Source organism: Micromonospora sp. NPDC050397 (assembly GCF_044901685.1).
Taxonomy (GTDB): Bacteria; Actinomycetota; Actinomycetes; order Mycobacteriales; family Micromonosporaceae; genus Micromonospora_G.
Window position 1 is genome coordinate 855538 of sequence record NZ_JBJDPS010000003.1, and the last position, 195364, is coordinate 1050901.

A 195364-nucleotide genomic window follows, 5' to 3' on the forward strand; every position below is an offset into this window, starting at 1 on the left:
ACTTCAACTCCAGGATCTCGCCCCGGGCATCCACCGTGATCTTCTGCGACAGGTCACCCTTCGCCACCGCCGTGGAGACCTGGGAGATGTTCCGAACCTGGGAGGTGAGGTTGCCGGCGAGCTGGTTCACGTTCTCGGTCAGGTCCCGCCAGGTGCCGGAGACGCCGCGTACCTGGGCCTGACCGCCGAGCTTGCCCTCGATGCCCACCTCACGGGCCACCCGGGTCACCTCGTCGGCGAACGACGACAACTGGTCCACCATCGTGTTGACGGTGTCCTTCAGTTCGAGGATCTCGCCCTGCGCGGCCACGGTGATCTTCTGGCTCAGGTCGCCCCGGGCCACCGCCGTCGACACCTGGGCGATGTTTCGCACCTGCGAGGTCAGGTTCGACGCCATCGAGTTGACGCTGTCGGTCAGGTCCTTCCAGGTGCCCGCCACGTTCGGCACCTCGGCCTGGCCGCCGAGCTTGCCCTCGGTGCCCACCTCACGGGCCACCCGGGTCACCTGCTCGGCGAAGAGCCGGAGGGTGTCGGTGAGCGAGTTGAAGGTGTGGGCCAGCTCGGCCACCTCGCCCTTGGCCGACACGGTGATCTTCTGCGACAGGTCGCCCCGGGCCACCGCCGTGGCGACCTGTGAGATCGATCGCACCTGATAGGTCAGGTTCGAGGCCATCGTGTTGACCGACTCGGTGAGGTCCTTCCAGGTGCCGGCGACCCCGCGTACGTCGGCCTGGCCGCCCAGCTCACCCTCGGTGCCCACCTCACGGGCCACCCGGGTCACCTCGTTGGAGAAGGAGGAGAGCTGGTCGACCATGGTGTTCACGGTGCGACCGATCCGGAGGAACTCACCACGCAGCGGGCGACCGTCCATCTCCAGCGCCATGTGCTGGGACAGGTCACCGTCGGCGACCGCCACGATCACCCGGGCGATCTCGGTGGTCGGGTTGGTCAGGTCGTCGATCAGTGAGTTGACCGCCCGTTGCCCGTCCGCCCAGGCCCCGTCGAAGCCCTCCTCGTCGAGCCGCTCGGTGAGCCGGCCGTCCCGGCCGACGATCCGGCTGACCCGCCTCAGGTCGAGGTTCTGCCGCTCCTGGAGGGAGACCACCTCGTTGAAGGCGTCGGCGACCTCGCCCGCGACCCCCGCGCGACGCGGCAGCCGTACCTTGAGGTCGCCACGGCGTACCCGCCGCAGCGCCTCGGCGAGTTCGCCGAGAAGGACCCTGTCGTCACTGATCGACGGGTCCGCGGCGGACAGTTGTTTCGCCGTGGTCATACTTCCTCGCTCAGTTCGCCGGGGGTGGGACCGGGGTTCGCCGCAGGTCGGACCGGGCACCTGACCGGCCCGGTGCCGTCGCGGCACCCCCATCATTGTGCTCCGGACGCGTCGAGACCAGCCCGTGCTGAGCTGCTGCGGCGTGCCGGCAGGCTTGGCACCGGCAGGCTGTCGGTGGAGGATGAGATCGTGTCAGCGGAAATCGGGGGGCCGTTCGAGGACGGTACGGACGAGCGCGTCCGGCGGGTACGACTGCCCGCCGATCGCCGCACGCCGGCCGCCGCACGGGCGATCGTGCGGTCGGTGCTCGCCGAGGCGAAACTGGACGAGCTGCTCAACGAGGCACTCCTGCTCACCACCGAGCTCTCCACCAACGCGGTGGAGCATGCCGGGACAGAGCTGGACATCGAGGTCGTGGCGGACGAGAACGGATTGACCGTCACGGTTTCCGACTTCGCCGTCGGGCGGATCGAAAAGGTGACCGCCCGCCCGAAGAACGACCTGACGGACATTTCCGAGGTGTCGGAAAGAGGGCGCGGCCTGCTGCTGGTCGACCACTTCGCCAGCCGGTGGGGCACCACCCACCTACCCACCGGCAAGGGCGTCTGGTTCCGGCTCGACCGCAAGTCCGCACCGCCACCCGTGGCCGCCCCCGGGCAGGGCGACGCGTCCTCTCCCGTCGCCGCGAAGGCGGCCGGCGCGGTGCCGAGTGCCGGTGCGCTGAGCGCACTGATGCAGATCGTGCCCGAGTCGTACGCGGACGACCCACTGCCGGACTTCGCCGGAAACCTGCTGGCCCGGGTCGGCGAGATGGTCGGCGCGGCCGGTGGGAGCGTACGGCTGGACCGGGGCGACGGCAACGGTTCCCAGGTGCTCGCCCGCTACGGCCGGCTGCCCCGGGCCGGGGACGACCTGCTCCGGGTGCCGCTCGCCGTACACCGGCCGTACCACGGGGAACTAGAACTCGACGCGGCCCCCTCGGGTTACGCCCAGCCGCTCGCCGCCCTGGTCGCCGAACGGCTCTCGCTGCACCTGGAGAACGACCGGCTGCGCCGGGCGGACGTACGCCGGCAGACCTGGTTGACCTTTCTCGCCGAGGCCAGCGAACTGCTCGCCCAGTCGCTGGACGTCGACCTGACCATGGCACTGATCCCGCAGTTGGTGGTGCCCCGGCTCGGTCAGTGGTGCGCGGTGCACACGGCCGACGAGTGGGGCCGGCTCAAGCTCGCCGCGGCCAGCCACGCCGACGAGGCGGTCCTGCCCGAGCTGCACAAGGTGCTCAACGACGAGGGCCCGGACTCGGTCCAGGCGCGGCTGCGCGAGGCGTCCCGGAGCGGCTCCCAGGTGCCGATCGGCGGCCCGATGGACGGTTTTGCCGTGCCACTGGTCGCCCGGGGTCAGCGCCTCGGCACCCTCGCCGTCGGCCGGCACCTGCGGCACCGGCACGACCCGGACGAGGTCGCGGTGCTGGAGGACGTGGCCCGGCGAGCGGCCCTGGCGATCGAGAACGCGCGCATCCACGCCGAGCGGCGGCGGGTCGCGCACACCCTCCAGCAGTCGCTGCTGCCACCGGTGCTCCCGGTGGTGGACGGCATCGGTTTTGCCGCCGAGTACGTACCGACCGGCGACGACGCCGACGTGGGTGGCGACTTCTACGACGTCCTGCCGCTGCCGGACGGCCGGTGGCTGGTGGTGGTCGGTGACGTCTCCGGCAAGGGAGTGCAGGCGGCGGCGGTGACCGGGCTGGTCCGGGACGTGATCCGGGTGCTGGTCGGCGACGGCAAGCCGCTGCCCGAAGCCCTCGCCCGGCTCAACGAGACGCTGGTGGAGCGGGGCGGCGGACGTTACTGCACGCTGGCCCTGGCCGCCGTGGGGCAGCGCCACGACGGGCAGCTCTCGGTCGAACTGCACCTGGCCGGGCACGACCGCCCGGTGCTCGTACGCGGCAATGGCCGGGCCTCGTTTGTCGGCACCGGCGGCACCGCGCTCGGCCTGCTCGACTCGATCGCCACCCCGTCGGCCGACGTGCCGCTCGGTCCGGGCGACGCGCTGATCTTCTACACCGACGGGGTCACCGAGCGACGGCGCGGTCGGGAGCTGTTCGGCCTCGACCGGCTCCGGGACGCCGCCGCACCACTGGCCGGTTATTCGGCCGACGTGGTCGCCGCCCGGCTCCGCTCCACCGCGATCGGGTTCTCCGGCGAGACCCCGCGCGACGACATCGCGATCCTGGTCCTGCGCAACGAGGGTGTCCCCGTCTGACCGACGCGCTGCCGTCCGATCGACGTGTCCTGGACTGCCTGGTCCGGACCATTCGCGAGCAGGCGATTTAGACTCACCCGCATGCCATCGATCACCCGACGCGCAACCGACCCCGCCCGCCGGGCCACGATCGAGAACCAGATCCTCGCCGCGACCGAGCGGCTGCTCGCCGAGGGGGCGAGCTTCACCGAGCTCGGCGTGCAACGGATCGCCGCCGAGGCGGGCGTCGCCCGTTCGACCTTCTACACCCACTTCAGAGACAAGAGCGAGCTGCTCGTGCGGCTCGCCAACACCATGCGGACGACCGGCTACGACATCGCGACCACGTGGCGGCTGTCGGATGGTCTCGACCCGCTGGTCGAGACGTTCCAGCGTGTCATCCGGGTCTACCGGGAGTACGCCGCCGTGCTCGCCGCGCTCAACGAGGTGGCCGCGTACGACCCGAGCGTGCGCGAGTTCTGGGTCAGCGGGCACAACCGGTTCGTCGACTTCGGGGTACGGGCGCTCACCGACGCGCAGGCTGCCGGTGAGCTGACGACTGACATCGATGTCCAGTACGCCGTCCGAATAATCATCGTCGGTGGCGACCGCGCCCTCGCCGACCACGTGGCCCTGAACCCGGGCGACAGCAGCGGCGACGCCGTCTTCGCCGCCGAGTTGGCCAAAATCTGGTGGTACGGCGTCTACTCCCGCCGGCCGTAGCCTCCCCTCGGTCTCCCCCCACCCTTCCCCTCCACCCTCCCTCGCTGGAGCCACGGCCGGACTGCCCCCTCCGAGCCATCGCCTCCGAGCCGCGCCCTTCGGGCCACGGCCAGGCTGCACCGCGCCGAGCGAGGTTCGCCGCGTGGCCGAGGGCATCTCCTCGGCGTAACCGGGCATTCACCCCCTGCCGGCACGCGGGAGTCAGCCGGTGGCCCGGCCCTGACCAGCGGATTCCGGAGCGGGGTGAGGTGGACAGCTTCTCGTGCGGGGCGGGTATGGTGGTTCCGCCGGACACACTGTCCGGCAATCTGTCCGGCGAATCGGGTAGGAATTCGAGCCGCCCGAGCGGCGGCGCACTCAACGTGATTACTGGGGAGCAGCAGTGAAATACCGCTTGATGGGCCGTACCGGGCTTTATGTCTCGGAGGTTTCTCTCGGCGCGATGACCTTCGGCGGCTCCGGTCCGGTCTGGGACATGGTCGGAGGTCTGGGACTGGCGGACTCGCGGAAGGTCGTCGACGCCGCGCTCGACGGCGGGGTCAACCTGATCGACACCGCCGACGTCTACGGCGACGGCGAGAGCGAGGAGCAGCTCGGCGAGATCCTCAAGGGCCGCCGCGACGACGTGGTCCTGACCACCAAGGGGCACGCTCGCTCCGGTCCCGGGCCGAACGACGTGGGGCAGAGCCGGACGCACCTGATGCGGAGCCTGGAGGGAAGCCTGCGGCGACTCCAGACCGACTACATCGACGTCTACATGATGCACAACTTCGATCACCTGACACCGTTCGAGGAGACGCTGCGCACCCTCGACGACGCCGTACGTCAGGGCAAGATCCGCTACATCGCCGCCGCCAACCACGAGGCATGGCAGGTCAGCAAGGCCCTGGGGGTCTCCGGCCGACTCAACCTGAACGGCTTCGCCGCCATCCAGAGCTACTACTCCCTGGTGGGACGGGAGGCCGAGCGGGACGTGCTGCCGATGGCGCGCAACGAGAACGTCGGCGTCTTCGTCTGGGCCCCGCTCGCCGCCGGCTTCCTGACCGGCAAGTTCAGCCGTGAGGCCAGTGACGCCACCGGCCGGCGTGGTGCCGAGGGCTTCCCGGACTTCCCGCCGGTCGACCCCGAGCGCGGATACGACATCCTCGACGTGGTCCGGAACGTCGCCGAGCGGCACGACGCCAGCATCGCCCAGGTATCCCTGGCCTGGGTGCTGGCGCAGCCGGGCATCACCAGCGTCACCGTCGGCGCCCGCAAGCCACACCAGCTCACCGACAACATCGGCGCCGTCGACCTGACCCTGACCGAGCAGGACCTGACCGAGTTGGACGAGGTCAGCAAGTTGGCGCCCAGCTACCCGAACTGGATCCAGAGCGGCTACTACCGGGCCGTCCGCTACCCGCAGCAGTGACGGCGGGGCCCTGTCACCCGAGCGGTGACAGGGCTGACGCCCGGCACCCTGCTGGTGGGCGGTGCCGGGCGTCAGCGGTCCTGCGGAGGCGGCCGATTCACAGGCCGCCGGTGTAGCGCCCGGGCGCCAGCCGGTGGCGCGGGTCGAAGCGGTTCTTGACCTGCCGGAGCAGCGGCAGGGTGGGCAGTTGCCCCCAGAAGTCGATCTGCTCGCGGATCCGGGGCGGAGCGGCCAGCACCACGCACCGGCCGTTGCGGGCGAGCAGCACCCGACGCACCACCGTGAGGATCGAGCCGATCTGTTCGGGCGCGACGTAACCGGGGAGCGCGGCGTAGACCACGCCGAGTCCGGCGGAACCCCGGATCGGCACCGGCAGGCCGGCGGCGTCGGTCATCGAGTAGAGCGCGGCGTGCAGGTCGGCTGCGGGCACGTCGATGCGGAGCGCGACGTCGTCGGCGGCGAACGGGTAGCGCCCCCACCAGGTCGGCGCCCTGGTGTCGACCCGGCAGTCGGCGCCGAGCAGCTCGACCAGCCGGGCCACCCTGCCCCCCACGTCCGCCTGACCGCCCTCGAGCAGCACGGCGAGGCTGCCGGCGGCCGACGGGCCGGGGCCGAACCCACCATCGTCGCCGTCCTTCGGCAGGTCGACCTCGATCGCCGCCGGGCTCAGCCAGGCTCCGTGGATGAGCCGGACCAGGTCGTGCATCTCCAGCGGCGACCGGACCGGTCGGGAGACCCAGAGCCGGCTCACCGGGATCGGCTGGACCCGCAGCGTCGCCGAGACCAGCACGCCGAGCGCTCCGTTGGAGCCGCAGAGCAGCCGGGCCAGGTCGAATCCGGCGGTCTCCCCGGCCGACCACCCGCCGACGTGGTGCAGCACCCCGGCCGCGTCGACGTAACTCAGCCCGTGCAGCCGGTCACCGGCCGAGCCGTGGCGGTGTCGCAGCGGACCGGTCTCGTCGGCGGCGACCATCCCGCCGATGGTGGCGTCCGGCGACGGCACGTCGAGCGGTAGTCGCCGGTCGGCTTGAGCCAGCGCGGCCTGCACCGCCCGCACCGGCGTGCCGGCACCGACCTCAGCGACCAGGTCGTCCGCGGAGTGGTGCCACACACCGGCGAGCCGCCCCGTGTCCAGCACCACGTCCACCCGCGACGGCGGCGCGCCCCAGTCCATTTTGGTGCCGGCCCCACGCGGCACCACCGAGAGTGCGTGGTCGGCGGCGACCCGCATCACGGCGCTCACCGCCTGCGCCGTGCCCGGCGCGGCGACCCAGCTCGCCGAGGCACCGGCCACCCCGTCGGCCATCCCGGCCGGACGGACGAATCGTTCTCCACAGATCTCGGCCAGTCGCTGGCCGATCCCCCCACTGGCTGCCCGCTTCACCGCTGTCGTCGATGTCCCCACGGCGCTTATCGTACACATGTTCGAATCTTTGCCAACGGTCGATGCCGGCCCGGGAGTGTCGGGGGCGGTAACGTGGCCGATGTGAGCACTGAGACGCCCGTCGCCCCCGTCGCCAAGCGGGTCCCGACCGAACGCACCCACCACGGCGACACCGTCATCGACGAGTACGCATGGCTTGCCGCCAAGGACGACCCGGAGACGATCGCCTACCTGACCGCCGAGAACGACTACACCGAGGCCGTCACCGCCCCCCTGGCAGCGCTCCGGGAGACGCTCTACGGCGAGATCAAGAGGCGCACCCAGGAGACCGACCTCTCGGTGCCGGCCCGCAAGGGCGGCTACTGGTACTACACCCGCACCGTCGAGGGCCAGCAGTACGGCATCCACTGTCGCCGCCCGGTGGCCGACGACGAGACCGAGCCTCCGGCAACCGCTGACGGCGCCCCGCTGGCCGGGGAGGAGATCCTGCTCGACGGCAACGCGCTCGCCGAGGGGCACGACTTCTTCGCCCTCGGCACCTTCGACGTCAGCCCGGACGGACACCTGCTGGCGTACTCGACCGACTTCGCCGGGGACGAGCGGTTCACCCTGCGGGTCAAGGACCTGCGCACCGGCGAGGTGCTCCCGGACGAGGTGCCGGACACCTTCTACGGCAGCGCCTGGTCCGGCGACGGCTCGACGCTGTTCTACCTGACGGTGGACGAGGCGTGGCGGCCGAACCAGGTGTGGCGGCACGCGGTCGGCGGGGCCGCCGCCGACGACGTCGTGGTCTACCAGGAGGACGACGAGCGGTTCTGGGTCGGGGTGGAGCTGACCCGCTCGGAGAAGTTCATCGTGATCGAGGCACACAGCAAGGTCACCAGCGAGGTACGGGTGATCCCGGCCGCCAACCCGACCGGCGAGCCGGCGGTGATCGCCCCGCGCCGGCAGGGTGTCGAGTATTCGATCGAGCACCACGGGCACCGGTTCCTGGTCCTGCACAACGACGGCGCGGAGGACTTCGCGCTCGCGTACACGTCGGCGGACAACCCCGGCGACTGGGTGCCGATGATCGAGCACACGCCCGGCACCCGGCTGGAGTCGGTCGACGCGTTCGCCAACCACCTGGTGGTCTCGCTGCGCAGCGAGGGACTGACCGGACTGCGCGTGCTCACCACCGGCAGCACCGACACGTACGACATCGAGTTCCCCGAGCCGATCTACAGCGTCGGGCTGGACAGCAATCCGGAGTACCAGACCAACGTCGTACGACTGCGCTACACCTCCCTGGTCACCCCCGATTCGGTGTACGACTACGACCTGGTGACCCGGGCGCTGGTGCTGCGCAAGCGCAAGCCGGTGCTGGGCGACTTCGACCCGACCGGCTACGAGCAGCGCCGCGACTGGGCACTGGCCGACGACGGCACCCGGGTCCCGATCTCGCTGGTCTACCGCAGCGGTACGCCACAGGACGGCTCGGCACCGTGCGTGCTCTACGGCTACGGCTCGTACGAGGCGAGCATGGACCCGTGGTTCTCGATCGCCCGGCTCTCGTTGCTGGACCGGGGTGTCATCTTCGCGGTCGCGCACATCCGGGGCGGCGGTGAACTGGGCCGGCACTGGTACGACGAGGGCAAGATGCTGGCCAAGAAGAACACCTTCACCGACTTCGTCGCGGTGGCCCGGCACCTGGTCAAGTCCGACTGGACGACGGCCGACAAGCTGGTGGCGCGGGGCGCCTCGGCCGGCGGTCTGCTGATGGGCGCGGTGGCCAACCTGGCGCCGGACGCCTTCGCCGGCATCGTCGCGCAGGTGCCGTTCGTCGACGCGCTCAACTCCATCCTGGATCCGTCGCTGCCGCTGACCGTGACCGAGTGGGAGGAGTGGGGCAACCCGCTGGCCGACCCCGAGGTGTACGCGTACATGAAGTCGTACACCCCGTACGAGAACGTGGCGGCGGTGGACTACCCGGCGATCCTCGCGGTGACCAGCCTCAACGACACCCGGGTGCTCTACCACGAGCCGGCGAAGTGGATCGCCCGACTGCGGGCCGTCGCGACGCAGGGGTCGTACCTGCTGAAGACGGAGATGGGGGCCGGGCACGGCGGGCCGAGCGGGCGCTACGACTCGTGGCGCGAGGAGGCGTTCATCACCGCCTGGATCCTGGACCGGCTCGGCCTGGCCGGCTAGCCGGTCGCGTCCGACGCGAGTGACGGCGAGTTGCCGACGGGGGTCCTGCCACCGGCAACTCGCCGTTCTTGCCGGAATTGACTAAGTTATTAGTTAACAACCTTGCCAGATAGGCAACAGTTGTTATAGAAGTATTTCCATGCGTACAAGACGGATCGCCCTGGCCCTCGCCCTGCTCGGGGCGAGCCTGGCCACCCTGCTGACAGCTCCCACACCCGACGCCGCCCAGGCAGCGCCCGGCGCACTCACCTGGAGCGACGAGTTCAACGGCGCCGCGGGCACCGGCCCGGACGGCAGCAAGTGGAAGTTCGACATCGGTGGTGGCGGCTGGGGCAACAACGAGCAGCAGTACTACACCAACTCCACCCGCAACGCCGCCCACGACGGCAACGGCAACATGGTGATCACCGCCCGCCGGGAGAACCCGGCGAACTACCAGTGCCACTACGGCACCTGCCAGTACACCTCGGCCCGGTTGCTCACCGCGGACCGGTTCAGCCAGACCTACGGCCGGTACGAGGCTCGGATCAAGATCCCACGCGGCCAGGGCATCTGGCCGGCGTTCTGGATGCTCGGCGGGTCGCAGTGGCCGGACAACGGCGAGATCGACATCCTGGAGAACATCGGCCGCGAGCCGAACACCGTCTGGGGCACCCTGCACGGTCCCGGCTACTCCGGCGGCAACGCGATCAGCAGCAGCTACAACCTCCCCGGCGGCCAGGCGTTCGCCGACGCCTTCCACACCTTCACCGTGGACTGGGCGCCGGACTCGGTGACCTGGTACGTCGACGGCAACCAGTACGCCCGCAAGACCCCCGCCGACCTGCGCGGCAACCGTTGGGTCTACGACCACCCGTTCTTCATGATCATGAACGTCGCGGTCGGCGGCTACTGGCCCGGTTACCCGGACGGCAGCACCCAGTTCCCCCAGCAGATGCTGATCGACTACGTCCGGGTCTGGGCCTGGAACACCGGCGGCGGTGGCAACCCCGGTACCGGCGGGCCGCTGATCGGGCTCGGCAACAAGTGCGTCGACGTACCCGGCGGGACGCCGACCGACGGCAGCCAGCTCCAGCTCTGGGACTGCAACGGCACCGACGCGCAGCGGTGGAGCTTCCCGGGCGACGGTACGGTCCGGGCGCTGGGCAAGTGCATGGACGTGGCCTGGGGATCGACCGCCGACGGGGCGAACATCCAGTTGGCCACCTGTAGCGGCAACGCGGCCCAGCAGTTCGTCCTCAGCGGTGCCGGTGACCTGGTCAACCCACAGGCCAACAAGTGCGTCGACGTACGCGACTGGAGCACCGCGAACGGGGCCAAGCTCCAGCTCTGGACCTGCGGCGGCGGCGCCAACCAGAAGTGGCGCCGGGGCTGACGTCCGGTACCCGTCGAGCGGTCGCCCGGGCAGTTCCCCGGCTCAGGCGACCGCCGCGGCGGCCAGCACGGCAGGGTCGACATTGCCGCCGCTGACCACCGCGACGGTACGCCCGGACGGCAACTCGGCCGAACGGAACAGCCGGGCGGCGGCGGCCACCGCGCCGCTCGGCTCGACCACCAGCCGGGCTCCCCGCACCAGCCGGGAGGTGGCGGCGGCGATCTCCTCCTCGCTGACCGTGACGATGCCGTCCAGTCGTTCCCGCAGGTGTGCCAGGGTGAGCTCGGCCAGATTCGTACGCAGCCCGTCCGCAGCGGTGCGATGGGTCAGCGCCAGGTCCCAGACGACGACTCGTCCCGCCGCCAGCGAATCCCGCGCGTCGGCCGCGTACTCCGGCTCGACGCCGTACACCCTGGTCCGTGGGCGCAGCGCCCTGATCGCCGTGGCGACGCCGGAGGAGAGCCCACCGCCGCCCACCGGCACCAGCACCACCTCGACGTCGGAAAGGTCCTCGACGATCTCCAGCCCGATCGTGCCCTGACCGGCGATCACCCTCCGGTCGTCGTACGGCGGGATCAGGGTCCGCCCCCGCTCGGCCACCACCCGTTCGGCGGTGGCGAGCCGTTCCGCCGCCGGTACGAGCAGCACCTCGGCGCCGAGCGCCCGCACCTGCTCGACCTTGACCGACGGGGCGCCCTCGGGGATCACCACCGTGCACGGCGCCCCGGCGACCCGGGCCGCGTACGCCAGCGCCTGCCCGTGGTTGCCGGACGAGTGGGTTACCACACCCCTGGCCCGCTCGGCGTCGGAGAGCAGGGCCACCGCGTTCGTGGCGCCGCGCAGTTTGAACGAGCCGACCGGTTGCAGGCTCTCCGGTTTGAGCCAGAGTCCCGAGTCCCAACCAAGAGGCAGCAGCGGAGTACGGACGACCCGCCCGGCGATCCGAACCGCCGCCTCCCGGACATCGTCCAACGTCACCAGGTCCATCGGATCATCTAACCGCAGCGGGCGGCGGTCACCCCGTACGGAAATCACGATCTTGAGCGGACAAAGCTGCACTTAAGCCTAGAATCAGGCAAATTGCTCGTGCGTGATCGGGGGACCGCGATGCCCACGCCCGACCCACCGGAGAACTCCCCCGCGCCCGGTCCCGATTCCGTCCCCGAAGCCGAGCCCGGCACCCACGCCCAGCCCTGGAGCTGGTCGGTGGATCCGGACCCGCCCGTCCGCGAGCCGACCCCCGACCCGGAGGGCGGCCCGACCGTGGACGAACCGCTCCCCCCACCCCCGGTCACCCCACCCGCGGACCACGTGCCGGCCCCAGATCGCGAGCAGCCCGCCGAGCACGTGCCGCCCACAGATCGCGTGCCGCCCACGGATCGCGAGTCGCCCACGGATCGCGAGCCGTCTACGGTCGCCGGGCCGACCGGGGCAGGTCCGCCGCCGACGCTCGGGGACCGCGACGACGGCACCGCCGACCGCCCACCGGACTGGTCCACCCCGGACACCCCAGCCGTCGCCCCACCGATCGGCGGCGGCCCCTTCCCGCTCTACCCCGACCAGCCGTCACCCGACCCGAACCGGTGGCCCGCCGACGGCCCGTCACGCCACCCGGACCAGTGGCCCGCCGACACCCCGTCACCCGATTCGAACAAATGGCCCGCCGACACGCCGTCGACCGACCCGGACCAGTGGCCCGCCGGCCAGCAGCACCCGGACCGGTGGCAGTCCGGCCACTGGCCGACCGAGCGGCCCGATCCGGAGCAGCCGTACGCGGACCAGCCGGAATCCGACCGGACCGACCCGGAGCACCCCGGTCGGGGCCGCCCGGCGTCCTGGCTCGACGAGCCCGCACCGGACCCGTACCCGTACCCGCCCCGGGCCACTCCGGGCCGGCGGCTCTGGCTGGTGCTCGGGGTGAGCGTGGCGCTGGTGCTCTGTTGCTGCGCCGGTGTCGTCGGTACGGCGCTGACCTGGGGCGGTGACCTCTACGCCGAGGTGGAGAACCGGGGTCAGCGGATCGTCGGGCTCAACCAGGCCGGGCGCGACGGCGACCTCGAGTTCCAGGTGCGGAAGGTACGGTGCGGGGTCGACCAGGTCGGTGACCCGCTGGTCAACCAGGCCGCCGTCGGCCAGTTCTGCCTGGTGGAGCTGGCCGTACGCAACATCGGCAAGCGACCGGCGTTCTTCACCGACGCGCTCCAGCGGGCGTACGGGCCGGACGGCGAGCTGTTCAACGCCGACAGCGAGGCGAGCTTGCTGGCCAACACCGACCAGCAGGTCTTCCTCGACGAGATCAATCCCGGCAACCTGGTGACCGGCGCGCTGGTCTACGACATCCCGATCCGCGCCCGGATCGTCCGGCTGCGGCTGCACCACGTACCCTCCTCGCCCGGCCTGGTGGTCCGCGTCGAGTAGCGTCTCGGCCGTCCGCCCCCGGCCGGACCGCCGACCGATGGCACCCCCGGGACCGGCCCTGACCTCGGTCGGAGAGCGGGGCGCACCCCCGCCGGGGAGGACACCGCCAGGGGTGGCTCCCCTGGGCCACCGCCGGGCAGGGAAAATGACGTTTGCCAACCGGGCGTCCCGGTCCTGCCGCCGCGCCCCCCGGTGGAGTACCGTTCGATCGATAACAGGAGGTCGCGAATGTCCTTGACGGTGCAGACGGAGCAGCGCGGCGACGTCGTCGTCGTGGCGGTCGCGGGCGAGTTGGACATGGCCACCGCACCGCAGCTCCAAGACGAGATCACGGATCTGCTCGACCGGGGCAACACCCGCCTCGTCTTCGACCTGACCGAGCTGACGTTCTGCGACTCGACCGGACTGTCCGTGTTCGTCCGGGCGAAGAACAGCTCCGACGAGGCCGGTGGCGTGGTGCGACTCGCCGCCCCGCAGCGCGGCGTGTTGCGCATCCTCGAGGTCAGTGGTCTGGTCGAGGTGCTACAGACCCACCCGTCGGTGGAGCAGGCGATCGAGGCGGACCAGACCCCCGCCTCGTCGTAGCGCCTGGTTAACGAGCTGGTCACCGCCCGACTCCGGACGGTCGCCGCCCGGTTCGCCCGCACGGGGCGGCCGGGCGGCGCTTTTTCCGACGCCCTTGACGGGGCATAGGTTGTCGGTCGACACCGCCAACCTTCCGGAGACGCGAATGCTCAAGGGTTTCAAAGACTTCATCATGCGCGGCAACGTCGTCGACCTCGCGGTCGGCGTCGTCATCGGCGCCGCCTTCACCGGCCTGGTCACCCAGTTCACCGCCTCGTTCCTCAAGCCGCTGATCTCCCTGCTCGGCGGCGACACGTCGGCGTTCGCCGGCACCTGGCGGCCGGTCGGGGATGTCGTGTTCGACTGGGCCGCCTTCGTCAACGCGGTGATCACCTTCCTGATGACCGCGGCGGTGCTCTACTTCCTGGTCGTGCTGCCACTGAACAAGCTGGCCGAGCGGCGTCGGCGTGGCGAGGAGCCGCCGCCGGCCGCGCCGAGCGAAGAGGTCAAGCTGCTCACCGAGATCCGGGACGCGCTGGTCGCGGGCGGGCGGGTGCCGGCGCAGCACCGCGAGTCCTTCGAGAACCTGACCGGCCGGGACTACCCGCCGGCCGGCCGGGAGTACGGCCAGGGCCGCTGACCCGCCGACCAACTTCCCCCTCCCCGCACCCTATCGAACACACGTTCGATAGGGTGCGATCATGGAACAGCGAAAGCACTGGTGGAACGGCAAGTGGGGGCACCTCGCCCGGCGGGACGTCTACCTACGCACCGATGCCGACCAGTGGTATCTGGAGCAGCGGTCCGGCGGCGCCGAGGGCATCTCCCGGTTCTTCGAGTACGACAGCGAGGACGCCGCGTACGAGGCGGTACACGGCCTGCTGGTGGGCCCGGACACGTGGCGCGAACTCTCCGCCCGGCCGCCCGGACTCGGCTGACCGGAGACGGCGGGTTCAGCCGACCGAGCGAAGACGGCGGGTTTAGCCGACCGAGCCGGCGGGAATCGCCCAGACATGCCCAGCGATGTCCCAACCAGTCCCGAACCCATCGCCCAGGTCACCGAGGGAATGCGGGTGATCGACCCGGTCGGCGAAGAGGTCGGTACGGTCGTCGCGGTCCGCCTCGGCGACCCGAACGCCGTGACCGCGCAGGACCCCCCGGACCGTAACGGCCTCCTCGGTGCCCAGGTGCCGCACACGGCGGAAGGGGACGAGCCCGACGTACCGCCGGACCTCGCCGCGCGACTGCTGCGCACGGGGTACCTGAAGGTCGACAGCGAGGGCCTGCTCGCCCGCGACCTCTACGTCGAGGCCGACCAGATCGCGCAGGTGGACCGGGACGTGGTGGAACTCGCCGTCAGCCGCGCCGAACTGGCGTCCGAGATCCACTGAGGCGGCCCGCCCCGGCCGACGGCTCGACGCTCCCGGTCACCGGGTGGGGGCTTCGAGCAGGGCGATGGCGCTGAGGCTGACCTGGTCCCGGATGCGGTTCACCGACGACTCCCACTGCCTGGTGAAACCGGGCCGCCGTTCGAGCGCCTCCCAGACCGCCAGCACCGACTCGTCGAGCCGCGCGGCGGGCATCCACAGGTGCAACAGGCAGTCGATCGCCGGACGCAGCCGGTCGAGCTTCTGCGCCCGGGTGCCCGGCCCGGTGAAGCTGACCTCCATCAGCGAGAGCAGCGTGGTGAGCAGCCAGTCGTGCAGCGCCAGGTCCTCGCACAACTCGACGATCGCGGCCACGTCCCGCTCCGAGGCGGTCAGCTCCAGCGTACGGAGAGTGTCTGACTCGACCCGGAAGGTCCCGGTCAGCTCGGTGTCCGGGTCCTCGGCCGGCGAGAGCACCCAACGCAGGCAGGTCCGCTGGGCCCGGAACGGCGGGCGGTGGTCCAGCGTCGCGGACGCCTGCACGGCGTCCATGCTGCGGGCGCTGATCGCACCGAGGTTGAGCGCCGGGGACTGGTACGCCGAGCCGAGAAATCCCCGGGTGATGTCCCGTACGTCGACCTTGCCGATCGTCTCCACCTGCCCCGGGCGGGACAGGTAGTGCGACCAGACCAGTCGCCGGTTGGCGGCGGCGCGGCCGATGCGGGTGTGAGTGGAGCCCTGTAGCACGTGCCCCCCGGTCACGGCGGCGTGCGAAACCACCGTCCCGACGCCCCGGCTCCGACTGCCCGTGCTGGTGGGGAGCCGACAGTCCACTCCGGTCAGTTGGTCCGGCGAGACCGCGTACGCGATCGGCCGTTCGGACCGGCGGACCCGTTCGCCCACCAGCAGGTCGAGCAGGGTGGTGGTCCGGTCCAGCGACAGCGCGGTCGAGTTCTGGAGCAGCCCGGTGTGGACCTCACCCACGGTCAGCATGGCACCTCCGCAACGTCACGAGCCGCCGACGCCACCAATGGACCGCATTCGGGCACGGCGTCGATCGACCGGTTTCATCCCATCATCGGACCGGCGCGCAACGCACCGGACACGCATGGGCGCGAATGATTATCTTCCGCCCCGGGCCAGCACCCGCGCGGGGGCGTTCCGTCGCGATCACGCACCGGGATCGGGTGCCGGGCGGCAACGTACCACCCCGCCGCGAACCCGTACCGTTTTCGACGGAAGTCCCGGATGCGCGTTTTCACCGAACTTCCACGGGCGGGCCGGGAACGCAATTCGCGCCATAGGCTCAACTGGTGACGGCTGCCAACATAGACGTACTTGTCGTCGGCGCCGGCGTGAGCGGCCTGACCACGGCGGTGTGTCTCGCCGAGAGCGGACGCGCCGTTCTGGTCCGTACCCGTGAACGGCCGGCACAGACGACCTCGTTCGCGGCCGGCGCGATCTGGGGCCGGGTGATCGCCGCGCACGAACGGGCGTCGCACTGGGGTCAACAGACGCTCTCCCTGCTCAAACCACTCGCGAAGGCGGCCGGGACCGGGGTCCGCCTGGTCACCGGCATGGAGGCGACGCGCACCTGGTCGGCACCGCACCCGTGGCTGGCCGAGGTGGACGACTTCGAGCTCTGCCGGCCGGCGGAGCTGCCGGAGGGCTTTGTCTCCGGCTGGCGTTACACCGCGCCGGTCATCGACATGCCGCGTTACCTGGATTACCTGGTAGGTCGACTGCTGCAAGCCGGCGGGCGGATCGAGCGGGCAACCGTCCTGTCGCTGGCGTCGGTCGCGGAGGTGGCGCCGGTAGTGGTCAACTGCACCGGTTCCAGCGCCCGTGAACTCGTACCGGACGACGAGGTACGGCCCACCCGGGGGCAACTGGTCGTGGTCGACAACCCCGGCGTGAACTGGTTCTTCGCCGAGAGCAGCACCGACCTGACCGAGTTGACCTACTTCCTGCCGCACGGCGACCACATCGTGCTCGGCGGCACGATGGAGCCCGAGGGTTCCGACACCACCCCGCACGAGGAGACGGCGGCGGCGATCGTACGCCGTTGCACCGCCGTCGAGCCCGCGCTCGGCCGCGCCCGGATCCTCAGCCACCGGGTCGGTTTCCGGCCGGTGCGCCCGCAGGTGCGGGTGGAGCAGACCGACCTGGACGGCGGTCACGTGATCCACAATTACGGCCACGGCGGGAGCGGGATCAGCCTTTCCTGGGGCTGCGCCTTCGAGGTGCTAAACATGATCGAATCACGTACGGCAACCCCGTCCTGAAAATCATTCCCGCCGATACGTTGACCGCCCGGCGATACCGTTGTCGCGGGGGCGACGACGGGCAAATTATTCTTGCGTCCTATTGATACGGTTACGTCACGTGCCGCTCACGCCGCATAGGAGCCGCCGTGACCAAGGTCTACGTATCAGCAACCTTCCGCGATCTACAGGAATGCCGCGCCGCGGTGCAGCTCGCGCTGCGCCGACTACGGGTCGAGGACATGGCGATGGAATCCTATGTCGCCGAAGATCGGCGACCGCTGGAAAGGTGCCTCGAAGATGTTCGGGAATGTGACGTCTATGTCGGTATCTTCGCCTGGCGTTACGGTTTTGTGCCACCTGGCCATACCCGCTCGATCACCGAACTGGAATACCGCGAGGCGCTGAACATCGGCAAGCCCTGTCTGATCTTCCTGCTTGACGAAGACGCGGCCTGGCCCCGGAGTTCCGTCGACCGGGGACCGGACGCCGAGCGGATCGAGTCGTTACGCGCGGAGCTCGCCGACCGGCACATGTGCAGCATGTTCACCGACGCGGCGGACCTCGCCGCCCGGGTCACCGCGGCGGTGGCCGTACGGCTGGCCGAGACCAACTGGTCCGGACACGGGCTGAACGCGCTGGGGCAGGACACCGTCCAGCGCTACTTCGCCCGGCTCCGCCAGCACTACGGCGTACTCGACCTGGACGCGCTGACCCCGGCGCAGAGCGAGGACTACCTCCAGATCGGGCTCGCCTCGGTCTACGTGGAGCAGACCGTACGCGCGGATCCGCCACCGGCCGAACTGCCCAGGGAGTGGCGGCAGCGGGACCGGGCCGGCGGCGCCCTCGGCCGGGAGGACATCCCGGCCGAGGTGAACCCGGCCGAGCTGGCCCACCTCCAGGACTCGTACCGGGCCAAGCTGCCACAACGCCTCTTCGACGTGCTCGGCTCGCCGGAGCAGCGGGCCGTGGTGCTGCTCGGCGACCCGGGCTCGGGCAAGTCCACTGCGGCCCGCTACCTGGTCCTCGCCCTGGCCGGTGGCCACCCGGACGAGCGGCTGGCCGCGCTCACCGACCACCTGCCGCTGCTGGTCGAACTCCGCTCCTACGTCACCCTCGCCGCCGAGGGCCGGTGCCAGAGCTTCGTCGACTACCTGGACCACCGGGCGCACACCGACGGTCTGGGAATCGATCGGACCGCCCTGCTACGCCACCTCACCCTCGGTCGCACGGTGGCCGTCTTCGACGGCCTCGACGAGGTGTTCGACCGCCGCCGCCGGCAGGAGGTGGTCAGCCAGATCGCCGGCTTCGCCGCCGACTTCCCGGAGGTACGCGTCATCGTCACCTCCCGGGTGGTGGACTACGCCCGCCGCATCCTGACCGACGTCGGATTCACCCACTTCACCCTCCAGGACCTGGACGCCGACCAGACCGCCCAGTTCCTCGACCACTGGTACCGGCTGGCCATCCACGACCGGCCACAGGACGCGCTGGTCCGCCGCACGCGACTGCTCGACGCGATGCGCCACTCGCACGCGATCCGGGAACTCGCCGGCAACCCGCTGCTGCTGACCATCCTGGCCATCATCGGCAAGCACCAGGCGCTGCCGCGCGAGCGGTGGAAGCTGTACGACCACGCGGCGACCGTGCTGGTCGAGCACTGGGACGTCAACCGGCACCTGCGTGACCAGCACCAGGACCCGGACTTCATCGGCACCGAGGACAAGAAGGAACTGCTCCGACGGTTGGCGTACCGGATGCAGTCCGGGGGTGGCCTGGCCGCGAACTACATCACGGCCGGCGACCTGAGCCAGGTCTTCGAGGACTACCTGGTCGAGCGGTACCACCGCGATCCGGCGGCCGCCCGCGCCATCGCCCTGTCGATGATCAACCAGTTCCGGGAGCGGAACTTCATCCTCAGCCGGTACGGCTCACACCTGTACGGCTTCGTCCACCGCACCTTCCTGGAGTTCTTCTGCGCGGACGCGGTGCTGACCAAGTTCCAGTACGACCGGGTGCTCACCATCGGCGAGGTCAAGGACCTGTTCCGCCAGCACTGGGCCACCCAGTCCTGGCGCGAGGTGCTCCGCCTGCTCGCCGGCGCGCTGCCCGAGGAACGTACGGCCGAGATCATCGACCTGTTGACCGGTGAGGTCAACCAGTCCTGGCCACCGGCCGCGTTCAGCCCGCCGCCGTGGAACCTCGCGCTCGCGACGCAGTGTCTCGCCGAGGTCCGCACCGTCACACCGGTGGTGGCGAGGCCAGCCGCCACCCTGCTCCGCAAGCTCGTCCTGCTGCTCGAACACGGCGTCTCGATCCACGACCGGGAGACCGCTGAGCTGATCGAGGCCGAGATCCTGCCGGCGGCCCAGGCGATCGGTGCGAACTGGCCGGGCCGGGAGGCGTACCTGACCTGGTACCGGCGGCGCGGGGTCCGGGTGGCCTGGAGTCCGGTCTCGGCGTACGCCGCCCGACTCGCCGCGACGCTCTCCACGCCCGGCGAGCGGATCGACGAGCTGTTCGACGAGGGGCTCGGCGAACAGGACGACAGCTCCGCCGCGTACGCCTGGGTCGCCGGGCTGGCCGAGGTGGCGCAGCTCGCGACGGCGGCGGCGGAGAGCTCGGCCCACCGGGCGGCGGCGGAGCTGGTCCGGGCCCGGCTGATCCGGCGGGCCCGGGACGACGGACACACCGGGGTGCGACTCGCCGCCGTACAGGCACTCGGCGAGCGCTTCGGCACCGATCCCCGGGTTCGCGACCTGCTCACCGAGCGGGCCAACAAGGACGGGTACGCCGGGGTGCGACTCGCCGCCGTACAGGCGCTCGGGGAGCGGTTCCGGGGCGAGCCGCCGGTCCGCGAACTGCTGCTGGAGCGGGCCTCGGCCGACGAGAGCGCCGGGGTCCGGCAGACCGCGGTACGGCTGCTCGGCGAACGCTGCGAGGGCGAGGACGAACTGCGCGCGATGCTGCTCGACCGGGTGGAGAGCGACTGCGACCCGGAGGTGGTCCGGATCGCGGCCCAGATCCTGGTCGAGCGGTTCGACGGGGCCGGGGAGGCGCGCGACCGGCTGATCGGTCGGGCCCGCGAGGACAACGACCCGGTGCTGCGTCGGGCGGCCGTACGCACGCTCGGTGAGCGGCTCGGCCTCGACCCGGTGGTGCAGACCCTGCTGGTCGACCGGGTCCGCTTCGACACCGAGGCGATCGTGCTCCGCGCCGCCGCCCAGTCCCTGGTGGAGCGCTTCGGGCCGGATGGAGAGCTGCGTGGGCTGCTTGCCCACCGGATCGGTACGGACGCCGACGAGGGGGTCCGGCGGACCGCGCTGCGGGTGCTGGTGGAGTGCTTCTCGGCCGAGGAGCCGGTGGTCGAGCTGCTGGTCGGGGTGGCCCGCGACGACCGGGACGCGGACGTACGGCTGATCGCCGTCGAGTCCCTGGTCGACCGGCTGGGCGGTGCACCGGAGTTGGTCGGCGTGCTGGTGGAACTGGCCCGGCTGGATGCCGAGCCCCGGATCAGACTGGCCTGTGTCGGGGCGCTGGTGCACCGGCTCGGGATCGATCCCGAGGTTCGGGAGGTGCTGGCCGGGTTGGCCGGGGCGGACCCGAGTTCGGCGGTACGGCTGGAGGCGGTGCGGGCACTCGCCGGCTGGGTGGCCGAGGGCGACGTACGTCGACTGGTCATCGAGCGGGCCCGCGACGACAACGGGGCGGAGGTACGGCTGACCGCCCTGCGCGCCCTGGCCGGGTTCGTGGTCTCGGACCCGCGGGTGCGCGACCTGCTGCTCGACCGGGCGCGTCACGACCCCTCCGGCGAGGTCTTCGCCCACGCGGCGGCGGTGGTCGCCGGGCTGGTCGAGGAGGACACCGACGCCGTCTGGGAGTTGCTCAGCGCCCGGGTGGTCGACAGCAGTCCCCGACTGCGGCTGGCCGCGGTGCGGATGCTGGTCGACCGGTTCCGGGGCACCCCGGAGATCGCCGAGATCCTGCTTGACCGGGTCCGCCTCGACCCGGATGCCGAGGTGCTCCGCGCCGTCGCGACGGCGCTCACCACCCACCCGTCGGTCGAGCCGGCGCTGCGGGAGGCGCTGTCGGGGCGGGTCGACGGCGGGGAGACCGAGGTGCGCCGGGTCGCCGTACGGATCCTCGGCGACTGCTTCGGGGCCGACCCGGCCGTACGCGAGATGTTGCTCGACCGGGCCCGGAACGACGACGACGTGCAGGTACGCCGGGAGGTGCTGCGGGTCCTCGGCGAGCGGCTGGCCGAGCACCCGAGGGTTCGGGCCCTCTTCGTCGAACGGCTCTACGACCACGACTGGTCGGTACGGGTGACCGCGGTCCGGCTGCTCGGCACCCGGTTCGGCGCGGACCCGGAGACCCGTACGCTGCTGACCGGGCTGACCCGGCACGACGACGACCCCGACTTCCGCCGCTTCGCCGGCCAGGCCCTGACCTGGCTGCCGGGCGCGGACCCGGACCACCTGCCGGACATCCCGCGATGAGCCGGCACCGAGGGGCGGGGCGTCGTTCAGTCCGAGATGAAGGCGTACTCGATCCGTTCGACCAGGTCCTTGGGGAGGTCGACGTGTTCGTTCCGGCTGCGGGTCTGGATCTGGTCGAGCACCGCCGGTCCGATCGACACCTGGCTGAGGATGGTACGCACGGCGTGCTCGATCGGGAGGAACCGCGACCCGAGCACGGAGAAGGTGCGGTAGGCGCTGAACGGCGCCGCGCGCGCGTTGAGCTTGACCACCGCCGGCAGTTCGTCCCAGTCGTCCGGCCAGTCCTCGATCTGGTACGGGTTGGTCACCCCTTCGCCCTCGTGCCGCAGCAGGCCGAGCCGCATGAGTTGCCACACCCCGGCGAGGAACGGACAGGACCAGACCAACTGTCCGTTCTCGTCGTAGTCCCAGAGCTCCACGTCCATGAAGATGGAGTGCCGGTTCGCCGCGTTCTGCACCGGGGGCTGCCAGGTGTAGTCGCTCATCGCCTGCGCCGGGCCGCTGGCCGGGGAGCGTTTGCCGTTGCAGAGCCACCCGGTCTCGCTCACCGGTGGCCGCTCGCCGTTGGTCTCCGGCACCGGGTCGGAGACCAACTGGTCCACCACGAGCTTGGCCAGCGGGATGTCGTCGGCCTGGGCGCAGCCGGACTCGCGGGCGAAGTAGTCGATGACCAGGCCGGTGCCCTCGGCCGCCTCCTGGAGCTGCCGCACCACCTCGCCCGGCGTGCTGAACCGGGTGAAGTAGTCGTCGATGAGGAAACAGGTGCTGATCCGGGCCCGCCCCTTGGGCACCCGGTCGACGGCGGCCTGCCGGGCGGCGGCCACCCAGGGCGCGACCCGGGAGAAGTGCCGGCGCAGTTGCTCGACACCGCCGGCGAACTCCTCGATGTAGAGGTGGCCGAGTTCGATCGAGAGATGGGAGAGCGGGACGGATTCGACGCTGCGTCTGGCCGCGGTCTCCTCGAAGCTGACATCGGGTTTGGTCACAGGGTCTCCCAGGCCGCGTCGTCGACTATACGTTTGGCCAGGGAGGAGAAGGCCTCGACCGTCTCCAGGTTGGCGATCCGCCGGGCGTACACGTCGTTGTCCGAGATGAGCTGCTCCCGCCATTGCAGCACCGGATCCAACGGCACCGAGCCGATCATCATGGTCCGACCCACCCGGTTGGTGCTCGCCATCTCCAGCAGGTCCTGGTTGCACTCGCGCAACCAGGCCACCTGTGGTGGCTGCAGTCCCTCCAACTCGGGTGAGTCCGGGTCCACCACGGCCGTACGCACGAACCGTAGGTTGTTCAGCAGATCGTCGTACGTGTGGCCGCGTCGCACCCCGGTTTCGAGGATGCCCTTGTCCCCGTAGACCAAACTGGAGGCGGCGAGCACGTGTTGCCGGGTCCAGCGGTGGAAGACCAACCAGCGCGCCTTGACCGTACGCAGTTCGGGCATGGCGGTCGCGGCGAGCACGATGTCGGTGGCGTACGAGCGGCCCGCGCTGAGGTCGACCAGGGTGAGTTCGAACTCCTCCTCCAACCGGAGGAAGAGCCGGACACACTGGCGCACCCGTTCCTCACTGCTCGGGAACTCACCACCGCCGACGTCGCCGGGAAAGAGCGTGAGCCGTCCCGCGCCGGGCGGCCGGTGGCGCAGGCTGGGCCGGTCGGAGTCGGACCAGATGTCGAGGCGGTGCGGCTCGGCGCACTCGGAGTTGAGGTAGTTGTGCAGCCCGGTGTGGGTGGTGGTGCCGTGCACCGCCCGGTCGATGTTGAAGATGGCGCCGGCCGTGGGCGAGCCGAAGTCGAAGTCGAGATAGCAGACGTCGGTGCCCTGCAACGCGCTGCGGTAGAGCACGTTGCTGCTGGTCACGGAGCGACCGGTGCCGCCCTTGTCGGAAGTCGCGAAGATCAGCATGATCAGCCCGCCTCGGAGACGTCACGGCGGGCGGCGGCGAGTTCGTCGAGCGCACGCAACACCTCGGTGGCCAGCGCGGCGGCGGTGCCGGGCCGGTCCTGCACCACTTCCCGGGACCGGCGCAGGTTCACCCGGATCAGGTGCAGGGTCTGCTGCATCTTCGGGCCGCCCTCGGCGGCTCCGCTGAGCAGTTCCCGGTCGTACAGGTGCTCGGCCTCGCTGAGCAGGTCCAACGCGTAGTCGGCCAGCCGGTCGCTGCGCAGCGGTGACCGGCTGAGCATGTTGGCGGTGGTGACCAGGCCCTGCACCACCCGCTCGGTGTAGTACCAGGAGGTTCCCTCCTGGGTGTGTTTGAGCTGACGGAACACCTTCGCCGGCTGGTCCCAGAGGCTGCGACCGGCGCCGACGTCGAGCCGCCGGCCGGAGAGGTGGTCCCAGACCCGGTCGGCGAGGTCGAGCAGGTCGGCGCGTTGCTCGGCGTCGCTGAGCAGGCCGGCGATGAACGCCGTACGTTGCAGCAGCAGCGCGGAGAACTCGCTCACCATCCAGCGCAGTCGCGGGCCGCCGAGTTGCTCGCTGCCGTTGAGGGTCAGCCGTACGCCGGGTGAGTGCAGGGTCAGCGCCGGGTCGGCGTCGAACGGTCGGCGGGTGATCCGCGCCCGGTTGGCCAGCTCGATCAGGGCCAGCCCGACCCGGTTCAGCTCGGCGTCCGAGCCCCGCTGCTGGACCAGCCCCTTCACCGCGAGCGACGTCACCAGCAGGGTGTAGTAGTCCGAGGCGTCCTCGTCGGTGGTCCGCCACGGGATGTCCTCCAGCGGCCACCGGTGACTGTCGCCGAACGTGGCGACCGTGGCCCAGTAGGTCCTGGTCAGTTCCCACCGGAGTTGGAGGGCCCGGGACAGTCGCTGCTGCTCGTCGTTGAGCAGGCCGAGGATGCGGGTACGTTCGGAGAAGAGGTCCTCGATCGCGTCGACCGCGATGACCGTGAAGTAGAGGTACGGCGCGTCCTGCGCCACCCCCTTGGGCTGCTCGCCGACCGGTTCGTTGGTCTCGATCAGCGGGGCGTCGTGGACGATGCCCCAGGACCAGCCACACTCGAACAGCCGGTTCGCGCTCTCCAGGTCGGCGACCTGGCCGGATCCGATCAAGACCTCACGGAACGTCGCCATCGTCTGGCGCAGTGCCCGGCGCAGTTGCGAGACGATCTGCCGTTGCGGCAGTTCGGACTGGTTGACCGTACGGATGAGGGCGCGACCCTCGGTCGAGTCCACGTCGAACACGTTGACCGAGAAACTGCGCAGCAGGCCGACCATGGCGGCGCTGAGCCGGGTGCTCGCCATCGTCTCCAGCGTGCCGATCTCCTGGAGGATCTCCTCGCGGCGGACGGCGTTCCGGAACACCCGCAGGAAACCGATGGTCGCCAGGGAGAGGGTGACCGACATCGCGAACGAGTCGACGATGTCGAGCTGACGCTGCTGCTCGGTGGCGGGCTGCGCCGGGTCGTCGATGCCGAAATAACTGTCACCCGCGAAAATGGGCGTACCGGACGGGTCGGTGTAGCGGCTGAAGTACTCGGTGAGGATCTTCACCAGCACCAGCGGTATCTGGGTCGCCGTACCGAGCGGGCGCAACACCTTGATCATTTCGTCGGCCGTCTCGTCCGGACGGTCGATGTTGAACGCGTCCACCTGGGTGGCCGGCAAGAGCAGGCAGAGCATCTGTTCGGCGTCACTGATCGAATTGGAGCGGTCGGCCCCGCCCCACACCCACCGCTCGTCCCGCCAGGACGACCGAACGACGGCCGTCCAGATCTCCAGAAGCTCCTGACGAGGCTGAATCCTCATCTCTCGTGCACCACCATCCGCCAATTGTCGTGGAACCAGGTGCGCCGAAGGCCCCCGGGAAACGGGCACTTATGGATCATGGTTTGGTACGAATGCGATCGGAGCCAGGTCAGCCGGTGAGGCAAAGACGCTGGTCAGCCCACGGATTAATTGATCTTTCTACAGTGGTGCCACGAATCATGGCGACCACCCCCCTCTCGCGGGCCAGTCCTATCTGCCAATGATGGCGTACGCGTCAAGGGTGGAGAAATCGGGACCAGCCGCTGGGACAATTGATCAATAGGCCGAAGTGGTGGCTGCTCAGACCGGTTGTGTCGGCCCCGTGAGTTGCCGGCGTACGGCCCAGAGGGCGGCCTCCGTACGCGACGCCGAGCCGGTCTTGCGCAGCAGGTTGGAGACGTGCACCGTCACCGTCCGTACGGATATGCCGAGCGAACGGGCCACCTGCTTGTTCGACATCCCCGCCGCCAGGCACCCCAGCACCTCGACCTCGCGCGCGGTCAACTCCGCGCCGACCGGCTCCGACCACCGCTGAGCCGTCGACGCCTGCTCCGACACCCGATGCTCCGGCACCGGCTCCCGGACGAGCCCTTCCGGCCCGTGGCCGCCCTGGGTGGCGAGCAGTTCGGTGAGCCGGTACGGGTTTCCCCCGGTCCGCTCGTGTACCGCCTCGACCAGCGCGTCGGCGATGCCGGTGTCCGGATACACCTGTGCCAGCACCGCCGCCACCTGGTCCCGGGTCAACGGACCGAGGTGCTGTCGGATCGCCCCGGGCGCACCGGTGAGCCGGGCCAACGTACGCGCGGCGAGCTCGGGCGCGACCGCCGCCTCGGGTGGCCGGCTGGCGACCAGCAACAGCGCCCGCAGCCCCGGTGCCGCGGCCAGTTCGCCGATCAGGTTCAGGCTCGCCGGATCGAGAGCGTGCAGGTCCTCGACCACCAGCACCGCCGGACCGGCGCCGACCAGCGCGCGTACGGTCTGCACGGCGAGCCGCAGCAGGGTGCCCGGGGCGTAGCGCTCGCGCGGCGCGTTCGGGTGCTGGGCCAGCCAGGCCAGCGCGTCGGCCGGCAACGGCAGGCCGGCGGTGTCCCGTCCGGTGAGCACCGCGGCCAACCAGTCGTACGGCGCCGGACTGTGCACCCGGGCGGTGCCGAAGAGCACCGTGGCCGGCGCCGGGTCGAACGCGTCCAGGGCGGCGGCGACCAACAGGCTCTTGCCCACGCCACCCGCACCGGTGATCACGGCCGTACGGCGGACCGGCCGACCCGAGCGGGCCAGGCTGGACCAGGCGCGGCCGAGCTCGGTCAGCTCCGCGACGCGCCCGACCATGGCGACCGGCATCATGGACCAACCCTACGCAACAGTGCGTAGAGACGATTCGGTGCTCCGCTTGGCATGCTGCACAACATGAACCTGACCTTGCGTACCGCGCTCGTCAGCGACCCTGGCTTGGTCCGTACGAACAACGAGGACGCGGCCCACGCCGGTGAACGGCTGCTCGTGGTCGCCGACGGCGTCGGCGGGCAGCCGGCCGGCGAGGTCGCCAGCGCGATCGTGATCCGGAATCTGCTGCCGCTGGACCGGGCGCCGATCGGCACCGACCCCGCCGCCGCGCTCACCGGCGCGCTCAACCTGGCCAACCAGCAGATCGCCGAGGCGGCCCGGTCCGACCCGGAGCAGGCCGGGCTGGGCACCACCGTCACGGCGGTGCTGCTGACCGGAAACCAGCTCGCCCTGCTGCACGTCGGCGACTCCCGTTGTTACCTCGCCCGCGACCCGAACTTCTACCAGTTGACCAGGGACGACACCTTCGTCCAGGAGCTGGTGGACCGGGGCGCGCTCACCCCGGCGCAGGCACACCGGCACCCGCAGCGGTCGATCATCACCCAGGCGGTCCAGGGCGGCGACATCGTCCCGAGCACCGCGGTCGTCGCGGTGGCGGCCGGCGACCGGCTGATGCTCTGTAGCGACGGTCTCTCCGACGTGGTGGACGACGACGCGATCGGCGAGGCGCTGGCCCAGCACGCCGAGCCGCAGCAGTGCGCGGAGCAACTGGTCAAGCTGGCCCACCAGGGCGGCGCCCCGGACAACGTCACGGTGATCATCGCCGACCTGGTCGCCGGCTAGCCCCGACCGGGCCACCTGACCGACAACGGATCCGGCCGGCTGGTCGACTACGCACCCGGCCGGCTGGCCGACTACAGACCGAAGACGTCCTCGGCGGCGCCGTCACGGGCGCCGTCGACAAAACCTCGGAACGCCGGATCGTCCCGGTCGGCGGTCACGCTGGTGACGGTCTCCCCGGTGCTCTCCGCGACCGCGTCCACCAGCGGCGGGTAGTCGAGCTCGACATCGCCGAGATCGTCCTCGTCCGCCTCCGCCAGGTCCAGGACCTGCTGCAGGTCGTCCGCCGACGTGTCCTGATCCGTCGCCCAGGCGTGCCCGATGGAGTAGCACTCGTCGTACAGCCCGCGTTGATCATCGGTCCAGTCGTCGTCGTAGTCCGGCACGGTGCGCCTCCTTCGGGGCCGTTCCCACCTGAAGCATGCCCGGCCACGACCGGAGGCGCCGAGGGACGAGAAAAGTCGCCGCGACCTAGCCGCCGAGCGGCGACCCGGCGGCGACCGGCGCGGCGCCCGGGGGTACGGCGGTCAACCGGACGAGTTCCGACAGTACGACGCCGAGCGGCGCGTCGATGTTCAGAGCCGAATAGCCGTCTCCCCGGGTCGGCCCCTGGTTCACGATCACCACCGGGATGCCGAGCTTGGCGGCCCGGATGACGAACCGGCGCCCGGACATGACCGTCAGGGAAGACCCGAGCACCAGCAGCAGCCGTGCGCTCTCCACCAGGGCGAAGCACCGCTGGACCCGGTCGACCGGCACGGTCTCGCCGAAGAAGACCACGTCCGGCTTGAGCGTGTCACCGGCGCACGCCGCGCACTCGACCATCCGGAACCGGTCGACCTCCTGGTCCGACAGGTCCACGTCGCCGTCCGGGTTGATCGCGGTCACCCGCGCGTCGAACTGGGGGTTCGCCCAACCCAGGCGACGATCCAGTTCCGTACGCGAGGTCAGGTCGCCGCAGGCCAGGCAGGTCACCTTGGCCAGGCTGCCGTGCAACTCCACCACCCGGTCCGCGCCCCCGGCCTGGTGCAGGCCGTCCACGTTCTGGGTCACCACGCCGCCGACCAGCCCCCGGCGCTGCAACTCGGCCACCGCTCGGTGCCCGGCGTTGGGACGGGTCTGCGCCATCCGCCGCCAACCGAGGAAGCTGCGTGCCCAGTAGCGCCGACGGGCCACCGGGTCGCCGGTGAAGGTCTGGTAGGTCATCGGGCTGGTCCGGACCAGCGCGCCGCTCGGTCCCCGGTAGTCCGGGATGCCCGACTCGGTGGAGAGCCCGGCGCCACTCAACACCACCACGTCGCCGCCGGCCAACATGCCAGCCAGTTCGGCGCACCTCTCGGCCGTACCCTCATGCACCCGTCCATGCTGCCGCACCCGGCGGCCGATCGCCCAGACGTGGCGACCAACGTGGTTGATCACTCAATTCGGCCCTGGTCCTCAGGGTCGAATGAGCGATTCCTCCGTTTCACGAATGGCTGATCGCGGCACTCCGACACCACGCCCCGGCCGTGGGCGGGGTTAGCTGGACAGGACCGGCCACAAACGCCCGTACGGATCGGAGGAGCCATGCCGTTCACCGGTAGCCACCCCGCCGCCGTACTGCCGTTCGTGCGCTCCGGGCTGGTGCCCTCCGCCCTGGTCATCGGCAGCATGGCACCGGACCTGCCGTACTTCCTGCCCGGCCCGTTCTCGGCGACCACCACCCACACCCTGGCCGGGGCGGTCACGGTCGACGTACTGGTGGGCGGGGTGGCCTTCGGCGTGTGGCAGGCGGTGCTGGCCCCGTTCGCGATCGCGCTCGCCCCGGCGGCGCTGCGCGATCGGATCGACGACCGGCTGCCCCGTGGACTCGCCTTCCACCTGCGCCGGCCGAGGCGGGTGGCGCTGCTGGCCGCCTCACTCGCCCTGGGCGCCGCGACCCATGTGGTCTGGGACTCCTTCACCCACCTCGCCCGCTGGGGACCGAGGCACATCGCCTGGCTGACCGAGGTCCACGCCGGGCTGCCCGGGTACCGCTGGGCGCAGTACCTCAGCGGCCTGGTCGGCGGGGCGGCACTGGTCGTCTGGTTCGCCCACTGGTGGTACACGAGTACGCCGCGACGGCGTGCCGGTGCCTGGCCGGCGCCGATCCCGCGCCCGGTCGCGTACGCGATCTGCGCCCTGATCGCCTTTGCCACGGTCGCCGGGGGTCTGCTCGGTGCCCGGCCCTACCTGCACGAGTCCGGGCCGTACGTCACCGCGTTCCTGGTCGCCACCAGGGGCGGCGGTGTCGGCCTGCTCACCGCCCTCGCCTGCGCCCTCTGCTGGCTCGCCCTGCCCCGCCCCCACGACCTCGCCGGCCGGGTGTAAGGAAGGGCCCCTTGTTAACGCTATGCGTTAACAAGGGGCCCTTCCTTACTCAGGAGGCGAGGCGTTGCGGGGCGGTGAGTGTGTCGGCCAGGTCGTTGAGGTCGAGGCCGAGGACGTCGGCCAGGGCCGCGACGGTGAAGAAGGCCGGGGTGGCGATCGCCCCTCGTTCGATCTTGCGCAAGGTGTCCAGCGAGATGCCGGCGCGCAGCGCGACCTCGGCCGCGCTGCGGGCGCCCCGGGCACGTTGCAGTGCCCGACCCAGCGCGAGACCCCGCTCCCGCTCGTCCTCGGTCAGTGGCGTACGTACCATGGCGTCGATAATAATCCTGGTATTAAAATACCAGGCATGGTTGTCCTGAAATCAGAAGCCGAGATCGCGACGCTGCGCGAGGCCGGCCGAATCGTCGCCACCACCCTCGCCGCGGTCGCCTCGGCGGCCCGGCCCGGCGTACGCCTGATCGAGCTCGACGAGCTCGCCGCCGAGCTGATCGCGAGTGGTGGCGCCAAGCCGTCGTTCCTGAACTACCACCCGTCATGGGCACCGATCCCCTACCCCGGGGTGCTCTGCCTGTCCGTCAACGACGACGTGGTGCACGGCATCCCGGGTCAGCGGGAGCTGGCCGAGGGCGACCTGCTCTCCATCGACTGCGGCGCGTACGTCGACGGCTACCACGGGGACTCGGCGATCACCATCCCGATCGGCCGGGTCGACCAGGCCGCGCTGCGGCTCTCCGACGCGACGGCGGAGGCGCTCGCCGCGGGCATCGCCGCCGCGCGGGTCGGGGCCCGGATCGGCGACATCTCGTACGCGGTCGAATCGGTCGCCCGCGCCGCCGGGTACGGCCTGCCGGACGGGCTCGGCGGCCACGGGGTGGGCACCGCCATGCACGAGGAGCCGTCGGTGCCCAACACCGGCAAGCCGAACCAGGGGCTTCCCCTGCGGGAGGGACTGGTGATCGCGATCGAGCCGATGCTGATCGAGGGCGGTGGCAGCCGGTGCCGCACCCTGGCCGACGGCTGGACCATCGCGACCGCCGACGGCAGCCGCGCCGCGCACTTCGAGCACACCATCGCGGTCACCGCCGACGGCCCGGTCGTGCTCACCGCCCCCTGACCCGCGACCGGCGACGAGCCGTCAGCCGAGCTGCTTGAGCACCAGCGGCCACCAGCCGTCCTCGGCGAAGGCGTTCGGGTCGATGCCGCGCAGGGTCTCCCCCAGGACGAGGGCACGCTCGGCCCGGCCGGGCTGGCCCTCGTCCGCCTCCACGAAGAGGGCGAACTGGTAGAGGAACTCGACGAACGACCGGAAGTCCGAGTTGACCCCCTGGACGTCCTGCTCCTCCAGGTCGAACTGGAGAATCTCCCCGGTGCCCGGATCCAGCACGTAGAGCAGGTTCGTGTTGTCGGCGACCGCGCCGACCACGATCAGCCGGATGTCCAGCGAGCCGTCCTCGCTGCTCAACTGGATCGTGTCGAACAGCCCGATGCTCCCCGGCAGGTACGCCGTGTAGACCACCGCCACATCGAGCGGGATCTGATCGCCGACGGGGAGCATCCGCTCGTCGAAGCCCCCCTCCAGCCACGCGTCGCGCGGGTAGGGGATCAGCTCCTCGGCGTCCCAGAGTTCCCGGAACCTCGGATCAGGTGCCATGACGTTTCCTCGTGATCGGGGTGGTGGCCGCGTTCGGACGCGGTGCGGGGGTCACGCCGCCAGGCCGGCGCGTACGAGCAGTCGCATCCAGGTGTCGGTGTACTCACCGTTACGGTCCCGGTCGTTACGGGCACCACTGCCGAGAACGGTCTCGACCAGGAACGGGTACTTGTCGCCGAGGACAAATTCGTTGAAGAACGTGACGATGTCACCGGCGAAGTCCTCGATCTCGACATCTTCGTCCGGATTCTCGTACAGCATCACGTAGTCGTCGGGCTCGAGGTAGTAGACGCCGCCGTCCTCCGCGTCCATCCGGATCGGGTCGCCGCCGACGATGTCGTCGGCCGCGAACGACGGCACACTGTGGATCTCGTAGCCGATGACGAGCGGGTTGCCCATCGGGTCCTCGGGGTTGATCTCGCGTGCCGCCCAGGCGGCCGGGCCACTGACCTCCGCCGGCTGGACGAAGCGGAAGTAGCTCCCCTCGATCCGCCGGAACATGCCGAACACCTCGGTCACACCGGCCGGCAGCTCCGGCACGGGCTCCAGGGTCGCGGGATCCTCGATAACCACCCCGGAACCATTCTCGGCGGCAAGACGCCGGAGCAGTTCGAGCTTGGACCTGATCTCGCCGAGCTGGCCGGTGAAGTCTCCGTCGCCCATCAGGGAACCACCTTCACTATCACTTTCGTGCCGATCGGTACGTCCTTGAGGGCCTGGCTGATCTCCCGGCCCAGCTCACGGTTGGTCCACGAATCTACCAGCCGGAGATTACGGTAGGTATCCGCTCCGCCGAGCTGCAACTCGTGCACGTGGTCGGGATCGAGCCCCTGCCCCGGCCCGGTCACCGATTTCTTGCCGCCGTAAAGGCGCTGTACCAGACTCTTGTTGTCCTGGTACCTCTTACTGGTCCGAGTAAGCTTTCTGATGATCCGGTCCCGGAACACATTGGTCCTCGACCGCATCTTTCCGGTCGTCTTGTCATATACCGTGGTGCGATTCGGCTTGGTCTTGCTGAGTTTTCCGCGTTCGCCCAGCCGTTTGAGGTCCCGGGCCTTCCGGTCGAAGTCCCGCCGGTCGAAGTCCGGCCGTCGCCGCAGCACCAGCACGGCCGGCCCGGTCGGCGCCGGCCCACCACCCTTTGCCGTACGGAACACCGACGCGTTCTCCAGGTACGCCGACACGATCTTCGCGCCCTGGGCCTGCGTCTGCCGGGGTGGGTTCTTCCGTCCCCTAGCCATTGAGCACCGTCTGAGTGGCCATGCCGATGAGCTGGTCGATGATCATTCCGGTGATCGTCTTGAAGATCGGGATCTGGAGCAGCGAGGCACCGAAGGTGGCGACCGCGGTCGCGATCGCCTGGGCGATCTGGATCGCCAGCAGCACCAACTGCACGATCACCTGAATCTTCAGGGCCAGCACCACTCCGGCGGCGATCATCAGCCCGATGCCGATGACGTTCGCCGGCTGCGCGGTGTCCGCGATGTTGCGCGCCGCCGACTCGGTGTCGTTCCACTCGTCGGCAAAGGCGGAGATGTCGCCACCCGAGTTGTTCTCCAGCACGGTCCGGGCCGCCGTCTCGAGCTCGCCGACCGACCCGGCGATCCGCTCGGCCATCCCGGTCCACTCGCCGGCCAACTGGAAGATCGCGGTCTCGTCGGACTCCGGCCAGTCGTAGCCGACCATGCTGAGCAGGGTGACCAGCTCCGAGGGTAGGTCAAGGCCCATCGGGTGTCTTTCCTTCCGACTCCGAGCGGCATTCGGCCAGGGTCATCCGCCGAGCGAGCCGAGAATATTCTTGAAGATCGAGGTGGTCCGCTCCTCGATGACCTGATACTCCTCGGCCATCCCGTGCAGACTGTCCACGTAGTTCTCCAACTCGACCAGGTTGGTGCTGAAACACTCGATCGCCGCCTCGACACACGCCTGGTGGGCGACGCCGAGCAGGGTCCCGATGTCGTCGCCGCCGAAGGCGTTCGAGTAACCCTGGACCGCCGCCTGGAAGCCCTCGAACCCCGAGCGGACACTCTCCTTCGCCTGCTCCAGGTGGTCCGCGCCACGGTGCAGCGAGTCGACGTCGATATCGATGGCGTCCACGGTCAGCTCCTGTGGATCTTCCGCATGACCTCGCTGATCGTCGCGCTCATCTCCCGCATCTGCCGGATGCTCTGGTCCTGCAGGCGTTCGACGGCGCTGTTGACCGCGTCGAGGTCGGGTACCGGCTCGTCCGTCCGGTAGTCGTCGCCCCGCCCGTCGAGCGCGGCGTTCACCGCCGTACGGAACTCGGCGGCCAGGTACTCGGCACCCTCCCGCAGCACCCGTGGATCGATCTCGACCGCGCCGACCCGACCGTCAGCGTCGACGGTGACCCGGATCCGGCCCTCGGCCGCCTCCGCGACGTACTCCCGAGGCTCCTCGGGACCGCCCTCGGCAGCCGTCCGGCTCGCCTCCCGCAGCAGGGCACGGGCGTCCGTCAGTTGACGTTCGAGCGCACTCTCGCCAAGCATCTCGCCTCCCCGATCACTTCCCGCCGAGGTGGCCACGGCACACCGAGGCTGAGACAGACCGCCATCAGCCTACTGTCCAAGCACCATCCACACAGGCCGTGTCCCGTGTGGAGGCTGCCGGATCCAGGACCAGGGACCCGTCCGCCAACGGGCGCGAGCTATCGGCCCTACTCTTCGTCAGCCGGAGGCGTCGGACGATGTTCCGCGATCCATGCCTCTATGTCTTCGGCGAGCCAGACCTTCATCCCGCGAAGTTCTTGGTACGGCGACGGGAACGAGGGATACCGGACAAGCTGCTGGAACCGCTGCCGCGAGACGCCAAGACGTTCGGCAATCTCGTACGGCCCCATCAGCCGCCCCGGTCCGCGCTCCATGAGCCGAAGGTAGGCAGCCTTGCTTCTAGTCAATTAGGTATAGCCATTTGACTAGCGAAGCCCTAGGGTCGGGTGTATGGGTCCTTACTCTCCGCTGGACGCGCTGCTCAGGCTGCTATGCCGTCGCTACCGTCCGGTCACGCGGCACAGCGTCCCTCTCGTCCCCACCCCTGCCCCTACGTCCCACTCCTCCGTGTTCTGGCACAACGTCCGCACAGATCTCTACCCGACGGGCGAGGTACGACGGCCATACGGCCGGACCAACGTTCGCCGAGCGATGCAATGAGCGGTCGGCTACCGGACGGCTTCCCCATGAGCTGGCCGCTCGACATCCCCGGCAACCCGCGCCACGTCCCCGGTAGGCCGCACTGGCGCTGCCTCGCCTGCGGGAAGGAATGGCCGTGCGTCGCAGTGCAGAGAGAACTGAAGGAGGGCTACCACGGGATGAAACTGAGTCTCAGCATCTTCCTCGCCTCGCAGTGGGTCGACTGCCTCAACGATCTCTACGTCATCCACCCCACAGAGGGGGCAGCACCCACGACCCGAGAGCTTTACGAGCGGTTCTTCAGTTGGGCAGAGCTAGGCATTCCGGACTAGCCCTCAGGCGGATGAGCATCCCCGGCTCTTGCGATCGAGGGCACTTTCGATCACATGGCCGTCCACAGCCGACGCGAAAATGGCTCCGATCTGACCGAAAGGCCAGCTCAGAGCCATGATCAACGTGGGCCGCCTGGGACTCGAACCCAGAACCCGCTGATTAAAAGTCAGCTGCTCTGCCTATTGAGCTAACAGCCCGCCGAGAGCCAAGACTACCGGATGGCTCCATGATCGCGCCCGACCGGCAGCCGGAGCAGGACGTACGGATATCCGACCGCCGGGCCGCTCGGAGGCGGCCCGGCGGTGGCTCACGGAGCTTCCGCCCCGGCTCAGGCCCGCATGACGGTGGCGATCGGAATCCGGGCGGCCCGGATGGCCGGGATCAGGCCGCCGAGCACCCCGGCGACCAGGCCGGCGATCACTCCCGCCACCCCCGCCTCCCAGGGAAAGACGAGATTCTCGAGGAACGGCTCGCGGTCGCCGAAGAGCGCGCTGGCGGCGGTCAGGCCGAGCGCGGAGAGCCCGATCGCGACCGCCGCCGTGAAGAGCCCGGTGAGCAGGGTCTCCGCCAGTACGATCCCGGCCAGCAGGGACCGTGGGGTGCCGACCGCGCGTCTCAGCGCGAACTCCTCCACCCGCTCGCCGACGGTGGCCAGTCCGACGTTCAGGATGCCCGCGACACCGATGAGCAGGACCAGGCCGGCCATGCCCAGGAAGATCCAGCGGAGCAGCGCCAGGTCCTTGGCAATCTGTTCCCGGGCCCGGATGGTGTCGAACCGCACCTGGTCGGCGGGCACCCCCGAGGCCGCCAGCCGGAGCTGGAGCAACCGCTCCGCGTCGGCCGCCGTCGGCGCCAGCATGATCTGGAGGCCCGGCCCGTAGTTGCCGCCCCCGCTCGCCTCCGGCAGCCAGTTGCCGATCTCGTCGGCCCGGGCGTACGCGGTGGGCTGGAAATTGCCGTCGTCGACCACCCCGATGATGCGCGGCGTGGGGTTGGCGGTCGCGCCGTTCATCCGCATCTCGGCCGGCACCCGGTGTCGGCCGAAGCCCTTCGCCGCCTCCTCGTTCAGCACCAGGCCGGGAGAGAGTGACGGCTGCGTGGAGAACTCCAGCCAGTCACCGGCCACCGGCCGGAACGGACGGAACTGGCGGATGTCGCCGGTCAGGGTGAAGAGGGTCAGTTCGATCGCGGCACCCGGCACCGAGACGTCACCCGTCCCGTCCTGCGCCACCGGGTAGCAGTTGCCGTTCTGGTCGCACCGCATCTCGTAGCTCGTGCCGCCGTACCCGCCGGGCTGGTCGAAGGGGCCGCCACCGGGGTTGACCGGGGTGACGTTCGGCTCTCCGACGATCGCCTGGAGGTTGGAGACAACAACCGCGTCCGTCCGGCCCTCCAGCGTCTCCTGGCTGATCCGGGTGCTGGTCGCGGTCCCCTGGAGGTACGCCTGCCGGGTGCCGTCCTTCCCCATCTGGAGTTCCAGGTTCGTCAACTGGGCGGCCTCCGCGATCGAGGCGCCGACCTGTACGACAACAACGGCCAACACCCCGAGGAAGAGGCTGACCATGGAGAGGAACGTACGCGTCTTGCGTGCCCTGATCCCCTGGCCGCCGATGATCAGAGCCGATCGGAACCGACCGGAGAGCCGGATCACCGCTCCACCGCCCCGACACCGATCGCCGTGGCCGAGGCTCCCGGCGCCGTGGCCGAGGTACCCGGCGCCGTGGCCGAGGTACCCGGCGCCGTGGCCGAGCTACCCGGCGCGCTGGCCGCCACGGTCCCGGCCGTTCCGGCGTCGGGGACCGGGTGCAGCACGCCCTCGTCGAGGCGTACCACGCGTTGCATCTTGTCGGCGTGGTCTCGGTCGTGGGTGACCAGGATGAGTCCGCAGCCCCGGTCGGTCGCGGCCCGCATCACCTCGATCACCAGGTTGCCGGTCTCGGTGTCGAGCGCGCCGGTGGGCTCGTCGGCCAGGAGCAGACGCGGTTCGCGTACCAGCGCCCGGGCCACCGCGACCCGCTGCTGCTCGCCCCCGGAGAGCCGGGCCGGGCGGTGCTTGGCCAGGTGCGCGATGCCGACCTGGTCGAGCGCGGCCATCGTCCTGGCCCTGCGCTTGCGCCTGGACATCCAACCCTGACCGTTGACCAGGGCCATCGCCACGTTCTGGGCGGCGGTCAGGTGCTTGAGCAGGAAGAACCGTTGGAACACAAAGCCGAACTCGGCGCTGCGCAGCGCCCCGGCCCTGCGTTCCGGCAGCCTGGTGATGTCCCGGCCGTCGAGCAGGTACTGCCCGCCGTCGGCCCGGTCGAAGAGCCCGATCAGGCTCAACAGCGTGCTCTTGCCCGATCCGGAGCGCCCAAGGATCGCCACGCTCTCGCCCCGGTCGACGGTCAGGTCGGCACCGGCGAGGATCGTACGCGCGACCTGCTGCCCCTTGAGCGTCTTGGTGACGCCGCGCAGTTCCAGCAGTGCCGTCATTTCACGACCGTCGGTGCGTTCGGGTCACCCTCGGCAGGCTTGGCCGGCGGCAGGTTCGGACCGGGTACGGCCACCGTCTCGGTGCCGGTCAGCCCGGACTTGATCTCCACCACCTTGCCGTCGCTCAGGCCGAGCGCCACGTCCCTGGTCTCCCGTACGCCCTGCGGGCCGACCACGTCGACCTTGCCCTGCCCCTGCGTGCCGGCGACCGACTCGACCGGCAGCACCAGCGCGTTCGCCGCCCGCGCGGTGACCACCTCCAGGGTGGCGCTGGCCCCGTTGATGAGCTTGACGGTGCTCGGGGCGGTGCAGACCAACCGGAGTCCGGTCGGCTCGGACGGCTCGGTCGTGTTCCGTTCGGACGGCGGCTGCTGGATCGGACCGGCCGGTGGCGCACCGGACGGGGGCGTGGCGGGCGGTGCGGCCGGAGGGTCGGGGATCGTGCCGGCGGGCAGCGCCGCGATGGTTCCGAGCACCGTGCAGGGAAAAGGACCGGGGCCGTTCTTGATCTGCGCCTGGACGGTCGCGAGACCGTCGGCGATCTGGTACGCCTGGGCACCGTCCAACTCCGCGACCAGCCCGTAGCCGACCATCTTGGCCGAGACGACCGGCATGCCCTCGACAACCGTCGACCGGTCGTCCACCAGACGTCCGGTGAACACCGCTCCGGCCGGCACCTCGATCCGGTGCGCCTTGCCGGAGACCCAGACGTTCGCCACCCTGGTCGGCTTTGTCGGGGTGCTCTGCGGTGTCCGTACGTCGAGATAACGCACCTGTCCCTTGACCGGCGAGACCAGTCCGAACACCGGATCGATGGTCACCTTGCCGGCGAGACTGACCTTGTTCGCCAGTTCCTGGCGGGTCGGTTTGACCGTGGTCATCGTCGTACCTCGGGCGGCGAGTCCGGGTACCTCCGTTCCCGAATTCGCCTCGCTGCACCCGGCAGCGGTTCCCACCACCAGGGCGAGAACGCACGAACGGAGTAAGAGTTGCCTTCGCACCGGTGCCCCCAACTCGATTGCTTCAGGCGTACGTCGCCGTAGAAGTCACGGGGTGAAATCGACTGTCGCACCGACGCGGACGTCCCGGCGACGATCAAAACCCGACAAAGACTACCTTCGACGGCCGCGCCGGGTTGCCCGGTGACAGCGACGAGGGTGAACGCCCGCAGGTCGTCGAACCGCCGGTGACCGGAGAGGTCCCACCACCGTGGAGCGGGCCGAGCGCGTCGGGTCTACCGCCACGGAACGTCCGCGAAGGCGGCGTCGACCAGGAGCCGCTCCAGGTCACGGAGGAAGCGTTCGGCCTCGGCCGGCGGCAGGTGGGCGCTGTCGGCGGTGAGCAGGAGACCCAGCGCTCCCGGCTGGTCGACCACCTCGACCCGGGTACGCCACGGAAAGTCGTCCAGGTGCTCCAACCAGGAGAACCTCGACGCCGCCATGGCTGCCCGTACCTCGGCTTCGGCCGTGGCGCGGCCGAACAGGTCGGAGTCGACGGCCAGCCGGACGTCGTTGAAGTAGCAGTGCGGGCTGGTGCCGGGCACGCTCGGGTATCCGGTCGAGCCAAAGTCACGTCGCAGGTCGGCGGGGTCGTAGTAGGCGTGTCGGTAGGCGTCGAGCGCGGCCCGCCACACGACCGTCAGCAGGCTGGCGAAGCTGGACCGGTCGGTCAGGTCGACCACGACCAGTCCGAGTTGCGCCAGGTTCGCCACCGCGTCCCGGTAGCCGTCCACGGACCGGTTGTTCACCATCGTGTAGACACCAACGACGTCGTTGCCGGAGCGGCGGGCCAGGATCGCCGTTGTCGCCGCGAGCAGTACGGTCGAACTGGTCACCCGGTGACGCTCGGCGACCAGCCGGACGGCGGTGTCGGCCGCCTCGGACACCAGCAGCGCCCGCCGGAACCTCGGTTGCAGCGGTGGCTCCCGCCACGGCAGCGTGTCCGGGCCGAGCCGGCCGAAGCCGGCGCTCCACCGGGCCACGCAACGCTCGCTACGCTGCCGGTAGCGGGCGGCGCCCTCCCGCTCGGCGACATCGATCGACTGTGCTCCGGCCGGCACGGCGAGCGTCGTACGCAGCAACAGCAGGCGCAGGTCCCGCAGGACCACCTCGACCGCGCCGAAGTCCACGGTGGTGTGGCTGAACACGACCACGATCTGCCGCACCCGGCGACCGACGAGTACACAGGCGACCCGGAGCGGCCACTCCTCGGCGAAGTCGAACGCGGTGGCGGCGAGTTGTTCGCCGATCACCCGAGCCGTCGCCGCCCCCTCGTCCCGGTCGGCCCCGGCCCCGACCCCGCGCCCGACCCGACCGGAGTCGGGGCCGGGGTCGTCGTTCGCACCGGGAGCGGTATCCGGAGCGGCGTCGAGGCCCGGGTCGGCCCGGACCAGCAGCACCGGGAGCCGGCCGGCGGCAAAGACGGCCTGTGACCACTCACCGTCGACCACCGGCAACCGGGTACGCAGCGAACTGTGCCGGCCGACCAGGGTGCCGATCGCCCGCAGCACCGTGTCCACCTCCGCCGACGCGCGTCGGGGCACCGGCACCACGCGGCGCATGTTGATCAGGATTCGGTTGCCCGGGTAGCGCTCGACCCCGATCCGCAGTGCCCGCTGCCCCCAGGTCAGCGGCGCGCTCCGGACCACCGGCCCGGTCGAGTGGCCGCCCGGATCCTGGCCGTCCTCGACAAACTCGACGGTGGTCCACTCCTGTCCCGGTGGCCGCTCCGCCGCAGCCACCGGGGCGGTTACGAGCAGCGCGTCCTCGTGTGACGACACTCGACACCCTCGCTTCACGTACGCGTGTGGCCGCACCGGGCGCGACCGACGACCGGCCGGGTCCGGCCCGTGGAACGCCGTCGGCGAGCCCGACCCGCGCGACCAGTATCTGGTCGGTCACCCCGCCCCGGACACCCGCGAGTCAGCGAAGTCGCCGCCCGTTCGGCCGATCCCCGGCGCCCGACGGTCCCCCTCACCGCCCGGTCAACGGATCGGGGAGATCGACGATTCGGGGAAATCGGCGGATCGGGGAGATCGGTGGCTGACCCGGTGAGCGGTCAGGAGGCGTTCAGCGGGTCGAGTTCGGCGGCGGTCGCGTCGTCGTGGTCGGTGGAGACACTGAGCGGGCGCCACCGCACGTCGGACTCGGTGCGAGCCCTCAGGACGTCGTCCGCGTAGCGGACCGCGTCGCTGCCGAGCAGCAGCCGCAGTGGCGGCTCGTCCAGGTCGGTGATCCTGAGCAGGACCCGGGCGACCTTCGCCGGATCACCTGCGGCGTTGCCAGCGCCGCTGCGCAGCAGTTTGGCCATCACGCCGACCGTCTGCCGGTAGGGCTCGCTGATCGGTGGGATCGCCATCGACGAGCCGGCCCAGTCGGTACGCATACCGCCCGGCTCGAGCACGGTGACCTTGACGCCGAACGGGGCCACCTCCTGAGCCACCACCTCCGAGAAACCGCCGACCGCCCACTTCGACGCCTGGTACGCCGAGAGTCCCGCGGTGGCGAGGCGACCGCCCAGCGACGAGACCTGGATGAGGTGTCCCGCACCCTGTTCCCGCAGTACGGGTATCGCTGCCCTGGTCACGTTCACCACGCCGAAGAAGTTCGTCTCGACCTGGGACCGGAAGTCGTCGGCGCTGAGGTCCTCGGTCGAGGCGTAGTTGGCGTACCCGGCGTTGTTCACCACGACGTCGAGCCGGCCGAACGTGTCGACGGCAGTCCGTACCGCCGCCTCGGCGGCGGCGGCGTCGGTGACGTCGAGCGCCACCGGCCGGATCCGGTCGCCGTACCGGTCGACCAGGTCGGCCAACTGCTCCGGCCGACGGGCCGTGGCGACCAGCGAATGGCCGGCGTCGAGCACGGCCTCGGCGACGTGCCGTCCGAGCCCACGTGCGCTGCCGGTGACGAGAAAGACCTTTGACATGCTCCGGTGCTCCTTGTCCGAATCTCGCCCGTACCTTCGCGGACAGGCGGGCAACTGACTGGTTAGTTGAAGTGAAGCACGGCGGCCGGCGCGCGTCAACTAGATGGTTAGTAAGCTAAGCTTGGCGACCATGGTGGGAGATGCACAGGCAACACGGCAACGTCTGCTCGAAGCCGCGAGCAGGGAGTTCGCCGCGTACGGCATCGCCGGTGCACGGGTGGACCGGATCGCGGCCGCCGCCAAGTCCAACAAGGCGCAGATCTACCACTACTTCGAGAGCAAGGACGGCCTCTTCGACGCGGTCTTCAACGCGCTGGTCGCCGACGCCGTCCGCGAGGTTCCGCTCGACGTGGACGACCTGCCCGGCTATGCGGGAAGGCTCTTCGACGGTTACGAGGCACACCCCGAGGTCGCCCGGCTCGCCACCTGGTACCGGCTGGAACGGGCCGGCTCACAGGCACCCCTGGAATCGATCATCGCCAGCAACCGCCACAAGGTCGAAAGAATCGAGCAGGCACAGCGGGAAGGGCTGCTCACCACCCGCTACAAAGCCGTCGACCTGCTCGCCCTCGTGGTGCATCTGGCCTCGCTCTGGACCGCCACCACGCCGGAGTTCACCACGCTGGTCGCCGGTCACTCCCGCGCCGACCGCCGCAAGATCGTCACCGACGCGGTCGCCGCGCTGCTGACGCCGTAACCCGCATCGATCCGGCCCGGCTCCGGAACGCCGCCGAACCGGTCGCCGGGGGCGGAGCCGTCACGGCCCCGAGCGAGGACCTCGCGTTCCGGTAGTGCCCGCCGGAATAATCCGTCGCGGCGGACCGAGTCATCCTGATAGATAGATGGGGTGGTCGACCATCAGTTTGCCGACGCCGACCTCGCCCGGTTGTACGACGTGTTCTACCCCTGGGAACAGCGGGACGACCTCGCCTTCTACCTGCCGCTGGTGATGTCGGCACGGAGCGTGCTCGACATCGGCTGCGGCACCGGGATGTTGCTGCGGCAGGTCCGGGAGCACGGGCACCAGGGGCGGCTCTGCGGACTCGACCCGGGCCACGGGATGCTGGAACGGGCACGCGAGAGAACGGACGTCGAGTGGCTGCTCGGGGATCTTTCGTCGGCTACCTGGGACCGGGAGTTCGACCTCGCGGTCATGACCGGTCACGCGTTCCAGGTGCTCCTCTCCGACGAGGATCTACGGGCGGCGCTGCTGACGATCCGGTCGGCCCTCACCGACGGAGGCCGATTCGCGTTCGAAACCCGCAACCCGTCGGACCGGGCCTGGCGGTACTGGACGCCCGAGCACGGGCGCGAGGTGACCGTCCCGACCGGTGCCGTCGTACGCATGGAGCACGAGGTCGAGCAGCCGGTGCGAGACGGATTCGTAACCTTCACCACGACGTACACCAGTCCCACCTGGGCCGGATCGCGTACCAGCCGGAGCACGCTGCGCTTCCTAGACCGGGACCAGCTCCGCGCCATTCTGGTCGCGACCGGCCTAGTGGTCGAGGAGCAGTTCGGGGACTGGGCCGGTGGTCCGCTCACCGACACCAGCCCCGAGATCATCACCATCGCCCGGCGCGCCTGAACCGACCGGACCGGCCCGTCTGACTGCCGTGAGCAGAACGGGCCCCGGCTCCGCGAGCGCCCTGCCAGGCTGTGCCGATGGACCAGGGGTTGGGTTTTCGGGGCGAGGTCGTTGACTTCTACCACCGCTACCGCCGTGGCTACCCAGCCGAAGTGGTCGAAGCCCTGGCAACCGCGTTCCACCTTGGCGACGACACCGTGATCGACCTCGGCTGCGGTACGGGCCAACTGACGGTACCGGTGGCGCGGCGGGTCCGGGCCGTGATCGGGGTCGACCCGGAACCGGACATGCTGGCGCGGGCCAGGTCCGCCGCGACCGCTGCCGGCGTGACCAACGTGACCTGGGCGCTCGGGGCGGACACGGACCTGCCCGCGATGGCCGCCCTACTCGGGACCGGTCGGTTGGGCGCGGTGACGATCGGCCAGGCACTGCACTGGATGCGCCCCGACAGGCTGTTCCCGGCGCTGTTCCCGCTGCTGCGGGCCGGCGGCGGGGTGGCCGTGGTCACCAACGGGGCACCACTGTGGCTCCTGGACACTCCCTGGTCCCGGGCGCTGCGAGCTTTCCTGACCCGCTGGCTCGGCACGGAACCCACGTACGCCTGCGGCACCGACACCGACAGCGAGCACCGGTACCGCGACGACCTGACCGCGGCCGGCTTCGAGGTGGGCACGACCACCATCGAGTACGCCACCGTGCTGGACCTGGAACAGCTCGCCGGGAACCTCTACTCGGCCTTTTCCGTCGACCTGTTGCCGGCACCGGACCAGCGGCCGCGCTTCGCCGAGGAGTTACGCCACGCGCTGGCGCCCGAGCGGCGGTTCACCGAACACGTCCGGGTACGCGTACTGACCGGGACGAAGCGGTAGGACTGATCGGAACGAAGCGGTAGGCACGAGTGGCCGTGGCCGGTCCCGCGCCGGCATCGGGACGTGCCACGATGACGGGTATGACCACCGATAGCGGCGCCTTGCGGGAGCTGACCGTCGGCACCGGGGCGGGGCTCGACACCGCCGACATGGTGCTGAACATCGGCCCGCAGCACCCGTCCACGCACGGCGTACTCCGGCTCAAGCTGGTGCTCGACGGCGAGCGCGTGGTCGCCTGCGAGCCGATCGTCGGTTACATGCACCGGGGTGCGGAGAAGCTGTTCGAGGTCCGCGACTACCGGCAGATCATCGTCCTGGCCAACCGGCACGACTGGCTCTCCGCGTTCGCCAACGAACTCGGCGTGGTGCTGGCGGTCGAGCGGCTGATGGGCATCGAGGTTCCCGAGCGGGCGATCTGGCTGCGCACCGCCCTGGCCGAGCTGAACCGGGTGCTCAACCACCTGATGTTCCTCGGCTCCTACCCGCTGGAGATCGGTGCGATCACGCCGGTCTTCTACGCCTTCCGGGAGCGGGAGACGCTCCAGGCCGTGATGGAGGAGGCCTCCGGAGGGCGGATCCACTACATGTTCAACCGGGTCGGCGGGATCAAGGAGGAGGTGCCGGCCGGTTGGACCGGCCGGGCCCGGGCGGCCATCGGCGAGGTACGGCGACGGATGCCCGACCTGGACAATCTGATCCGGCGCAACGAGATCTTCCTGGCCCGTACCGTCGGTGTGGGTGTGCTCTCCGCCGCGCAGGCGGCGGCCTTCGGCGCGTCGGGCCCGGTCGCCCGCGCCTCCGGGCTGGACCTGGACCTACGTCGGGACGAGCCCTACCTCGCGTACGGGTCGCTGGACGTCCCCGTCGTGACCCGTACCGCCGGGGACTCCCACGCCCGGTTCGAGGTCCTGCTCGACCAGGTGTACGTCTCGCTCGACCTGGCCGAACAGTGCCTGGACCAGGTCGACCGGATCACCGGGCCGGTCAACGTCCGGCTGCCCAAGGTGGTGAAGGCACCGGAGGGGCACACCTACGCCTGGACCGAGAATCCGCTCGGGATCAACGGCTACTACCTGGTGTCCCGGGGCGAGAAGACACCGTGGCGGATGAAGCTGCGCACCGCGTCGTACGCGAACGTGCAGGCGCTGGCCACCCTGCTTCCCGGCTGCCTGGTGCCGGACCTGATCGCCGTACTCGGCTCGATGTTCTTCGTTGTCGGCGACATCGACAAGTAACGGCTGGCAGGAGCGGTCAGCCAGCTCACCTCCGGGGACAGCCCGGTCAGCGCCAGCGGGCGCCCCCGGCGCGGGGAGCGTCGTCGTCGGGCGGATAGCCGTACGCCTGGTGGTCCTCGGCCCGACGGCGCCCACCCTGGACCGGCGTCGCCGGCGGTCCGGACCAGCCCGTCCCCGCCCCGGCGGGCGCCGGCGGTAGGGCCGGGGCGGCATCCGGACGCCCCGTACCCGGCCAGTGCGGATCCCCGGGGTCGTTGGTCTGCGGCCAGCGCGCGTCCCGGTAGCCTCCCGCACCGGCAGCCGCGTCCGCGCCGCTCCAGTGATCGTTCGCCCGCCGGCCGGTGCCCGCCGGGTCGTCGGCCGACCTCGCCCCCGGGCGACCCGGCTCCTCCCACCGGGAATCGCCACGCCACGCCTCCTCCCGTCGGGGCTCCTCGCGCCACGCCTGCTCACGTTGGGAGTCCTCGCGCCACGCCTCCTCCCGCCGGGGCTCCTCGCGCCACGCCTGCTCACGTTGGGAGTCCTCGCGCCACGCCTGCTCACGTCGGGGCTCATCCCGCCGCATGCTCGCCCAGCGGTCCTCCACCCGCATCTCGGTGCCGGACTCGTCGGCGCGTACCGCCGCTCGACGCTCGCCCATGCGGAGCTCACTGCCACGCTCGTCGGTGCGTACCGATGCCCACCGGTCCCCCGATCGACCGGACCAACGGGGGTCGTCGTCGGATCCGGCGTCGTCCGGCTCCGCCGGGTCGTACCGACCGGCTCCGCGCTCCTCGGCACGCGGGCGCTCGCGCGGCCAGGGGTTCTCCGGGCCGTCGCCCGGCCCGGTCGCCCGCCTCCTACGCCCCGGTCGTTCGGACCACTCGGCCTCGCGTTCGCCCCGACCGCCGTACGCGTCCCCGGTCGGCCGACCGGTGTCGGCGGGGTACGCGTCCCCCGGCCCGTGGTGGGCGTCACCGACGTAGCCGCGTCCGCCGTACACGTTGGCGCCACCGTAGGCGTTGCCGTACTCGCTGCCACCGCCGTAGCCGTTGCCGTACTCGTGGCCCGCGCCGCCGTCGCCGCCCGGCGGCCCGACGATGGTCTGCCTCGTGGTGACCTTCACCGTCTCGGTGTGCCGGACCACGCCACCGCCCAGGTGCGGACGGGGCGGGGCAGCGCCACCGGCCGGCGCGCCACCGGCTCGACCGCCTCGCTCACCCCCGGCGTGCGCCGGACCGGGGGCGGCACCGGAGAACCGGCCGGCGCCGTACTGCCCCGACCCGTCGTACGGGCCGGAGCGATAGGGCTCGGGCTGTTGCGGACCGGCCTCGTAGGAGGCGGAGCGGGCGGCGTAACCGTCCTGGCCGGCGTACGCGTCCCGCCCGGCGTAACCGTCCTGGCCGGCGTACGCCTCCGGCCGTACCGGTTCACGACGGTGGCCCGGTACGGCCCGCCCGGCGTCGGCGGGGTGAGCGGCCGGCGCACCGCCACGGAAATCAGGCACCGCCGCGCTCGCCCGCCCCGGCACGCTCGTGTGACCGGCGCCGTCGACCGGGCCGGCGCCCGGATTTCCGCGCCCGGACGAGCCGTCGAGGCGGACGGCGTCGAGCTGGTGCCGCAACGCCTCGATGTTCTGCTGCATCGCCTGGAGCTGCCCGCCGAGCGACTGGTGGGTCGCGCGAGCGGCTCCGGCGACCTCCTCCCGCAGGGAGCGCCGCAACCGCTCGATCTCGTCGAGCGAGCCCTCGGCACCCGGACGCACGGTCTGCACATCACCACGGAGCGTGATCGAAAGTCCGATCGAGACAACCGCCAGTACGGTCAGCACACCGGCCATCCGCAGCAGCCCGTTGCTCCCCCCGAACAACAGCATCAGCGCAGCCAGGGCGGCCAGGCCGAGACCTACCCGGAAGAGCGTCGTCAACAGTTGCCGGCGGCGCGGCTGCTCGGTGTCATCCCCGGCGGGCATGGCACTGGAGCCTACCCACAGTTGCCGAATCCGGGGAGGGCCGATCACGGGGCGGACCGTACGGAGTCGTACCGCCCCCGGAACCGACCGTGGGGGTCGACGCCGCAGGTGCGGCGTCGACCCCCACGGGCCACGCGAGACGTACGGTCAGCCGGCCGCGAGTTCCCCGTCGGAGGAGAGCACCAGCCCGACGCTGATCGCACCGGTGGTCAGCGCCGACTTGGTCTGCGGGCCGCCGGCGTCCAGCGAGCTGAACGAGCCGGCCTTGAAGTTGTAGACCTGGACCAGCCCGGCCTGGCACTTCGGGCGCTGGGGGCACTCCGGCGGGCCGCCGAGGATGGTGGCCGAGCCCGAGCACTTGGCGGCCAGGTCCGACAGGGTCTTCAGCCCGTGCTGGTCGGCGAAGCCCTGGGTCACCGCGAACGCGTTCTGGTCCTGTGCGGTCGACGGGGCACCGAAGGTCAGGCCGACCTTCTCGCCGAGGCCCTTCAGGTTGGTCACCGTCTGGTTCAGGTCCGAGGAGGCCACCTGGGTCGTACTGCCTTGATTGATCTTGCCGTTGAGGAACGTGGCCAGGGTCGCGGCGTACTCCGGCACCACCTGGATCTCGCCCTTCTCCAGCGCCGGCTCGTACAGCTCACGGTTGCCGATCGTCTGCACCTTCGTGGTGAAGCCGGCGGCGGTCAGGGCGATCGAGTAGAGCTCGCCGAGGGTCTGGTTCTCGCTGAAGTTGGCCACCCCGATCGTGATCTGGCCGCCGGAACCCTTGGTGATCCCGCTGGTCAGGTTGTTCGCCGAGGCGAACTCCTGGGCGGCGACCTTCGCGGTCTTCCGGTCGACGTCGACCGCCTTGTTGAGCTGGATCAGCTTCGGCGTGTCGACGGCCGAGGAGACCTTGTCCAGCGCGGCGATCAGCTCCGGCGTCGCGGCCTTGGCGTTGACCGCCGGAATGACGTTGTCGGTGTCCTGGAGCTTCTTGTCGTCCTCCAGGACGACCAGCTTCTTGCCGGCGACCGGGGCGCAGCCGGCGCCCGCCGCCGCGCTCGGCGGAGCCTCGGTACCGGATGATCCAGACTCACCACAGCCGGCGAGGAGCGTGGCCACGGCGAGCGCGCCCATCGCTCCCGCCGCCAAACGTGTACGTGCGCGCATGACGCCCGCCTTCCGTGTCCCGGCGCGACCCCTGCGGGCCGGCCGCGTGTCCGACGGACGACCTGACGTGGTGATCGCCCGCGACCTCCCACCCAACATCGTCGCGCACGCACCGACAACTCGGGGGCGATGTCGTCACCGGATCGTCACACTGTTAGCGGCTGCGCTTAACGGGTAAGCCGGGTCCGGAATCGGGTCGACCGTGACCCGGGCCGAACCGGACCGCACCGCCGGAAACCCGGGCGGGGCCACGGCCGTACGCGCTCAGGAGCCGCTGATGGCCGCCGCCGCCCGCCGGTTGGCCCGCCGGGTGACGCGGCGTAGCGGACGCGGCGTGACCGCCCGCTCGACGGTGGCCAGGATCACCTCGACCAGCAGTGCGAGCAACGCCACCAACAGGCCACCGGCGAGGATCTGGCCGCCGCCGGTGCCGATGCCGAGCCCGAACCCGGCGCTGATGATCTGCCCGAGGCCGCCCCCGTTGACAAACGAGGCGAGCGCGGCGGTCGCGACCACCTGGACCGCCGCCGTACGGAACCCGGCCGCGAGGTACGGCACCGCCAACGGCAGTTCGACCCGCCGCAGCAGTTGCCCGCCGGAGAGTCCCATGCCCCGGGCGGCGTCCCGCGTCTCCGGATCGACCTGCCGCACCCCCGTGTACGCGTTCGCGAGCAGGGGCGGCACGGCGAAGACCGCCAGCGCGACGATCACCGGGCGCTGCCCGAAGCCGAGCGCGGTCAACGGCAGGATGGTGAGCAACGCGATGGTCGGGATGGCCAGCGTCACGTTCGAGATCAGCAGGACCGCCCCGCCGCCCCGGCCGCTGTGCCCGAGCCAGAGACCGATCGGCCAGGCGACCAGGCAACCGAGCGCCACCGCGGCGGCGGAGATGGTCAGGTGCTCGCCCAGCCGGTCCAGGATGCCACCGGGATTTGTCCAGTTCAGTGGGTCGTTGAGCCAGAGAACCACCTGCTCGAACGCGTTCATCGGATCCTCCTGCGGGCGGCCCACGGCGTGAGTATCCGGCCGATGCCGGCGAGGACGAGGTCGAGCACCAGGGCCAGGACCACACAGAGCACGGTCCCGGTGAAGATCTCGGCCTTGAAGAAGTTGTTCCGGAAGCCGCCGAGGATGAGCTGCCCGAGACCGCCGTGCCCGACCAGCACGCCGACCGTGACCAACGCCACGGTGGAGACGGTCGCCAGCCGTACGCCGGTGAGAATGCCCGGCAGCGCCAACGGCAGGTCGATCCGGAGCAGTCGACCGAACCGCCCGTACCCCATCCCCTCGGCCGCGTCGCGCACTTCCGGAGGCACCTGGTTCAGCCCGGCGAGTGCGTTCCTGATGATGAGAAGCAGCGCGTACAGCACCAACCCGACCAGGACGGTGATGGTCCCGATACCGAGAAAGGGCGCGAGGAAAGCGAACAGGGCCAGCGACGGAATCGTGTACAACACGCCGGACAGTGCGAGAATCGGCCCGGCGAGGGCCCGGAACCAGTAACCCACGACCGCGAGGGGTATTGCTATGACTGCGGCGAGCAACACTGCCTGGGCGGTCAGACTGGCGTGTTCTCGCAGTGCGGCAAGAATGGTGTCAGAGTTGTCCCGCACGTACTGCCAGGAGAACCACGGATTGCCCGGGGCTTCCCGGTAGAGCAGCTGGAAGGACATAGGTGAACGCTACCCCGGAGGACGATTCCGTGGCATCGCACCGAGACGCGGCCGACGCTGGCGACCGATCCGGTGCCACTTCCGGCGGCGCGCCGAGCGCGGCCTCGATCCGGCTGGACGGGGTTCGCAAGCAGTACCCGGACGGCACCGTCGCGGTCAACGAGCTCAGCCTGTCCGTGCCGGCCGGCGAACTGGTGGTACTGATCGGCCCCTCGGGCTGCGGCAAGTCCACCGTGCTTCGCATGATCAACCGGCTGATCGAGCCCTCGGCGGGGCGGATCATGATCGACGACGAGGACGTCACCCGGGCCGACCCGGTCCAACTCCGTCGCCGGATCGGCTACGTCATCCAGAACGTCGGACTCTTTCCACACCAGACCGTACAGACCAACGTCGGCACCGTACCCCGCCTGCTCGGCTGGTCCCGGTCCCGCATCCGGACCCGCGCCGACGAACTGCTCGACCTGGTCGGCCTGGACCCGACGAAGTTCGGGCGGCGCTACCCGCACGAGCTCTCCGGCGGTCAGCGGCAGCGGGTGGGGGTGGCCCGGGCGCTCGCCGCCGACCCGGTGGTGCTGCTGATGGACGAACCGTTCTCCGCGGTCGACCCGATCGCCCGCGCCCGCCTCCAGGAAGAATTCCTCCGGTTGCAGGCGGAGGTGCACAAGACCATCGTGCTGGTCACCCATGACCTGGACGAGGCGGTACGCCTCGGCGACCGGATCGCCATCCTCTCCCAGGGCGGGCGGCTGGAGCAGTACGACAGCCCGGCCACCCTGCTCGGCGAACCGGCCTCGCCCTTCGTCCGGGAGTTCGTCGGCGCGGATCGGGGCATCCGCCGGCTGGCGGTCACCCCGATCACCCGTGACCTGCTCAAACCGCTACCAACCACACCGTCGCAGGATTCGCTGCCCCGGGTGGCGCTCGGCTCGTCGCTCTACGACGCGCTCGCCACCCTGCTCACCACCAACGCGGACGAGACCTGGGTGACCGAGGGCGGTACCCCGGTCGGCCTGCTCGACCGGCACCGCATCCTGAGCATCGACTATCCGGCCGACCCGGTCGGCTGAGAGCATCAAGGACACCGACGACCGACCGGGCGGGCTCGGCGGGCGGTCAGCGGCGACCGCGCCATCCGCCGAGGGTGGCGAGGCCGATCACCCAGCCGACAAAGAGGCCGTACCCGGCCCCGTCCATCGCCGCCCGGAAGGCGCCGAGCAGCGTCGGATCCGCCTGGATCAGCGTGGTGAGCAGCGCCGCGAAGGCACCGGCGAAGACGTACGACGCCCAGCCGGCGAAGAGCTGGCTGAGCGTGCCGCGGGCCCGGGCGAGTTGTGAACCGGGCAACAGATAGAGGAAGAGCGCGGTGAGCACGACAACCAGGATCGCCCTGAGGTCGGCGGCGATGACGTTCTGGACCGAGTCGTCGGAGTCGAACCGCCAGGCCGGCCAGGAGAGCAGCCGCAGGAACCAGCCACCCGCCGTGTTCGCGTCGGTGTTGTCCCGGGCCCAGTCGACGTACCAGGGGCTGCCGAAGACCAGGACCAGAATGAGTGCGGCGAGGGTGCCCGCACCGGTTGCGGTCTTGTAGCGATTGGTGAGAGCCATGCGGCGTTAGTTCCCGGTGCCCGCTCTGCGGCAAACCCGAAAGCCATTCATCCGTTCCAGCGGGGCAGGCGCATAGTCACCAAAGACATCTATTCGGTGAACGACCCGATAACGGTCAATCTCGGAAAGGTGGCTTTCCGGAAACACGACGGGCCACCATCGGCGACAGCTCCGACGGGGTCAGTGCCGCAGCAGATAGTCGATGAAAGCCGCGCGCAGCAGTGGCTCCGACTCGGGATCCGCGTAGCCGTGGCCGGTCAACTGCCGCCAGAGCGCTACCGCCTCGTCCACGGTCGGACCGACCGAGTTCGGTGAACCGTCGAGGATCGTCGCCTCGTCGGCGTTGGGCAGGTGGCGCAGCACCGACCAGAAGAACCCGACGTCGAGACGCTCCCGGGCCCGGGCGAAGGCGCGCTCCCGCAGCTCCTCAGTGGACAGCTCGTCGAGCTGCGCGAACTCGGACTCGTTGGGGCCACCGGCCGACGTTTCGGTCATGCTGCCGAGCCTAACCGGGACCGGCCCACCCGGCACCCGGAGTCGGTACGTGTCGGCGTACGGACCCCGGCGCCGACCAGCCTGCCACCGGCTCGGGTAACGCCCCGGTCAGCGCTCGGTGCCCCAGCGGTCGTCGCCCCACGGGTCGGTCCGGTTGGCCTGCGGCTGGTCCGGCAGCACCGAGGACCACTCGGGTCGCTCCGGCGGCTCCTCGCTCCAGTTCGCGCCCGAGGGGGCGGGTGCCGGGTCCGGCTGCCACTCCTGCCCGCGCTGCCCCGCCGACCGGGGCCGCCCGAGCGACTCGACCAGCCGGGTCACCACCAGTCCGGCGGCGACCGTCACGGCGGCGGTGGCGGCGAGCGCGATGTCCCAGTCCTGCGCGTTCTCGTACGCGAGGAAGAGGGTGAGCGTGGTGACCGCGAACAGGGTGCCGAAGACGCCACCCCGTCGCCCGTACGCGCTGGTGCCACCGACCAGGGCAGCGCCGAGCGCCAGTCCACTCCATTCGAGCCCCGAGGTGGGGACCACCCGCCCGGTCCCGTCGGCGGCCAGCAGCACACCGGCGAGGGTCGCCGCCACCATCGACACGATGATCGACAGGGCGGTGATCGTCCCGGCCACCCCGCCCCGGCGGCGTGCCGGATCGGCCACCGGCCGGAACCGGCCGACCACGCGCCGAATCGCCTTGATCATGCCGAGCAGGCCGCCCAGCAGCGCCAGCGCGGCAAAACCACCGAACAGGTAGAGAGCGTGCTGGCTCGGGTCGTAGTCGCCCTGCACGTCCACCGGCCCTGGACGCTGTTGGACAAAGACGAGGACGCCGAGCGCCACGGCGAGACTCGCCCCCCAAGCCGGTACGTGGAAGCCGACCACCAGCAGCGCCAGCACCAGTCCGGCGGCGACCGCCCAGAGCACCGCCGGGATCATGGCGGCGACCACACCCCGGTCGCCGTTCTCGGCGAAGTGCAGAGCGGCGGCGATCGCGACCGGACCGAGCGCGAGGTTCGGCGCTCCGGCCCGAAGCGTCAGGCCGGCACCCAGCGCGAGCGCACCCAGCGCGGCCCCGTCGACCAGCAGCCGGTCCAGCGCCGCCCCCGCCAGCAGGTCCGGGTCGGCCCGGTAGAGCGCGTACGCCAGCAGGCCCGCCACCAGCAGGAGCACGAACTCCCAGCCGAAGTGCACGCCGAGCCGGTCCCGTCCGGGTTCACCGTGTGCCGGGTCGTCGAAGACGTCGTCGAGCACGGCCGGTGACACTCCCGGGCGGACCGGCTCCATCGGTTCGGGCGCCTCGGAGAACTGGGCGGTGGTCGAGCCCCGGCGGTAGCCGCCGGAGTACTCGTCGGCCGGGTAGTCGGCGGAGTAGCCGTCAGCCGGGTAGTCGGCGGAGTAGCCGTCGGCCGGATAACCACCGGCCGGATAACCGGAGTCGGACCGGGTGGACCGCTCCTCGGGATAACGCCGCTCGTCGTACCAGGAGTCATCCCGCGCACCCGGACCGGCCGGCTCGGAGCCAGTCGGTTCGTGCCGCCGATAGATCGACTCGTCGTACGCCATGTCGCGCGCCTCCCGCGGTCGTCGTGCCGACCATCGGAGCCCCGCGACGGTCGCCGGGGCCCGAACCGGTCACAGCGCCGGACCCGACCCGGTGGCACTCACGTTTTCACCGGTCGCAGGCACGCTACTCGGATCCGGGAGCGCCGTCACCCCCTGCGGCCGGCGCAGACGTACGTCAGCCGCTCACCGCTGGCGGTCGTCGCCCTCGCGCTCGTCCTCGGGACGCTTCGGCACCCGACCGGACCGTTCGAGCAGCAGCGCCGCCACGACCAGCCCCAACGACGCGACCAGCCCCGCGGTGGCCGCCGGTACGTCGTTCCCGGCCGCCCTGGTCGGCTCGACCAGCAGCCAGGCGTCGACACCGGCGTAGAACCCGGCGAAGATCGCCCCGGCCAGCGAGGACGCCTTGGCCAGTACGACAAAACGCGCCACCGCGAGTGGCTCGACCGGGTCCCGTCCGGGCCGACGCTCGATCCTCGCCCGGGTGTCGACGGCGGCATATCCCTCCAGCACCGCCAGCGCCGCGATCGTCGCCGGCGGTAACCAGGGCAGCGGCGGGATGTCGCTGTAGAACAGGCTGATCAGCAGCCAGGCCAGGGCGGCCGAGGCCAGCGCGGCGACCACCAGGGTGGCCAGCCGGGTCGGGCCCATCCTCGGACGTTCGTCCGTCGGCCCGCGCGGCGGGGACTCCCGCTCGGTCACGCCCGTCTCCTCGCTGCGCTCGACACCACACCCGGCCTCTTCGTCACGTCGACTCTAACTGGAGATCCGGCCGGGCACGCACGTCCATGACGTCGGTGGCGACCGGCTCGGTGTTCATCAGATCGGTCAGCCAACCGTGACCCGGGAGCCGGCCGTACGGCTGGATGTCGATCCACGGTCGCAGGACAAACGCCCGCAGGTGTGCCCGGGGATGCGGCAGGGTCAGTTCCGGATCCGCGCTGACCACCGGTTCACCGCCGTCGGTCCACACCCCGACGACGTCGACGTCCAGGGTGCGCGGGCCGTACCGGCGATCCGGGTCACGGGTCCGGCCAGCGGCGTCCTCGATCGCCCGGGCCCGGTCCAGCCAGTCGCGCGGCCCCGCCGCCGGGTCCGCCGCCAGCAGTGCGGCATTGAGGTACGCCGGCTGGTCCGGATCGCCCCACGGCGGGGTCTCGTAGACCCCGGAGACCACCAGCAGTACGTCCCGCAGCGCCGTGACGGCGGAACGGAGGTGCCCGAGCCGGTCACCGAGATTGCTGCCGAGCGAGAGCACCACCTGACTCACCACTCACCTCCGCCGGGTCAGGCTGACGGCCACGTCGGCGAACTCGTGCCGGATCGGCGCCTGTGGCTTGTGTACGGTCACCGTCGCCACCGCGACCCGTGGGTCGGCGAGACAGGTTGCGGCGAGCCGCTCGGCGAGGGTCTCGATCAGGTTGACCGGCTCACCGCCGACGATCGCGACCAGTTCCTCGGCCAACTCCCCGTAGTGCACCGTGTCGGCCACGTCGTCGGAGCGGGCCGCCGGCCCGAGGTCCAGTTCCAGCACCACGTCGACGATGAAGTCCTGTCCCTGCTCCCGCTCGAAGTCGAACACCCCGTGGTGGCCCCGGGCACGCAGCCCGGTGAGCGTGATCCGGTCCGTCATCGGGTCGCCGCCGATCCGGCCAACCGGGGGCGCCCGCTGGCCTCCCAGACGGCGAGCGCGTCGGCGGTGCCGCGTACGTCGTGCACCCGTACCCCCCAGGCGCCCGCCGCCACCGCGAGCACGCTGGTGGCGATGGTCGCGGCGACCCGCTCGTCGGTCGGGCGCGGCTCACCGTCCGACGCGGCCAACAACGCACCCAGGTACGACTTCCGACTGGCCGCGAAGAGCAACGGAAAGCCGAGGGCGAGCAGTTCGGGGAGCCGGGCGGTCAACTGCCAGTTGTCGGCCGCCCCCTTCGCGAACCCGAGCCCGGGGTCGATCACGATCCGGTCGGCCGCGACACCCGCCGCCAGGGCGTCGGCGATCCGCTGGCTCAGCTCGGCCTTGACGTCCGTCACCACGTCGGTGTAATTAGCCAGCTCCCGCATCCGCTTCGCGTGGCCGCGCCAGTGCATCAGGATCCACGGACAACCGGCGTCGGCGACCACCCGGGCCATGTCCGGGTCGGCGAGCCCGCCGGAGACGTCGTTGACCACGGTCACGCCGGCCGCCAGCGCCTCGGCCGCGACGCTGGCCCGGTACGTGTCGATGCTCATCGGCACGCCGTGGGCCGCCAGCTCGCGGATCACCGGGAGCACCCGGGCCGCCTCCGTGTCGGCGTCCACCCGGTCGGCGCCGGGGCGGGTCGACTCGCCGCCGACGTCGATCAACCGGGCGCCCTCGGAGAACATCCGCAGCCCGTGCCGTACGGCCGCGTCCAGGTCGGCGTAGCGCCCGCCGTCGGAGAACGAGTCGGGGGTGACGTTGAGAACCCCCATCACCACCGGCCGGGCCGGACGGAGCAACTCGTCCGGTTCCGCCCCGGTCAACCGGACCTGGTCCGGTGGCGGGCTGGGCAGCGGTGCGGCGGCACCGGGGGTGCCGTGGGCCAACTCAGTCACGGCTAGACGTTACCCAGGGGCCCCGCGCGGACCGTGTCCCACCTGGGCGGTAGCTGGTCAAACGGACCGGACAACCGGGCCGTAACGGTGACACTCCGCTTGGCTTGTTCCAAGCAGGCACGGGCCGTACCCTTTGGAATTGCGTAACAGCCGGACGTAGAAGCTTGAGGAGATGGGCCGAAGCGGACCAAAACGCCCAGAAGCCGTCACCGCTCGCGGTGACGGCCGAGACGGAGGGTCAACCCGGCACCGCATCGCCGACCCCCTTGTTCGGCCGGGTTTGACAACTGCAGTGCCGCGACTCCGGTCGCCGCACCGGGGAGGATTCCGATGATCGCCATGGAGCTGGTGGAGACGGCGTGGGCCAGCACCACGCACGTGCTCCACACGGTCGCTCCCGTTCTCGCCGCCGAACCGGCACCTACGGGTATCAATACGGACGGTGTCGTCAGCTTCTTCGCCAGCAAGGTCGCGCCCATCCTGCTCGCCGTACTCGGAGTGATCTTCATCGGCCGGGCCAGCCGCGGTGAGATCTCGAAGGTACTGACCAGTTCGGCCATCGCCATCGTCGGCCTGGCCTTCATCGCCGGTGCCGCGACGCTGTTCTTCGTCGGCGACTACCTGATCAAACTGATCTTCGAGTAGACCGCGGAGCATCCAGATGCGGCTGCGCACCGACGACGACATCTACCGAGCCCGTCTGGTCTACCTCGGGCCGCCCGGTTACACCCTGCCGGTGCACCTGCCCTACGCCCAGTACGGCCTGTTCCTGCTGCTGGTGCCGCTCTACGTCTTCATCCACTGGCTGTTCACCCTCGAGGTCGAACTCTTCCCGGCCTGGGAAATCGCACTGGCGATCGTCACCACGTCCTTCATCTTCCGGCACGTCGACCCGGACCGGCCGGCTCGGATGGTCATCCGGACCGCGCTGACCGACTGGCGACGTACCCGCGAACCGGGCAAGGAGCAACGCGATCCCCGACTGGTCGCGACCCGCATCCGGATCCGGGAGGACCTGGCATGAGTAGGCAGCGGACGAGCGTAGGGCTCGGGGCGGCGGCCGTAGCGGCCATGCGGAACGAATCGAGGCGGCGCGTGCAGATCTGGTTGATACCCACAACGGGAGCCGTCGGGTCGGGCGAGGCACCGGCATGACCCGCCCCGCCACGCCGGGTTCAGCACACCCGGCCGAGGGTCCGGCCGCCCCGAGGGGTAACGGTACGCGACCGATCAGCTACGCCGAGCCGGATCTTGGCGAGGACGAGACCGTCAACGACGCGCTCGCGGCCACCCCGGGAAACGGTGGGGTGGCCGTCTTCCAGGCTCCCCAGCCGGGCCGGAACCGGCCCGCCGCCACCGGCCCCACCGCTGCCGCCAGCCCCGCGCCGGTCGACGGCCCCGACATCGACTCGCCGTTCCTGGACCTGTTCGGCGGCGCGCTGCCACCCCCGCCGTCGGTGCCCCGGGCACCCGACCGTCCACACCCGGGTCACACTGTGCCCGCACCGGCGGCGCACCAGGACCCACCGCCCCGTCCGGTTCCCGCTGCCCGCGGCGACGGCGAGCCGGTTCGACCGGCAGCGGAAACCCCGTCCCACCCGGACAAGGGCTGGGCCGCCCATCCGGCCGAACTTCCGGCCTGGGAACCCGACGAACTGCCGGAGCCGCCGGCCCGACCACGGCCGGTCGACCCGCTCGGTGGCGTACCCGCCATCGACCCGGCCCGCCGTCGGATCGCCAGCGCCCCGCCCAGCCAACGTGCCGTCTCCTCCACCGGCTCGGCCACCCGTCGACGCATCCCCGAACAGCCGGGACACCCACCGGTCGCACCGGAACAGCGCGCCCCGGCACCACCGGCCGAGCCGGAACCCGACGAGCGCCGTGAGCTCCGCCGGACTTCGGAAGCGCCGTACACCCGTTCGGGAGCCCGGCCGCCGGACGCCCGCTCGGCCCGTCTCGACCAGGACCGGGACACCGGCCAGTTCGGTCCCGACCCTCGACGGGCCGATCCCGGCCCCCGACCGACCGGCGCCGACCCCGGTCCCCGGCCAACCGGCCCGGACCCGCAGGAGGGCGGTCCGCACCAGCGGCAGACCGCTCCCGGCGCGGGGCCGACCCGGGAGAAGGGCGGCTCGAAGGAGAAGTCCGGCCGATCCCGTCGACGCGAGTCGGAACCGAAGCCAACCCAGGTCCGTCCACCCAAGGTGAAGTTCACCGACCGGGATCCCGCGATCGAACTCGCCATCACCGAGATCGCCGGACACCTGACCTTCACACCGAACACGGTGACCGCCTGGTACTGGTTGCCCGAGGTGCGTTGGGCGTTCCGACCGGACGCCGAGCGGGAGGCACTGCTCGCCGCCATCTCCGAGCAGTACGCCGGCCTCGCCGGCTTCCGGCTGCACCTGCGCCGCACCACCCGCCCCTTTCCCGCCGACGAGTGGGCCCGGACGGTCGACGCGCACACACCGCACCCGCTGCCCACCGTCGGCGGTGCCGCGAGTTGGTCCGATCACCTCGTCGCGGCCCAGCGGCACCTGCTCTCGGTCAACCACGCGGAGGGGCAGACCTACCTCGGTGTCACCTTCGCCCGCCGTTCCCTCGGCAACTCCCTCACCGAACGGATCCTGCGTACGTTCGGTCGTGGCGTGGCCGACGGGGAACGACGCAAGCTTGGCCGCACCGTGGAGCAGTTCGACGAGGTGCTGGGCGCGTTCGGCATGCGCGGCCGCCGAGTCACCGCGGGGGAACTCGAATGGCTGCTCTACCGCTCGGTGGCGCTCTGCATGGCGCCGCCCGGCACCCTCTCCCCGGTTACCAACGGACAGTGGGAACGCGGCGACCTGCTCGCCCTGACCGAACAGGTCGAGCGCTACCGCAGCCCGTACGGCTCCACGGTCAAGCTGGTCAACCGGATGACCGGCGAGGAACGGCACGTGGCCGTACTCGCCGTCGGCCGGATGGAACCCCTGGAGATCCCCGAACGGCACGAACCGTGGCTGCACTTCCACGAGCGCCTGCCCTGGCCGATGGAACTCTCCACGCGCGTCGACATCCTCGGCTCCGGTGACTCGTTCCGCAACCTCGAACACCGACTACGGATGATCCGCTCCCAGCAGCTCGACTACGCCGAGCACGGCATCGACGCACCGCCGGAGCTGGAACGCCTGGCCAAGCGGGCGCTGGTGATCGGCGACGAGATGACCACGGGACTACCGGTGGATTCGGCGCGGGCGCACGGCTGGCACCGGATCGCGGTGGGTGGTCGGACCCGGGAGGAGTGCCTGGAGCGGGCCCGTCGCCTCATCCAGCTCTACTCGCGGGAGCTGCGCGTGTCACTGCAGCACCCGAAGAACCAGGACTGGCTCGCCCGCGAGTTCATTCCCGGTGAGCCGATCGCCAACACCGGTTACATCCGGCGGATGCCGGTCAACCTGCTCGCCGCCGCACTTCCCCAGGCCGCGTCCACCGTCGGCGACCGGCGGGGCGACCTGATCGGGCGTACCGCCGGGACCTGCCGCCGGCCCGTCTTCCTCGACCTGCACTTCCCGATGGAGGTACGCGAGCGCTCCGGCCTGGCCGTCTTTGTCGCCGAGCCCGGTGGTGGCAAGTCGACCCTGCTCGGCGCCCTCGGTTACCTGGCCGCCCGACGCGGGGTGCAGGTGACCCTGCTCGACCCGTCCGGCCCGCTCGCCCGGCTCTGCTCGATGCCGGAACTACGACCGTACTCGCGGGTGCTCAACCTGACCGGTTCGGAGCAGGGCACCCTGGCGCCGTACGCGTTGATCCCCACCCCGTCGCGGTCGGAGTTCCCGACCGGTGCCGGCGGTGACCGGGAGTACGAGATCGCCGTCTCCAACTCGCGGGCCGAGCGACGGATGCTGGTCCAGGACATCTGCATGATGCTGGTGCCACCGCAGGTCGCCCGTGAGGCGTCCACCGCCACCCTGCTGCGGCACGCGGTCCGTCAGGTGCCCGCCGAGGAGACCTCCACCCTGGACGACGTGGTCGCCTGCCTGGCGACACTCGACGACGACGAGGGCAAGGAGCTGGCGAACCTTCTGCTGGACACCGCGGAGATGCCGCTGGCCCTGCTCTTCTTCGGCCGCCCGCCGGCCGGGCTCCTCGGCGCCGACGCCGCACTGACCGTGATCACCATGGCCGGGCTCCGACTGCCCGACCTCAAGATCGAGCGTGAGTACTGGTCGGCCGAGGAGGCACTCGCGCTGCCGATGCTCCACACCGCCCACCGGCTCGCCGTACGTCGCTGTTACGGCGGCTCGATGGGCTCCCGGAAGATGGTCGGGCTCGACGAGGCACACTTCATGGAGGGCTGGCGATCGGGTCGGTCGTTCCTGGTCCGGCTCGCCCGGGACTCCCGGAAGTGGAACCTCTCGGCACTGGTGGCCTCACAGAACCCCCGAGACATCCTCGGGCTGGACGTACAGAACCTGGTCTCCACCGTGTTCGTGGGCCGGATCGCCGAGGACGCCGAGATCGCCTCCGAGGCGCTGCGCCTGCTCCGGGTCCCCGTGAACGACGGTTACGAGGCCACGCTCGCCTCGCTGTCCAGCGTGGACGCGTCGTCCGCCGCCCGGCTCGGTTTCCGTGAGTTCGTCATGCGTGACGTCGACGGCCGGGTGCAGAAGATCCGGGTCGACGTCTCGTACGTCGAGGGCCTGCTCGACCACCTCGACACCACCCCGGCCAGCGCGGCCACCACACCGGCCAACCTGCCCATCTCCCTCGCTGACCTGGAGGCTTGACATGGCGCGGGCCGGCGTACGCAGCATCGGGTTCCTCCTCGCCCTCGCCGTGCTCGCGGTGGCGACCGTCTCCTGGCCGTTCTTCGGCGCCGTGGCCAACGCGTCCCCGTCGACCCAGGCCCCGGCGTACGCTCCGACGGACCTCTGCACCACGGAGGAGTGGCAGGCGGACTTCCGGACCTGCGTCGACAAACTCCAGGACGTCACGGGGGACACCGCGGACTGTCTGGATGCCCCCACCCCCAGCACCCCCGACTCCGGCCTCGCCGGATGGTTCGCCGCCCGTCCCGATTCCGTGAAGGAGGCCGGCCCACGCGGGCTCTACAGTGAGTACGGCTACGCCGGATACAGCTACGAGACCTACGACCAGCAGGGTGGTTGCGCATCCAGCGTGGTCAACCCGGCCAGTCTCGCGCTCACCAAGGTCGCCAGCGGCGAGTTGATGGCGGCGACCGCCATCATCGGCGCATCGAACGCGTTGCGGGAGCGCGCCTGGGATCCCCGGACCATGTGGGACTGGGCGAACCCCCTGGTCGAACAGGCGACGAAGGCGGTGTACGACAAGGTCTTCAGCGTCTTCGGCATCATCACTCTCTGTGTTGTCGGGCTCTATCTGCTGTGGCGGTCCCGGCAGTCCGAGATGAGCCACGCCATGACCACGGCGGGGTGGGCACTCCTGGTGATGGTCGCCGTGACAGCACTCGCCGCCTGGCCGGTGCAGTCCGCGAACGTCGCCGACAACGCCTTGATCACCACCTTGAGCGTCGTACACGAGGCGGTCGGTCCGACCCGGGACGACATCCCGCCAGAGGATTGCCAGGCTTTGAATCCTGCAGCGTGCACCGACAAGCGCCCGCCTGCCGTGCGCGCCAGCGATATCTCGACCGAGACCATGCTCTACCGCAACTGGCTACGCGGTCTGCTCGGCTCGGCCGACAGCGAGACCGCCAAGAAGTACGGCGAGGCGCTCTACGACGCGAAGTCGCTGACCTGGGAGGAGACCGAACGACTCCGGGCCAACCCGACCACCCGGGACACGATCTTCGAGGCGAAGAAGAACCAGTGGAACAAGGTCGCCCAGCAGATCAAGGTGGAGGACCCGGAGGCGTACGAGTATCTGCAGGGTGGGCGGGACATGGAGCGGATCGGCGCCGGCTTCATCGCCGCCCTGGCCGCCCTGCTCTTCGCGATGTTCGACCTGACCGCATCGCTGCTGGTCCTGCTCGGGTTCCTGATCTTTCGATGGGCGGTGATCGCGGCACCGGTGCTCGGCACGGTCGGCCTGATGCGGCCTGCCAGCGCTGGGCTGCGGCGGCTGGCCAACGCGGTGGTGGCAGCCGTGTTCAACATCGCCATCTTCGGCACCGGCGCGGCCATCTACCTCTTCGCCGTCGACCTGGTGATGAGCACCGCGACCCTGCCCGGTTGGTTGCAGGTGGTGCTCGTCTTCCTGACCGGCGTGGTGGGGTGGCTGCTGCTGCGGCCCTATCGGCGGATCACCCAGCTCGGCGGCAAGACCAGCACACGTACGGTCGACGCCGAGCAGTCCTGGCACCGCCGGTTCCTGCGCGACCTTCGCGAGTCGTCCCGGTCGGACCAGTCCGACTCGCCCGGCGACCAGTCCGTGCGCAAACGTCGCGAGGTGGTCGCCGAGCAGACGAACCTGCGGCCGGAGGCTCGGCTGGAGGACCCGTCCCACAACGCGGACACGCGCAGCGACGAGCGGCCGGACGGTCGGGAAGAGCCGGGCGGATCGGGCAAGCAGAGCGACGACGCACCGTCGAAGTCGTCGACGGCTCCCCGGCCTCGGCGTGGCGGAGCCGGTGACTGGACCGATCCGGACGTACCGGCCGAGGCGCCGACGTACGTGCTCTACCGGCCCGATTCGGCCAAGCGTCCCGAGACAACCGCCACACCGACCGCACCCCGGATCCGATCCGAGGCCAGGTAGCGGTGCGCCGCGCACTCGAAACCCTGGTCACCGGCATCCTGCGGTCCCGGCTCGGCGTCGCACTGGCACTCGCCGTGGTGGTCCTGGGTGTGGTCGGCGCGGCCCGGCTCGTTTCCGGCATCTCCGGCGACGACCCCGGTCTCTCCGGCGCGCCGGTCGAACCCATCGCCACGGTCGATCCGACCACCGGCAATGACGGCGTACTCGCCACGGAAGCGCCCCCGACGCCACGAACCAGCCCGGGCGCGCCAGCACCAGAGGAGGTTGCCCGAAAGTTCGCGACGGCCTGGCTCGCTCACGACGGGGTCCCGGCCGAGCAGTGGTTCGACAGGTTGCGTCCGTTCTCCACGGCGGGGCTGGCGGAACGACTCAGCGGGGTGGACCCGGCCGGTGTTCCGGCCGACCGGCTCACCGGCAAATTGGAGATCGTCACACGGAGCGAGGAGCTTGTCGAGGTGAACGTGCCGGTAGACGCCGGCACGCTGCGGCTCGAACTCGTCGCGCCACAGGGGCGCTGGTTGGTCGACGCGGTGGATTGGGAGCGGGGATGACTACGTTCCGGAGTTGGCGATGAGCGACGACCACGGTGAGCAGGGGTCATCCACCCGAGGGCGCCGGAAAGGGCTGCCGGCACTGGCCGTCGCACTGACAGCCGCACTGGCGCTGCTCTGCTGCACCGGAGGCACCGGCGCTCTGCTGCTCTCCGAGTTCCTCGACACGTCCGACGAACCGGTCCTCAACGCCTTCGGTTGCGGGCAGGACAAAGTGATCGAGATCAAGGACGGCCTGCCGATCGTGGAGCCGTACGACGCGGCACAGATGCGCAACGCCGCCGTCATCATCAACGTCGGGGCGCAGATGCGTGTACCTCCACGGGGGTGGGTGATCGCAGTGGCGACCGCGATGCAGGAGTCCCGCCTGAGCAACCTGCCTCATCTCGGCTCCAACAACGACCACGACTCGATCGGGCTGTTCCAGCAGCGACCGTCGCAGGGCTGGGGTACGCCGCAGCAACTGCTGGATCCGGAATACACCTCGCGCAAGTTCTACGACAAGCTACTGGGCGTACGTGGCTGGCAGGGTAAGCGGCTGACCGACGCCGCCCAACGGGTCCAGCGCAGCGCTTTCCCCGACGCCTACGCGAAGCACGAGGCGATCGCCACCCAGATCGTGAATGCGCTGACCAGGGGGGCCGCACGAGCCGCCGGAGGCGCCGTTCCGGTCACCGGCGCCGATCTGCGCTGCGCCGCCGGAGCGGACATCGCCGCCTCCGGTTGGACCCTGCCGATCCCGGGATCTGTCGGTTCCGGTTTCCGGACGGCCTCCCGGCCAGCGCACAACGGTGTCGACATCGCCGCGTCCAAGGGAACCGAGATCCACGCGGCGGCGAGCGGCCGCGTTCTGGTGTCCCGCTGCGATCCCGACCACAACGGCGTACACAGTTGCGATGTCGACGGTTCACCGACCAAGGGCGGCTGCGGCTGGTTCGTCGACATCCTGCACGCCAACCAGATCGTCACGCGCTACTGTCACATGGTCAGAAAGCCACTGGTGAAGGTGAACGACATGGTGGAGGCCGGGCAGGTGATCGGGTTGGTCGGCTCGAGCGGCAACTCCTCCGGGCCCCACCTGCACTTCGAGGTGCATGTCAAGGGTGACCGGAGCAGCCGGGGGGCAATCAACCCGGTGCCCTTCATGCGGGATCGTGGCGCGACCTTGCAGGGCAACGGATGAGGTTGGCACAACCAAGTTGTTCCGATCGGCGCGGAGTTCGGCGTGACCGGTGACGGCCTGCCGGACCCGTTCGCCGGGCAGCCGGATTGGGCACCTCGCCCACCCCGCCCGGTGGTGCTCACTCCCAGCGGGGAACAACTCGACCTACGTGGCAGGCGGATCCTGGTCGGTCTTCCCGGGCTCGGCTGGCGGGGCGACCTGCGTTCGGACGAGCGCGTGGTGCAGGGCAGCCGCACCTACGTGCCGGTGATCCCGGAGCACGAGTGGTACCGGGCCGAGGCCGAGCAGGTCGAGGTCTTCGCCCCGCTGGTGCCGGCTGACCGGGTCTGGGTGGAGACCCTCGGGGAACCGGCGCTCGACATGAGCATCAGGGTCCCGCCGACCGATGTGCTCTCACGCCTGGTCTCGCTCGATCGGCCCGCACATCGCACACCGCTCCCGGTGGTCGACGCGGACTCGGTCTCCGGGCGCCGAGTGGTGCACATGGTGGACACGGTCGAGAAGCGCGACCTTCGTGCTGTTACCGAGGTCTACACCAGCGCCGACGGAGACATCTGCGTCCGGGTGACCTCGGAACTCGACTGGTACCGCTGGGGCTGGAGCGGCCAGCCACCGACCACTCTGGAGATCCCGGTACACCTGCTCTGGGTCGAATAGCGCGGCTTTAGCAAGGGACGTCTCACTTGACTCGACTAGCTTCGCAGACTCGCCACTTGTCATGTCGTTCTGTAACAAACCGCCATGACTGACGATCGCCCTGAATCACCCGATTCACGCTGACCCCGATCGTCAGATCGACAAGAACTTCAGCTCTGTCACCCTGCTCGCGTACGTCTAACTTGCCCCATTTGACACGGAACGTGTTTTGGAACCGGTTTTCGCGTTCTATCAGGTCAGCGCGGAGGGCGGCCAGTTCGGCCATCTTGGACGTGTCGTCGCACGCCAACGCCTGCGCCCGTACGTCGTTCCGATCGGACATGTACGCCTGGAGGTAGTTGTTGACCGTGATGTCGGGCGCACTCTGGTCTGGACTGGTGTACCGGTCGTAGAGGACGTAAGCGACGCTCGTCCCGCCGAGACAGAGCACCGCCACCACGCTGACAACGATCGTCAGCACCGTACGGAGCCGGTGGCGTTTCGGAGCGGGTGGAGTCGCGACCGGGTCGGGGGTCTCCTGACCCGGCCTGGTGCGTTGGGCCGGTACCCGTGACACCTGGGAACCGGCGGGGGGCTGCACTGATTCCACACCACGAGGCTAGCGGCTACCGGGTCTACACCCAATGGGCGAGAAGCACAGCTTGATAACTCAATGGCAGCAAAGTGTGACGATACGCAGTTGATGCGACAAGAGCCCCGCCGGAGCACCGCTGTGCGTCCACGAAGATCCGCGACGGCTGGGATAACGTCTCAGATCAGAAGAGGTGCCCGGCCCGGGTGACCCGCCACGAGTGAGAGGTGGAGGGGGTGACCCAAGTGAAGACGCGGACCAGCCAGGCCGCAGCGCTGCACCGGCAGGCCGCAGCCACCGCGATGGCCGCCGCCACCACCTTGGACGCGACCCAGCCTGCCCCCGCCGACCAGCGGGAGCAGTACGAACTCGCCGAGCGGCTGCGGGCCGCCGCCGCGACACTGGTGCCCGGATGGCTGGGCGCACCGTTGGGCGCGCAGGCGGTCGACACGCCGTTGGGCGGCGTTGACGTGCCGGGATTCGTCCGGATCGGGACCGCCCAGCCCCTTGACGACGCACGTTTCCCGGCGGTGGTGCCGCTGCTCGGCACGGGCCATCTCACCATCGACGCGGATGCCCGTGATCCTCGGGTGGCCGGCCTGGTTCGCGCGGTGCTGCTCCGGCTGCTGGCTGCCACACCCGCCGGCGCCCTGCTGGTGCGCGCTGTCGACGCGGCCGCCACCGGCCAGCTCTTCGCCCCGTTCGCGCCGCTGGCCGACGCCGGGCTGATGCCGCCACCGGCGACCGATCGGGCGGGCCTGCGGGCCGTCCTGTCCGAGGCGGAGCAATGGGTCCGACCGGCCCGTCCCGCCTCCGCCCGGTACCGGCGACACGAGCGGACCCTGCTCCTGGTGATCGCGTCACTGCCCGAGCTGACCGAGGCGGCGGACCTGGTCCGTATCGGCGCCCTGGCCCAGCACGGTCCCGCCGCCGGGCTGCACCTGATCATCGCCGGTTGGCCGCCGCCGCCCCTGACCGCGGAGACGACGCAGCCGCCCCTGCCCGACTGCACGATGATCGCGATGCGCAATCCGTACGCGCTGGTCGGTGACCCACCGGGTGCCTCGTTCGGGAACCCGGGGCCGCACCTGCCGTCGACCGGGCTCAACTCACCGGTCTTTCTGGACGAGGACCCGCCGGCGCAACTGTTCCGCCGGGTCTGCCAGGACCTGGCCGCCCAGGTCAACGCCAACTCACGGCCCCGTCTGGCCGAGTTGCTGCCAGACGAGGCGGAGGACCTCTGGGACGCCGATCCGGCCGAGGGGCTGGTGACCACGGTGGGCCGGGACGGTACGAGACCGGTGACGCTGCGGTTCAACGAGCTCACCCCGCACTGGCTGGTCAGCGGCCGACCCGGCGCCGGGAAGTCGGCCTTCCTGGTCGACGTGCTCTTCGGTCTCTGCGCCCGCTACTCACCCGACGACCTGGCGCTCTACCTGCTGGATTTTGCCGAGGGCTCGTCGTTCGAGGAGGTCCTGCCGGGCGGGTCCGATCCGGCGTGGCTGCCGCACGCCCGGGTGATCGGCATGGAGTGCGATCGGGAGTACGGGCTGGCCGTACTCCGGGAACTCGACGCGGAGGTGACCCGGCGGTCCTCGCTCGCCAGTTCCGCCGGGGTCACCGGATTCGCTCAGCTACGTGGCGTGCAGCCGATGCCCCGGCTCCTCTGCGTACTCGACGGTTTCCGGCTCCTGCTCGACGGCACCGACGCCAACGGCCCCGATGACACCAACGGCGGCAACGGCGGTACGTCCCCCGACCCACTCTCCGGCGAGGCGCTGAGCCTGCTGGAGTCACTGGCCCGACGCAGCCGCCCGTACGGCGTACACCTGGTTTTGATCAACCGGGCCGTGTCGGATCCCGACGCGGGGTACGGGCAGCGGGACTCGGTCTACAGCCAGTTCCCGGTACGGGTGGCGCTGCCCGGCGGCGGTGAGGTGCTCGAGCCGACCAACGACGCGGCGGCCGGACTGCCGATCGGGAGCGCGGTGGTCAACACGGCAGGCGGGCTGGGCGGCCCACGCGGGGCGACCCGGGGGCACGAACGAGTGATCCAGTTTCCCGATCCACGGTCCGATCCCGGTGCCCTGAGCGCGCTGCGGCACCGACTCTGGCAGGCCCGGACGCCGGACGCCGTACCGCCGGCGGTCTTCGCCGGTTACGACGCGCAGTACCTGGAGGACGACCCGGGCTACCGAGCGGCCCTGACCGGTCTGAACGCCGGGCCGGCCGCGCTGGTCGGGCGACTGGTCGAGCCGGCCCTCGACACCGCCGTCATCCCGTTCGCCAAGTCCCCGTCGAGGAATCTCGTGGTCCTCGGGCCGGGTGGGGCCGACGTGCTCGACGTGGCCACGCGTAGCCTGGCCGCCCAGCACCCGGCGGGCGCCACCCGGTTCGTGGTCGCGTCGCTCGCCCCGGGCACGGTCGGCCCGGCCAGCCGGCTCACCGCCGACCTGGCCGAACGGCACGAGGCGATCATGGTCGACAGCACCGGCCTGGACCGGGTGCTGGACCGGGAGGGACCCGGTTACCTGGTCTTCTTCGGTCTGGACGGGCTCGCCCCGGCCGTGCTGCCCACCGCGCGGCTGGCGGCCCTGCTGCGTGAGTGGCCGGCGCGTGGGGTGCACCTGCTGGCGTGGGGCGAGCGGGCGGGACGCTTCGCCCCGGTTCTTGCCGCAGGCCCGTCCAGCGCCAGCACGACCGACGACACCAGCACCGGCACCGGCACCGGCACCGGCACCGGCACCGGCGACCGTTCCACCGCGAGCAGGACCGACGGCACCGGCACCACCGACCGATCCACCAGGCGCACGACCGACGGCACCGGCGCGGCCCGAACCGCGCAGACCGACGAAGTCACCGGCACGACGGGCGCAACCGCCGTCGACACCCTCCGGGAGAGCACCCTGCCAGCAGGATTTTCACTCCCCCTGGTCAGCGACGTCGTCCTGCTGGGCCTGCCCGAACCCGAGCTCGTGGAACTCGTCGGCCGCCCGGTCGGCGGGCGGCTGCGGCGGGGACGGGCGCTCTGGCAGGACCGGCTCGCCGACCGGAGCAGCGTGATCGTTCCGTTCGCCCGGCGGGAGGCGCTCCGGTGAGTGCCTGGGAGGACTACCTCGCCGCCGCTCAACGTCTCGACGCGGTCCGGCAAGGGGCCGCGACCGCCGCCGGTGAGCAGGCGGAGGCGGTGCAGGACGCACGTGAGGAGCTGACCGCCGTACGGGCCCGCCTGGTCCCGCAGCAGGCGCGGCTGAGGGCGTTGGGCGTACCTGAACCGGAGCTGGTGCCGGCACCGGCCGAGGTCGCCGCGGCGGGGCAGGCGATGGCGGCCGGTCCGGCGGCGGTGCTGGCCGGGTTGCGCCAGGCGCGGGGTACGGCGGACGTCGCCGACGTCATGGTCACCGCGACCCGGCTGCCGTCGGCCGCGCTCGGCGGCACGAGCCACCGGCGCCGGACCTGGGTGCACGCCCTGGTGGTGTACGGACCGTTCGCCCTCGCCGTGCTGGTGCTGCTGAGCTGTCTGGGCATCGGCGCCTTCGCCCTGTTCGGCTAGGGCGGCCGACGGTGGTGCGCTCCTCAGGAGTGCATGATCAGCGCCATCGCCTCGGCGCGTGATTTCGAGTCCTGCTGGAGCAGGCCCCGGACCGCCGAGGTGATGGTCTTGGCGCCCGACTTCTGGATGCCCCGCATCGCCATGCACATGTGTTCGCACTCCAGCACGACGACCACGCCGCGTGGTTGCAGCTTCTCGGTGAGCAGGTCGGCGATCTGGGTGGTGAGCCGCTCCTGGACCTGCGGGCGGCGGGCGTACACCTCGACCAGCCGGGCCAGTTTGGACAGACCGGTAATCCGTCCGTTGGTGCCCGGGATGTAGCCGATGTGGGCCAGCCCGCGGAAGGGCAGCAGGTGGTGCTCGCAGAGGCTCATCACGTCGATGTCGCGTACCAGCACGAGTTCGCTGTGGTTCGCCTCGAAGGTGGTGCCGAGCACCTGGGCCGGATCGACCCGCAGACCGGCGAAGAGTTCGGCGTACGCCCTCGCGACCCGGGCCGGGGTCTTCACCAGCCCGTCCCGGTCGGGGTCCTCACCAACCGCGATGAGGATCTCGCGTACCGCCTTCTCGATCCGCGCCAGGTCGACGGCGTCCTCCACCGGTGTGCCGGAGAGTTTGCCGTCGACCAGCCGGGCGGCGAGGTAGTCGAGTGCGTCGTCGCCGTCGGGCTCGGTGGACGAGGCGTCCTGCACCTCGTCCACCGGACCGGCGATATCGCTGCTGCTCAGTGCGGGCCGTCCGAGTTCGGCGGGGGCGTGGAGCCACCGCCACCAACGGTCGCCTCGGCGCCGTCGGCCTCGGCCTGCGCCTTGAGCTTGTCCTTCTCGGCCGGGGTGAGCACCGGCGGCTCGGTCGACGGCTGCCGCTTGCCGAACCCGTTGTAAGGGGCGAGCGGCGGGCGCTTGACCACCCGGGCGCAGATCCGGGCCATGTCGGCGGTGGAGAGGGTCTCCTTCTCCATCAGCTCGAGCACGATGTTGTCCAGGACGTCCCGGTACTCGACCAGGATCTCCCAGGCCTCGTCGTGCGCCAGCTCGACCAGTGCCCGCATCTCGGCGTCGATCTCCGCGGCCACCGAGTCGGAGTAGTCCCGCTCGTGGCCCATGTTGCGGCCGAGGAACGGTTCGTCACCGGTGGTGCCGTACTTGATCGCGCCCAGCTTGGAGCTCATGCCGTACTGGGTGATCATGGCGCGGGCCAGCGCGGTGGCCTTCTCGATGTCGTTGCCGGCACCCGTGGTCGGCTCGTGGAACACGAGTTCCTCGGCCGCCCGACCACCGAGCGCGTACGCCAGCGTGTCGACCATCTCGGCCCGGGTCTGGGTGTACTTGTCCTCGGTCGGCAGCACCAGCGTGTGGCCGAGCGAGCGTCCCCGGGACAGGATCGTCACCTTGTGCACCGGCGCCGAGTGCGGCAGCGCCCAGGCGACCAGCGCGTGCCCACCCTCGTGGTACGCGGTGATCTTCTTCTCCTGGTCGCTCATCACCCGGGTACGGCGCTGCGGGCCGGCGATCACCCGGTCGATCGACTCTTCGAGCGACTCGTTGGAGATCGCCCGCTTGTTGCCGCGGGCGGTGAGCAGTGCCGACTCGTTGATCACGTTGGCCAGGTCGGCACCGGTGAAGCCCGGGGTACGGCGGGCCACCGCGTCGAGGTCGACGTCCGGCGAGAACGGCTTGCCCTTGGCGTGCACCCGCAGGATGGCCTTGCGACCCTCCATGTCCGGGGTGTCCACCGCGATCTGCCGGTCGAACCGGCCGGGCCGCAGCAGCGCCGGGTCGAGGATGTCCGGCCGGTTGGTCGCGGCGATCAGGATCACGCCGCCCTTGGTGTCGAAGCCGTCCATCTCCACCAGGAGCTGGTTGAGGGTCTGCTCACGCTCGTCGTGGCCACCGCCCATGCCGGCGCCCCGGTGTCGGCCGACCGCGTCGATCTCGTCGACGAAGACGATCGCGGGCGCGTTCGACTTGGCCTGTTCGAACAGGTCACGGACCCGGCTCGCGCCGACACCGACGAACATCTCGACGAAGTCGGAACCGGAGATCGAGTAGAACGGCACTCCCGCCTCACCGGCGACAGCCCTGGCGAGCAGCGTCTTACCGGTTCCGGGCGGGCCGAAGAGCAGCACACCCTTCGGGATCTTGGCGCCGAGCGCCTGGTATTTCGCCGGGTTCTGCAGGAAGTCCTTGATCTCGTGCAGTTCCTCGACAGCCTCTTCGGAGCCGGCGACATCGGCGAAGGTGGTCTTCGGCGTGTCCTTGGTGATCACCTTGGCCTTGGACTTGCCGAAGTTGAGCACCCGGGAACCGCCGCCCTGCATCTGCGACATGAAGAGCAGCAGCAGGATCACCAGTACGGCGATGGGCAGCAGGTTGACCAGCAGCGTGAGGAAGACGTTGTCGCTGGAGACCTTGGTGTCGGCCGGACCGGTGATCCGGTTCGCCGCCTTGGCCGCCAGGACCTCGTTCCACACCTCGTCGCCGACCTCGGCCGGGAACTGGGCCTGGATCCGGTCGGTGGTGGTGTCGCCGAACTTGGTCTTGTTGGCCAGGTCGAGTTGGAGCGTCTGCTCCTTGTCCTGGAAGACCGCCTTCTTGATACTGGCCGTGTGGAGCTGATCAAGGGCGACCGTGGTGTCGACCTTGTGGTAGCTCGGGCCGCCGGTGAAGAACGAGCTGAGCGCGATCGCACCGATGATCACCAGGATGATCCAGACCACCGGGCGGCGGAAGAAACGCGTACGTTCCATACTGTTGTCGAGCGCCTCGGCGCCCGGACCCTCCTGATCGACGTCCTGACCGTCTGGGTTGGCTTGTCGCCGCGTGCAGCGGCGGCCGGGGCCGCCTTGCGGGCCGGCCTCGCCCTCGACGCCAATATCTCGCCGGGGTGATTCGACGGTACACCGTGAACGCGATGAGTGAGCTTGCGAGCCCAGCAGTCGCGACCCGGTGATGCTCCGTGAGCGCCGAAGGTGACCCTCCGGGGGTGCCCGCGGCTCGACCGCCGTGCCAGCGTGACGGCGGACTCGCGCCCGGTTCCCGACCTGTCCGGTCAAACAGGGCGAAAGACCCGGCGCGGAGATACGTCCGCGCCACCACCGCATACCGTAGCCGGTCTTCCTGAGAGTGCGCTGTACGACCGCTCGATATTTCTCCACGCCGATACCCGGGACCGGAGCGGGTGGACCGGCCGGCGGATGCCGTACGGACGACTGGAAGGTGGGCCGGACCAGGGTCAACGGCCCCGGCGGAGGGTCAGGAGCGGTTGTAGACCTCGGGCTTGAGCACCCCGACGTAGGGCAGCTCGCGGTAGCGCTCGCCGAAGTCGAGCCCGTAGCCGACCACGAACTCGCTCGGGATGTCGAAGCCGACGTACTTCACCGGGACGGTGACCTTGATCGCGTCGGGCTTGCGGAAGAGGGCGACCACCTCGACGCTCGCCGCCGACCGGGACTCGAGGTACCGCAGCAGCCAGGAGAGGGTCAGGCCGGAGTCGACGATGTCCTCGACCACCATCACGTGCCGGCCGGCGATGTCGCGGTCCAGGTCCTTCAGGATGCGCACCACGCCGGAGGAGGAGGTGCCCTGGCCGTACGAGGAGACGGCCATGAACTCCAGCTCGGACGGGGGACCGTGCCGGCCCAGCTCCCGTGCGAAGTCGGCCATGAACATGACCGCGCCCTTCAGGACGCACACCAGCAGCAGTCCGTCGTCCACCGAGGCGTAGTCGGCCGAGACCTGTTTCGCCAGCTCCGCGGTCTTCTCGCGGATCTGCTCCTCGGAAATGATCACGTGATCGATGTCGGCGTCGTACCAGGAGCCGTCAGCCATGCACCTAGCCTGCCGTACGCCGGAGCGGACCTGTCGCCGGGGCGGCCCGTTCGTGACGTGACCACCCCGGCCGGATCCGAGGACAACCGACAAACCAGTCAGCAGGTACGGGATCGCCAGTCACGGCTCCCGTCACCGGGTTGTCCGCCGAGCGAGTCGCGGCTGTCGGCGGTCAGCCCGGAGGCCGACGCGACGGTGAGCAACAGCACGAAGAGCAGGATGAACAGTTCCATGGCGGCGGTACCTCTCAACGGGGGTTCGGTGTGGTTTCGCCACCGGTGCGCACCGGACGTCCCATTCAGTTTCCGCCGAGCGCGAACACGCGGACAGTGGCAGAAATGCCAGTGACCCTCGATTTCCTGCCAGCCCTGGCGTTACCCTCGCCACATGTTGCGCAAGGTGGCGGTGATCGCGCTCGACCCGGTCGCCGCGTTCGAGCTGGGAGTCCTCTGCGAGGTGTTCGGCACCGACCGGACCGCCGACGGCTTTCCCAGCTACCGCTTCGACGTCTGCACGGTCGACGGCCGCCCGGTGCGTAGCCGCTCCGGCTTCCAGGTCGTACCCCAGGCCGACCTCGGCCCGACCGAGGACGCCGACCTGGTCGCCGTGCCGGCGCACTACGACGGATCGCCGATCCCCGAGCCGGTGCTGGACGCGCTGCGCCGGGCGCACGAACGCGGGGCGTACCTGCTCAGCGTCTGTTCCGGCGCCTTTGTGCTCGGCGCCGCCGGACTGCTCGACGGGCGCGAGTGCACCACCCACTGGAAGTACGCCGACCAGCTCGCCGAGCGCTACCCGCGAGCCCGGGTCCGGTGCGACGAGTTGTACGTCCAGGACGGCAAGCTGCTCACCGGCGCCGGCACCGCCGCCGGCATCGACGCCTGCCTGCACCTGGTCCGCCAGGAACACGGTTCGGCCGTCGCCACCAAACTGGCCCGACGGATGGTGGTGCCACCACACCGCGACGGCGGTCAGTCCCAGTACATCGAGGCACCGATCCCGCGTACGCCGGAGGCCCCCACCCTGGCGCCGGTGCTCGGCTGGCTGATCGGCCACCTCGACCAGAACCTGACGGTCGACGAGCTGGCCGCCCGGTCGCACATGGCGCCGCGTACGTTCGCCCGACGCTTCCGGGCCGAGACCGGCACCACCCCGCACGACTGGCTCACCAACCAGCGTCTCCTGCTCGCCCGACGGCTGCTGGAGGAGACCGAACTCGGGGTCGACGCGGTCGCGACCCGGGCCGGCTTCGGCGACGCCGCCACCATGCGCCACCACTTCACCCGCCGGGTCGGCACCACCCCGCACGCCTACCGCACCCTGTTCCGCGAACGCGTGTGACAGGTGTAAGGAAGGGCCCCTTATTAACGCATAGCGTTAATAAGGGGCCCTTCCTTACACCTAGTAGACGACGGCGCAGCCGTCGGCGCGGGGGTCGGAGCCGGCGACGTAGCCGCCCTCGGGCAGGCGCCAGATCGCCTGGCCGTAGCCGAACGGCGGGGAGTCGTCGTCGTCCGCGACCGCCAGGCTGTGGCCGCGCTGGCGCAGCTCCCCGATCGCCATCGGGCCGGACCTGGCGTTGAGCAGGTCCGGCTCGACCAGCACGTCCCGGTCGGCGTGCCAGTACCAGCGCGGGGCGTTCAGCGCCGCCTGCGGGTCGAGACCGTCGTCCACCGTGTGCGACACCAGTTGCAGGTGTCCCTGCGGCTGCATGTGGCCGCCCATCACGCCGAACGGCCCGACCGGCGCGCCGCCCCTGGTCAGGAAGCCGGGGATGATCGTGTGGTACGGACGCTTCTCCGGCGCCACCACGTTCGGGTGCTCCGGGTCGAGGCTGAAGCCGGTGCCCCGGTTCTGCAGCCCGAACCCGAAGCCGGGCAGCACCACGTGCGAGCCGAACGCCATGTAGTTCGACTGGATCAGGCTCACCATCATCCCGCCCGAGTCGGCGGTGCAGAGATAGACGGTGCCGCCCCGTCCCGGGTTACCCGGCTCCGGCGTACCGGCCCGATCGGTGATCAGCTCCCGGCGGCTGGCCGCGTACGCCGGGCTGAGCAGTTCCTCGACGGGTACGGCGACCTTCTCCGGGTCGGCCACGTACGCGTGCGCGTCGGCGAAGCCGAGCTTCGTCGCCTCGATCTGCCAGTGCAGCCGGTCGGCCAGCGACATCCCGGCCAGGTCCACCCCGTCGAGGATGTTCAGTGCGAGCAGCGCCGCCACCCCCTGCCCGTTCGGCGGCAGCTCCCACACCTCGTGGCCCCGGTAGTCGGCCTTGATCGGCTGGACCCAGGTCGACGTGTGCCGGGCCAGGTCGTCGACGGTGAGCAGCCCACCGGTCCGGGTCGCGTACGCGGCCAGCGCCTGGGCGATCTCGCCCCGGTAGAAGGCGTCCGCGTTGGTGGCGGCGATCCGGCGCAGGGTGCGCGCCCCGTCCGGGTTGCGCCACCGCTCACCGGGCCGGGGCGCCCGCTTGCCGTCGACGGTGAAGACCCGGGACCACTCGTCGAACTCCGGGCCGGTCAGCTCGGCGTGAGTCTGCACCGACCGGGCCCAGCCGGCGGCCACGTTCGGCGAGACCGGGAAGCCGTTCTCGGCGTACCCGATCGCGTCCGCGAAAAGGTCGGCGAAGGGCAGCACCCCGAACCGGTCGTGCAGGTCCCGCCAGCCCGCCGGTGCGCCCGGTACGGTCACCGGCAGCCAGCCCCGGCCCGGCATCGCCGGCCCGGACGCCTGTGCCCCGCCGAGCGCCGTCGACGGCGCGGCGCCCAGGCCGTCGGTGGCGGCGAGCACCACGTCCCGGGTGAGCCCGGCCGGGGACCGGCCGGAGGCGTTGAGTCCGTGCAGCCGTTCGCCGTCCCAGACGATGGCGAACAGGTCGCCGCCGATGTCGTTCGAGCCGGGTTGGACCACGGTCAGGGCTATCGCGGTGGCCAGCGCGGCGTCGACCGCGGTGCCGCCCTTGCGGAGTACGGCCAGCCCGGCGGCGGCGGCCAGGGGCTGACTGGTCGCGACCGCGCCGTGCGGCGCGTAGAGGGGTTGACGGGGATGTGCCATGTGCCCTGTCTACCCCCTGCGCAGATGGTCACCGCGCCGAGCCACCGTTATTGCCCCCGGCAGGTGCACCGGCCCCTGTCCGTGCCAGTCCGTGATCAGCGCGTCGAGGGCGGTGACGTGCCGTTCGGCGAGCGCGGCCGGGGTCGCGCCCAGCTCCCGCGCCCAACGGTGCAGCACCCGGGTACGCACCGCGGCCGGCAGCCCGGCGAGTACGCCCACCACCAGCCCCGACCCGTCCGAGCCCGCCGAGCCGTCCGAACCCGCCGAACCCGCCGAGCTTGCCGAACCCGCCGAGCTTGCCGACCCGACCCGGGCGGTGTCGAGCGCGGTCCTGGCGAGCCCGTCCAGCACCGCCGTGTCCTCGGCGACCAGCCGTGCGGTCCGGGCCAGGTTCGCCACCACCCCGGGGCCGAGCGTGGCAACCAGCGCCGGCAGCAGGTCGGACCGGACCCGGGCGCGCGCGTACCCGGGGTCGGTGTTGTGCGGATCCTCCCAGGGGCTGAGCCCGAGCGCCGCGCACGCCTTGCGGGTCTGCTCCCGGCCCACGTCGAGCAGTGGCCGCAGCAGCGTGACGCCGTCGAGCTCCCGTTCGGGCGGCATCCCGGCCAGGCCACGCGGGCCGGCACCCCGGGCGAGCGCGAGCAGCACCGTCTCGGCCTGGTCGTCCCGGGTGTGGCCGAGCAGCACGGCCGCCGCGTCGTGCCGCCGGGCGGTCTCGACCAGGGCCTGGTAGCGCGCCTGCCGGGCGGCTGCTTCGGGTCCGCCGGGGCGGCCGGCGACGGTCACCGTGGCGACCTCGACCGGGGCGAAGCCGAGCCCGGCGGCCCAGTGGGCCACCTCCGCCGCCCGCTGCGCCGAGCCGGACTGTAGGCCGTGGTCGACGGTGACCAGCCCGGCGGCGAGACCGAGCCGGGGGGCGACAAAGGCGGTAGCGACGGCCAACGCGAGCGAGTCCGCGCCACCGGAGCAGGCGACCAGGACCGGTCCGGGTCGGCGTACGGGAGTCAGGGCCGTGCGGACCGCGAGCCGGACGGCGGCGACGGGCGGGGCGAGCGCGGCCACTCCGGGCGGCTCAGCCGGCGGCTGGTGTCGGGCCGGTGGCGCCGTGGACCCGGTTCACCCAGGCGTCCGGGTCGGCGAGCTCTTCGAGCCGGGGCAGGGTCAGCGGGGAGCTGAAGACCCGGTTGAAGCCGGCCATGCCGACCCGGTCCACCACACCGTGTACGAACTTGCGTCCCTCCGCGTACTGCCGCATCTTCACGTCCACGCCGAGCAGCTTGCGGACCGCCTTCTCCAACGGGTTGCCGGACTCGCGGCGGCGGTTGAACTTGGCCCGGATCCGTTCGACACTCGGGATCACCTCCGGGCCAACCCCGTCCATCACGAACTCGGCGTGCCCTTCGAGCAGGGTCATCAGCGCGGTGAGCCGGTCGAGCACGGCCCGCTGACCGGGGGTCTGCACGATGTCGAGCACGCTGGCCCGGCTCTCCGGGTTGCGGATCGAGTCGGAGAGGGTGGCCACCCCGCGACGCAGCCGCTCGGTGAAATGCTCGCCACCGGCCTGGGAGGCGTCCACGAATGCCTGCACCTCGCCCAGGAAGTGCCCGCGCATCCACGGCACCGCCGTGAACTGGGTGCGGTGGGTGACCTCGTGCAGGCAGACCCAGAGCCGGAAGTCGCGCGGCTCGGCCTCCAGTTTCCGCTCCACCTCGACGATGTTCGGTGCGACCAGGAGGAGCTGCCCGGGGTCGGCGGAGAAGACCTCGTACTGACCGAGGACCCGGCCGGAGAGGTAGGCCAGCACGGTCCCGGCCTGCACGCCGGTGAGCCGGGACCCGATCGCGTCGCTGATCGCGCCCGGTTGCTTGTCGCCGGAGAGCCGGGTGACCAGCGGTGTGATCACCTCACGCAGGCCGGCGATGTTGGTCGCGGCCCAGTCCCGGCGGTCGACCACGCGCACCGGCGGGTGCGCGACCTGGGACCTGAGCCCGGTGTACGCGACCACGTGTCCCGCCGCCTCGTCGGTGAGCTGCCGCAGATCGCCCACGACCGCGGTGGCCTCCTCGTACGAGACCTTCGGGCCCGTCTTGCCCAGCGCGCCGGCGGTGGCGGCGGCCAGATCCCAGTCCACGAACTGCGCCATGGCACCCACCGTACCCGCGCCCGCACACCCCCACCCCGGTCGTACGCGGATGGCCGGATTGCCGTACGCGGATGTCCGGGCCGGGTTGCCGGTGACCGGAGCCGGTTGGCGGGACCCCTCGGTTCAGCCGGCGCAGCCGCAGTCGGCCAGCGCGGCGACGATCCGGTCCAACGCCGGCATCGCCTGCTCGGGCCCGACCGGCACCTGGTCCGCCAGTACGGCGAACGCCAGCAGCCGGCCGTCCTTCGTGGTGACGACGCCGGCAACCGAGTTCACCTTGCTCAGGGTGCCGGTCTTCGCCCGGACCACCCCGATCGCGGCGCCCGCGCTGGGGCTGGCGAACCGCTCGGCGAGCGTGCCAGACCAGCCGGCGACCGGTAGCCCGGCGAAGATGCCGGCCAGTTCCGGCTTCGACCCGTCGGCGGCGAGCGCCAACACGTCGGTGAGGAGTGCCGGACTGATCCGGTTCTGCCGGGACAGTCCGCTGCCGTCGCTGACCGCCGTCTGGTCGACCGGCAGCCCGAGTTCACCCACCACGGTGTCCATCGCCGCGGCACCGCCGTCGAACGACGCGGGCTGGTCCCGGGCCAGGGCGACCTGCCGGGCCAGTGCCTCGCCGACCACGTTGTCGCTGTCCGCCAGCATGAACTCGACCAGCCGGACCATCGGTGGGGACTCGACCCGACCGAGTTCGGTGCCCGGGGCAACCGTGCCACCACCGGTCGTCGGGGTGGCGGGCGGGGCCGGCGAGCCGGTCGCCTCCGGCTGGGCGGTCGGCGCGGTTCCCCGGGCCACCGCGTTCACCGAGGCCAGGGGCAGCCCGAGCGCCTTGGCGAGAAAACGGCCCGCCATGATGTCCGGCTTCTCGTACCGGGCGGCGCCCTTGATGTTGTCCTTGGGGTCGACCCGGCCGCCGTCCGTCATCAGCGCCATGATCGGCGCGGCGAACCCGCCGGTGGGGATGTCGTCGTCCCAGCCGGGCCCGTAGACCGGCCCGGGGAAGAGCGACGAGTCGACCGTCACCTTGGTCGGTACGGCCCCGCCGAGCGCCTGTTTGACCTGGGCGGCGAGTTGGTCGAGCCGGCCGGCGCCGGGGTAGATACCGGTGGCGTTGATCGCGAGCGTCGGGTCGCCGCCGCCGACCAGCACCACCTCGCCGGGTGCGGCCCCGGCCACCACCCGGGTGGGGATCCGGTACGCCGGGCCCCGGGCGGAGAGTACGGTCGCCGCCGTGACCAGCTTGGTGGTCGAGGCGGGTACGGCCGGGTCCGCCTGTCCCTTGCCGTAGAGCTGCTGCCTCGTGGTCACGTCGACCACCGACACGTGCACCGAGGGGCCGAGTGCGGTGGCGCCGACCAGCGGGTCCAGGACGGCTCGCAGCCCCTCCTCGGTCGGGGTCGGCGCGGAGGTACCGACGGCGACGAGCACGGGCGCGGGCGCCGGCTCCGGTGGGTCGGCACTGGCCACCGACGACGGCTCGCTCTCGCCCAGCCATCCGGCGACCGGCCCGGGTCGTACGACGACCACTCCGGCCACGGCGAGGGTCAGGACGACGGCCACGGCGAGGCCGGCCAGCATCCTGGTCCGACGCCGGGCAGGTGGATTCGCTGGCGTGGCCGAATCGGGCGGACCGGAAATCGTGGGCGGAGGTAGCGGCACGCTCGCGCGGCCCGGTCCGGCGCTCTCCGGCGCCACCGGCGCCCCGCCCTGGTACTGGGCCGACGACCAGCCCGGGGGGACCGCCTGGGTCTGGCCCGAGCCGACTGTCGGCGTGGCGGCCCGGGTCCGGTCCGGCAGCCCACCCGTCGGGATGACCTGGGTGTTGTCCGACGAACCGACCGCCGGAATCGGCCCGGTCCGATCGGACGAACCAACCACCGGGATCGGCTCGGTCCGGTCCGACGAACCAACCACCGGGATCGGCTCGGTCCGGTCCGACGAACCAACCACCGGGATCGGTTCGGTCCGACCCGACGAACCGACCACCGGGATCGGTTCGGTCCGACCCGACGAACCGACCACCGGGATCGGTTCGGTCCGATCGGACGAACCGACCGCTGGGATGGGCTGGGTCGGATCCGACCCGGTGCCTGGGCCGGTCGGGGTCTGGTTCGGCCGCACGGCCGGAGTAGCGGCCCGGGCCGGAGTAGCGGCCCGGGCCGGAGTAGCGGCCCGGGCCGGAGCCGTGCCGGCCGCCGGAACGGCTGCCCGGCCCGGCAGCGGAGCCGTTGCCTGCTGGTTCGCGCGGTCCACCGGACCAACCTGCGGGTTCGGAGCGGGCGGCGGGACCACCCTGGCCGCCCCGGTGGCCGGCGGTTGCCCGGCCTGCTGCGAAACCGGCGGCGACGGGGCCGGCGGCAGGGGACGTGCCGCCCCGTAGGCGGCCGGCACCCCTACGCCGTACGAGTTGACCGAGGAAGCCGGCGGCGTCGAACCGACCGGAGTCGCCGGGGAAGCTGGTGGTGCCGAAGGAGAGGAGGAAGAAAGAGGAGGAGATGCCGGGGAGGCCGGCTGGGCCGGCGAGACGGGAGCGGCCGGCTGGGCCGGGGAGGCGGGCGGCGTCGGCGGCGTCGAGGAGACGGCGGCAGGGGCCGGCGGCTTCGGGCGGGCCGTTCCGGAAGCCGCTCCGGGGGCCGGGCGGGGTGTCTCCGGCGTTGGGTCGGGCCGATCTACCCCCGCCGGGGCACCCGGCTGGGGCACACTGGCCCTACCGGACGTCGGGCGCCCGCCCGGGGCCCGGTCGGACGGTGAACTCGCCGAAACCCCCTGCTCGGGCGGGGTCGGAGGCCGCTGGTCGGGCGACGTTGGTGCCGGGGTACGCGACTCGTCCATCCAACCCGAGTGTGAATCTTCACTCTCCACCGGCCCCTCCTCCCAGTCGGCAAATGGCTCTAGGTGACACTACTTCCGTCCGAACACTAAGCGGCGCCCGGATCAAGTTGGAGTGGGACAACGCTCCTCCGGCACACGCCGCCTAGATTCCGTTAGCCAGCGTCGGCGAACGAGGGAGCGTGGAAGATGGATTTCGACGTCACGGTTGAGATCCCCAAGGGTCACCGCAACAAATACGAGGTCGACCACGCGACCGGCCGGATCAGGCTGGACCGTACCCTCTTCACCTCGACCCAGTACCCGGCGGACTACGGCTTCATCGAGGGCACCCTCGGCGAGGACGGCGACCCGCTCGACGCCCTGGTCCTGGTCCCCGAGCCGACCTTCCCCGGCTGCCTGATCCGCTGCCGGACTATCGGGATGTTCCGGATGAAGGACGAGAAGGGCGGGGACGACAAGGTCCTCTGCGTGCCCTACGAGGACCCCCGCCAGGAGCACCTGCGCGACATTCACCACCTGGGCGAGTTCGACCGCCTGGAGATCCAGCACTTCTTCGAGGTCTACAAGGATCTGGAGCCGGGCAAGTCGGTGGAGGGCGCGACCTGGGTCGGCCGCACCGAGGCCGAGGCGGAGATCCGGGCGTCGATCCGGCGCCAGCAGGAGGCCGAGGAGAACGGCACCGCCTTCGCGCACTGAGCGCGTACGGGCCCGCCGGCCGCGAGTCGGCCGGCGGGTATCGGACCGGGTGGAACCCGGTCGTTCCGGCAGCCGTGCCGAACACCGGCTGCCCGGGGTGGGCGACACCGGGCGGTCAGCCGAGCAGGCCACGTACCTGGGCGTAGAGGCCGAGCACGGCACAGGCCACCGGCACCACCGAGACCACCATCAGGGTGTCGACCAGGTCGGCGGCCCGGCCGAGGTACGGCGAAGGGGCCCGGTCCGCGTACGCGGCGCCCGCGCCGACGGTCACCAGGGCCAGCAGCAGTCCCGCCCCGACCAGCACCAGCAGCCCGTCCGGACCGGAACGGGCGATCAGCGCCAGCCCGAGCACCACGAAGCCGAGGATGCCGGCGACCACCATCGGCACCCGCTGGCGGACCGTGACGAAGAGCCGGGAGCGCAGCAGCAGCGCCGCCGACGCGACCGCCACCAGGAGGCGGCCGGCGAACCCGCCGGCCAGCACGAGCAGTCCGGCGGCGACCGTGGCGAGCGCGGCGTGCCCGATCAACATGCCGGTGAGCAGTTCCTCGGTACGGGCGACCGCGGCGAACACCCGTCCCCGCTCGGGTCGCTCCCGTGCCCCGTCGAGCGGGCCCCCGGCGGCGGTGAAGCCCTCCGTACCGTCGGTGCCGGCGGGCAGGGTGATCGGCGGCATCGGCAGCTTGCCGAACCGGATCGCCAGCAGCGGTAGCACCCCGATCCCACAGACCAGCACCGACAGCAGGATCGCGGCGGCGCCACCGGCGGAGAGCGCGAACCCGGCCAGCGCGGTCAGCGCGCCGAGCAGGCCGACCGTGGCACCGGCCGCGAAGATCCGCAGCCCGGCGGCCACCCCGACCGCTCCGAGTACGGCGACCAGCAGCAGCGCCACCGAGCCGGCCAGTGCCTCGGGCGCGCCGAGCCAGCGCAGCGGCGCCAGTACCCCGGCCGGGTCACCGGAGGCGATCGTCAGCGCGCCACCGGCAAACGCGTACGGCAGTGCGTAACCGCCGAGCGCGGCGCCGGCCGCGGCGTCGCCGTACGCCCGGGAGGCGACCACCCCGGCGAGCGCCAGCAGTACGGCGATGACCAGGGCGGCGATCGGCCCGAGCCCGCTCCCCGGCCCGCCCGCGAGGACCGCCACCAGCCCGACCGCGAGCAGGCCACCGGCTCCGGCCAGGCTGGCCGCCCGGGTCGCCGGGCCGGACCAGGCGGCACCCCGGCGACGTGCCCCGTCGGCGATCGCCTCCACGACGTCGTCGTACTCGAGTTCCGGCCACTGCGCCTGGGCCGGTACGAGATGCAGCACCTCGCCGTCGCGTACGCCCTGCGGGAGCAGCGCCTGACCGTTCTGCAGGACAGCGCCGTCGGTACGTCGCAGCACCCAGCCGCCGTGCCGCTCGCCGTCGTCGGCCAGCCCGTCCCCGGCGTGTCGGAGGACTTCGGGCAGGAGTTCGGCGAGCGGTAGATGCTCCGGCAGCGCGACGTCCACCCGGCGCTGGGGTGCGCTGATGGTGACCCTGGCCAGTCCGCTACTCATCGACAATCCTCCATCACCGGCCGGCCACGGCTGCGCAGACGACCGCACTTTACCTACCATGAGCCGGGCTTGGCCGACCGAACGTCAGGGGGAGATCGGATGAGCGGGCGCGGTGCCGTCCCCGACGGTGGCGTTCGGACGGTCGCGGCACACTTCGACCGGACGACCACAAGGTACTTCGGCCGGACGGCCGGCACGTACACCTGGAGGGCGGCGGCGTGAGCACGGTCGTGATCAAGCGGCCGCCGCGCCGCCCCGCGCCGGACATCCCGACCGGCGAACTGCCGGTCGACCCGCCGCCGGAGATCCCGGCCGCCACCGGTGGTCGGATGCAGCAGCTCATGATGGTGCTGCCGATGCTCGGCGGCTCGGTCGCGATGGCGATGATGTTCGGTCGGGGCGGCGGGGCGTACTCCTACGTGGTCGGCGCGATGTTCGGAGTCTCGTCGTTGGCCATGCTCGCCTCCTCCTGGGGCAGCGCCTCCGGCACCCCGAAGAAGGCCGAGATGATGGCGGCCCGCCGGGAGTACCTGCGGCACCTGGCCACGCTGCGCCGCCGGGTCCGGGAGACCGCCGGCAAGCAGCGTGCCGGCCTCTTCTACCGACACCCCGACCCGGCCCGGCTCTGGTCCACGGTGGGCAGTCACCGGGTCTGGGAGCGCCGTCCGGCCGACCCGGACTTCGGCGTGGTCCGGGTGGCGGTCGGCCCGCAGACCCTGGCCACTCCGCTCATTCCACCGGTGACCCGGCCGTTGGAGGATCTGGAGCCGATGACGGCCGGCGCGCTGCGTCGGTTCCTGGACGCGTACGCGGTGGTGCCGGACCTACCGGTCGCGCTCTCGCTGCGGGCCTTCGCCCGGGTGTTCGTCCGGGGTGACGCGCCCCGGGCCGAGCTGGGCCGTCCCGAGCTGGGCCGTCCCGAGCTGGGCTGGACCGAGTCCGGTCTCGGCGCTCCGGGGACCGGCGCGGAGGGCGCCCAGGCGTTGGCCCGGGCGATGCTGACCCAGCTCTCCGTCTTCCATGCCCCGGACGAGCTGCTGGTCGCGGTCTGCGCCGGGCCGGAGCGCCGGCCGCTCTGGGAGTGGCTCAAGTGGCTGCCGCACGCCGCCCACCCGAGCCGGGTCGACGCGCTCGGTCCGGTACGCCTGGTGGCGAGCAGTGCCGTCGAGTTGGAGGCGCTGCTCGACGAGGTGATCGGCAACCGGTCCCGGTTCAGCCCGGCCGGGCCGGCGACCGACGGGCCACACGTGGTGGTGGTGCTCGACGGCGGGGACCTCACCGGCGCGACGGCCCTGGTCAGCGACGGCGGCATCGACGCGGTGACGATCGTCGACCTGGACAGCCCGCCGCCCCGCCTGCTGGACCGGTCGATGCTGGTGCTGGAGGTGCGCGCCGGGCGGTTGAACACGTACTCGATGGACGGGCAGGCCGAGGTGGGCACGCCGGACCGGCTGACCGTGGTGGAGGCCGAGGCGGTCGCCCGCCGGCTCGCCCCGCTGCGGCTGGCCGCCGCCGCCAAGGGCGCCGACACCCCGCTGAACGCCGAGATGGGGCTCGCCGAGTTGCTCGGCATCGGCGACCCGGACAACTTCACCACGGCGCAGGGCTGGGCGCCGCGACCGGCCCGGGACCGGCTGCGGGTGCCGATCGGGGTGGCCGGCGACGGCGGCGCGATCGAACTGGACCTGAAGGAGTCGGCGCAGGACGGCATGGGTCCGCACGGGCTGCTCATCGGCGCGACCGGCTCGGGCAAGTCCGAGCTGCTCCGTACGCTGGTGCTCGGGCTCGCCGCCACGCACTCCTCCGAGGCGCTCAACTTCGTCCTGGTCGACTTCAAGGGTGGCGCGACCTTCTCCTCGCTGGACCGGTTGCCGCACACCGCCGCGGTGATAACCAACCTGGCCGACGAGTTGCCCCTGGTCGACCGGATGGTGGACGCGATCAACGGCGAGCTGATCCGCCGCCAGGAGTTGCTCCGCCGGGCCGGCAACTTCGCCTCGCTGCGCGACTACGAGAAGGCCCGGGGCGGTGGGGCGGCGCTCGCCCCGCTGCCGTCGCTGCTGATCATCTGCGACGAGTTCTCCGAACTGCTCTCCGCCAAGCCCGACTTCATCGATCTCTTCGTGCAGATCGGACGGCTGGGTCGGTCGCTCGGCGTACACCTGCTGCTGGCCTCGCAGCGGCTGGAGGAGGGACGGCTGCGCGGGCTGGACACGCACCTCTCGTACCGGATCGGGTTGCGGACGTTCTCGGCACTGGAGTCGCGGGCGGTGCTCGGCGTGCCGGACGCGTACGAGTTGCCCCGCTCCCCCGGACACGGGTACCTCAAGTTCGGCACCGAGCCGCTGGTCCGGTTCAAGGCGGCGTACGTCTCCGGCGCCTTCCGCCGCGACGGGCTCGGCGGGGCCGGCGGTGGCCAGTCCGGCGCTCCCCGCCTGCTGAACTACTCGACCCACTTCGTGCCGGTGCCCGATCCGGTGACCACCGCCGCCCCGGTGCCGGAGGAGGTTCCGGCCGGGCAGAGCCTGCTCGACGTGATGGTCTCCCGGCTGGTCGGGCAGGGGCCGCCGGCCCACCAGGTGTGGCTGCCGCCGCTGGCCCAGGCACCCGCCCTGGACGAACTGCTCGGCCCGGTGGTCAGCGACCCGGCCCGGGGGCTGACCTTCGGCAACCCGGAGCTGCACGGTGGGCTCCAGGTGCCGGTGGCGCTGATCGACAAGCCGTTCGAGCAGCGGCGTGACCTGCTCTGGCTGGCCCTGGACTCGGCCGCCGGCCACGTCGCCGTCGTCGGCGGGCCGCAGAGTGGCAAGTCGACCCTGCTGCGCACGCTGATCTGCGGGCTGGCGCTCACCCACACCCCGGCCGAGGTGCAGGTCTACTGTCTGGACTTCGGCGGTGGCGCGTTGGCCGCGCTGCGCGACCTGCCGCACGTCGGCGGGGTGGCCGGGCGGCTCGACACGGCCGCCGTACGTCGCACCATCGGCGAGATCTCCACCCTGCTCGCCGAGCGGGAGCGGCGCTTCGCCGACCTCGGGGTCGACTCGATGGTGGCGTACCGCAAGCGGCGCGCGGCCGGTGGTGCCGGGCCCGGTGCCGACCCGTTCGGGGACGTGTTCCTGGTGGTCGACGGCTGGCCGACGCTGCGCGGCGAGTACGACGACCTGGAGCCGATGATCACCGACATCGCCACCCGTGGCCTCTCGTACGGGGTACACGTGGTTGCCGCCGCGCCGCGCTGGATGGACTTCCGCCCGGCCATCCGGGACCTGTTCGGCTCCCGGCTCGAACTGCGTCTCGGCGACCCGACCGACTCGATCGTCTCGCGTAAGTCGGCGGCGAACGTGCCGGAGAAGACGCCGGGTCGGGGCATCACCGCCGAGAGCCTGCACTTCCTCACCGCGCTGCCCGGACTGGCCAGCCTCGGTGGCGACACCCCTTCGTTGATCAAGGCGGTGGCCAGCGGCTGGTCCGGCCCACCCGCGCCCCGGGTGCGGCTGCTCCCGCCGGTGCTGCCGTACGCGGAGGTGGACCTGGCCGGGACCATCGGCCTGCGGCTGCCGATCGGCATCGCCGAGGCGGACCTGCGGCCGGTCGCGCTCGACTTCGCCAGCGAACCGCACTTCCTGCTCTTCGGCGACGCGGAGTGCGGCAAGTCGTCGTTCCTGCGCGCGCTCGCCACCACGATCACCAACCGGTTCACCCCGGAGCAGGCGCGGGTGATCCTGGTCGACTACCGGCGCAGCCTGCTCGGGGTGATCCAGAGCGAACACCTGATCGGGTACGGCACCGCGGCCGCCGCCACCGCCGAGTTGATCGAGTCGGCGGCCGGTTACATGCAGCGCCGGCTGCCCGGCCCGGACGTCACCCCCGCCCAGTTGAAGGACCGGTCCTGGTGGACCGGGCCGGAGCTGTTCGTCCTGGTCGACGACTACGACCTGGTCGCGACCGGGCCGTCGAACCCGCTGCGACCGCTGGAGGAGTTCCTGCCGCAGGCCCGGGACATCGGGCTGCACCTGGTGCTGACCCGCCGGTCCGGTGGCGCGTCCCGGTCCCTTTACGAGCCGATCATCCAGCGGCTACGCGAGCTTTCCTCGCCCGGCCTGGTGATGTCCGGGGACAAGGACGAGGGTGCTCTGGTGGGTGCGGTGCGCCCCGGCCCGATGCCACCGGGACGGGGTCGGCTGGTGACGCGCAAGGAGGGCGTACGGCTGATCCAACTCGCCCATCTGCCCCCGGTGTGATCGATTCACCTCGTTTGCCCCGCCACCACAGTGAAAAGGGGTAACCTCCGTGCATCACGTTTCCACCGGGGTGAAATGGCCAAGCTGTGACAGGGCTGGTGTACCGAGACCGTCGTGCCGGAGCACGGGCTGCCGTGTCGGCGCTGCTCGCCATGCTCGGGGTCGGTCTGGCCCTGGCCGGTCCGGCGATGGCGACGGCCGCGCCGCGTACCCGGCCGGCGTTGGCGACCCAACCGGTGGCGATGCCGGTCAAGGCCGACAGTGTCCGGGACGAGCAGTGGCAGCTCGACAAGTTCGACGCCAAGGCGCTCTGGAAACTCTCGACCGGCGAGGGCGTCACCGTCGCGGTGATCGACTCAGGGGTCGACAGCAAGCATCCCGACCTCGCCGGCCAGGTGTTGCCCGGCACCGACCTGGTACAGCCGGGCGGTAACGGGCAGACGGACCCGGTCGGTCACGGCACAACGGTGGCCGGGCTGATCGCCGGTCGCAACGACGACACCCGTGGGGTGGCCGGGCTGGCGCCGAAGGCGAAGATCCTGCCGGTCCGGGTGCTGGACGCGGAGAACCGCTACGACGACGCGATGATCGTGGCGAAGGGTCTGCGTTGGGCGGTGGACAACGGCGCCCGGGTGGTCAACCTCTCCCTCGGCGGCACCGGCACCAGCCCGGCCCTGGCCGCCGCGCTCGACTACGCGTTCGTCCGGGACGTGGTCGTCGTCGCCTGTACGGGCAACAAGGGCGTCTCCGCCTCGACCGACATCTGGTACCCGGCCCGGGAGCCGGGCGTGGTCGCCGTCTCGGGCATGGAACGCGACACCGACCGGCTCTGGTCCGACTCGATCACCGGTCGACAGACGGTGCTGACCGCCCCGGCGACCGGCCTCTACGGGGCCGGTCGGGACGGCGGCTACTGGCGGGTCCAGGGCACCAGCTTCGCGGCGCCGATGGTCACCGCGTCGGCCGCCCTGGTCCGGTCCAGGTGGCCGCACATGTCCGCCGCCGACGTGGTGAACCGGTTGGTCCGCACCGCCCGCGACCTGGGACCGGCTGGCCGTGACGACCAGTTCGGCTTCGGTCTGGTCAACCCGCTCGCGGCGTTGCAGTCCCAGGTCGACGCGGTGCCCCGCAATCCGCTCGACGACAACGACTCCCCCGGTGAGTCCGGCTTCGGGCCGGCACCGGGCGTCAACTCGGCGAGCGGGACGGGCAGCCAACAGCCGGACGAGTCGCACGTCCCCACGCCGGGCAACCGGATCCGTTGGGCGGCTCAGCCAGCCGGCGGCCTGGAGGGACCGGCCGGACCGCCGGAGGTCTGGGTCGGCAGCCTGCTCCTGGTGGTCGTACTCGTCGGCAGCGCGCTGCTGGTGAACCGGATCCAGCACGCGCAGGGCGTACCGGGTCGGGTGTGGCGGCTGCGCGGACAACGGGATCGGACGCTCACCGAGCCACCACCCGCCGGACCGGACCCCACCCCGGAACCGTCAAGCGAATCCTGACGGAATCGCGGTCGGCCCGGGGCTAGTCTCACCCGGTGGTCGAGATCAACACCGAACGCCTGATCCTGCGCGACTGGCAGGAATCCGATCTTCCGATCTGGGCCGCGATGAACGCGGACCCGGAGGTACGCGAGCATCTCGGCCGGCTCCTCACCGCGCAGGAGGCGGCGGACTCGATGCGGCGTTTCCAGGAGGACCTCGACCGCAACGGCTTCGGCTTCTGGGCCGTACAGGTCAGGTCGACCGGCGAGTTCGTCGGGTTCACCGGGCTGGACCGGGTGGACGAGGGTCTGCCCTTCGACGGGGTGGAGATCGGCTGGCGGTTGGCCCGGCCCGGATGGGGACACGGGTACGAGACCGAAGCGGCGCGGGCGGCGCTGGCGTACGGTTTCGGCCCGGTCGACCTGCCCGAGATCCTGGCCGTCACGGCCACCACCAACCTGCGCTCGCAGGCGGTGATGCGCCGGCTCGGCATGACCACCGATCCGGCGGAGGACTTCGACGACCCGGAGCCGGACTCGCCCCAACTGCGCCGCCAGGTCCTCTATCGCAAACGCCGCGACTAGCGGCTCCGCCGGTCGCGACGCCGCTCGTCGCCGTCACCGCCGGACCTCTCCGCCGCCTGCCCCGGGGCTAGGTGCAGGCGCCGGTCCCGGTGGCCCGGGTACGTTCGGCGCCGGCCTCGGCCACCGGCTTGGCCTCCTCGGCGGTCACCGCGAAGCCGGTGTTCGGATCGTCCGCCGCCGCGGCGAAGATGACGCCGAGCACCTGCCCGTTCGGCGCGACCAACGGGCCGCCGGAGTTGCCGCTCTGCACCAGTGACCGGATGGTGTAGATCTCCCGGGTGACGTCCCCGGAGTCGTAGATGTTCGGACCGGTGATCTTGGTGACGTCCCGGACCCGGGCCGCCTGGGCGTTGTACGGCCCGTCCAGTGGGAAGCCGAGCACGATGGCGTCCGCCTCGCTCGCCGCCTGGCGCGGCGCGAACGGCATCACCGGCGCGGTCAGCCCCGGCACGTAGATCACGGCCAGGTCGCGTTCCGGGTCGTAGACGACCACCCGGCCGCTGTGCCGGTCGCCCTCGACCTCCACCGAGACGGTCTTGGTCCCGGCGACCACGTGCGCGTTGGTCATCACCCGGTCGTCGGCGTAGACAAAGCCGGAGCCCTCGATCCGGCGGGAGCAGGAGGGGGCGGACCCGAGCACCTTCACCACCGACCGCTGCCCGTTGACCACCACCTGCGAACCGGCGAGTGCCGGATCAGGCGGGGCCACCTCCCGGGCCCGGGTCGGGGCCAGGCCGCCGAACACGTCCGGGAAGCCGTTCGTGTCGACCGTGTCCCGCAACTGGTTCGAGAGGGCCTGGGCCTGCGCCGGCAACACCTTGTCGACCACGCCGAGCAGTGCGCTGTGGCGTACCGCGCTGGCCAGTCCGGGCAGCGACGACGACCCGAGCGGGACCGCGACCAGCCAGGCGACCAGCAGCACCGCGAAGAGCGAGACAAAGGCACCACCGATGTCGTCGGCCTTGCGCCCCACCGGGCTGCTGATCGCGTGCCGCAGGTGCGAACCGACCCAGCCGGAGAGGGTCTGGCCGAGCACCGCCAGCCCGAAGATCGCGATCAGCGCGACCAGGATCCGCATCGCCTCGCCGGAGAACTGCTCGGCCAGGAGCGGGCCGAGTTGCAGTCCGATCAACGCGCCGACGAAGAACCCGACGAAGGAGAGCGCGCCGATGACAAAGCCCTGTCGATAGCCGGTGATGGCGAACACCAGCATGAGCAGGATCAGGACCACATCCACCACCGACACGGGTCCAGACTACGGGGGCGGCGCCCGGTAGATGACAGCCCGCTCGGAGTGGCCCGGAATCAACGCCCGGTAATGGCGGCTCCGTTCGCCGGTCCGGAGTCGGCCAGTTCGTCCTCGTCGTCCCCGCCCGCGTACGGGGCCGGGGCGGCACCGACCGGTGGAAGCTCGACAATTCGGTCCTGTGGCCAGGGCCGGTCCCACCCGCCCATGCCGAGCAGGGCACCCAGCACCCCGGCGGTGAAGCCCCAGACGAGCATGCCCCGGACCTGGAAGGCGGGGCCGATCCAGCCGCTGGGGTGGCGGACCCGTACCCGGTTGGCCGGGTCGACCAGTTCGGCGACCGGCAGTCGGGCGACGTGCGCGACCTCGTCCGGCTCCCGGGCGTGCACCGGGTGCGGCTCGTGCCACCAGGCGAGGATCGGGGTGACCACGAAGTCGCTCACCGGGATCCAGAGCGGCGGGAGTTGCGCCAGCACGGTCACGGTGGACGGGTCGAGACCGACCTCCTCCTCCGCCTCGCGCAGCGCGGTCGCGACCGGACCCGAGTCGTCCGGGTCGGCGGCGCCGCCGGGAAACGCCGGCTGTCCGGCGTGGGTACGCATTCTCGCGGCGCGCTGGAGCACCAGTACGTCGGGTCCGTGCGCCGGGTCCTCGCCGAGCAGGACCAGCACGGCGCTGGCCCGGCCGCCACTGGTCGGCGTACGGAGTTGGGTGAAGTCCTCGGTGCGCGCGGTCCTGACCCGGCTGACCAGCGGCTCACACCACGGGGGAAGTTCGGTGCTCATGCCGGCGCCACCACCCCGAGGTGCCGCTCGACCAGGGCGGCCAGGGTGGAGTCGTCGAGCGCGCCGGAGACGTCGAGGTGCCGGACCCGCCCCTGCCCGTCGACAAAGACGGTGGTGGGGAGTCCGGGCGCGGCGAGCCCGAGCCGTGCCTTCTCGGCCGGATCGAAGAGGGTCGGGAAGGTCAGGCCGAGTTCGTCGGCCAGGTCCCGGGCGTCGTCCCGGTCGGGGTCCCGGCTGTCCACCCCGATGACGTGCAGCTTCCCGCTGGTCCGGTCGGCGAGCCGTTGGAAGGCCGGCAGTTCCTTGCGGCACGGCGGGCACCAGGAGGCCCAGAGGTTGATCACCGCAGGGCCGCGTACGGCACCGAGCGACACCTCCGCGCCACCGGTGAAGCAGGGCAGCGCCACGTCCGGCAGGGGCTTGCTCGACCCGTCCGGCCGCCCGGCCGACCCGTCGGTGGGTGCGCCGGCCGGCGACTCGGTCAACCCGGCGCAGTCGGCGAACGGTGCCGGCCGCTCGGGTGCCGGAGCGGCCGGACCGGACCGGCCACAGGCCGCCGTGGCGAGCAGGAGCAGGGGCAGCAGCAGCCCGGCGAGTGGTCGTCTCACGGCGCCTCAGCCGCCACCGCCGCCACCGGGACGAGCGTCGGGTCGATGCCGGCCTGGACCGCGAGTTCCCGGGCCCGTGGCCCCTTGAGCAGCTTGGCGGCGGCCGGCGCCTCGGTGGGGCCGAGGCCGTACGACGGGCAGAGCGGGGCGAGGGTGCAGGCGCCGCAGGCGGGCGTACGGGCGTGGCAGACCCGCCGGCCGTGGAAGATCACCCGGTGCGAGAGCATGGTCCAGTCGCGCTTCGGGAACAGCGCCCCGACCGCGTGTTCGATCTTGACCGGGTCGGTCTCCTCGGTCCACTTCCACCGGTGGGTCAGTCGCTGGAAGTGCGTGTCGACCGTGATGCCCGGCACGTCGAAGGCGTTGCCGAGGATGACGTTCGCCGTCTTGCGCCCGATCCCGGGCAGGGTCACCAGGTCGGTCAGCTTGCCCGGCACCTGGCCGTCGTACCGCTCGACCAGCGCCCGCCCCAGGTTGATCAGCGAGGTGGTCTTGTTGCGGAAGAAGCCGGTCTGGTGGATCAGCTCCTCCACCTCGGCCCGGTCCGCCGCGGCGTAGTCCTCGGCCGTGCGGTAGCGGGCGAAGAGTTTCGGCGTGACCTCGTTGACCTTCTTGTCGGTGGCCTGCGCGGAGAGGATCGTGGCCACGGCGAGTTGCAACGGTCCGTCGTGGTCCAACTCGCAGTGGGCGTCCGGGTGCGTCTCGGCCAACACCCGGCCCATCCGGCGGGCCCGTCGCTTGCGGCCGAGGTCGGTCTCGACACGCGGGGCAGGGGTACGACTCACGTCGGTCAGCCTACGTCGGCCCACCGACCTCCCGGTCGATCCTGCCGGTCAGGTGGCCGGAGCGATCTTCCCGGTCGGGTCGAAGGCCGGAGCCGTGCCGGCGAAGTCCGCCTCGGATAGCTCCCGTACCGCCTTCAGCCCGCGCCGCTGACCGTCCGGGGTCGGCTTGCCGGCACCGTTCATGTACGTCGAGACGAACTCGCCGCCGGCCCAGCCCCCGTCGGCGGTGAGCGACACCTTCAGCACCCCGCCCCAGCCCAGTCGACCGCTGTTGTTCAGCGCCCCGGCGCCACCGGCGAAGTTGCCCAGGCTGTACGCGATCAGCCGCCCCCGGTAGAACTCCATCCCGCGCAGCACGTGCGGCCCGTGCCCGACAATCAGGTCCGCCCCGGCGTCGACCATCGCGTGCGAGAACTTGATCGGGTCGCCCCGGTTCTCCCCGAGGAACATCTCCGTACCGGGCCTGACGTGGATCTTGTCGCTTCCCTCGCCGCCCATGTGCGCCTGCACCACCACCAGGTCGGCCATGCCGGTCGCCTTCTTCACCAGCTTCTCGGCCACCGGGATGTTGATCACGCTGTTGTTCCAGGCGTACGCGGAGAAGCCGATCACGGCGACCTGCACGCCCTCGACCTCGAGCACGGTGATCTCGTTCGGCGCCCCGGTGTGCGCCAGCCCCTGCTCCCTGAGGTGCCGCTGGGTGTTGCGGTAACCCGCCGGCCCGAAGTCGTTGCCGTGGTTGTTGGCCTGGTTGAGCAGCTCGAAGCCGGCGTCCTTGAGGTGCGCGGCGTACGCCGGGGGGACCCGGAACTGGTGGCACTGGGTGGCGTCGGCGCCGCACTTGGAGGTGCCGGTGTCGTCCGTTATCGGTTCTTCCAGGTTGCCCATCACCAGGTCGGCGGCGAGTGCCTGCTTGACCGGGTCGAAGAAACCCTTGCCCCCGTTCGGCGGCAGCCGGTCCGGGGCGTTGCCCATGATGATGTCGCCGGTCGCGGACAACGAGATGACCTTGGGGGCGCTCGGGGTGGGACTCGGCGTCTCCGTGTCACCGGCACCGGCGGAGGACTCGACCTGCCACCGGGGCGCGGAGGAGTTACCGCCGAGCAGACGTACGGCGGCCAGCCCGGCGAGCGCCACGCCGAGCAGCAGCACCAGGACCGCCCCGGCCACCAGGACGGAACGGCCGGAGCCACGACGCTTCCGGCGCGGGGCTGACGGGGTACGGCTGCTGTCGTACATCGATCGCGACGCTACATAACCCGCTGACCTGCCGAGGTCCACCATTCGGACGGGGAGGACCGGTCACCTCGGTCGGCAATATTCGGACGTCCGGGACGGACCGGCGGTGAGGCACCCATTGGCCCGGCTGGCCGGGGCGTCGCCGGCCGCCCGGGTGGACGGAGGTGCCTGGCGCGCGGATGATAGCCGTTGTCATGGTCGGACGGGTTACCGTGCCGGATCAAGTTTCCAGGGGTGCACCCCCGGATCCCGTTGACGTGCGCTTAGACTTGGCGGCGCGCGACGGATCATCGGCCGGCGGACCCGGCCGGCGGGGTGCGCGCAGTCGGAGGTGCGCGATGGACGAGGTTTTGGCCCGCAGCGGGATCTTCCAGGGCGTAGACCCGGAAGCGGCCGAGGCGCTCGCCAAGGAGATGGAGACGATTGACGTCCGCAAGGGCGAAATCGTCTTTAACGAGGGCGAACCCGGTGACAGCCTCTATATCCTACTCACCGGCAAGATCAAGGTCGGTCGACGCGCCGCGGACGGCCGACAGAATCTGATCGCCGTGATGGGTCCGTCGGACATGGTCGGGGAGTTGTCCCTCTTCGACCCGGGTCCGCGTACGGCCACCGCTACCGCGGTCACCGACACGAAGCTCGTACGGCTGCGCAAGCAGGCGCTGCGGCCCTGGCTGGCCAACCGGCCGGAGATAGCCGAGCAACTGCTCCGGGTGCTCGCCCGCAGGCTGCGCCGGACGAACGACTCGCTCGCCGACCTGATCTTCACGGACGTGCCGGGTCGGGTGGCGAAGAACCTGCTCCAGATGGCGGGCCGGTTCGGCACCCGGGACGGCGGCGTCCTGCGGGTCACGCACGACCTGACCCAGGAGGAGATCGCCCAGCTCGTCGGCGCCTCCCGGGAGACGGTGAACAAGGCGCTGGCCGACTTCGCCTCGCGTGGCTGGCTGCGGCTGGACGGCAAGAGCATCATCATCCTCGACCCGGAGCGTCTGGCCCGTCGCGCCCGCGTCTGAGCCACACCACGTACGGCACCAGCGGGAATCGCCCAGCGGCGGTTCCCGCTTCTGCTGTCCCTGATCGTCCCCGCGCATGCCCCGAATCCCCGATCGGCTGCCGAGTCGGACTTTCTGCTCTCTGCTAAAACGCCTGGACCGGGTCGCCGGGTGCGGGCCAGGCTGGGGCGATGTGGAAGAGCGTCGCCGTCCTCTCCGACATCCACGGGGTCCTGCCCGCGCTCGACGCGGTGCTCGCCGAACCGGAGGTCGCCTCCGCCGACCGGATCGTGCTGACCGGTGACCTCGCCGCCGGTCCGCAACCGGTCGAGGTGCTGGACCGACTGGTCGCGCTCGGCGACCGGGTGGTCTGGGTGCGGGGCAACGCCGACCGGGAGCTGGTCGAGCACCGGGCCGGCAAGGAGTCCACGATCCGGGACCCGATCGCGCCCTGGGCCGCCGAGCAGCTCCGCGACGACCAGCTCGAACTGCTCGCCGGTATGCCGGAGTCGGTCACGCTGCCGGTCACCGGGCTCGGCAGCGTGCTGTTCTGCCACGCGACCCCGCGCGACGACGAGGAGGTCGTGCTGGTCGACTCGCGGCTGGAGCGGTGGGCGGAGGTCTTCGCCGGGCTGCCGGACGAGGTGGAGACGGTGGTCTGCGGGCACACCCACATGCCGTACGTCCGGCTCGCGCATCGGCGGTTGGTGGTGAACCCGGGCAGCGTCGGCATGCCGTACGGGCGCTCGGGCGCGCACTGGGCTCTGCTCGGGCCGGGCGTGCAGTTGCGGCGGACGGCGTACGACATCGAGGCGGCTTGTGTTCGGGTCGCCGGGGAGTCGGGTTATGCCGAGGCTGGGGCTTGGGCTGACTATTACCTGCACTCGCGGGCTGGGGATGCTGAGGCGTTGGGGGTTTTCGGGGCTCGGGATGGGCGTTGAGGGTTTCGGGTGGGGGTTGGGGGCCAGCGTGCCCCGCTCTGGGCGGTCAGGCTTGATCCCGACGCGGGGCACGCTGGCCCCCAACCCCTGACCTGGTTGCTGCGGGACTTCAGGGTGCGGGCGCGGGCTGAAAAAGTCAGGCTTGACTGTTTGTTTTAGGGGCGGCACGCTGTGCTGGTGTCCGCCCCTACGCGTGTGCCGCAGCAGGAACGGAGTCGGGCGACCCAGGCCCGGCTGTTGGAGGCCACTGTGGAGTGCCTGGTCGAGTTCGGTTGGTCCGGGACCACGAGCACGGTGGTGGCGACTCGGGCCGGCGTCTCGCGGGGCGCCCAGTTGCACCACTACCCGACCAAGGCCGCCCTGGTGATGGCGGCCGTGGAGCATCTCGCCGAGCGTCGGGCGGTGGAGATCCGGGCCGAGGCGGCAACCCTTCCGTCCGGCCCCGACCGGCTCGACCGGGTGATCGACATGCTGGCCGCCGCGTTCACCGGGCCGCTCTTCGTGGCCGCGCTCGAACTCTGGTTGGCCGGGCGTACGGACCCTGGGTTGCGTGGGGCGCTGGTGCCGTTGGAGGCCCGGGTGGGGCGCGAGATGCACCGGCTCACCGTCGAACTGCTCGGTGCCGACGAACGGATCCCGAGCGTACGCGAGTCGGTGCAGGCGACCCTGGACCTGCTGCGCGGGCTCGGCGTGGCGAACCTGCTCTCGGACGATTCGGTTCGGCGTACGGCCTTGTTGGGTGCCTGGAAGCGGCAGCTCGCGGCGATCGTCGAGCCGACCGGATCAACCGGTGGGGAGGCGTGATGGTGGAGATGGGTCGGCTCCTCGACGATCTGGACGAGGAGTCGAGGGGGCTCGACGCGCTGGTCGCCGAGCGGCCGGCGGTGGACTGGGCGGAGCCGACCCCGGCGCCGGGCTGGACCATCGCCCACCAGATCGCGCACCTGGCCTGGACCGATCACGTGGCACTGCTGGCGGCGACCGACGCGTCGACGTTCTTCGCCTCGATCCGACACGCGGCGACCGACCCGGGCGGTTTTGTGGACCGGGGCGCGAACGAGTTGTTGGACGAGGTGATGGCCGCCACGCCGGGCGGGGCGGTGGATCGGGCGGGGGTGCCGACGGCCCTGCTGGAACGGTGGCGGGCGGGGCGGTCGGCGCTGAGTGCCGTACTGGGCACGATCCCGGGCGACACCAGACTGCCCTGGTACGGCACGCGGATGTCGGCCGCCTCGATGGCGACCGCCCGGATCATGGAAACCTGGGCACACGGGCAGGACATCGCGGACACGCTCGGGGTGAGTCGCAACCCGAGCGGGCGGCTGCGGCACGTGGCGTACCTCGGGTTCCGTACCCTCGGGCACAGCTTCGCGACCCACGGCCTGGCCACGCCCGACGTGCCGGTCCGGGTCGAGCTCCGCGCGCCCGACGGTGACGAGTGGGTCTTCGGACCGGCCGACGCGGCCGACCGGGTCGCCGGGCCGGCGCTGGACTTCTGTCTACTGGTGACCCAGCGACGGCACCGGACGGACCTGGCCCTGGTCGCCTCCGGGCGGGTCGCCGACGAGTGGTTGGACGTGGCGCAGGCGTTCGCCGGCCCGCCTGGTGCGGGGCGGGAGCCGGGCGTCGGGCGGGACGTCGCCGGCCGGTTGCGGCGCGTGGGTGGACAACCATGAGTACGCCCACCGCCCCGAAGATCCTGCGGGTCGGCAACGCGTCCGGGTTCTACGGTGACCGGTTCGGCGCCTGGCGGGAGATGCTCGACGGCGGACAGCTCGACGTGCTGACCGGTGACTACCTGGCCGAGCTGACCATGTTGATCCTCGGCCGGGACCGGCTGCGGGACGGTTCGCTCGGTTACGCCCGCACGTTTCTGCGCCAGATGGAGACCTGCCTGGGGCTGGCGGTCGAACGTGGGGTGACCATCGTGACCAACGCCGGTGGGCTCAATCCGGCCGGGCTGGCGGACGCGCTCCGGGCGCTGGCGGCACGGCTGGACGTGCCGGCCCGGATCGGTCATGTCACCGGTGACGCGGTGGAGCAGCCGGGAGCGTTGACGGCAAACGCGTACCTGGGGGCGTTCGGAATCGCGGAGTGCCTGGCCGGGGGCGCGAACGTGGTGGTGACCGGGCGGGTCACGGACGCGTCGCTGGTGGTCGGGCCGGCGGTCGCCCGGTTCGGCTGGTCCCCGGGGGACTTCGACCGGCTCGCCGGGGCGACCGTCGCCGGGCACCTGCTCGAATGCGGGGCGCAGGTGACCGGCGGCAACTTCAGCTTCTTCACCGAGTTGCCGGACGGCGGGCGGCGACCCGGTTTTCCCGTCGCCGAGCTGTACCCGGACGGCAGCTCGGTCATCACCAAACATCCGGGCACCGGGGGTGCGGTGACGCCGGAAACCGTCACCGCGCAGCTTCTGTACGAGATCGGCGGCCCGGACTATCTCGGCCCGGACGTGGTGACCCGGCTCGACACCGTCACGTTGACCGTCGACGGGCCGGACCGGGTGCGGGTCGGCGGCGTACGTGGGACGCCACCGCCGCCCACCCTGAAGGTCGGCGTGAACTCGCTCGGCGGTTACCGGAACAGCGCCACGTTTGTCCTTTGTGGACTTGATATCGAAGCGAAGGCGGAGCTGGTAAAGGCGCAGATCGTCGAGGCGGTCGGGTCGGACGGGCTGGAGTTCGGGTTGGCGCGTACGGACCATGTCGACGCGGTGGAGACCGAAGCGGCGAGCGCGCTGCTGCACGTACACGTGCGCGACGGTGACGGGAAGCGGTCCGGGCGGGCCTTCTCAGCGGCGGTGGTGGAGCTGGCGCTCGCCTCCTATCCCGGCTGCACGCTGACCTCCGTGCCCGGTGACGCCAGCCCGTACGGCGTCTTCACCGCGAGTGAGCTGCCCCAGGAGGCGGTGTCCCACCGAGCCGTGCTCCCCTCGGGGCAAGAGCTGCCGATCCCCGCCCCGCCGGTCACCGCCCCACCCCCGTTCCGGCGTTTGGAAGGGCCCCTTCCTATACAAAATCCGATAACAGGGGGCCCTTCCTTGCGTGGTCCACTGGGGATGGTGGTGGGGGCGCGGTCGGGGGACAAGGGGGGCGACGCGAACCTCGGGGTGTGGGCGCGGTCGACCGACGGGTACGGCTGGCTGCGCGGCTGGCTGACCGTCGAACGGTTGCGGGAGCTGCTGCCGGAGACGGCGGAGTTGACCGTCGAGCGGTACGAGTTGCCGAACCTGCGCGCGGTCAACTTCGTGATCCGGGGTCTGCTCGGCGCCGGGGTGGCCGCGTCGACCCGGTTCGACCCGCAGGCAAAGGCGCTCGGTGAGCTGCTCCGGGCCCGGATCGTCGACCTGCCGGCAAACCTGCTGGAGCCGAGGTGAGGACCGACATCGGGGACGCGGTGAGGGGCGGGGCCGGGGACGCGGTGAGGGGCGGGGCCGGGGGTACGGCGAGGGGCGGGGCGGCGGCGGTGGGGCGCGGTTCGGTGTGTTCGTCGGCGTGGCGGGTTCGCACACCTGTCCAACCGGGGTGGGTCCGTATCGACAGTGGCGAGCGGATCGTTACGGAGTTGGCGATGGCTCGGACCATCGCCTTCGTCATGGCGGGCGTCGATCTGCACCAGGGCGTCCGGGGCGGTCCGGGCAACCGCTCGGGTCGTACGACGGGCGGTCACGGCGGCACCACGGAGATCATGAGCAGGATCATCGCGAAGGGCATGGGAAGCTGACGTGGCCGTTCTGGAGACCGCGATGCAGCCGCGACAGTCGGCGTACCAGGAGAACCGGGCGGCGATGCTGGAGCGCCTCGCCGAACTCGACACCGCGATCAGCAGCGCCCGGGGCGGCGGCGGCGAGAAGTACGTGACCCGTCACCACGCCCGGGGCAAACTGCTGCCCCGGGAGCGGATCGAACTGCTGGTCGACCGGGACTCGCCGGTGCTGGAGCTGTCACCGGTCGCGGCGTGGGGCACGGACTACCCGGTCGGGGCGAGCGTGGTGACCGCGATCGGGGTGGTCGAGGGCGTCGAGTGTGTGATCGTCGCGAACGACCCGACCGTACGCGGCGGCGCGGTGAACCCGTACACGTTGCGCAAGACCGTGCGGGCCGGGGAGATCGCACTCGCCAACCGGCTCCCGATGGTCAACCTGGTCGAGTCGGGCGGGGCGGACCTGCCCAGCCAGGCGGAGATCTTCATCCCGGGCGGGCAGGTGTTCCGGGACCTGACCCGGCTCTCCGCCGCCGGCATCCCGACCGTGGCGGTGGTCTTCGGCAACGCGACGGCCGGCGGCGCGTACGTGCCGGGCATGTCCGACTTCACGATCATGGTCCGGGGCCGGGCGAAGGTCTTCCTGGCCGGGCCACCACTGGTCAGGATGGCGACCGGCGAGGTGACCGACGACGAGTCGCTGGGCGGGGCGGCGATGCACGCGGCCACCTCGGGGCTGGCCGACTTCCTGGCCGAGGACGAGCGGGACGGCATCCGGCTGGCCCGGCAGTGCGTACGCCGGCTCAACTGGCGCAAGCACGGCCCGGCTCCCCGGACCGTGGTGCCGGCGGCGCCGAAGTACGACCCGGAGGAGCTGCTCGCCATCCCGAGCGCCGACCCGAGGGTGCCGTTCGACCCGCGCGAGGTGCTGGGCCGGATCCTCGACGGTTCCGAGTTCGACGAGTTCAAGCCCGGGTACGGCACCGCGCTGGTGACCGGCTGGGGCGACTTGCACGGTTATCCGGTCGGGGTGCTGGCCAACGCCCGAGGGGTCCTCTTCTCCGAGGAGGCGCAGAAGGCGACGCAGTTCATCCAGCTCGCCAACACCGCCGGCACTCCCCTGCTCTTCCTCCAGAACACCACCGGCTACATGGTCGGCACCGAGTACGAGCAGCGCGGCATCATCAAACACGGCGCACTCATGATCAATGCGGTGTCGAACTCGACCGTGCCGCACCTGACGGTCAACCTCGGCGCGTCGTACGGGGCCGGCAACTACGGCATGTGCGGGCGCGCGTACGACCCGAGGTTCCTGTTCACCTGGCCGAACGCCAAGTCGGCGGTGATGGGCCCGACCCAGCTCGCCGGGGTGCTGTCGATCGTGGCGAGGCAGGCGGCCGAGGCGAAGGGGCAGCCGTACGACGAGGAACGCGACACCATGATGCGCAAGATGGTGGAACGGCAGGTCGACACGGAATCGGCCGCGCTCTTCCTCTCCGGGCGGCTGCTCGACGACGGGGTGATCGATCCGCGCGACACCCGTACGGTGCTCGGGCTCTGCCTGTCCGCGATCCACAGCGGCCCGGTCGGCGCCTCCGGCCCGGTCGGCTCGACTCTCCACGACGGACGAAGCCCGGGCTTCGGCGTCTTCCGGATGTGAGGCCATGCGTGAGCATCACGTGCGGCTTGGGTTAACGCTTCGCAGGCTGGGGGACCGGTCATGATTCGCAGATTGCTGGTGGCGAACCGGGGCGAGATCGCCCGCCGGATCTTCGCCACCTGCCGCTCGGTCGGCGTCGAGACGGTCGCGGTCTACTCCGACGCGGACGCCCACGCGCCGTACGTGGCCGAGGCGGACTTTGCCGTACGGCTGCCCGGCCAGACCCCGGCGGAGACGTACCTCCGCGCGGACCTGCTGGTCGCCGCCGCCGGACGGGCCGGCGCGGACGCGATCCACCCCGGCTACGGTTTCCTCGCCGAGAACGCCGACTTCGCCACCGCGGTCAGCGACGCCGGCCTGACCTGGATCGGTCCGCCGGCCAAGGTGATCGCCGTGATGGGCTCGAAGATCGAGGCGAAGGCTCTGCTCGCCGACGCCGGGGTCCCGATGCTGCCCACCGAGACCGACCCGGACCGGGTGACCGAGTTTCCGGTGCTGGTCAAGGCATCGGCCGGCGGCGGCGGACGGGGCATGCGGGTGGTCCGGGACGCGGCCACGCTGGCCGAGGCGGTCGCCTCGGCCCGGCACGAGGCAGCCGCCGCGTTCGGCGACGGCACGGTCTTCATCGAGCGGTACGTCGAGCAGGCCCGCCACATCGAGGTGCAGGTCTTCGCCGACTCGCACGGCAACGTGATGCCGCTCGGCGAGCGGGAGTGCTCGATCCAGCGCCGGCACCAGAAGATCATCGAGGAGACGCCGTCGACGGCGGTCGGCGACGAACTGCGCGCCCGGCTCTCCACGGCGGCGATGGCAGCTGCCCGCGCGGTCGGTTACCTCGGCGCCGGCACGGTCGAGTTCCTGCTCGCCCCGACCGGCGAGTTCTACTTCCTGGAGATGAACACCCGGCTCCAGGTCGAACACCCGGTCACCGAGGCGGTCACCGGCCTGGACCTGGTCCGCTGGCAGCTCCTCGTCGCCGAGGGCGGGGCCCTGCCGCTGGCGACCGGTGCCACGGTCGGCGCGGTCGAGGCGCACGGCCCGGTCGAGGCGTTCGGCGCCGGCACCTCGCTCGCCGGCGCCTACTCGTCGTCCCTGCTGCTCAGCACCGGGCACTCGATCGAGGTGCGGCTCTGCGCCGAGGACCCGGCGAACGTCTGGATGCCGGCGACCGGCACCCTGCACCGGTTCGCCATCCCCGGCGTGACCACCGAGTTCACCCCGGTCCCGACCGCCACCGGCCGGGCCGCGCTGCGCCTGGACTCCGGTGTACGCGACGGTTCGGTGGTCGGGGTGCACTACGACTCGATGCTGGCAAAGCTCGTCGCCTGGGCACCGACCCGTGCCGAGGCGGCCCGGCTGCTGGCCAGCGCCCTGTCCCGGGCCGAGCTGCACGGCGTACGCACCAACCGTGACCTGCTGGTACGTGTACTGCGGCACCCGGAGTTCCGGGGCGGTGCGATCGACACCGGCTTCCTGGACCGGCACCCGGAACTCTTCGCGCCGCTGCTCTCCTCGGTCGAGGCGGTCCGGGTCTCCTGCCTCGCCGCCGCACTCGCCGGGGCGGCGGCCCGACGACGGTCCGCCCCGGTGCTGGCGAGCCTGCCGTCCGGCTGGCGCAACGTGCCGGCCGGCGCCCAGACCAGCGTCTACCAGGGTCCGTCCGGTCCGGTCGAGGTCGGCTACCGGCTGGACCGGACCGGCGCGCTCGACACCTGGTGGGTCCGCCCGGTCGACCCGGACGAGCTCGACCTCGCCGGCCTGCACCCCACCGTCGCGCCGCTGCCCGACGACTCCCCGCTGCCGGTGATCCTCTCGGCCGAGCCGGACCGGGTGGTGCTCGACGTCGCCGGGGTACGGGTGGCGTTCGCCGTACACCGGGTGGGTGCGGTCTCCTTCGTGGACGGTCCGGACGGCTCGGTGACCCTGACCGAGCTGCCCCGCTTCCCCGAGCCCGCCCCCGACCTGGCCGAAGGCTCGCTGGTCGCACCGCTGCCCGGTGCGGTCAGCCGGGTCCTCGTCGTGCCCGGTCAACGTGTCGCCGCCGGTGAGCTCCTGCTCACCCTGGAGGCGATGAAGCTGGAACACCCCGTACACGCCCCCGCCGCCGGCACCGTCACCGAACTCCCCGTAACCACCGGCGCCCAGGTGGAAGCCGGCACCGTCCTCGCCGTTGTTGTGTAAGGAAGGGCCCCTTATTAACGCATAGCGTTAATAAGGGGCCCTTCCTTACACCGCACGCTGTCTCGGAAGGCCCCTCATGGACTTCGACCTCACCCCCGAACAGGAACAGCTCCGCGACGCGGTACGCGCGCTCGGCAACCGCTACGGACACGAGTACTACGTACGGAAGGCCAAGGCCGGCGAGCACACCACCGAGCTGTGGCAGGAGGCCGGGCGGCTCGGCTACCTCGGTGTCAACATCCCGGCGGAGTACGGCGGCGGTGGCGGCGGCATCACCGACCTCGCCATCGTCTGCGAGGAACTGGCCGCGACCGGCTCGCCACTGCTGATGATCGTCGTCTCCCCCGCGATCGTGGCCACCGTGATCGCCCGACACGGCACCGAGGAGCAGCGCAAACGCTTCCTCCCACCGATGGCCGACGGCACCCTCAAGATCGCCTTCGCGATCACCGAGCCGGAGGCCGGCTCCAACTCGCACAAGCTCGGCACGATCGCTCGCCGCGACGGCGACGACTGGCTGCTGTCGGGTCGCAAGTGTTTCATCTCGGGCGTGGACGACGCGGCGTACGTGCTGGTCGTCGGGCGTACCGAGGACGCCGCGACGGGCCGGCTGAAGCCGGCGCTCTTCCTGGTCCCGACCGACGCACCGGGGCTGACAAAATCGAAGCTCGACATGGAGATCCTGTCGCCGGAGAGCCAGTGGATGCTCTACCTGGACGACCTGCGCCTGCCTGCGGACGCGCTGGTCGGTGGCGGGGCCGACGTTGGCCTCCAGGCGCTCTTCGCCGGGCTGAACCCGGAACGCATCCTGGTCGCCGCGCTCGCCGCCGGCTCCGGCCGCTACGCGATCGAGCGCGCCTCGTCGTACGCCTCCACCCGCAAGGTCTGGGGAGGCCGGACGATCGGCTCCCACCAGGGCATCTCGCACCCGCTCGCGCACGCGGCCGTACAGGTCGAACTGGCCCGGCTGATGATCGCCAAGGCGGCGGCCCTCTACGACGCCGGCCGCGACCTGGAGGCCGGCACCGCCGCGAACATGGCCAAGTACGCCGCCGCCGAGGCCGCCGCACTCGCCGTGGACACCGCCATCCAGGTCCACGGCGGCAACGGCATGACCACCGAGTACGGCATAGCCACGATGCTCGGCACCGTACGCGCGACCCGGATCGCCCCGGTCAGTCGCGAGATGATCCTCAACTTCGTGGCGCAGCACGTGCTGGGGCAGGAGAAGTCGTACTGACCCGCGACGTGCCGGTCGGACCGTGAGTGGGGCGGGTCGCCCGAGGACAACCCGCCCCACTCCCCCCGTACGGATGTCAGCCGGTCTGGCCGACCTGGTCCACGACGGCGAGGTCGAGCACGGCTGACGTCGCCGCGATGCCGAGGTAGGCATAGGTCTGGGCGTGGAAGACCAGGACCGTCTCACCCTTACCGCTGGTCGACGGCCAGGCGATCCCGATGCCCGGGCGGCCGGCGCCGTCCTGGGCGTGCTCGACGACCCGCAGACCGGGCTGCCCCGCCGCGGCCTCGTAGAGCGCGGCCCGCGACGCGGGTCGCAAGTACTCCTGGCCGAGGCCGAGCACATCCTTGGCGAAGCTGTTCGTGTCGCCGGGCACGCCGTTGCCGTGCTCGATCAGGTAGACCCGCAGGGCATCCGCGTCGGTCGGCAGGTCGGGGCGGTACGCGGGCCTGGGCGTGCACGGCTCGGTCCGGTTCGGATCCACCTGGCCACCCTTGACAAAAGCGGCCCGTCCGTTCCGGCAGCCCGGAAGCGGGATCTCCTCGCTGCTGCCGGCCGTCGTCTTCCTGACGAGCCCGTCGCGGGTCCCGTCCACCGACCGCCAGCTCTCGTAGACCTCCTGGCCGTCCTGGCTCCGGAGGTAGACGTACTGGTCGGGGTTGGGGATGGTGTCGGGCAGCCGGAGCGCCGCCGCCGCCGCGCTGTGCAGCACCTGGGTGGGATCGGCCTTGGCGACCGACACGCCACCGCCGACCTGGTCGGGAGCCAGGTCGGGCGCCAGCACGAGCACCGAGGCGACCGCCGCCGCGACGCCGACCGCCGCCACCCCGCTGAGCAGCAGTCGCCAGCGGGGCCGGGCCCGATGCCGGGAGTCGGTCAGCGAGGTGACGGCGGGCGTGACCGGCATCGCGGCCAGCAGCCGGGCGCGGGCGGGCGCCAACTGTACGGGGGTGGCCAGCGGAACCTCGTCGCCGAGTTCCCGGACCAGTCGCAGGTCATCCATTGCCCAGTGCCTCCTCGATCGTGGTGGTGGTGTCGGCGTCGCCCAACGCCTCGCGGAGCTGCTTGCGGGCGCGGTTCAGTCGTGACCGCACGGTGCCGACGGGGATCGCCAGCGCGGCGCCCACCTGCTCGTACGTGAGCTCCTCCCACGCGACCAGGAGCAGTACGTGCCGGTCACCGGTGGAAAGCTTGGCCAGGGCGGCGGAGAGCAGTCCGCGCAGTGATCTCGCCGTGACGGCGGTGGCGACCCGGTCGGCGTGGGACGCCTCGCTCGTCGCCGGGACGTACGCCTGCCGTATCCGGTACCGGCGGTCCTCGTCGCGCCGGTGCTGGCTGACGATGTGGGTGGCGATCCCGTACAGCCAGGGCCGGGCATCGCGGTGGGCGGTGTCGAACCGTTCCCGCCGCCGGAACGCGGCCAGGAACGTCTCTCCCACCAGGTCGTCGGCGGCCTCCGCGCCAAGCCGCCGGGCCAGGTAACGATGAATGTACGGTGCGTGCCGGTCGAAGATCGCGGCGAATCTCTCGGGATCCCGCGCTGACCGCTCGATGATTGTTGCGTCGTCCTCCGATGGGCTGATGTCGGCTGCCTCGAGTTGTTCCGATCGATTCATACAGAACCTTCCACGGCCCGGGAATCATCACCTGTTATCCGTCGGCCGTGGAGAAATGGTTCACGCCCCGCTGGCGGTGGCGTCGCCGCTCGGAGTGCTCGCTGTGACCAGAACCATGTCGTACGCGCGAACCGCCGGGACTATCACCCTCGGCGGATCGGTTGGCAGATTCGTACGTACCCCCGCAGGGTCCAGGCACAGGGAGCAGATCAGATGAAGACGTCTGTCGTCGTCGGTGGCAGCAACGGGTTGGGACGGGCGATCGCCGAGCACCTCGCGGCCCGGGGAGACTCGGTTGTCATCGCCAGCCGGGACGAGGCGCGGGCCGAGGCGGTCGCCACGGAGATCGGCGGCAACACCCGGGGCATCGCCGTCAACCTGGCCGAGCCGGCCACGATCGCCGGGGCGCTGGGCGAGATCACCGAGGTCGACCACCTCGTCCTCACCCCGACCAGCCAGACGCCGAACACCCTCGGGAATCTCGACCTGGACGCCGCGATCGCCGCGCTGACCATCAAGCTGGTCGGCTACGCCGAGACGGTACGCGTCCTGCGTGACCGTTTCCGCCCCGGTGCGTCGGTCGTCTTCTTCGGTGGCGTGGCCAAGGAACGCCCGTACCCGGGCTCCACGATCGTGACCACCCACAACGCCGGCCTCACCGGCCTGGTCAAGTCCCTGGCCCTGGAGATCGCCCCGCACCGGGTGAACGTGCTGCACCCGGGCATCGTCGGCGACAGCCCGAAGTGGCGGCACGTGACCGACCACCCGCACCTGGCCCGGACCCCGATCGGTCGGCTGGTGAGCGTGGCCGACGTGGTCGACGCGACCGACTTCCTGCTGCGCAACAACGGGATCAACGCCCAGGAGCTGTTCGTCGAGGGCGGCGTCCTGACCAACTGAGGCGTAGCGGGACCGTTGACGCCTCGCGCGGGCGGCCGGGGGTGACCGGCCGCCCGCGCGAGCACTTTCAGTGGTCAGAGGCGACCGAGCACCGCGAACGGGTCGGCGTCGGTGCCGCTGTCGACGGCGGTGATCCGCCGACGCAGGGTGAACGTCTCGCCCGGGGCGAGCGTCACCTGACGCTGGCTCATCACCCAGTTGTACGCGGCGTAGGCGCCGAAGCCACCCTCGTCGTAGATCAGCCCGTAGGTCTGCCGGTCGGTGCCGGTCATGCCGATCCAGGGCGCGGTCGGCGGGTAGTCGGCCGGGTCACTGGCCTCGATCGTCCCGTGCCCCGCGATGCCGCTGCGCTGGCCCGCACCGTCGTGATCGAGCGCGTCACCGGCCCAGAATGTGCACGGGGCGGTGCCCCGGTTGGTGAAGGCGCTTTCGGCCAGCACCCAGGGCTCGTTCGCCCGGACCGAGTACGTCGTGACCACCTCCAGGTTCGCGACCGTGGTGCTGGCGCCGATCGCCCGTACGCTCGCCACCGGCCCGTTGGCCGAGAGCACCTCGACCGAGGTGGACTTGACGGTCCGCTGCTGCCAGGCGTTTCCGCCGCGCGGCTGCGCCGTCGAGGCGTACGGCAGGTTGATCCAGTCAAGCTGGTCCAGCCGGCCGACCATGGCCATGTCGAGCGGCTTGCCGAGCGCGACCGGGGTCAACTGCGAGTCGTCCGTACCGTTGGAGATTGCCAGCGCGACAAGATCGTTGCTGAGCACGATGTCGGTGGTGGTCGCCGACGCCTGCGGGCCGGGGACCGTGCGACCCGTTCCGGCCCGGGGCACCGCCCGGTTGAGCCGCAGGTCAAGGTTGGTCGGGGCACCGTCGACAACCGTCACCGTACGGCTCACCGGCTCGTAGCCGACCCCGTTGACCGCGACCGTGTAGTTGCCGGGCGGCGCGAAGGCGAGCACCTCGCCGGTCGGGTCGGTGGTGCTCGCCACCAGCCGACTGCCGTCCTCCCGGGTCACGACCACCTCGACGTTCGGCAGCGCCCTCCCGGTGGCCGCGTCGGTGACCTGGCCGACGATGCCGTCGCCGCCGTCGACCCGCTGCGCACCCGGCTTGCCGTCGCGGACCGCGAAGGACGCGATCGTGTACGCCGGAGAGGCGGCGTTGCGGGCGTCGAGCACGATGCGCAGGTCGGCCCGCCAGCGCTTGTTGTTGACGTCGCAGATGACGTAGCCCCGGTAACTTCCGTTGTAGAACTTGACGTGCGGATTCGCCGCAAGTCCCGCCCGTACGTCCGGGTCCCAGCTCGCGCCCGACGAGATCGAGGTGCCGACGAACTCGGTGGCGACGACCATCGCGCGCGGGTCGTCGAAATCGGTCTTCAGGTCGTTGACCCAGTGGGTGTGCCAGTCGCCACCGAGCACGATCGGGTTGCCGATCTGGTGCTTCACGATGTGGTTCAGAATGCGGTTACGGGCCAGCGGGTAACCGTCCCACTGGTCCAGGTTGACAATCTTCGTCGGGCCGAGGTCGTAGTCGAACTGGGCCATGATGGTCTGCTGGGCGATTACGTTCCACTGGGCGGTCGACTCGCGCAGCCCACGGAGCAGCCACTGCTCCTGCTTCGGTCCGGTCATCGTCCGCGCCGGGTCGAAGACCTCACCGGTCGGTTCCTTGCGACCGTCACCGAGCGCCTGGTCGGACCGGTACTGCCGGGTGTCGAGCACGCTGAACTGGGCCAGCCTGCCAAAGTCGAACCGGCGGTACATCAGCATGTCCGCACCGTCCGGGCGGTGCATCGGCCGCAGCGGCAGGTGCTCGTAGTACGCCTGGTAACCGTTGGCCCGCCGCTCCAGGAACGGCCTGCCGTCGCCCGCGCTGCCCGCGACGTCACCGGCGTAGTTGTTCTGCACCTCGTGGTCGTCCCAGGTCATGATGAACGGGAACCGGGCGTGCGCGGCGCGCAGGTCGGGCGAGGTCTTGTAGAGCGCGTGCAGCCGCCGGAACTCGGTCAGACTGCCGTTGGTGGTCTCGTAGATGTAGTCGCCCAGGTGCACGACAAAATCGAGTTCCTGGGCGGCCATGTCACGGTAGGCCGGGTAGGGTCCCCCCACCCAGGACTGGCAGGACGCAAAGGCGAACCGCATGTGTTCCACGCTCGCACCGGGCCGGGGGAACGTCCGGGTACGTCCGGTCCGGCTGTAGACCCCGTTGGCCATGAACCGATACCAGTACCAGCGGTCCGGCGCCAGATCGGTCACCAGAATGTGTACGGAGTGCGCCGACGCCGGGTCGGTCGTCCGCTTGCCCTTCTGCACGATCCGCCGGAACTCCGGATCGGTGGCGATCTCGAAGTCCACCTTGACCGGTTCGGCGGGCATGCCACCGTCAACGGTGTTGAGCGGGTCCGCCACCAGGCGAGTCCAGATCACCACACTGGTGTCGTCGGGCTCGCCCGAGGCGACGCCGAGCGTGAACGGCGCCGGGTCCAGTTCGTCCGCGTACGCCGGAGGAAGTTGCGCGATCAACTGGCTCACGGCGACCGCGCCAGCGGTCCCTCCGGCCAGGGTGAGGAAATGTCGACGGCTGATCGGGAAGGCATCCGACACGGTGCACACCTGCTTCGCTAGGCATGGGTTGTGCCCGACACCCTGTTCATCCCGACTGCCCGGTTCCTGAAGGCGACGTGAAGTCAGGCCGTACGCCAGGTGGCAAGATCTTCAGGCGCGGGCGCGCCGGGGAGACCGCCCGGCGGGTTAGCGTCCACTAATGACGACGGCTCCCGAGGACTTCACCGCCGCCCTGCCGCGCAAGCGGATGGGCGCTGGCGTGCTGCTACGTGATGCGGACGGGCGGATTCTGCTGGTCGAGCCGACGTACAAGGACTACTGGGAGATTCCCGGGGGCGTGGTCGAGGCCGACGAGTCGCCGTACCAGGCCGCGATGCGGGAGGTGGCCGAGGAGCTGGGGCTGTCGGTCACTCCGGGACGGCTCCTGGTGGTCGACTGGGTTCCGCCGCAGATGGGGCGTACCGAGGGGGTCATGTTCGTCTACGACGGCGGCCAACTCGACCCAGCCCGTACGTCCCAGATCACCCTGCCGGCTGACGAGCTCCGCAGTTGGGCCTGGTGTACGCCGGACGAGGCCGAGGCGCGTCTCTCACCCGTACTCGCCCGCCGAGCCCTCGCCGCCCTGCTTGCCGTCACACAGGGGACGACTCTCTACCTGGAAGACGCAAACCCGATTTTTCGATGATCCCCGCGACAACTGCCGCCAGCGATCAGGGCGCTTGACGCTTCCCCTAGCATCCTCATCAATTGCCCTCATCCGTGTATCCGTCGAGGAGCTCAGCGGCGACAGTCGGCGGAAGAATAGTCGACCAGATAATTTCACCGGGCGCCGGCGCCAATCCAACGACCCCACCAGGCTCAGCCAACCAGGCATCACTATCTATACCCGGAACAGCACTCATAATGACGGCGAAGATCTTCGGGCCAGCGATATTCTCCGTCCCAATCGCCAGGTAGGTCTCGCCACCTTCAGCTCGCGCCAACACCGTTATGCTATAACCCTGGAAAACAGCTTGATATGATTGACCAGTGCGAAGCGAACGCACGATCAACAGGCAGACGATCCTGCGGATCTCCCGAATCCAAGCGGTCGCATGTTCAAGTTCGAGCCGCTTCCAATCCCATTCATCTGGCAACCAGCGATCGGAAGACCCGCCCTCCTGATGCTTCCCGTCGCGCCGCGCGGCAGCGGCCATGGACGCGTAGAAATCCGAAGGATCACCATCCCTTCGGTAGCCTCCTGCCCCCAACCACCAAGGAGCCAAGTGGATCTGGGGATCCCCCTGAGGTTGATCACCCTCAGGCAGACGAATTGCTGCCCCCCGCCACCGGCCTTCCTTGACCTTGAACCACACTCGATCAGTGAGGGCAAGAATGCGTTCCACGCCACCGGCCGCGTAGGTGTCTGGAAGCCGCTGCGCTTCCTTGACCAAAAGGTGATCGAGGTCAGACATAGGCACGTCGAGGGTCGGGATTGGTAGGTCGAGTGCTCGGGTGCACGAACGAGTTGGTCGAACAGGCAGGGGCTTATCGCTCATTCGAACGAGCCTAAGGTCCTAAAACGACTAAATTTAGACCCAGCGAATCAGTCCGTCTCAGGCATCCCACCATATTGATCAAGCTCATCCACGGGCACCCCTGTCAGCAACGCGACGGCAGCTTGTGGCGAACCGTCTAGTTGACGCAAAGCAGCCCGTACACCTTCATTGATCTCAGCCCGATGCGCATCGATGTATTCGCGCACGGCGGCGTCAACGACTTCCTTCTTGGCCTTGCCTAGAAAGTGAGCAGCGTGCGAGATGAGTTGGTCAGTATCAACGTCAACCTTGATCGGAGCGGACGTAGCGGCCACATGAGCCCCCTTCCAGCGACCAGAGTACCGTGGTACCAAAGTACCCGACAACACTAGTCGCTAACCCCGACAGACTGCGGCCTCCAGCCGAAAGCCACGGTCAATCGAAGGTTTTGGGCGTTTCGTCACGTCCTAGACGCCATGGGTTCGGCGACGCATACGCCGACGCCTTCGAAGGTCTCGGTGAGACCGGTGGCGCGCAGGATCATCATCGCCTTGCCGACGAGGGTGTCCGAGACGCCGTACTCCGCGCAGAGTTGAGACCGGCTCGGGGGGCTTAGTCTCCGCTGACCACTCGCCTGACTCGATCTCTGCTCGCAGCTCGTCTGCAACCACCTGGTACTGCCGCCTGGGCACGCATACTCCCCGGTGAAGCTCGCTCAACCGAGCGGACGGTCCCGCTACCTCTTCTCGGCGATGAATACGCCTACGCCGTGCGCGCTCTCGACCAAGCCCTCCGTGCGCAACGCGTGCATCGCGTACCGGACCACGCCGTCACCGACGTTGTGTTCGGCCTTGAGCTGGGCGGTTGACGGCAACTGGTCGCCAGGCTTCAGGACTCCGGTCCGGATCTGCTCGCGGACGTGATCAGCGAGCTTCTCCCACTTGGTTGCAGGCACCGCTACCTCTCCGATCTCCACCCAACGATTCGAGGCAGCAAGTTGCTGTCACAGTGGTTGCTGCAGCGTATGACGAAGATAGCGAGGACCGACAGACGTGTCCTCCCTGACCGAGCAAGATATGAAGCTGGCGCTGCGGGAACCACCGCGTAACCCTCGACGAGGCCCTCCGCCTTCAGCTCAGGAGCGCCGACCGGACAGGCTCGGCGGACATGCCGTATCGCGTGATCAACTCGCGGAACGACGGCAGCTTGGCGCGAGGCGTGTACTCGCTGGAGCCGTTCCCATCGTGGAGGTCTTGAGCGATGCGACGGCGATCAGGGAGCCGTGGCGTGCCAGCCCCCGCTCTCAGGCAGACCGATTCATGACATAGACGCCTCTACCCTGCTGACCGTAGACGAGGCCCTGCGCCTTGAGCTGGATCATGACGAAGCGGATCACGGTCTCGCTGACCTCGTACCGCTCCATGAGCTGCTTGGTGCTTGGCAGCCGGTCGCCAGGCTCCAGTACGTCGCTGTTGATCTGCTCGGCGATGTCGTCGGAGATCTGTTGATACAGGGGTGCGGACACGTCGCTCCATGGATTGCCGGCGCCGACACGTGCGGCAGGATGATCTCTTTCAGGACAGCCTTCGACAACTGCCGTTGGTGGCGGCGACATTGCCCACGCACGAGTTCTACTTGGGTCCGGCGACGTATACGCCGACGCCTTCGAGGGTCTCGGTGAGACCGGTGGCGCGCAGGATCATCATCGCCTTGCCAACGACGGTGTCCGAGACGCCGTACTCCGCGCAGAGTTGAGACCGGCTCGGGAGCTTCGTCCCCGCCGGCCACTCGCCTGACTCGATCTTCGCTCGCAACTCGTCTGCGAGCGCCTGGTACTGCTGCTTGGGCATGCTCACTCCCCGGATGGCACGCCCATGGAATCACGTCTTGACCTCCAGTCTCAACCGGCTGGAGGTTCTCCATTGACCTACAACCGGTAGCAATTGTAGGTTGACGACGAGGCCCCCGGATGGCACTTGGGGCACTCGCACAGCGGTCGGGACGGATCGGTCTGCCCAAGTTGGCTGCCCGTCCCGGCCTCCTACCAGCGACTTTGTCGGCGTACGGCGACCCGAGGGGCGTACGCCGACAGAGGCGGGGACGTGTCTGTCCGTGCTCGGTACGCGGACAGGCACGTCCCCGCTCCCCTCGTACCCGAAAGGCAGGTCTGCCCGTGCGTACCTTCCTCCGTCGCCTCTTCGTGTCCCGCTCCGCCCCGCCGCCAACCCCCACCCCGGAAGCAGCACCCGCACCAGCACCGTTCGGCCGGAACGCCCGACCCGCCACCTACCGGAGCGCCGCCCAACTCCCCCTGCGCCCGTGGCACGTACGCAACCAGCGCTTTCTCCCCGCCCGCCTCGGCCGACGCGGGCTCGATCCGGAGGAGGTGCAGGTGTTCCTGGACCGGGTCGCCGACGACCTGCACCGGGTCTACGCCGAGCTGGCCACCAGCCGGGAGGAGACCGTACGCATCAAGAACGCCCTGCGGCAGTGGCAGTCGCAGCACGCGCCGCACCCCCGCGACCTGGCGAGGCAGCGGTGAGCGGCAACCGCCAGCACTTCACGATCCACCTGCCGATCCAGGCCGCCAACCCGCAGACGGCGGCCGTCATCGCGCGCACGATCGGGCACTCGCTCGCGGCGGCGTTCCGCGCGCTCGACACCCGCGACATCACGCTCAGCGCCCAGGACGAACCTGAGGTGGCGCACCGGGTGTTCTGTGGCGAGCGGCTGACCAGCGGGCGGCGTTGCGTGCTGCGAACCGATCACTCCGGCGACTGCAATCCTCGGACCGCCCGGTGACCGACGATCACCTGGTCGAGTGCCCGGACTGCGATGGCACCACGTTTCTCCTGGTCACCTGCCGCTGCACCCAGCTCGGCACCGGCATCCTCGCCACAAACCCCACAACCCAACACCACCGCCCGTACGCCGACTGCCAGCTCTGCCACGGCATCGGTACGGTCGCCCAGCCCTGCCACGAACTCGGCCTCCGCCGCGCCCAGCTCGTCCTCACCGTCGTCAACGTCGACACCGGCGCCAGCGCCTCCACGAGCATCGTCCCCGGCACCGTCGCGCCAACGGTCGACCAGGACGGGACCGCCACCCTCGACCTGACCCAACTCGTACGTGACCTCGCCCGCCAGGTCGGCGCCGCCTCGGTCAGCGACATCGTCACCCCGGACCGCCCGTTCGAGGAGCTGTCCGTCCTGCTCCCCGCCCACTGGCAACCGGACCTGCCCGCGCCGACCACCGCAGCCGAGCGAGTCGGGCGACCCAGAGCGGACGATCCGCCGGCTCGGGCGCCGTCATCCCGCCCAACCGGTCACCGTCCTGCTCGGCCCGACCGGCTGCTCCGTTCACCTGCGACAACCCGACGGGATCACCACCCAGTTCCCCACGGCGGCGACGCTCGCCACCGCCGTGGCCTTGTTCGACCCCGACTCCTGAGCCGTCGCCACGCGGCTCAGGCGCGACCCCGCGACATCCCCCATGCCAAGCACCCAGCCACCAATTATGGTGAAGAATTCGGCCGGCTATAGCGAGCCAAACTCTTCACGATCAAGCTCGCCGCGTGGGTCAGGCGCGGCGGACCGCGTGCAGGATCGTGTCGTTGATGGTGATCAGTTGGCCGTCCGGGTCGGTCGCCTGACGTGCGGGCGACGATATCGTGATCTGCCAGGCGTCCGGGTCGAGCAGGGGCGCGATCTCCTCGGCGGTGTACATGAAATCGAGCAGGCGTGGCCGTCCCATCGAGGTTTCCAGGTCCGACGGGTGGTGACCGACGATGAGCAGGGTGCCGCCCGGCCGTACGGCCTCCGCCAGCCGGCGGTGCAGTGCCGCGATCTCGCCCGGCGGGAGGTACATGAACTGGGCCGAGACCAGGTCGTACCGGTCCGATCCGGGCTCCCAGGTGTGGCCGTCGGCCTGCTGCCAGGTGATCCGTTCGGCAACTTCGGTGCCGACCCGGCGGGCCTGCTCGGCAGCCCGGTCCAACGCCACCTTCGAAACGTCGACCGCGGTGACCCGCCAGCCCCGGGTGGCCAGCCAGATCGCGTCGCCCCCTTCGCCACTGCCCATGTCCAGCGCCGTGCCCGGCGCGAGTTCGGTGGCGGTGGTGACCAGGTGGGGATTGGCGTTGCCGCTCCAGATCCGCTCGGCCGAGGAGTAGCGCTCGTCCCAGAACTCCGCCGTGAACCCCACCTCGGCGTGCTCCTGGTCATGCCTGTGATCGTGCCCGTGCCCGTGTCCATGGCCGTTGTCGTGTCCATGGCCGTGGCCGTTGCCGTGTTCAAGGCCGTTGTCGTGTCCGTTGCCGTGCTGGTGTTCCGTGGTCATGCTGCGCTCCTCTTCGCGTCCACGGCCGTTGCCGTACGCGTGTTGGTCCGGTGGGACGCGACGGCGGCTCTGGTCTCCTCGTTGATCAGGTCGGCGTTGATGGCGGCGGCGGCCGACACGGCAGCGGCGGCGGCCATGACCACCTGCGCGCCGAGGTCGGTGACGTTGCCCGCCACCCATACTCCCGGCATCTCGGTCGAGCCGGTGGGATCGGCGGGTACGAACTCGCCGCCGAACGGGTGTTCGTTGGTACGGATGCCGAGGCTGGCCAGCACCCCCGAGGCGGCGACCATCCGTGGCGCGACCACCACCGCCTGCCGGGGGACCACCGTGCCGTCGACCATGCGTACGCCGCTGAGTCGGTCGTCGGTGATGTCGAGCGAGTCGACCTTGCCGGTGACGATCCGGATGTTCCGGGCCGCCAACTCCTCAGCCTGCTCCTCGGTCAACTGTGGCGCGGTGTGGGTGAACAGCACCAGGTCCGAGGTCCACTGCCGGAACATCAGTGCCTGGTGTACAGACCGCTCCCCGGTGCCGAGGATGCCGATTGCCTGGTCACGTACCTCCCACCCGTGGCAGTACGGGCAGTGGAGCACGTCCCGCCCCCAGCGTTCACGTATCCCGGGGAGGTCGGGGAGTTCGTCGACCAGTCCGGTGCTCACCAGCAACCGCCGGGCGACGACAAGACTGCCGTCCGCGAGCGTCACCTCGAACCCGTCCTCGGTACGCCGCGCGCTCCGGGCCTCTCCGCGACGGAGCTGGCTGCCGTAGCGCTCGGCCTCCTTGCGGCCGATCTCGACCAGCTCGGTCGGGCTGATCCCGTCGCGGGTGAGGAAGCCGTGCACCCCCGCCGCCGGGGCGTTGCGCGGCGACCCGGCGTCGATCACGATCGCCGAGCGTCGCGCCCGCCCGAGCACCACCGCCGCGGTCAGGCCGGCGGCACCGCCACCGATCACCGCGACATCAAATTGTTGGGTCAACCGGTCTGTCGGTTGCCGGGTCATGGTGACCACCTCCGCCACCACCATCCGGCGGCTGCGGCAAATCGGCAAGGATTCTTGCCGCAATGGCAAACAAGGCCGAGCCAGCAGGCGCCGAGCCAGCAGCGCCGAGCCAGCAGGCCGAGTCAGGGAGGAGGGTCAGCGGGCGGAGTCAGCGGGTGAGGCGCCGCGCCCGGGTCGCCAGATCCAGTCCGGGCGGTGGTAGAGCGGCGAGAACCCGGCACGAACCAGGTTGTTGTACGAGGTGACCGACTTCTCCTCGGTCGGCCGTACGGTCGCGGCGGTGAGCCAGCGGCAGCCGGCCTCGGCGGCGACCCTCGCCCTGGCCGCGATCAGGGCCGACTGGGCGCCCCGGCCACGGTGACTCGGCTTGGTGATCCCGGTGATGAACGACGCGCCCTCACCGTGCAGGAAGAGATTGCCCACCGCGACGAGTTCCTCGTCGTCCCAGGCGGCAAACGACCGGAAATGAGGATTGCCCACCACGGCGGCGAACATCGGGGCCAGCTTCTTGCCGTTGGGGCCGAGTTCACTGGCGATCAGCGCCGTCCACTCCCCCAACTCCTCCCGGGAGATCAGGTCGACCCGCAGGTAGGACCCGCCGGGCGTGAAGTCCTCGATGTCGCAGACGAGTCTCACCAGCCCGTCGCCAACCGTCAGCCCGTACGCGGAGCAGATGTCGTCCCAGTCCGGCGGAAGGAGTTCCGGGGCGATCTGGATCAGCGCCTGGGGGCTGCCGTGCCGGCGGTGGAAGTCGATGGTGTCACCGATCAGGTCCCCGGTGACCGGCTCGGTGACGCCCAGACCGATCGATCTGCTCCAGCCTCCACCACTCAAGCTGTCGGTCATGGAGCAGAGCACGCCGCCGCCGAACCGGGCGACCGTGACGCCGAGGGACGACCCGATGTCGTCGGGCAGACCGGCTCCGAACCGGAACACGAGTTCGGCTTCGGTGAGTTCCACGAACGCGCTCATCTGACGTAAGGACATGTATAGATTTCCGCAGGTGTCGGGTGGCTCGATCAAGCGTTGACGGCGGCGTTTTCCGGTTGCCAGACCCAGCTCCGACGATCGTAGAGCGGGGTGAGGCCGGAGCGGATCATGTTGTTCAGTGAGGGGTTCGACGTACCCTCGGCTGGTTTGCCGGTTTCGCTGACCAGCCAGCGGCAGCCTGCGGCTGCGGCGGCTTCCGCCCTGGCGGCCACCAGCGCGGTCTGGAGGCCACGCCGACGGTGGCTCTCCCGGGTGGCACCGGAGTTCAGCGACGCGACCTCGCCGTTCAGGTAGAGGTTGGCCCCGGCGACCATCTCGTCACCGTCCCAGGCCGCGAAGGCCAGGAACTCCCCGCTGCGCACCCCGGCGGCAAAAATCGAGTCGAAGTGCTCGGGCATGCCGAAAATGTCGAAGAGCAGTTTCGCCCACTGCTCGGCATCCTCGACCCCGACCGGTCCGACCCGCAGGTCCGTACCGCCCGGCTTGAAGTCCTCGATCCGGCAGGCGAGCTTCACCAGTTGCTCGGCCGGCGTCAGCCCGTACGCGGAGCAGATGTCGTCCCAGTCCGCCGGCAGGACCTCGGGTGCGATCTGGAGCCGCGCCGAGGGGCTGCCCTGCTCCCGGTGAAAGTCGATCACCTCGCCGATCAGCTTCTCCGTCACCGGCTCGGTGAATCCGAGGCCGAGGGTCTTGTTCCAGTAACCACCACTGGGGTCGCTCCGCGTGACCAGCGAGACGCCGCCGCCGATCCGGCCGCCGGTCATGCCGCGTGCCGCCCGACCGCGCTCGGACATGAGCGTCACGCACTTGAGGTTGAGCTCGGCCTCGGTGAGCTCGGCGATCCTGGTCAAATCAGCTTGCAGCAAGGGGCATCCCAAGGGGTGTACGCAGAGTTGCGGGGGCTATTGGCGATACGGCGCAATACAACCCGGCACCCTCGGTCACGGGTAGAGCCGCGGGGCAAATGTGAGCTGAATCGCCGGCACACCGGTCAGGGCGTCGCAACGAGCAGGAGTCCGGCGAGCGAGGTGGTCGCGAGCACCACGGTTCCCACCGCACCGGTGGCCAGCGCCCGCCCGCTGCCCCTGGTGACCGTACGCAGGTCGACCGAGGTGCCCACGGCGAACATGGCGGCGGCCAGCAGCACGCCGGCCAGGGCCGAGACCGAGCTGACCACCTGGTGCGGCAGTACTCCGGTGGAGCGCACCGCCATCGCCACGAGGAAGCCGACGACAAACCAGGGGAGCACGGGCGGCCGGGAGGAGGATCGCCCGCGCCCGTCGGGGCGACCAGCACCGGGACCGGCGGTGGCGGTGCTGGCGCCAGTGGCGCCGACGGGTCGACGGATGGCGGCGCGGCGGACGGTGGCGACGAGGGCGACCAGGGGCGCGAGCAGCGCGACCCGGCAGAGTTTCACCACCACGGCGGTGGCGAGCGCGGCGGCGCCGATCGCGCCGCCGACCGCCACGACCTGGCCGACCTCGTGGATGCTGGCGCCGGCCCAGAGGCCGACCATGGTGTCGTCCAGCCCGAACAGCAGCCCCAGGGCCGGGATGAGCAGCATGCAGAGCGTGCCGAGGACCGTCACCACGCCGATCGCGGTGACCACGTCCTCCTCCTCGCCGTCGGCCACCTCGTTCATGCCGATCACGGCGGAGGCGCCACAGATCGAGACCCCGGTGGCGACCAGGAGTGAGGTGGCCGGGCGCAGGCCGAGGCGGCTACCGGCCCACCGGGTGGTGAGCCAGGCCGCCGTCACGCTGACCACGACCACCGCGATCGGCCCGATGCCGAGGTCGACGATGTCGGAGGCGACGAGTTGCAGGCCGAGCAGGACGATGCCGGCCCGCAGCAGGCCCCGGGCGGCGAAGGCCAGGCCGGGCCGCATCCACTCGCGGTAACCACCAAGGCTTCGTACGGCGATGCCGAGCACGATCGCCACGATCATCGGGCTTACCGGGGTGGCTAGTTGGTTCACGCCGTACCCGGCCATCGCCACGGCGGCGGCGAGCGCCAGACCGGGCAGGATGGCGGCCGGCCCCGGCCGGAGTGGTGCTGGCTTCCGGCTGACTCGTACCCCTTCGACGACCGCCACCCTGTCGCCCCCCGTTCTCGCGCCCACGGTCTCGGCGCTGCCCTTCCAGGCTGCGCGTACGCAGGTCAGGGCAGTAGTCCTCGATCGCTGTCAACCCCATAGCCTGGAGCTATGGGCGACCTCCCGGATCTCGAGTCACTCCGGCTGCTGGTCGATGTCGCCGAGTTGGGCAGCATCGGTCAGGCGGCGCGGGCGGCCGGGATCGCCCAGCCGTCGGCGACCAAGCGGCTCGCGGCGCTGGAACGCTGGGCCGGGGTGCCACTCCTGCTCCGGACCCACCGGGGCTCACCGCTGACCGACGACGGCAGGGTGGTGGTCGGCTGGGCGATCCGGCTGCTCGGGGCGGCGGACGAGTTCCAGCACAGCCTGGTGGCGCTCCGTGAGGCGCGGGCCGCCCAGTTGCGGGTCGCGGCGAGCATGACCGTCGCCGAGGCGTTGCTTCCCCGGTGGCTGCACCACCTGCGGGTGACGTACCCGGACATCAGGGTCGGGCTGACGGTGATCAACTCGACCGAGGTGGCCCGGCTGGTCCTCGCCGACGAGGGAATCGACCTCGGTTTTGTCGAGGGCCCGACGGTGCCGGAGGGGCTCGACACCCTCGTTGTCGGGCACGACCAGCTCATCGTGGTGGTGGCGCCGGGGCACCCGTGGGCCAGGCGACGCCAGCCGCTGGAGCCGAGCGAGCTGGCCGGCACCCGGCTGGTCGTACGTGAGGTCGGCTCCGGCACCCGGGAAACCCTGGAACGGGCGCTGGCGGACCTCGACCCGCTCCCGCCCGAACTGGCCCTCGGCTCGAACGCGGCGGTCAAGGGCGCGGCGATGGCCGGGACCGCGCCGGCGGTGCTCAGCCGGTACGCGGTGGAGATGGAACTCTCCGCGAAACTGCTGGTCGCGATCCCGGTACGGGACCTGACGCTCAGCCGTACGTTGCGCGCGGTCTGGCCGCGCGGACGGCGACTGACCGGCTCGGCCACCGCTCTGCTCCAGGCGATCGCCCAGGCCAACCGGACCGACTGAACCATGAACTGGCCGGCTGAACCGCGAACCGGGCCGACCGGACCGTGCGTCTGGCCGGCGCAACCATAAGCCGGGCTTTGGTCCGGCCAAGAAGTTGGCTCCTGGTTGGCGCCGTCCCCGGTTCGCACACTGGGACTGGCGGTCCGAGTCGTCGTACCTCGGGCCCGTTGGAGGTACGGGGACATGTCAGCGAACCAACTGGACGACCTGGTCGCGAGCGTACGCGCAGCGGCCAGCCGGGTCTGTCCGCCCGAGCGGACGGCCGAACTGGTCGCCGCCGCCCTGCGGGCCAACCTGCCCAGCCGGGAGATTCTCACCCCGGAGCAGTTGGCCGGCGACCCGGACAGCTACGTGCAGCACGTGTTGCACGTCGAGCCGGACGGCCTCTTCTCGATCGTGGCCCTGGTCTGGCGACCGGGACAGGTCACCCCGATCCACGACCACCTCTGCTGGTGCGTGGTCGGCGTGGTCGACGGCGTCGAGTCCGAGGTCCGGTACGAGATCACCGACCGTGACGGGGACGTCTTCCTCGCCCAGGCGGAGGTGACCGAGAACCCGACCGGCAGCGTCTGCGGCATCGCCCCACCCGGGGACATCCACGAGGTACGCAACGCCGGCACCGCCACCGCCATCTCGATCCACATCTACGGCGCCGACATCTCCCGCGTCGGCACCAGCATCCGCCGCCGCTACCAACTCCCCGTCCTTGTCGCCTGACCCCGGCAACGGGGTTACGGCAGTCACAGAGGGTAGTTTCACCTGGCGGGAGATGGATAAGCGGTGGTTATGCTTCGGACGTGATTGACCTGCGGCAGCTTGAGATGTTCCGTCAGGTGGTGGAGAGTGGCTCGTTCTCCGCCGCCGCGCGGGCGATGCACTGCACCCAGCCGGCGGTCAGCCAGCAGATCAAGGCACTGGAGCGGACCGTCGGCGGCCCGCTCTTCGCGCGGGTGGGGCGTACGCTGCGGCTCACCGAGGCGGGGACCACGCTGGCCCGGCACGCCGCCGAGATCCTGGACAGCATGGCCGTGGCACAACAGCAGGTCAAGGCCGTCGCGACACTCGAAACCGGCACGGTACGGGTGTGCGCCTTCCCGAGCGCCAACGCCACCCTGGTGCCGTACGCGGCTGCCGCGCTCAAGGAGCGTTACCCACAGGTACGGCTGGAGTTGTTGGAGGCCGAGCCACCCGAGTCGTACCAGGTGCTCAGGCGAGCAGAGTGTGACGTGGTGGTCGCCTTCACGTACGAGTCGGATCCGCCGCGACCGGCCGAGGCGGGCATGGCGGAGGCCGGCATGCTCGAAGTGCCGCTGCTGGTCGACTCGCTGGTGCTGCTGGTGCCGACCGGGCACCCGCTTGCCGAGCGGCACTCCGTCCAGCTCTCCGACCTGGCGGAGGAGACCTGGATCGCCGGCTGTCCCCGGTGTCGGAGCAGTTTTGTCCACGCCTGTGCCGGCAGCGGGTTCGCCCCCAGCATCGCCTGTGCCACCGACGACAACCTGGCGTTGCAGGGCCTGGTCGCGGCGGGACTCGGCGTCGCGCTGCTGCCGAGTCTGGTGCTCGCCTTCCTCCAGCACCCGGACGTGGTGGCGGTACGGGTCGAGCCGGTGCTACGCCGCACGGTGTCCGCGTACACCTGGCCTGACCTGGCCCGGACCAGCGCGATCACGGCGATGCTGGAGGCGCTTCGCTCCGCCGCCGACTCGATCGGCCCGACCGCCTTCGCCACCTCCGCCCAGTCGTCCTAGCGGGTGGAGGTCAGGGTCAGCGGGCGAGGGTGGGGCCGTCCAGCACGTTGGTTCCCTTACCGGCGAGACAGCGGAACGTACGCTCGCCCGGAGCCAGTTCGTCACCGGTCGGCGGCAGGATCTGGAACTGCCACCCGCCCGTGGTGCGCAACTGCGTGGTGACCCGGAAGGTGTTGTCGTTGCAGACGCCCTGCACCGCCAGGTCCTTCCAGATCGCCTGGTGGTCGGCGGCGTCGACGGTGGCCGGCAGGTCACCCGTGGCGTACGCCTCCCAGGTGTGCCGCCCCGCGCAGGGGACCCGGCTCGCGCCCGCCTGGGTGCCCTCGATCCGCATCGGGCCGAAGCACTCCAGTTCGTCGGTGCAGCGGACACCTCGGGGCAGCACCAGCCGGCACCCGGGCAGCGCCCCACCGGCCGACGCCACCCCGCTGCTGGAACCGTCCGGCGGCAGCGGCGCTCCGGTGGCGGAGGCGCTGATCTCGGGTGACGCCGTACGGTCGGCGCGGGCCGCGTACCAGGATCCGGTGGCGGTGCCGCCCATCAGCACCAGGACACCGAGACCGCCGAAGAACCAGCGCAGCCGCCGACGACGGGGGTTGGTGCGTACCGTCGGGTGGTCGTCGTCGTAGCGAGCGGTGACCGGCGGGCGGGGCTGGGCTGGGCCGTGCGGGGCGGAGTGACCGCCCGGCCAGGCCGAGCCGGCGGTCGGCGGTCCCGGTGCGGCGGGGTCCGGGTCATGACGGCCGGCAGCGCGCTGCCCGGGAACGGAGGACTGTCCGGGCACGGGAGGCTGACCGGGCACCGACGGCTGGCCGGGGTAGGTCGGCTGACCGGGAACGGGCGGGCCGGGAACGGGCGGGCCGGGAACGGGCGGCTGGCCAGGGTAGGTCGGGTGCCCTGGCCAGCTCGGGTGCCCGGGGGCGGTCGGGTATTCGGGCGGGCTCGGGTAGGCGCCCGGCGGCCCGGAGATGGGCACGCCCGAGGTCGGGATGACCGGCGCGGGTGAGCCGGTGAACGGCGGTCCACCGGAGACCGGCGATCCGGGGAACGGGGTCCCCGAGGTCGGGGCGCCGGAGACCGGCGCACCGGAGATGGGGGCCACCGGGCCGAGTGGCAGCGCGGCGAGCAGGTCGCGCAACTGCGCGGCGGTGGGCCGGGCATCCGGGTCGTTGGCCATGCCGAAGCGGAGCACCTCGACCAGCTCCGGCGGCACCCCGGGCAGGTCGGGGATCGGCTCGCTGAAGAGTTCCATCAGCGTGACCAGGCTCGGGTTGCGGTCGGCCCGCCAGCGTGGCGGCTTGCCCTGCATCACCGCGTAGAGGGTGGCCGAGAGCGCGTAGACGTCGACCGCGGGCGAGGGCGGACTGTGCCGGAACATCTCCGGCGGCGCGTACGCCGGGGTCAGCACCTCCAGGGTGACCTGGGTGTCGCGGACCTCGGCGAGGACCGCGAGCCCGAAGTCGGCGAGCACCGCCGGGTTGAAGTGCGAGTGCAGGATGTTGGCCGGCTTGACGTCGCGGTGCAGCACCCCCATGGCGTGCGAGTGCGCCAGCGCGTCGGCGATCTTCATCCCCAGGTCGCGGGCCTCGGCGGGGCCGAGTGGCGAGGTACGCATCCGCTCGGCGTACGAGCCGTCGCAGAGCTCCATGATCAGGTACGGGTGCTGGTCCTCGGTCACCCCCGCGTCGAAGAGGTCGACGACGTGCGGGTGGGAGGACATCCGGCCGGCGGCACGCGCCTCGCGGAGGAATCGGCGCTGGTCCCGCTCGCTGCCGAGAGTCCGGTTCTCCACCTTGACGGCGACCTCGCGGCCGACCGACCCCTGCGTCGCCCGGTAGACGGTGGCGTAACCACCTCGGGCAAATACGTGCAAATCCGTCAGACCGGGCACCACTGGCTTCGGTAGCGCGCCTGGCGGGTTGTCCGTCACAGTAACGAAAATACCGAAGAGGTCGGACGCGTCATCGGCCCGCATCGGTCGGCGACCGGACAGCACCGGTCGCCGGGGAGGTCGGAGCCGTGGCAGCGCTGCGGCTGTCGAGCCAGAGCCCGACCCCGGTGGCCACCGCACCCACCCCTTCCCAGAGCGCCACCCCGAAGAATTTCCCGGGCGCGGAGCCGGTCAGCACCAGGGTGGTGAACACGCTGAAGGTGACCAACCGGAAGACCACCGTGAAACGGAAGAACGTTCGCCATTCGGTGTACGTGGCAACGAGGTAGTAGACACCCATGTTCACCGCCGCCATGCACGACGCGGCCACGTACGTGCGGGTGTAGTCCCCGCTCGCCCGGTCGGCCGCCGCGATCACCTCGAAGCCCAGCATTCGCAGCAGCGCCTCGGGGTGGATCAGTCCGACCAGACCGAGCACGAGCGCGAGCACCCCGAAGACGGCGATCGTCCAACCTGCGGCGGAACGCGGCAGCCTCATCCGTCTCCTCCAGACAGTCCCCGTCGACGCGGTCACCCGACGACCACCCGGCGCGGCACCCCGAGCGGCACGCCGGTCATCGCGAGTTCGGGCGGGTCCGCTGTGGACCGTGGAAGATCTACGCTAGCGGTTGCGCGGAGGAGCCGGACTCAGCCAGACCGGCAGAATCAGCCAAGCCGGCGGATTCCGCCAGACCGGCGGCGCGGGCCAGCCCCGCGATGTCCGTCAGATTCATGGCCGGGGGACCGACAAGGGGCAGATGCGGTGCCAGTCGGGCGCAGAGCCCGTCCGCACCGGCCCGCTCGCTCGCCTGCTGGGTCGAGTACGCCAACCGCACCGCCTCGGCTGCCGCGTTGCCCGCCTCGGCGTACTCGCCGACGGCGGCCAGGGTCTCGGCCAGCGTCTCGGCCGCGAGCACCGCGCTGCGTACGTCCTCGGCCGGGGCGGCACAGGCCCGCCGGGCCCAGTCCAGCGCCTGCACCGGCTGACCCTCGGCGAGCAGCGCGGACGCGTACCGGGCCAGGGTCTGCTGGCGGGAGAAGAGCAGCGACGGGGTGTTCGCGGTGGTCGCCAGCGGCGCCAGCAACCCGACCGCCGTACTCGGGTCACCGGCGGTCAGCCGGGCGGTCGCCAGCAGCACCCTCGGACCGACCTGCGCCGGGGCCAACGGGTTGTGCGGCTCCACGGCGGCCAGCACCGCGCGGGCGTCCCGCTCGGCCGTCTCCACGTCGCCCCGCTCCAGCGCCACGAACCCGCGCAGCGTGCCGGCGAGTCCGGTCAGCAGCGGGTGCGCCGTCCGCTCGCCGTACGCGAGGGCGTCGGTGAGCAGGTCGGCCGCGTGCTCCGGCTCGCCCAGCCCGCGAGCCACCACCCCGCGTACGACCAGCGCGAAGCCCCGTCCCCAGTCGTCGGACACGGCGTCGAAATCCCGGTACGCGCGCCGGGCCGCCCGGTCGGACTCGGTCAGCTCGCCCAACTCGGCGGCGGCGAACGCCTCGACCGCGCGCAGGGTGCCGACCGCCCACGCCTCGCCCACCCGTTCGCCGAACGGCAGGAAGACCCGGGCCAGCCGGCGCGCCTCGGTCAGCCGACCGGCGAGCAGCCGGGCGAACGCGGTGGTGCCGCGCAGCCACGCCTGCCCGACCGGGTCGTGCGTCTCGGCGAAGAGCCGCGCCGCCCGGCCGAGCACCGCGTCGGTGCCGGCGAAGTCACCCCGGGTGGTGGTCACCCAGGCCAGGTTCTGCAACGACCACGCCTGCCCGCGCCGGTCGTCGGCGGCGAGGTTGACCTGGTACGCCCCGGCGAACCGGCTGCTCGCCTGGCTCAGCCGACCGCCGAAGAAGTCGGACATGCCGAGCCGGCGCATCGCCGAGGCACGCGGCGCCGGCAGGTCGGCGTCGGTCGCAACCCGGAGCGCCTCCTGCCACGAGTCGACCGCCCGGCGATGGTCACCGATCGCCTGGTACGCCTGCCCGGCGACAAGCAGCGCACCGGCTCGCCGGGCGGCGTCGTCACCGGCGTTGGCGCCGATCTTCTCGGCGAAGGCGAGCGCGTCGGCCGGTCGGCCGATCTGCAACAGGGCACGGGCGTGCACCAACTGCTCCGGGCCGGACACCTCGTCACCGGCGAGGGCGGCGGAGCGTTCGGCGTACTCGACCGCGAGGCTCGGCTCACCGGCGGCGATCGCCCTGCGGGCCGAGCGGTTCAGCGCACGTACGCCCAGCGGCGCGACCGTACGGGCAACCGAGTCGGTCCGGAGGCCGACCGCGTCGGCCAGGGCGGCGGCCCGCTCGACGTGTTCGGCGACAAAGGCGTCCCGCAGCTCGTCCGGCAACCCGGACCGGTCGTCCCCGCCGGTGTTGGCCAGCGTGACAACCGTGTCCGGCGGACCGGCGACCCGGAGCAGCCCGTCGGCCGGGGGCGGCGGCTCGGCGGGCGAGGCCCACCGGGCCAGCGCCGCGTGCCGTTCGGCGAGGTCGGCCTTGCCGATGCCGGCGTACGCTGCCTCGCGCATCAGCGGGGTGGCGAAGGTGTAACCGTCCCGGGTCCGGTGCAGCATCCGCCGCTGGAGCAACTCCTCGACCGCCCGGTCCAACTCGACGCCGTCCACGCTGGCCGGACCACCGTCCCGTCCGGCCCGACGGCCGCGCAGCGCCTCGAGTGCGCCCGCCGGCACGGTGTCACCGACCACGGCGGCGTCCCGCAGCACCGACCGGGCGTCGGCCGGCAGCGCGTCGATCCGGGCGGCGAGCACCGCGGCCAGGTCACGGGAGAGCAGCCGGCTGCCCAACGATCCGGGCGCCAGCCGCCAGGCGGTGCCGGCGCCGGTCACGGCGGTGCCGCCGACCGGTCCGGCCTCCGGGTTGCCCACGACGGTCAACGCTCCCCGCTCGATCAGCAGGGTGACGAGTTCGGCCAGGTAGAACGGGTTTCCCTGGGCGGTGGCGAGCAGCCGGTCGGCGTCCGCCTGCGGCAGCCGGCCACCGCCGAGGTACGTGGTGAGCAGGCGGGCCGCGTCGGCACCGCGCAGCGGCGGCAGCGGGTAGACCTCCGCGTCCGCGACCCCGGTCAGCGCCCCCGCCGTACGGACCAGTTCGGGGCGACCGAGCAGCAGCACCAGCACCGGTCCGGTCAGCCGGGACAGCATTCCGCCGAGGGCCTCGACCGTCTCCGGGGTGGCGTCGTGCAGGTCGTCGACGACGACCACCATCGGTGTCTCGGCGGCGAGCGCGCTGAGCAGGTCGGCGACCGCGGCCGGCACCGCGTTGGCGTCGGGCGCGGGACCGCTGGGCGCCCACTCGGCACCGACCGGTACGCCGGGAGCCGGCGCCAGGTCGGCGTAACCGAGCAGGGCGAGCAGGAGGTCGGCGGCGATCGGCGGCTGGTCCGGCCGGAACCGGGCGAGCCGCTGACCGAGCCGGCGCAGCCGTTCCTCGACCACCGGTCGGCTGACCGCCGCGCTGCCGCCACTGGGCAGGCCGACCGCCGCCCGGACCAGATCGGCCAGCGGGGCGAGCCGACGACGTTCGCCGAACGCCGCGCAGCGTACGGAGAGCACCCGTGCCCCGGTGTGTGCGGCGAACCGGCCGGGCCCGACGTCGTACCCGGCGGCCAGCCGCTCGACCTCGGCGGCGAAGCGGGACTTGCCCACGCCGGCCTCGGCGGTCATCAGCAGCACCCGGGGGTCGGACTGGTCGACCACCTCGGCGAGCCGGCCGGCTACCCGCCCGATCTCGGTCTCCCGACCGACGAAGGGTGCCTCGTCGCCGAGCCCGGACCGGGTGCCGGGGGCGTCCAGCAGACCGAGCAGTTCGTACGCCTCGACCGGCTCGCGCTTGCCCTTGAGCCGCAGCGGTCGCAACTGCCGCCACGACGAGACGTGGCGGGTGGCCGCAGCGGTCCCGGCGCCGGCATAGACGGCGCCGATGGCGGACGCGTCCGCAAGCCGGGCGGCGGTGTTCACGGTGTCGCCGATGACGGTGTACTCGATCGCCGCCTGGATGCCGGCGACAACGTCCCCGGTGTTCAGGCCGACCCGCAGACCGAGTGGGGCGCCACCGCCGCGCTCGTCGTCGAGCACCCGGCGGACCGCCCGCTGCATGGAGAGCGCGGCCCGGACCGCCCGCTCGGCGTCGTCCTCGTGCGCGACCGGGGCGCCGAAGACGGCCATGATGCCGTCACCGGTGAGCTTGTCGACGTGTCCGCCGAAGGTCTTGACCGCCCCGGCGAGTGCCGCCAGGACCCGGTCGGTGACCGCACCGACCCGTTCCGGGTCGAGGTCCTCGGACCAGGAGGTGAAATCGGACAGGTCGCCGAAGAGGACGGTAACCACCCGGCGCTCGGCTGCCGGTAGGGTCGCGGCGGCCGGCAGCGCGGCGCCACAGTTGTGGCAGAACCGCGCGCCGGGCACGGCGACGGTTCCACACACCGGGCAGGTCACGGGAGGTCCAACCCACCGGCCCCCGGCCCGGATTCCCGCTCCCGCCCGACCGCCCCGGATTTCTGTCTTCCGTCAACCAGATCCTGACCACCGTCGGCCTGGTTCCGGCCCTGGTCAGCCTGGCTGCGGCCGTCGTCGGCTTCGTTCCGGCCCTCGGCTTCGTTCCGGCCCTCGGCTTCGTTCCGGCCCTCGGCTTCGTTCCGGCCCTCGGTGGCGAGGTAGTCGAGTTGGGCCCGGACCGACCACTCGGCGGCCCACCAGAGCGAGCGGTCAACGTCGGCGTAGACCTCGGCGACCACCTCGGACGCGGTGGTGGCACCGGCCGCGACCGCCTGTCGCACCTGGTCGAGGCGGGCGCGGCGGTGGGCCAGGTAGAACCGGGCCGCGGCGGCGCAGTCGGCCAGCGCCGGGCCGTGTCCGGGCAGGGCCGGCAACCCGTCGTACGCGGTGAGCAGCTCCAGGCTGTCCAGGTACTGCCCGAGGTGGCCGTCGGGGTGGGCGACGACGGTGGTGCCCCGGCCGAGGATGGTGTCCCCGGTGAAGACAGCGGCGGGGGCCTCCCCGTCGACCAGGTTCGTCGGCTCGACCAGGAAACAGACCGAGTCACCGGTGTGCCCGGGAGTGCCCAGGGCGTCGAACTCCAGCCCGTACGCGTCGAAACTCTCGGTCGGGTCGAGCGGCACCGTCCCGACGCAGTGGGTCGGGTCGGCCGCGAAGACCCGGATACCGCCCAGCAGGTCGGAGAGGCGACGGGCGCCCTCGACGTGGTCGGCGTGTCCGTGGGTGATCAGGATGAAGCCGATCGGACCGTGCTCCGCGATCCGGGTCAGGTGACCCTCGTCCGCCGGGCCGGGGTCGATGACGACGCCGGTTTCCTGGCCCGGCGCACGCAGCAACCAGGTGTTGGTGCCGTCCAGGGTCATCGGGCCGGGGTTGGGCGCCCGGAGCAGGGTCACCCAGCTCGGGAGTTGGTCGGCCAACGCCGCTGTCGGCGCGGTCACGTGGCCAGTCATGGCTGGAATGGTACGGCCAGCGGATGACGTCGCCGAGTCACGCGTACCGGCTGGCGGCGCTCCGGGGGCGATCACGCACCCGGAGCGCCGAACGTACCCGGATAAGAGGAATAGTCCAGGCAACTGCCGGGCTCAGGCGACCTCGACGATGACCTCGACCTCGACCGGGGCGTCCAGCGGCAGCTCGGCCACCCCGACCGCGCTACGGGCGTGCCGTCCGGCCTCGCCGAAGACCGCGCCGAAGAGGTTCGAGGCGCCGTTGATGACGCCGGGCTGTCCGGTGAAGCCCTCCGCCGAGGCGACGAACCCGGTCACCTTGACGATCTTGACCACGTTCTCCAGCCCGACCAGCGAGTCGATGGCGGCCAGGGCGTTCAGCGCGCACTGCTCGGCCAGATCCTTGGCCTGCTCGGCGGAGACACCGTTGCCCACCTTGCCGGTGGCGAGCAGCTTGCCGTCGACCATCGGCAACTGACCGGAAACGTACACCTGGCGGCCGGACTGCACCGCCGGGACGTACGACGCGAGCGGTGGCACCACCTCGGGCAGGCTCAGCCCCAGCTCGGCGAGCTTGGCGTGCGGACCGCCGCTCATGCCTTGGGCCGCTTGAGGTACGCGACGAGCTGCTCCGGATTCGGGCCCGGCACCACGCCCACCAGCTCCCAGCCGTCCTCGCCCCAGTTGTCGAGAATCTGCTTGGTCGCGTGCGTGAGCAGCGGCACCGTGGCGTACTCCCACTTCTGCATCGCTGGCTGGCCCCCTCGTTATCGGCTGCTTCGCCGGACGGCGTACGGATGTGCGGGACAGCCTACGGGCATCCGCCCGCCGGTTCCGGTGCAGGCCACCCCGCTTGCTCCAACGCGGTCCCACCGGCAACGGCAACGCCGGATCGCCGGATCCCGCCGCCGCTGCCGCCGCACCGTGACCCGGGTGGGCGGTACACACTGGCTTCACGGGTGGTACGCGACAACTACCCTCGGCCCCGAGCGGGCACGTATGCTCTCTCGCCAAGCCTGATCACTGCGCCAGCTTCGCGCGCCCCCGTCGGTGAACCCAGGGGCCGCCACGGAACCGGCGTGCCGAGGCCCTACGGGGGAGACAATGACTCAACCGCCCAACGGCGGCCCTGCCGAACCGCCGGGCGGTCAGCCGCCCCGGGACGACGATTCCACTCCGCCAGCAGCGGCGACCGCGGCCGGAGCCGAAACTTCGGAACCGACCGCTCCAGCCACCAGCGACGTCCCGGCCGAGAAGAGCACGGCCGACAGCGACGCGACCTCGGACAGCAGGTCCGAGGGTGTCCCGACCACGGACGGCACGTCCGACAGCGACGCGGCCGAGAGCATCCCGGCCGGGAGCGACGCGGCGGGCCAGGGCAGTGTCGCGAGCGTCGAATCCGATTCGGACGGCGCCGAGAAGCCGAGCCCGGAAGCCGTCGCGCGGGACACCGAGGCCGCAGACCCGGAACCGACCCCGGTGCCGCCGGCCACCGAGCCGGTCACTCCGGTCCCGCCGACGCAGCCGGTCGCGGCACAGCCGACGCCCACGCAGCCGGTCGCGGCACAGCCGACGCCCACGCAGCCGGTCGCGGCACAGCCGACGCCCACGCAGCCGGTCGCGGCACAGCCGACGGCCACGCAGCCGGTGGCGACGCCGCCGGTCCCGGGTCAGCCCGAGCCCACTCAGGGGTTCCCTACCCAGGCGTCCCCGACTCAGGGGGTCGGGCAGCAGGGCGTGCCGGGCCAGCCGGTGCCCGGAACCCCGTACCCGGGGCAGCCGGTGCCGGGCGTGCCGGGTGCGTACCCGGGGCAGCCGGTGCCGGGCGTGCCGTATCCGGGTCAGCCCGGACAGCCGCTGCCGCCCGGATACCCGGTGCCCGGGCAGCCGCCGGCGCAGAAAAAGCGCGGGCTGCTGATCGCCTCGATCGTGCTCGCCGCCGCGCTGGTGCTCTGCGGTGGGGGTGGCACCGCCGCGTTCCTGCTGCTGCGTAACACCGAGGTCGGCGAGGGGGCGGCAAACCCGTCCACCGCCGTCGACAGCTTCCTGAAGGCGGTCTACGTCGACAAGGACGCGGAGAAGGCCGCCTCGCTGGTCTGCTCGCAGGCTCGCAAAGAGGAAGACATCGCCCAGAAGGTGGAAGAGGTGGAGAAGCTCTCGACCACCTACAAGGCGCCACGGTTCAAGTGGAAGGTCCCGAAGGTCGACAGCCGTACCGAGGAGCAGGCAATCGTCTCGGTCGAGCTCACCATGACCACCGGCGACGAGAAGACAGTCGACCAGCAGTTGAAGTTCACCGTGGTCCAGAAGACCGGTTGGCGGGTCTGCGAGGTCGGCTAGCCGGCGGGGCTGGTTACGCTTGTATACGTGCGAGCAGGTGATGAGTCGGAGGGGCAGCCCGATACGGGCTGGCCCGCCCGTCTGCACGTGGTGACCGGCAAGGGCGGGACCGGCAAGACGAGCGTCGCCGCCGCCCTGGCGCTCGCGCTGGCCGCCGACGGGCGACGGACCCTGTTGGTGGAGGTCGAGGGTCGGCAGGGCATAGGCCAGCTCTTCGGCACCGGCCCACTGCCGTACGAGGAGCGTCGGATCGTCGCCGTCCCCGGCGGCGGCGAGGTACGCGCGCTCGCCGTCGACCCCGAGGAGGCTCTCCTCGAATACCTGGACATGTTCTACAAGCTCGGTGCCGCCGGCCGGGCGCTGCGCAAGCTCGGCGCGATCGACTTCGCCACCACGATCGCGCCCGGGCTGCGTGACGTACTGCTCACCGGGAAGGTGAAGGAGGCGACCACCCGGACGGCGGAAAAGCGCCGGGTGTACGACTCGGTCGTGCTGGACGCGCCGCCGACCGGCCGGATCGGTCGTTTCCTCAACGTGACCGCCGAAGCCGCCCGGCTGGCCAAGGTCGGCCCGATCAAGACCCAGAGCGAGGGCGTGGCGGCGCTGCTGCGCTCGCCGATCACGTCGGTGCACGTGGTAACGCTGCTCGAGGAGATGCCGGTCCAGGAGACGGTGGACGCGATCACCGAGCTGACCAAACTGCGCATCCCGGTCGGCCGGATCATCGTCAACAGCACCCGGCCACCGCTGCTGGCGGCCAAGGTGAGCCAGGCGGAGCTGCGCCGGGGGCTGTCCGCGGCCGGGCTGAACGCCGACCGGGCCACCGTCGCCGGCCTGCACAGCGAGGCCCGCGACCAGCTCACCCGGCGCGAGTTGGAGGAGTCGCTCCGCGCCGACCTGGTCGAACTGGGGCTGCCGATGACGGAGTTACCGCTGTTGCCGGAAGGGATCGACCGGGCCGGGCTCGATCGGCTGGCGGCGGTGCTGGCCAGCGCCGATTGACTCACACTCGCCCGCCGCCCCGGGCAGCGGGCGGCTCAATCCCGATACGCTCGGAACGTGCCTGCCGATCAACCAGCGCCGCCGCTGGACGTCGACCAGATCCTCGCCGATCCCGGTGTACGGATCGTGGTCTGCTGCGGCTCGGGCGGCGTGGGCAAGACCACCACGGCCGCGGCGCTCGCGCTGCGCGCGGCCGAGGTGCACGGACGGCGTACGGTCGTGCTCACCATCGACCCGGCCCGCCGGCTCGCCCAGTCGCTCGGCCTGACCGAGCTGGACAACACCCCGCGCCAGGTCAAGGGGATCGACGTCGAGGCCAGTGGCGGCGAGCTGCACGCCATGATGCTGGACATGAAGCGGACCTTCGATGACGTGGTGCTCGCGCACAGCGATCCCGCGAAGGCCGCCGAGATCTTTTCCAACCCCTTCTACCAGGCCATGAGTTCAACCTTCGCCGGCACGCAGGAGTACATGGCGATGGAGAAGCTGGGTCAGCTCCACGCCCGGGGCGAGTGGGACCTGATCGTGGTCGACACCCCGCCGTCCAGGTCGGCACTGGATTTCCTGGACGCGCCGGCCCGGCTCTCGCGTTTTCTCGACGGGCGGATGCTCCGGCTGCTGCTGGCTCCGGCCCGGTCCGGTGGGCGGAGCATGTTCAGCCTGGTCACGGCATCGTTCGGAATGTTCTCGCGGGCCGTACAGAAGGTGCTCGGGGCCCAGTTGCTGACTGACCTGTCCGGGTTCGTGGCGGCGCTGGACTCGATGTTCGGCGGTTTCCGGCAGCGGGCCGAGCAGACGTACCGCATCCTGCAGGCCCGAGAGACGGCGTTCCTGCTGGTCGCCGCCCCGGAACCGGACGCGGTCCGGGAGGCGGCGTATTTCGCCGGGCGGCTGGGCGAGGACCGGATGCCGCTGGCCGGGCTCGTGCTGAACCGGGTGCACCGGACCGAGGCGACCGACCTCTCGGCGGAGCAGAGCCTGGCCGCCGCCGACCGGCTGGCCGAGTTGGGCGGCCACGAGACCACGGTGGAGACGCTGCGGGCACACGCCGCGTTGGTGGCGTTGGCGGCCCGGGAACGGCGGGTGGCGGCGGTGTTCACGGACGCGTACCCGGCGGTGCCGACGGTGGCGGTCACGGCGCAGCCCGCCGACGTGCACGACGTCGACGGGCTGCGAACGATTGGCGCCGCGATCAGCCGGTCGTGACCAGAGACTTGTCCTTGTTCTTCAGTGCGGCCTCGAACATCTTGCGCCAGCTGGCCACCTGCGGGTGCCGACGCAGCAGCGCCCGCCGCTCCCGTTCGGTCATGCCACCCCAGACGCCGAACTCGATGCGGTTGTCGAGCGCGTCGGCCAGGCACTCGTAGCGCACCGGGCAACTTCGGCAGATCCGCTTCGCTACGTTCTGTTCGGCGCCCTGCACGAACAACGCGTCCGGGTCACCGTTCTGACATGCCGCCAAAGTGGGCCAGTCTGTGATCATGCCCATCTGTTCACGTCCCCCCTTACTTTCCCGCTACCGACTCGTGCCGATCAGCCGGCCACTAACCCCCCGGCCATCCGTCGCGCCTTCCCCCAGGCGGCACGGACGACGTGCGATTTGCCTCGCCGGACCATCATGCTCTGTAGTCGACTGATTACGCAACGTTGTCGGCCAAATTCATTAATCCGGACACTCCGGGCTTCTTGCCTGGTGCCCGCGCTGTCTACCCACCTGCGATGTACGAAAACGCTGCGGAGATCCGTCAAATAGAGGAGACTCGGCAGCACGGTGCCCGCAACCGCACGCCTGGGTCCGTGCGTTTAGCACAACGAGGCCAGCGCCCGCAGGAAATGGGGAAACTACGCGGAGCGCGACCTCGCTGCTGACTCACGTACCCTGACGAGGTGACCCGGATGCGGAAACGCGACCACAATGTCTTTGCCAACGGCGCATCGCTGCTGATCTGTGGCCTGTTGGCCGGAGTGGTGGTTGCCGCGGCCGCCTTCCCCGCGGTGGCGATGTCCGGCCTGGCCGCCAAGGCCGGCGCCGAGACCTTCGACAAGCTGCCGACCGAGCTGACGGTCAAGATGGCGCCGCAGATCAGCTACCTCTATGCGTCCGACGGCAAGACCGTGCTCGCGACAATGTACGACGAGAACCGGCGCGACGTCCCGATCGCCGACATCGCTCCGGTGATGCAGAAGGCGATCATCGCTGCCGAGGACCACAACTTCTACAAGCACAACGGCGTTGACATGAAGGGCATCGGTCGTGCCTTCGTCGCCAACAACAGCGCCAACGAGACCACCCAGGGTGCCTCGACCCTGACCATGCAGTACGTCCGGCAGGCGATCGCCTACTCGGCGACCCACCCGCAGGACGTGGTGGCGGCGACCGAGGACACCACCGCGCGCAAGCTGCGCGAGATGCGCTACGCCCTCCAGATCGACAGCGAGCTCTCCAAGGACGAGATCCTGGAGCGTTACCTCAACATCGCTCCCTTCGGCAACGGCGCGTACGGCGTCTTCGCCGCCAGCCAGGTCTACTTCAACAAGCACCCGAAGGACCTGAAGATCGAGGAAGCGGCGATGCTCGCCGGCATGGTGAAGGCGCCCTCGGAGAACGATCCGACCACAGAGGACGGGTTCGACCGGGCGCTGAAGCGGCGTGACTACGTGATCACCAACATGCGGGACCTCGGTTACATCACGCCCGAGGAGGCCACCGCCGCGATGGCGACCGAGTTGAAGGTCACCGGCAAGCGGGCGCCCAACGGCTGCGTCGCCACCAGCAAGAACCACTGGGGCTTCTTCTGCGACTTCTTCTACCGCTGGTGGATGGACCAGGAGACCTTCGGCGCGACCGCGTACGACCGGGAGCGGCGGCTGAAGTCCGGTGGCTACAACATCGTCACCACGCTCGACGTCCAGGCGCAGGAGGCGGCGAAGAAGGCGGTCGAGAAGCACCTGAAGACCGGCAAGCCGGAGGCGCTGATGCTGGCCGGCATCGAGCCGGGCACCGGTCGGGTACGCAGCATCGCGGTGAACCGGAACTACAAGCTCGACGATCCGGCGAAGCCGACGAACGGTAAGTCGACCAACCCCAAGGCCCCGAAGGGCACCCGGGGGACCTGGCCGAACACCACCAACCCACTGGTCACCGGCGGTGGCGACATCACCGGCTACCAGGCCGGCTCGACCTTCAAGATGTTCCCGATGGTGGCCGCGCTGGAGAAGGGCTACCCGCTGGCGTACACGATCAACGCGCCGGAGGAGTACGTCTCCAAGTACCCGGTCGAGTACAACAGCCCGGCGGCCTGCGCGGGCACCAGCAAGTACTGCCCGCGCAACGCGAGCAAGAGCATGGCCGGTACGCACAACATGTGGAGTGCGTTCGGCATGTCGGTCAACACCTACTTCGTACCGCTGGAGGAACGCGCCGGGGCGCTCAACTCGATCAACGTGGCGAAGCGGCTCGGCATCCAGTTCCGGTCGTCCGAGGACGCCAAGCGGGCGACCGCCGAGGGCGGTGGGGACCTGTGGGGAGCCTTCACCCTTGGCGTCTCCGCGACCACCCCGCTGGACCTGGCCAACGCGTACGCCACTCTCGCGGCCGACGGCAAGTACTGCGAACCGATCCCGGTGCAGGAGATCCGCGACCAGTCCGGCAAGACCCTCGACGTCGCCAGCCCCCGGTGCGAGCAGCGGTTCAAGCCGGAGATCGCGCGTGCCGCCATCGACGCCGCCCGGTGCCCGCTCGGCGACAACTCGCCGACCTCCCAGTGCCGCAGCCGTACGACCAGCTTCGTACGCGGTGTGGTCGACAAGCCGGTCGCGGGCAAGAGCGGTACCACCGACTCGGACCGGACGGCCGCCCTGGTCGCCACGACCAAGCAGCTCTCCGTGGCCGGCATCCTGGCCGACCCGGACTGGCCCGAGTCGACCGAGAAGATGGAACACTCGAAGGTCGACCCGGCGGTCGCCGAGGCGCTGCGGGACGCGATGAAGGGCAAGCCGAGCCAGCAGTTCACCCCGCCGAGCGGCAAGCTCGTCCAGGGCGACCAGCGGTCGATCCCGAGCGTCGAGTGCCAAGCGGTCGAGACGGCCCGGTCCCGGCTCAAGGGTGCGGGCTTCGAGGTCGAGGTCGACACCAAGCCGATCGACTCGAAGTGCCCGGCCAACACGGTCGCCGGCACCAGCCCGGACGGGCGCACCATCAAGGGCGGCGTCGTGGTGATCAAGATCAGCAACGGCAGGGGCGGCGCGAACCCGCCGAGCCCCGGCGGCAACGCCCCAGGGCTGCCCGGCAACCCGAACGGCCCCAACCTGGGCCGCCCGCCGGGCGAGTGACGATCGAGTAGAACGGACAGTGATGGGCGGGCACCCGAAGGTGCCCGCCCATCGTCGTATCCGTACCGCCTGCGCCCGGCGGGCGCGACCCTGGGCGCGGTCAGGCGCCGAGCTGGCGCCGTACCTCGGCGGCGACCCTGCCCCCCTCGGCCCGCCCCGCGACCACGGCCTGGCTCGCCTTCATCGCCGGGCCGAGCTGAGCCCGGCTCTCGAAGCCCCCGGCGGCGAGCGCACCCCGGACCAGCTCGGCCAGCTCCTCGTCACCGAGCTGCTTCGGCAGGTAACGGTCGAGCACCTCGCCCTCGGCCCGCTCCTTCTCCGCCTGCTCGGCCCGCCCGGCGTCGGCGAAGGCGGTCGCCGCCTCCCGGCGCTTCTTGGCCTCCTTGGTCAGCACCGACAGCACCTCGTCGTCGGACAGCTCCCGCTTGGCCTTGCCGGCCACCTCGGCGTTGCCGATCGCGGCGAGCGCCATCCGGAGGGTCGACGTGGTCAGCTCGTCGCGTGCCTTGAGGGCATTGCGCATGTCAGTGGTCAGGAGGTCCTTCAGCGTGCTCATGACACGTCAAACTACCCTGGGCGCCATGCAGAAGCGCACCGTATTCCGACTGGCCGCCGGCACCGTCGCGGCCGGGGCGGCCACTTTCGCGTACGCCTCACTCGTCGAACGGAACATGTTCACCCTTCGCCGGTTCGACGTACCGGTGCTGGCCACCGACGCGGAGCCGCTGCGCATCCTGCACCTCTCCGACCTGCACATGACCCCCGATCAGCGACGCAAGCAGCGCTGGGTCGCCTCGCTCGCCGCCACCGACCCGGACCTGGTCGTGGTGACCGGGGACAACCTGGCCCACCCGGAGGGCGTACCGGGCGTGCTGCGGGCGCTCCAGCCGCTGCTGGACGTACCGGGCGCGTTTGTCTTCGGCTCGAACGACTACAGGGGCCCGGTCTGGAAGAACCCACTCAGCTACGTCCTGCCCGAGCGGGAGTACGTCCAGGGCGTCGACCTGCCGACCGAGGACCTGCGCGAGGTGCTGGTCGGTGCCGGCTGGGCGGACCTCAACAACGCCCGTACGACGATCAAGGCCGGCGGCCGTACGGTCGAACTGGTCGGGGTGGACGACCCGCACGTCGAGCGGGACGACTACGCCTCGGTCTCGGGGCCGACCTCGGAGCACGCGGACCTCTCGATCGGGCTGACCCACTCGCCCGAACCGCCGCTGCTGGACGAGATGGCGGCCGACGGCTTCCAACTGCTGCTCGCCGGGCACACCCACGGCGGGCAGGTCTGCGTGCCGTTCTACGGCGCGCTGACCACCAACTGTGACCTTCCCCTGTCGATGGCGAAGGGCCTGCACCGTTGGCCGGGCTCGGACTCCTGGCTGCACGTCTCGGCCGGCGTCGGCACCCACCCCACCGCCCCGATCCGGTTCGCCTGCCGCCCCGAGGCCACCCTGCTGACCCTGATCCCCCGCTGACCGTCCGGTGACCAGGTGGGGTACGGATGCCCCTGACCCGCCTTCCCGGACCCACCGGGATACCGAGTTTGACCACCGGAGCGGGTGGGCTACTATTTGTCGGCAGCACGGGGTGTAGCGCAGCTTGGTAGCGCGCTTCGTTCGGGACGAAGAGGTCGTCGGTTCGAATCCGGCCACCCCGACAGGTTGCGAGGGGCACATCCGATCGGATGTGCCCCTCAACCTTTTCCGGCGACCGAACGACCGGTTACCGGGGGGCCGGCAGCGGCTGCCAGTTCAGGCCGTCGGTCGACCGGTAGACCCCGTGGTCGTTCCAACCGAGGTAGAGGTTCTCGTCCACCGGGAAGGGGGGCGAGAAGACCGGGGGCAGGCCGGTGAGGGTCAGCGGGCGATAGGTCTTACCGTCCGTGCTCGACGCGAACGTGACCCTGCCCTTGCCGACGTCCTGGGTGGCGAGCACGTGCCGCCCGTCGGCGAGCGCGAAGGTCTGCCATATCGCTGGCATGTCGCCGGCCTTCGCGTCGGGATTGCTGTGTCGCCAACTCCTCCCACCGTCGGCGCTGCGGTAGATCCGTGCCGGAACCGGCCCGGCGACAAACGTCGCGTACGCCATCTTTCCGTCGGCGGTGGCCACCTCCGGCCTGTACATCCCGGCACGGAATTGGTCGCTCTCGGGAGTTACCAACTCGGCGTCGAAGACGGACAACGCCCAACTGGCACCACCGTCATGGCTGACGGCGATGGCGGGACGGCGGGTGGTCGGGTCGACACCTTCCACCCACACTCCGGCGCCCATCGGCACGTCCAGCAGGGTGGGCTCCGCCAGCGGTGGTTGCGTGGCCAGCGGGGCCACCTGGGCGTTCTGCGGATCGACGGCGTAGAGAAGCCCCGTATCGGTTCCCTCGATGAACAACCGCGAGACAACGCGCCCCGACGGTGGCGCCGACACAACCGGCTTGCTGCTGAATGCGAGGTCCTGCCACGTGGCACCGGCGTCGTTGCTGATCCGCCACGTCCACACCTGGCGGAGATCAACACGCCCCCACTGGCTGAGGCCGTTCCCTGGGCTGGACGGACACCTGGCCGGCTCGGGCGAGCACGATGGCACAGCCGGGGACGACCGGTCGGGAGCCGGAAGCACAGTGGCGACGACCATGAGTGCCGTCGGTCCGACAACCCGCAACCGATCGAACCCGACACCCAGGGTCTTGGGGGCGAGCCGTGGCCGCCATGTCTGCCCACCGTCCTCCGACGCCATCAACCACTGCTGCTGGCATTCGGGGCCCGGCGTCGGGCAGTCGTCAACGAGGACGTACAGGTGACTCGCGTCGGCCGGATAGACCCGCCGTACGTTCGGCAGACCGGTCGACTGCGGCTTGGGCGGCAGGGATGTGGCCACCGGGCCCGGTCTGGTGGTGGCCGGCGCCGAGTCGCCGCCGGAGGGCCAGGCACCGGTCAGCCCGCCCGCGCCGAGCATCACGACGACCGCCAGCCCGGCTGCCGCCACCGTCAGTCGCCGACGGGTACGCAGCCGGCGCGCACGGCGACGTACGGAATCGAACTGGGGTTGTTGGGCGATCCGGCCGATATCGTCCCGGAGTCCGTGGAAGTCGGCCGGGTGCACCTCTTCTCGCTCGCCGGGTTCCGGTCGGTTGGAACCCAGATCGAACTGGTGGTTGTCAGACATGGCTGATCTCCCCCTTTCGGCTGGTGGCCTGGGTGCCTTTCTCGTCCGCGGGCCCGTCGGTCAGTTCGCGGGCCAGCAGGGCACGGCCCCGGGACAACCGGGCCTTCACCGTTCCGACCGGCACGCCGAGCGCCGCCGCGACCTCCGTCACCGGGAGGTCCGCGAGGTGGTGCAGCACCAGCGCCTCGCGGGTCGGTCGGTTGAGCCGGCTCAACGCCACGACCAGGGCGACCCGGTCCGGGCTGAGCCCGGGTACGTGTTCGGCCCCGCCCACCCGGCCGGACCTGATCAACCGATGGAACGCCCACCTGCGGCGGTAGCGACTGCGCGCGAGGTTGAACGCGACCGTACGCAGCCACGACTCCGGATCGACCACCTGGAGGAAACGCTCCGGCCGGATCAGCGCACGCGCGTACGCCTCCTGCACCACGTCCTGCGCCTCGGGCAGGTCACCGGTGAGCCCGTAGACCTGCCCGACCAATCGTTGGTAGTACGCCTTGTACGCCTGATGCACCGCATCGACGCCATCCATCCCTGCTCCCTTCGGCACCGTCGTAGAGGGGACCAGTGACCGGAGGGCGAGGTTGCACTCGGCTGTCCGGACGGTGGTCGCGGCGGCCCGTCGGGGCGGTCTCGCGTACCGCGTAGCACATGTGATCAACATGTGACGGTACCCACACAGCTAGTTGCCAGCTTGCGGACCGAGAGTGATCATCACTGGTCAGCGCAGGGAACCACACCGGCAGTGGTGATCCACTCAGGGGAACTATGCGGGACCCGTGGGTAATCTTGGACCCGCCACCGGGCCTGCCACCTGGTGACCGTCCCTCCCCCGCCCCTCCTGGAACGACAAAAGGTGCCCCCGGAACTCGAACGAGTCATCTCCGCCGTGACGGCCCGCCTACCCGTGGCGTCGACCGCCCTGGAGGCGTGCCAGCTCACCGTCGCCGCCCTCGGGCGGCACACGCCGGCTCAGGTCGCCGTGCTCCTGCCGCTGCACGACCGGCTCCGGCGGGTCGCCGCGACCGGCTCCTGGCAGATCTTCGCCACCGTCGCACTGGACGCGGGCGTGCCCGGTCGGGTGTTCACCTCCGGCCGCTCCGAATCGGTCGACGTGGCCGATGCCGACCTTCCCAAGGACATCGTCGCCCAGGTCTGCGTACCCGTCCTCTCCCCGGCCGGCACCCCGATCGGGGTGCTGACCCTGGACTGGGCCGAAAAAGTCGATCTACGGGCCTGGCAGGGCACCGCCGAGCGGGTCGCCGCCCGGCTCGGTGCCCGGATCGACCAGCTCGGCGGCCCTCCGGTGGAGAGCCGCGACGAGAAGCTGTTGCGGCACGCCACCACGCTGACCGCCGCCTCGGACGAGACGGCACTGGTCGGTGCCGCCACCGACGCCGCCCGGGACGTGTCCGGGCTCGACGCGGCGGTCCTGCTGCTGACCCGTCCCGGCGGGCTCCGACCGGTCGACCCGGGACCTTCCGGGACCTCGGGCGAGTTCGAGTGCCGGCTCCGGGAGAGCCTGACCGGGCCGAGGGCGTACCCGAGGCTGGCCCGGCTGGTGCAGCGGGTGCACCACTGCGGGGCCGCGTACACCATGGCCGAGGACGGGCCGGGCAACGGCGCCGAGCGGGAACTCCCGCTGCCCGAGGGGATCGGCACGCTGATCGCCGTACCGCTGGGTCCGGCCGAGACCGGCGGCCTGCTGCTGGTCGCCGACGAGCGGGTGCGGCGACCGGATCCGACCACGGTGAACCTGCTGGAACTGCTCGCCGCGCAGGCGTGGATCTGCCTGGACCGGCTCCGCAGCCTGGCCGGGCTGCGGAAACGAGCCGGGTCCGATCCGTTGACCGGCCTGCGGCACTACGGCTCGTTCGGGGAGCGGATCACCGAGACCACACCCGGGCGGACCGCGCTGCTCGCCATCGACGTGGACGACTTCAAAATCGTCAACGACACGTACGGCCACCAGGCCGGCGACCAGGTTCTGGTGGAACTGGCGCGGGCGTTGGAGCTGGCGTTGCGCCAGGGCGACGAGCTCTACCGGGTCGGTGGTGACGAGTTCATCGCGGTGATCGAGGTCGGCCGCCCTGAGGAGGCGGCCGGGATCGCCGAACGGCTGGTCGCCGCGGCGCGCAGGATCGGCCGGACGATCAGCGTCGGGGTGGCGGTCCAGCACGACGCCGAGTCACCGGAACGGACCCTGCGCCGGGCCGACGCCGCGCTCTACGACGTCAAGCGCGAGGGCCGCGACGGCGTACGCCTGGCCGCCGCCTGACCTGACCGGCACCTGGTCGCCGCCGGATCTGACGGGCTGGAGCGGGACGGGTCAGCGGGCGCCGCCGGCCGCGTACTCGGCGGCGAGCAGCTCGGCGATCTGGGCGGTGTTGAGGGCGGCGCCCTTGCGCAGGTTGTCGCCGGTGATGAAGAGGTCCAGGGCGCGCGGGTCGTCCATCGAGCGGCGGATCCGCCCGACCCAGGACGGGTCGGTGCCGACCGCGTCGATCGGCATCGGGAACTCGCCCCGCTCCGGGTCGTCGACCAGGATCACCCCGGGCGCGTTGCGCAGCGCCTCCCGGGCCCCCTCGGCATCCACCTCGGCTCCGAACACCGCGTGTACGGCAACCGAGTGCCCGGTCACCACCGGCACCCGTACGCAGGTGGCGGAGACCTTCAGGTCGGGCAGGCCGAGGATCTTGCGGGACTCGTTGCGCATCTTGAGCTCCTCGGACGACCAGCCGCCGTCGGCGAGGGAACCGGCCCACGGCACCACGTTCAGCGCCAGCGGGGCGGGGAACGGGCCGAGGTCGTCGCCGACCGCCTGCCGTACGTTGCCCGACCGGGAACCGAGCCCCCGGTCCCCGGCGATCTTGGTCAACTGGTCGTGCAGGGTGTCCACCCCGAGCTGACCCGCCCCCGACACCGCCTGGTACGACGCGAGCACCAGCTCCCGCAGCCCGTACTCGCGGTGCAGTGGGGCGATCGCCACGATCATGCCGAGGGTGGTGCAGTTCGCGTTGGCGATGATGCCCTTGGGCCGGTTGCGTACCTGCTCGGGGTTGATCTCCGGGACGACCAGCGGCACGTCCCGGTCCATCCGGAAGGCGCCGGAGTTGTCGACGGTGACCGCGCCCCGGGAGACCGCGACCGGCGCCCACTCCGCCGCGACCTCGTCCGGCACGTCGAACATGGCCACGTCGACCCCGTCGAACGCCTCCGGCGTCAGGGCCTGGACGGTCAACTGCTCGCCCCGACAGAGCCGCTGCTGCCCGACCGACCGCGCGGAGGCGATCAGCCGGATCTCACCCCAGACGTTCTTCCTCGACGAGAGCAGATCGCACATCACGGTGCCGACGGCACCGGTCGCTCCGACGATCGCGAGGGTGGGCAGCGGCTGGCCCATGAGGGGTTACCTCCCGGTTCCGGCGTACACGACGGCTTCCTCTGTCCCACCGAGGTCGAACGCGTCGTGCACTGCGCGGACCGCGGCGTCCAGATCGGTGTCCCGGCACACGACGGAGACGCGGATCTCAGAGGTGGAAATCATCTCGATGTTCACCCCAGCCTCGCCGAGTGCCGCGAAGAAGCTGGCCGCCACACCCGGGTGGGAGCGCATGCCGGCACCGATCAGCGACACCTTACCCACGTGGTCGTCGTAGAGCAGCCCCTTGAACTTGACCGGCTCCTGAATCTTGCTGAGCGCGGCCATCGCGGTCGGCCCGTCGGTCTTCGGCAGGGTGAACGAGATGTCGGTACGGCCGGTGCCCTCGGTGCTGACGTTCTGCACGATCATGTCGAGGTTGATCTCGGCACTCGCCACGGTCTCGAAGATCCGGGCCGCCGCGCCGGGCTCGTCCGGCACGCCGACAACCGTGATCTTCGCTTCGCTGCGGTCGTGGGCGACCCCGGTGATCAGTGCTTGCTCCACGGCGGGTTCCTCCATCGATCCGGTGACCATCGTGCCGGTGTTGAGCGAATATGACGAACGGACGTGAATCGGCAGTTGCGCCCGGCGCGCGTACTCGACGCTGCGCAAGTGCAGCACCTTCGCACCGCAGGCGGCCAACTCCAGCATCTCTTCGTACGTGATCTGCTTGATGTGACGCGCGTTCGGCACGATCCGGGGGTCGGCGGTGAAGATCCCGTCGACGTCCGTGTAGATCTCGCAGACGTCCGCGTTCAACGCGGCGGCCAGCGCGACCGCGGTGGTGTCCGAACCGCCCCGACCGAGCGTGGTGATGTCCTTGGTGTCCTGCGACACGCCCTGGAAGCCGGCGACGATCGCGACCGCGCCCTCGTTGAGCGCGCCCTGGAGGCGGCCGGGGGTGACGTCGATGATCCGGGCCTTGCCGTGCACCGAGGTGGTGAGCACGCCGGCCTGGGAGCCGGTGTACGACCTCGCCTCGTAGCCCAGGTTGTGGATCGCCATGGCGAGCAGCGCCATCGAGATCCGCTCGCCGGCGGTGAGCAGCATGTCCAGCTCGCGACCGGGCGGCAGCGGGCTCACCTGGTGCGCCAGGTCGAGCAGTTCGTCCGTGGTGTCCCCCATCGCGGAGACCACCACGACCACGTCGTCACCGGCCTTGCGAGCGGCGACGATCCGCTCGGCCACCCGTTTGATCCGTTCGGCGTCGCCGACGGAGGATCCGCCGTACTTCTGCACCACCAGTGCCACGACGGTCTACTCCTTCCACCGGCGGGCGCCAGCCAGCCGGCCACCTCGCTGCCGTCGGCCGTGTCGCACCGACTCCGCGCAGCCTGCTCCTTTGAACCCGGAGCGTGCCGACGCCGCCGGCACGAACCGGCGGCGCCGTATGAACGACCCTCAGGGTACCGGCCCGGCAGGGACCGGGGGCAGCCACGATCCCACCATCCGGCCGACCGGACACTCGCTCACGCCCCCACGGGAGGTGGCGACCGCGACACACCGGCACGGCCCGATCGGTGGCGACCGCGACACGCCGGGCGCGCTGGCTCGACTGACTGATCAGTACGCGGGAGGAGGGCCGACAATGGCACGATGCGCCCGGCAGCCGACCTTTCCCACACCGACCCGGTCACCGCTCCGCCCGCACCGCCCGTTCTGCCGAACCGAACCACTCCGCCGAACCAAACCACTTCGCTTCCCCGGGGAGCGCCGGCTCGCTGGCTGGTCAACGCGCTGGTGGCCGGCGGGCTGATGGTCGTACTCGGCGGGTGCGGTGGCGGCGAGCCGGCCGACGCCACGTCGACGCCGTCGGCGAGCGCGCCGGCCACCGCGAGCGGCGCCGCGGCATCCGCCGCCGACACCGACGCCCGTACGCAGTTGGCGGCGCTCGCGGCGGCGGCCGAGGACCGGCACCTGCGGGCGTACTACACGCTCTCCCGATCCGGGCGGCCGAACCGTACGGTGGCCGTGACCAGCGCCACCGACGGCACCTGGCGGGTGGACATCCCTGGTGGCGCCCTCGGTGGGACCGCCGACATCGCGATGGCGCAGACCCGGAACGGGATCTACCAGTGCGCGCTCCCCTCGGCCGCCCGTCCGGACCCCAGCACGTGCGTACGGGTGGCCGCGCCGGACAAACCGGTGCCGGCCAGCATCGACCCCCGGGTGCAGCGCGTGTTCACCGACTGGCGCTCGGTGCTCACCGACCGGCAGGCGTCGCTGGCGGTATCGACCACCAAGGCACTGCCGAACTCTCGGGGCACCTGCTTCTCGGTCGACTCGACGGCGGCCTCGCTGAGCGCACCGCTGGAGATCGGGATCTACTGCTTCGACACCGACGGGACCCTGACCGCCGCCCGGGTGGCGTTCGGCACCCTGCTGCTGGTCGGTGACCCCACGCCGGCGCCCGCCACGGTGACCCTGCCCGGCCCGGTGGTGGCCGGCTCCGCGTTGCGTACGGCAGCGCCGCCGACACCCAGCGTCGAGGCGACATCGACCGGCACCCCAACGAGATGATCTCCCTTTACGTTACGGGTGCGCTCGTTCACAACTGGTGACCCCGACGAGTCGACAGATCACCCGATACGGCACACTCGGCACCATGGTGGAGCTAACCCCGCTGCTCGCGGCCAGGTGGAGCCCGCATGCCTTCGATCCTTCGGCGACATTGACCGACACCGAAGTGCTGTCGCTGCTCGAAGCGGCCCGTTGGGCGCCCTCGGCCGGCAACAGCCAGCCGTGGCGCTTCATCGTGGGGCAGCGCGACGACGAGACGTACAAGCGCATCCTGACCAATGTCGGCCCGGCCAACGAGCGCTGGGCCGGGAACGCGTCGCTGCTGCTGCTCGGCGCGCACACCGCGACCGCGACGAGCGGCTGCCCGCCCACCCAGGCCGCGTACGACCTGGGTCAGGCTGTGGCACATCTCACCATCCAGGCAACCGCGCTGGACCTGCACGCGCACCAGCTCGCCGGGGTGGACCTGGCCGGACTCCGGATCGACCTGGAACTGCCGACCGACGTACGCCCACACGCGGTGATCGCGGTGGGCCGGCTCGGCGACCCGCTCTCGCTCCCGGAGGACCTGCGCCGCTGGGAGACCGGCCTGCGCCAGCGCCGCCCGCTGGCCGACCTGCTGCTCAACTGAGCGCCAGCTCCCCACTCGGTCGACAGCAGCCCAAACACGCACCGCGACCGAATGGCGGCGCGGAGTCGACCCGAACGGGGTGGCGCACCCGGCACGGTGGGCCGCGACGCCGGACCGAGCGGCAGCGTACGGCCAACGGCACCCACGCCACCTGCGCGGTTGCGATCCGCATCCCAGACTCCGGACTGGACTTCCGGAACCGAAATCGCTCACGTAGGGTGACCGATGTCATGTGGCAGGCGCTTCTCCTTCGCTGCCGCGACGAGGCCCATCCGGCCGGCACCTCGTCGCGGAGTTGACGCGCGCCGTCCGACCCTCGCCGGTTGACCATCGTCGACCAGCCGGTTCCCGCCCGACACCTCGTCCTTCCCGGCGCTGACGCCGCATGACCACGGGAGTCTTCGACCATGCCCAACCCAGCCGACACCGACACCGATCCGATCGCCCGGCAGCGCCCCAGCCGGATGCCGTACCAGCGCTACCAGACGTACCAGCAGCAGTTTGCCGTTGATCTGCCCGACCGGCGGTGGCCGACCCGGCAGGTCGAGACCGCGCCCCGCTGGTGCGCCGTGGACCTGCGCGACGGGAACCAGGCGCTGATCGATCCGATGTCGCCCGAACGCAAGCGTCGGATGTTCCAACTCCTGGTCCAGATGGGCTACAAGGAGATCGAGGTCGGCTTCCCGTCGGCCAGCCAGACCGACTTCGACTTCGTCCGGCAGCTCATCGAGCAGGACCTGATCCCGGACGACGTGACCATCCAGGTGCTGACCCAGTGCCGGGAACACCTGATCGAGCGGACCTTCGAGTCGCTGCGCGGTGCGAAGCGGGCGATCGTGCACTTCTACAACTCGACCTCGACGCTGCAACGGCGGGTGGTCTTCGGGCTGGACCGGGACGGCATCACCGACATCGCCACCCAGGGCGCGCGGCTCTGCCAGAAGTACGCCGAGATCCACACCCCGGACACCGAGATCTACTACGAGTACTCGCCCGAGTCGTACACCGGGACCGAACTCGACTACGCCCTGGAGGTCTGCGCCGCGGTGATCGAGGTCATCGACCCGACCCCGGACCGGCCGCTGATCATCAACCTGCCGGCGACGGTCGAGATGGCCACCCCGAACGTCTACGCCGACTCGATCGAGTGGATGGACCGTCACCTGCCCCGGCGGGACAGCGTGATCCTCTCCCTGCACCCGCACAACGACCGGGGCACCGGCGTCGCCGCCGCCGAGCTGGGCCTGCTGGCCGGAGCCGACCGGATCGAGGGCTGCCTGTTCGGCAACGGCGAACGCACCGGCAACGTGGACCTGGTCACGCTGGGGCTGAACCTCTTCTCGCAGGGGATCGACCCGCAGATCGACTTCTCCTCGATCGACGAGATCAAGCGGGCGGTCGAGTACTGCAACCAGCTACCCGTGCACGAGCGGCACCCGTACGCGGGCGACCTGGTCTACACCGCCTTTTCCGGCTCGCACCAGGACGCGATCAAGAAGGGGCTGGACGCGCTCGCCGCCGACGCCCGGACCGCCGGGGTGCCGCTGGACGAGTACCCCTGGGGGGTGCCGTACCTGCCGATCGACCCGAAGGACCTGGGCCGCACCTACGAGGCGGTCATCCGGGTCAACTCGCAGTCCGGCAAGGGCGGCGTCGCGTACGTCATGAAGGCCGAGCACAACCTGGACCTGCCGCGTCGGCTCCAGATCGACTTCTCCGGCGTGGTCCAGCAGGTGACCGACAACGCCGGTGGCGAGATCGAGCCGAGCCGGATGTGGGAGATCTTCGCCGGGCACTACCTGGTCGACCACCAGCCGCAGCCGGTGCTCTCGCTGCTGGCGTACCGGACCGGCACGGTCGACGACAAGGTCGAGATCGAGGCCGACGTACGGTTCGGCGGCGAGATCCGTACCCTCTCCTCGGTCGGTAACGGCCCGATCGACGCGTACGTCAACGCCCTGCAGAGCGTCGGCGTACGGGTCCGGGTGCTGGACTACCACGAGCACGCGCTCTCCTCCGGCGGCGACGCCCAGGCGGCGGCGTACGTCGAGGCCGAGGTCGACGGTCGTACGGTCTGGGGTGTCGGGCTGGACGCGAACATCGTCACCGCTTCGGTCACCGCCATCACCAGCGCGGTGAACCAGGTTCGCGGCTGATCGCGAAATCTTCTTTCGGGAGGCGGACGGGCTGAACCGTCCGCCTCCCGCCGTTCCCGGTCGGGGGGAACGTGCTCAATCGTCCGCGTCCCGCCGTTCCCAATCCAGGGGACGGAACTCAATCGTCCGCCTCCCGCCGTTCCCGATCGGGCTGGCGGATCAGGAACAGGGCCAGCAGCGCACCGCAGACCATCAGACCGGCGCACCAGAGCATCGCCGCGCGGAACGCCTGGGCGAGTTCGGTCGGCATCCGGTAGGCGGCGCCGGAGAGCCCGACCAGCAGCGGCAACGCCGCGATCGCCAGCACGCCACCGGCCCGGGACGCCGCGTTGTTGAATCCGCTCGCTACCCCGGCGAACCGGTCCTCGGCGGCGGCCAGCACCGATGCGGTCAGCGGAGCGACCACCATGGTCAACCCGAGCCCGAAGAGGAACACCCCGGGCACCACGTCGGTCCAGAAGTTGGCGTGCGGGCCGATTCCACGCAGCAGCAGTAGGCCACCGGTGGCGATCACCGGCCCGACGGTCAGCGGCAGCCGGGGGCCGATCCGCGCGGCCAGCGCGCCGGCTCGGGGCGAACCGACCAGCAGCAGGACGGTCATCGGCAGGTTGGCCAGCCCGGTCTTGAGCGCGGAGTACCCGGCGACGTTCTGCAGTTGTACGGAGAGGAAGAAGCTGAACCCGTTGAGGCTGGCCCAGACGACCACGGTGTAGATGTTCAGCACCGCGAAGAGCCTGCGGCGGAACAGCCTCGGTGGCAGCATGGCGGCGTTGCCCTTGCGTCGTTCCAGCAGAACGAACGCCACCGCCGCGAGCAGACCGACCCCGCCCGCGACCGGTGCCATGACCTCACTTGCGCCACCACGCTGCGACGCCTCGATCAGGGCGAAGGTGATCCCGGCCAGCCCGACCGCGCCGAGCGCGGCGCCCGTGACGTCGAACCGTGGCCCGGCCCGGCCGCCCGCCCCGACCATCGCCCCGCCGGCACCGGCGGTCGCCCGGCTCGCCGTGTCACCAGCCCGGCTCGCCGTATCGGCCGCCCGGCTTTCCGGTGCCCAGCGCAGCGCGGCGAGCACCACGACCACCGCGAGCGGCACGTTGATGAAGAAGATCCAGCGCCAGGAGAGGGCGTCGATCAGCCAGCCGCCGAGCAGCGGACCGAGCGCGGTCGAGACACCGGAGAACCCGGACCAGGCGCCGATCGCCTTTCCCCGGTCGGCGGGGTGGAAGCTGGCCTGGATCAGGGAGAGCGAACCGGGGGTAAGCAGCGCCCCGCCCACTCCCTGGAGGAACCGGGCGGCGATCAGCCACTCGATGTTCTGCGCCAGCCCGCACAGGACCGAGGCCGCGGTGAAGCAGAAGACCCCGATCAGGAAGACCCGGCGCCGCCCGTAGCGGTCGCCGAGTGCCCCGCCGAGCAGGACAAACGCCGCCAGGGTGAGCAGATACCCGTCAATCGTCCACTGTAGACCCGATACCTCCGCGTCCAGACCCCGCCCGATGTGCGGCAGCGCCACGTTGACCACTGTCGCGTCCAGGAAGACCATGCCCGAGGCGAGGACCGCCGCGAAGAGCAGCCCTCGACCGGCCGGGCTGGCGATTCGGATCGGCATCGACGATTGAGGCACGCTGTCCAACATGCCTCGCGCGATACGGCGAATGTCACGAAACGCCGAAACCAACACCGGATACTGTGCGGATACCCCGAACAGCCCTCAAGCTTGGCTGGTGTCGTACCCGCGTACCAGACCAGGAGCCCGACGGCTCGCCTCGGCCGCACTCGCCTCGACGCTCGCCCTCGGCGCCGCCGCCTGTGGCCCGTCCGGCGCGGCCACCCCGGACCCCAGCTCGACCGGGACCGGCAGCGCGGTCAACCAGCTCGCCGAGCTGACGGTGGCCCAGGCCAGCTCTATGAAGGGGTACGACCGGGACCACTTCCCGCACTGGCGCGACGCCGGCAAGAACTGCGACGTACGCGACACCGTGCTGCAACGCGACGGCGAGGACATCAAGCTCTCCGGTTGCAACGTGGTCGGGGGCCGGTGGACCAGCGTGTACGACAACCGGGCGCTCACCGACCCGGCGGATGTCGACATCGACCACATGGTCCCGTTGGCCAACGCCTGGCGCTCCGGGGCGGACGAGTGGAGCGACGCCGAACGGGGCGACTTCGCCAACGACCTCACCCGCCCCCAGCTACTGGCGGTGTCGGCGGCGAGCAACCGGAGCAAGGGCGACCAGGGGCCGGAGGAGTGGAAACCACCGAACCGCGACTACTGGTGCACGTACGCCGAAGGCTGGATCACGGTGAAGCACCACTGGAAGCTCACCGTCACCTCGGCCGAGAAAACCACCCTCACCGAGATGCTCAGCACCTGCTGAGGTGTTAGGAAGGGCCCCTTCCTATACAAAAAACGATAGGAGGGGGCCCTTCCTTACCCCTAGACGGTGGGGATTAGGTCGCCGGTTTCGCCGGGGGAGGTTAGGTCGGTGGGGCGGACAAGCTCCGGCTCCACGTCGTGCGGACGGATTCGACCGGCCGCGATGTCCTCGGCGAAGTGGCAGGCCACCCGGTGCCCGGTGACCGTCTCCCGCAGCGCCGGCCGCTCGTCCCGGCAGCGGGTCGGCTGGGCCCACGGGCAACGGGTGTGGAACCGGCAACCGGACGGCGGATTGGTCGGCGACGGCAGGTCCCCGGCGAGCAGAATCCGCTCGCGACGATCCTCCACCACCGGGTCCGGCACCGGCACCGCCGACATCAGCGCCTTGGTGTACGGGTGCATCGGCTCCCGGTAGAGGTCGTCGCTGGACGCCTCCTCGACCAGGCCACCCAGGTACATCACGCCGACCGTGTCGGCGATGTGCCGGACCACGGCCAGGTCGTGCGCGATGATCAGGTACGTCAGTCCCCGCTCGGCCTGCAGATCCTCGAGCAGGTTGATCACCTGGGCCTGGATTGACACGTCGAGCGCGGAGACCGGCTCGTCGGCGACGATCAGGTCCGGTCCGAGCACCAGCGCCCGGGCGATGCCGATCCGCTGGCGCTGGCCGCCGGAGAACTCGTGCGGGAACTTGCGCAGCGCCGAGGCGGGCAGCCCGACGGCGTCCAGCGTCTCCCGCAGTCGCCGGTTGGTCTCGGCCTTGTCGTCGGCCAGCCCGTGCGCCTTGAGCCCCTCGACCAGCAACGACTGCACCGACTGGCGCGGGTCGAGGCTGGAGAGCGGATCCTGGAAGATCATCTGCATCCGGCGGCGGGCCCGGCGCATCGACTCGCCCTTGAGCGAGCGCACGTCGGTGCCGTCGAAGATGATCTCACCGGCGGTCGGTTCGACCAGGCGAAGCAGTCCACGGCCGAGGGTGGACTTGCCGCACCCCGACTCGCCGACCAGGCCGTACGTCTCACCCGCCCGGATGGAGAGGGAGACACCGTCGACCGCGTAGACGTACCCGACGGTGCGGTCGAAGAGCACCCCGCTCTTGATCGGGAAGTGCACCTTGAGGTCACGCAGCTCGATCAGCGGCGCCTGCGTCCCGGACTCGTGGGTCGGCGTCCCGGCCTCCGGCGTCGGCGTCCCGGCCTCCGGGATCTGGCTTCCGGCCTCGGGGATCTGGGGCTCGGCCTCGGGTGTTTGCCTCGGCGCGGGGGGCGCGGCAGCGGACCGGGACACGTCTGCGGTGGACTCGGTCACGCCGCCACCTCCTCAAGTACCGGGTTGTTGCAGCGCAGTCGCCCACCGGCCGCGGTGGACTCCAGGGCCGGGGAGCCGTCCAGGCACGCGTCGACCACCCGGTCGCAGCGCGGGGCGAAGGCGCACCCCTCCGACCAGGGGATGTTGTCCGAGACCGAACCCCGGATCGCGTGCAGTCGCTCGCCACGCAGGGAGTCGAGCCGGGGCACCGAACTGAGCAACCCGTGGGTGTACGGGTGACGCGGGCGGGCGAACAGCTCGTGCCGGTCGGCGGTCTCCACCACCTTGCCGCCGTACAGGACGTTGACACTGTCGCAGAGACCGGCGACCACCCCGAGGTCGTGAGTGATCATGATCAGGGCGGTCCCGGACGAGTCGACCAGTTCCTTCAGCAGGGTCAGGATCTGCGCCTGGATGGTCACGTCCAGCGCGGTGGTGGGCTCGTCGGCGATCAGCAGCCTCGGCTTGCAGGCCAGCGCGATCGCGATCAGCGCCCGCTGGCGCATGCCACCGGAGATCTGGTGCGGGTACTCGCTCAGCCGCCGGTCCGGATCCGGGATGCCGACCGCGTCCAGCAGGTCCCGCGCCTCCCGCAGCGCCTGCTTGCGGTCACGTCCCTGGTGCCGTTCCAGCACCTCGGCGACCTGTAGGCCGATCGGCAGGACCGGGTTGAGCGAGGAGAGCGGGTCCTGGAAGATCATGCCGATCTCCCGGCCCCGCCGGTCCCGCATGTCGTTGGGACGAAGCTTGAGCAGGTCGGTCCCCTCGAACATCACCTCACCGGTGACCTTGTTGCCGCGCTTCGGCAGCAATCCCATGATCGCCAGGCTGGTCACGCTCTTGCCGCAGCCGGACTCGCCGACCAGGCCGACCGTCTGTCCCGGTTCCACCGAGAAGCTGACCTGGTCGACCGCGGTGAACGAACGCTCGCCCCGGCGGTTGAAGACCACACTCAGATCCCGTACGTCGAGCAGACTCATGCCGGTTCCCCCTCTGACCCGTGGTGCCCGGGCGAAGCGACCGGGTGTACGTGCGAAAGCATCACGGTCACCGCCGGTTCTTCGGGTCGATCGCCTCGCGCATCGCCTCACCCAGCAGGGTGAACCCGAGCGCGACGACGATGATCGCGAGGGCGGGATAGTAGGCCAGCTCCGGCCGTACCTCGAAGTAGCGCTGACCGTCGACGCCGAGCATCAGGCCCCACTCGGCCCGGTTGATGTCCGGGTCGCCGAGTCCGAGGAAGGAGAGCGCGGCGGCCTCCAGGATGGCGACCGCGAAGGTGAGCGTCGCCTGGGCGATGACCGGGGTGAGCGAGTTCGGCAGCATGTGCCGCAGCACGATCGAGCGCTCCTTGACGCCGAGCGCGCGGGCGGCGAGCACGTGGTCGCTCTCCCGTTGCGCGAGCATCGAGCCGCGCAGCAGGCGGGCGAAGATCGGCACGCTGACGATCGCGACCGCGAAGATCACCGTCCACTGGCTGGACCGGCTGGCGAGCGCGACCAGGGTGATGGCGAGCAGCAGGCCGGGCAGGGCCAGCATGACGTCGGTGAGCCGCATCAGGACGACGTCGACCCAGCCACCGAACGCGCCCGCGATCGCCCCGATCAGCACCCCCAGGGCGAGCCCGATCAGGGTAGCCAGGACGCCGACGATCAGGGTCTGCCGGGCGCCGTAGATCAGCCGGGAGGCGAAGTCGCGCCCCAGCGGGTCCGATCCGAGCGGGAAGCCGTCGCGGGCGCCGGGGATCGTGTCCACGGTCAGCCCGTCGGTGAGTTCCTTGAACCGCTGGGTCGGGTCGTGCGGGGCGATCAGCGGGGCGAGGATCGCCACCAGGACAAAGAGACCGACGATGACCGCGCCGGTCACCGCGACCGGGTTGCGGGAGAGCCGCCGTACGATGTCGCGGAACATGCTCACGCCGCCGGAGTCGGCGCTGGCCCGGGCCAGTTCGTCCAGCCGGGCCTTCTTCCGCTCGGCCAGCGCGGTGACGCCGCGCCCGCTCGCCCCGCCGCTCCGCTCGCTCGGGCGGCTCAACTCGTTCGGGTCGCTCACGCCATCACCTTGCTTGTTCGGCTCGCTCATCGCACACGCACCCTGGGGTCGATGACCGCGTAGGAGAGGTCGACCAGCAGGTTGACCACGATGAAGACCAGGGCGGCGACCAGGATCAGCGCCTGTAACACCGGATAGTCCCGGCTGCCGGTGATCGAGTCGGTGATCAGTGTGCCGAGTCCACCCCAGTTGTAGACCTTCTCGGTCAACACCGCGCCGGCCAGCAGCGCGCCGGTCTGGAGACCGATCGTGGTCACCACCGGCAGCAGGGCGTTACGCAGCACGTGCCGCCCCCGGATGGTCTGGTGACGCAGACCCTTGGCCTCGGCGGTACGGATGAAGTCCTCGTTCAGCACGTCCAGCACACTGGCCCGGGTGATCCGTACGATCACCGCCAGCGGAATGGTGGCCAGGGTGATCGCCGGCAGGATGAGATGCCAGAGCGCGTCGGCGGTGGCGTCGAACTCCCGGGTGAGCAACCCGTCGAGTACGAAGAACCCGGTCACGTTGGTGTTGTCCAGCCCCGTGCTGACCCGGCCGGACGGCGGGAACCAGTGGATGTTCTGGGTGAGCACGTCCTTGAGCAGGTAGCCCAGGAAGAAGATCGGAATCGAGATGCCGAGCAGGGTCGCGCCGACGGTCAGGTTGTCCAGGGTTCGACCCCGGTGCCGGGCGGCCAGGTAGCCGAGCGGGATACCGAGCCCGACCGCGATGATCATCGCGGCGAGGGCCAGTTCTACCGTTGCCGGGAAGGCCCGCCCGAGCACCTCGACCACCGGGTCGCCGGTGCGGATCGAGTTACCGAAGTCGCCGGTCAGGATTCGCTGCATGAACTTGCCGTACTGGACCAGGATCGGCTGGTCGTACCCGAGCGCCTTGGTAAGCAGTTCCCGCCGCTCGGGGGTGGCCCGTTCACCGAGCAGTGCGTCGATTGGGCCACCGGGCAGGTTCCGGAGCCAGACGAAGATCAGCGCGGTCAGCGCGATCAGGGTCACCACCAGCTGTAGCAGGCGGCGAACTACGACTCGCAACATCTCTCACACACCATGTTCTCGATACCCGCAGGAGCGGCCCGAGCCGGACGGAGTCGCCCGGCCCGGGCCGCATCTGTACGCGAGGTGACCGCTGGGTCAGCTGCCGGAAACCGACACCGTGTTGAAGTCCTCGGCGGTCAGGGGGCTGGCGACCAGACCCTTGACGTCCTTGGTGACGACGATCGCCGGCGGCGCGTGCCAGACCGGGATGGCCGGCAGCCACTTGGTGGCGATGTCCCGGTTGACCTGCTCCCAGGCCGTCTTCTTGGCGGCCTCGTCGACGGTCGCGTCGGCGGCGGTGATGGCGGCGAACATGTCGGTCATCTTCTCGTCACCGAACTCCGGCTTGGCACGGCCGAAGAAGGTGCCGACGAAGTTGCCCGGGTCGTTGTAGTCACCGGTCCAGCCGAGGATGTGCAGGTCGTGCTTGCCGAACTGCTGCACGTCGTCCTTGAAGCCACCGTTCCACGGGCGGGGCACACCGTTGACCTTGATGCCGACGGCCTGGAGGTCGTTGGCGAGAACGGTGAAGATCTCCTGCGGGTTCGGCATGTACGGCCGGGAGACGTCCGGCGGGTAGTAGAAGTTGAGCGTCATGTTCTCGGCACCGGCCTCCTTGAGGAGGGCCTTCGCCTTGTCCACGCTGTACTCGTACTTCTGGGCGTCCGGCGCGTAGCCGAGCACGGTGTCCGGCAGGAACTGGCTGGCCACACTGGAGCCACCCGGCGCCTTGGTCTGGACGAGCTGCTCCCGGTTGAGCGCGTGGGCGATCGCCTGACGCACCTTCAGGTCCGCCAGCTTCGGGTTGTTCTTCTGGTTGATGCCGAGGTAGAGGATGTTGAAGGCCGGGCGGTTGAGGACCTGGAAGCCCTCGGCCTCCAGCGCCTTGCGGTCGGCCGGGGCCGGGAAGTCGATGCCCTGGACGGTGCCCGCGCGCAGCTCCTGCTTGCGGGTGGTCTCGTCCTTGATGATCTTGATGATCACCTTGTCGACCTTGGCCTTCTCACCCCAGTAGTCCGCGTTGCGGTTCAGGGTGATCTCGTTCTTGGCCTTGTCCCAGCCACCGAAGGTGAAGGGGCCGGTGCCGACCGGGCTGGTGGTGGCGAACTCGCTGTACTCGAAGGAGTCGCCGTTCTGCGTGACCGTGTCGGCGTTCGACTTCTTCAGCGCCTCCGGGCTGGCCATGGAGAGCGAGGTGAGCGCGAACGCACCCGGGAAGGCACCCTTGTACGTGTTCAGCGAGACGACGGCGGTGCCCTCGTCCTTGGCCTCGCACTTGTCGTAGATCGACTTGCCGGCCGTCTCCGCCTCGTTGGCCGCGAAACCACCGAAGACGTCCTGGTAGTAGAGCATCTGGCTCTGCGCCGCGGCGCCCTTCATGTTGTACCAGCGGTCGAAGTTGAAGCAGACCGCGGCAGCGTTGAAGGGGGTGCCGTCGTGGAACTTGACGTTCTTGCGCAGCTTGAACGTCCACACCTTGCCGGTCGCGTCGTGCTCCCAGCTCTCGGCCAGGCCACCGACCACCTCGGCGGTGCCCGGCTTGTGGGTCACCAGCGTCTCGAACATCTGACGGACCGGCCGGAACGACTCACCGTCATCGTTGAAGATCGGGTCGAAGTTCTTCGGGTCACCGGCACCGGCGAAGACGAAGGTGCCACCGGTGGCACTTCCCTCTCCACCCTCTTCTCGGTCACTCGACGCACATCCCGCCACGCCGGCGGCCATCACGGCAGCGGCCGCGACGGCGATCGCCGACCTGAGCCTTCTCGCCTGCATCTCTCACCTCTGTCATGCGCATGACCTACGCCGGGGTTTTGGCACGGTCCGTGTGCGGCAGGCTAATGGGCTCGGGACCTCGAACGGAACGGCCAGATCGGAATCTCTACCAAGCCGACACCTAGAAGGTGATCTATAACGGCAGCCCGCATGGTCCAACGACGGGTGTCACATCGCCGGGCCTGGTGCTGAGCCGGAGCTCAGCCGCGCCGGTGCCCCGGGGGGCGGCTGGGAGATCAGCGTCGGTGGGTGCCCGGCGGTACGAACCGGGGTGCCGGGTTCGTACCGCTGCGGGGCCAACGCGTCGATCGTGACCGATGGTGCGGGTGGGACGGGCCGAGGGCTCCGCCGACCCGTCCGGCGGCCGAAAAGGGAAAAATCAGACGGTACGCCGACCGGCAAAGGCGCGGCCGAGGGTGATCTCGTCGGCGTACTCCAGGTCGCCACCGACCGGCAGACCGCTGGCGAGCCGGGTGACGGCGATCCCCATCGGCTTGACCAGCAGGGCCAGGTAGGTGGCGGTGGCCTCGCCCTCGGTGTTCGGGTCGGTCGCCAGGATCAGCTCCTTGACCTCACCGTCGGCGAGTCGGGCCATCAGTTCACGGACCCGCAGATTGTCCGGGCCGATGCCCTCGAGTGGATTGATCGCACCGCCGAGCACGTGGTAGCGGCCCCGGAACTCCCCGGTCCGCTCGATCGCGACCACGTCCTTCGGCTCCTCGACCACACAGAGCACCTCGACGCCACGGCGCGGGTCGCGGCAGATCCGGCACTGCTCGGACTCGGCCACGTTGAAGCAACTGGTGCAGAAGCGCACCAGTTCCTTGACCTTGCGCAGCGCCGTCGCCAGCCGGGTGACGTCGGCCGGATCGGCCGACAACACGTGGAACGCGATCCGCTGGGCACTCTTCGGGCCGACGCCCGGCAGCCGCCCCAACTCGTCGATCAGGTCCTGGATCGCACCTTCGTACATCTCCGGCGACTCAGAAACCGGGCAGGCCGAGGCCGCCCATGCCACCGGTGACCGGGCCCATCTTCTCCTCGGTCAGCTTGCGCACCGATTCGCTGGCATTGTGTACGGCGGCCAGCACCAGGTCCTCCAGCGTCTCCACGTCCTCCGGGTCGACCGCCTTCGGGTCGATCTTCACGGCGGTGATCTCGCCGGCACCGGTGATCGTGACGGTGACCAGGCCACCGCCGGCGGTGCCGGTCAGTACGGCCTCGGCCAGTTCCGCCTGCGCCACCGCGAGCTGCTGCTGCATCTTCTGCGCCTGCTTCAACATCTGCTGCATATTGGGCTGTCCACCCGGACGCACGGCGACTCCTCGAAAGAGCGGAAACGGTCCACCCCAGCCTAGGCCATGTCCCGCCGACCACCGGTCGACGGGACACGGCCCGGTACGGCTACCGCGAGCGATTCAGGTCACCCACGACCGCGTGGGACGTTCAGCCCTTGACCACGACCGTCTTGACGATCTTGTCGGCCAGGGTCTGCCGCTTGCTGTCCCAGAGCGGGAAGAGGAAACCGACGTAGCAGATGATGATGTCGACGATGTGCGCGATGTCGCGCAGGAACGCCTTGCCGGCACCGATCGGCTGGCCGGTGGCCTCGCCGACCAGGCGGATTCCGAGCGCCTTCTTGCCCCAACTCTGGCCGGTCTTACCCGCCTGGAACCAGCGGTTGTAGGCGGACAGCGCGAAGCCGAGCACGGCGAAGACCCAGTAGAGCGGCCCCGGGCCGGTGGCCAGGCCGGTCTCCGGGTCGGTACCCGGCCCGTCGAGCACCACGGCCAGGATCGAGAAGGGGGCGACGATCAGACCATCGACGATGTACGCGCCGACGCGCGTGATCCAGTTGGCAAACATCAGGGGTTAACTCCTTGTGGAGGATGCTCAGCCGACGCCGAGCCGAATCAACTGGAAGACCCAGCTCGCCAGCGCGAGCAGGACCACCCCCCGTCCCGCCATCCGGCGGGCCCGGACCGACCAGGCGACCGGTGCGGGAAGCACACCGAGCGCCCGGAGCCCGAGCAGCGGACCCACGGCCAACGCCAGTACGGCGAGGCCGAGAATTACCGGATTTGCCCGGATCGCACCGAGGACGTCACCGTGCACCAGCGCGACCGCGGCCGTGGTGAGACCGCAACCGGGGCAGGGCACACCGGTCAACCAACGCAGCGGACACGGCGCGGCCACTCCGGTGGTGCCGGTCAGCCACGGCCAGACCGCCGCCACCGGAGCGATGGCCACTCCGAAGAGGCCGAGTCGCTCGGGCACAGAGAATTCTCGCCGCACTGGTCCTGACCGTTCTGAAGAGGGGGCGGCTGATCATAAGAGATCCGGGCTCGCCCCGCTGGCCCATTTGCCATCGCTCGCAAATGGACAGTCAGAACATTTATCGCGGTCGTCACCTAACGGTAATCAACGCTCGATTGGTATTTACTTCGTATTGTCGATTTCGCCGATCCGCTCCGCGCCGAGCGTCTGTTGCAGCAACTGCACCGCCTGCTGCTCGCTGGTCTGGCGCGCGGTCCGCTCGTCAACCACCTCGTCCAGCGGTTCGTCACCCGGGTCGAAGCCCTCGTAACCGACGCCCGTCGATCGGACGGGACCGTCGTAGTCCGGGTCGTAGGGGGGCTCGCCAGCCCACTCCCGGTCCGCCGTACGCACCGTGGCCTGCGGTTTTGGACCACGCCCGGCCGCCGCCGCACGGGCCGCCGCGAGACCGCTGCCCGGTTGACCGTTCCCCACCGGAGCACCGGGTACGGAACCGTTCGTCGTCACCGACGCGGGGGCCGGGGCGGTCTGCACCCGGGCCGCCGGTGCGACCGGATCCGCGCTCCCGTTCGCGCCACCGGGCCGGGTCGGCTCCGGCCACTCCTGCGCGGCCGGGGCGGCGGCGGGCACCGCTCCACCCGGGCGCGCCGGCTCCGGCCAGCCGTTCTCCTCCGCACCACTGGCCGGAGTGTTCGCTGAATCACGTACCTGGTTGGCGGGGTTGCCGCCGGCCGGTGACCGACCCGGTGCGGTGCCCCGGGTGTTGCCGGTCGAGGTGTCCCAGGGCGGGCTCTCCGTCGACGCGGACGGTGCCGGCGGCGCGCTCCTGGGTGCCGCGTCCCGTGCGGCGGTGTTCCGGGGCGGGGCGGCCACGGCCGCACGTGGTCCGGCCGAACCGGCTCCCGCCCGCTGGTCCCCGGCCACCTCGCACCGGATCTGCCAGCGCTCCCCGAACTCCTGGTAGATCGCGTCCGACAACACCTCGACGTGACTGACCACCATCTGGGCGAGCACCGGCGACTTGACCGTCAGGACCAGGGTGCCGTTGTCCAGGTCCCGGACCACCGCGTCGCGTACCAGGGCGGCGATCCGCTTGTTGGTCCGATTGATCAGGCCCACCACCTCGCCCCACTGCCGCCGTACGGCGACGGCGTCCAGCACGCCGGGGGTGGCCGAACCGGGGGCCGGTGGGTCGGGGGTGACCGGATCGGGCATCACCACCGAGCGGGTCGGCGACGGGGTCGTCGGTGCCGGGGCCGTCGCTCCGGCCGGGCCGACCTGACCGGCCGGCGGGACGTCCCGCCCGGCCGGTGCCGTGTCCCGCCCGGCCGGTGCCATGTTCTGCCCGGCCGACATCGAGGACGGACCGGAAGGGTCGACTGTTGACGCGGGGGCGGAGGTCGGACGTACCGGTGCGGGGTCGACGACCGGCGCGGAGCCGGCGGCGGCCGACGGCCCCGGGTCACCGACGAGCGTCAGCCGACGCTCCATCCGCTCCAGCCGCTGCAACAGGCCACGGTCGGAGTCGTCGACACCGGGCAGCAGCATCCGGGCGCAGACCAGTTCCAGCAGCAGTCGAGGCGCGGTGGTGCCGCGCATCTCGACCAGGCCGTTGTGCACGATGTCGGCACACCGGGAGAGCGTCGCCGCGCCGATCCGCTGCGCCTGCGCGGTCATCCGCTCGACCTGGTCCGACGGGCCGTCGATCAGGCCCTTCGCCGCCGCGTCCGGCACCTGTTGCAGGACGATCAGGTCACGGAGCCGTTCCAGCAGGTCGGTGGCGAACCGCCGGGGGTCGTGACCGGCCTCGGCGACCCGGTCGACGGTGCCGTACGCCGCCGCGCCGTCCCCGGCGGCGATCGCGTCGCACATCTCGTCGATCAGCGCGCCGTCGGTCACCCCGAGCAGGGCGACCGCGCGGGCATAATCAACCCCGTCCGGACCTGCACCGGCGATCAACTGGTCCAGCACCGAGAGCGAGTCCCGGGCACTGCCACCACCGGCGCGTACGACCAGCGGGAAGACCGCCGGGTCGACCTTGACCCCCTCGGCCTCGGTGAGCTGCTCCAGGTACGGCCGCAGCACTCCGGGCGGGATCAGCCGGAACGGGTAGTGATGGGTACGCGACTTGATCGTGCCGAGGACCTTCTCCGGCTCGGTCGTGGCGAAGATGAACTTGACGAACTCCGGCGGCTCCTCGACCAGCTTGAGCAGGGCGTTGAAGCCGGCCGACGAGACCATGTGCGCCTCGTCGATGACGTAGATCTTGAACCGGCTGTTGGCCGGCGCGAAGAAGGCCCGCTCCCGCAGTTCGCGAGCGTCGTCGACGCCACCGTGGCTGGCCGCGTCGATCTCGATCACGTCGATCGAACCGGCACCGTCCCCGGCCAGGGCCCGGCACGATTCACAGACGCCACACGGCTCCGGGGTCGGCCCCTGCTCGCAGTTGAGCGAGCGGGCCAGGATCCGGGCGCTGGAGGTCTTGCCGCAACCACGTGGACCCGAGAAAAGGTACGCGTGGTTCAGCCGCCCGGTACGCAGTGCCTGCGACAGCGGCTCGGTGACGTGCTCCTGCCCGATCACCTCGGCGAAGGTGCGCGGCCGGTACTTGCGGTAGAGCGCGAGTGCCACTCGTCCCGCCTCCTCTCGACCGAGCCATTCTCCGCCGCACCGCGTCCTACGGCCACCTCGCCCCGCCCTCACCGGGAAGGGAAGTGCCGTGGCGGCTCGGATAGGGGGCTACCGGCCGGGCTGGCGCCCTCTGATCGGCCGTAGGACGGGACGGAGGCACCGGGCCCGGGATGCAAAGGCCCCCCGTGCACCCGCCAGAGCCCGCTTATCCTTGCTGCCTTCCGGCCCTGGGGAGGTTCACAGGTTGACGCCGCACGGGGGGTTGGCCAAGTGTAACCACCCCGGTCTTCGATCTTCGCCGGAGGTACTGGGTTAGGAGATCTCGGCGGGACCTGTACCCTGTCTCACGGAGGATTCGCCTAGAGGCCTAGGGCGCACGCTTGGAAAGCGTGTTGGGTTTACACCCTCACGAGTTCGAATCTCGTATCCTCCGCCGAGAGCGGCATAGCATCAGGCCAGGTCAGGAGCGGTTTTCTGACCCGGCCTGATGATCTTTAGGGGACCGGTAGGGGAACCGACCCAGGGTCCCTCCCGCTCGCCCCGCCATCCGAACCCGGACAGGCATGCTGGAGGCGATCGGCAGCACGAGGGCGACAGGTCGGAGCTTGCCGGAAATGATCTTTCCGCTCAGGTCAGCCGCGCTGCCGACATAGCCGGTCGGCTAGTTCTGGGGGATCATGCACGGAGAGTAGGAGTCTTCCGGCGCACAGAACTGATCCAGACCTCCAGAGCGACCGCCGACATCCCGAGCCCTACCAGATCGTTCGATGCTGAACGGGCAGGGCACCAGAGGACCGCGTGCGAGCTGGTCCTCCATCGCGAAGGTCAGCAGTCACCACCCTCGATCTGGAGTACCGTCGCAAGCCAGACGACCTCGTGCGGGAGGCGGGCCATCATGGACCCTGTCATCGAGCCTGGCGTGACGCCGGGCCAGCGGATCAAGCTCTACCGAGAGCGAGCCGGCCTCACCCAGACGGTGGCCGCCCAACTCAAGGGTGTCACTGTCTCTGGCTGGCGGAAGTGGGAATCCGGCGAGCGGTCGGTCACCTCGCTGGGCGACTGGATCGAGATAGCCCGGATCCTGAAGGTCCGCGACCTTTACAAGCTCACCGGCCTGCCGGTCGGCCACCTGCCCGACGAGCAGGCCGAGCACGAAAGCATCGCGCCCGTGCGCGCGGCGCTCCACGAGTACGCCCCTACGCTCGGCGGTCCGGTAGACCTGCCCGGCCTGAGGCGGGCGGTTGACTGGACCTGGCAGACGTGGTCCACCTCGCCGCAGCGGTACACGCGTACGGCCCCGATGCTGCCCGAGCTGATCCAGACTGCCCGCGCCACGGTGGAGGCAACCGAGGGCGCCGATCGCAGGGACGCCGAACGGGTCGCCGCCGACGTCTACTCGCTCGTCCGCGCCTACGGCAAACGGGTAGGTGCTAGCGACATTGCCATTTTGGCTGCCGACCGGTCCGTAGCCGCAGCCCGTGCCGCAGACGACCCGGTCTATCGGGGGGCTGCCGCTTGGACGATGGCCCAGGTGTTGAGCACCCGGGGTCATACCGAGGAGTCGGCATCGCTCTGCCTCGACGCCATCCGCGACCTGAACAGGCACGACGACGAGGCACATGACCGGCTCAGCGTGCTCGGCGTGCTGCACCTGCTGCTCGCGGTCCAGCACGCACGGTTGCGCGACGAGCGGCGGGCGCTCGACGCCTTGGACGTGGCCGCCAGCGCCGCAGCCGTGACCGGCGAGACTGAGTACCACCACGTCTACTTCGGCGCGACGAACGTCGGCATCCACCGCGCGGCCGTCACGTTGGAACTGTCGAGGCCATCGGAAGCGCTGCGGGTCGGTGAGCGGGTTGACGTGACGAACACGGTCAGCACGGAGCGCCGCTACGCCCATTACCTGCACTTGGCACGTGGGTACGCCACTCAGCGCAACGACCTGGCCGCCGTCCACATGCTCCTGCGGGCAGACCGTGAAGTCCCGGAGGAGGCAACCCTGAACGTGCTGATGAGGAGTCTGCTCCGGGAGCTGGTGGTGCGCGAGACGCCCACCACCCGACCGGACCTCCGCCCGCTGGCCGAGCGCGCCCGCGTGGCCTGAACACCACCCCACCGTGGGGTAGTCCCCCGCTTCGGGGCTCATCTTGCGTGATCGTCGCCGTACCGTCTGCAACAGGCGCGGCGACCTCGTTTCCGAGGGATAAGCAGGTCGCCGCTGCCCTCCCACGTGCCGACCATGCTCTCCCGGGCAGCTCGGCGCCGGGGGCGCGGCGCTGAGGAGACGGGTTGCCGCACCTCCACCTCCCCATCGTTTCCCGGAGGTGAGCGAGCGATGATGAATTGGTACTGCAGACCAGTGGGCACTCCACGGGCAGCCGTACGGACCGAAGTTCCGCTGCCCCTGTTGCGGATCATGCACAACGCGGGCGTCTTCCGCTGGACACGGCGGCGGCGATGAGCGCCGTCGACCAGCATCCGTTGACGATCATGCCTCGGTCGGTGTGGCCGGTCATCCTCGGCATGGCCCGGTCAACGGTGGCCGCGCACGAGGGCGGCGAGGAATGCCGGATGTGTCCGTCCTACCCGGCGGGGCGATGCGCCCGGCTGGTGGCGGCGCTGCGGGCTGTGGTCGACCCGGAGATGTTGGCGGCCGAGCGGCAGGCGGTGGGGTCGTGATCTCCGGTGCCGTTCGGGTGCCGGCCGGCACGCTCCTGCACCTTCAGCCAGGCGAGTGGAACCTCCTCGGCGTTCCGGCCTTGGAGGCGACCACGCTGCGGCTCGTTGCCGTTGATGGCGACGATCCGCGTACCCGTGAGGGTGAGTTGGAGGTCTGGGTATGGGCGCACCTGCCGTCGTGCGGGGATCCGGATCGGCCGGGGCACCGGGACTGCTACGGCGGTTACGTGCGTGTCAGCGCGATCGAGCGGGCGGGGACGGCACCATGAGCCGGAACGACGAGGGCACCGACCCGGCCACCCTGCGGATCGCGGCGGACCTGACCTGGCGGCAGCACCAGCCCGGTGGCAACGCCTGGCGGCCCGGAACCTGCTACCAGTGCACCCCCCACGGGTGCGCCCAGTTGGCATGGGCGGTCGGCATCCGGGCCGGCAGGGACGCCGCGTACCCGGAGGCAGAGCGACGGGCGACGGCCGACGGGCCGGCGGTCGCGTGACCGACCCGGACCGGACCGCGCTGGTCAAGGTGACCGTGAACCTCGTCCCCCGCACGGTCGACGCCCTCGCCACGGCATGCACACGAACCAGAGACACAAAGACAGACACGATCAACCGGGCGCTCTTGGTCTACAACCTGGTCCTGGAGCTGATGGAACGCGGCGGCGGACACCTCGTCCTGCAAAACCCCGACGGCAGTACCGAACGGGTACACCTGCTGTGACGACGTTCCAGCATTGAGAGCGGACGGAAGGCGCGTGCTCGCCGATGTCGCCACCCGTTAGCGCGTTGTCCTGGCGGCGGCGTCTCAGCGGACGACTCAGACCAGGGTTGACGCAGGGGTGAGCGGGGTGCCGCGCAGGCGGGCGGCGTCCTGGCTGGGAGCCGCGCCGAACTGGCGGCGGTATTCCCGACTGAACTGTGACGCGCTGTCGTAGCCGACCCGGGCGCAGACACCGCCGACGTCGTTGGGGTGGGTGGCGAGCAGGAGTCGGGCCTCCTGGAGTCGGATCTGCTTCTGGAACTGGATCGGGCTCATCGCGGTGACCGCCTGGAAGTTGCGGTAGAAGGCGGAGACGCTCATCCCCGCCAGCCTCGCCACGTCCTCCACCCGGAAGGACTGCGCGTAGTGCTCGCGGATCCACCGGACCGCCCGTGCGACGTGGCTGAGGCTGCTGTCGGCGAGACCGAGCTGACGTACGACCGTGCCCTGTTCACCGGCGATCAGCCGCCAGAGGATCTCCCGCTTGATCAGGGGCGCGAGCACCGCGATGTCGCGCGGCTGGTCGAGCAGGCGCAGCAGCCTGAGCACCGCGTCGACGAGTTCGTGGGGTGCGTCGCTGACGGCCATGCCCGACGGCGCAGCGCCGCCGACGGGCGGGAGGTCACCGGGCGCCGCCTGGAGCAGCAGCTCGGCGACGGTGGCCGGGGAGAGGACCAGGCCGAAGCCGAGTGCCGGCCGTTCGGGGCTGGCCTCGGTGAAGTGACCGGTGATCGGCAGGTCGACCGAGGCGACGAGGTACTGCCCGGCGCGGTACTCGTAGACCCGGTCGCCGAGGGCGACGCGTTTCGCACCCTGGGCGATGAGGGCCAGCACCGTGCCGGACATCGCCGGTGACGGCGGATAGGGGCGCTCGACCTTCGAGACCAGGACGCCCTCGATGGCGGTGGTCATGCCGGGTCGGGCGTGCCGGGAGAGCAGGTCACGCAGCTCGTCGAGGTCCACCCGCCGATTGAAGCACGAGCCCGATACTCGCTGCAACGAGAGAATTAGGCAAGAGTGTAGGAGCATCACCCTAACGATCCTGCTGCTAGCGGTGCTTTGATGGGTTGGTCGATATCCCAGGGGCGCGCAGCTCCACGACTGACAAGGTGATCTCACATGACCATCGGGCACGGTTTCCACGCTGTCATGACCGCGCAGCCCGGCAAGGGTGACGAACTGGTCGAGTTCTTGCTCGACGCGCCGTCCCTGTCGAACGACGACTGCGTCGTCTTCCTGGTCAGCCGCTCGGCCAGCAACCCTGATGTTGTCTCCGTCACCGAGGGCTGGACCAGCACGGAAGCGCACGCCAGCTTCTTCCGGACCGAGCAGGCACAGGCCCTGGTCGCGAAGCTCCAGCCGCTGCTCGTCGGCGAGTCCCGGTACGCCGACGAGGTACCGGTGGGCGGCAAGGCCGCCTTCTGAACGTCCCTCACCACCACGCCTCGCCAAAGGAGCCACCGTGACCCAGGTACGCCCCGAATTCGACCCGGAACTCAACACGTTCCTCGCCGACATGCAGCTCATGCCCGAACTCAACCCCGACGTGCTCGCGCAGATCCGCCAGTTCCCACCGCCACCGGTCGAAAGCCTGCTCGAAGGTCACCCGGTCGACCGCCGTGAGGTGACCTTTCCCGCCCCGGACGGCGCGGAGATTCCGCTGACGATCCTCACCCCCGCTCATGCCGGTGTCGGTGCTGGTGCCGATGCTGGTGCTGGTGCTGGTGCCGGTCGTGATCGTCGCCGTACGCCGGTGCCGTGCGTCTACTGGGTCCACGGCGGCGGGATGATCATGGGAGACCGCTACTCGCAGATCGACATCCCACTGGAGTGGCTCGACCGGTTCGGTGCCGTCGTCGTCTCGGTGGACTACCGACTGGCGCCGGAGGTCACCGGCACTACACCGGTCGACGACTGCTACCTCGGCCTGCTCTGGGTGGTCGAGCACGCCGACGAGTTGGGCATCGACCCCAGCCGCATCGTCGTCGCAGGTACCAGCGCCGGTGGCGGCCTCGCCGCCGGGCTCACCCTGATGGCACGTGACCGGGGAATCCCGGCCATCGCCGCCCAAATGTTGATCTATCCCATGCTCGACCACCGCAACAACAGCACGTCGAGCCGGCAGTACTCGGGCGAGCCCGGCGTCTGGACCCGCGAGATGAACGAGTTCGGCTGGCGATCGCTCCTCGGCGACCTCGACAGCGGGGACGTACCGAGTTATGTCTCGCCGGCGCTGGCCGACGACCTGTCGGGCCTGCCGAACACGTACGTCGACGCCGGCACGGCCGAGGTGTTCCGGGACGAGGACGTCGACTACGCGAGCCGGATCTGGGCGGCCGGCGGCCAGGCGGAACTGCACGTCTGGGCGGGCGGCTTCCACGGGTTCGACGCCCTCTATCCGAAGGCACGGGTCTCGGTCGCGGCCCGCCGAGCACGCGTCGACTGGCTCAGCCGGATCCTGGAGCCGCATCCGGAGGTGTAGCCCACCGGTGGGCCATCGGGGCCGTCGGGCACCCCCGCCCGGCGGCCGGGGAGACGAGCGCGAGGCCGTAACCGGATCGGTCGTACACATGTTCTATCCACAGGATGTGGAAACGAGCAGCAACCTTCTGGCTTCCACTCCGTTGTGCTCCCGGAGGGAAACTATATGAAAGCCCGCAAAACGGTACTGATCGGATGGCTGGTGGTCGCGTTGCTCGCTTCCACCGGCGACAGCATCCCGAACCCGCCAACCGGCGGGGACACCGGGAGCTTCGGGCCCGACGTGGTCCATCTGTCCGGCGTACGCAACATCGAGTTCGGCGACACCGAGACCGAGCTGACCAGGCGCGGCGTGCTGCAACCGGAGCCCGCTTCGTGCAACCCGAACCTCACCGGCCTCGCCACCGTGGGTCCGGTCTTCGACCGGGACAGGCTGGTGCTGATGTGGGTGAGCCCGCCGATGCACACCCCGGAGGGCGTCACGGTCGGCACCTCGGTCAACACCGTGCACGCCCGTTATCCGGCGGCGACGGAACTCACCGCTCCACAGGGGACGTACCGGTTCGACGGTTTGATGGCCCAGGAGGGCGACCGCGCCTTCCTCTTCCTGCACGACGGCCTGGTGGTCCGCAAGACCGTCGCCGGGTACGCCGACTACGCCCACAAGCTCTTCGACGAGGGGTTCGGACTCTGCTGACCGAACCCCCGCCCCCTCATCCGGGCTTACGGGCCTCGATCAGGAAGCGCTGGGAGTGCGCGACAAACGGACCACCCGACTCGATCGACAGGTGCAGCGCCCGCAGCCGGTCCGCGTACGCCTCGACGGTGAAGTCGGGCACCGTCCAGAGCACCTTACGCAGGAAGACCACCACGGCGGCGACGTCGAAGAACTCCATCCGCAGCGCCTCCGTACGCAGATCGACCACGTCGAGCCCGACGGCCGTGGCGGCCGCGACCGCCCGGTCGGGTCGGCGGGCCGGGCTCACCGGCTGCGGCCCCATCATGAAGTCGATGAGTTCCCGCACCGAACCGGCGCCGACCTGCTGGGACAGGTAGGTCCCGCCCGGCGCCAACACCCGCGCCACCTCGTCCCACCGCACCATCACCGGGTGCCGGCTGACGACCAGGTCGAACACTCCGCCGGCAAACGGCAGGTCGGCGTCCTCGCCGACCTCGACCACGGTGCCCCCGATCGGGGCGAGCCGCTGCCGGGCGAGCGCCGCGTTCGGCGGCCAACCCTCGGTCGCCACCAGCACCGAGGGCGGTTTCGGCATCCCGGCCAGCACCTCACCGCCACCGGTCTGCAGGTCGAGCGCTCGCCGGGCGGTCGCCATCCGCTCACCCATCAGCCGGGCGTATCCCCAGGACGGCCGCTGCTCGGTCGCCCGACCGTTGAACCAGGAAAAATCCCAACCCCGCACCGGTACGGCAACGCCTTCCGCGACCAGCCGCTCGAAGCTCCCCATCCGACGAGTCTGCGCTGACGGGACGCCCGACATCAACGTGATTCGGGTGCGACCCAACCGAGCCCACAACGGCGAAACGCCCGGTTCGTCCTCGCGGACTTGCCGGGCGTTCTGCCTGCTTACTGGCGGTGGCGGCGGGATTTGAACCCGCGGAGGGCGTAAACCCTCACACGCTTTCGAGGCGTGCTCCTTAGGCCACTCGGACACGCCACCGCCGAGAAGGCTACCGGATGCCCGGGGTGGCCGTCGCGCCGGTATGCCCCGGCCGGACCTGGCAGGATCATCTGCCATGAGTACGCACATCGGCGGGAAGCCGGGCGAGATCGCCGAGCGGGTCCTGATGCCGGGCGACCCGCTGCGGGCCAAGTGGATCGCGGAGACCTACCTCGAGGATGCCAAGTGCTACTCCTCGGTTCGGGGCATGTACGGCTTCACCGGCACCTGGAACGGGGTTGAGGTGTCGGTGCAGGGCTCCGGCATGGGCATGCCGTCGGCCTCCATCTACGCCCACGAACTGATCAACGAGTACGGCGTACGGACGCTGATCCGGGTCGGCTCCTGCGGAGCGCTCAGCGAGGACCTGCAACTGCGTGACGTGCTGGCGGCGAACGGGTCCTCGACCGACTCGAACATGAACCGGGTGCGGTTCGACGGGCTGATCGACTACGCCCCGGTGGCCGACTTCGGGCTGCTCCGTACGGCTGTCGAGGTCGCCGAGCGGCGCGGCATCAGCATGCGGGTCGGACCGGTGCTGGCGGCGGACGCCTTCTACACCGACCGTCCGGACCTCTACGACACCCTGGCCCAGTACGGCGTGCTCGCGGTGGAGATGGAGTCGGCGGCGCTCTACACGATCGCGGCCCGCTTCAAGGCTCGTGCGCTGACCGTGCTGACCGTCAGCGACCACATCAAGACCGGCGAGAAGACCACCTCCCAGGAGCGCGAGCAGACCTTCGGTCAGATGGTCGAAATCGCCCTCGACACCGCAATCGCCTGATCCTTGCCGCTCCCCTCCACCCGCCCTCGAACGGGATCGGGCGGAGGGGAGGGAGTGGGTCACGGGGTGGAGAGGGCTTCGGTGGGGGATAGGCGGGCGGCTCGGATGGCGGGGTAGAGGCCAGCCAGGCCGCCGATGACGAGGGTGGCGGCCACGCCGCCGACCATGGCCCAGGCGGGTACGACGGTCGGCCAGGTCTGGAGCAGGGCGTAGCCGGACGTCACCCCGATGCCGAGCAGCACCCCGCCGATCCCGCCGAGCGCGGAGAGCAGCAGCGACTCGGTGAGGAACTGGGCGCGTACCTGTCCCCGGGTGGCGCCGAGCGAGCGGCGCAGCCCGATCTCCGGCCGCCGCTCCAGCACCGATATGACCATCGTGTTCGCCACTCCCACCCCGCCGACGAGCAGGGCGACCGCGCCGAGACCGAGCAGCAGCCCGGTGAACGCCTGGTCGGTGGCCTGGGCGGCGGCGAGCGCGTCGGAGGGGCGGGAGACCTCCACCTCGTTCGGCGCGGCCGGGTTGGCGGTGGCGCCGAGCACGGCGCGTACCGCCTCGACGGAGCTTTCCACGGATCGGCTGTAGACCGTGGTCGGGTGCCCGTCGAAGCCCAGGTACGTCCGTGCGGCGTCCCAGCCGACCAGCGCCGACAGGTCCAGTTCCGGCGCCAGCGGCACTGGCGCGAGTATGCCGACCACGGTGAACCACCTACCACCGAGGTAGATCTGTACGTCCGTACCGGCGGCGCCGAGGCCGAGCCGTTCGGCGGCGGTGGCGCCGAGCACCACGGCCGGGTATCGGGCGGTCGCGGCGTTGAGCCAGGTGCCGCTCCGGATTTCCGCCCCGACCGTGTCGAGCAGTTCCAGGTTGGCCGCACGGGCGCCGATGCCGCCGGTTTCGGCGGTCGGGATCCGGTCGCTGCGGTACACCCTCGCGTCGCCGAGTTGGGCGGTGGCGGCGACCTGGCGTACCGGGCCGATCCGGCCGATCATCTCGATCGACTCCTCCGGCAGCTCGGCCGCCTCACCGAAAATCGACTGTCCAGGTGACACGGTGAGCAGGTTGGTGCCGAGCGCGTCGAGGGTCCGGTCGAGTTCCGCCCGGGACGACGAGGAGATGCCGACCACTGCGGTCATCGCCGCGATACCGATGGCGATGCCGAGCGCCGAGAGGAACGCCCGCAGCGGGCGGGTACGCAGCCCGACGCCGCCCACCCTGATCACGTCCCGGGGTCGGAGCCGGGCCGGGGCGAGCCGGGGCGGGGTGAGCCGGGGCGGGGTGAGCCGGGGCTGCGTGAGCTGGGACGGGGTGAGCCGGGGCGCGTCCGACGAAGCCCCGCCAGAGCGCCGGTTCACCGGTCACCACCAACCGAGGAATCGGCGAGCACCGAGGACCCGACGAGTGCCGGGGAGTCGGCGACCACCAGACCGTCGCGCATGCGTACCTGTCGGGGCAGGCTGGCCGCGATCTCCCGGTCGTGGGTGATCACGACAACGGTGGTGCCGGCCCGGTTCAGCTCGTGCAGCAGGTCGAGGATGCCGGCGCCGGAGGCAGAGTCGAGGTTGCCGGTGGGTTCGTCGGCCAGCAGCAACGGTGGCTCACCGACCACCGCGCGGGCGATCGCGACCCGCTGCCGCTCTCCCCCGGAGAGTTCGTGCGGCCGGTGGTCGAGCCGGTGGTCCAAGCCAACCCGGTGCAGCGCCGCCGCCGCCCGTCGGCGCCGTTCCCGCAGCGGTACGCCCGCATAGAGCAGCCCGTCCGCGACGTTTTCCACCACCGGTACGCCCGGTGCGAGGTGGAACTGCTGGAACACGAACCCGATCCGGGACGAACGCAGCGCGGAGAGTTCCCGGTCACGGAGCCGGGCGACGTCGTAGCCGTCGATGCGTACGCTGCCGGTCGAGGGGCGGTCCAGGGTGCCGATCAGGTGCAGCATGGTCGATTTTCCCGAGCCGGACGGTCCGACGATTGCCACCAGTTCGCCTCGGTCGACCCGGAGCGACACCCCGCCGACCGCCACCACGCCTCCGGCGTACCGCTTGGTGACGCCGGTCAACTCGATGATCGGGACGGCGCCGGGAGCCGAGTCGACGGGCACGGTCGGAGGGGTCGTCACGACGGTACCCCGATCGTCGCGCCCTCGGTCAGGCCGTCGCCGGAGACCTCGACCCGGCCGCTGGCGAACAGGCCGGTCTCGACCGCGATGATCCGGGTACGTCCGGACTCCACGAGTTGTACCCCGTACCCGCCCTCGGCCAGAGCCAGCAGTGCCGCCACCGGCACGGTCAGCACCTCGGGACGCTCGGCGGCGGTGAATGCGACCTTGACCGTGGCCTGGTCGAATCCGGCCAGCGCGGCCGGGTCGGCGACCGCCACGGTCACCTCGATTTTTGTCTCCGCCTCGCTCTCGCCAGGGGCACCGGACGACGTCTCGATCACCGTCTCGGTACGGGAGATCGTCCCGTCGACCCGCTTGCCGTCCGGCAGGGTCAGCCCGACCCGGGCGTCCTTCTTCGCCAGCCGCTGGTCGTCAACGTCGAGGTCGACGGTGACCAGCCGGCTCGTCCCGGTGTACGTGAACAGGGCTTTTCCGGGCTGGACCAGGTCGCCGACGGCCGCCTCGTGCCCGTCGACGCGTACGTCGCCGGCGGCGTAGACGATGCTGCCCGGTTCGACCCGGCCGGTGTCGTCGAGACCGAGGTCGTCCTGCCAGTCGCGAACCGCCTCGGCGGTGCCGCCGGTGTACGAGTCGTCCACGGTGAACCCGTCGTAGCCGAGCGCGGCTAGGTTCTGTTCGAACTGCCGGACGTCGGCCCCCTCGACCCCGCTGGTCAGGGTCCGGTACGCGGGCAGCGCCCCGTGCAGCAGCACCACCTTGGCGTCGTCCACCGCGTAGAGCGCGCTGCCCCGTTTCACGGTGCCACCGGTCGGGGCGAGCCAGGTGATGGTTCCGTTGCCCCGGGCACCGACGGTACGCGTGGTGCCGTACCCGAGTTCGCCGTCGACAGACTCGGCATCGATCAGGGTCTGCCGGGTGACCTGGGCGGTCGCCGGTGGTTGGGTGCTGGCGACCGCCGTACCCGGGTCCCGCCCGCCGAAGCCGACCGTGGCCGCGGCGCCGGCACCGGCGGCGACCACGACGACGGCGGCGACCAGGACCGTCCCGGTACGGGACCGCCTTCGGCGGTGCTCCGGAGCCGACGATCGTGCCGGCTCGGGCTGGTCGGTCCGGGTTTCCGTCTCCGGGGCGGCCGTCACTTGGCGCTCCCGAGGGGCTTCGGCCGGAGCTGCTCACACTTTTCCATCGCCGCCCGGAACGTCGGGTCGTCGAGGCCCTTGCCGCCGAGCAGGCCCTTGTCGATCTTGAGTGTGCCGTCGGCCCCCGGGTCAGGGAAGTCCGGCACCCCGTTCTCCCGCATGCACCGGGCCATCTCGCGCATCTGCTCCGCCTGCTCGGGGTCGAGCTTGCGCCCCTCGCCGCCGTTGGGAAGGAACTGGCGACACGCCTCCATCGCCGCCTGGGCCTTGCCCGGGTCGTCACCGGCGCCGATCCGTACCCGGCCCTTCTCGGCCGGATCGGGGTCCGGCATGTCGACCCCGTTCTCCCGCATGCACTGGGCGAACCTGAGCTGCCGCTCGGCGTTGTCGAGCGCGACCGCGCTGCTGGAGGCGGTCGGTTCGGCCCCGCCCGCGCCACCGGCGGTCGCCACCTGGTCGCCCTCGGTGGGCGTGCCGCAGCCGGTCAGTGCCAGGGCGAGCAGCGCGGGCAGGGCGAGCAGGCCCACCACTGGTCGTCTGCGCATGGTGACCTCCCTCTCATCCGGTCGGCGACGATCGCCAACCTCACGTCCGGTCGACACAGGTCGCCGACCCCACGTCCGGCCGGCGCGAGTCGCCGACCGTTGCCGACAAGTCGACCGGAGAGGCGGTATCCAGGGCGTAAGCGTCGGCGTTAACGGTGGCGTTATCCGGAGCCGAGTCACCATGGACCGATGCGGGTGTTGGTGGTCGAGGACGAGACCCTGATGGCGGACGCGATCGCCGAGTGGTTACGACGGGAGGCGTTCGCCGTCGACGTCGCGTACGACGGTGCGGCGGCGTTGGAGCGGCTCGGGGTCAACGAGTACGACGTGGTGGTACTCGACCGGGACCTGCCGCTGGTGCACGGCGACGAGGTGTGCCGGTCGATCGTCGCCGGTGGCGGGGCGACCCGGGTGCTGATGCTGACCGCCGCGGCGGCGGTACGCGAGCGGGTGGCCGGGCTGTCGCTCGGCGCGGACGACTACCTGACCAAGCCGTTCGCGCTGGTGGAGCTCTCGGCCCGGGTGCACGCGCTGACCCGGCGGGCCCGTCCCGCCGTACCGCCGAGGTTGGCCCGGGCGGGCATCGTGCTCGACCCGGGGCGGCACGAGGTCTACCGCGACGGCCGGTACGTCGCGCTGTCCCGGAAGGAGTTCGCGGTGCTGGCCGAGCTGATGCGGGCCGAGGGCGCGGTGGTCTCCGCCGAGGATCTGCTGGAACGGGCCTGGGACGAACACATCGACCCGTTCACGAACGTGGTCCGGGTGACGGTGATGAAGCTGCGCCGCAAGCTCGGTGACCCGCAGGTGGTGGAGACGGTGCCGGGCGTGGGGTACCAGATCTCATGATCGGCCGGCTGATCGAGCGGACCACCATGCGGGCTCGGCTGACCCTGGTCTACGGCGGGTTGTTCCTGCTCTCCGGCATGGTCCTACTGGCGGTCACCTATGTTCTGGTGCAACAGCGGATGCCGGCGCCGCTCGGGGTGTTGTTCAACAAGCCGGACGTGCTCGTCGAGGCACCAAAAAACGCGCCGGTCGTCCAGAACTCCGAGGCGCTGCGCAAGTTCGCGCAGAAGCTCCAGGTCGACGCGCAGCAGAACGCCCTGGACTCGCTGCTCACCCAGGGCGGCATCGCGCTGGTCCTGGTCACCGCGGCGGCGATCGCGTTCGGCTGGCTGATCGCCGGCCGGACGTTGCAGCCGTTGCACCAAATCACCGGCACCGCCCGCCGGATCGCGGGCGCGACCAGCGCCGGGCGCGGGCTGCACGAGCGGATCGCGCTGCGCGGTCCGCAGGACGAGGTACGCGAACTCGCCGACACCTTCGACCTGATGCTGGAAAGGTTGGACCGTTCCTTCGACGGCCAGCGCCGGTTCGTGGCGAACGCCTCGCACGAGTTGCGTACGCCGTTGGCGTTGAACCGGGCGCTGGTGGAGTTGGCGATGACCCGGCCGGGTGCCTCGGCCGACGTACGGCAGCTCGGCGAGTCGCTGCTCGCGGTGAACGAGCGGCACGAGCGGCTGATCGAGGGGCTGCTCACGCTCGCCGACTCGGAGAGCGAGCTGACCGAACGTGCGCCGGTCGACCTGGCCGAGGTCGCGGCGCACGTGCTGCACCAGCAGGCGGCCGCCGACGACGGGTCGGATCCGGCCGGTGCGCTGGCCCGGACGGCGGTACGCGAGCTCGAACCGGCGCCGGTCGTCGGTGACCCGGTTTTGCTGGAGCGGCTCACCTCGAATCTGGTGGAGAACGCGCTGCGGCACAACCTGCCGTCCGGCGGTTGGGTGTCGGTGCGTACCGGGCTGGTGGCGGGGCGGCCGACCCTGGTGGTCGGCAATACCGGGCCGGTGGTGCCCGGGTACGAGATCGAAACGATCTTCCAGCCGTTCCGGCGGCTGCGCGGTGAGCGGCTCGGCGGCGGGCGCGGGTTCGGCCTGGGGCTGTCGATCGTACGGGCGGTGGCGCGGGCGCACGGCGGTGCCGTCGATGCCCAGCCCCGGCCGGGCGGTGGCCTGGTGGTGAGCGTCACTCTACCGAGCCCGTGAAACTATACGACCGATCGGTCGCATAGTTTAGACTCGTGATCATGACGGTCGACGGACGGGTCGTCCGGGGCGAACGCACCCGGACCATGGTGCTCGACACCGCCGTGGCCCTGGCCACCGAGGCGGGGCTCGACGGACTCTCCCTCGGTCAGCTCGCCGACCGGCTCGGCGTCAGCAAGTCCGGGCTGTTCGCGCACTGGCGCTCCAAGGAGGAGCTGCAACTCGCCACCGTCGAACGGGCCCGCGACCAGGTGATCGAGCAGGTGATCCGGCCGGCCCTGCGGGCACCCCGGGGCGTACGGCGACTCTGGGCCCTGCACGACGCCCGGATGCGCTACTACGGCGACAACTCGCTCCCCGGCGCCTGCTTCTTCGCCAACGCCGAGTTCGAGTACAACGTGCACCTCGGCCCGGTCCGCGACCGGCTGGCCGAGTCCCTCGACGAATGGCTGACCCTGGTCCGGCGACTCGCCGCCGAGGCGGTGGCGGCCGGCGAACTCGCCGCCCACACCGACGTCGGGCAACTCGCGTACGAGATCGAGGCGCTCGGCCTCGCCGCCGCCCTCCAGTCCCGGCTGACGCCCGCCCAGCCCAGTTACCAGTATTCCAGGCAGGCGGTGCTCGACCGGCTGCGTGCCCTCTGCCCCGAACCGAATCTGCTGCTACCCGAAGGATCGATATGACCAGCACCAGCGACACCATCACCCCGCCCGAGGTCCCGTTCGGTCACGCCGAACCGGTCTGGGTGCACTTCGAGGACCTGGACATGATGGGCATCGTGCACAACGCCAAGTACGCGCTGCTGCTGGAGCGGGCGCTGACGCCGTACTGGGCCGAGCGGGGCTTCTCGTTCGAGAACGGGCGGCTGACCGCACCGGACGTCTTCCACGCCGTGGTGGAACTGTCGATCAGCTTCCGCGCCCCGATCCGGGGCACCGGACCGATCCTGGTGCACTTCTGGTTCGAGCGCTTCGGCACCACCAGCGCCGAGTACGGCTTCCGCCTCCTCTCCGCCGACGGCGCCACCCTGCACGCCGAGGGCCGGCGGGCGATCGTCCGGCTCGACCCGGCGACGCTGCGCCCCACCCCGTGGACCGAGGCGGCGCTGGCGGTCGGTCAGGCCCTGCTCCGGCCGGAGTCCGCCTCGCTGTAGCCGGGGCAGATCGGGTTGTCCACCGCCCGGAGCGCGTGGCGGATGAGGTTATCCACCGCCCGAAGCGCGTTATCCACCCTGTCAGGCACGTTATCCACAGCAGATATCCACAACTGATCCGAGTTATCCACAGGGATGTGCACAGCGCCGGTCCGCCGGCTCAGCGGAAGAAGGAGCGCAGGAGCGCGGCGGACTCGGCGGCCAGCACGCCGCCGTACACCTCGGGTCGGTGGTTGAGCCGGCGGTCGCGGACCACGTCCCAGAGCGAACTCACCGCGCCGGTCTTCGGCTCCCAGGCGCCGAAGACCAGGGTGGAGATCCGGGCCAGCACCAGCGCACCCGCGCACATGGTGCACGGCTCCAGCGTCACCACCAGGACGCAGCCGTCGAGTCGCCACTCACCGCGTACCGCCGCCGCCCGGCGCAGCGCCAGGATCTCGGCGTGCGCGGTCGGGTCACCCGTACGCTCCCGCTCGTTGCGGGCGGCGGCGAGTTCGACCCCGTCCGGCCCGTAGAGCACCGCGCCCACGGGTACGTCGTCCGACGGGTCACCGAGGTCGTCCGGGTCGACGCCACCGGCCACCTCAAGTGCGCGCCGCATCCACAGCTCGTGCCGCTGCCGACGCCCCGGACTCTCCGCTGGCGTAGCGCCGGCCGGCTGCTCCGACCCGCCGGCGACCGGTCCGGTCACGCCTCGCGCAGTTCCTCGACCACGTCCCCGCAGCCGATCAACTGGCACACCTCGGCCGTGACGTCGGCCGGGAGCGACCCCTCCCGGGAGCAGAGCGCGAGCAGCCGGTGGGCAGAGACACCCAGGTCGGCGAGGAGGTCGGCGTCCCCGATCGGGTCGGCGTCCGGGTCGGCGGCCGGTTCCTCGCTCTCCTCGTCCGCCGTCGTGGTGGTCGCCGGAGCGGCCGGCTCGACCACGTCGTCGATTTCCAGGGCCGGCGCCTTGATGTCCGCGAGCAGCAGCGAGCCGAGCCGGGATTCCTCGGCGAAGGCCGAGTCCGAGCCGAAGATCCGCAGGTCCTCGCCCTCGTCGAGCCGAAGCACGGCCAGGTACGCGTCGTCGGACTCGACGAAGAGCAACGACAGATCGGCGTCCGGATCGACCTCGCGGAGCAGCTCCCCGACCTCGTCTATGTCCGCAACACCACCGAGGTCGAGTTCGGCTGCGCTCCAGCCGGTCGAGCCTCGCACCACGGCCGCCGCGAAGTACGACACCGGTCCCCCCAAAACTCGCGGCGATCCGCCGCACACCACTGTCGACTGCCTGTCACGCGTGACGGTATCCGGTCGGGTGTGCGGCCGAGCGCGCAACGCCCCGAAGGAGGACGACGTAATCGAGCGGACCGCGAACGGTCAGCCGGCCAACCGGCGACGGGTGGCGATGAGCTCGCGCAACCGGTCCACGCGGACCCGCCTCGGCTGCGTCCGCTCCCGTACCGCCTTCGCACCGGCCAGCTCCGCGAGGAGCTGTAACCGCCGTCGGCTGCGCTCGGGGTCGAGCCGCTGCTCTGTCCAGGCCATAGAGGCGAGGGTGCCGAGTCGCGGCGCGTTCGTCAAGCCCGGTGGCGGTGTGCCACCGAGCCCGTACCCACCGCCCTAGATCCCTCACCAAGTGAGGTTAGACAATCACGAACGGTCACCACAATGGCCAACCGGCGCCGGACCACCGGACCGCCACCGCGGCGGCGGCGATCGACCAGGCGACCGCCGTGGCCAACGAGATCCCGACGGCGACCCCCCGGTCACCGAACCGGACCAGGAGCAGCGCGGCCAGCCAGGTGACCACTCCGGCCAGCACCGTCCACCAGACGTATCCGCGCAGGTCGTCGCCGAGCAGCCCGAACAGGAGCAGCCAGGCGGAGGCCGCCCCGGCCCCGGAGGCCAGTGCGCCGCCACCCACCGGATGCGGCTCCCGGTACGTCGGCCGCTGCGGACCGGACGGGAACAGACCGGACGGGGCACGGGGCGGCTGGGCCGGGTCGGGCCAGGTCCGGAACGTCGAGTGCTCCGCCATCGCCCTCACCCCTACGCCTGCGCCGCCAGCCGGGATCCCCAACCCGGGGACACGATCGCAGCGTACCCGGCACCGGCGGTCCGTCCGCCGAGCCGACGTCAGCCGTGGCCGGCTCCCCGCCGAGCCGATGTCAGCCGTGGCCGGCTCCCCGGCGGGGCGGACGCTCTGCCAGGATGACCGCATGACACGGGACGAAACGGGTACGGGACGCGTGATCGGGCGCGTACTCGCGTACCCGGTGGTCCTGCTGCTGGTGTCGGCGGCGGCCGTGGGATGCGCGCAGACCCGGCCACCGGTCTGGTCGGCGGCCTCCCCCTCCGGCGGCGCCCCGACCGGACCGGCCACCCCGACCGGCGAGCCGTCGGCGACACCGGCGGCCACCCCGTCCGGCGAGACCTCCGCCAGTCCGAAGGCACCGCGCTACGTCTTCCCGGTCCGGGCGTCCAACGCGTCCTACCACCCGACCCACTCGGCCTACCCGGCGACGGACGTCTTCGCCTCCTGCGGTACCCCGGTGCTCGCCGTCACCGACGGCGAGATCCTAGAGGTGAGCCGAGTGGACAAGTACGACAAACAGGGGCCACAGGGCCCGCTCAACGGCGGCAAGGCGGTGTCGTTGCTCGGCGACGACGGTGTGCGTTACTACGGCTCGCACCTGTCCGAGGTGACCGCCGGCATGGAAACCGGGGTACGCGTCCGCGCCGGCCAGCAGGTCGGCACCGTCGGCCGGACCGGCAACGCGAACAACGTCTGTCACCTGCACTTCGGCATCTCGCCCCGGTGCGGCCGGGTGGACGACTGGTGGATCCGGCGGGGCGTGGTCTGGCCGGCGCGCTATCTCGACGCCTGGCGCGACAAGACCAACCGATCTCCGGTCGGCGAGGTGTCCGACTGGCACAAGCAACACGGCTGCCCGCCCGTACCCTGACCCGCCCGGCCGCTGTGTCACCCGACTGCTGTGTCACCCGGGGCGAGCCTTGCCCACCCGGACCGGGTGCGGTGTGCGAGAGTCGCTGACGTGAATGTCGCGGTCATCGGTCTCGGTCTCATCGGCGGCTCGGTGCTGCGGGCGCTCGCCGCCGCCGGTCACCGGGTGTCCGGCTACGACGCCGACCCAGCCACCCGGGCCACCGCGCGTACGGCCGCCGCCCAGGCCCACTCCTCCGCCCGATGGCAGGTGACGCCGACCGTACGGGACACCGTGGCCCGCGCCGAACTGGTGGTGCTGGCGGTCCCGCTGCCGGCCGTCGGCGGCGTACTCGACCAACTCGCCGACGCCGGTTACACCGGGCTGGTCACCGACGTCACCTCGGTCAAGACCCCGGTACGCGACCTGGTCGCGCAGCGCCTGCACCGGCCGCCCCGACGCCTGGCCGGGTTTGTCGGCGGCCACCCGATGGCCGGACGGGAGACCTCGGGCTTCGGTGCCACCGATCCCGCGCTCTTCGCCGGTTGCGCCTGGGTGCTCTGTCTCGAGCCCCGGGACACCTCGATGGCCGACTGGCTGGAGCTGGCCGCGCTGATCACCCCGCTCGGCGCCCGGGTGGTGCCGACCACGGCCGCCGAGCACGACCGGGCCGTGGCGGCGGTGAGTCACGTACCGCACCTGCTCGCCGCCGCGCTGGTCTCCGCCTCGGCGGACGACCCGCTCGCCGGCACCCTGGCCGCCGGCTCGTTCCAAGACGGGACCCGGGTCGCGGCGACCCGCCCGGAGCTGATCGCGGCGATGTGCGGCGGAAACGCCGAGGCCGTCGGCCCGGCGCTGGATGCGGTCCTGGACGCGTTGCGCCAGGCCCGGGCGGCGGTCGACGCCGAGGACCCGATCGCCGCGCTCCGGGACTGGCTGGCGCCAGCCTCGGCGGCCCGTGGGGCGTGGCCGCACCGGCCCGGGACCGCCCGGGAACTGCCCGCCCGGGTCGACGACCTGCTCGCGCTGGGCCGGGCCGGCGGCTGGGTGACGGCGGTCGCGGCCGATCGCCGTACGGTGACGGCCGTCAGACCCCTCCGCCCGGCCCCCGCCTGATCGTCCTGGCCGCAGAGCGCGGAGGCGGTGGCAACCGAAAGCGACCGGCCTACGGTCGCGGGGTGTGCAGGCGACCGGGCCACGGTGCTCCCGGTGGCGGGGCGTGGAGGCGGGCGGGCGACGGTCGTCCGGGCTACGGTGAGCTGATGACCGCTCGGGACGCGCTCGCTGACCTGCGCCGGATCGCCTTTCTGCTGGAGCGGGCAAACGAGGCGAGCTATCGCGTGCGCGCGTTCCGCTCCGCCGCGTCGACCCTGGCCGCGCTCCCCGAGGGTGAGATCGCCGCGCGGGCGCAGGCCGGCACGCTGACCGAGCTGAGCGGGGTGGGTGACGTCACCGCCCGCTGTGTCACCGAGTCCCTGGCCGGCGAGGAGCCGGTCTACCTGCGACGGCTGACCGCCACCGAGGGCGTCGACCTGGACGAGGCGGCGGCCGAGCTGCGGTCGGCGTTGCGGGGCGACTGTCACACCCACTCCGACTGGTCCGACGGGGGTTCCCCGATCGAGGAGATGGCGTTGACCGCGGTCGAGCTGGGTCACGAGTATTTGGTACTGACCGACCACTCGCCCCGGCTGAAGGTGGCCCGGGGTCTGACCCCGGGCCGGTTGCGCGCCCAGCTCGACCAGGTGGCGGCGATCAACGCGGCACTGCCGGAGGGGTTCCGGCTGCTCACCGGAATCGAGGTGGACATCCTCGCGGACGGGTCGCTCGACCAGGAGGAGGAGCTGCTGGCGCGGCTCGACGTGGTGGTCGGTTCCGTACACAGCGGGCTCTCCGACGACCGGGCGAAGATGACCCGGCGAATGCTGGCCGCGATCGCGAACCCACACCTGGACATCCTGGGCCACCCCACCGGCCGGATGGTCGCCGGCCGACCGCCCGGGGTGACCGGTCCGGGCGACCGGGGTCACCGGGCCCGGACCCGCCCGCCGAGCGACTTCGACGCGGACGCGGTCTTCGCCGCCTGCGCCGAGTACGGCAAGGCAGTCGAGATCAACTCCCGGCCGGAACGGCAGGACCCGCCGAAGCGGCTGATCCGGGTGGCGGTAGAGGCCGGCTGCGAGTTCGCGATCGACACCGACGCGCACGCCCCGGGTCAGCTCGACTGGCAGCGTTTCGGGTGCGAGCGGGCGGCCCGGTGCGGGGTGCCGGCGGACCGGGTGGTGAACACCCGGCCGGTCGACGAGTTGCTGGCTTGGACCGCCGGCCACGCCGGCTGACCGTCCGGCCATCACCCGGCCCGCCGTCGCCCGGCCTCCTGGACCAGCGGTCGACCGTCGCCCGGCCTCCGGACCAGCGGTCGACCGTCGCCCGGCTCAACCGTCGACCGTCGCCCGGCTCAGCGGATGCCGGCCCGCGAGACGGCGGGGTCCGGGGTCGGGATGGCCGGGGCGGCGTCGGCGACGGGCCGGGGATTCCGGGCGAAGAGCCGCTGCGAGACGGCGACCCCGACCAGCACGATGGCCGCCCCGACCGGCTGGTACCAGGCGAGATGTTCGTCGAGCACGAGCACCCCGATCAGCACCGCGAAGATCGGGATCAGGTAGGTCACGGTCGAGGCGGTACTCGCCCCGGCGAGTCGGATGGTCCGCATGTTGATCACGAAGGCGAGGCCGGTGCCGAGCGCGCCGAGCGCCAGCACGCTGGCGACGACCTTGAGGGAGAGGTCGGTCGGCACCGGCGGCGCGCCGGCCACCAGCGGCGCGACGATGGCCAACTGCGCGGTCGCCACCAGCAACTGCGCCGCCGAGAGCGCGACGCCCGACTCGGGCCGGCCCGCGACGAACCGCTTCTGGTACGGGATGGAAAGCCCGTAACAGGTGGCCGCCGCAAAGCAGAAGAGCTGGCCGGTCAACTGTGCCCCGCCCAGGCCCTGCCACGCCCCGAGCACCACCAGCACACCGAGGAAGCCGAGCGTCATACCGATCGCCTTGCGCGCCGTCATCCGCTCGGTACGGAACACCAGCACCGCCATCGGCAACACCACCAGTGGCGTGGTGGCGTTCCAGATGCCGGCCAGGATCGAGGAGACGCGCTGCTCGCCGTAGCCGAAGAGGGTGAACGGCAGGGACACCCCGACCGCCGCGATCACGATCATGTGCAGCCAGAGTCTCGGGTCGCGGGGCAGCCGGTCGCGCAGCACGGCCAGCGCCACCAGCAGCATCAACGAACCCGCGGTGACCCGACCGAGGGTGACGTACAGGGGGTGCAGCTCACTGACACCGATCTTGATGAAGAGGAAACTGCCTCCCCAGATCACGGCGACGGCGAAGAAACCGGGCAGCCAGGCACGGACGTTGCTGTCAGGAGCGGCAGGGGTGGTCACCCCTGACACTCTGCCGTACCGGTCCGACGAAAGTCGCGCGGGTTCCAGACCTCGAAACAGGCCAATCCGATGACCGTGGCCTGCTCCGCCGTTCGGGTCCGGACCCAGGTCAGCACCGGTCGCGGTGCCGGATCGACGTACGCCCGCCCGATCGGTTCCCACCCCGGGCGACGTGGGCGCGAAGCCTCGGCACGGCCCGGCAAATGGGTGGAGCGGCCGACCAGGTGGTCACGTAGGGTCGAGCGGTGGGACAAATCGATGACCTCGCCAACCGCTACGTAGCGGACTGGGCGCCACTCAACCCGACCGGCGCCACGTTCGTCGGCATCACCGGATACGACGACCAACTCGGCGACCTGTCACCGGCCGGTTACGCCGCACAGGCCGACCTGAACCGGCGTACCCTCGCCGAACTTGACGTACTCGAACCGGCCACCGCCGCCGAACGGACCGCGAAGGAGGCGATGCAGGAGCGGCTCGGCCTCGACCTCGCCCGGTACGAAGCCGGTGAGACCACCAGCGAGATCAACGTGATCGCCAGTGGCCTGCACGAGATCCGCCAGGTGTTCGACCTGATGCCGACCGAGGGCACCGAGGCGGTCGCGAACATCGCCGCCCGGCTCAACCAGTTCCCGGCCGCGCTCCGCGACTACCGGACCACGCTGGCCGCCGCCGCCGACGACGGGCACGTCAGTCCCCAGGCGCAGATGGTCGAGGTCGCCAAGCAGTGCGACATCTGGACCGACCCGGACGGGGACAACTTCTTCCACGGCCTGGCCGACCGGTTGACGGCGGACGGCACGCTCGCCGCCGAGCTGCGGCGCGGCGCGGAGGTGGCAACGGCGGCGACGGCCGAGTTCGGGCGGTTCCTCCGCGACGAGCTGGCGCCGCGTGGACGGGAGAAGCAGGCCGCCGGCCGGGAACGGTACGAACTCGCCTCGCAGTACTTCCTCGGCGCCCGGATCGACCTCGACGAGACGTACGCCTGGGGTTTTGACGAGCTGGCCCGGCTCGAAGCCGAGATGCGTGCCGTGGCGGCCCGGATCGTCGCCCCCGGCGCCACCGTCGACGAGGCCGTCGCCGCGCTCGACGCCGACCCGGCCCGCCGGATCCAGGGCAAGGAGGCGTTCCGCGACTGGATGCAGGCGCTCGCCGACAAGGCCATCGCCGACCTGCACGGGACCCACTTCGACATCCCCGAACAGGTACGCCGGATCGAGTGCCGCCTCGCCCCGACCAGCGACGGCGCGATCTACTACACCGGCCCGAGCGAGGACTTCTCCCGCCCCGGCCGGATGTGGTGGGCGGTGCCGCAGGGGATCGACGAGTTCTCCACCTGGCGCGAGGTGACCACGGTCTACCACGAGGGCGCCCCCGGCCACCACCTCCAGGTCGGGCAGACCCAGGTCCGGGCCGAACTGCTCAACCGCTGGCAGCGGCTGCTCTGCTGGACCTCGGGACACGGCGAGGGCTGGGCGCTCTACTCCGAGCGGCTGATGGACGACCTCGGTTACCTGGACGACCCGGGCGACAAGCTCGGCATGCTCGACGGCCAGGCGTTCCGGGCCGCCCGGGTGATCGTCGACATCGGCATGCACCTGGAGTTGGAGATCCCCAAGGACAACCCGTTCGGCTTCCACCCGGGCGAGCGCTGGACCCCGGAGCTGGGCTGGGAGTTCATGCGCGCGCACTGCCGGGTGCCGGACGAGAACCTGCGTTTCGAGCTGAACCGCTACCTGGGCTGGCCGGGGCAGGCTCCGTCGTACAAGGTCGGGGAGCGGATCTGGCTGCGCGCCCGGGACGACGCGAAGGCCCGTAAGGGGGCCGCCTTCGACCTGAAGGAGTTCCACCGGGAGGCGCTCAACCTCGGCTCCCTCGGTCTGGACCCCCTCAAGTCCGCCCTCGCCCGCCTCTGACGGGTAAGGAAGGGCCCCTTGTTATCGCTTTTTGTATAACAAGGGGCCCTTCCTAACGCCTGGGGTGGTTGGGCGGGACACGTGGGGTGGTTGGCCGGGAGGGCTGGAGGCGGCCGGATGGCGGCGTTGTCGCGCCCTGCCCGGCGGGGCGGTCGGGGCGGACTAGAGTATGGACGCGAGCCCCGGGCCGCAGCCGCCGAGGTTCGCTGGCAAAGGAGTCCTGGTGCACCTCACTGATCTGCGTGGTCGACGCGTCGCCGTCTGGGGCACCGGCCGGGAGGGCGTCGCCGCGGTCAACGCGATCGCCCCGGTCGGCCCCGCCGATCTCGTCGCGGTGATGGATCGGGAGACCTTCGCGGCAAAGCCGTGGGAGGGGCGGCTCGCCGAACTCGCCCCCCTGCACACCGGCCCGGCCGCCCTGGAGATGCTGCTGCGCGCGGACGTCGTGGTCCGGTCACCGGTGATCGGCGAGACCCACCCGTGGATGATCCAGCTCCGGGAACAGGGCGTCACCGTCACCGGCGGGACCGCGCTCTGGATGGCCGACCACGCCGCCGGCACCGTCGGAGTGACCGGCAGCAAGGGCAAGAGCACCACCACCGTACTGGTGAGCCACCTGCTGACGGCGGTCGACCGGCCCAACGAGGTCGGCGGCAACATCGGCACCGCCGTACTGGATCTCCCGGTCGCCGACCGGTACGTTCTCGAACTCTCGATGTACCAGTGCGCGGACCTGACCGTGTCACCGAGGGTGGTGGCGCTCACCGCGCTGGTCCCGGAGCACCTGGACTGGGCCGGCAGTGAGGCGGCCTACTACCGGCACAAGCTGAACATCGTCGAGCACGGGCCGGGTCGGGTGGTGTACAACGCCAACGACGAACGACTCGCCGCCGAACTCGCCGCCCGGCCCGGTCTGCCACTGCTGGCCGCCGGCCGACCCGACACCACCCACGTGGCCCCCGGCCCGGACGGCACCCCGTGGCTCCATCTCGCCGACGAGCCGCTCTTCCCCCGGACCGCACTGCCACTGGTGGGGCGGCACAACGAGTGGAACCTCTGCGTCGCGCTCGGCGTACTCGACTCGGTGGGGGTGGACCTGGTGGCCGAGCGGGACCGGCTCGCCGAAGCCGCCGCCAGCTTCCCGGCCCTGGAGCACCGGCTCACGCCGATCGAGGACTCCTCCGGCATCACCTTTGTCGACGACTCGCTCTCCACCATCCCGCAGTCGGCGATCCACGCCATCGAGGCGTACGCCGACCGTCCGCTCACCGTCATCGTCGGCGGCGAGGACCGGGGGGTGGACTACGCCCCGTTGCGTGACTTCCTCGCCGAGCACGCCGTCGAGGCGACCCTGATCGGCGTACCGGACAGCGGGCCGCGCATCCTGGAAATGGTCAAGGACCTGCCCACGATCACCACGATCGGGGCGGACGACCTGGTCGAGGCCGTACGGATCGGTCGGGCGAACACTCCGGCCGGCGGGGTGGTGCTGCTCTCCCCGGCCGCCCCGAGCTACGGCCGGTTCGACAACTACGCGCACCGGTCCCGGGTGTTCCGGCAGGCGATCACCGACACCGCCGGCTGAGCGCCTCCAGCCCGACCCCCGCCCATGATCAGGCGGTGCCGGGCGGATCCAACGCCCGGAAGAGGCTCTCCATCGAGCGGATCGCCGATCGGATCTCCTGCAGGTAGCGGTCCGGCGCGAGCACCGGCGCCGGCGGCAGCCCGCGCAGCCGGGTGGCGTCGAATCCGACGGTGTCCACCGCGCAGCCGTAATCGAGCCGGAGCATCCGTACGGCGTCGCAGTGCTGGAACGGCACGTAGCTGGGCGATGTCACGACCAGCACCCGGTCCCCGGGCGTCAACCGCACCTGCCCCGCCCAGAAGCGGTACGTGTCCGCCGTGTTCGCCCTGCGGGTGGCCGGCTCACCGGAAGGGGCGGCGTACACCCGCAGGGGCAGCCCGTCCGGCGCCCGGAAGCCCCGCACCGCCCACGAAGCCGGACCCCCCGCCTCGGGCGAGGACCACGACTCCACCACTCCGGGCCCGCCGGAACCGGCCCCAGGCCCATCGGAACCGGCCCCAGGCCCATCGGAACCGGCCCCAGGCGCAACGGAACCAGCCCCAGGCTCACCGGAACCAGCTCCGGACACACCAACACCAGTTTCGTGGCCGAAGAATCCCAGCCGGAGTCCGACCGCGAGGGCGTCCATCTCGTAACCGCAGCCGTCGAGGTCGGCACGGACGATCTCGGTCGGGCGCAGCGGGCGGAAGCTGCCCAGCGCCGCCACCTCGCCGACCTCGACCGCACCGCTGTGGACCAGGTGGGCGGCGTACCCGGTCCGTTGCAGGCAGGCGGGAGCCAGGCCGCCGAGGACCAGCAGATGGTCGTAGCGGCGAGCGGGCGGTGCGAGCGGCCGGACCAGCCCCAGCGCGGTGACCGACGCCAGGATGGACTCCGCCGTCCGGGGTGCGAACGACGGTGGCGGCACCTCGTCCCGCTCGACCTGGCCGTGCCGCCGCCGGAAGTCCCAGTGCGCCGCCGAGAAGCGATCCAGCCAGCCCAGCAGCGCACCGGTCGCCGTATCCGGCCCGGGGGCGGCGCCGCCGAACGCGGCGACCAGGTCCCGTAGCGGTCGGGCGGAGACCCACCGGTGTACGCTCCCCGCAATCTCCGTGTTCGATGTCCCCGCCGCCCCGGTGGGCAGCGGTACCGGCTCGTACCGGATCACCTTCGTCCTTTCGGCCATGAGCAACGCGTCGATGGTCCTGTTGTGGCGGAGATTCGCCTCGGCGAATCTCCTGCGCGCTCCCTCGGGCTGTCGTACGCTCTCGCGCTTGGCTACCGTAGGCCTCCGGGTCGCGCGATGACGCGACCTACCGACCCCGACCCGAGTCCAATCCCTGATCGAGGTTGTCCTGTGAGTTTGTACGGCGCGAAGAGACCACCCGCCGGCGAGACGCCGACCACCGAGCTCACCGCCGTGCCACGGCAGGCGACCGGACCCCTGGCCGGGCCGGCAGCCGGACCTCCCACCGTCGGCGCACCCGCGGCCCACCCGGTTCACCAGACCAATCCCGTGGTCACCGGCGCGCTTCCCGTGGTCACCGGCGCCCCCGGCACGGACGGCGACCCGACCCCGAGCGTGCCGGCCCCCCGCCGTGGCGCCCGCCGGGCCCTCGTCGGCGGTGCGGTTGCCGCCGCCGTCCTGGCCACCATCGGCGGCACCGCCGGGTACGCGTACAGCGGCGAGGTGCCGCGCGGCACGGAGGTGCTCGGCGTACACCTGGGTGGGCAGTCCCGGGAGGGCGCGGCGGCGCTGCTCCGGGCCGAGTTGGAACGGCGGGCCGAAACCTTCGCCGCCCCGGTCCCGGTGCGCATCGGTGAGCAGACCGCCGAGGTGAAGCCGATCGACGTTGGCCTGGCCGTCGACGTCACCGCCACCGTCAGGGCCGCCGTCGGCGACAACCCGGGGCCGGTCGACCTGCTCTTCAAGTCCCGGTCGGTGGAACCCGTCATCACCGTGGACGTCGAACGGCTCGACACCGAACTGCGCAAGACCGCCGGGCGCAACGGCCGGCCGATGAAGCCGGCGTCCATCGTGTTCCAGGGCACGACGCCGAAGCCGAACTATCCCTCCCCGGGGCAGGATCTCCAGCCGGAGCAGTCGGCCCAGGCGCTGCGTGCCGGCTGGCTGAGCGGCGAGCCGGTGGTCGTACCGCTGGTCGAGGCACACCCGGCCACCACAAAGGAAGAGGTGGACAAACTCGTCGCCGAACTGGCCGAGCCGGCCGTGTCCGCGCCGGTCAAGGTGACCACCGACCGAGGTACGTTCAACGTCCCGCCGGCCGCGATCGCCAAGAGCCTGCTGCTCACGCCCGACAAGACCGGCAAGATCAGTCCCAAGGTGGACGAGAAGAAGCTGCACGCGGCGCTGACCGGCGAACTGAGCAAGGTCGAGGTGAAGCCGAAGGAGGCGACGGTCGCCCTCCAGGGTGGCAAGCCTCAGGTGGTGGCGAGCACCGGCGGCCACGCGGTGGACACTGCGGCGCTCAGCCGTGACCTGCTCACGGTGCTACCGAAGCGCGACGGGCGCGAGGTCAAGGGCACCCTCAAGCCGGTCGAGCCGAAGACCAACACCGAGGCGATGACAAAGATGGGGGTCAAGGAACAGGTCTCCACCTTCACCACGAGCTTCACCGGCGGGCTCGCCCTGCCGCGCAACCACAACATCGTCACGGCCGCCAAGGAGGTCGACGGCGCGGTGGTCAAGCCGGGCGAGACCTTCTCCCTCAACAAGCACACCGGGGAGCGCAGCTACGCCCAGGGCTACAAGGACGCCCCGGTGATCCTGGACGGCAAGCTGGTCCCGGGCGTCGGCGGCGGCGTTTCGCAGTTCACCACCACGATCTTCAATGCCGCGTACTACGCCGGGCTCGAGGACGTCGAGCACAAGCCGCACTCGTACTGGTTCTCGCGGTACCCGGCGGTGATCGAGTCGACGATCTTCTACCCGTCCCTGGATCTCAAGTTCCGCAACAACACCGAGCACGGCCTGCTGATCGACACCGCGTGGACCAACAACTCGATCACGGTCTCGATGTGGAGCACCAAGGTGTACGACAAGATCGAGACTGTCTACGGCCCGCGTCGCGACATCACCAAGCCCAAGGTCGCCTACCTCGATCCCGGACCGTCCTGCATCGCCACCGAGGGCATCGACGGCTTCGCCCAGGACGCGTACCGGGTCTTCCACAAGGACGGCAAGGAGCTCAAGCGGGAGAAGTTCAGCTGGCGCTACGAGGCCGAGCCCCGCTACCTCTGCGCCAAGAAGCCGAACTGACCGGCCCGACGCGACGACGAACCCACGCCCGGAGGTATGACACAGCCGGGATGTCATCGAAGCATTGCTATGCATCGGTCGACTTCCATACGCTGCCGGCAACGTGATCTGCGCGTGCCCACGAGGCGCGCCAATCCTTTGCTCGGAAAGGGATCCCATGGTTCGTTGGCGCAAGCTCACCGGCCTGGCGGCCGCCGCGTTGACCGCGGTGACCGTCGGCAGCGTCGCCCTGGTCGCACCTGCCTCGGCCGCGCCCGCCCCCAGCTCGGACGGCGGCGTGACCCCCCTGGTCGTCGGCGGCACCCGGGCTGCCCAGGGCGAGTTCCCGTTCATGGTCCGGCTCTCGATGGGCTGCGGCGGCGCGCTCTACAGCGCCCGGCTGGTGCTCACCGCCGCGCACTGCGTCGGCAGCACCGGCACCAACACCAGCATCACCGCGACCCTCGGCGCGGTCGACCTCCAGTCGACGAGCCGGATCACGGTCCGCTCCAACTACGTCTACCGGGCGCCGGGCTACAACGGCAACGGCAAGGACTGGGCGCTCATCCGGCTGGCCACCCCGGTGACCAGCCTGGCCACGCTGCCGATCGCGACCAGCACCGCGTACGACAACGGCACCTTCACCGTGGCCGGCTGGGGTGCCGCCCGCGAGGGCGGTCCGCAGCAGCGCTACCTGCTGAAGGCAACCGTGCCGTTTGTCAGCGACAGCACCTGCGACGCCCAGTACGGCGGTGACGTCATCGTCGCCGAGGAGATCTGCGCCGGGTACACCAGCGGCGGCACCGACACCTGCCAGGGCGACTCGGGCGGACCGATGTTCCGCCGGGGCGCCAACAACGCGTGGGTTCAGGTCGGCATCGTGAGCTGGGGCAACGGTTGTGCCCGCCCGAACTTCCCGGGCGTGTACACCCAGGTGAGCACGTTCGCCTCGGCGATCGCCTCGGCCGCCACGAGTCTCGGCGGCTGAACGGAACCACCCCCCGTACGACGATCGGCCCGGGACCCCCTCCCGGGCCGATCGTCGCTGCCGGTCAGGGGGAGATGACATTGCCTCGGCGTTGACCCCGACCGGAGTGGCGGCGCTGACTCTCGATCCGGTCCCGGCCGAACGCGTCGAGCCGACCCCAACGGCCCGGCACGTCGAGCAGTTCTATCCGCCCCATCCCCTCCGGCAGAGCCGGGTCCACCACGAGGTGCTCGTCGTGCGGTTCCAGGCCGAGCAGAACCCGGATCAGCATCATCGGCGTGGCCGCGGACCAGGCGTGCGGGGTCCAGGTGGTGGGGTACTGCACCGGGTACCTGGTGAGCCCACGGTCGTAGCCGGCGAAGAGCTGGGGCAGCCGGCCGTCGAAGTACTGCGAGGCGTCGATGATCGCCTTGGTGATCCGGCCAGCCTCCGCGTCGAAGCCGTAGCGCCTCAGGCCCAGCGCGATGAACGAGTTGTCGAACGGCCAGATCGCCCCGGTGTGGTAGCCGGTCGGGTTGTAACGCTCCTCGCCCTCCGCCAGCGTGCGTACCCCCCAACCGGAAAAGAGCCGCGGACCGACCAGGTGCTCCGCGATCCGCGCCGCACGGGGCGGATCGACGATCCCGCTCCAGAGCAGGTGACCGATGTTGGACGAGAGGGCGTCCACCTGGCCGCCGTCGGCGTCGAGCGCCAGCGCGTAGTACTCCCCGTCCTCGATCCAGAAATCACGGTTGAAGCGGGCCTTCAGGTCGGCCGCCTCCGCCTCGAGCCGATCGGCGTAGATCGGGTCGTGCCAGATCCGCCGGGCCAGTCGCGCCCCCCGGATCTTCGCGTCGTACGCGTACCCCTGGATCTCGCAGACGGCGCGCGGAAACGACGGCATCCGCCCGTCCCGGTACGAGATCGAGTCAGGGGAGTCCTTCCAGCACTGGTTCTCCAGCCCGCTGCCGAGATTCCGGCGCTCGTACCAGATGTACCCGTTCCCCATCAGGTCGCCGTACGTGTCGATCCAGCGCAGGGCGGCCCGTGCCTCGTGCTCCAGGCGGCGGACCAGTTCCACGTTCCCGGTCCAGCGCTCGTACTCGTCGAGCAGGATCACGAAGAGCGGGGTGGTGTCCGCCGCACCGAAGTACGGCGAGTGTGGCTGCTCCTCGAACGCGGCCGACTCCCCGTACCGGAACTCGTGCATGATCTTGCCCGGCTCCTTCTCCCGGAAGTCGTCGAAGACGGCGGCCTGGGTGGCCGCGAACATGTTGAGCGTGCCGACCGCCAGCTCGGGTGTGAACGCCATCGCCTGTATGCAGGTCAGGATGCTGTCCCGACCGTAGAAGGTCATGAACCAGGGCGTACCGGCGGCGATCAGGTTGTTACCGGTGGCGAGTGCGCCGAACTGGAGCGCGGCCAGGTCGATCAGACCCCGCCGGTACGCGGTGGCCAGAACGCCGTCGTCGCATCCCAACTGCGGCGCGTTTGCCAGCCACTCGTCCAGGTGGCGTTGGATCTGCGGGTCCGGCGCGGTCCGATGGGTGTGCAACTGCTCCCGGACGTCCATACCGCTCCTGCCCGGCAGGTGCGCGGAGACGCGCAGAGTGGTGCTCCACTGGCCGTGCGGCTCCACCCGCAGCCGGAAGGTCATGCCGTGCTCGTCGATCTCTGCGGGAGCGGTGGACGAGATCAACGCCTCCCGTGCGTAGAGGCCACGCGTGTAGCGCAGCCGCAGCAGACCGTCCTCGACGAACACCGAGGTCGCCCGCTGGATCTCGGTCACCTGTTTCAGTTCGAACACGTCGACGAAGTCGGCCGCCATGTCGAGCCGTACGACGATGTCGGCGGCCTCACCCCGATGGTTCAGTACGGTCAGCTCCTCCTCCAGACCTGAGGTGATCTTCCGGTGGCGGATGACCGAGACCTTGGCGTCGACGTAGTGTGTCGGCTCCCCCGGGACGAGGAAGAAGCGTGTCTCGTAGTACTGCAGGTCGTCGACCGAGAGGGCGTGCAGGCGCTCGCCGTTGACCGTGAGTTTCCACCGGGACAGGTACCTCAGGTCGAACGAGAACAGCCCGGTCGGTACGAGCGGCGAGGGTTCGATGTCGCCCCGTCCGTCACTGACCACGAAGGTGTTGCCGGCCAGAATGGTGACGAACTGCTTCACTACGGGCCCCCTATCGCGCCGGACGCGGGGAAGAGGCAGCCCCGACCCGCAACAGGATCGACTGCCGGAATCCGCCTCCCCTCTGCAAGCCAGGCTCCCCGCTGTCGGGGCGAGCACGTCACCCGGAGGGGGTGAGGTTGCCGTACTCCTGTCCCAGCAGCCACAGCAGCACCGGGGACAGGGCGTTTCGGAGGAGCCGGGTCAGGGGTGGTGGATTGAGCGCAAAAACAAATGTGGGCCACCCCTTTTGGGGTGGCCCACATCAGAAAGTTGTCCGGCGGCGTCCTACTCTCCCACACCCTCCCGAGTGCAGTACCATCGGCGCTGGAGGGCTTAGCTTCCGGGTTCGGAATGTAACCGGGCGT

Annotated in this window: 179 protein-coding genes, 4 tRNA genes, 1 rRNA gene, 1 other RNA gene and 2 pseudogenes; 84 read left to right on the forward strand and 103 right to left on the reverse strand. The window is 70.9% G+C overall.

The genetic code is table 11. The annotated features are described in order from the left end of the window. Positions 1-1273, reverse strand: a 1273-nt coding sequence (locus tag ACI2K4_RS14840) for a HAMP domain-containing protein (RefSeq protein WP_404511435.1), incomplete at its 3' end; no start/stop codon positions are given. Positions 1274-1462: 189 nt separating this feature from the next. Here ACI2K4_RS14840 and ACI2K4_RS14845 point away from each other — a divergent pair. The 3 genes from ACI2K4_RS14845 (at position 1463) to ACI2K4_RS14855 (ending at position 5648) form a co-directional block, all read left to right on the forward strand. Continuing rightward, the gene (locus tag ACI2K4_RS14845; protein WP_404511437.1) at positions 1463-3535 is read left to right on the forward strand and encodes a SpoIIE family protein phosphatase; all 2073 of its coding nucleotides are present in this window, start codon (positions 1463-1465) and stop codon (positions 3533-3535) included. Positions 3536-3616: 81 nt separating this feature from the next. After that, positions 3617-4237 (forward strand): TetR/AcrR family transcriptional regulator, encoded by a 621-nt coding sequence (locus ACI2K4_RS14850; protein WP_404511439.1) that lies wholly within the window; start codon positions 3617-3619, stop codon positions 4235-4237. 382 nt (positions 4238-4619) lie between these two features. Further along, a complete protein-coding gene (locus ACI2K4_RS14855; RefSeq protein ID WP_404511441.1) occupies positions 4620-5648 on the forward strand; it encodes an aldo/keto reductase in 1029 nt (342 codons plus the stop codon). Between the two features lie 97 nt (positions 5649-5745). Here the strand turns inward: ACI2K4_RS14855 and ACI2K4_RS14860 are convergent, their stop codons facing one another. Next, positions 5746-7053: an FAD-binding oxidoreductase gene (locus tag ACI2K4_RS14860; protein ID WP_404511442.1), complete on the reverse strand. Its 1308-nt coding sequence runs from the start codon at positions 7051-7053 to the stop codon at positions 5746-5748. A gap of 81 nt (positions 7054-7134) precedes the next feature. On the opposite strand from ACI2K4_RS14860, the gene ACI2K4_RS14865 reads away from it, so the two are divergent. Both ACI2K4_RS14865 and ACI2K4_RS14870 read left to right on the forward strand, forming a co-directional pair. Further along, a complete protein-coding gene (locus tag ACI2K4_RS14865) occupies positions 7135-9222 on the forward strand; it encodes a S9 family peptidase (RefSeq protein WP_404511444.1) in 2088 nt (695 codons plus the stop codon). A gap of 139 nt (positions 9223-9361) precedes the next feature. Next, positions 9362-10597, forward strand: a complete 1236-nt coding sequence (locus tag ACI2K4_RS14870) for a family 16 glycosylhydrolase (RefSeq protein WP_404511446.1) — start codon at positions 9362-9364, stop codon at positions 10595-10597. A 42-nt stretch (positions 10598-10639) separates the two neighbouring features. Here the strand turns inward: ACI2K4_RS14870 and ACI2K4_RS14875 are convergent, their stop codons facing one another. Continuing rightward, positions 10640-11584 carry a threonine/serine dehydratase gene (locus ACI2K4_RS14875; RefSeq protein WP_404511448.1) on the reverse strand — a complete coding sequence of 315 codons (945 nt, stop codon included), beginning with the start codon at positions 11582-11584 and terminating at the stop codon, positions 10640-10642. A gap of 120 nt (positions 11585-11704) precedes the next feature. Here ACI2K4_RS14875 and ACI2K4_RS14880 point away from each other — a divergent pair, with 120 nt between their 5' ends. The 5 genes from ACI2K4_RS14880 (at position 11705) to ACI2K4_RS14900 (ending at position 14970) form a co-directional block, all read left to right on the forward strand. After that, complete coding sequence (locus tag ACI2K4_RS14880; protein ID WP_404511450.1) at positions 11705-13015, forward strand: DUF4352 domain-containing protein; 1311 nt, start codon at positions 11705-11707, stop codon at positions 13013-13015. 228 nt (positions 13016-13243) lie between these two features. Then, positions 13244-13600 carry an STAS domain-containing protein gene (locus ACI2K4_RS14885; protein ID WP_404511452.1) on the forward strand — a complete coding sequence of 119 codons (357 nt, stop codon included), beginning with the start codon at positions 13244-13246 and terminating at the stop codon, positions 13598-13600. A gap of 145 nt (positions 13601-13745) precedes the next feature. Next, on the forward strand, positions 13746-14219 hold the full coding sequence (gene mscL / locus ACI2K4_RS14890; RefSeq protein WP_404511454.1) for a large conductance mechanosensitive channel protein MscL: 474 nt from the start codon (positions 13746-13748) through the stop codon (positions 14217-14219). A 61-nt stretch (positions 14220-14280) separates the two neighbouring features. Next, on the forward strand, positions 14281-14517 hold the full coding sequence (locus ACI2K4_RS14895; RefSeq protein ID WP_404511456.1) for a hypothetical protein: 237 nt from the start codon (positions 14281-14283) through the stop codon (positions 14515-14517). 75 nt (positions 14518-14592) lie between these two features. Continuing rightward, positions 14593-14970: a hypothetical protein gene (locus tag ACI2K4_RS14900; protein WP_404511458.1), complete on the forward strand. Its 378-nt coding sequence runs from the start codon at positions 14593-14595 to the stop codon at positions 14968-14970. Positions 14971-15006: 36 nt separating this feature from the next. On the opposite strand, the gene ACI2K4_RS14905 is transcribed toward ACI2K4_RS14900, so the two are convergent. Next, positions 15007-15939, reverse strand: a complete 933-nt coding sequence (locus tag ACI2K4_RS14905; RefSeq protein WP_404511460.1) for an SCO2521 family protein — start codon at positions 15937-15939, stop codon at positions 15007-15009. Positions 15940-16259: 320 nt separating this feature from the next. Here ACI2K4_RS14905 and ACI2K4_RS14910 point away from each other — a divergent pair, with 320 nt between their 5' ends. Both ACI2K4_RS14910 and ACI2K4_RS14915 read left to right on the forward strand, forming a co-directional pair. Next, positions 16260-17231 carry an FAD-dependent oxidoreductase gene (locus ACI2K4_RS14910; protein WP_404511462.1) on the forward strand — a complete coding sequence of 324 codons (972 nt, stop codon included), beginning with the start codon at positions 16260-16262 and terminating at the stop codon, positions 17229-17231. 128 nt (positions 17232-17359) lie between these two features. Then, the gene (locus tag ACI2K4_RS14915; RefSeq protein WP_404511464.1) at positions 17360-21709 is read left to right on the forward strand and encodes a HEAT repeat domain-containing protein; all 4350 of its coding nucleotides are present in this window, start codon (positions 17360-17362) and stop codon (positions 21707-21709) included. Positions 21710-21735: 26 nt separating this feature from the next. Here ACI2K4_RS14915 and ACI2K4_RS14920 read toward each other — a convergent pair whose 3' ends face one another. From ACI2K4_RS14920 to ACI2K4_RS14935, 4 genes are all read right to left on the reverse strand, one after another. Next, positions 21736-22695, reverse strand: a complete 960-nt coding sequence (locus tag ACI2K4_RS14920; RefSeq protein WP_404511466.1) for an SCO2522 family protein — start codon at positions 22693-22695, stop codon at positions 21736-21738. Then, positions 22692-23612, reverse strand: coding sequence for an SCO2523 family variant P-loop protein (locus ACI2K4_RS14925; RefSeq protein ID WP_404511468.1), 921 nt, complete (start codon positions 23610-23612; stop codon positions 22692-22694). Before ACI2K4_RS14925 ends, ACI2K4_RS14920 begins: the two co-directional genes overlap by 4 nt. A gap of 2 nt (positions 23613-23614) precedes the next feature. Continuing rightward, entirely contained in the window at positions 23615-25456 is a 1842-nt protein-coding gene (locus ACI2K4_RS14930) for an SCO2524 family protein (RefSeq protein WP_404511470.1), read from the reverse strand. A 300-nt stretch (positions 25457-25756) separates the two neighbouring features. Then, positions 25757-26800, reverse strand: coding sequence for a LuxR C-terminal-related transcriptional regulator (locus ACI2K4_RS14935; protein ID WP_404511472.1), 1044 nt, complete (start codon positions 26798-26800; stop codon positions 25757-25759). A 63-nt stretch (positions 26801-26863) separates the two neighbouring features. On the opposite strand from ACI2K4_RS14935, the gene ACI2K4_RS14940 reads away from it, so the two are divergent. Beyond that, entirely contained in the window at positions 26864-27583 is a 720-nt protein-coding gene (locus ACI2K4_RS14940; protein ID WP_404511473.1) for a PP2C family protein-serine/threonine phosphatase, read from the forward strand. A gap of 71 nt (positions 27584-27654) precedes the next feature. Here ACI2K4_RS14940 and ACI2K4_RS14945 read toward each other — a convergent pair whose 3' ends face one another. Together ACI2K4_RS14945 and ACI2K4_RS14950 are read right to left on the reverse strand one after the other, a co-directional pair. Next, positions 27655-27966, reverse strand: a complete 312-nt coding sequence (locus tag ACI2K4_RS14945; protein WP_404511475.1) for a hypothetical protein — start codon at positions 27964-27966, stop codon at positions 27655-27657. A gap of 85 nt (positions 27967-28051) precedes the next feature. Continuing rightward, complete coding sequence (locus tag ACI2K4_RS14950) at positions 28052-28894, reverse strand: NAD-dependent protein deacetylase (RefSeq protein WP_404511837.1); 843 nt, start codon at positions 28892-28894, stop codon at positions 28052-28054. 252 nt (positions 28895-29146) lie between these two features. Here ACI2K4_RS14950 and ACI2K4_RS14955 point away from each other — a divergent pair, with 252 nt between their 5' ends. Then, positions 29147-29929: a DUF4184 family protein gene (locus ACI2K4_RS14955; protein WP_404511477.1), complete on the forward strand. Its 783-nt coding sequence runs from the start codon at positions 29147-29149 to the stop codon at positions 29927-29929. 49 nt (positions 29930-29978) lie between these two features. On the opposite strand, the gene ACI2K4_RS14960 is transcribed toward ACI2K4_RS14955, so the two are convergent. Continuing rightward, the gene (locus ACI2K4_RS14960; RefSeq protein WP_404511479.1) at positions 29979-30239 is read right to left on the reverse strand and encodes a helix-turn-helix domain-containing protein; all 261 of its coding nucleotides are present in this window, start codon (positions 30237-30239) and stop codon (positions 29979-29981) included. 36 nt (positions 30240-30275) lie between these two features. On the opposite strand from ACI2K4_RS14960, the gene map reads away from it, so the two are divergent. Continuing rightward, positions 30276-31043 carry a type I methionyl aminopeptidase gene (gene map / locus ACI2K4_RS14965; RefSeq protein WP_404511481.1) on the forward strand — a complete coding sequence of 256 codons (768 nt, stop codon included), beginning with the start codon at positions 30276-30278 and terminating at the stop codon, positions 31041-31043. 21 nt (positions 31044-31064) lie between these two features. Here the strand turns inward: map and ACI2K4_RS14970 are convergent, their stop codons facing one another. The 13 genes from ACI2K4_RS14970 to ACI2K4_RS15030 all read right to left on the reverse strand — a co-directional run bounded on the left by ACI2K4_RS14970 (position 31065) and on the right by ACI2K4_RS15030 (position 41458). Then, positions 31065-31580 carry an SUKH-4 family immunity protein gene (locus ACI2K4_RS14970; RefSeq protein ID WP_404511483.1) on the reverse strand — a complete coding sequence of 172 codons (516 nt, stop codon included), beginning with the start codon at positions 31578-31580 and terminating at the stop codon, positions 31065-31067. Positions 31581-31631: 51 nt separating this feature from the next. Further along, the gene (locus tag ACI2K4_RS14975; protein WP_404511485.1) at positions 31632-32243 is read right to left on the reverse strand and encodes a hypothetical protein; all 612 of its coding nucleotides are present in this window, start codon (positions 32241-32243) and stop codon (positions 31632-31634) included. Further along, complete coding sequence (locus ACI2K4_RS14980) at positions 32243-32764, reverse strand: hypothetical protein (protein WP_404511487.1); 522 nt, start codon at positions 32762-32764, stop codon at positions 32243-32245. The genes ACI2K4_RS14975 and ACI2K4_RS14980 overlap by 1 nt, the downstream gene beginning before the upstream one ends. Positions 32765-32813: 49 nt before the next feature. Beyond that, the gene (locus ACI2K4_RS14985) at positions 32814-33308 is read right to left on the reverse strand and encodes a hypothetical protein (RefSeq protein ID WP_404511489.1); all 495 of its coding nucleotides are present in this window, start codon (positions 33306-33308) and stop codon (positions 32814-32816) included. A 42-nt stretch (positions 33309-33350) separates the two neighbouring features. Then, positions 33351-33677, reverse strand: coding sequence for a hypothetical protein (locus ACI2K4_RS14990; protein ID WP_404511491.1), 327 nt, complete (start codon positions 33675-33677; stop codon positions 33351-33353). Positions 33678-33679: 2 nt separating this feature from the next. Then, complete coding sequence (locus ACI2K4_RS14995; protein WP_404511493.1) at positions 33680-34087, reverse strand: YbaB/EbfC family nucleoid-associated protein; 408 nt, start codon at positions 34085-34087, stop codon at positions 33680-33682. A gap of 167 nt (positions 34088-34254) precedes the next feature. Further along, the gene (locus ACI2K4_RS15000; protein WP_404511495.1) at positions 34255-34461 is read right to left on the reverse strand and encodes a helix-turn-helix transcriptional regulator; all 207 of its coding nucleotides are present in this window, start codon (positions 34459-34461) and stop codon (positions 34255-34257) included. 722 nt (positions 34462-35183) lie between these two features. Continuing rightward, positions 35184-35256 (reverse strand) — tRNA-Lys (locus ACI2K4_RS15005). Between the two features lie 131 nt (positions 35257-35387). Continuing rightward, on the reverse strand, positions 35388-36710 hold the full coding sequence (locus ACI2K4_RS15010) for an ABC transporter permease (RefSeq protein ID WP_404511496.1): 1323 nt from the start codon (positions 36708-36710) through the stop codon (positions 35388-35390). After that, positions 36707-37534 (reverse strand): ATP-binding cassette domain-containing protein, encoded by an 828-nt coding sequence (locus tag ACI2K4_RS15015; protein WP_404511498.1) that lies wholly within the window; start codon positions 37532-37534, stop codon positions 36707-36709. The genes ACI2K4_RS15010 and ACI2K4_RS15015 overlap by 4 nt, the downstream gene beginning before the upstream one ends. Next, on the reverse strand, positions 37531-38415 hold the full coding sequence (locus tag ACI2K4_RS15020) for an efflux RND transporter periplasmic adaptor subunit (RefSeq protein WP_404511500.1): 885 nt from the start codon (positions 38413-38415) through the stop codon (positions 37531-37533). The genes ACI2K4_RS15015 and ACI2K4_RS15020 overlap by 4 nt, the downstream gene beginning before the upstream one ends. Before the next feature lie 353 nt (positions 38416-38768). Next, a complete protein-coding gene (locus ACI2K4_RS15025; RefSeq protein WP_404511502.1) occupies positions 38769-40313 on the reverse strand; it encodes a condensation domain-containing protein in 1545 nt (514 codons plus the stop codon). A gap of 278 nt (positions 40314-40591) precedes the next feature. Next, positions 40592-41458: an SDR family NAD(P)-dependent oxidoreductase gene (locus tag ACI2K4_RS15030; RefSeq protein WP_404511504.1), complete on the reverse strand. Its 867-nt coding sequence runs from the start codon at positions 41456-41458 to the stop codon at positions 40592-40594. Positions 41459-41588: 130 nt separating this feature from the next. Between ACI2K4_RS15030 and ACI2K4_RS15035 the strand changes: the two genes are divergently transcribed. From ACI2K4_RS15035 to ACI2K4_RS15050, 4 genes are all read left to right on the forward strand, one after another. Then, on the forward strand, positions 41589-42155 hold the full coding sequence (locus tag ACI2K4_RS15035; RefSeq protein WP_404511506.1) for a TetR family transcriptional regulator: 567 nt from the start codon (positions 41589-41591) through the stop codon (positions 42153-42155). A gap of 150 nt (positions 42156-42305) precedes the next feature. Next, positions 42306-43046 carry a class I SAM-dependent DNA methyltransferase gene (locus ACI2K4_RS15040; RefSeq protein ID WP_404511508.1) on the forward strand — a complete coding sequence of 247 codons (741 nt, stop codon included), beginning with the start codon at positions 42306-42308 and terminating at the stop codon, positions 43044-43046. Between the two features lie 77 nt (positions 43047-43123). Beyond that, the gene (locus ACI2K4_RS15045) at positions 43124-43915 is read left to right on the forward strand and encodes a class I SAM-dependent methyltransferase (protein ID WP_404511510.1); all 792 of its coding nucleotides are present in this window, start codon (positions 43124-43126) and stop codon (positions 43913-43915) included. A 71-nt stretch (positions 43916-43986) separates the two neighbouring features. After that, complete coding sequence (locus ACI2K4_RS15050) at positions 43987-45150, forward strand: NADH-quinone oxidoreductase subunit D (RefSeq protein ID WP_404511512.1); 1164 nt, start codon at positions 43987-43989, stop codon at positions 45148-45150. Positions 45151-45196: 46 nt separating this feature from the next. Here the strand turns inward: ACI2K4_RS15050 and ACI2K4_RS15055 are convergent, their stop codons facing one another. The 4 genes from ACI2K4_RS15055 to ACI2K4_RS15070 all read right to left on the reverse strand — a co-directional run bounded on the left by ACI2K4_RS15055 (position 45197) and on the right by ACI2K4_RS15070 (position 49926). Further along, positions 45197-47101, reverse strand: a complete 1905-nt coding sequence (locus ACI2K4_RS15055) for a hypothetical protein (protein ID WP_404511513.1) — start codon at positions 47099-47101, stop codon at positions 45197-45199. 147 nt (positions 47102-47248) lie between these two features. After that, entirely contained in the window at positions 47249-48253 is a 1005-nt protein-coding gene (locus ACI2K4_RS15060) for a glycine betaine ABC transporter substrate-binding protein (RefSeq protein ID WP_404511515.1), read from the reverse strand. A gap of 264 nt (positions 48254-48517) precedes the next feature. Beyond that, positions 48518-49240 carry an ABC transporter permease gene (locus ACI2K4_RS15065; protein WP_404511516.1) on the reverse strand — a complete coding sequence of 241 codons (723 nt, stop codon included), beginning with the start codon at positions 49238-49240 and terminating at the stop codon, positions 48518-48520. Further along, positions 49237-49926, reverse strand: a complete 690-nt coding sequence (locus tag ACI2K4_RS15070; protein WP_404511518.1) for an ABC transporter permease — start codon at positions 49924-49926, stop codon at positions 49237-49239. The genes ACI2K4_RS15065 and ACI2K4_RS15070 overlap by 4 nt, the downstream gene beginning before the upstream one ends. A gap of 107 nt (positions 49927-50033) precedes the next feature. On the opposite strand from ACI2K4_RS15070, the gene ACI2K4_RS15075 reads away from it, so the two are divergent. Beyond that, positions 50034-50996 (forward strand): ABC transporter ATP-binding protein, encoded by a 963-nt coding sequence (locus tag ACI2K4_RS15075; protein WP_404511839.1) that lies wholly within the window; start codon positions 50034-50036, stop codon positions 50994-50996. Positions 50997-51042: 46 nt separating this feature from the next. Here ACI2K4_RS15075 and ACI2K4_RS15080 read toward each other — a convergent pair whose 3' ends face one another. The 7 genes from ACI2K4_RS15080 to folP all read right to left on the reverse strand — a co-directional run bounded on the left by ACI2K4_RS15080 (position 51043) and on the right by folP (position 56034). Further along, the gene (locus ACI2K4_RS15080) at positions 51043-51534 is read right to left on the reverse strand and encodes a hypothetical protein (protein WP_404511520.1); all 492 of its coding nucleotides are present in this window, start codon (positions 51532-51534) and stop codon (positions 51043-51045) included. Between the two features lie 180 nt (positions 51535-51714). Then, entirely contained in the window at positions 51715-52029 is a 315-nt protein-coding gene (locus ACI2K4_RS15085) for a hypothetical protein (protein ID WP_404511522.1), read from the reverse strand. 108 nt (positions 52030-52137) lie between these two features. Further along, entirely contained in the window at positions 52138-53583 is a 1446-nt protein-coding gene (locus tag ACI2K4_RS15090; RefSeq protein ID WP_404511524.1) for an ABC transporter permease, read from the reverse strand. A gap of 183 nt (positions 53584-53766) precedes the next feature. After that, complete coding sequence (locus ACI2K4_RS15095) at positions 53767-54234, reverse strand: DUF3180 domain-containing protein (RefSeq protein ID WP_404511841.1); 468 nt, start codon at positions 54232-54234, stop codon at positions 53767-53769. Between the two features lie 94 nt (positions 54235-54328). Continuing rightward, positions 54329-54853 (reverse strand): 2-amino-4-hydroxy-6-hydroxymethyldihydropteridine diphosphokinase, encoded by a 525-nt coding sequence (folK, locus tag ACI2K4_RS15100; protein WP_404511526.1) that lies wholly within the window; start codon positions 54851-54853, stop codon positions 54329-54331. Between the two features lie 3 nt (positions 54854-54856). Next, entirely contained in the window at positions 54857-55216 is a 360-nt protein-coding gene (gene folB, locus ACI2K4_RS15105) for a dihydroneopterin aldolase (RefSeq protein ID WP_404511528.1), read from the reverse strand. Further along, positions 55213-56034 carry a dihydropteroate synthase gene (gene folP / locus ACI2K4_RS15110; protein WP_404511843.1) on the reverse strand — a complete coding sequence of 274 codons (822 nt, stop codon included), beginning with the start codon at positions 56032-56034 and terminating at the stop codon, positions 55213-55215. Before folP ends, folB begins: the two co-directional genes overlap by 4 nt. Positions 56035-56487: 453 nt before the next feature. Here folP and ACI2K4_RS15115 point away from each other — a divergent pair, with 453 nt between their 5' ends. The 7 genes from ACI2K4_RS15115 (at position 56488) to ACI2K4_RS15145 (ending at position 65265) form a co-directional block, all read left to right on the forward strand. Further along, complete coding sequence (locus tag ACI2K4_RS15115; protein ID WP_404511530.1) at positions 56488-56802, forward strand: hypothetical protein; 315 nt, start codon at positions 56488-56490, stop codon at positions 56800-56802. A gap of 16 nt (positions 56803-56818) precedes the next feature. Then, positions 56819-57181: a hypothetical protein gene (locus ACI2K4_RS15120; RefSeq protein WP_404511532.1), complete on the forward strand. Its 363-nt coding sequence runs from the start codon at positions 56819-56821 to the stop codon at positions 57179-57181. 127 nt (positions 57182-57308) lie between these two features. Continuing rightward, complete coding sequence (locus ACI2K4_RS15125; RefSeq protein WP_404511534.1) at positions 57309-60923, forward strand: ATP-binding protein; 3615 nt, start codon at positions 57309-57311, stop codon at positions 60921-60923. A 1-nt stretch (position 60924) separates the two neighbouring features. Further along, positions 60925-62874 (forward strand): MFS transporter, encoded by a 1950-nt coding sequence (locus ACI2K4_RS15130; RefSeq protein ID WP_404511536.1) that lies wholly within the window; start codon positions 60925-60927, stop codon positions 62872-62874. A gap of 2 nt (positions 62875-62876) precedes the next feature. Beyond that, a complete protein-coding gene (locus tag ACI2K4_RS15135) occupies positions 62877-63425 on the forward strand; it encodes a hypothetical protein (protein ID WP_404511538.1) in 549 nt (182 codons plus the stop codon). 19 nt (positions 63426-63444) lie between these two features. Continuing rightward, entirely contained in the window at positions 63445-64608 is a 1164-nt protein-coding gene (locus tag ACI2K4_RS15140) for a peptidoglycan DD-metalloendopeptidase family protein (RefSeq protein WP_404511540.1), read from the forward strand. Positions 64609-64650: 42 nt separating this feature from the next. Then, a complete protein-coding gene (locus ACI2K4_RS15145; protein WP_404511542.1) occupies positions 64651-65265 on the forward strand; it encodes a hypothetical protein in 615 nt (204 codons plus the stop codon). A gap of 22 nt (positions 65266-65287) precedes the next feature. On the opposite strand, the gene ACI2K4_RS15150 is transcribed toward ACI2K4_RS15145, so the two are convergent. Continuing rightward, entirely contained in the window at positions 65288-65725 is a 438-nt protein-coding gene (locus ACI2K4_RS15150; RefSeq protein WP_404511544.1) for a hypothetical protein, read from the reverse strand. 347 nt (positions 65726-66072) lie between these two features. Here ACI2K4_RS15150 and ACI2K4_RS15155 point away from each other — a divergent pair, with 347 nt between their 5' ends. Continuing rightward, complete coding sequence (locus tag ACI2K4_RS15155; protein ID WP_404511546.1) at positions 66073-68934, forward strand: FtsK/SpoIIIE domain-containing protein; 2862 nt, start codon at positions 66073-66075, stop codon at positions 68932-68934. Then, positions 68931-69389, forward strand: coding sequence for a hypothetical protein (locus ACI2K4_RS15160; protein ID WP_404511548.1), 459 nt, complete (start codon positions 68931-68933; stop codon positions 69387-69389). Before ACI2K4_RS15155 ends, ACI2K4_RS15160 begins: the two co-directional genes overlap by 4 nt. A gap of 23 nt (positions 69390-69412) precedes the next feature. On the opposite strand, the gene folE is transcribed toward ACI2K4_RS15160, so the two are convergent. The 4 genes from folE to ACI2K4_RS15180 form a co-directional block, all read right to left on the reverse strand. Continuing rightward, positions 69413-70081, reverse strand: a complete 669-nt coding sequence (gene folE, locus ACI2K4_RS15165) for a GTP cyclohydrolase I FolE (protein WP_404511845.1) — start codon at positions 70079-70081, stop codon at positions 69413-69415. A gap of 32 nt (positions 70082-70113) precedes the next feature. Next, on the reverse strand, positions 70114-72138 hold the full coding sequence (ftsH, locus tag ACI2K4_RS15170; protein ID WP_404511550.1) for an ATP-dependent zinc metalloprotease FtsH: 2025 nt from the start codon (positions 72136-72138) through the stop codon (positions 70114-70116). Between the two features lie 505 nt (positions 72139-72643). Beyond that, entirely contained in the window at positions 72644-73219 is a 576-nt protein-coding gene (hpt, locus tag ACI2K4_RS15175) for a hypoxanthine phosphoribosyltransferase (protein ID WP_404511552.1), read from the reverse strand. Between the two features lie 98 nt (positions 73220-73317). Then, positions 73318-73452, reverse strand: coding sequence for a hypothetical protein (locus ACI2K4_RS15180; protein ID WP_404511553.1), 135 nt, complete (start codon positions 73450-73452; stop codon positions 73318-73320). A gap of 154 nt (positions 73453-73606) precedes the next feature. Between ACI2K4_RS15180 and ACI2K4_RS15185 the strand changes: the two genes are divergently transcribed. After that, entirely contained in the window at positions 73607-74560 is a 954-nt protein-coding gene (locus tag ACI2K4_RS15185) for a GlxA family transcriptional regulator (RefSeq protein ID WP_404511555.1), read from the forward strand. A 60-nt stretch (positions 74561-74620) separates the two neighbouring features. On the opposite strand, the gene ACI2K4_RS15190 is transcribed toward ACI2K4_RS15185, so the two are convergent. The 4 genes from ACI2K4_RS15190 to dacB all read right to left on the reverse strand — a co-directional run bounded on the left by ACI2K4_RS15190 (position 74621) and on the right by dacB (position 79994). After that, positions 74621-76273 (reverse strand): gamma-glutamyltransferase family protein, encoded by a 1653-nt coding sequence (locus tag ACI2K4_RS15190; protein WP_404511557.1) that lies wholly within the window; start codon positions 76271-76273, stop codon positions 74621-74623. A 9-nt stretch (positions 76274-76282) separates the two neighbouring features. Beyond that, entirely contained in the window at positions 76283-77335 is a 1053-nt protein-coding gene (gene tilS, locus ACI2K4_RS15195; RefSeq protein WP_404511559.1) for a tRNA lysidine(34) synthetase TilS, read from the reverse strand. A gap of 10 nt (positions 77336-77345) precedes the next feature. After that, positions 77346-78416 carry a zinc-dependent metalloprotease gene (locus tag ACI2K4_RS15200; RefSeq protein WP_404511561.1) on the reverse strand — a complete coding sequence of 357 codons (1071 nt, stop codon included), beginning with the start codon at positions 78414-78416 and terminating at the stop codon, positions 77346-77348. A 123-nt stretch (positions 78417-78539) separates the two neighbouring features. Continuing rightward, the gene (gene dacB / locus ACI2K4_RS15205) at positions 78540-79994 is read right to left on the reverse strand and encodes a D-alanyl-D-alanine carboxypeptidase/D-alanyl-D-alanine-endopeptidase (RefSeq protein WP_404511563.1); all 1455 of its coding nucleotides are present in this window, start codon (positions 79992-79994) and stop codon (positions 78540-78542) included. Between the two features lie 61 nt (positions 79995-80055). Here dacB and ACI2K4_RS15210 point away from each other — a divergent pair, with 61 nt between their 5' ends. Both ACI2K4_RS15210 and ACI2K4_RS15215 read left to right on the forward strand, forming a co-directional pair. Further along, on the forward strand, positions 80056-80796 hold the full coding sequence (locus ACI2K4_RS15210) for a hypothetical protein (protein WP_404511565.1): 741 nt from the start codon (positions 80056-80058) through the stop codon (positions 80794-80796). Between the two features lie 638 nt (positions 80797-81434). Continuing rightward, entirely contained in the window at positions 81435-81944 is a 510-nt protein-coding gene (locus tag ACI2K4_RS15215) for an inorganic diphosphatase (protein ID WP_404511567.1), read from the forward strand. Positions 81945-82059: 115 nt separating this feature from the next. Here ACI2K4_RS15215 and eccD read toward each other — a convergent pair whose 3' ends face one another. After that, the gene (eccD, locus tag ACI2K4_RS15220; RefSeq protein ID WP_404511569.1) at positions 82060-83487 is read right to left on the reverse strand and encodes a type VII secretion integral membrane protein EccD; all 1428 of its coding nucleotides are present in this window, start codon (positions 83485-83487) and stop codon (positions 82060-82062) included. A 218-nt stretch (positions 83488-83705) separates the two neighbouring features. Between eccD and eccCa the strand changes: the two genes are divergently transcribed. From eccCa to ACI2K4_RS15235, 3 genes are all read left to right on the forward strand, one after another. Next, entirely contained in the window at positions 83706-87728 is a 4023-nt protein-coding gene (eccCa, locus tag ACI2K4_RS15225; protein WP_404511571.1) for a type VII secretion protein EccCa, read from the forward strand. Positions 87729-87814: 86 nt separating this feature from the next. Beyond that, positions 87815-89227 carry a type VII secretion-associated serine protease mycosin gene (mycP, locus tag ACI2K4_RS15230; protein WP_404511573.1) on the forward strand — a complete coding sequence of 471 codons (1413 nt, stop codon included), beginning with the start codon at positions 87815-87817 and terminating at the stop codon, positions 89225-89227. Between the two features lie 35 nt (positions 89228-89262). Beyond that, positions 89263-89793, forward strand: a complete 531-nt coding sequence (locus ACI2K4_RS15235) for a GNAT family N-acetyltransferase (protein WP_404511575.1) — start codon at positions 89263-89265, stop codon at positions 89791-89793. Positions 89794-89860: 67 nt separating this feature from the next. Here the strand turns inward: ACI2K4_RS15235 and ACI2K4_RS15240 are convergent, their stop codons facing one another. The 5 genes from ACI2K4_RS15240 to ACI2K4_RS15260 form a co-directional block, all read right to left on the reverse strand. Next, complete coding sequence (locus tag ACI2K4_RS15240) at positions 89861-91039, reverse strand: MarP family serine protease (RefSeq protein ID WP_404511577.1); 1179 nt, start codon at positions 91037-91039, stop codon at positions 89861-89863. Between the two features lie 59 nt (positions 91040-91098). Then, the gene (locus ACI2K4_RS15245) at positions 91099-91824 is read right to left on the reverse strand and encodes an NUDIX hydrolase (protein ID WP_404511579.1); all 726 of its coding nucleotides are present in this window, start codon (positions 91822-91824) and stop codon (positions 91099-91101) included. Continuing rightward, positions 91821-92432: a TlpA family protein disulfide reductase gene (locus ACI2K4_RS15250; protein ID WP_404511581.1), complete on the reverse strand. Its 612-nt coding sequence runs from the start codon at positions 92430-92432 to the stop codon at positions 91821-91823. The genes ACI2K4_RS15245 and ACI2K4_RS15250 overlap by 4 nt, the downstream gene beginning before the upstream one ends. Then, a complete protein-coding gene (gene nth, locus ACI2K4_RS15255) occupies positions 92429-93154 on the reverse strand; it encodes an endonuclease III (protein ID WP_404511847.1) in 726 nt (241 codons plus the stop codon). Before nth ends, ACI2K4_RS15250 begins: the two co-directional genes overlap by 4 nt. A 111-nt stretch (positions 93155-93265) precedes the next feature. Beyond that, positions 93266-94456, reverse strand: a complete 1191-nt coding sequence (locus ACI2K4_RS15260; RefSeq protein WP_404511583.1) for a CapA family protein — start codon at positions 94454-94456, stop codon at positions 93266-93268. A 338-nt stretch (positions 94457-94794) separates the two neighbouring features. Between ACI2K4_RS15260 and ACI2K4_RS15265 the strand changes: the two genes are divergently transcribed. The 9 genes from ACI2K4_RS15265 (at position 94795) to ACI2K4_RS15305 (ending at position 105175) form a co-directional block, all read left to right on the forward strand. Next, positions 94795-95472 (forward strand): Crp/Fnr family transcriptional regulator, encoded by a 678-nt coding sequence (locus ACI2K4_RS15265; protein WP_404511585.1) that lies wholly within the window; start codon positions 94795-94797, stop codon positions 95470-95472. 170 nt (positions 95473-95642) lie between these two features. After that, entirely contained in the window at positions 95643-96392 is a 750-nt protein-coding gene (locus tag ACI2K4_RS15270) for a metallophosphoesterase family protein (RefSeq protein ID WP_404511587.1), read from the forward strand. Positions 96393-96566: 174 nt separating this feature from the next. Continuing rightward, positions 96567-97196, forward strand: a complete 630-nt coding sequence (locus tag ACI2K4_RS15275; RefSeq protein WP_404511849.1) for a TetR/AcrR family transcriptional regulator — start codon at positions 96567-96569, stop codon at positions 97194-97196. Further along, positions 97196-98068: a TIGR03084 family metal-binding protein gene (locus ACI2K4_RS15280; protein ID WP_404511589.1), complete on the forward strand. Its 873-nt coding sequence runs from the start codon at positions 97196-97198 to the stop codon at positions 98066-98068. The genes ACI2K4_RS15275 and ACI2K4_RS15280 overlap by 1 nt, the downstream gene beginning before the upstream one ends. After that, positions 98065-99768, forward strand: a complete 1704-nt coding sequence (locus ACI2K4_RS15285; protein ID WP_404511592.1) for an acyclic terpene utilization AtuA family protein — start codon at positions 98065-98067, stop codon at positions 99766-99768. The genes ACI2K4_RS15280 and ACI2K4_RS15285 overlap by 4 nt, the downstream gene beginning before the upstream one ends. Before the next feature lie 194 nt (positions 99769-99962). Beyond that, positions 99963-100115, forward strand: coding sequence for a hypothetical protein (locus ACI2K4_RS15290; protein WP_404511594.1), 153 nt, complete (start codon positions 99963-99965; stop codon positions 100113-100115). Positions 100116-100137: 22 nt separating this feature from the next. Beyond that, positions 100138-101754, forward strand: coding sequence for an acyl-CoA carboxylase subunit beta (locus ACI2K4_RS15295; protein ID WP_404511851.1), 1617 nt, complete (start codon positions 100138-100140; stop codon positions 101752-101754). A 60-nt stretch (positions 101755-101814) separates the two neighbouring features. Next, complete coding sequence (locus ACI2K4_RS15300; RefSeq protein ID WP_404511596.1) at positions 101815-103935, forward strand: acetyl/propionyl/methylcrotonyl-CoA carboxylase subunit alpha; 2121 nt, start codon at positions 101815-101817, stop codon at positions 103933-103935. A 76-nt stretch (positions 103936-104011) separates the two neighbouring features. Then, positions 104012-105175: an acyl-CoA dehydrogenase family protein gene (locus ACI2K4_RS15305; protein ID WP_404511598.1), complete on the forward strand. Its 1164-nt coding sequence runs from the start codon at positions 104012-104014 to the stop codon at positions 105173-105175. A gap of 76 nt (positions 105176-105251) precedes the next feature. Here ACI2K4_RS15305 and ACI2K4_RS15310 read toward each other — a convergent pair whose 3' ends face one another. Further along, positions 105252-106178 (reverse strand): CU044_5270 family protein, encoded by a 927-nt coding sequence (locus ACI2K4_RS15310; protein ID WP_404511600.1) that lies wholly within the window; start codon positions 106176-106178, stop codon positions 105252-105254. Further along, entirely contained in the window at positions 106171-106791 is a 621-nt protein-coding gene (locus tag ACI2K4_RS15315; protein WP_404511602.1) for an RNA polymerase sigma factor, read from the reverse strand. Before ACI2K4_RS15315 ends, ACI2K4_RS15310 begins: the two co-directional genes overlap by 8 nt. Positions 106792-107004: 213 nt before the next feature. Between ACI2K4_RS15315 and ACI2K4_RS15320 the strand changes: the two genes are divergently transcribed. Continuing rightward, positions 107005-107691, forward strand: coding sequence for an SDR family NAD(P)-dependent oxidoreductase (locus ACI2K4_RS15320; RefSeq protein ID WP_404511604.1), 687 nt, complete (start codon positions 107005-107007; stop codon positions 107689-107691). Between the two features lie 74 nt (positions 107692-107765). Here the strand turns inward: ACI2K4_RS15320 and ACI2K4_RS15325 are convergent, their stop codons facing one another. Then, complete coding sequence (locus ACI2K4_RS15325; RefSeq protein ID WP_404511606.1) at positions 107766-110294, reverse strand: alkaline phosphatase D family protein; 2529 nt, start codon at positions 110292-110294, stop codon at positions 107766-107768. A gap of 160 nt (positions 110295-110454) precedes the next feature. Between ACI2K4_RS15325 and ACI2K4_RS15330 the strand changes: the two genes are divergently transcribed. Then, positions 110455-110940, forward strand: coding sequence for an NUDIX domain-containing protein (locus ACI2K4_RS15330; RefSeq protein WP_404511608.1), 486 nt, complete (start codon positions 110455-110457; stop codon positions 110938-110940). 58 nt (positions 110941-110998) lie between these two features. Here ACI2K4_RS15330 and ACI2K4_RS15335 read toward each other — a convergent pair whose 3' ends face one another. From ACI2K4_RS15335 to ACI2K4_RS15360, 6 genes are all read right to left on the reverse strand, one after another. Beyond that, a complete protein-coding gene (locus ACI2K4_RS15335) occupies positions 110999-111709 on the reverse strand; it encodes a hypothetical protein (RefSeq protein WP_404511610.1) in 711 nt (236 codons plus the stop codon). 131 nt (positions 111710-111840) lie between these two features. Then, positions 111841-112107 carry a hypothetical protein gene (locus ACI2K4_RS15340; protein ID WP_404511612.1) on the reverse strand — a complete coding sequence of 89 codons (267 nt, stop codon included), beginning with the start codon at positions 112105-112107 and terminating at the stop codon, positions 111841-111843. A gap of 401 nt (positions 112108-112508) precedes the next feature. After that, positions 112509-112748 carry a winged helix-turn-helix domain-containing protein gene (locus tag ACI2K4_RS15345; protein ID WP_404511614.1) on the reverse strand — a complete coding sequence of 80 codons (240 nt, stop codon included), beginning with the start codon at positions 112746-112748 and terminating at the stop codon, positions 112509-112511. Positions 112749-112902: 154 nt separating this feature from the next. Then, complete coding sequence (locus ACI2K4_RS15350) at positions 112903-113079, reverse strand: GntR family transcriptional regulator (RefSeq protein ID WP_404511853.1); 177 nt, start codon at positions 113077-113079, stop codon at positions 112903-112905. Then, positions 113076-113297 carry a winged helix-turn-helix domain-containing protein gene (locus ACI2K4_RS15355; RefSeq protein WP_404511616.1) on the reverse strand — a complete coding sequence of 74 codons (222 nt, stop codon included), beginning with the start codon at positions 113295-113297 and terminating at the stop codon, positions 113076-113078. Before ACI2K4_RS15355 ends, ACI2K4_RS15350 begins: the two co-directional genes overlap by 4 nt. Before the next feature lie 106 nt (positions 113298-113403). Beyond that, positions 113404-113622 (reverse strand): winged helix-turn-helix domain-containing protein, encoded by a 219-nt coding sequence (locus ACI2K4_RS15360; RefSeq protein WP_404511617.1) that lies wholly within the window; start codon positions 113620-113622, stop codon positions 113404-113406. 323 nt (positions 113623-113945) lie between these two features. Between ACI2K4_RS15360 and ACI2K4_RS15365 the strand changes: the two genes are divergently transcribed. From ACI2K4_RS15365 to ACI2K4_RS15375, 3 genes are read left to right on the forward strand one after another with little or no spacing between them, the layout of a single operon-like run. Next, positions 113946-114314: a DivIVA domain-containing protein gene (locus ACI2K4_RS15365; RefSeq protein WP_404511619.1), complete on the forward strand. Its 369-nt coding sequence runs from the start codon at positions 113946-113948 to the stop codon at positions 114312-114314. Next, positions 114311-114574 (forward strand): hypothetical protein, encoded by a 264-nt coding sequence (locus ACI2K4_RS15370; RefSeq protein ID WP_404511621.1) that lies wholly within the window; start codon positions 114311-114313, stop codon positions 114572-114574. Before ACI2K4_RS15365 ends, ACI2K4_RS15370 begins: the two co-directional genes overlap by 4 nt. After that, entirely contained in the window at positions 114571-115314 is a 744-nt protein-coding gene (locus ACI2K4_RS15375) for a hypothetical protein (RefSeq protein ID WP_404511622.1), read from the forward strand. The genes ACI2K4_RS15370 and ACI2K4_RS15375 overlap by 4 nt, the downstream gene beginning before the upstream one ends. 37 nt (positions 115315-115351) lie before the next feature. Here ACI2K4_RS15375 and ACI2K4_RS15380 read toward each other — a convergent pair whose 3' ends face one another. From ACI2K4_RS15380 to ACI2K4_RS15400, 5 genes are all read right to left on the reverse strand, one after another. After that, positions 115352-116110 (reverse strand): SAM-dependent methyltransferase, encoded by a 759-nt coding sequence (locus ACI2K4_RS15380; RefSeq protein WP_404511624.1) that lies wholly within the window; start codon positions 116108-116110, stop codon positions 115352-115354. After that, positions 116107-117114, reverse strand: coding sequence for an NAD(P)/FAD-dependent oxidoreductase (locus tag ACI2K4_RS15385; RefSeq protein ID WP_404511626.1), 1008 nt, complete (start codon positions 117112-117114; stop codon positions 116107-116109). The genes ACI2K4_RS15380 and ACI2K4_RS15385 overlap by 4 nt, the downstream gene beginning before the upstream one ends. Positions 117115-117249: 135 nt before the next feature. Next, positions 117250-118086: a GNAT family N-acetyltransferase gene (locus ACI2K4_RS15390; protein ID WP_404511628.1), complete on the reverse strand. Its 837-nt coding sequence runs from the start codon at positions 118084-118086 to the stop codon at positions 117250-117252. Positions 118087-118133: 47 nt separating this feature from the next. After that, positions 118134-118970 carry a GNAT family N-acetyltransferase gene (locus ACI2K4_RS15395; protein ID WP_404511629.1) on the reverse strand — a complete coding sequence of 279 codons (837 nt, stop codon included), beginning with the start codon at positions 118968-118970 and terminating at the stop codon, positions 118134-118136. A 125-nt stretch (positions 118971-119095) separates the two neighbouring features. Continuing rightward, positions 119096-120199, reverse strand: coding sequence for a YeiH family protein (locus ACI2K4_RS15400; protein WP_404511631.1), 1104 nt, complete (start codon positions 120197-120199; stop codon positions 119096-119098). Positions 120200-120310: 111 nt separating this feature from the next. Here ACI2K4_RS15400 and ACI2K4_RS15405 point away from each other — a divergent pair, with 111 nt between their 5' ends. From ACI2K4_RS15405 to ACI2K4_RS15415, 3 genes are all read left to right on the forward strand, one after another. Beyond that, complete coding sequence (locus ACI2K4_RS15405; RefSeq protein ID WP_404511633.1) at positions 120311-121216, forward strand: LysR substrate-binding domain-containing protein; 906 nt, start codon at positions 120311-120313, stop codon at positions 121214-121216. A gap of 183 nt (positions 121217-121399) precedes the next feature. After that, entirely contained in the window at positions 121400-121933 is a 534-nt protein-coding gene (locus tag ACI2K4_RS15410) for a hypothetical protein (protein ID WP_404511635.1), read from the forward strand. A gap of 80 nt (positions 121934-122013) precedes the next feature. Further along, a complete protein-coding gene (locus tag ACI2K4_RS15415; RefSeq protein ID WP_404511637.1) occupies positions 122014-122964 on the forward strand; it encodes a LysR substrate-binding domain-containing protein in 951 nt (316 codons plus the stop codon). A 16-nt stretch (positions 122965-122980) separates the two neighbouring features. Here ACI2K4_RS15415 and ACI2K4_RS15420 read toward each other — a convergent pair whose 3' ends face one another. The 6 genes and pseudogenes from ACI2K4_RS15420 to ACI2K4_RS15445 all read right to left on the reverse strand — a co-directional run bounded on the left by ACI2K4_RS15420 (position 122981) and on the right by ACI2K4_RS15445 (position 131092). Continuing rightward, entirely contained in the window at positions 122981-124894 is a 1914-nt protein-coding gene (locus ACI2K4_RS15420; RefSeq protein WP_404511639.1) for a protein kinase, read from the reverse strand. Positions 124895-124925: 31 nt separating this feature from the next. Beyond that, complete coding sequence (locus ACI2K4_RS15425; RefSeq protein WP_404511641.1) at positions 124926-125393, reverse strand: hypothetical protein; 468 nt, start codon at positions 125391-125393, stop codon at positions 124926-124928. 265 nt (positions 125394-125658) lie between these two features. Then, a pseudogene (locus ACI2K4_RS15430) lies at positions 125659-129333 on the reverse strand (adenylate/guanylate cyclase domain-containing protein); the annotation flags it as partial. 188 nt (positions 129334-129521) lie between these two features. Continuing rightward, positions 129522-130346 (reverse strand): annotated as a pseudogene (locus tag ACI2K4_RS15435) (MBL fold metallo-hydrolase); the annotation flags it as partial. Positions 130347-130478: 132 nt separating this feature from the next. Continuing rightward, positions 130479-130940 carry a RidA family protein gene (locus ACI2K4_RS15440; RefSeq protein WP_404511643.1) on the reverse strand — a complete coding sequence of 154 codons (462 nt, stop codon included), beginning with the start codon at positions 130938-130940 and terminating at the stop codon, positions 130479-130481. Beyond that, positions 130937-131092 carry a DUF4177 domain-containing protein gene (locus ACI2K4_RS15445; RefSeq protein ID WP_121157972.1) on the reverse strand — a complete coding sequence of 52 codons (156 nt, stop codon included), beginning with the start codon at positions 131090-131092 and terminating at the stop codon, positions 130937-130939. The genes ACI2K4_RS15440 and ACI2K4_RS15445 overlap by 4 nt, the downstream gene beginning before the upstream one ends. A 1003-nt stretch (positions 131093-132095) precedes the next feature. Between ACI2K4_RS15445 and ACI2K4_RS15450 the strand changes: the two genes are divergently transcribed. Genes ACI2K4_RS15450 through ACI2K4_RS15460 form a run of 3 tightly spaced genes read left to right on the forward strand, consistent with a single transcriptional unit; the run spans position 132096 to position 134891 of the window. Next, the gene (locus tag ACI2K4_RS15450; RefSeq protein ID WP_404511854.1) at positions 132096-132683 is read left to right on the forward strand and encodes a hypothetical protein; all 588 of its coding nucleotides are present in this window, start codon (positions 132096-132098) and stop codon (positions 132681-132683) included. A 27-nt stretch (positions 132684-132710) separates the two neighbouring features. Beyond that, positions 132711-133685 carry an ArsA family ATPase gene (locus tag ACI2K4_RS15455; protein ID WP_404511645.1) on the forward strand — a complete coding sequence of 325 codons (975 nt, stop codon included), beginning with the start codon at positions 132711-132713 and terminating at the stop codon, positions 133683-133685. Positions 133686-133742: 57 nt separating this feature from the next. Beyond that, the gene (locus ACI2K4_RS15460; protein ID WP_404511646.1) at positions 133743-134891 is read left to right on the forward strand and encodes an ArsA family ATPase; all 1149 of its coding nucleotides are present in this window, start codon (positions 133743-133745) and stop codon (positions 134889-134891) included. Here ACI2K4_RS15460 and ACI2K4_RS15465 read toward each other — a convergent pair. Next, a complete protein-coding gene (locus tag ACI2K4_RS15465) occupies positions 134878-135174 on the reverse strand; it encodes a WhiB family transcriptional regulator (protein WP_326561641.1) in 297 nt (98 codons plus the stop codon). The genes ACI2K4_RS15460 and ACI2K4_RS15465 overlap by 14 nt on opposite strands. Positions 135175-135581: 407 nt before the next feature. Between ACI2K4_RS15465 and ACI2K4_RS15470 the strand changes: the two genes are divergently transcribed. Beyond that, positions 135582-138017: a penicillin-binding protein gene (locus ACI2K4_RS15470; RefSeq protein WP_404511649.1), complete on the forward strand. Its 2436-nt coding sequence runs from the start codon at positions 135582-135584 to the stop codon at positions 138015-138017. Between the two features lie 100 nt (positions 138018-138117). On the opposite strand, the gene ACI2K4_RS15475 is transcribed toward ACI2K4_RS15470, so the two are convergent. Continuing rightward, the gene (locus ACI2K4_RS15475) at positions 138118-138573 is read right to left on the reverse strand and encodes a GatB/YqeY domain-containing protein (RefSeq protein WP_404511651.1); all 456 of its coding nucleotides are present in this window, start codon (positions 138571-138573) and stop codon (positions 138118-138120) included. A gap of 25 nt (positions 138574-138598) precedes the next feature. Here ACI2K4_RS15475 and ACI2K4_RS15480 point away from each other — a divergent pair, with 25 nt between their 5' ends. Together ACI2K4_RS15480 and ACI2K4_RS15485 are read left to right on the forward strand one after the other, a co-directional pair. Beyond that, entirely contained in the window at positions 138599-139492 is an 894-nt protein-coding gene (locus ACI2K4_RS15480; RefSeq protein ID WP_404511653.1) for a metallophosphoesterase, read from the forward strand. Between the two features lie 108 nt (positions 139493-139600). After that, positions 139601-139674, forward strand: a tRNA-Pro gene (locus tag ACI2K4_RS15485). Between the two features lie 65 nt (positions 139675-139739). On the opposite strand, the gene ACI2K4_RS15490 is transcribed toward ACI2K4_RS15485, so the two are convergent. Both ACI2K4_RS15490 and ACI2K4_RS15495 read right to left on the reverse strand, forming a co-directional pair. Continuing rightward, entirely contained in the window at positions 139740-141179 is a 1440-nt protein-coding gene (locus ACI2K4_RS15490) for a WD40/YVTN/BNR-like repeat-containing protein (protein WP_404511655.1), read from the reverse strand. Further along, positions 141172-141711, reverse strand: coding sequence for a SigE family RNA polymerase sigma factor (locus ACI2K4_RS15495; RefSeq protein ID WP_404511657.1), 540 nt, complete (start codon positions 141709-141711; stop codon positions 141172-141174). Before ACI2K4_RS15495 ends, ACI2K4_RS15490 begins: the two co-directional genes overlap by 8 nt. Before the next feature lie 324 nt (positions 141712-142035). Between ACI2K4_RS15495 and ACI2K4_RS15500 the strand changes: the two genes are divergently transcribed. Further along, complete coding sequence (locus tag ACI2K4_RS15500; RefSeq protein ID WP_404511659.1) at positions 142036-143457, forward strand: diguanylate cyclase; 1422 nt, start codon at positions 142036-142038, stop codon at positions 143455-143457. A gap of 51 nt (positions 143458-143508) precedes the next feature. Here the strand turns inward: ACI2K4_RS15500 and ACI2K4_RS15505 are convergent, their stop codons facing one another. Further along, a complete protein-coding gene (locus ACI2K4_RS15505; protein ID WP_404511661.1) occupies positions 143509-144582 on the reverse strand; it encodes an aspartate-semialdehyde dehydrogenase in 1074 nt (357 codons plus the stop codon). Positions 144583-144588: 6 nt separating this feature from the next. Next, positions 144589-145854, reverse strand: coding sequence for an aspartate kinase (locus tag ACI2K4_RS15510; protein ID WP_404511663.1), 1266 nt, complete (start codon positions 145852-145854; stop codon positions 144589-144591). A 345-nt stretch (positions 145855-146199) separates the two neighbouring features. Here ACI2K4_RS15510 and ACI2K4_RS15515 point away from each other — a divergent pair, with 345 nt between their 5' ends. From ACI2K4_RS15515 to leuA, 3 genes are all read left to right on the forward strand, one after another. Beyond that, a complete protein-coding gene (locus ACI2K4_RS15515; RefSeq protein WP_404511665.1) occupies positions 146200-147123 on the forward strand; it encodes a hypothetical protein in 924 nt (307 codons plus the stop codon). An 85-nt stretch (positions 147124-147208) separates the two neighbouring features. After that, positions 147209-147754, forward strand: a complete 546-nt coding sequence (locus tag ACI2K4_RS15520) for a nitroreductase family protein (protein ID WP_404511667.1) — start codon at positions 147209-147211, stop codon at positions 147752-147754. A gap of 407 nt (positions 147755-148161) precedes the next feature. Continuing rightward, entirely contained in the window at positions 148162-149910 is a 1749-nt protein-coding gene (leuA, locus tag ACI2K4_RS15525) for a 2-isopropylmalate synthase (RefSeq protein WP_404511669.1), read from the forward strand. Positions 149911-150028: 118 nt separating this feature from the next. Here the strand turns inward: leuA and ACI2K4_RS15530 are convergent, their stop codons facing one another. Then, positions 150029-151549 (reverse strand): MFS transporter, encoded by a 1521-nt coding sequence (locus ACI2K4_RS15530; RefSeq protein WP_404511671.1) that lies wholly within the window; start codon positions 151547-151549, stop codon positions 150029-150031. Positions 151550-151637: 88 nt separating this feature from the next. On the opposite strand from ACI2K4_RS15530, the gene ACI2K4_RS15535 reads away from it, so the two are divergent. Beyond that, a complete protein-coding gene (locus ACI2K4_RS15535) occupies positions 151638-152291 on the forward strand; it encodes an HNH endonuclease family protein (protein ID WP_404511673.1) in 654 nt (217 codons plus the stop codon). Positions 152292-152350: 59 nt separating this feature from the next. On the opposite strand, the gene ACI2K4_RS15540 is transcribed toward ACI2K4_RS15535, so the two are convergent. The 11 genes from ACI2K4_RS15540 to ffs form a co-directional block, all read right to left on the reverse strand. Then, a complete protein-coding gene (locus ACI2K4_RS15540; RefSeq protein WP_404511856.1) occupies positions 152351-153427 on the reverse strand; it encodes an ABC transporter ATP-binding protein in 1077 nt (358 codons plus the stop codon). Between the two features lie 167 nt (positions 153428-153594). After that, entirely contained in the window at positions 153595-154578 is a 984-nt protein-coding gene (locus tag ACI2K4_RS15545; protein WP_404511675.1) for an ABC transporter ATP-binding protein, read from the reverse strand. A gap of 67 nt (positions 154579-154645) precedes the next feature. Then, positions 154646-155578, reverse strand: a complete 933-nt coding sequence (locus ACI2K4_RS15550; RefSeq protein ID WP_404511858.1) for an ABC transporter permease — start codon at positions 155576-155578, stop codon at positions 154646-154648. A 98-nt stretch (positions 155579-155676) separates the two neighbouring features. Then, complete coding sequence (locus tag ACI2K4_RS15555) at positions 155677-156684, reverse strand: ABC transporter permease (RefSeq protein ID WP_404511677.1); 1008 nt, start codon at positions 156682-156684, stop codon at positions 155677-155679. Between the two features lie 96 nt (positions 156685-156780). Then, on the reverse strand, positions 156781-158460 hold the full coding sequence (locus tag ACI2K4_RS15560) for an ABC transporter substrate-binding protein (protein ID WP_404511679.1): 1680 nt from the start codon (positions 158458-158460) through the stop codon (positions 156781-156783). A 379-nt stretch (positions 158461-158839) separates the two neighbouring features. Then, positions 158840-159433, reverse strand: a complete 594-nt coding sequence (recR, locus tag ACI2K4_RS15565; protein ID WP_404511681.1) for a recombination mediator RecR — start codon at positions 159431-159433, stop codon at positions 158840-158842. 10 nt (positions 159434-159443) lie between these two features. Next, positions 159444-159752, reverse strand: a complete 309-nt coding sequence (locus ACI2K4_RS15570) for a YbaB/EbfC family nucleoid-associated protein (RefSeq protein ID WP_404511683.1) — start codon at positions 159750-159752, stop codon at positions 159444-159446. A gap of 154 nt (positions 159753-159906) precedes the next feature. After that, positions 159907-160326 (reverse strand): RDD family protein, encoded by a 420-nt coding sequence (locus tag ACI2K4_RS15575; protein ID WP_404511685.1) that lies wholly within the window; start codon positions 160324-160326, stop codon positions 159907-159909. Between the two features lie 27 nt (positions 160327-160353). Continuing rightward, positions 160354-160737 carry a DUF2752 domain-containing protein gene (locus tag ACI2K4_RS15580; protein ID WP_404511687.1) on the reverse strand — a complete coding sequence of 128 codons (384 nt, stop codon included), beginning with the start codon at positions 160735-160737 and terminating at the stop codon, positions 160354-160356. 162 nt (positions 160738-160899) lie between these two features. Next, a complete protein-coding gene (locus ACI2K4_RS15585; RefSeq protein WP_404511689.1) occupies positions 160900-163368 on the reverse strand; it encodes a DNA polymerase III subunit gamma and tau in 2469 nt (822 codons plus the stop codon). Positions 163369-163542: 174 nt separating this feature from the next. Further along, an RNA gene (ffs, locus tag ACI2K4_RS15590) (signal recognition particle sRNA small type) lies at positions 163543-163632 on the reverse strand. Positions 163633-163716: 84 nt separating this feature from the next. Here ffs and ACI2K4_RS15595 point away from each other — a divergent pair. From ACI2K4_RS15595 to ACI2K4_RS15620, 6 genes are all read left to right on the forward strand, one after another. After that, a tRNA-Ser gene (locus tag ACI2K4_RS15595) sits at positions 163717-163801 on the forward strand. 462 nt (positions 163802-164263) lie between these two features. After that, positions 164264-165472, forward strand: coding sequence for a helix-turn-helix domain-containing protein (locus ACI2K4_RS15600; protein WP_404511691.1), 1209 nt, complete (start codon positions 164264-164266; stop codon positions 165470-165472). A gap of 353 nt (positions 165473-165825) precedes the next feature. After that, complete coding sequence (locus ACI2K4_RS15605; RefSeq protein ID WP_404511692.1) at positions 165826-166047, forward strand: hypothetical protein; 222 nt, start codon at positions 165826-165828, stop codon at positions 166045-166047. Beyond that, positions 166044-166316, forward strand: coding sequence for a hypothetical protein (locus ACI2K4_RS15610; RefSeq protein ID WP_404511694.1), 273 nt, complete (start codon positions 166044-166046; stop codon positions 166314-166316). The genes ACI2K4_RS15605 and ACI2K4_RS15610 overlap by 4 nt, the downstream gene beginning before the upstream one ends. Further along, positions 166313-166543: a hypothetical protein gene (locus ACI2K4_RS15615; RefSeq protein ID WP_404511696.1), complete on the forward strand. Its 231-nt coding sequence runs from the start codon at positions 166313-166315 to the stop codon at positions 166541-166543. Before ACI2K4_RS15610 ends, ACI2K4_RS15615 begins: the two co-directional genes overlap by 4 nt. Further along, positions 166540-166767 (forward strand): hypothetical protein, encoded by a 228-nt coding sequence (locus ACI2K4_RS15620; RefSeq protein WP_404511698.1) that lies wholly within the window; start codon positions 166540-166542, stop codon positions 166765-166767. Before ACI2K4_RS15615 ends, ACI2K4_RS15620 begins: the two co-directional genes overlap by 4 nt. Before the next feature lie 96 nt (positions 166768-166863). Here the strand turns inward: ACI2K4_RS15620 and ACI2K4_RS15625 are convergent, their stop codons facing one another. Then, positions 166864-167769: an AraC family transcriptional regulator N-terminal domain-containing protein gene (locus ACI2K4_RS15625; protein WP_404511700.1), complete on the reverse strand. Its 906-nt coding sequence runs from the start codon at positions 167767-167769 to the stop codon at positions 166864-166866. A 156-nt stretch (positions 167770-167925) separates the two neighbouring features. Between ACI2K4_RS15625 and ACI2K4_RS15630 the strand changes: the two genes are divergently transcribed. From ACI2K4_RS15630 to ACI2K4_RS15640, 3 genes are all read left to right on the forward strand, one after another. After that, positions 167926-168231, forward strand: a complete 306-nt coding sequence (locus ACI2K4_RS15630; RefSeq protein ID WP_404511702.1) for a putative quinol monooxygenase — start codon at positions 167926-167928, stop codon at positions 168229-168231. 37 nt (positions 168232-168268) lie between these two features. Beyond that, positions 168269-169288, forward strand: a complete 1020-nt coding sequence (locus ACI2K4_RS15635) for an alpha/beta hydrolase (RefSeq protein ID WP_404511704.1) — start codon at positions 168269-168271, stop codon at positions 169286-169288. A 165-nt stretch (positions 169289-169453) separates the two neighbouring features. Continuing rightward, entirely contained in the window at positions 169454-169984 is a 531-nt protein-coding gene (locus ACI2K4_RS15640) for a hypothetical protein (protein WP_404511706.1), read from the forward strand. A gap of 16 nt (positions 169985-170000) precedes the next feature. Here the strand turns inward: ACI2K4_RS15640 and ACI2K4_RS15645 are convergent, their stop codons facing one another. Together ACI2K4_RS15645 and ACI2K4_RS15650 are read right to left on the reverse strand one after the other, a co-directional pair. Further along, positions 170001-170753: a methyltransferase domain-containing protein gene (locus ACI2K4_RS15645; RefSeq protein WP_404511708.1), complete on the reverse strand. Its 753-nt coding sequence runs from the start codon at positions 170751-170753 to the stop codon at positions 170001-170003. 123 nt (positions 170754-170876) lie between these two features. Further along, positions 170877-170966 (reverse strand) — tRNA-Ser (locus tag ACI2K4_RS15650). 76 nt (positions 170967-171042) lie between these two features. Here ACI2K4_RS15650 and deoD point away from each other — a divergent pair. Next, on the forward strand, positions 171043-171750 hold the full coding sequence (deoD, locus tag ACI2K4_RS15655) for a purine-nucleoside phosphorylase (protein WP_404511710.1): 708 nt from the start codon (positions 171043-171045) through the stop codon (positions 171748-171750). A 59-nt stretch (positions 171751-171809) separates the two neighbouring features. On the opposite strand, the gene ACI2K4_RS15660 is transcribed toward deoD, so the two are convergent. The 4 genes from ACI2K4_RS15660 to ACI2K4_RS15675 all read right to left on the reverse strand — a co-directional run bounded on the left by ACI2K4_RS15660 (position 171810) and on the right by ACI2K4_RS15675 (position 175550). After that, on the reverse strand, positions 171810-172970 hold the full coding sequence (locus tag ACI2K4_RS15660; RefSeq protein ID WP_404511860.1) for an ABC transporter permease: 1161 nt from the start codon (positions 172968-172970) through the stop codon (positions 171810-171812). A gap of 128 nt (positions 172971-173098) precedes the next feature. Next, positions 173099-173812, reverse strand: coding sequence for an ABC transporter ATP-binding protein (locus ACI2K4_RS15665; RefSeq protein WP_404511862.1), 714 nt, complete (start codon positions 173810-173812; stop codon positions 173099-173101). A 47-nt stretch (positions 173813-173859) separates the two neighbouring features. Beyond that, positions 173860-174903 (reverse strand): peptidoglycan-binding protein, encoded by a 1044-nt coding sequence (locus tag ACI2K4_RS15670; RefSeq protein ID WP_404511864.1) that lies wholly within the window; start codon positions 174901-174903, stop codon positions 173860-173862. A 98-nt stretch (positions 174904-175001) separates the two neighbouring features. Next, positions 175002-175550, reverse strand: a complete 549-nt coding sequence (locus ACI2K4_RS15675) for a hypothetical protein (RefSeq protein WP_404511712.1) — start codon at positions 175548-175550, stop codon at positions 175002-175004. A 189-nt stretch (positions 175551-175739) separates the two neighbouring features. Between ACI2K4_RS15675 and ACI2K4_RS15680 the strand changes: the two genes are divergently transcribed. The 4 genes from ACI2K4_RS15680 to ACI2K4_RS15695 are packed head-to-tail and all read left to right on the forward strand — an operon-like array spanning position 175740 to position 178748. Then, positions 175740-176396 (forward strand): response regulator transcription factor, encoded by a 657-nt coding sequence (locus tag ACI2K4_RS15680; protein WP_404511714.1) that lies wholly within the window; start codon positions 175740-175742, stop codon positions 176394-176396. A gap of 11 nt (positions 176397-176407) precedes the next feature. Then, entirely contained in the window at positions 176408-177595 is a 1188-nt protein-coding gene (locus ACI2K4_RS15685) for a sensor histidine kinase (protein ID WP_404511866.1), read from the forward strand. A 41-nt stretch (positions 177596-177636) separates the two neighbouring features. After that, positions 177637-178278 carry a TetR/AcrR family transcriptional regulator gene (locus ACI2K4_RS15690; protein WP_404511716.1) on the forward strand — a complete coding sequence of 214 codons (642 nt, stop codon included), beginning with the start codon at positions 177637-177639 and terminating at the stop codon, positions 178276-178278. Further along, the gene (locus tag ACI2K4_RS15695) at positions 178275-178748 is read left to right on the forward strand and encodes an acyl-CoA thioesterase (protein ID WP_404511718.1); all 474 of its coding nucleotides are present in this window, start codon (positions 178275-178277) and stop codon (positions 178746-178748) included. The genes ACI2K4_RS15690 and ACI2K4_RS15695 overlap by 4 nt, the downstream gene beginning before the upstream one ends. Positions 178749-178908: 160 nt before the next feature. On the opposite strand, the gene ACI2K4_RS15700 is transcribed toward ACI2K4_RS15695, so the two are convergent. From ACI2K4_RS15700 to ACI2K4_RS15715, 4 genes are all read right to left on the reverse strand, one after another. Then, a complete protein-coding gene (locus tag ACI2K4_RS15700) occupies positions 178909-179355 on the reverse strand; it encodes a nucleoside deaminase (protein ID WP_404511868.1) in 447 nt (148 codons plus the stop codon). 80 nt (positions 179356-179435) lie between these two features. Next, the gene (locus ACI2K4_RS15705) at positions 179436-179972 is read right to left on the reverse strand and encodes a tRNA adenosine deaminase-associated protein (RefSeq protein WP_404511720.1); all 537 of its coding nucleotides are present in this window, start codon (positions 179970-179972) and stop codon (positions 179436-179438) included. 138 nt (positions 179973-180110) lie between these two features. Next, the gene (locus tag ACI2K4_RS15710; RefSeq protein WP_404511722.1) at positions 180111-180278 is read right to left on the reverse strand and encodes a hypothetical protein; all 168 of its coding nucleotides are present in this window, start codon (positions 180276-180278) and stop codon (positions 180111-180113) included. 115 nt (positions 180279-180393) lie between these two features. After that, positions 180394-180771, reverse strand: a complete 378-nt coding sequence (locus ACI2K4_RS15715) for a hypothetical protein (protein ID WP_404511724.1) — start codon at positions 180769-180771, stop codon at positions 180394-180396. Positions 180772-180952: 181 nt separating this feature from the next. Here ACI2K4_RS15715 and ACI2K4_RS15720 point away from each other — a divergent pair, with 181 nt between their 5' ends. From ACI2K4_RS15720 to ACI2K4_RS15730, 3 genes are all read left to right on the forward strand, one after another. Continuing rightward, positions 180953-181699, forward strand: coding sequence for a M23 family metallopeptidase (locus ACI2K4_RS15720; RefSeq protein WP_404511726.1), 747 nt, complete (start codon positions 180953-180955; stop codon positions 181697-181699). Between the two features lie 66 nt (positions 181700-181765). Next, positions 181766-182794, forward strand: coding sequence for a prephenate dehydrogenase (locus tag ACI2K4_RS15725; RefSeq protein WP_404511728.1), 1029 nt, complete (start codon positions 181766-181768; stop codon positions 182792-182794). Positions 182795-182940: 146 nt separating this feature from the next. Beyond that, a complete protein-coding gene (locus ACI2K4_RS15730) occupies positions 182941-184014 on the forward strand; it encodes a PHP domain-containing protein (RefSeq protein ID WP_404511730.1) in 1074 nt (357 codons plus the stop codon). 119 nt (positions 184015-184133) lie between these two features. On the opposite strand, the gene ACI2K4_RS15735 is transcribed toward ACI2K4_RS15730, so the two are convergent. Continuing rightward, positions 184134-185120: a DMT family transporter gene (locus ACI2K4_RS15735; RefSeq protein WP_404511732.1), complete on the reverse strand. Its 987-nt coding sequence runs from the start codon at positions 185118-185120 to the stop codon at positions 184134-184136. Positions 185121-185365: 245 nt separating this feature from the next. Here ACI2K4_RS15735 and ACI2K4_RS15740 point away from each other — a divergent pair, with 245 nt between their 5' ends. Then, positions 185366-187036, forward strand: coding sequence for a DUF885 domain-containing protein (locus ACI2K4_RS15740; RefSeq protein ID WP_404511734.1), 1671 nt, complete (start codon positions 185366-185368; stop codon positions 187034-187036). Positions 187037-187259: 223 nt separating this feature from the next. Further along, positions 187260-188621 (forward strand): UDP-N-acetylmuramoyl-L-alanine--D-glutamate ligase, encoded by a 1362-nt coding sequence (gene murD, locus ACI2K4_RS15745; RefSeq protein ID WP_404511736.1) that lies wholly within the window; start codon positions 187260-187262, stop codon positions 188619-188621. A 28-nt stretch (positions 188622-188649) separates the two neighbouring features. Here the strand turns inward: murD and ACI2K4_RS15750 are convergent, their stop codons facing one another. Beyond that, positions 188650-189786 carry a hypothetical protein gene (locus ACI2K4_RS15750; RefSeq protein WP_404511738.1) on the reverse strand — a complete coding sequence of 379 codons (1137 nt, stop codon included), beginning with the start codon at positions 189784-189786 and terminating at the stop codon, positions 188650-188652. Between the two features lie 117 nt (positions 189787-189903). Between ACI2K4_RS15750 and ACI2K4_RS15755 the strand changes: the two genes are divergently transcribed. After that, positions 189904-191880, forward strand: a complete 1977-nt coding sequence (locus tag ACI2K4_RS15755; RefSeq protein ID WP_404511740.1) for a VanW family protein — start codon at positions 189904-189906, stop codon at positions 191878-191880. Between the two features lie 157 nt (positions 191881-192037). Next, positions 192038-192847: a serine protease gene (locus ACI2K4_RS15760; protein ID WP_404511742.1), complete on the forward strand. Its 810-nt coding sequence runs from the start codon at positions 192038-192040 to the stop codon at positions 192845-192847. 64 nt (positions 192848-192911) lie between these two features. Here ACI2K4_RS15760 and ACI2K4_RS15765 read toward each other — a convergent pair whose 3' ends face one another. Beyond that, entirely contained in the window at positions 192912-194999 is a 2088-nt protein-coding gene (locus ACI2K4_RS15765) for a glycogen debranching N-terminal domain-containing protein (protein WP_404511744.1), read from the reverse strand. A 272-nt stretch (positions 195000-195271) separates the two neighbouring features. Then, positions 195272-195364: ribosomal RNA gene (gene rrf, locus ACI2K4_RS15770) — 5S ribosomal RNA — on the reverse strand; the annotation flags it as partial.

Bases quoted from the DNA above. Each gene is read 5' to 3' on its own strand.
- ACI2K4_RS15015 (WP_404511498.1), bottom strand. From the start codon at position 37,534: ATGACGGCACTGCTGGAACTGCGCGGCGTCACCAAGACGCTCAAGGGG.
- ACI2K4_RS15335 (WP_404511610.1), bottom strand. From the start codon at position 111,709: ATGTCTGACCTCGATCACCTTTTGGTCAAGGAAGCGCAGCGGCTTCCA.
- ACI2K4_RS14895 (WP_404511456.1), top strand. From the start codon at position 14,281: ATGGAACAGCGAAAGCACTGGTGGAACGGCAAGTGGGGGCACCTCGCC.
- ACI2K4_RS15070 (WP_404511518.1), bottom strand. From the start codon at position 49,926: ATGTCCTTCCAGCTGCTCTACCGGGAAGCCCCGGGCAATCCGTGGTTC.
- ACI2K4_RS15060 (WP_404511515.1), bottom strand. From the start codon at position 48,253: ATGCGCGCACGTACACGTTTGGCGGCGGGAGCGATGGGCGCGCTCGCC.
- ACI2K4_RS15600 (WP_404511691.1), top strand. From the start codon at position 164,264: ATGGACCCTGTCATCGAGCCTGGCGTGACGCCGGGCCAGCGGATCAAG.
- ACI2K4_RS15045 (WP_404511510.1), top strand. From the start codon at position 43,124: ATGGACCAGGGGTTGGGTTTTCGGGGCGAGGTCGTTGACTTCTACCAC.
- ACI2K4_RS15630 (WP_404511702.1), top strand. From the start codon at position 167,926: ATGACCATCGGGCACGGTTTCCACGCTGTCATGACCGCGCAGCCCGGC.
- ACI2K4_RS14850 (WP_404511439.1), top strand. From the start codon at position 3,617: ATGCCATCGATCACCCGACGCGCAACCGACCCCGCCCGCCGGGCCACG.
- ACI2K4_RS15475 (WP_404511651.1), bottom strand. From the start codon at position 138,573: ATGAGCACGCTGAAGGACCTCCTGACCACTGACATGCGCAATGCCCTC.
- ACI2K4_RS15515 (WP_404511665.1), top strand. From the start codon at position 146,200: ATGCGCCCGGCAGCCGACCTTTCCCACACCGACCCGGTCACCGCTCCG.
- ACI2K4_RS15030 (WP_404511504.1), bottom strand. From the start codon at position 41,458: ATGTCAAAGGTCTTTCTCGTCACCGGCAGCGCACGTGGGCTCGGACGG.
- ACI2K4_RS14975 (WP_404511485.1), bottom strand. From the start codon at position 32,243: ATGGGCGACGGAGACTTCACCGGCCAGCTCGGCGAGATCAGGTCCAAG.
- mscL (WP_404511454.1), top strand. From the start codon at position 13,746: ATGCTCAAGGGTTTCAAAGACTTCATCATGCGCGGCAACGTCGTCGAC.
- ACI2K4_RS15115 (WP_404511530.1), top strand. From the start codon at position 56,488: ATGATCGCCATGGAGCTGGTGGAGACGGCGTGGGCCAGCACCACGCAC.
- ACI2K4_RS14950 (WP_404511837.1), bottom strand. From the start codon at position 28,894: ATGTTGGCCGGCGGCGACGTGGTGGTGTTGAGTGGCGCCGGGCTCTCC.
- ACI2K4_RS15615 (WP_404511696.1), top strand. From the start codon at position 166,313: ATGAGCCGGAACGACGAGGGCACCGACCCGGCCACCCTGCGGATCGCG.
- ACI2K4_RS14875 (WP_404511448.1), bottom strand. From the start codon at position 11,584: ATGGACCTGGTGACGTTGGACGATGTCCGGGAGGCGGCGGTTCGGATC.
- ACI2K4_RS15360 (WP_404511617.1), bottom strand. From the start codon at position 113,622: ATGCCCAAGCAGCAGTACCAGGCGCTCGCAGACGAGTTGCGAGCGAAG.
- deoD (WP_404511710.1), top strand. From the start codon at position 171,043: ATGAGTACGCACATCGGCGGGAAGCCGGGCGAGATCGCCGAGCGGGTC.
- ACI2K4_RS15410 (WP_404511635.1), top strand. From the start codon at position 121,400: ATGTCAGCGAACCAACTGGACGACCTGGTCGCGAGCGTACGCGCAGCG.
- ACI2K4_RS15185 (WP_404511555.1), top strand. From the start codon at position 73,607: ATGTTGCGCAAGGTGGCGGTGATCGCGCTCGACCCGGTCGCCGCGTTC.
- ftsH (WP_404511550.1), bottom strand. From the start codon at position 72,138: ATGGAACGTACGCGTTTCTTCCGCCGCCCGGTGGTCTGGATCATCCTG.
- ACI2K4_RS15530 (WP_404511671.1), bottom strand. From the start codon at position 151,549: ATGTTGGACAGCGTGCCTCAATCGTCGATGCCGATCCGAATCGCCAGC.
- ACI2K4_RS15265 (WP_404511585.1), top strand. From the start codon at position 94,795: ATGGACGAGGTTTTGGCCCGCAGCGGGATCTTCCAGGGCGTAGACCCG.
- ACI2K4_RS15605 (WP_404511692.1), top strand. From the start codon at position 165,826: ATGAGCGCCGTCGACCAGCATCCGTTGACGATCATGCCTCGGTCGGTG.
- ACI2K4_RS15465 (WP_326561641.1), bottom strand. From the start codon at position 135,174: ATGGGCATGATCACAGACTGGCCCACTTTGGCGGCATGTCAGAACGGT.
- dacB (WP_404511563.1), bottom strand. From the start codon at position 79,994: ATGCTGGCCGGCCTCGCCGTGGCCGTCGTCCTGACCCTCGCCGTGGCC.
- ACI2K4_RS14880 (WP_404511450.1), top strand. From the start codon at position 11,705: ATGCCCACGCCCGACCCACCGGAGAACTCCCCCGCGCCCGGTCCCGAT.
- ACI2K4_RS15755 (WP_404511740.1), top strand. From the start codon at position 189,904: ATGACGCGACCTACCGACCCCGACCCGAGTCCAATCCCTGATCGAGGT.
- ACI2K4_RS15495 (WP_404511657.1), bottom strand. From the start codon at position 141,711: ATGGATGGCGTCGATGCGGTGCATCAGGCGTACAAGGCGTACTACCAA.
- ACI2K4_RS15270 (WP_404511587.1), top strand. From the start codon at position 95,643: ATGTGGAAGAGCGTCGCCGTCCTCTCCGACATCCACGGGGTCCTGCCC.
- ACI2K4_RS15480 (WP_404511653.1), top strand. From the start codon at position 138,599: ATGCAGAAGCGCACCGTATTCCGACTGGCCGCCGGCACCGTCGCGGCC.
- ACI2K4_RS15065 (WP_404511516.1), bottom strand. From the start codon at position 49,240: ATGAACGCGTTCGAGCAGGTGGTTCTCTGGCTCAACGACCCACTGAAC.
- ACI2K4_RS15405 (WP_404511633.1), top strand. From the start codon at position 120,311: ATGGGCGACCTCCCGGATCTCGAGTCACTCCGGCTGCTGGTCGATGTC.
- ACI2K4_RS15180 (WP_404511553.1), bottom strand. From the start codon at position 73,452: ATGGAACTGTTCATCCTGCTCTTCGTGCTGTTGCTCACCGTCGCGTCG.
- ACI2K4_RS15245 (WP_404511579.1), bottom strand. From the start codon at position 91,824: ATGAGCACCGAACTTCCCCCGTGGTGTGAGCCGCTGGTCAGCCGGGTC.
- recR (WP_404511681.1), bottom strand. From the start codon at position 159,433: ATGTACGAAGGTGCGATCCAGGACCTGATCGACGAGTTGGGGCGGCTG.
- ACI2K4_RS15445 (WP_121157972.1), bottom strand. From the start codon at position 131,092: ATGCAGAAGTGGGAGTACGCCACGGTGCCGCTGCTCACGCACGCGACC.
- ACI2K4_RS15470 (WP_404511649.1), top strand. From the start codon at position 135,582: ATGCGGAAACGCGACCACAATGTCTTTGCCAACGGCGCATCGCTGCTG.
- ACI2K4_RS15695 (WP_404511718.1), top strand. From the start codon at position 178,275: ATGACCAGCACCAGCGACACCATCACCCCGCCCGAGGTCCCGTTCGGT.
- ACI2K4_RS15320 (WP_404511604.1), top strand. From the start codon at position 107,005: ATGAAGACGTCTGTCGTCGTCGGTGGCAGCAACGGGTTGGGACGGGCG.
- ACI2K4_RS15315 (WP_404511602.1), bottom strand. From the start codon at position 106,791: ATGAATCGATCGGAACAACTCGAGGCAGCCGACATCAGCCCATCGGAG.
- nth (WP_404511847.1), bottom strand. From the start codon at position 93,154: ATGGGCCGGGTGTTGGCCGAGACGCACCCGGACGCCCACTGCGAGTTG.
- ACI2K4_RS15300 (WP_404511596.1), top strand. From the start codon at position 101,815: ATGATTCGCAGATTGCTGGTGGCGAACCGGGGCGAGATCGCCCGCCGG.
- ACI2K4_RS15190 (WP_404511557.1), bottom strand. From the start codon at position 76,273: ATGGCACATCCCCGTCAACCCCTCTACGCGCCGCACGGCGCGGTCGCG.
- ACI2K4_RS14995 (WP_404511493.1), bottom strand. From the start codon at position 34,087: ATGCTTGGCGAGAGTGCGCTCGAACGTCAACTGACGGACGCCCGTGCC.
- ACI2K4_RS15730 (WP_404511730.1), top strand. From the start codon at position 182,941: ATGACCGCTCGGGACGCGCTCGCTGACCTGCGCCGGATCGCCTTTCTG.
- ACI2K4_RS14870 (WP_404511446.1), top strand. From the start codon at position 9,362: ATGCGTACAAGACGGATCGCCCTGGCCCTCGCCCTGCTCGGGGCGAGC.
- ACI2K4_RS15720 (WP_404511726.1), top strand. From the start codon at position 180,953: ATGACACGGGACGAAACGGGTACGGGACGCGTGATCGGGCGCGTACTC.
- folP (WP_404511843.1), bottom strand. From the start codon at position 56,034: ATGGGGGTTCTCAACGTCACCCCCGACTCGTTCTCCGACGGCGGGCGC.
- ACI2K4_RS15380 (WP_404511624.1), bottom strand. From the start codon at position 116,110: ATGACCACGGAACACCAGCACGGCAACGGACACGACAACGGCCTTGAA.
- ACI2K4_RS15000 (WP_404511495.1), bottom strand. From the start codon at position 34,461: ATGGAGCGCGGACCGGGGCGGCTGATGGGGCCGTACGAGATTGCCGAA.
- ACI2K4_RS15310 (WP_404511600.1), bottom strand. From the start codon at position 106,178: ATGGATGACCTGCGACTGGTCCGGGAACTCGGCGACGAGGTTCCGCTG.
- ACI2K4_RS15130 (WP_404511536.1), top strand. From the start codon at position 60,925: ATGGCGCGGGCCGGCGTACGCAGCATCGGGTTCCTCCTCGCCCTCGCC.
- ACI2K4_RS14960 (WP_404511479.1), bottom strand. From the start codon at position 30,239: ATGGTACGTACGCCACTGACCGAGGACGAGCGGGAGCGGGGTCTCGCG.
- ACI2K4_RS15305 (WP_404511598.1), top strand. From the start codon at position 104,012: ATGGACTTCGACCTCACCCCCGAACAGGAACAGCTCCGCGACGCGGTA.
- ACI2K4_RS15645 (WP_404511708.1), bottom strand. From the start codon at position 170,753: ATGGGGAGCTTCGAGCGGCTGGTCGCGGAAGGCGTTGCCGTACCGGTG.
- ACI2K4_RS15125 (WP_404511534.1), top strand. From the start codon at position 57,309: ATGACCCGCCCCGCCACGCCGGGTTCAGCACACCCGGCCGAGGGTCCG.
- ACI2K4_RS14925 (WP_404511468.1), bottom strand. From the start codon at position 23,612: ATGCTGATCTTCGCGACTTCCGACAAGGGCGGCACCGGTCGCTCCGTG.
- ACI2K4_RS15020 (WP_404511500.1), bottom strand. From the start codon at position 38,415: ATGACCACGGTCAAACCGACCCGCCAGGAACTGGCGAACAAGGTCAGT.
- folB (WP_404511528.1), bottom strand. From the start codon at position 55,216: ATGACGGACCGGATCACGCTCACCGGGCTGCGTGCCCGGGGCCACCAC.
- ACI2K4_RS14905 (WP_404511460.1), bottom strand. From the start codon at position 15,939: ATGCTGACCGTGGGTGAGGTCCACACCGGGCTGCTCCAGAACTCGACC.
- ACI2K4_RS15675 (WP_404511712.1), bottom strand. From the start codon at position 175,550: ATGCGCAGACGACCAGTGGTGGGCCTGCTCGCCCTGCCCGCGCTGCTC.
- ACI2K4_RS15080 (WP_404511520.1), bottom strand. From the start codon at position 51,534: ATGGCTCTCACCAATCGCTACAAGACCGCAACCGGTGCGGGCACCCTC.
- ACI2K4_RS15120 (WP_404511532.1), top strand. From the start codon at position 56,819: ATGCGGCTGCGCACCGACGACGACATCTACCGAGCCCGTCTGGTCTAC.
- ACI2K4_RS15090 (WP_404511524.1), bottom strand. From the start codon at position 53,583: ATGGCGTACGACGAGTCGATCTATCGGCGGCACGAACCGACTGGCTCC.
- ACI2K4_RS15140 (WP_404511540.1), top strand. From the start codon at position 63,445: ATGAGCGACGACCACGGTGAGCAGGGGTCATCCACCCGAGGGCGCCGG.
- ACI2K4_RS15570 (WP_404511683.1), bottom strand. From the start codon at position 159,752: ATGCAGCAGATGTTGAAGCAGGCGCAGAAGATGCAGCAGCAGCTCGCG.
- ACI2K4_RS14935 (WP_404511472.1), bottom strand. From the start codon at position 26,800: ATGATGCCGGTCGCCATGGTCGGGCGCGTCGCGGAGCTGACCGAGCTC.
- ACI2K4_RS15490 (WP_404511655.1), bottom strand. From the start codon at position 141,179: ATGTCTGACAACCACCAGTTCGATCTGGGTTCCAACCGACCGGAACCC.
- eccD (WP_404511569.1), bottom strand. From the start codon at position 83,487: ATGAGTAGCGGACTGGCCAGGGTCACCATCAGCGCACCCCAGCGCCGG.
- ACI2K4_RS15095 (WP_404511841.1), bottom strand. From the start codon at position 54,234: ATGGGCCCGACCCGGCTGGCCACCCTGGTGGTCGCCGCGCTGGCCTCG.
- ACI2K4_RS15280 (WP_404511589.1), top strand. From the start codon at position 97,196: ATGGTGGAGATGGGTCGGCTCCTCGACGATCTGGACGAGGAGTCGAGG.
- hpt (WP_404511552.1), bottom strand. From the start codon at position 73,219: ATGGCTGACGGCTCCTGGTACGACGCCGACATCGATCACGTGATCATT.
- ACI2K4_RS14955 (WP_404511477.1), top strand. From the start codon at position 29,147: ATGCCGTTCACCGGTAGCCACCCCGCCGCCGTACTGCCGTTCGTGCGC.
- ACI2K4_RS15085 (WP_404511522.1), bottom strand. From the start codon at position 52,029: ATGACCGAAACGTCGGCCGGTGGCCCCAACGAGTCCGAGTTCGCGCAG.
- ACI2K4_RS14985 (WP_404511489.1), bottom strand. From the start codon at position 33,308: ATGGGCCTTGACCTACCCTCGGAGCTGGTCACCCTGCTCAGCATGGTC.
- ACI2K4_RS15285 (WP_404511592.1), top strand. From the start codon at position 98,065: ATGAGTACGCCCACCGCCCCGAAGATCCTGCGGGTCGGCAACGCGTCC.
- ACI2K4_RS15440 (WP_404511643.1), bottom strand. From the start codon at position 130,940: ATGAGCGGCGGTCCGCACGCCAAGCTCGCCGAGCTGGGGCTGAGCCTG.
- ACI2K4_RS15640 (WP_404511706.1), top strand. From the start codon at position 169,454: ATGAAAGCCCGCAAAACGGTACTGATCGGATGGCTGGTGGTCGCGTTG.
- ACI2K4_RS15760 (WP_404511742.1), top strand. From the start codon at position 192,038: ATGGTTCGTTGGCGCAAGCTCACCGGCCTGGCGGCCGCCGCGTTGACC.
- ACI2K4_RS15575 (WP_404511685.1), bottom strand. From the start codon at position 160,326: ATGTTTGCCAACTGGATCACGCGCGTCGGCGCGTACATCGTCGATGGT.
- ACI2K4_RS14940 (WP_404511473.1), top strand. From the start codon at position 26,864: ATGAACCTGACCTTGCGTACCGCGCTCGTCAGCGACCCTGGCTTGGTC.
- ACI2K4_RS15215 (WP_404511567.1), top strand. From the start codon at position 81,435: ATGGATTTCGACGTCACGGTTGAGATCCCCAAGGGTCACCGCAACAAA.
- ACI2K4_RS15260 (WP_404511583.1), bottom strand. From the start codon at position 94,456: ATGTACGACAGCAGCCGTACCCCGTCAGCCCCGCGCCGGAAGCGTCGT.
- ACI2K4_RS15200 (WP_404511561.1), bottom strand. From the start codon at position 78,416: ATGGCGCAGTTCGTGGACTGGGATCTGGCCGCCGCCACCGCCGGCGCG.
- ACI2K4_RS15390 (WP_404511628.1), bottom strand. From the start codon at position 118,086: ATGAGCGCGTTCGTGGAACTCACCGAAGCCGAACTCGTGTTCCGGTTC.
- ACI2K4_RS15425 (WP_404511641.1), bottom strand. From the start codon at position 125,393: ATGAGGCTGCCGCGTTCCGCCGCAGGTTGGACGATCGCCGTCTTCGGG.
- ACI2K4_RS15750 (WP_404511738.1), bottom strand. From the start codon at position 189,786: ATGGCCGAAAGGACGAAGGTGATCCGGTACGAGCCGGTACCGCTGCCC.
- ACI2K4_RS15560 (WP_404511679.1), bottom strand. From the start codon at position 158,460: ATGCAGGCGAGAAGGCTCAGGTCGGCGATCGCCGTCGCGGCCGCTGCC.
- ACI2K4_RS14885 (WP_404511452.1), top strand. From the start codon at position 13,244: ATGTCCTTGACGGTGCAGACGGAGCAGCGCGGCGACGTCGTCGTCGTG.
- leuA (WP_404511669.1), top strand. From the start codon at position 148,162: ATGCCCAACCCAGCCGACACCGACACCGATCCGATCGCCCGGCAGCGC.
- ACI2K4_RS15545 (WP_404511675.1), bottom strand. From the start codon at position 154,578: ATGAGTCTGCTCGACGTACGGGATCTGAGTGTGGTCTTCAACCGCCGG.
- ACI2K4_RS15690 (WP_404511716.1), top strand. From the start codon at position 177,637: ATGACGGTCGACGGACGGGTCGTCCGGGGCGAACGCACCCGGACCATG.
- ACI2K4_RS15055 (WP_404511513.1), bottom strand. From the start codon at position 47,101: ATGCCCGCCGGGGATGACACCGAGCAGCCGCGCCGCCGGCAACTGTTG.
- ACI2K4_RS15520 (WP_404511667.1), top strand. From the start codon at position 147,209: ATGGTGGAGCTAACCCCGCTGCTCGCGGCCAGGTGGAGCCCGCATGCC.
- ACI2K4_RS15050 (WP_404511512.1), top strand. From the start codon at position 43,987: ATGACGGGTATGACCACCGATAGCGGCGCCTTGCGGGAGCTGACCGTC.
- map (WP_404511481.1), top strand. From the start codon at position 30,276: ATGGTTGTCCTGAAATCAGAAGCCGAGATCGCGACGCTGCGCGAGGCC.
- ACI2K4_RS15555 (WP_404511677.1), bottom strand. From the start codon at position 156,684: ATGTTGCGAGTCGTAGTTCGCCGCCTGCTACAGCTGGTGGTGACCCTG.
- ACI2K4_RS15035 (WP_404511506.1), top strand. From the start codon at position 41,589: ATGGTGGGAGATGCACAGGCAACACGGCAACGTCTGCTCGAAGCCGCG.
- ACI2K4_RS14970 (WP_404511483.1), bottom strand. From the start codon at position 31,580: ATGGCACCTGATCCGAGGTTCCGGGAACTCTGGGACGCCGAGGAGCTG.
- ACI2K4_RS15710 (WP_404511722.1), bottom strand. From the start codon at position 180,278: ATGGCCTGGACAGAGCAGCGGCTCGACCCCGAGCGCAGCCGACGGCGG.
- ACI2K4_RS15385 (WP_404511626.1), bottom strand. From the start codon at position 117,114: ATGACCCGGCAACCGACAGACCGGTTGACCCAACAATTTGATGTCGCG.
- ACI2K4_RS15295 (WP_404511851.1), top strand. From the start codon at position 100,138: ATGCAGCCGCGACAGTCGGCGTACCAGGAGAACCGGGCGGCGATGCTG.
- ACI2K4_RS15290 (WP_404511594.1), top strand. From the start codon at position 99,963: ATGGCTCGGACCATCGCCTTCGTCATGGCGGGCGTCGATCTGCACCAG.
- ACI2K4_RS14900 (WP_404511458.1), top strand. From the start codon at position 14,593: ATGCCCAGCGATGTCCCAACCAGTCCCGAACCCATCGCCCAGGTCACC.
- ACI2K4_RS15715 (WP_404511724.1), bottom strand. From the start codon at position 180,771: ATGGCGGAGCACTCGACGTTCCGGACCTGGCCCGACCCGGCCCAGCCG.
- ACI2K4_RS15505 (WP_404511661.1), bottom strand. From the start codon at position 144,582: ATGGGCCAGCCGCTGCCCACCCTCGCGATCGTCGGAGCGACCGGTGCC.
- ACI2K4_RS15680 (WP_404511714.1), top strand. From the start codon at position 175,740: ATGCGGGTGTTGGTGGTCGAGGACGAGACCCTGATGGCGGACGCGATC.
- ACI2K4_RS14930 (WP_404511470.1), bottom strand. From the start codon at position 25,456: ATGAGGATTCAGCCTCGTCAGGAGCTTCTGGAGATCTGGACGGCCGTC.
- ACI2K4_RS15330 (WP_404511608.1), top strand. From the start codon at position 110,455: ATGACGACGGCTCCCGAGGACTTCACCGCCGCCCTGCCGCGCAAGCGG.